General features: G+C 71.6%; 213 protein-coding genes, 1 tRNA gene, 2 pseudogenes and 2 riboswitches (1 of these 218 cut by a window edge). Of the genes and pseudogenes, 137 read left to right on the top strand and 79 right to left on the bottom strand.

Annotated elements, in window-relative coordinates; translation table 11 throughout:
- Positions 1–380 carry the start of a bifunctional adenosylcobinamide kinase/adenosylcobinamide-phosphate guanylyltransferase gene (locus tag ADK64_RS01045; RefSeq protein ID WP_053653929.1) on the bottom strand. It extends 823 nt beyond the left edge of the window, so 380 of the gene's 1203 nt are visible here — the first part of the coding sequence; its start codon is at positions 378–380; its stop codon lies beyond the left edge, outside the window.
- An 81-nt stretch (positions 381–461) separates the two neighbouring features.
- Between ADK64_RS01045 and ADK64_RS01040 the strand changes: the two genes are divergently transcribed.
- Positions 462–680, top strand: a complete 219-nt coding sequence (locus ADK64_RS01040) for a hypothetical protein (RefSeq protein ID WP_053653927.1) — start codon at positions 462–464, stop codon at positions 678–680.
- A gap of 43 nt (positions 681–723) precedes the next feature.
- On the opposite strand, the gene ADK64_RS01035 is transcribed toward ADK64_RS01040, so the two are convergent.
- Entirely contained in the window at positions 724–1797 is a 1074-nt protein-coding gene (locus ADK64_RS01035; protein ID WP_053653924.1) for a S1C family serine protease, read from the bottom strand.
- 56 nt (positions 1798–1853) lie between these two features.
- Positions 1854–2501, bottom strand: coding sequence for a class I SAM-dependent methyltransferase (locus ADK64_RS01030; RefSeq protein WP_234384431.1), 648 nt, complete (start codon positions 2499–2501; stop codon positions 1854–1856).
- Between ADK64_RS01030 and ADK64_RS46910 the strand changes: the two genes are divergently transcribed.
- The gene (locus tag ADK64_RS46910; protein WP_234384433.1) at positions 2436–2600 is read left to right on the top strand and encodes a hypothetical protein; all 165 of its coding nucleotides are present in this window, start codon (positions 2436–2438) and stop codon (positions 2598–2600) included. The two genes, ADK64_RS01030 and ADK64_RS46910, sit on opposite strands and share 66 nt — an antisense overlap.
- A gap of 38 nt (positions 2601–2638) precedes the next feature.
- Here the strand turns inward: ADK64_RS46910 and ADK64_RS01025 are convergent, their stop codons facing one another.
- On the bottom strand, positions 2639–3235 hold the full coding sequence (locus ADK64_RS01025) for a DUF3043 domain-containing protein (RefSeq protein WP_053653922.1): 597 nt from the start codon (positions 3233–3235) through the stop codon (positions 2639–2641).
- 323 nt (positions 3236–3558) lie between these two features.
- On the opposite strand from ADK64_RS01025, the gene ADK64_RS01020 reads away from it, so the two are divergent.
- Complete coding sequence (locus ADK64_RS01020) at positions 3559–4350, top strand: PspA/IM30 family protein (protein ID WP_078992424.1); 792 nt, start codon at positions 3559–3561, stop codon at positions 4348–4350.
- 33 nt (positions 4351–4383) lie between these two features.
- Positions 4384–4662 (top strand): PspA-associated protein PspAA, encoded by a 279-nt coding sequence (pspAA, locus tag ADK64_RS01015; protein WP_053653921.1) that lies wholly within the window; start codon positions 4384–4386, stop codon positions 4660–4662.
- A 36-nt stretch (positions 4663–4698) separates the two neighbouring features.
- Here the strand turns inward: pspAA and ADK64_RS01010 are convergent, their stop codons facing one another.
- A complete protein-coding gene (locus ADK64_RS01010) occupies positions 4699–5205 on the bottom strand; it encodes a hypothetical protein (protein WP_053653919.1) in 507 nt (168 codons plus the stop codon).
- 175 nt (positions 5206–5380) lie between these two features.
- On the opposite strand from ADK64_RS01010, the gene ADK64_RS01005 reads away from it, so the two are divergent.
- From ADK64_RS01005 to ADK64_RS00995, 3 genes are all read left to right on the top strand, one after another.
- Positions 5381–6601 (top strand): sensor histidine kinase, encoded by a 1221-nt coding sequence (locus ADK64_RS01005; protein ID WP_053653917.1) that lies wholly within the window; start codon positions 5381–5383, stop codon positions 6599–6601.
- Positions 6598–7275, top strand: a complete 678-nt coding sequence (locus ADK64_RS01000) for a response regulator (protein ID WP_053653915.1) — start codon at positions 6598–6600, stop codon at positions 7273–7275. The genes ADK64_RS01005 and ADK64_RS01000 overlap by 4 nt, the downstream gene beginning before the upstream one ends.
- Before the next feature lie 163 nt (positions 7276–7438).
- Entirely contained in the window at positions 7439–10546 is a 3108-nt protein-coding gene (locus ADK64_RS00995; RefSeq protein WP_053653913.1) for an efflux RND transporter permease subunit, read from the top strand.
- A 79-nt stretch (positions 10547–10625) separates the two neighbouring features.
- Here ADK64_RS00995 and nadA read toward each other — a convergent pair whose 3' ends face one another.
- The gene (gene nadA / locus ADK64_RS00990) at positions 10626–11810 is read right to left on the bottom strand and encodes a quinolinate synthase NadA (RefSeq protein ID WP_053653911.1); all 1185 of its coding nucleotides are present in this window, start codon (positions 11808–11810) and stop codon (positions 10626–10628) included.
- 242 nt (positions 11811–12052) lie between these two features.
- Between nadA and ADK64_RS00985 the strand changes: the two genes are divergently transcribed.
- Positions 12053–12409 carry a HesB/IscA family protein gene (locus ADK64_RS00985; protein ID WP_053653909.1) on the top strand — a complete coding sequence of 119 codons (357 nt, stop codon included), beginning with the start codon at positions 12053–12055 and terminating at the stop codon, positions 12407–12409.
- Between the two features lie 84 nt (positions 12410–12493).
- Here the strand turns inward: ADK64_RS00985 and ADK64_RS00980 are convergent, their stop codons facing one another.
- Together ADK64_RS00980 and ADK64_RS00975 are read right to left on the bottom strand one after the other, a co-directional pair.
- Positions 12494–14050, bottom strand: a complete 1557-nt coding sequence (locus ADK64_RS00980) for a hypothetical protein (RefSeq protein ID WP_078992423.1) — start codon at positions 14048–14050, stop codon at positions 12494–12496.
- Positions 14051–14152: 102 nt separating this feature from the next.
- Complete coding sequence (locus ADK64_RS00975; RefSeq protein ID WP_053653907.1) at positions 14153–14362, bottom strand: hypothetical protein; 210 nt, start codon at positions 14360–14362, stop codon at positions 14153–14155.
- 130 nt (positions 14363–14492) lie between these two features.
- Between ADK64_RS00975 and ADK64_RS00970 the strand changes: the two genes are divergently transcribed.
- On the top strand, positions 14493–15467 hold the full coding sequence (locus ADK64_RS00970; protein WP_053653905.1) for a carbohydrate kinase family protein: 975 nt from the start codon (positions 14493–14495) through the stop codon (positions 15465–15467).
- Between the two features lie 52 nt (positions 15468–15519).
- Here the strand turns inward: ADK64_RS00970 and ADK64_RS00965 are convergent, their stop codons facing one another.
- Entirely contained in the window at positions 15520–16905 is a 1386-nt protein-coding gene (locus tag ADK64_RS00965; protein ID WP_078992422.1) for a cysteine desulfurase/sulfurtransferase TusA family protein, read from the bottom strand.
- Between the two features lie 337 nt (positions 16906–17242).
- Here ADK64_RS00965 and coxB point away from each other — a divergent pair, with 337 nt between their 5' ends.
- The 4 genes from coxB to ADK64_RS00945 all read left to right on the top strand — a co-directional run bounded on the left by coxB (position 17243) and on the right by ADK64_RS00945 (position 21753).
- The gene (gene coxB, locus ADK64_RS00960; protein WP_053653901.1) at positions 17243–18202 is read left to right on the top strand and encodes a cytochrome c oxidase subunit II; all 960 of its coding nucleotides are present in this window, start codon (positions 17243–17245) and stop codon (positions 18200–18202) included.
- The gene (ctaD, locus tag ADK64_RS00955; RefSeq protein WP_053653899.1) at positions 18199–19929 is read left to right on the top strand and encodes a cytochrome c oxidase subunit I; all 1731 of its coding nucleotides are present in this window, start codon (positions 18199–18201) and stop codon (positions 19927–19929) included. The genes coxB and ctaD overlap by 4 nt, the downstream gene beginning before the upstream one ends.
- On the top strand, positions 19926–20324 hold the full coding sequence (locus ADK64_RS00950) for a cytochrome c oxidase subunit 4 (RefSeq protein WP_053653897.1): 399 nt from the start codon (positions 19926–19928) through the stop codon (positions 20322–20324). Before ctaD ends, ADK64_RS00950 begins: the two co-directional genes overlap by 4 nt.
- 166 nt (positions 20325–20490) lie before the next feature.
- Positions 20491–21753: a L,D-transpeptidase gene (locus ADK64_RS00945; protein ID WP_053653895.1), complete on the top strand. Its 1263-nt coding sequence runs from the start codon at positions 20491–20493 to the stop codon at positions 21751–21753.
- Between the two features lie 86 nt (positions 21754–21839).
- Here the strand turns inward: ADK64_RS00945 and ADK64_RS00940 are convergent, their stop codons facing one another.
- Positions 21840–22241: a response regulator transcription factor gene (locus ADK64_RS00940; RefSeq protein ID WP_053653893.1), complete on the bottom strand. Its 402-nt coding sequence runs from the start codon at positions 22239–22241 to the stop codon at positions 21840–21842.
- Between the two features lie 166 nt (positions 22242–22407).
- On the opposite strand from ADK64_RS00940, the gene ADK64_RS00935 reads away from it, so the two are divergent.
- The 6 genes from ADK64_RS00935 to ADK64_RS00910 all read left to right on the top strand — a co-directional run bounded on the left by ADK64_RS00935 (position 22408) and on the right by ADK64_RS00910 (position 29527).
- Positions 22408–23028: a cytochrome c oxidase subunit 3 gene (locus tag ADK64_RS00935; RefSeq protein ID WP_053653891.1), complete on the top strand. Its 621-nt coding sequence runs from the start codon at positions 22408–22410 to the stop codon at positions 23026–23028.
- Positions 23029–23090: 62 nt separating this feature from the next.
- On the top strand, positions 23091–23903 hold the full coding sequence (locus ADK64_RS00930; RefSeq protein ID WP_053653889.1) for a c-type cytochrome: 813 nt from the start codon (positions 23091–23093) through the stop codon (positions 23901–23903).
- On the top strand, positions 23900–24958 hold the full coding sequence (locus ADK64_RS00925; RefSeq protein ID WP_053653888.1) for a ubiquinol-cytochrome c reductase iron-sulfur subunit: 1059 nt from the start codon (positions 23900–23902) through the stop codon (positions 24956–24958). The genes ADK64_RS00930 and ADK64_RS00925 overlap by 4 nt, the downstream gene beginning before the upstream one ends.
- Positions 24955–26592: a cytochrome b gene (locus tag ADK64_RS00920; protein WP_053653886.1), complete on the top strand. Its 1638-nt coding sequence runs from the start codon at positions 24955–24957 to the stop codon at positions 26590–26592. Before ADK64_RS00925 ends, ADK64_RS00920 begins: the two co-directional genes overlap by 4 nt.
- A gap of 130 nt (positions 26593–26722) precedes the next feature.
- The gene (trpD, locus tag ADK64_RS00915) at positions 26723–27787 is read left to right on the top strand and encodes an anthranilate phosphoribosyltransferase (protein WP_053653884.1); all 1065 of its coding nucleotides are present in this window, start codon (positions 26723–26725) and stop codon (positions 27785–27787) included.
- A gap of 84 nt (positions 27788–27871) precedes the next feature.
- A riboswitch (SAM riboswitch) is annotated at positions 27872–27988 on the top strand.
- A gap of 162 nt (positions 27989–28150) precedes the next feature.
- Positions 28151–29527 carry an aminotransferase class V-fold PLP-dependent enzyme gene (locus ADK64_RS00910; protein ID WP_053653882.1) on the top strand — a complete coding sequence of 459 codons (1377 nt, stop codon included), beginning with the start codon at positions 28151–28153 and terminating at the stop codon, positions 29525–29527.
- Between the two features lie 35 nt (positions 29528–29562).
- Here the strand turns inward: ADK64_RS00910 and ADK64_RS00905 are convergent, their stop codons facing one another.
- Complete coding sequence (locus ADK64_RS00905; RefSeq protein WP_053653880.1) at positions 29563–29844, bottom strand: Lrp/AsnC family transcriptional regulator; 282 nt, start codon at positions 29842–29844, stop codon at positions 29563–29565.
- Entirely contained in the window at positions 29841–30584 is a 744-nt protein-coding gene (locus ADK64_RS00900; RefSeq protein WP_053654372.1) for a rhomboid family intramembrane serine protease, read from the bottom strand. Before ADK64_RS00900 ends, ADK64_RS00905 begins: the two co-directional genes overlap by 4 nt.
- 175 nt (positions 30585–30759) lie before the next feature.
- Here ADK64_RS00900 and ADK64_RS00895 point away from each other — a divergent pair, with 175 nt between their 5' ends.
- The 5 genes from ADK64_RS00895 to ADK64_RS00875 all read left to right on the top strand — a co-directional run bounded on the left by ADK64_RS00895 (position 30760) and on the right by ADK64_RS00875 (position 36249).
- Positions 30760–30999 (top strand): hypothetical protein, encoded by a 240-nt coding sequence (locus ADK64_RS00895; protein WP_053653877.1) that lies wholly within the window; start codon positions 30760–30762, stop codon positions 30997–30999.
- A 68-nt stretch (positions 31000–31067) separates the two neighbouring features.
- On the top strand, positions 31068–32411 hold the full coding sequence (locus ADK64_RS00890) for an NYN domain-containing protein (RefSeq protein WP_053653875.1): 1344 nt from the start codon (positions 31068–31070) through the stop codon (positions 32409–32411).
- Between the two features lie 220 nt (positions 32412–32631).
- Positions 32632–33666 carry a C40 family peptidase gene (locus tag ADK64_RS00885; RefSeq protein ID WP_053653873.1) on the top strand — a complete coding sequence of 345 codons (1035 nt, stop codon included), beginning with the start codon at positions 32632–32634 and terminating at the stop codon, positions 33664–33666.
- A 270-nt stretch (positions 33667–33936) separates the two neighbouring features.
- Entirely contained in the window at positions 33937–34947 is a 1011-nt protein-coding gene (locus tag ADK64_RS00880) for an NlpC/P60 family protein (protein WP_078992421.1), read from the top strand.
- Positions 34948–35088: 141 nt separating this feature from the next.
- Entirely contained in the window at positions 35089–36249 is a 1161-nt protein-coding gene (locus tag ADK64_RS00875; RefSeq protein ID WP_053654368.1) for a hypothetical protein, read from the top strand.
- Positions 36250–36296: 47 nt separating this feature from the next.
- Here the strand turns inward: ADK64_RS00875 and ADK64_RS00870 are convergent, their stop codons facing one another.
- Positions 36297–37532, bottom strand: a complete 1236-nt coding sequence (locus tag ADK64_RS00870; RefSeq protein ID WP_053653871.1) for a glycosyltransferase 87 family protein — start codon at positions 37530–37532, stop codon at positions 36297–36299.
- Between the two features lie 156 nt (positions 37533–37688).
- On the opposite strand from ADK64_RS00870, the gene ADK64_RS00865 reads away from it, so the two are divergent.
- Complete coding sequence (locus ADK64_RS00865) at positions 37689–38831, top strand: glycosyltransferase family 4 protein (RefSeq protein WP_053653869.1); 1143 nt, start codon at positions 37689–37691, stop codon at positions 38829–38831.
- A 32-nt stretch (positions 38832–38863) separates the two neighbouring features.
- Positions 38864–40501 (top strand): GMC oxidoreductase, encoded by a 1638-nt coding sequence (locus tag ADK64_RS00860; RefSeq protein WP_234384418.1) that lies wholly within the window; start codon positions 38864–38866, stop codon positions 40499–40501.
- Positions 40502–40520: 19 nt separating this feature from the next.
- Here the strand turns inward: ADK64_RS00860 and ADK64_RS00855 are convergent, their stop codons facing one another.
- Complete coding sequence (locus tag ADK64_RS00855; RefSeq protein ID WP_053653865.1) at positions 40521–42317, bottom strand: AMP-dependent synthetase/ligase; 1797 nt, start codon at positions 42315–42317, stop codon at positions 40521–40523.
- A 296-nt stretch (positions 42318–42613) separates the two neighbouring features.
- Between ADK64_RS00855 and ADK64_RS00850 the strand changes: the two genes are divergently transcribed.
- The 6 genes from ADK64_RS00850 (at position 42614) to ADK64_RS00825 (ending at position 47693) form a co-directional block, all read left to right on the top strand.
- The gene (locus tag ADK64_RS00850; RefSeq protein ID WP_199829444.1) at positions 42614–43441 is read left to right on the top strand and encodes a metallophosphoesterase family protein; all 828 of its coding nucleotides are present in this window, start codon (positions 42614–42616) and stop codon (positions 43439–43441) included.
- 117 nt (positions 43442–43558) lie between these two features.
- On the top strand, positions 43559–44002 hold the full coding sequence (locus tag ADK64_RS00845) for an SRPBCC family protein (protein ID WP_053653861.1): 444 nt from the start codon (positions 43559–43561) through the stop codon (positions 44000–44002).
- Positions 44003–44046: 44 nt separating this feature from the next.
- Positions 44047–45222, top strand: a complete 1176-nt coding sequence (locus tag ADK64_RS00840) for an ArsA family ATPase (RefSeq protein ID WP_053653859.1) — start codon at positions 44047–44049, stop codon at positions 45220–45222.
- Positions 45223–45280: 58 nt separating this feature from the next.
- Entirely contained in the window at positions 45281–45793 is a 513-nt protein-coding gene (locus ADK64_RS00835) for a DUF5304 domain-containing protein (RefSeq protein WP_053653857.1), read from the top strand.
- Positions 45794–45860: 67 nt separating this feature from the next.
- Positions 45861–46814: an ROK family glucokinase gene (locus tag ADK64_RS00830; RefSeq protein ID WP_053653854.1), complete on the top strand. Its 954-nt coding sequence runs from the start codon at positions 45861–45863 to the stop codon at positions 46812–46814.
- A gap of 132 nt (positions 46815–46946) precedes the next feature.
- A complete protein-coding gene (locus ADK64_RS00825) occupies positions 46947–47693 on the top strand; it encodes an endonuclease/exonuclease/phosphatase family protein (RefSeq protein WP_053653852.1) in 747 nt (248 codons plus the stop codon).
- Here the strand turns inward: ADK64_RS00825 and ADK64_RS45740 are convergent.
- The 3 genes from ADK64_RS45740 to ADK64_RS00810 all read right to left on the bottom strand — a co-directional run bounded on the left by ADK64_RS45740 (position 47674) and on the right by ADK64_RS00810 (position 49989).
- Positions 47674–48540, bottom strand: coding sequence for a hypothetical protein (locus ADK64_RS45740; protein ID WP_053653850.1), 867 nt, complete (start codon positions 48538–48540; stop codon positions 47674–47676). The genes ADK64_RS00825 and ADK64_RS45740 overlap by 20 nt on opposite strands.
- A 65-nt stretch (positions 48541–48605) precedes the next feature.
- A complete protein-coding gene (locus tag ADK64_RS00815) occupies positions 48606–49208 on the bottom strand; it encodes a hypothetical protein (RefSeq protein ID WP_053653848.1) in 603 nt (200 codons plus the stop codon).
- On the bottom strand, positions 49201–49989 hold the full coding sequence (locus tag ADK64_RS00810) for an alpha/beta hydrolase (RefSeq protein WP_053653847.1): 789 nt from the start codon (positions 49987–49989) through the stop codon (positions 49201–49203). Before ADK64_RS00810 ends, ADK64_RS00815 begins: the two co-directional genes overlap by 8 nt.
- Positions 49990–50167: 178 nt before the next feature.
- Between ADK64_RS00810 and ADK64_RS00805 the strand changes: the two genes are divergently transcribed.
- The 5 genes from ADK64_RS00805 (at position 50168) to ADK64_RS00785 (ending at position 55051) form a co-directional block, all read left to right on the top strand.
- Positions 50168–50905 carry a lysophospholipid acyltransferase family protein gene (locus ADK64_RS00805; protein WP_053654367.1) on the top strand — a complete coding sequence of 246 codons (738 nt, stop codon included), beginning with the start codon at positions 50168–50170 and terminating at the stop codon, positions 50903–50905.
- 55 nt (positions 50906–50960) lie between these two features.
- Positions 50961–52181, top strand: coding sequence for a MacS family sensor histidine kinase (macS, locus tag ADK64_RS00800; protein ID WP_053653845.1), 1221 nt, complete (start codon positions 50961–50963; stop codon positions 52179–52181).
- Entirely contained in the window at positions 52178–52855 is a 678-nt protein-coding gene (locus ADK64_RS00795) for a response regulator (protein WP_053653843.1), read from the top strand. Before macS ends, ADK64_RS00795 begins: the two co-directional genes overlap by 4 nt.
- Positions 52856–52954: 99 nt before the next feature.
- Positions 52955–53983, top strand: coding sequence for a 6-phosphofructokinase (locus ADK64_RS00790; protein ID WP_053653841.1), 1029 nt, complete (start codon positions 52955–52957; stop codon positions 53981–53983).
- Positions 53984–54055: 72 nt separating this feature from the next.
- Entirely contained in the window at positions 54056–55051 is a 996-nt protein-coding gene (locus ADK64_RS00785; protein WP_053653838.1) for a 2-hydroxyacid dehydrogenase, read from the top strand.
- Here the strand turns inward: ADK64_RS00785 and ADK64_RS00780 are convergent.
- Together ADK64_RS00780 and ADK64_RS48855 are read right to left on the bottom strand one after the other, a co-directional pair.
- Entirely contained in the window at positions 55003–56904 is a 1902-nt protein-coding gene (locus ADK64_RS00780) for an anthranilate synthase family protein (RefSeq protein WP_053653836.1), read from the bottom strand. The genes ADK64_RS00785 and ADK64_RS00780 overlap by 49 nt on opposite strands.
- A 91-nt stretch (positions 56905–56995) precedes the next feature.
- Complete coding sequence (locus ADK64_RS48855; protein WP_107092901.1) at positions 56996–57052, bottom strand: trp operon leader peptide; 57 nt, start codon at positions 57050–57052, stop codon at positions 56996–56998.
- 106 nt (positions 57053–57158) lie between these two features.
- On the opposite strand from ADK64_RS48855, the gene ADK64_RS00775 reads away from it, so the two are divergent.
- Positions 57159–58511, top strand: a complete 1353-nt coding sequence (locus tag ADK64_RS00775) for a class II 3-deoxy-7-phosphoheptulonate synthase (RefSeq protein WP_053653835.1) — start codon at positions 57159–57161, stop codon at positions 58509–58511.
- 149 nt (positions 58512–58660) lie between these two features.
- Entirely contained in the window at positions 58661–58903 is a 243-nt protein-coding gene (locus tag ADK64_RS00770; protein ID WP_053653833.1) for a (2Fe-2S)-binding protein, read from the top strand.
- Here the strand turns inward: ADK64_RS00770 and bfr are convergent.
- Positions 58900–59379: a bacterioferritin gene (gene bfr / locus ADK64_RS00765; RefSeq protein WP_053653831.1), complete on the bottom strand. Its 480-nt coding sequence runs from the start codon at positions 59377–59379 to the stop codon at positions 58900–58902. The genes ADK64_RS00770 and bfr overlap by 4 nt on opposite strands.
- A 182-nt stretch (positions 59380–59561) precedes the next feature.
- Here bfr and ADK64_RS00760 point away from each other — a divergent pair, with 182 nt between their 5' ends.
- Positions 59562–60194: a sulfite oxidase-like oxidoreductase gene (locus tag ADK64_RS00760; protein WP_053653829.1), complete on the top strand. Its 633-nt coding sequence runs from the start codon at positions 59562–59564 to the stop codon at positions 60192–60194.
- Between the two features lie 18 nt (positions 60195–60212).
- Here ADK64_RS00760 and ADK64_RS00755 read toward each other — a convergent pair whose 3' ends face one another.
- From ADK64_RS00755 to thiO, 5 genes are all read right to left on the bottom strand, one after another.
- The gene (locus ADK64_RS00755) at positions 60213–61115 is read right to left on the bottom strand and encodes a deoxyribonuclease IV (RefSeq protein ID WP_053653827.1); all 903 of its coding nucleotides are present in this window, start codon (positions 61113–61115) and stop codon (positions 60213–60215) included.
- Between the two features lie 57 nt (positions 61116–61172).
- Positions 61173–63092: a Stk1 family PASTA domain-containing Ser/Thr kinase gene (gene pknB / locus ADK64_RS00750; RefSeq protein WP_053653825.1), complete on the bottom strand. Its 1920-nt coding sequence runs from the start codon at positions 63090–63092 to the stop codon at positions 61173–61175.
- A gap of 96 nt (positions 63093–63188) precedes the next feature.
- Positions 63189–63983: a thiazole synthase gene (locus ADK64_RS00745; protein WP_053653823.1), complete on the bottom strand. Its 795-nt coding sequence runs from the start codon at positions 63981–63983 to the stop codon at positions 63189–63191.
- A gap of 3 nt (positions 63984–63986) precedes the next feature.
- The gene (thiS, locus tag ADK64_RS00740; RefSeq protein WP_199829443.1) at positions 63987–64205 is read right to left on the bottom strand and encodes a sulfur carrier protein ThiS; all 219 of its coding nucleotides are present in this window, start codon (positions 64203–64205) and stop codon (positions 63987–63989) included.
- Positions 64202–65362 (bottom strand): glycine oxidase ThiO, encoded by a 1161-nt coding sequence (gene thiO / locus ADK64_RS00735; RefSeq protein ID WP_053653821.1) that lies wholly within the window; start codon positions 65360–65362, stop codon positions 64202–64204. The genes thiS and thiO overlap by 4 nt, the downstream gene beginning before the upstream one ends.
- Positions 65360–65471, bottom strand: a riboswitch (TPP riboswitch). (Overlaps the previous gene by 3 nt.)
- Positions 65472–65607: 136 nt before the next feature.
- Here thiO and ADK64_RS00730 point away from each other — a divergent pair.
- From ADK64_RS00730 to ADK64_RS00710, 5 genes are all read left to right on the top strand, one after another.
- A complete protein-coding gene (locus tag ADK64_RS00730; protein ID WP_234384417.1) occupies positions 65608–66840 on the top strand; it encodes an NAD(P)/FAD-dependent oxidoreductase in 1233 nt (410 codons plus the stop codon).
- Positions 66841–66903: 63 nt separating this feature from the next.
- Positions 66904–67269 (top strand): Rv2175c family DNA-binding protein, encoded by a 366-nt coding sequence (locus ADK64_RS00725; protein ID WP_053653816.1) that lies wholly within the window; start codon positions 66904–66906, stop codon positions 67267–67269.
- A 93-nt stretch (positions 67270–67362) separates the two neighbouring features.
- Positions 67363–68013 carry a thiamine phosphate synthase gene (gene thiE / locus ADK64_RS00720; RefSeq protein ID WP_053653815.1) on the top strand — a complete coding sequence of 217 codons (651 nt, stop codon included), beginning with the start codon at positions 67363–67365 and terminating at the stop codon, positions 68011–68013.
- A 141-nt stretch (positions 68014–68154) separates the two neighbouring features.
- Positions 68155–69078, top strand: coding sequence for a methylenetetrahydrofolate reductase [NAD(P)H] (gene metF, locus ADK64_RS00715; protein WP_053653813.1), 924 nt, complete (start codon positions 68155–68157; stop codon positions 69076–69078).
- Between the two features lie 56 nt (positions 69079–69134).
- A complete protein-coding gene (locus ADK64_RS00710; protein ID WP_053653811.1) occupies positions 69135–70082 on the top strand; it encodes a hypothetical protein in 948 nt (315 codons plus the stop codon).
- Positions 70083–70116: 34 nt separating this feature from the next.
- Here ADK64_RS00710 and ADK64_RS00705 read toward each other — a convergent pair whose 3' ends face one another.
- The 5 genes from ADK64_RS00705 to ADK64_RS00685 all read right to left on the bottom strand — a co-directional run bounded on the left by ADK64_RS00705 (position 70117) and on the right by ADK64_RS00685 (position 76135).
- On the bottom strand, positions 70117–71625 hold the full coding sequence (locus ADK64_RS00705) for a phytoene desaturase family protein (protein WP_199829442.1): 1509 nt from the start codon (positions 71623–71625) through the stop codon (positions 70117–70119).
- 47 nt (positions 71626–71672) lie between these two features.
- Positions 71673–72275, bottom strand: a complete 603-nt coding sequence (locus ADK64_RS00700; RefSeq protein WP_053654363.1) for a DUF4126 domain-containing protein — start codon at positions 72273–72275, stop codon at positions 71673–71675.
- A gap of 353 nt (positions 72276–72628) precedes the next feature.
- A complete protein-coding gene (locus tag ADK64_RS00695) occupies positions 72629–73258 on the bottom strand; it encodes a TetR/AcrR family transcriptional regulator (protein ID WP_053653807.1) in 630 nt (209 codons plus the stop codon).
- Between the two features lie 47 nt (positions 73259–73305).
- Positions 73306–75390 carry a YhgE/Pip family protein gene (locus ADK64_RS00690; protein WP_053653805.1) on the bottom strand — a complete coding sequence of 695 codons (2085 nt, stop codon included), beginning with the start codon at positions 75388–75390 and terminating at the stop codon, positions 73306–73308.
- The gene (locus ADK64_RS00685) at positions 75377–76135 is read right to left on the bottom strand and encodes an ATP-binding cassette domain-containing protein (RefSeq protein ID WP_078992420.1); all 759 of its coding nucleotides are present in this window, start codon (positions 76133–76135) and stop codon (positions 75377–75379) included. Before ADK64_RS00685 ends, ADK64_RS00690 begins: the two co-directional genes overlap by 14 nt.
- Before the next feature lie 167 nt (positions 76136–76302).
- On the opposite strand from ADK64_RS00685, the gene ADK64_RS00680 reads away from it, so the two are divergent.
- The 3 genes from ADK64_RS00680 to ADK64_RS00670 all read left to right on the top strand — a co-directional run bounded on the left by ADK64_RS00680 (position 76303) and on the right by ADK64_RS00670 (position 78460).
- Positions 76303–76872 (top strand): SAV_6107 family HEPN domain-containing protein, encoded by a 570-nt coding sequence (locus ADK64_RS00680; RefSeq protein ID WP_053653801.1) that lies wholly within the window; start codon positions 76303–76305, stop codon positions 76870–76872.
- A 156-nt stretch (positions 76873–77028) separates the two neighbouring features.
- Positions 77029–77799 carry a methyltransferase gene (locus ADK64_RS00675; protein WP_053653799.1) on the top strand — a complete coding sequence of 257 codons (771 nt, stop codon included), beginning with the start codon at positions 77029–77031 and terminating at the stop codon, positions 77797–77799.
- 277 nt (positions 77800–78076) lie between these two features.
- Positions 78077–78460, top strand: a complete 384-nt coding sequence (locus ADK64_RS00670) for a DUF3040 domain-containing protein (RefSeq protein WP_053653797.1) — start codon at positions 78077–78079, stop codon at positions 78458–78460.
- A 93-nt stretch (positions 78461–78553) separates the two neighbouring features.
- Here ADK64_RS00670 and ADK64_RS00665 read toward each other — a convergent pair whose 3' ends face one another.
- The 4 genes from ADK64_RS00665 to ADK64_RS00650 form a co-directional block, all read right to left on the bottom strand.
- Complete coding sequence (locus tag ADK64_RS00665) at positions 78554–80938, bottom strand: transglutaminase TgpA family protein (protein WP_053653795.1); 2385 nt, start codon at positions 80936–80938, stop codon at positions 78554–78556.
- Positions 80935–82296, bottom strand: a complete 1362-nt coding sequence (locus ADK64_RS00660) for a DUF58 domain-containing protein (protein WP_053653792.1) — start codon at positions 82294–82296, stop codon at positions 80935–80937. The genes ADK64_RS00665 and ADK64_RS00660 overlap by 4 nt, the downstream gene beginning before the upstream one ends.
- A complete protein-coding gene (locus tag ADK64_RS00655) occupies positions 82296–83336 on the bottom strand; it encodes an AAA family ATPase (protein WP_053653790.1) in 1041 nt (346 codons plus the stop codon). The genes ADK64_RS00660 and ADK64_RS00655 overlap by 1 nt, the downstream gene beginning before the upstream one ends.
- A 258-nt stretch (positions 83337–83594) precedes the next feature.
- Positions 83595–84143 (bottom strand): beta-class carbonic anhydrase, encoded by a 549-nt coding sequence (locus tag ADK64_RS00650; RefSeq protein ID WP_053653788.1) that lies wholly within the window; start codon positions 84141–84143, stop codon positions 83595–83597.
- Between the two features lie 419 nt (positions 84144–84562).
- Between ADK64_RS00650 and rsmH the strand changes: the two genes are divergently transcribed.
- The 16 genes from rsmH (at position 84563) to ADK64_RS00570 (ending at position 102365) form a co-directional block, all read left to right on the top strand.
- On the top strand, positions 84563–85519 hold the full coding sequence (rsmH, locus tag ADK64_RS00645; RefSeq protein ID WP_078992419.1) for a 16S rRNA (cytosine(1402)-N(4))-methyltransferase RsmH: 957 nt from the start codon (positions 84563–84565) through the stop codon (positions 85517–85519).
- A 72-nt stretch (positions 85520–85591) separates the two neighbouring features.
- Positions 85592–86212: a hypothetical protein gene (locus ADK64_RS46905; protein ID WP_053653784.1), complete on the top strand. Its 621-nt coding sequence runs from the start codon at positions 85592–85594 to the stop codon at positions 86210–86212.
- Positions 86213–86217: 5 nt separating this feature from the next.
- Positions 86218–88182: a penicillin-binding protein 2 gene (locus tag ADK64_RS00635; RefSeq protein WP_324614353.1), complete on the top strand. Its 1965-nt coding sequence runs from the start codon at positions 86218–86220 to the stop codon at positions 88180–88182.
- Between the two features lie 31 nt (positions 88183–88213).
- Positions 88214–89869 (top strand): UDP-N-acetylmuramoyl-L-alanyl-D-glutamate--2,6-diaminopimelate ligase, encoded by a 1656-nt coding sequence (locus ADK64_RS00630; RefSeq protein WP_199829441.1) that lies wholly within the window; start codon positions 88214–88216, stop codon positions 89867–89869.
- A gap of 4 nt (positions 89870–89873) precedes the next feature.
- On the top strand, positions 89874–91280 hold the full coding sequence (locus tag ADK64_RS00625; protein ID WP_053653778.1) for a UDP-N-acetylmuramoyl-tripeptide--D-alanyl-D-alanine ligase: 1407 nt from the start codon (positions 89874–89876) through the stop codon (positions 91278–91280).
- Positions 91280–92350: a phospho-N-acetylmuramoyl-pentapeptide-transferase gene (mraY, locus tag ADK64_RS00620; RefSeq protein WP_053654361.1), complete on the top strand. Its 1071-nt coding sequence runs from the start codon at positions 91280–91282 to the stop codon at positions 92348–92350. The genes ADK64_RS00625 and mraY overlap by 1 nt, the downstream gene beginning before the upstream one ends.
- The gene (gene murD, locus ADK64_RS00615; RefSeq protein ID WP_053653776.1) at positions 92332–93768 is read left to right on the top strand and encodes a UDP-N-acetylmuramoyl-L-alanine--D-glutamate ligase; all 1437 of its coding nucleotides are present in this window, start codon (positions 92332–92334) and stop codon (positions 93766–93768) included. The genes mraY and murD overlap by 19 nt, the downstream gene beginning before the upstream one ends.
- A gap of 68 nt (positions 93769–93836) precedes the next feature.
- Complete coding sequence (gene ftsW, locus ADK64_RS00610) at positions 93837–95195, top strand: putative lipid II flippase FtsW (RefSeq protein WP_053653774.1); 1359 nt, start codon at positions 93837–93839, stop codon at positions 95193–95195.
- Positions 95196–95201: 6 nt separating this feature from the next.
- Complete coding sequence (gene murG / locus ADK64_RS00605) at positions 95202–96290, top strand: undecaprenyldiphospho-muramoylpentapeptide beta-N-acetylglucosaminyltransferase (protein ID WP_053653773.1); 1089 nt, start codon at positions 95202–95204, stop codon at positions 96288–96290.
- Between the two features lie 26 nt (positions 96291–96316).
- Entirely contained in the window at positions 96317–97111 is a 795-nt protein-coding gene (locus tag ADK64_RS00600) for a cell division protein FtsQ/DivIB (RefSeq protein ID WP_053654359.1), read from the top strand.
- Positions 97112–97389: 278 nt separating this feature from the next.
- On the top strand, positions 97390–98595 hold the full coding sequence (ftsZ, locus tag ADK64_RS00595; protein WP_053653771.1) for a cell division protein FtsZ: 1206 nt from the start codon (positions 97390–97392) through the stop codon (positions 98593–98595).
- Positions 98592–99320 carry a peptidoglycan editing factor PgeF gene (pgeF, locus tag ADK64_RS00590; protein ID WP_078992417.1) on the top strand — a complete coding sequence of 243 codons (729 nt, stop codon included), beginning with the start codon at positions 98592–98594 and terminating at the stop codon, positions 99318–99320. The genes ftsZ and pgeF overlap by 4 nt, the downstream gene beginning before the upstream one ends.
- Before the next feature lie 6 nt (positions 99321–99326).
- Positions 99327–100046, top strand: a complete 720-nt coding sequence (locus tag ADK64_RS00585) for a YggS family pyridoxal phosphate-dependent enzyme (RefSeq protein WP_053653767.1) — start codon at positions 99327–99329, stop codon at positions 100044–100046.
- Positions 100047–100174: 128 nt separating this feature from the next.
- Positions 100175–100816, top strand: coding sequence for a cell division protein SepF (locus ADK64_RS00580; protein WP_023551436.1), 642 nt, complete (start codon positions 100175–100177; stop codon positions 100814–100816).
- Positions 100817–100876: 60 nt separating this feature from the next.
- Entirely contained in the window at positions 100877–101164 is a 288-nt protein-coding gene (locus ADK64_RS00575) for a YggT family protein (protein WP_053653765.1), read from the top strand.
- A gap of 55 nt (positions 101165–101219) precedes the next feature.
- Positions 101220–102365 carry a DivIVA domain-containing protein gene (locus ADK64_RS00570; RefSeq protein ID WP_159046139.1) on the top strand — a complete coding sequence of 382 codons (1146 nt, stop codon included), beginning with the start codon at positions 101220–101222 and terminating at the stop codon, positions 102363–102365.
- A gap of 168 nt (positions 102366–102533) precedes the next feature.
- On the opposite strand, the gene ileS is transcribed toward ADK64_RS00570, so the two are convergent.
- Entirely contained in the window at positions 102534–105677 is a 3144-nt protein-coding gene (gene ileS / locus ADK64_RS00565) for an isoleucine--tRNA ligase (protein ID WP_053653763.1), read from the bottom strand.
- A 605-nt stretch (positions 105678–106282) separates the two neighbouring features.
- On the opposite strand from ileS, the gene ADK64_RS00560 reads away from it, so the two are divergent.
- From ADK64_RS00560 to ADK64_RS00530, 7 genes are all read left to right on the top strand, one after another.
- Positions 106283–107179, top strand: a complete 897-nt coding sequence (locus ADK64_RS00560; protein ID WP_053653761.1) for a TraR/DksA family transcriptional regulator — start codon at positions 106283–106285, stop codon at positions 107177–107179.
- 67 nt (positions 107180–107246) lie between these two features.
- The gene (lspA, locus tag ADK64_RS00555; RefSeq protein ID WP_053653759.1) at positions 107247–107876 is read left to right on the top strand and encodes a signal peptidase II; all 630 of its coding nucleotides are present in this window, start codon (positions 107247–107249) and stop codon (positions 107874–107876) included.
- An 81-nt stretch (positions 107877–107957) separates the two neighbouring features.
- Complete coding sequence (locus tag ADK64_RS00550; protein WP_053653757.1) at positions 107958–108902, top strand: RluA family pseudouridine synthase; 945 nt, start codon at positions 107958–107960, stop codon at positions 108900–108902.
- Complete coding sequence (locus ADK64_RS00545) at positions 108899–109366, top strand: GNAT family N-acetyltransferase (protein WP_053653755.1); 468 nt, start codon at positions 108899–108901, stop codon at positions 109364–109366. Before ADK64_RS00550 ends, ADK64_RS00545 begins: the two co-directional genes overlap by 4 nt.
- Before the next feature lie 76 nt (positions 109367–109442).
- Positions 109443–111029: a Na+/H+ antiporter gene (locus tag ADK64_RS00540; protein ID WP_053653753.1), complete on the top strand. Its 1587-nt coding sequence runs from the start codon at positions 109443–109445 to the stop codon at positions 111027–111029.
- Positions 111030–111135: 106 nt separating this feature from the next.
- Complete coding sequence (locus ADK64_RS00535; protein WP_053653751.1) at positions 111136–111876, top strand: SDR family NAD(P)-dependent oxidoreductase; 741 nt, start codon at positions 111136–111138, stop codon at positions 111874–111876.
- A 67-nt stretch (positions 111877–111943) separates the two neighbouring features.
- Positions 111944–112522 (top strand): dienelactone hydrolase family protein, encoded by a 579-nt coding sequence (locus tag ADK64_RS00530; RefSeq protein WP_053654356.1) that lies wholly within the window; start codon positions 111944–111946, stop codon positions 112520–112522.
- 9 nt (positions 112523–112531) lie between these two features.
- Here ADK64_RS00530 and ADK64_RS00525 read toward each other — a convergent pair whose 3' ends face one another.
- From ADK64_RS00525 to ADK64_RS00510, 4 genes are all read right to left on the bottom strand, one after another.
- Positions 112532–114205, bottom strand: coding sequence for an alkaline phosphatase D family protein (locus ADK64_RS00525; protein ID WP_053653749.1), 1674 nt, complete (start codon positions 114203–114205; stop codon positions 112532–112534).
- A gap of 94 nt (positions 114206–114299) precedes the next feature.
- Positions 114300–115112, bottom strand: a complete 813-nt coding sequence (locus ADK64_RS00520; RefSeq protein ID WP_053654354.1) for a DsbA family protein — start codon at positions 115110–115112, stop codon at positions 114300–114302.
- Positions 115113–115203: 91 nt separating this feature from the next.
- Positions 115204–115893, bottom strand: a complete 690-nt coding sequence (locus ADK64_RS00515; RefSeq protein WP_053653747.1) for a hypothetical protein — start codon at positions 115891–115893, stop codon at positions 115204–115206.
- A gap of 68 nt (positions 115894–115961) precedes the next feature.
- Complete coding sequence (locus ADK64_RS00510) at positions 115962–117287, bottom strand: DUF2252 domain-containing protein (protein ID WP_053653745.1); 1326 nt, start codon at positions 117285–117287, stop codon at positions 115962–115964.
- A gap of 201 nt (positions 117288–117488) precedes the next feature.
- Here ADK64_RS00510 and dnaE point away from each other — a divergent pair, with 201 nt between their 5' ends.
- The gene (gene dnaE / locus ADK64_RS00505) at positions 117489–121028 is read left to right on the top strand and encodes a DNA polymerase III subunit alpha (protein ID WP_053653743.1); all 3540 of its coding nucleotides are present in this window, start codon (positions 117489–117491) and stop codon (positions 121026–121028) included.
- Positions 121029–121111: 83 nt separating this feature from the next.
- Here dnaE and ADK64_RS46500 read toward each other — a convergent pair whose 3' ends face one another.
- Positions 121112–121276 (bottom strand): hypothetical protein, encoded by a 165-nt coding sequence (locus ADK64_RS46500; protein WP_199829440.1) that lies wholly within the window; start codon positions 121274–121276, stop codon positions 121112–121114.
- A gap of 224 nt (positions 121277–121500) precedes the next feature.
- Between ADK64_RS46500 and ADK64_RS00500 the strand changes: the two genes are divergently transcribed.
- From ADK64_RS00500 to ADK64_RS00485, 4 genes are all read left to right on the top strand, one after another.
- Positions 121501–122763 (top strand): NYN domain-containing protein, encoded by a 1263-nt coding sequence (locus ADK64_RS00500; RefSeq protein ID WP_053653741.1) that lies wholly within the window; start codon positions 121501–121503, stop codon positions 122761–122763.
- A 29-nt stretch (positions 122764–122792) separates the two neighbouring features.
- The gene (locus ADK64_RS00495; RefSeq protein WP_053653739.1) at positions 122793–123806 is read left to right on the top strand and encodes an ABC transporter ATP-binding protein; all 1014 of its coding nucleotides are present in this window, start codon (positions 122793–122795) and stop codon (positions 123804–123806) included.
- A 64-nt stretch (positions 123807–123870) separates the two neighbouring features.
- The gene (locus tag ADK64_RS00490; protein ID WP_053654352.1) at positions 123871–124692 is read left to right on the top strand and encodes an ABC transporter permease; all 822 of its coding nucleotides are present in this window, start codon (positions 123871–123873) and stop codon (positions 124690–124692) included.
- A 34-nt stretch (positions 124693–124726) separates the two neighbouring features.
- On the top strand, positions 124727–125398 hold the full coding sequence (locus ADK64_RS00485; RefSeq protein ID WP_053653737.1) for a hypothetical protein: 672 nt from the start codon (positions 124727–124729) through the stop codon (positions 125396–125398).
- A 108-nt stretch (positions 125399–125506) separates the two neighbouring features.
- Here the strand turns inward: ADK64_RS00485 and ybaK are convergent, their stop codons facing one another.
- The 4 genes from ybaK to ADK64_RS00465 form a co-directional block, all read right to left on the bottom strand.
- Positions 125507–126007 (bottom strand): Cys-tRNA(Pro) deacylase, encoded by a 501-nt coding sequence (gene ybaK / locus ADK64_RS00480; RefSeq protein WP_053653735.1) that lies wholly within the window; start codon positions 126005–126007, stop codon positions 125507–125509.
- 10 nt (positions 126008–126017) lie between these two features.
- Positions 126018–126758, bottom strand: coding sequence for an LON peptidase substrate-binding domain-containing protein (locus ADK64_RS00475; RefSeq protein ID WP_053653733.1), 741 nt, complete (start codon positions 126756–126758; stop codon positions 126018–126020).
- A gap of 11 nt (positions 126759–126769) precedes the next feature.
- Positions 126770–127822 carry a hypothetical protein gene (locus ADK64_RS00470; RefSeq protein ID WP_234384416.1) on the bottom strand — a complete coding sequence of 351 codons (1053 nt, stop codon included), beginning with the start codon at positions 127820–127822 and terminating at the stop codon, positions 126770–126772.
- Positions 127823–127960: 138 nt separating this feature from the next.
- Entirely contained in the window at positions 127961–129538 is a 1578-nt protein-coding gene (locus ADK64_RS00465) for a hypothetical protein (protein WP_053653731.1), read from the bottom strand.
- A 170-nt stretch (positions 129539–129708) separates the two neighbouring features.
- On the opposite strand from ADK64_RS00465, the gene hisD reads away from it, so the two are divergent.
- The 10 genes from hisD (at position 129709) to ADK64_RS00415 (ending at position 137377) form a co-directional block, all read left to right on the top strand.
- Entirely contained in the window at positions 129709–131034 is a 1326-nt protein-coding gene (gene hisD / locus ADK64_RS00460) for a histidinol dehydrogenase (protein ID WP_053653728.1), read from the top strand.
- On the top strand, positions 131031–132155 hold the full coding sequence (locus ADK64_RS00455; RefSeq protein ID WP_053653726.1) for a histidinol-phosphate transaminase: 1125 nt from the start codon (positions 131031–131033) through the stop codon (positions 132153–132155). Before hisD ends, ADK64_RS00455 begins: the two co-directional genes overlap by 4 nt.
- On the top strand, positions 132152–132754 hold the full coding sequence (gene hisB / locus ADK64_RS00450; protein ID WP_053653724.1) for an imidazoleglycerol-phosphate dehydratase HisB: 603 nt from the start codon (positions 132152–132154) through the stop codon (positions 132752–132754). Before ADK64_RS00455 ends, hisB begins: the two co-directional genes overlap by 4 nt.
- A gap of 4 nt (positions 132755–132758) precedes the next feature.
- Positions 132759–132923, top strand: a complete 165-nt coding sequence (locus ADK64_RS46495; RefSeq protein ID WP_053653722.1) for a hypothetical protein — start codon at positions 132759–132761, stop codon at positions 132921–132923.
- Entirely contained in the window at positions 132914–133558 is a 645-nt protein-coding gene (gene hisH / locus ADK64_RS00440; RefSeq protein ID WP_053654348.1) for an imidazole glycerol phosphate synthase subunit HisH, read from the top strand. Before ADK64_RS46495 ends, hisH begins: the two co-directional genes overlap by 10 nt.
- A 3-nt stretch (positions 133559–133561) precedes the next feature.
- Positions 133562–134287, top strand: a complete 726-nt coding sequence (gene priA / locus ADK64_RS00435; RefSeq protein ID WP_053653720.1) for a bifunctional 1-(5-phosphoribosyl)-5-((5-phosphoribosylamino)methylideneamino)imidazole-4-carboxamide isomerase/phosphoribosylanthranilate isomerase PriA — start codon at positions 133562–133564, stop codon at positions 134285–134287.
- On the top strand, positions 134284–134679 hold the full coding sequence (locus ADK64_RS00430; protein ID WP_053653718.1) for a RidA family protein: 396 nt from the start codon (positions 134284–134286) through the stop codon (positions 134677–134679). Before priA ends, ADK64_RS00430 begins: the two co-directional genes overlap by 4 nt.
- Positions 134676–135431: an imidazole glycerol phosphate synthase subunit HisF gene (gene hisF / locus ADK64_RS00425; protein WP_053653716.1), complete on the top strand. Its 756-nt coding sequence runs from the start codon at positions 134676–134678 to the stop codon at positions 135429–135431. Before ADK64_RS00430 ends, hisF begins: the two co-directional genes overlap by 4 nt.
- A 111-nt stretch (positions 135432–135542) precedes the next feature.
- Positions 135543–136130 carry an ArsR/SmtB family transcription factor gene (locus ADK64_RS00420; protein ID WP_053653714.1) on the top strand — a complete coding sequence of 196 codons (588 nt, stop codon included), beginning with the start codon at positions 135543–135545 and terminating at the stop codon, positions 136128–136130.
- A 14-nt stretch (positions 136131–136144) separates the two neighbouring features.
- A complete protein-coding gene (locus ADK64_RS00415) occupies positions 136145–137377 on the top strand; it encodes an MFS transporter (protein ID WP_053653712.1) in 1233 nt (410 codons plus the stop codon).
- 3 nt (positions 137378–137380) lie between these two features.
- Here ADK64_RS00415 and ADK64_RS00410 read toward each other — a convergent pair whose 3' ends face one another.
- Together ADK64_RS00410 and ADK64_RS00405 are read right to left on the bottom strand one after the other, a co-directional pair.
- Complete coding sequence (locus tag ADK64_RS00410) at positions 137381–137779, bottom strand: glyoxalase/bleomycin resistance/extradiol dioxygenase family protein (protein WP_053653711.1); 399 nt, start codon at positions 137777–137779, stop codon at positions 137381–137383.
- A 19-nt stretch (positions 137780–137798) separates the two neighbouring features.
- The gene (locus tag ADK64_RS00405) at positions 137799–138434 is read right to left on the bottom strand and encodes a TIGR03085 family metal-binding protein (protein WP_053653709.1); all 636 of its coding nucleotides are present in this window, start codon (positions 138432–138434) and stop codon (positions 137799–137801) included.
- Between the two features lie 83 nt (positions 138435–138517).
- On the opposite strand from ADK64_RS00405, the gene hisI reads away from it, so the two are divergent.
- From hisI to lgt, 11 genes are all read left to right on the top strand, one after another.
- Positions 138518–138919 carry a phosphoribosyl-AMP cyclohydrolase gene (hisI, locus tag ADK64_RS00400; RefSeq protein ID WP_053654346.1) on the top strand — a complete coding sequence of 134 codons (402 nt, stop codon included), beginning with the start codon at positions 138518–138520 and terminating at the stop codon, positions 138917–138919.
- Between the two features lie 11 nt (positions 138920–138930).
- Positions 138931–140409 carry an anthranilate synthase component I gene (locus tag ADK64_RS00395; protein WP_053653706.1) on the top strand — a complete coding sequence of 493 codons (1479 nt, stop codon included), beginning with the start codon at positions 138931–138933 and terminating at the stop codon, positions 140407–140409.
- A 57-nt stretch (positions 140410–140466) separates the two neighbouring features.
- Positions 140467–141105 (top strand): TIGR02234 family membrane protein, encoded by a 639-nt coding sequence (locus ADK64_RS00390; RefSeq protein ID WP_053653704.1) that lies wholly within the window; start codon positions 140467–140469, stop codon positions 141103–141105.
- 172 nt (positions 141106–141277) lie between these two features.
- Complete coding sequence (locus ADK64_RS00385; protein ID WP_053653702.1) at positions 141278–141541, top strand: HGxxPAAW family protein; 264 nt, start codon at positions 141278–141280, stop codon at positions 141539–141541.
- Between the two features lie 142 nt (positions 141542–141683).
- Positions 141684–142130, top strand: a complete 447-nt coding sequence (locus tag ADK64_RS00380; protein WP_053653700.1) for a DUF2752 domain-containing protein — start codon at positions 141684–141686, stop codon at positions 142128–142130.
- A gap of 137 nt (positions 142131–142267) precedes the next feature.
- A complete protein-coding gene (trpC, locus tag ADK64_RS00375; RefSeq protein ID WP_053653698.1) occupies positions 142268–143077 on the top strand; it encodes an indole-3-glycerol phosphate synthase TrpC in 810 nt (269 codons plus the stop codon).
- 22 nt (positions 143078–143099) lie between these two features.
- Entirely contained in the window at positions 143100–143300 is a 201-nt protein-coding gene (trpM, locus tag ADK64_RS48850) for a tryptophan biosynthesis modulator TrpM (protein WP_053653696.1), read from the top strand.
- A gap of 365 nt (positions 143301–143665) precedes the next feature.
- Entirely contained in the window at positions 143666–144949 is a 1284-nt protein-coding gene (gene trpB, locus ADK64_RS00365; RefSeq protein WP_053653694.1) for a tryptophan synthase subunit beta, read from the top strand.
- Positions 144946–145764, top strand: a complete 819-nt coding sequence (gene trpA, locus ADK64_RS00360) for a tryptophan synthase subunit alpha (RefSeq protein WP_053653692.1) — start codon at positions 144946–144948, stop codon at positions 145762–145764. The genes trpB and trpA overlap by 4 nt, the downstream gene beginning before the upstream one ends.
- An 86-nt stretch (positions 145765–145850) precedes the next feature.
- Entirely contained in the window at positions 145851–146624 is a 774-nt protein-coding gene (locus ADK64_RS00355; RefSeq protein WP_053653690.1) for a DsbA family protein, read from the top strand.
- Between the two features lie 84 nt (positions 146625–146708).
- The gene (lgt, locus tag ADK64_RS00350) at positions 146709–147680 is read left to right on the top strand and encodes a prolipoprotein diacylglyceryl transferase (RefSeq protein ID WP_053653688.1); all 972 of its coding nucleotides are present in this window, start codon (positions 146709–146711) and stop codon (positions 147678–147680) included.
- 59 nt (positions 147681–147739) lie between these two features.
- Here lgt and ADK64_RS00345 read toward each other — a convergent pair whose 3' ends face one another.
- From ADK64_RS00345 to ADK64_RS00315, 7 genes are read right to left on the bottom strand one after another with little or no spacing between them, the layout of a single operon-like run.
- A complete protein-coding gene (locus ADK64_RS00345) occupies positions 147740–148552 on the bottom strand; it encodes an HpcH/HpaI aldolase/citrate lyase family protein (protein WP_053653686.1) in 813 nt (270 codons plus the stop codon).
- Positions 148549–149748, bottom strand: coding sequence for a CaiB/BaiF CoA transferase family protein (locus ADK64_RS00340; RefSeq protein WP_199829439.1), 1200 nt, complete (start codon positions 149746–149748; stop codon positions 148549–148551). Before ADK64_RS00340 ends, ADK64_RS00345 begins: the two co-directional genes overlap by 4 nt.
- Positions 149745–150638 carry a ribokinase gene (rbsK, locus tag ADK64_RS00335; RefSeq protein WP_053653684.1) on the bottom strand — a complete coding sequence of 298 codons (894 nt, stop codon included), beginning with the start codon at positions 150636–150638 and terminating at the stop codon, positions 149745–149747. The genes ADK64_RS00340 and rbsK overlap by 4 nt, the downstream gene beginning before the upstream one ends.
- Positions 150635–151993, bottom strand: coding sequence for an ADP-ribosylglycohydrolase family protein (locus ADK64_RS00330; RefSeq protein ID WP_053653681.1), 1359 nt, complete (start codon positions 151991–151993; stop codon positions 150635–150637). Before ADK64_RS00330 ends, rbsK begins: the two co-directional genes overlap by 4 nt.
- Positions 151981–153204: an ADP-ribosylglycohydrolase family protein gene (locus ADK64_RS00325; RefSeq protein WP_078992415.1), complete on the bottom strand. Its 1224-nt coding sequence runs from the start codon at positions 153202–153204 to the stop codon at positions 151981–151983. The genes ADK64_RS00330 and ADK64_RS00325 overlap by 13 nt, the downstream gene beginning before the upstream one ends.
- Positions 153205–153212: 8 nt before the next feature.
- On the bottom strand, positions 153213–154403 hold the full coding sequence (locus ADK64_RS00320; RefSeq protein ID WP_234384415.1) for an ADP-ribosylglycohydrolase family protein: 1191 nt from the start codon (positions 154401–154403) through the stop codon (positions 153213–153215).
- Positions 154328–155566: an ADP-ribosylglycohydrolase family protein gene (locus ADK64_RS00315; RefSeq protein WP_078992414.1), complete on the bottom strand. Its 1239-nt coding sequence runs from the start codon at positions 155564–155566 to the stop codon at positions 154328–154330. The genes ADK64_RS00320 and ADK64_RS00315 overlap by 76 nt, the downstream gene beginning before the upstream one ends.
- A 258-nt stretch (positions 155567–155824) precedes the next feature.
- On the opposite strand from ADK64_RS00315, the gene ADK64_RS00310 reads away from it, so the two are divergent.
- From ADK64_RS00310 to ADK64_RS00290, 5 genes are all read left to right on the top strand, one after another.
- Positions 155825–156556, top strand: coding sequence for a VIT1/CCC1 transporter family protein (locus ADK64_RS00310; protein WP_053653677.1), 732 nt, complete (start codon positions 155825–155827; stop codon positions 156554–156556).
- A 445-nt stretch (positions 156557–157001) separates the two neighbouring features.
- A complete protein-coding gene (gene gltB / locus ADK64_RS00305; RefSeq protein ID WP_199829455.1) occupies positions 157002–161594 on the top strand; it encodes a glutamate synthase large subunit in 4593 nt (1530 codons plus the stop codon).
- Positions 161587–163050 carry a glutamate synthase subunit beta gene (locus ADK64_RS00300; RefSeq protein WP_053653673.1) on the top strand — a complete coding sequence of 488 codons (1464 nt, stop codon included), beginning with the start codon at positions 161587–161589 and terminating at the stop codon, positions 163048–163050. The genes gltB and ADK64_RS00300 overlap by 8 nt, the downstream gene beginning before the upstream one ends.
- A 118-nt stretch (positions 163051–163168) precedes the next feature.
- Positions 163169–163921: a vWA domain-containing protein gene (locus ADK64_RS00295; RefSeq protein WP_053653671.1), complete on the top strand. Its 753-nt coding sequence runs from the start codon at positions 163169–163171 to the stop codon at positions 163919–163921.
- A gap of 117 nt (positions 163922–164038) precedes the next feature.
- The gene (locus tag ADK64_RS00290) at positions 164039–164650 is read left to right on the top strand and encodes a TetR/AcrR family transcriptional regulator (protein WP_053653669.1); all 612 of its coding nucleotides are present in this window, start codon (positions 164039–164041) and stop codon (positions 164648–164650) included.
- Between the two features lie 14 nt (positions 164651–164664).
- Here the strand turns inward: ADK64_RS00290 and ADK64_RS00285 are convergent, their stop codons facing one another.
- Together ADK64_RS00285 and ADK64_RS00280 are read right to left on the bottom strand one after the other, a co-directional pair.
- Positions 164665–165546 carry a hypothetical protein gene (locus tag ADK64_RS00285; protein WP_053653668.1) on the bottom strand — a complete coding sequence of 294 codons (882 nt, stop codon included), beginning with the start codon at positions 165544–165546 and terminating at the stop codon, positions 164665–164667.
- Positions 165547–165603: 57 nt separating this feature from the next.
- Positions 165604–167361 (bottom strand): glycoside hydrolase family 35 protein, encoded by a 1758-nt coding sequence (locus ADK64_RS00280; protein ID WP_053653666.1) that lies wholly within the window; start codon positions 167359–167361, stop codon positions 165604–165606.
- A gap of 99 nt (positions 167362–167460) precedes the next feature.
- Here ADK64_RS00280 and ADK64_RS00275 point away from each other — a divergent pair, with 99 nt between their 5' ends.
- From ADK64_RS00275 to pyk, 8 genes are all read left to right on the top strand, one after another.
- A complete protein-coding gene (locus ADK64_RS00275) occupies positions 167461–168351 on the top strand; it encodes a helix-turn-helix domain-containing protein (RefSeq protein WP_053653663.1) in 891 nt (296 codons plus the stop codon).
- Positions 168352–168384: 33 nt separating this feature from the next.
- The gene (locus ADK64_RS00270; protein WP_053653661.1) at positions 168385–168732 is read left to right on the top strand and encodes a chorismate mutase; all 348 of its coding nucleotides are present in this window, start codon (positions 168385–168387) and stop codon (positions 168730–168732) included.
- A 148-nt stretch (positions 168733–168880) separates the two neighbouring features.
- Positions 168881–171391 carry an aminopeptidase N gene (gene pepN, locus ADK64_RS00265; protein WP_053654339.1) on the top strand — a complete coding sequence of 837 codons (2511 nt, stop codon included), beginning with the start codon at positions 168881–168883 and terminating at the stop codon, positions 171389–171391.
- A 104-nt stretch (positions 171392–171495) separates the two neighbouring features.
- Complete coding sequence (locus ADK64_RS00260; RefSeq protein ID WP_053654338.1) at positions 171496–172326, top strand: NAD(P)H-binding protein; 831 nt, start codon at positions 171496–171498, stop codon at positions 172324–172326.
- Between the two features lie 169 nt (positions 172327–172495).
- Positions 172496–173902 (top strand): pyridoxal phosphate-dependent decarboxylase family protein, encoded by a 1407-nt coding sequence (locus ADK64_RS00255; protein WP_107092900.1) that lies wholly within the window; start codon positions 172496–172498, stop codon positions 173900–173902.
- The gene (locus tag ADK64_RS00250; protein WP_053653657.1) at positions 173899–175314 is read left to right on the top strand and encodes a lysine N(6)-hydroxylase/L-ornithine N(5)-oxygenase family protein; all 1416 of its coding nucleotides are present in this window, start codon (positions 173899–173901) and stop codon (positions 175312–175314) included. The genes ADK64_RS00255 and ADK64_RS00250 overlap by 4 nt, the downstream gene beginning before the upstream one ends.
- A 57-nt stretch (positions 175315–175371) precedes the next feature.
- Positions 175372–175494: a hypothetical protein gene (locus ADK64_RS48315; protein WP_267888514.1), complete on the top strand. Its 123-nt coding sequence runs from the start codon at positions 175372–175374 to the stop codon at positions 175492–175494.
- A 120-nt stretch (positions 175495–175614) separates the two neighbouring features.
- Positions 175615–177051 (top strand): pyruvate kinase, encoded by a 1437-nt coding sequence (gene pyk, locus ADK64_RS00245; protein ID WP_053653655.1) that lies wholly within the window; start codon positions 175615–175617, stop codon positions 177049–177051.
- 101 nt (positions 177052–177152) lie between these two features.
- Here the strand turns inward: pyk and ADK64_RS00240 are convergent.
- Positions 177153–177227: transfer RNA gene (locus tag ADK64_RS00240), tRNA-Leu, on the bottom strand.
- Between the two features lie 100 nt (positions 177228–177327).
- On the opposite strand from ADK64_RS00240, the gene ADK64_RS00235 reads away from it, so the two are divergent.
- Positions 177328–177984 (top strand): ANTAR domain-containing response regulator, encoded by a 657-nt coding sequence (locus ADK64_RS00235; RefSeq protein ID WP_053653653.1) that lies wholly within the window; start codon positions 177328–177330, stop codon positions 177982–177984.
- A gap of 49 nt (positions 177985–178033) precedes the next feature.
- Here ADK64_RS00235 and ADK64_RS00230 read toward each other — a convergent pair whose 3' ends face one another.
- From ADK64_RS00230 to ADK64_RS00195, 8 genes are all read right to left on the bottom strand, one after another.
- Positions 178034–178750, bottom strand: coding sequence for an ABC transporter ATP-binding protein (locus tag ADK64_RS00230; RefSeq protein ID WP_053653652.1), 717 nt, complete (start codon positions 178748–178750; stop codon positions 178034–178036).
- The gene (locus ADK64_RS00225; RefSeq protein WP_053653650.1) at positions 178747–179658 is read right to left on the bottom strand and encodes an ABC transporter ATP-binding protein; all 912 of its coding nucleotides are present in this window, start codon (positions 179656–179658) and stop codon (positions 178747–178749) included. Before ADK64_RS00225 ends, ADK64_RS00230 begins: the two co-directional genes overlap by 4 nt.
- 5 nt (positions 179659–179663) lie before the next feature.
- Positions 179664–181487, bottom strand: a complete 1824-nt coding sequence (locus ADK64_RS00220; RefSeq protein ID WP_053653648.1) for a branched-chain amino acid ABC transporter permease — start codon at positions 181485–181487, stop codon at positions 179664–179666.
- 5 nt (positions 181488–181492) lie between these two features.
- Positions 181493–182425 carry a branched-chain amino acid ABC transporter permease gene (locus ADK64_RS00215; protein ID WP_053653646.1) on the bottom strand — a complete coding sequence of 311 codons (933 nt, stop codon included), beginning with the start codon at positions 182423–182425 and terminating at the stop codon, positions 181493–181495.
- 116 nt (positions 182426–182541) lie between these two features.
- Complete coding sequence (locus ADK64_RS00210; protein ID WP_053653644.1) at positions 182542–183777, bottom strand: branched-chain amino acid ABC transporter substrate-binding protein; 1236 nt, start codon at positions 183775–183777, stop codon at positions 182542–182544.
- A 270-nt stretch (positions 183778–184047) separates the two neighbouring features.
- On the bottom strand, positions 184048–184701 hold the full coding sequence (locus tag ADK64_RS00205) for a hypothetical protein (protein ID WP_053653642.1): 654 nt from the start codon (positions 184699–184701) through the stop codon (positions 184048–184050).
- A 379-nt stretch (positions 184702–185080) separates the two neighbouring features.
- Positions 185081–185572, bottom strand: coding sequence for a hotdog fold thioesterase (locus ADK64_RS00200; protein WP_053653640.1), 492 nt, complete (start codon positions 185570–185572; stop codon positions 185081–185083).
- Between the two features lie 48 nt (positions 185573–185620).
- A complete protein-coding gene (locus ADK64_RS00195; RefSeq protein WP_053653638.1) occupies positions 185621–187957 on the bottom strand; it encodes an FdhF/YdeP family oxidoreductase in 2337 nt (778 codons plus the stop codon).
- A 180-nt stretch (positions 187958–188137) separates the two neighbouring features.
- On the opposite strand from ADK64_RS00195, the gene polA reads away from it, so the two are divergent.
- Both polA and ADK64_RS00185 read left to right on the top strand, forming a co-directional pair.
- On the top strand, positions 188138–190864 hold the full coding sequence (polA, locus tag ADK64_RS00190; protein ID WP_053653636.1) for a DNA polymerase I: 2727 nt from the start codon (positions 188138–188140) through the stop codon (positions 190862–190864).
- A 227-nt stretch (positions 190865–191091) separates the two neighbouring features.
- Positions 191092–191511, top strand: coding sequence for a hypothetical protein (locus ADK64_RS00185; RefSeq protein WP_063789851.1), 420 nt, complete (start codon positions 191092–191094; stop codon positions 191509–191511).
- On the opposite strand, the gene ADK64_RS00180 is transcribed toward ADK64_RS00185, so the two are convergent.
- Positions 191420–192289 (bottom strand): DUF4184 family protein, encoded by an 870-nt coding sequence (locus ADK64_RS00180; protein ID WP_053653633.1) that lies wholly within the window; start codon positions 192287–192289, stop codon positions 191420–191422. The two genes, ADK64_RS00185 and ADK64_RS00180, sit on opposite strands and share 92 nt — an antisense overlap.
- 325 nt (positions 192290–192614) lie before the next feature.
- On the opposite strand from ADK64_RS00180, the gene ADK64_RS00175 reads away from it, so the two are divergent.
- The 3 genes from ADK64_RS00175 (at position 192615) to ADK64_RS00170 (ending at position 195704) form a co-directional block, all read left to right on the top strand.
- Entirely contained in the window at positions 192615–194363 is a 1749-nt protein-coding gene (locus ADK64_RS00175; RefSeq protein WP_053653631.1) for a lytic transglycosylase domain-containing protein, read from the top strand.
- Positions 194364–194548: 185 nt separating this feature from the next.
- Entirely contained in the window at positions 194549–194683 is a 135-nt protein-coding gene (locus ADK64_RS44655; protein WP_107092883.1) for an SPW_0924 family protein, read from the top strand.
- Positions 194684–194711: 28 nt separating this feature from the next.
- Positions 194712–195704, top strand: a complete 993-nt coding sequence (locus ADK64_RS00170) for a DUF3068 domain-containing protein (protein ID WP_053653629.1) — start codon at positions 194712–194714, stop codon at positions 195702–195704.
- Here ADK64_RS00170 and hrpB read toward each other — a convergent pair.
- Together hrpB and ADK64_RS00160 are read right to left on the bottom strand one after the other, a co-directional pair.
- The gene (gene hrpB, locus ADK64_RS00165) at positions 195694–198219 is read right to left on the bottom strand and encodes an ATP-dependent helicase HrpB (RefSeq protein ID WP_053653627.1); all 2526 of its coding nucleotides are present in this window, start codon (positions 198217–198219) and stop codon (positions 195694–195696) included. The two genes, ADK64_RS00170 and hrpB, sit on opposite strands and share 11 nt — an antisense overlap.
- 117 nt (positions 198220–198336) lie before the next feature.
- Complete coding sequence (locus ADK64_RS00160) at positions 198337–199173, bottom strand: class I SAM-dependent methyltransferase (protein WP_107092882.1); 837 nt, start codon at positions 199171–199173, stop codon at positions 198337–198339.
- A 361-nt stretch (positions 199174–199534) separates the two neighbouring features.
- On the opposite strand from ADK64_RS00160, the gene rpsA reads away from it, so the two are divergent.
- The 4 genes from rpsA to ADK64_RS00140 all read left to right on the top strand — a co-directional run bounded on the left by rpsA (position 199535) and on the right by ADK64_RS00140 (position 203305).
- Entirely contained in the window at positions 199535–201028 is a 1494-nt protein-coding gene (gene rpsA / locus ADK64_RS00155; protein WP_053653622.1) for a 30S ribosomal protein S1, read from the top strand.
- 251 nt (positions 201029–201279) lie between these two features.
- A complete protein-coding gene (locus ADK64_RS00150) occupies positions 201280–202218 on the top strand; it encodes a PAC2 family protein (protein ID WP_053653620.1) in 939 nt (312 codons plus the stop codon).
- Positions 202219–202262: 44 nt separating this feature from the next.
- Positions 202263–202874: a dephospho-CoA kinase gene (coaE, locus tag ADK64_RS00145; protein WP_053653618.1), complete on the top strand. Its 612-nt coding sequence runs from the start codon at positions 202263–202265 to the stop codon at positions 202872–202874.
- Positions 202875–202924: 50 nt separating this feature from the next.
- Complete coding sequence (locus tag ADK64_RS00140) at positions 202925–203305, top strand: tetratricopeptide repeat protein (RefSeq protein WP_053653615.1); 381 nt, start codon at positions 202925–202927, stop codon at positions 203303–203305.
- Between the two features lie 4 nt (positions 203306–203309).
- Here ADK64_RS00140 and ADK64_RS00135 read toward each other — a convergent pair whose 3' ends face one another.
- Positions 203310–203633 carry a DUF6343 family protein gene (locus ADK64_RS00135; protein ID WP_053653613.1) on the bottom strand — a complete coding sequence of 108 codons (324 nt, stop codon included), beginning with the start codon at positions 203631–203633 and terminating at the stop codon, positions 203310–203312.
- A gap of 86 nt (positions 203634–203719) precedes the next feature.
- Between ADK64_RS00135 and ADK64_RS00130 the strand changes: the two genes are divergently transcribed.
- The 3 genes from ADK64_RS00130 (at position 203720) to ADK64_RS00120 (ending at position 205998) form a co-directional block, all read left to right on the top strand.
- Positions 203720–204631: an acyltransferase domain-containing protein gene (locus tag ADK64_RS00130; protein WP_053653611.1), complete on the top strand. Its 912-nt coding sequence runs from the start codon at positions 203720–203722 to the stop codon at positions 204629–204631.
- A 72-nt stretch (positions 204632–204703) separates the two neighbouring features.
- A complete protein-coding gene (locus tag ADK64_RS00125; protein WP_199829438.1) occupies positions 204704–205399 on the top strand; it encodes a class I SAM-dependent methyltransferase in 696 nt (231 codons plus the stop codon).
- 104 nt (positions 205400–205503) lie between these two features.
- On the top strand, positions 205504–205998 hold the full coding sequence (locus ADK64_RS00120; protein ID WP_053653606.1) for a DoxX family protein: 495 nt from the start codon (positions 205504–205506) through the stop codon (positions 205996–205998).
- 40 nt (positions 205999–206038) lie between these two features.
- Here the strand turns inward: ADK64_RS00120 and ADK64_RS48310 are convergent, their stop codons facing one another.
- On the bottom strand, positions 206039–206917 hold the full coding sequence (locus ADK64_RS48310; protein ID WP_078992413.1) for an RNA-binding S4 domain-containing protein: 879 nt from the start codon (positions 206915–206917) through the stop codon (positions 206039–206041).
- Between the two features lie 215 nt (positions 206918–207132).
- Here ADK64_RS48310 and ADK64_RS00115 point away from each other — a divergent pair, with 215 nt between their 5' ends.
- The 3 genes and pseudogenes from ADK64_RS00115 (at position 207133) to ADK64_RS00105 (ending at position 208807) form a co-directional block, all read left to right on the top strand.
- On the top strand, positions 207133–207516 hold the full coding sequence (locus tag ADK64_RS00115; RefSeq protein WP_053653604.1) for a M20/M25/M40 family metallo-hydrolase: 384 nt from the start codon (positions 207133–207135) through the stop codon (positions 207514–207516).
- A gap of 104 nt (positions 207517–207620) precedes the next feature.
- Positions 207621–207908: pseudogene (locus ADK64_RS00110) on the top strand (YfcC family protein); the annotation flags it as partial.
- A 209-nt stretch (positions 207909–208117) separates the two neighbouring features.
- Positions 208118–208807, top strand: a complete 690-nt coding sequence (locus tag ADK64_RS00105; RefSeq protein ID WP_053653600.1) for a uracil-DNA glycosylase — start codon at positions 208118–208120, stop codon at positions 208805–208807.
- A 50-nt stretch (positions 208808–208857) separates the two neighbouring features.
- Here the strand turns inward: ADK64_RS00105 and ADK64_RS00100 are convergent, their stop codons facing one another.
- On the bottom strand, positions 208858–209520 hold the full coding sequence (locus tag ADK64_RS00100; protein WP_053653598.1) for a GntR family transcriptional regulator: 663 nt from the start codon (positions 209518–209520) through the stop codon (positions 208858–208860).
- A gap of 191 nt (positions 209521–209711) precedes the next feature.
- On the opposite strand from ADK64_RS00100, the gene ADK64_RS00095 reads away from it, so the two are divergent.
- Both ADK64_RS00095 and ADK64_RS00090 read left to right on the top strand, forming a co-directional pair.
- Entirely contained in the window at positions 209712–211172 is a 1461-nt protein-coding gene (locus ADK64_RS00095) for an NCS1 family nucleobase:cation symporter-1 (protein WP_053653596.1), read from the top strand.
- 5 nt (positions 211173–211177) lie between these two features.
- Entirely contained in the window at positions 211178–211900 is a 723-nt protein-coding gene (locus tag ADK64_RS00090; RefSeq protein ID WP_053653593.1) for an aspartate/glutamate racemase family protein, read from the top strand.
- A 16-nt stretch (positions 211901–211916) separates the two neighbouring features.
- Here the strand turns inward: ADK64_RS00090 and ADK64_RS00085 are convergent, their stop codons facing one another.
- From ADK64_RS00085 to ADK64_RS00075, 3 genes are all read right to left on the bottom strand, one after another.
- Positions 211917–212372, bottom strand: a complete 456-nt coding sequence (locus ADK64_RS00085; RefSeq protein ID WP_053653591.1) for a GNAT family N-acetyltransferase — start codon at positions 212370–212372, stop codon at positions 211917–211919.
- The gene (locus tag ADK64_RS00080; protein ID WP_053653589.1) at positions 212369–212785 is read right to left on the bottom strand and encodes a RidA family protein; all 417 of its coding nucleotides are present in this window, start codon (positions 212783–212785) and stop codon (positions 212369–212371) included. The genes ADK64_RS00085 and ADK64_RS00080 overlap by 4 nt, the downstream gene beginning before the upstream one ends.
- 156 nt (positions 212786–212941) lie before the next feature.
- A complete protein-coding gene (locus tag ADK64_RS00075; protein ID WP_234384414.1) occupies positions 212942–213739 on the bottom strand; it encodes a hypothetical protein in 798 nt (265 codons plus the stop codon).
- Between the two features lie 38 nt (positions 213740–213777).
- On the opposite strand from ADK64_RS00075, the gene ADK64_RS00070 reads away from it, so the two are divergent.
- The 6 genes from ADK64_RS00070 (at position 213778) to ADK64_RS46490 (ending at position 221119) form a co-directional block, all read left to right on the top strand.
- On the top strand, positions 213778–215736 hold the full coding sequence (locus tag ADK64_RS00070; protein WP_053653587.1) for a toll/interleukin-1 receptor domain-containing protein: 1959 nt from the start codon (positions 213778–213780) through the stop codon (positions 215734–215736).
- Positions 215737–215740: 4 nt separating this feature from the next.
- Entirely contained in the window at positions 215741–216508 is a 768-nt protein-coding gene (locus tag ADK64_RS00065; protein WP_053653585.1) for a nucleotidyltransferase domain-containing protein, read from the top strand.
- Positions 216509–216652: 144 nt separating this feature from the next.
- A complete protein-coding gene (locus ADK64_RS00060) occupies positions 216653–218599 on the top strand; it encodes an FUSC family protein (RefSeq protein WP_199829437.1) in 1947 nt (648 codons plus the stop codon).
- Positions 218600–218836: 237 nt separating this feature from the next.
- Positions 218837–220003, top strand: coding sequence for a cytochrome P450 family protein (locus ADK64_RS00055; RefSeq protein ID WP_053654333.1), 1167 nt, complete (start codon positions 218837–218839; stop codon positions 220001–220003).
- A 113-nt stretch (positions 220004–220116) separates the two neighbouring features.
- Entirely contained in the window at positions 220117–220767 is a 651-nt protein-coding gene (locus ADK64_RS00050; RefSeq protein ID WP_053653583.1) for a DUF899 domain-containing protein, read from the top strand.
- A 175-nt stretch (positions 220768–220942) separates the two neighbouring features.
- On the top strand, positions 220943–221119 hold the full coding sequence (locus ADK64_RS46490; RefSeq protein ID WP_199829436.1) for a hypothetical protein: 177 nt from the start codon (positions 220943–220945) through the stop codon (positions 221117–221119).
- 4 nt (positions 221120–221123) lie between these two features.
- On the opposite strand, the gene ADK64_RS00045 is transcribed toward ADK64_RS46490, so the two are convergent.
- The 3 genes and pseudogenes from ADK64_RS00045 to ADK64_RS46485 form a co-directional block, all read right to left on the bottom strand.
- Positions 221124–223067, bottom strand: coding sequence for an ABC transporter ATP-binding protein (locus ADK64_RS00045; RefSeq protein ID WP_053653581.1), 1944 nt, complete (start codon positions 223065–223067; stop codon positions 221124–221126).
- A gap of 199 nt (positions 223068–223266) precedes the next feature.
- A complete protein-coding gene (locus ADK64_RS00040) occupies positions 223267–223725 on the bottom strand; it encodes a hypothetical protein (RefSeq protein ID WP_053654331.1) in 459 nt (152 codons plus the stop codon).
- 395 nt (positions 223726–224120) lie between these two features.
- A pseudogene (locus ADK64_RS46485) lies at positions 224121–224702 on the bottom strand (ATP-binding protein); the annotation flags it as partial.
- Positions 224703–224935: 233 nt separating this feature from the next.
- Between ADK64_RS46485 and ADK64_RS00030 the strand changes: the two are divergent.
- Both ADK64_RS00030 and ADK64_RS00025 read left to right on the top strand, forming a co-directional pair.
- A complete protein-coding gene (locus ADK64_RS00030) occupies positions 224936–225796 on the top strand; it encodes a helix-turn-helix domain-containing protein (protein WP_053653580.1) in 861 nt (286 codons plus the stop codon).
- The gene (locus ADK64_RS00025) at positions 225797–226051 is read left to right on the top strand and encodes a DUF397 domain-containing protein (RefSeq protein WP_053653578.1); all 255 of its coding nucleotides are present in this window, start codon (positions 225797–225799) and stop codon (positions 226049–226051) included. It begins immediately after the preceding gene.
- A 309-nt stretch (positions 226052–226360) separates the two neighbouring features.
- On the opposite strand, the gene ADK64_RS00020 is transcribed toward ADK64_RS00025, so the two are convergent.
- On the bottom strand, positions 226361–227782 hold the full coding sequence (locus tag ADK64_RS00020) for a PLP-dependent aminotransferase family protein (RefSeq protein ID WP_053653576.1): 1422 nt from the start codon (positions 227780–227782) through the stop codon (positions 226361–226363).
- A gap of 46 nt (positions 227783–227828) precedes the next feature.
- On the opposite strand from ADK64_RS00020, the gene ADK64_RS00015 reads away from it, so the two are divergent.
- Positions 227829–228347, top strand: a complete 519-nt coding sequence (locus ADK64_RS00015; protein ID WP_053653574.1) for a carboxymuconolactone decarboxylase family protein — start codon at positions 227829–227831, stop codon at positions 228345–228347.
- A gap of 57 nt (positions 228348–228404) precedes the next feature.
- Here the strand turns inward: ADK64_RS00015 and ADK64_RS00010 are convergent, their stop codons facing one another.
- Both ADK64_RS00010 and ADK64_RS00005 read right to left on the bottom strand, forming a co-directional pair.
- The gene (locus ADK64_RS00010) at positions 228405–229892 is read right to left on the bottom strand and encodes a glutamate synthase subunit beta (protein WP_053654329.1); all 1488 of its coding nucleotides are present in this window, start codon (positions 229890–229892) and stop codon (positions 228405–228407) included.
- Positions 229893–230033: 141 nt separating this feature from the next.
- Positions 230034–230513, bottom strand: a complete 480-nt coding sequence (locus tag ADK64_RS00005; protein ID WP_053653573.1) for a DUF1772 domain-containing protein — start codon at positions 230511–230513, stop codon at positions 230034–230036.
- Positions 230514–230686: the final 173 nt, after the last annotated feature.

The raw sequence follows: 230686 nt of genomic DNA, 5'->3' as shown, positions 1-230686 counted from the left end.
CGCTGGCCGTCCGGCCCGGTCACCGCGTACCCGGTGCCGCCCGCGTCCATCGCCACCGCCCGCACCCGATGCCCCGTCAGCAGCGCCAACTCCCGCCCGTCCGGCACCCTCCCGGGCTGCGGCAGCCCGGCCGGCACCTCCACCGCAGGCCCGTCGTGCGGGTGCGACAGCAGCACCTGCCGCACCCCGGCCAGCGAATGCCCGGCCCGCGCCGCCGCGAAGGCCACGCCCGGTGTCAGATCGAGCAGCAGCGTCCCGTCCACGAGCACGGCGGTCGCCGCCCGCGCCCCGGGCCCGAGCGCGGTCGCACAGACGGCGCAGGGGCAGTCGGGCCGGGGCAGTCCGGCCGGGGCGCCGGTACCGAGCAGAGTCACTTCCACGGAATCGATTTTCGCCCGTCTGATCAGGTCTCGCGCTTCCGGCTAGTCTGCCAGCACGTGTTGGATCTAAAGGAGGCCCACATGACGGCATGGATGTGGCGGTTCGAGAAGGCCGACGGGACGGAGGTCCAGCCCGCCGTGCAACCCGAGGAGTTCACCACGCAGGGGGACGCCGAGTCCTGGATCGGCGAGAACTGGCGGGCCCTGCTGGAGGGCGGCACCGACCAGGTGCGGCTGTTCGAGGAGGGCACCGAGATCTACGCCGGTCCGATGAGCCTGCGCGCCGCCGCGGAGGACTGAGCCCCGAGGGGTACGGCCCCGGGGTCGTACCCCTCCCGCTGCCTCACTGCGCGCCCAGCGTCACCTCCGCCTTCTTCTCGGCGCCGCCCCGCTGGTACGTCACCGACGTCTTCTGCCCCGGCTTGTCCGTCGCCAGCGCCACCGACAGCGAGGTGATGGTGCTGATGGGCTCGTCGCCCAGCTTGGTGATGATGTCGCCGCCCCGCAGTCCCGCCCGGTCCGCCGCGCCGCCCTTCTTGACGCTGACCACCGCCACCCCGGCCGGCTGGTAGTTGTCGTCCAGAACCGTCCGCCCGGTGATGCCGAGCGCGGCCCGCCCCGAGTCGGTGACCTTGCCTTTCTTGATGATCTGGTCGGCGATCGTCTTCACCATCGACGCCGGGATGGCGAACCCGATGCCGGGCGCCGCACTGCCCCCGAGTTGGGGGTCGGCGGCGGCGAGCGTCGGGATGCCGATGACCTGCCCGTTCAGGTTGACCAGGGCGCCGCCGCTGTTGCCGGGGTTGATGGCGGCCGAGGTCTGCACCATGTTCGCGATCGTCGCGCTCGTACCGCCGTGCTCGGGGTTCTCGCTGACGGTCCTTCCGGTCGCCGAGACGATGCCCTCCGTCACGCTGGACGACAGTCCGAGCGGTGAGCCCATGGCCAGCACGATCTGGCCGACCTCCACCTTCTCGGCGTCGCCGAGCACCGCCGGCTTCAGCCCGGACGGCACCTTGTCCAGCTTGATCACGGCCAGGTCCTGGTCGGGGTAGGAGTACACCAGGCTCGCGGTGAGCGGCTGCTCGTTGTTGGCCGTGGTCACCTTGAAGGACTTCCCCGTCCCCACCACGTGCGCGTTGGTGACGATGTGCGCCTGGTCGTCGTACACGACCCCGGAGCCCAGCTCCTGGCTCGCCTGGATCTGCACGACCGACGGCAGGACCTCCTTGATGACCCTCTGGTACTGGTTCTGCAGTTCGGTCGTGGCCATCGGCACGGCCGCCGGCGGCGTCGTCGTGCTGTTCCGTGCGGACGGGACGGCGGTGGGGGAGCAGCCGGCGACGAGGACCGCGCAGCACACCAGCGCGGCGGCGGGCACGGCCCTGCCGAGGGCACGGGTACGGGAAGTGTCCATACCCCGAGTCTCATCGGGCGCTGATCACCCGGCCCGTGGTGTTCCCCCGAACGGGCTCAGCCCCGTACGCCGCACAGGTGCAGCAGTGCCGCCACCCGACGGTAGGGGTCCGTGCGCCCGGCCCGTTCCTCGGCCGCCAGCAGCGTCCCCAGGTCGTCCGGGATCGGCGCGTCGTCCGCGGCCGTGTCCGTGAAGACCCGCACGCCGTACCAGGCGTGCAGCGGGGCGGCGATGCCGGCGAGCGTCGCGGTGAGGGACGCCAGCCGGTCGGCCCGCACGTCCAGGCCGAGACGGTTGCGGTAGGTGAGGGTGTCGAACGCGGCCAGGGCGCCCGCCCAGTCCCCGGACAGTCCCGGGCGCAGGGCGAGCGCGTCGCCGTTGCGCACGAGGAGGGACAGCAGCCCGCCGGGGGCGAGCATCCGGGCCAGCCCCGCCAGCAGCGCGTCGGGCTCCTCGGCGTACATGAGCACGCCGTGGCACAGCACCACGTCGAAGCTGCCCGGCAGGAAGTGCACACCGGTGTCCCGGCCGTCGCCCTGCACCAGCCGGACCCGTGCGCGGATGCCCTCCGGCTGCGCGGCCAGCGCCTCGCGCGCGGCGGCGATCATCGTCGTGTCCTGCTCGACACCGGTCACCTGGTGGCCGAGCCGGGCCAGCCGCAGTGCCTGCGTGCCCTGGCCCATCCCCACGTCGAGCACCCGCAGCCGCTGCCCGACCGGGAACCGCCCGGCTATCTGCTCGTCCAGCTGCCGGGCGACCAGCTCCTGCCGTACGACATCGCGCAGCCCGCCCAGCTTCCGTAGCCAGGCGTCGGCCGCGTCCCCGCTGAAGGCGTCTGTGCTCAGGGTCGCTCTCCGCGCTTGACCTGCGGCTTCGGCAGCCGGAGCCGGCGCATCTGGAGGGAACGCATCAGGGCGTAGGCGACCGCGCCACGGGTGTTCTGGTCCGGGAAGCGCTCCTGGAGCCGCTTCCTCAGGCGGAAGCCGCTGAAGACCGCGTCCACCACGATCAGCACGATCACGACCAGCCACAGCAGCAGCGCGATGCTCTGGATCGCCCCCACCCGCACGATGCTCAGCACGAGGATCACCACGGCCATCGGCAGGAAGAACTCCGCCACGTTGTACCGCGAGTCCACCCAGTCCCGGGCGAAGCGGCGCACCGGGCCCTTGTCCCGGGCCGGGAGATACCGCTCGTCGCCGCTGGCCAGGGCCTGGCGCTGGCGGTCCATCGCCTGGCGCCGCTCCTCGCGCTGGCGCTTGGCGGCGTCCTTGCGGTTCGTCGGGGTGTTGGCGACGCTGCGGCGCTGGGACTGGGCCTCACTGCGCTTGGGCGTGGGCCTGCCCTTCTTGGCCTGCGGGTCACGGGTCTGCTTGGAGTCGGTCACCTGCGCCTTGTCGGCGGGGGCCTTCTCTTCCTTGGCACGGCTACGGAACACAAAACCCAAGGGTAAGCGCTGCACCGGCATGGACCCCAGCCCGGCGGGGAACGATCCGGCAACACCGGACGTCTGTAGGGGGACAGAGGGGACGTTGCAGACGCTTCACCCCGGCGATCACCGGAGGTCACCGGCAGGCCCCCCAGGGGCCTTCCCGGAGGGCCGCCTACTCCTCACGCCGGAGCGATACCGTCCGCAGTCGTCCTTGGGGATGAGCGCATCACTCCCCGAACAGTGCGGTAATGGAGTCAGGGCCCGTACTGTGGGTCCTGTCGCAGGATCTGTGAGCTGTGGAGTCCGTCAGAAGGGGGCGCGCGAAGCCCATGAGCGGTGTCATGAAGCGTATGGGGATGATCTTCCGCGCGAAGGCGAACAAGGCCCTTGACCGGGCCGAGGACCCGCGCGAGACCCTTGATTACTCGTACCAGAAGCAGCTGGAGCTGCTGCAGAAGGTGCGCCGCGGTGTCGCCGACGTGGCGACGAGCCGCAAGCGGCTGGAACTCCAGCTCAACCAGTTGCAGCAGCAGTCGACCAAGCTGGAGGACCAGGGTCGCAAGGCGCTCGCGCTCGGCCGCGAGGACCTGGCCCGCGAGGCGCTGTCCCGGCGCGCCGCCCTCCAGCAGCAGGTCACCGACCTCGAGACCCAGCACGCGACCCTCCAGGGCGAGGAGGAGAAGCTCACCCTCGCGGCCCAGCGCCTGCAGGCCAAGGTGGACGCCTTCCGGACGAAGAAGGAGACCATCAAGGCCACCTACACCGCCGCCCAGGCCCAGACCCGTATCGGCGAGGCGTTCTCCGGCATCTCCGAGGAGATGGGCGACGTCGGCCTGGCGATCCAGCGCGCGGAGGACAAGACGCAGCAGCTCCAGGCCCGCGCGGGCGCCATCGACGAGCTGCTCGCCTCCGGTGCCCTGGACGACCCGACCGGCATGGCCAAGGACGACATCGCCGCCGAGCTGGACCGTCTCTCCGGTGGTACGGATGTGGAGCTGGAGCTGCAGCGCATGAAGGCCGAGCTGGCCGGAGGCTCCCCGCAGCAGGCCATCGAGGGCGGCACCGGCCAGGGGCAGACCCAGCAGCAGCCGCAGGACACCCCGCGCTTCGACAAGCAGTAGTCCGGCGCCGGGACCCGAGCCGAGGAGGCCGACGTGATCGTACGGATCATGGGGGAGGGCCAGGTGAGGCTGGACGACGCCCACCTCACCGAGCTGAACAAGCTGGACGACGAGCTGCTGGCGGAGCTGGAGAGCGGTGACGAGGCGGCCTTCCGCCGCACGTTCGGCGCCCTCCTCGACGCCGTCCGCCGGCTCGGCAGCGCGCTGCCGGACGACGCCCTGGAACCCTCGGATCTGATCCTTCCGACGCCGGACGCCTCGCTGGAGGAGGTCCGGGACATGCTCAGCGACGACGGGCTGATCCCGGGCTGACCCCGCTGGGGGCCGGCCCGGGGTGAAGGCTCCGGGTCAGTTCAGGGTGAACCAGGTGGTGCGGGACTTCTGCCACTCCGGGTGGCTGAGGTCCTTCGCCTCGGTGCCGTCGCCGTAGAGGTCGGCGGCGCCGTCGTCGGTGATCAGCTGCACCCGGGAGGCCGCGTAGTGCAGGGTGGTCGTGGCCGTCTCGCCGCCCAGCCCGGTCACCTTCAGCGTGAGGTCGGCGTAGCCCTGCGCGTGCGCGGTCACGGCGACGGTGCGGATGCCCCCGGTGCCGGTGACCTGCACGTCGCCGGTGCCCGCCACGCCGGACTCGCTCGTCTTGCTGGCGGCCACGCCGAGCGCGGAGGCGTCGGCGCCGCTCTGCGCGACGGTGACATCGACGACCGGGTCTGCGGTGCTGCCGACCGCGCCGGAGAGGTAGGCGGTGGACAGCTTGACCGTCGGCGTGCCGTACGTCACCGCGTGTGCGGAGGTGGTCAGGCCGGTGGCCGACACCAGGGCGAGGGCGGCGGCGGTCCAAAGCGAACGAGAGCGCACGGGGTGCCTTTCTCTCCGGGAGGTTTGGCGAGAACAGTGGGCACGCCCGGCCAACGGGGTCTGACAGTTGACGGTCCGTGAGTTGACGGAGTGCCCAATTGCCCGGCACCCGGCGGAGCCGCACAGCGATACGACCCGCGCCCCCGGGGGCTCCGGCCCCCGTACTGTTCAACCCGTGAGCACTCTCGACCGCGCCCGCTGCAGTCTCAAGGCCCATCCGTGGGCCCTGGACGCGGCCATCGCCGCAGGCGTGCTGATGTGCATGATCGCGGGATCCTTCGTGACCCCCCGCGGGAACAACGGCGTCACCTGGGGCATCCGCACGCCGGCCGCCCTCAGCCTCCTCCTGATGCTCCTCTCCGCGGCCGCGCTCGTCTTCCGCCGCCGCGCGGTCAAGACGGTCCTCGCCGTCACCGGCACCCTCTCCGTGGTCGAGTCCTTCACCGGCGACCCTCGCGCCCCGGTCGCGATGTCCGCCGTCGTCGCCCTGTACACCGTCGCCGCGACCACCGACCGCACCACCACCCTGCGGATCGGCCTGCTCACGATGACCGTGCTGACGGCCGCCGCCATGCTCGGCGGCCCCCTGCCCTGGTACGCGCAGGAGAACCTCGCCGTGCTCGCCTGGGCCGGTATCGGTGCCACCGCCGGGGACGCCGTACGCAGCCGGCGCGCGTTCGTGCAGGCCATCCGGGAGCGGGCCGAGCGGGCCGAACGCACCCGCGAGGAGGAGGCCCTCCGCCGGGTCGCCGAGGAGCGGCTGCGCATCGCCCGCGATCTGCACGACGTCGTCGCCCATCACATCGCCCTGGTGAACGTGCAGGCAGGCGTGGCCGCGCACGTCATGGACAAGCGGCCCGACCAGGCCAAGGAGGCCCTGGCGCACGTGCGTGAGGCCAGCCGTTCCGCGCTCGACGAGCTGCGCGCCACCGTGGGCCTGCTGCGTCAGTCCGGTGACCCGGAGGCACCCACCGAGCCCGCGCCCGGGCTCAGCCGGCTGGAGGACCTCGCGGGAACCTTCCGCAGCGCCGGGCTCCCGGTGGACGTGGCCCGCGCCGGCCAGGACTCCGATCTGCCCGCCGCCGTCGACCTGGCCGCCTACCGGATCGTCCAGGAGGCGCTGACCAATGTGCAGAAGCACGCGGGGCCCGGCGCCAAGGCCGAGGTCAGCGTCGTACGCGTGGGACCGGACATCGAGGTCACCGTCCTGGACGACGGCCCCGGCGCACCGGAGGAACCCGGCGCGGGCGGCGGGCACGGGCTGCTCGGCATGCGCGAGCGGGTCACCGCCCTCGGCGGCACCCTCACCGCCGGCCCCCGCTACGGCGGCGGCTTCCGCGTCCATGCGATCCTGCCCCTCAAGACCCGTACGACGGCACCGGGGGAGACCGCATGACGATCCGTGTCCTGCTCGCCGACGACCAGGCACTGCTGCGCAGCGCGTTCCGGGTGCTGGTCGACTCCGAGCCCGACATGGAGGTGGTCGGGGAGGCCTCCGACGGGGCCGAAGCGGTACGGCTGGCGAAGGAGCAGGGCCCCGACGTCGTCCTCATGGACATCCGGATGCCGGGGACGGACGGGCTCGCCGCCACCCGGATGATCAGCGTCGATCCGTCGCTCGCGCAGGTCCACGTGGTCATCCTGACCACCTTCGAGGTCGACGACTACGTCGTCCAGGCCCTGCGCGCGGGCGCCTCCGGCTTCCTCGGCAAGGGCAGCGAGCCGGAGGAGCTGCTGAACGCCATCCGGGTCGCCGCCGGCGGTGAGGCCCTGCTGTCCCCCGTCGCCACCAAAGGGCTGATCGCCCGCTTCCTCGCCCAGGGAGACGACGACGGCCGCGACCCCGCCCGCTCCGAGCGCCTCGGCGCGCTCACCGGCCGGGAGCGGGAGGTGCTGATCCAGGTCGCCGGCGGCCACTCCAACGACGAGATCGCCGAGCGGCTGGAGGTCAGCCCGCTCACGGTGAAGACGCACGTCAACCGGGCCATGGCCAAGCTGGGCGCCCGCGACCGGGCCCAGCTCGTGGTGATCGCGTACGAGTCGGGGCTGGTCCGGCCGCGGACGGACTGACCTCCACCCGGGGCCCACCCGGGGCGTACTCCGGTCTCCACCCCGGCGTACTGCGGGCGGAGTAGGCGCGGGATAAGGAAATGGACCCTGGGCCTACGGTTCGGCCCTCGGTGATGGGTCAGGGTGAGAGGGTCTGCCGCTCACAGAAACGAGACCCTCATCCATGTCCTGGCTGTCGAGATTCAGCCTGCGCCAACGGGCCCTGACAGGCCTGGTGTCGCTCATCGCGCTCGTCTTCGGGCTGATCGCGATACCCCAGATCAAGCAGCAGCTGCTGCCCACCATCAACCTGCCCATGGTCTCGGTCGTCGCGCCGTACCAGGGAGCCTCGCCCGACGTGGTCGAGAAGCAGGTCGTCGAGCCGATCGAGAACAACCTCCAGGGCGTCGACGGCGTCAAGGCGGTCACCTCGACCGCCAGTGAGGGCAACGCCGTGATCATGGCGTCCTTCGACTACGGCAACGACACCAAGCAGCTCGTCTCCGACGTGCAGCAGGCCGTCAACCGGGCCCGCAACCAGCTCCCGACCGACGTCGACCCGCAGGTCATCTCGGGTTCCACGGACGACATGCCGACCGTGGTGCTCGCCGCGACCTCCGACAAGGACCAGCAGGCCCTCGCCGACCAGCTGGACAAGACCGTCGTACCGACCCTGAAGGACATCTCCGGCGTCGGCCGGGTCCAGGTCATGGGCGTGCGCGACCTCCAGGTCACGGTCACCCCGGACGAGGCGAAGCTCGCCCGGGCGGGTCTCACCCCCGCCGCGCTCGGCCAGGCCCTGCAGGCGGGCGGCGCGACCGTCCCGGCGGGCTCCTTCGACGAGGACGGCGCCAACCGCACCGTCCAGGTCGGCGGCGGTTTCACCTCGCTGCGGCAGATCCAGGACCTGATGGTCACCGGCGAGAGCGGCGGCAAGCCCGTACGCCTCGGTGACGTGGCCACCGTCGGGCAGCAGCCGGCCCCGGCCGACTCCATCACCCGCACCGACGGCAGGCCGAGCCTCGCCGTCAACGTGACGATGGACCACGACGGCAGCGCGGTCACCATCTCGAACGCGGTCAAGGACAAGCTGCCCGGCCTGCGCGAACAGCTCGGCGCGGGCGCCAGGCTCACGGTCGTCAGCGACCAGGGCCCGGCCGTCTCCAAGTCCATCAAGGGCCTGACCACCGAGGGCGCGCTCGGTCTGCTCTTCGCGGTCCTCGTCATCCTGGTCTTCCTCGCGTCGATCCGCTCGACGCTGGTGACGGCGGTGTCCATCCCGCTGTCCGTCGTCCTCGCCCTGATCGTGCTGTGGACGCGCGGCCTGTCCCTGAACATGCTCACGCTCGGCGCGCTGACGATCGCCATCGGCCGTGTCGTCGACGACTCGATCGTGGTGCTGGAGAACATCAAGCGGCACCTCGGCTACGGCGAGGAGCGCAAGGAGGCGATCCTCGCCGCGGTGCGCGAGGTGGCCGGCGCGGTCACCTCCTCCACCCTCACCACGGTCGCCGTGTTCCTGCCGATCGGCCTGGTCGGCGGCATGGTGGGCGCCCTGTTCGGCTCGTTCAGCATCACGGTGACGGCGGCTCTGCTGGCCTCCCTGCTGGTGTCGCTGACGGTCGTCCCGGTCCTGTCGTACTGGTTCCTGCGCGCGCCGAAGGGCACCCCCGAGGACGCGGAGGAAGCCCGCCGCCGGGCCGAGGCGAAGGAGGCGGACAGCCGTCTCCAGCGCGCCTACGTCCCCGTTCTGCGCTTCGCCACGCGCCGCCGCCTCACCAGCGTGCTCATCGCGATCGTCGTCCTCGTCGTCACGTTCGGCATGGGCGGCCTGCTGAAGACCAACTTCTTCGACCAGGGCGACCAGGAAGTCCTCACCGTCAAGCAGGAGCTGAAGCCCGGCACCAGCCTCGGGGCCACCGACGCGCAGGCCAAGCGGGTCGAGCGGCTGATCGCCTCGACCAAGGGCGTCAAGGACTACCAGGTCACGGTCGGCTCCTCCGGCTTCATGGCGGCCTTCGGCGGCGGTACGGACACCAACCAGGCCTCCTACCAGGTCATGCTGAAGGACTCGAAGTCGTACGACGATGTCCAAAAGCACCTCGAGGACGGGCTGAAGAAGCTCAAGGGCATCGGGACGACCACCGTGTCGGCCGGTGACGGCTTCGGCGACCAGGACCTGAGCGTCGTGGTGAAGGCCTCCGACCCGCAGACCCTGCGCACGGCCTCGGAGCAGGTGCGTTCCACGGTCGCCGGCCTCGACCACGTCACGGACGTCACCAGTGACCTCGCGACGAGCGTGCCGCGGATCTCGGTCACGGCCAACGCGAAGGCGGCGGCGGCAGGCTTCGACGACCAGAAGCTCGGTGCGGCGGTCGCCCAGGCCGTGCGCGGTACGACGGCGGCGAGGGCGGTCCTCGACGACACCGAGCGCGATGTCGTCGTGCGGTCGGCCAAGCCCGCCACCACGCTGGCCCAGCTGAAGGCGCTGCGCCTCGGCCCGGTGAAGCTGGGTGACATCGCCACGGTGAAGGTGGTGGACGGCCCGGTGTCGCTGACCCGGATCGACGGCCAGCGCGCCGCGACGATCACGGCCAAGCCGACCGGTGACAACACGGGCGCGATCAGCACCAAGCTCCAGTCGAAGATCAAGGCGCTGAAGCTCCCGGCGGGTGCCACGGCCGAGATCGGCGGCGTCAGCTCCGACCAGAGCGACGCGTTCAAGAACCTGGGCCTGGCCATGCTGGCGGCGATCGCGATCGTCTTCATGCTCCTGGTCGCGACATTCCGCTCGCTGGCCCAGCCCCTGATCCTGCTGGTCTCCATCCCGTTCGCGGCGACCGGCGCGATCGGCCTGCTGGTCGCCACCGGCACCCCGATGGGCGTTCCGGCGATGATCGGGATGCTGATGCTGATCGGCATCGTGGTGACCAACGCGATCGTGCTGATCGACCTGATCAACCAGTACCGCCGACAGGGCTACGGCGTCGTCGAGGCCGTGATCGAGGGCGGCCGCCACCGCCTCCGCCCGATCCTGATGACGGCTCTGGCGACCATCTTCGCCCTCCTGCCGATGGCCCTGGGCGTCACGGGCGAGGGCGGCTTCATCGCCCAGCCCCTCGCGGTGGTCGTCATCGGCGGCCTGATCACGTCCACCCTGCTGACGCTCCTGCTCGTCCCGACGCTCTACGCGATGCTGGAGCTCCGCAAGGAGCGGCGGGCGCGGAAGCGGGCGGCGAAGAAGAAGGAGGAGGTCCGGGAGACCGAGGTGCTGGAACCGGCCGGCGTCTGAGCACCCCCCCGGTGTCCGGACACCACTGAGGCCCGGCCCCCTGCCTGGGGGCCGGGCCTCGGCCCTGTCGAGGGGAGCCCTACGGCAGCGCGAGCATCCGCTCCAGCGCCAGCTTGGCGAACGCCTCCGTCTCCTTGTCGACCTCGATCCGGTTGACCAGGGTGCCCTCGGCCAGGGACTCCAGGGTCCAGACCAGGTGGGGCAGGTCGATGCGGTTCATGGTCGAGCAGAAGCAGACCGTCTTGTCGAGGAAGACGATCTCCTTGCCCTCGGGGGCGAAACGGTTCGCCAGGCGGCGGACCAGGTTCAGCTCCGTGCCGATGGCCCACTTGGAGCCGGCCGGCGCGGCCTCCAGGGCCTTGATGATGTACTCGGTCGAGCCGACGTAGTCCGCCGCCGCCACGACCTCGTGCCTGCACTCCGGGTGGACCAGGACGTTCACACCCGGGATGCGCTCGCGGACGTCGTTGACCGAGTCCAGGCTGAAGCGGCCGTGGACCGAGCAGTGCCCGCGCCACAGGATCATCTTCGCGGCGCGGAGCTCGTCCGCGGTCAGGCCGCCGTTCGGCTTGTGCGGGTTGTAGAGCACGCAGTCGTCCAGGGACATGCCCATGTCGCGGACGGCGGTGTTGCGGCCGAGGTGCTGGTCGGGCAGGAACAGCACCTTCTCGCCCTGCTCGAAGGCCCAGTCGAGGGCGCGCTTGGCGTTGGACGAGGTGCAGATCGTGCCCCCGTGCTTGCCGGTGAACGCCTTGATGTCGGCGGAGGAGTTCATGTACGAGACGGGCACCACCTGCTCGGCGACGCCCGCGTCGGTCAGCACGTCCCAGCACTCCGCGACCTGCTCGGCCGTCGCCATGTCGGCCATGGAGCAGCCGGCGGCGAGGTCGGGCAGGACGACCTTCTGGTCGTCGGAGGTGAGGATGTCCGCCGACTCGGCCATGAAGTGCACACCGCAGAAGACGATGTACTCGGCCTCCGGGCGCGCGGCCGCGTCCCGGGCCAGCTTGAAGGAGTCACCCGTGACGTCGGCGAACTGGATGACCTCGTCGCGCTGGTAGTGGTGGCCGAGCACGAAGACCTTCTCGCCGAGCTTCTCCTTGGCGGCGCGGGCGCGCTCGACCAGGGTGGTGTCGGACGGCGAAGGAAGGTCGCCGGGACACTCGACGCCCCGCTCGCTCTTCGGGTCGGCCTCACGGCCGAGCAGCAGCAGGGCGAGCGGAGTCGGCTGTACGTCGAGCTCCGGGGTCTGGGCGGTGGTCACGACACGCACCCTTTCTACTTTTCGTCTAACTGACGCTATCTATCATAACTGGTTCACGTCAGTTTGACGATGGCCATAACGTCGATGTGACGTGAATCCCGATGACCCGTTTTCCGCTCCCCGGCCCGTGTGCGAGCATGAAGAAGGAACCGAAAGACAAGCGCCCGGCCCGGAATGAATCAGCGGACCCGCCGGTTGCACTCGTCGGCAAGCAGTCTCCGTACAACCCGGGAGAGATGTAGATGTCCGTATCGGACGAGACCAGCACCACCACCGACGGCATCATCCTGTCCGACGCCGCCGCGGCGAAGGTCAAGGCGCTGCTCGACCAGGAAGGCCGCGACGACCTGGCTCTGCGCGTCGCCGTTCAGCCCGGCGGCTGCTCCGGCCTGCGCTACCAGCTCTTCTTCGACGAGCGTTCCCTCGACGGTGACGTCGTCAAGGACTTCGACGGTGTCAAGGTGGTCACCGACCGCATGAGCGCTCCGTACCTGGGCGGCGCCTCCATCGACTTCGTCGACACCATCGAGAAGCAGGGCTTCACGATCGACAACCCGAACGCGACGGGCTCCTGCGCCTGCGGCGACTCCTTCAGCTGAGCCGACGGCCACGGCCCGACCGGCTGAGCAAGGCGGCGGCCCCCGTCACGGGGGCCGCCGCCTTTTCGGTGCCCGGTCGCCGCTCTACCGCGTCCGTGCCGTCGCGTCCGGCCGCAGCGCACCCGGCTTCGCCTGCGGGATCCGGCTGCCGTCCGCACCGACCACCGCCCGCCCGTCCAGCGGCGCGGCCAGCCGCACGGTCTTCACGTACTCCTTGGCGATCAGTACGCACACCTTGTCCGGCCAGGGCCGCTCGGTGACGGTGACGGTCACCCGGTCGCCGTTCTCCTTCGCCGATGCCGAGTAGTCGGCGCACACCCCGCCGAAGAAGCTCACGGTCAGCTCCCGGCCGTCGGCCGTGTAGCCGTTGACCTTCACGGAGTGCGGCTTCGGCGCCGAGGTCGGCCCGGCGGAGGGAGCGGCGGCCGACCCCAGATACGCGGGATCGACCGCGGGATACGTCACCGTGTACGCGCCGCCCGCCGCATCCCCCCGCACCTCGAACAGCCAGGACGGCACCAGCGTCTGCCGTCCGGCGACGGAGTGCGCGGCCAGCCCGAACACCGCCTTGCCGACGGTGACCGTGTCGGTGCCGGAGCCCGTGTCCGCGGCAGCCCTGGGCACCGAGACCGGCGCACCGCACAGCTGCTCCAGCCGGTTCTTCGCCGGCACCGGACTGGTACAGCCGCCGATGCCCATGCGGTGGTCGCTCTTCGGCGCCGCGTTCATCAGCTTGAGCGTCCTCGCCGCGCTCAGCACGGGGTACGTATCGCCCTTCACCGGCGAACCCAGCAGCCCGTGCCCGCCGACCACCTCGCCCCGCGCGTCCACGGTCAGACCGGTGGCCCAGCCGTACGTCGGCAGCCCGCCGACCACCGGCTCGGCGTTGACCACTCGCTGGACGCCCATCACCTGGCTCGCGTCGATCTTCGCGTCGTCCAGCCCGGCCGCCTTCAGCACCGGCGCCGCGGCCCCGGTCGCCCTGGACACGCTCACCGGGGTGCCCGTCGGGCCCATCGGGTCGTGCGTGCACAGGGCGCCCTTCTTGCAGTTGTCGGTGCCCGGCGCGTACCGGCTGAAGGTCCAGATCCCCGGCGCGTCCCGGTTCACCTGGAGGCTCGGTCCGGTCCCGTCCTTGCCGCCGACCCGCCAGAGCCCGCCCTCGGCCACCGGCGTCCCGTCGACGCCGAGCGCCCGGGCCAGCCGCGTCACCGCGTCCTTGCCGACCCCGCCCTTCGGCGCGTACACCGGCGCGGAGCCGGGGCCGCCCGGAAGATCGCCGTGAGCCACGTACGTCGCGCCGTACGGGGCCGGCTCACCGGCGTCCAGCGCGAGCGGCGGGGGAGTGGAGCCGCTCCCGCCGGCCGCCCCGGATCCGTCCGTACGGCCGCCCGCGCCGCTGCTCGCCGCGAGATAGGCGCCGCCGCCGCCGACCAGCAGCACGGCGGCGGCCACGGAGACGACGGCGAACCGGGACCGACGCCACCCGCCCCGCTCGCCGCCGGTGCCGTCCTCGCGACTCCCCGGACTCCCGTGACTCCTCTGACCCCCGAGGCTCTCGGCTCCCTCGACGCTCTCGGCGTGCCCGGCACGTTCGGAGCCCTCGGGGTGCCCGCGGTCCTCGGGTCGCTCGGTGTTCACCGCATCGCTCCTCGCTGGTCGTATCCCGCCTCCCCCGCGTGGGGGACGGCGATGGGACGCGGGAGGGGGGCGTGCGGTTCCCTGCGAAATGCGCCCGGCGCGTCAGTCGCCGTAGTCGGACATCGCGTCCAGCAGCCGTGCGGAGCGCGCCGGCACCCGCACCCCGTGGATGAGGGACGGCGGCACCGGCCGCGACTCGGCGTGCGCGGGAACCGCCCAGTGCGGGGCCATCCGGGCGCAGTCGACGCGCAGGGAGGCGAGGTCGCCCTCCGGGTCGGCCGGGGCGGGGGAGTGGACCTTGAGGTTCGTCATGACGGCACCGTAAGCACGGTCGGGCGTGCGAAGAAAGATCTACTATCGGGTAGTTTTGCCAGCTACAGCGGTGTCGCCCGAGCGGGTAGCGTGAACTGTCAACCCAGCCTCCCGCAGGAGATTTCCCGTCGTGCGCATCGCAGTCACCGGCTCCATCGCCACTGACCACCTCATGACCTTCCCCGGCCGTTTCGCCGACCAGTTCGTCGCGGACCAGCTGCACACGGTTTCGCTCTCCTTCCTGGTCGACAACCTCGACGTGCGCCGCGGCGGCGTCGCCGCCAACATCGCCTTCGGCATGGGCCAGCTCGGCACGAAGCCGATCCTGGTCGGCGCCGCCGGCTTCGACTTCGACGAGTACCGCGCCTGGCTCGACCGGCACGGCGTGGACACCGACTCGGTCCGGATCTCCGAGACCCTGCACACCGCCCGCTTCGTGTGCACCACCGACGCCGACCACAACCAGATCGGCTCCTTCTACACCGGCGCGATGAGCGAGGCCCGCCTCATCGAGCTGAAGACCGTCGCCGACCGCGTGGGCGGACTCGACCTGGTCCTCATCGGCGCCGACGACCCGGAGGGCATGCTCCGTCACACGGAGGAGTGCCGCTCCCGCGCGATCCCCTTCGCCGCCGACTTCTCCCAGCAGATCGCCCGCATGGAGGGCGACGAGATCCGGGTGCTGATGGAGGGGGCGACGTACCTGTTCTCCAACGAGTACGAGAAGGGCCTCATCCAGACCAAGACCGGCTGGAACGACGAGGAGATCCTGAGCAGGGTCGGCCACCGCGTCACCACGCTCGGCTCGCGCGGTGTCCGCATCGAGCGCGCCGGCGAGGACCCGATCGAGGTCGGCTGCGCCGAGGAGGAGCGCAAGGCCGACCCCACGGGCGTCGGCGACGCCTTCCGCGCGGGGTTCCTGTCGGGACTGGCCTGGGGGGTCTCGCTGGAGCGTGCGGCACAGGTCGGGTGCATGCTCGCGACGCTGGTCATCGAGACGGTCGGCACGCAGGAGTACCAGTTGCAGCGGGGGCACTTCATGGAGCGGTTCACCAAGGCGTACGGGCAGTCGGCCGCCGAGGAGGTTCAGGCGCACCTGGGCTGAGGCCGAGGCTCCACGCGTCCGCCCCGGTCCGCCGTCGTCGGGTGCGGTGCGATCAGCTCAGCCTTCTCACCACATACGCCGTCCCCCTCTCCGCCGGCTCCTCCCCCACGTACTCCTGGCCCCGCATCTCGCACCACGCCGGGATGTCCAGCCGGGCGGCCTCGTCGTCGGAGAGGACGCGCACCGTGCCGCCCACCGGTACGTCCCCGAACACCCGGGCCAGTTCGATGACCGGGATCGGGCAGCGTTTGCCGAGGGAGTCGACGACGATCTCGTCGACTTCCTCGGTCCGTACGGCCGTCTCGGGCACCGGTGCGCCCAGCTTCTGCCTGATGCCCGCCACGGCGCCCGGCAGCACCTCGAGGAAGCGTGCCACGTCTGCCTCGGCCGTCCCCGGCGGCAGGGACACCCGGACGTTGCCCTCGCTCAGTACGCCCATCGCCTTCAGCACATGGCTGGGCGTCAGCGTGCTGCTCGTACAGGACGAACCGGAGGACACCGAGAAGCCCTCGCGGTCCAGTTCGTGCAGCAGGGTCTCCCCGTCGACATAGAGACAGGAGAAGGTGACGATCCCGGGCAGCCGGCGCTCCGGGTCGCCCACCACCTCCACGTCCGGCACCCGCTCCGGCACCCGGGTCCGGATCCGCGCCGTCAGCTCCCGCAGCCGTACCGTCTCCCGGGCCGCCTCGGCCCGCACCGCGCGCAGGCAGGCCACGGCCGCCACGATCGCCGGGATGTTCTCGAAGCCGGGCACCCGCCCCGACTCCCGCTCGCCGGCCGGGCCTTGGGCGGCGAACCGCACCCCCTTGCGCACGACGAGCAGCCCGACCCCCGAGGGCCCGCCCCACTTGTGCGCACTGGCCGTCAGCAGTGACCAGTCGCCCTCGACCGGCCCCCACCCGAGCGACTGCGCCGCGTCGACCAGCAGCGGCACCCCGGCCGCCCGGCACACCTCGGCCACCTCGGCCACCGGCTGCACCGTGCCCACTTCGTGGTTGGCCGACTGCAGACACGCCAGCGCGCTGTCCGGTCGCAGGGCGGCCGCGTACGCCGACGGGGCGACGGCTCCGGCCCGGTCGACGGCCACTTGGGTGACCGTCCCGCCGTCCGACGTGTGCAGGTCGGCCGAATGGAGCACCGACGAATGTTCGACGGCGGACACGATCAGGTGGCGTCCGACCCGTCGCCGCCCGGCCAACGCCCCCGCGATCCCGGTATGTACGGCCCTGGTCCCGGACGAGGCGAACACCACCTCGTCGGCCCGGCAGCCCACGGCCTCGGCAGCCGCCTCCCGGGCCGCGTCCAGCAGCATCCGGGCTTTGCGCCCCTCCCGGTAGAGCCGAGCGGGATCGGCCCACCCGTCGTCCAAGGAGGCCAACAGGGCCTGACGGGCGACAGGATGCAGAGGAGCGCTTGAGGCAGCGTCGAAGTAGGCCACGGAGCAACGTTAGAACTTCAGCGGGGCAGTCAGCCCGAGGGGCGCGGGGCTGTGCTCGGCATGAGGCTCCGCCGCGTGGGCGATAAGAGGACCCACGCGCCCGCACCCGCAATACAAACCCCCACAACCCGAGCTATTGGGCGCCCGACTCGTGCCCAACCCCACCCCAACCGAGTGACAGGCGACGCGAATGCCCCCCTCCCCGCGAACCCCCGGAGGGCGTCGGCTAGGGTTTGGTCCGCATAAACATCCAAACCCCTGCCCGACGCAGGGCGGCGACCGACCAGCGAGAAGGCCGCAGCCGACAGCGCGGGCGAGACTCTCGGGAAGGCGCTACGTGAGTCCCAACGGCTCCGACCGCTCGCCGCGGCGCCCGATGCGGCGGAAGCTGCTGCAGGCAATGACCGCGGGCCTGGTCCTGGCGACCGCAACCGGTTGCACATACAAGGACTTCCCCCGCCTTGGTATGCCCACCCCGACCACGGAAGAGGCTCCGCGGATCCTCTCCCTGTGGCAGGGCTCCTGGGCTGCCGCGCTCGCCGTCGGCGTGCTGGTGTGGGGCCTGATCCTGTGGAGTGCTTTCTTCCACCGGCGCAGCCGCACCAAGGTCGAGGTACCTCCGCAGACCCGGTACAACATGCCGATCGAGGCCTTGTACACGGTGGTCCCGATCATCATCATCTCGGTGCTCTTCTACTTCACGGCCCGGGACGAGTCGAAGCTCCTGGACCTCTCCAAGAAGCCGGACCTCACGGTCAACGTGGTCGGCTTCCAGTGGAGCTGGGGCTTCAACTACGTCGAGAACGTCCCCGGTGTCACCGGCGACGCCAAGACCGACAAGAACCTGGACGCCATTCCGGACCGGTTCAAGAAGGACTTCCCGGTGCACGCCGGCGGTGTCTACGACGTCGGTACCCCCGGCACGCGGAACCCGCAGACGAACAACCCCGGTCCGACGCTCTGGCTCCCCAAGGGCAAGACGGTCCGCTTCGTCCTGACCTCTCGTGACGTCATCCACTCCTTCTGGGTGGTGCCGTTCCTGATGAAGATGGACGTGATCCCGGGCCACACCAACTCGTTCCAGGTGACCCCCAACCATGAGGGCACCTTCCTCGGCAAGTGCGCCGAGCTCTGCGGCGTCGACCACTCCCGGATGCTGTTCAACGTGAAGGTCGTCTCCCCGGCGGCGTACGAGCAGCACCTCAAGGACCTCGCCAAGAAGGGGCAGACCGGTTACATTCCCGCCGGCATCGCGCAGACGAGCCACGAGAAGAACCGGGAGACGAACAACCTGTGAGCATCCTCAACGAACCCCAGGGTGCCGCGGCAGCTGAAGACTCGTACGAGAACGAGCTGCCGGTCAGGCGCAAGCAGCCCGGCAACGTCGTGGTGAAGTGGCTGACGACCACCGACCACAAGACGATCGGCACGCTCTATCTGGTCACCTCGTTCGCGTTCTTCCTGATCGGCGGCGTGATGGCGCTGCTGATGCGCGCCGAGCTGGCCCGTCCGGGCCTGCAGATCATGTCGAACGAGCAGTTCAACCAGGCGTTCACGATGCACGGCACGATCATGCTGCTGATGTTCGCGACGCCGCTGTTCGCCGGCTTCACGAACTGGATCATGCCGCTGCAGATCGGCGCGCCCGACGTGGCGTTCCCGCGGCTGAACATGTTCGCCTACTGGCTGTACCTGTTCGGCTCGACCATCGCGGTGGGCGGCTTCCTCACCCCGCAGGGCGCGGCCGACTTCGGCTGGTTCGCCTACTCCCCGCTGTCGGACGCGGTCCGCTCGCCGGGCATCGGCTCCGACATGTGGATCATGGGTCTGGCCTTCTCCGGCTTCGGCACGATCCTCGGTGCGGTCAACTTCATCACCACGATCATCTGCATGCGCGCTCCGGGCATGACCATGTTCCGCATGCCGATCTTCGTGTGGAACGTGCTGCTGACCGCCGTCCTGGTCCTGCTCGCCTTCCCGGTGCTGGCCGCCGCGCTGTTCGCCCTGGAGGCGGACCGAAAATTCGGCGCCCATGTGTTCGACGCGGCAAACGGCGGAGCCTTGCTGTGGCAACACCTCTTCTGGTTCTTCGGCCATCCAGAGGTGTACATCATCGCGCTGCCCTTCTTCGGCATCATCTCCGAGGTCATCCCGGTCTTCTCCCGCAAGCCGATGTTCGGCTACATGGGCCTGATCGCCGCGACCATCTCGATCGCCGGTCTGTCCGTGACGGTGTGGGCCCACCACATGTACGTCACCGGTGGTGTGCTGCTGCCGTTCTTCTCCTTCATGACCTTCCTGATCGCCGTACCGACCGGTGTGAAGTTCTTCAACTGGATCGGCACGATGTGGAAGGGCAGCCTGTCCTTCGAGACACCGATGCTCTGGGCGACCGGCTTCCTGATCACCTTCACGTTCGGTGGTCTGACCGGTGTCATCCTGGCCTCGCCGCCGATGGACTTCCACGTCTCCGACTCGTACTTCGTGGTGGCCCACTTCCACTACGTGGTCTTCGGTACGGTCGTCTTCGCCATGTTCTCCGGCTTCCACTTCTGGTGGCCGAAGATGACGGGCAAGATGCTGGACGAGCGCCTCGGCAAGATCACCTTCTGGACGCTGTTCATCGGCTTCCACGGCACCTTCCTGGTCCAGCACTGGCTGGGTGCCGAGGGCATGCCGCGTCGTTACGCCGACTACCTGGCGGCCGACGGCTTCACCGCCCTGAACACGGTCTCGTCCATCAGCTCGTTCCTGCTCGGCCTGTCGATCCTGCCGTTCCTCTACAACGTGTGGAAGACGGCCAAGTACGGCAAGAAGGTCGACGTCGACGACCCGTGGGGCTACGGCCGCTCGCTCGAGTGGGCGACCTCCTGCCCGCCGCCGCGGCACAACTTCGTCACCCTGCCGCGGATCCGCAGCGAATCCCCGGCGTTCGACCTGCACCACCCCGAGATCGCCGCTCTCGAGCAGCTTGAGCACTCCGGTCACGGTGCCATCGCGGGCAGCAAGGAGGCCGGCAAGTGAAGATCCAGGGCCGGATGTTCATCTGGCTGGCCGTCTTCATCCTCGTCATGGCGATCGTCTATGGCGTGTGGTCGAAGGAGCCGGCCGGTACCACCGCACTCTTCCTGGCCTTCGGCCTGAGCGTCATGATCGGCTTCTACCTGGGCTTCACCGCCCGGCGGGTCGACGCGGGCGCCCAGGACGACAAGGAGGCCGACGTCGCGGACGACGCGGGCGAGCTGGGCTTCTTCAGCCCGCACAGCTGGCAGCCGCTGATGCTGGGCTTCGGCGGTGCGATCGCCTTCCTCAGCATCGCGGTCGGCTGGTGGCTGATCTACTTCGCCGCCCCGATCATCATGATCGGCCTGTTCGGCTGGGTGTTCGAGTACTACCACGGTGAGAACCGCACCCAGTAGCACACAAGAGCACGCACCGGAAGCCCGGACACTCCATCAGGAGGGTCCGGGCTTCCGCCTTTTCCGGCTGATCAGACGGTGTGCTGTCCTTCCAATGCCGTAGTGTCGCTCACTCGTACGAGGTACCTGCCGCGCCTGGAGACTCGGTCACTCTTAGCGTGATCGTATGAACCACACTCCGCGGACCCGCACCGTCGTCAGCTGCACTCTGCTGGTGACCGCTCTGGGCGCGGGCGTCACCGCCTGCGGTTCGGACGGGAACCCCCTGTCGGCCGAGCCGTACGACGCGGCGGGCCTGATCTCCATCAGCGGCCCCACCGGTGCGGGGGAACGGGCCGACCCGGACAAGCCCCTGGAGGTCACCCTCAAGGGCGATGACGGCAGGATCACCGACGTCACCGCCCAGGACGCCACAGGGCGCCGCCTGGCGGGCGAACTCACCGCCGACGGCAGCAGATGGCACAGCACCTCCCCGCTGGCCGCCAACGCCCACTACACGGTCGCGGTGAGCACGGAGGACGAGGACGGCTCACCCGGCCGCAAGGTCCTCACGCTCGACACCAGCAAGCCCGCCGCCCGCAAGCGGCTGACCGTCACGCTCGGCCCGGAGTCGGGCGAGTACGGGGTCGGACAGCCCATCACCGCCCAACTCGACCAGGAGATCAAGGACAGGGCGCAGCGTGCCGTCGTCGAGCGGGCCCTCAGGGTGGACTCCACGCCGGCCGTGCAGGGCTCCTGGTACTGGGTGAGCGGCAAGGAACTCCACTACCGGCCCAAGGAGTACTGGCCCGTCCACGCCACCATCACGGTGCACAGCAACCTGGACGGCATCCGGGTCGGCGACCGGCTGTGGGGCACCGCGTCCAAACCGCTGAAGATCACCACGGGAGACCGGGTCGAGGCCCTCACGGACGCCGCCGCGCACCGGATGACGGTCTACAAGAACGGCCAGGAGATCAAGGAGATCCCCATCACCACGGGCAGGCCCGGCTACGAGACCCGCAACGGTGTCAAAGTCGTACTGGACAAGCAGCACTTCGTACGGATGCGCGGCACCACGATCGGTATCGCCGCGGGCACCTCCGACTCCTACGACCTGCTGGTCTACTGGGCCACCCGGGTGACCTGGTCCGGCGAGTACGTCCACGCCGCGCCCTGGTCCGTGGGTTCACAGGGCTCCGCGAACGTCAGCCACGGCTGCACGGGCATGAGTACGGCGAACGCCGAGTGGTTCTTCGACACCGTCCGGGACGGAGACATCGTCAAGGTCGTCAACTCCAACGGCGCGGAGATGGAACCCTTCGGCAACGGCTTCGGCGACTGGAACGTCGACTGGAAGAAATGGCGCAAGGGCACCGCGCTGACGAACGGCACGGCGAACAGCCAGAGCCCGCAGGACGTGGCAAGACTCCGGCCAACGGCCCTGTGAGCGACCCTCGGGGGCGCGGGGCCGCGGTGTGGGCGCGTGAGGCCCCACGGACCCACGCGCGCGCACGAACCCCTCGCCCCGGGCCGCTAGGCGCTCAACAACCGCTTGTGCCGCAGCAGAGAGGCGAGCGAGGAAGCGAACTCGACCGGGTCCACCGGCAGGGTCACCGCGGCATCGGCCCGGCTCCACGTGGCCAGCCAGGCGTCCTGCGGCCGGCCCATGAGGAGAAGCACCGGCGGGCAGTTGAACACCTCGTCCTTGATCTGCCGGCACACCCCCATGCCCCCCAACGGCACGGCCTCGCCGTCGAGCACGCACACGTCGATGCCGCCGCGGTCCAGCTCACGCAGCACCGCGTCCGGCGTCGCGCACTCCACGAACTCGACAAAGGGGACGTCGGGAGCCGGCCTGCGCCCGGCTGCCAGCCGTACCTGTTCGCGGGTGTTGGAGTCGTCGCTGTAGACCAGCACGGTGGCGGTCGGCTGCATTGTTCCTCCGGGACGTCGGCGTCGTACGGACGGGACGGACAGGGCCGTTCGGGCGGATGTTACTCCCGTCGAAGTGTCCATGAACACCACGTCAGCACCGGTTCGGCGGGCAGCAACACTCCGAACGGCACCCCCCGGAGTGAGGGCGGGATAAGCGACCGACATAATGTCGGTCGTGGCGACAGCAACGACAGTAGAAACCGGGCACGCGCACCCGTCGGTCAACAGGCCGAACCTCACCAGCGTCGGAACCATCATCTGGCTGAGTTCCGAGCTGATGTTCTTCGCGGCCCTCTTCGCGATGTACTTCACCCTCCGCTCGGTGACCGGACCGGATCACTGGAAGCACATGGCGCACGCGCTCAATGTGCCTTTCTCCGCGACGAACACCACGATCCTGGTGCTCTCCTCACTCACCTGTCAGCTCGGCGTGTTCGCGGCCGAGCGCGGGGACGTGAAGAAGCTCCGTGGTTGGTTCATCGTCACCTTCATCATGGGTGCGATCTTCATCGGCGGTCAGATCTACGAGTACACGGAGCTGGTGAAGAAGGACGGCATCTCGCTGTCCTCCGACCCGTACGGCTCGGTGTTCTACCTGACCACCGGCTTCCACGGCCTGCACGTGACGGGCGGCCTCATCGCCTTCCTGTTCGTCCTCGGCCGTACCTACGCGGCGAAGAGGTTCACCCACGAGCAGGCGACCGCCGCCATCGTCGTGTCCTACTACTGGCACTTCGTCGACGTGGTCTGGATCGGCCTCTTCGCCACGATCTACCTGATCAAGTAGCGGGACCGGCTCCCGCACATCCAGAAGCATCGACGCAGAAGATCCTGACACCGGGGTAATCCGTGAAAAAGCTCTCCGTACGACGACGCCATCCGCTGGCGGCGGTCGTCGTCCTACTCCTCGCGCTGGCGGCCACTGGGGGGCTGTACGCCGCGTTCGCACCCGCGAGCAAGGCCCAGGCCGATGAAACCTCCCAGTCCCTGACCATCACAGAGGGCAAGAAGCTCTACGAGGTCGGCTGCGCCAGCTGCCACGGCACCGGTGGCCAGGGCTCCTCCGACGGGCCCAGCCTGGTCGGCGTGGGCGCCGCGGCCGTCGACTTCCAGGTCGGCACCGGCCGTATGCCGGCCGCCACCTCGCAGGGCGCTCAGGTCCCGAGCAAGAAGGTCATCTACAACCAGACGCAGATCGACCAGCTCGCCGCGTTCGTCGCCTCGCTGGGCGCCGGCCCGAACGTTCCGACCTCGCAGCAGTACGGCCCTGAGGGCGCGGACATCGCCAAGGGTGGCGAGCTGTTCCGCACCAACTGCGCGCAGTGCCACAACTTCACCGGCAAGGGCGGTGCCCTGACCAAGGGCAAGTTCGCGCCGAGCCTGGAGGGTGTCGCTCCGAAGCACATCTACGAGGCCATGCAGACGGGCCCGCAGAACATGCCGTCCTTCCCCGACACCACGATGACGTCGCAGAACAAGAAGGACATCATCGCGTACCTGAACGCGGTCAACGGCGACAAGACGGAGAACCCGGGCGGTCTGGAGCTGGGCGGCCTCGGGCCGGTCAGTGAGGGTCTGTTCGCCTGGATCTTCGGCCTCGGCGCACTGATCGCGGTCGCCGTCTGGGTCGCCGCTCGGACCGCAAAGGCCAAGAAGTCATGAGTAGCCAAGACATTCCAGAAGAGAACCTGCCCGCTGAGCAGGACCACGCGCACGGCGCAGTGAGCGTCGCGGACGAGGAGAACCCGTTCTCCGACCCGGGACTGCCCCCGCACGAGCACCGGATCCAGGACATCGACGAGCGGGCCGCCAAGCGGTCCGAGCGCGTCGTCGCCCTGCTGTTCACGGTGTCGATGCTCGCCACCGTCGCCTTCATCGCCTGCTACCTGGCGATCCCGCACGACAAGTCGATCTTCGTCTTCCCGATCGGTCACATCAGCGCGCTGAACTTCTCGCTGGGCCTGACCCTCGGTGTGGCGCTGTTCTGCATCGGCGCGGGCGCGGTCCACTGGGCCCGCACCCTGATGTCCGACGTCGAGATGGCGGACGACCGGCACGCGATCGAGGCCCCGCCCGAGACGCGGGCGAAGGTCCTGGAGGACTTCCGCCAGGGTGCCGAGGAGTCCGGGTTCGGCCGTCGCAAGCTGATCCGCAACACGATGTTCGGCGCGCTGACCCTGGTGCCGCTCTCCGGCGTCTTCCTGCTCGGCGGTCTCGGCCCGGCGCCGAAGACCATGCTGCGGCACACCCTGTGGGCCAAGGGCAAGCGCCTGGTCAACATGAACACGAACCAGCCGCTGCGGCCCGAGGACATCGCCGTCGGATCCCTCACCTTCGCCAAGCCCGACGGGCTGGAGGAGACGGCCGAGGATTTCCAGAACGAGATCGCCAAGGCCGCCCTGATGATCGTCCGGTTGCAGCCGGGCAACATCAAGGACAAGCGCGAGCTCGACTGGTCGCACGAGGGCGTCGTCGCCTTCTCGAAGATCTGCACCCACGTCGGCTGCCCGATCTCCCTGTACGAGCAGCAGACGCACCACGTGCTCTGCCCGTGCCACCAGTCCACCTTCGACCTCTCCGACGGAGCCCGAGTGATCTTCGGTCCCGCCGGCCACGCCCTGCCGCAGCTGCGGATCGGTGTGGACAGTGAGGGTTACCTCCAGGCGCTGGGCGACTTCGAGGAGCCCGTCGGTCCTGCATTCTGGGAGCGCGGATGAGCACTACAGCGAACGACACCTCCCGCTCGCGCGGGAAGGACCCGGCCGGCGAGCGCGTCGCCGACTGGGTCGACGGCCGACTCGGGATCTACTCCCTGGCCAAGAGCAACATGCGCAAGATCTTCCCCGACCACTGGTCGTTCATGTTGGGCGAAGTGTGCATGTACAGCTTCATCATCATCATCCTGACGGGTGTCTATCTGACACTGTTCTTCCACCCGTCGATGAACGAGGTCGTGTACCACGGCAGCTACGTCCCGCTCCAGGGACAGCTGATGTCCGAGGCGTTCAACTCGACTGTGCACATCTCCATGGACGTGCGTGGCGGTCTGCTCATGCGGCAGATCCACCACTGGGCGGCGCTGATCTTCCTCGCCGGCATGTTCGTGCACATGATGCGCGTGTTCTTCACCGGCGCGTTCCGCAAGCCGCGTGAGATCAACTGGCTGTTCGGCTTCCTGCTGTTCGTCCTCGGCATGTTCACCGGCTTCACCGGTTACTCGCTCCCGGACGACCTGCTCTCCGGCACCGGTGTCCGCTTCATGGAGGGCGCGATCCTGTCCGTGCCGATCGTCGGCACGTACCTGTCGATGTTCCTCTTCGGCGGAGAGTTCCCCGGCCACGACTTCGTCGCCCGGTTCTACTCGATCCACATCCTGCTGCTGCCGGGCATCATGCTCGGCCTGATGGTGGCGCACCTGATCCTGGTCTTCTACCACAAGCACACGCAGTTCGCGGGTCCCGGAAAGAGCGAGAAGAACGTCGTCGGCATGCCGCTGCTGCCGGTGTACATGGCCAAGGCCGGAGGCTTCTTCTTCCTGGTCTTCGGTGTCATCGCGGTCATCGCGGCGGTCGCCCAGATCAACCCGATCTGGGCCATGGGCCCCTACCGTCCGGACCAGGTGTCCACCGGCGCCCAGCCCGACTGGTACATGGGCTTCTCCGAGGGTCTGATCCGCTTCATGCCGGGCTGGGAGATCAACTTCTGGGGCCACACGCTCGTCCTGGGTGTGTTCATCCCGCTGGTGATCTTCCCGCTGGTGCTGGTCGCGATCGCGGTCTACCCGTTCATCGAGTCCTGGGTCACCGGCGACAAGAGCGAGCACCACATCCTGGACCGTCCGCGCAACGCCCCGACCCGCACCGGTTTCGGCGCCGCCTGGATGACGGTGTACCTGACCCTGCTGATCGGCGGCGGCAACGACCTGTGGGCCACGCACTTCCACCTGTCGATCAACGCGGTCACCTGGTTCGTGCGGATCTTCGTCTTCGTCGGTCCGGTCATCGCGTTCATCGCCACCAAGCGGATCTGCCTGGGTCTGCAGCGTCGCGACCGCGAGAAGGTGCTGCACGGTCGCGAGACCGGCATCATCAAGCGGCTGCCGCACGGTGAGTTCATCGAGGTGCACGAGCCGCTCAGCCAGGAGCAGCTGCACACGCTCACCGCGCACAACCAGTACGAGCCGGCCCAGATCGGCCCGGCGGTCGACGAGAACGGCGTCCAGCGCAAGGTGCCGGCCTCGGAGAAGCTGCGGGTGAAGATGTCCAACGCCTACTACGGCGAGGACAGCCAGATCCCGAAGCCGACCGTCGACGAGTACAAGGAGATCACGAGCGGCCACGGCCACCACTGATCCTCACGTCGCCACACGACGGCAGAAGGGCCCCGTCCGACTCTCGGACGGGGCCCTTCGCCGTGTCCCGGGGCCGATAGGGTGGGATCAACCACCGATTTCGTCTGTACGACACCCCCCTGGAGCGGCTATGAGCGCTGTGACCCCCGCTGGAGGCGACACCGCGGCGGGCCGCTCCTGGCCCGCCCTGCTGAACGGCCTGCTGACCGGCCACGACCTGTCCGCCGACGACACCGCGTGGGCGATGGACCTGATCATGCGCGGCGAGGCGACCGACGCGCAGATCGCCGCCTTCATGGTGGCGCTGCGGGCCAAGGGCGAGACGGTCGAGGAGATCAGCGGCCTCGTCCGGACGATGTACGCGCACGCCAACGTGATCGAGGTGCCGGGCCCGGCCGTCGACATCGTCGGCACCGGCGGCGACGGCGCCAAGACGGTGAACATCTCCACGATGTCGTCGATCGTGGTCGCGGGCACGGGCACCAAGGTCGTCAAGCACGGCAACCGCGCCGCGTCCTCCGCCTCCGGCTCCTCCGACGTCCTGGAGCAGCTCGGGATCAATCTGAACCTGACCCCGAAGCGGGTCGTCGAGGTCGCCGAAGAGGCCGGCATCACCATCTGCTTCGCGGTGCGGTTCCACCCGTCCCTGCGTCATGTCGCCCCGGCCCGTGCCCAGCTGGGCATCCGGACGACCTTCAACGTGCTCGGTCCGCTGACCAACCCGGCCAACGTGCGCTCCCAGGCCGTCGGGGTGGCCGACCCGCGGATGGCGCCGATCGTGGCCGGTGTCCTCGCCGAGCGCGGCAACTCCTCGCTGGTCTTCCGCGGCGACGACGGTCTGGACGAGCTGACGACGACGTCCACGTCCCGTGTCTGGGTGGTCCGGGACGGCAAGGTCACCGAGGAGACCTTCGACCCGCGCGACGTCGGCATCGACCTCGTCCCCGTCGAGGCCCTGCGCGGCGCCGACGCCGCCTACAACGCGGAGGTGGCCCGCCGGGTGCTGGACGGCGAGCAGGGCCCGGTGCGGGACGCCGTCCTGCTGAACTCCGCCGCGGCGCTGGTGGCCCTGGAGCCGACGGACGCCCCGCTCACCGAACAGCTCCGCGCCGGCATGGCCCGCGCCGCCGAGTCGATCGACTCGGGCGCGGCGAAGCGGGCCCTGGAACGCTGGGTGGCGGCCACGCACCGCTGACCCCCGCCCGATGTGACACAAGGCGCGGTCCGAATACCGGACTGCGCCTTGCGCGCTGAAGATCGTGTGGCAGGATACGAGCCAGGTCATGAGTGACAGCCTTCAGGCCCCGGCCGGCTGTCCGGCAACCCTCCGTCCGTGGCGGGGTGCCCCGGGTGAAGACCAGGTCGTAGGCAGCGAGGTCTACGGCAAGCGCGGACCCCTCGTACACCAGGGGTCCTGGTCCTCGAGGGAGCCTTCCGTGAGCAAGCGAATGCGATAGGGCCGCAGAGCCCCGCTTCCGCATCCCCTTTTCACTCCACCACCGTTCGAGCCCTGTCTGCTCACGTGGTGAATGACATCTGCCTTCACGGGAGTTGAGCCATGTCCGTCTCCACCCTTGCCGCTGACCAGTCCGTTTGTTCCCCGCTGCCCGTTCTGGGCAGGGATGTCACCGTCCCGCTCGTGACGGGCGGCGAAGTCACCTACGCGGCCCTCGACTACGCGGCCAGCGCCCCCGCCCTCCAGCGCGTCTGGGACGACGTCGCCGGCTACGCGCCGTACTACGGCAGCGTCCACCGCGGCGCCGGCTATCTCTCGCAGCTCTCCACGGACCTGTTCGAGAACGCCCGCAGGACGGTCGCCGAGTTCCTCGGCTGCCGCGCCGACGACCAGGTGATCTTCACCCGCTCGACCACGGACTCCCTCAACCTGCTCGCCCGCGCCCTCCCCGCCGACTGCCAGGTCTTCGTCTTCGAGACCGAGCACCACGCCTCCCTGCTGCCCTGGCAGGACGCGAAGGTCACCTGCCTCAACGCCCCGCGCACCCCACGGCAGGCCGTCGAGACCCTGGAGCGGGCCCTCGCCGCCCGCACCCCGTCGAGCGACGGGGGTCGCGGCCCGGCCCTGGTCTGTGTCACCGGCGCCTCCAACGTCACCGGCGAGCTGTGGCCGGTGCGCGAGCTGGCCGCCGCCGCGCACGCCCATGGCGCCCGGATCGTCCTGGACGCCGCCCAGCTGGCCCCGCACCACCGGGTGGACATCCATGACCTGGACGTCGACTGGGTCGCCTTCTCCGGGCACAAGCTGTACGCACCCTTCGGCTCCGGCGTCCTCGCGGGCCGCGCCGACTGGCTGCGCGCGGCCGAGCCGTACCTCGCGGGCGGCGGCGCCAGCCGCAGGGTGAGCCGGCGCCCGGACGGGGGAGTGGCCGTGGAGTGGCACGAGAGCGCGGCCCGGCACGAGGCCGGCTCGCCGAACGTCATCGGCGCCTACTCGATCGCGTCGGCCTGCAAGGCGCTCACCGAAGCCGGCTGGGACACCCTGGTCGCCCGCGAGCAGCACCTGGTCGCCAGGGTCCGCGAGGGCCTCGCGGAGGTCCCCGAGGTGCGGATCCTCTCGCTGTTCGGTGACGACGCCCCGCGCGTGGGCGTGATCTCCTTCGTGGTGGACGGCTGGAACAGCTCCCACTTCGCCGCCGCGCTCTCCGCCGAGTACGGCATCGGCGTCCGCGACGGCCTCTTCTGCGCCCACCCCCTGGTCCGCACCCTGCTGGGCAGTGACCCCGAGACCCAGGGCGAGTGCGGCGCCCCCGAGGCGGCCCCGGGCGAGAAGTCCCTCAACGCCATCCGGGTGAGCTTCGGCGCGGGCACTCCGGACGAGCACGTCGAGCGCTTCGTGAACGCGGTGAAGGAACTGGTCACCGAGGGTGCGAAGTGGACGTACCGCACGGAGGACGGCCGCTGCGTGCCCGCCGTGTGAGACGTGAACCCCCGGCCGGGGCGGCTTTCAGCCGATCAGGAGTCCAGTCCGATCGCGAAGGCCGCCTCCAGGTCGTGCTGGGAGTACGTCCGGAACGCCACATGCGTGTCCGTGACCTCCACGCCCGGGATCTTGCTGATCCGCCCCGGGATGACCTCGGCCAGGTCCTCGTGCCGCCGCACCCGGACCATCGCGATCAGGTCGTACGTACCCGTGACGGAGAAAACCTCGCTCACCGACTCCAGCGAAGCGATCTGCTCCGCGATCTCGGGGATCCGGTCCACGCTGGTCTTGATGAGGACGATCGCGGTGATCACGGTTGGTTCTCTCCCTCGGGTGCCGGAGCTGGGCTGCACTTCACTCTAGTCGCACGCCCGTAACGCACCCACGCGTAGACGAAGCCCAGCCCGAACCCCACCAGGTGCGCCAGATACGCCACCCCCGGCCCGTCGCCGGCCTGCTCCGCCGCCGCCCACTGCACCGCCACCCAGAACGGCAGCACGACCCACGCGGGGAACCGCAGCGGCAGGAAGAGCAGGAACGGCAGAAGGCTGGTCACACGCGCGCGCGGGAAGAGATAGAGGAACGCGCCGAGGACCGCGGAGATCGCCCCGGAGGCGCCCACCAGCGACTGCTCGGAGTCGGCGTTGGCGGCCGCGTAGCCCAGCAGGGCCAGATAGCCGCAGCCGGCGTAGAAGAGGGCGAACTCGATCCGGCCCATCCGTTCCTCGGTCATCGCTCCGAAGACGAAGAGGAAGAGCATGTTGCCGAGCAGATGCACCCAGCTGCCGTGCACGAACAGGGCCGTGGCGGGGGTGAGGGCCTCGCGGGCCGGCCCGTCGAACAGGTCGGACGGCACCACGCCCCAGTGCCGGAAGTAGGCCCGCTGCGCGGCGGCGAGCGCCTGCCCGGTGCCGTACGCGGGGGTGAGCCCGGAGGCCGGGCCGAGGACGAAGAGCAGGCAGCACAGGGCGATGAGTCCGTAGGTGAGGGGTGCTGAAGTGCTCCGGACCGCTCTGAGGGTCCTGCCGGCCGTCGTGCTCCGCTCACTGATCATGAACACAGAGCATGACGTAACGGGACGCATGCCGACAGACCGCCTCGCCGTCGTGGACGGACGGGCGGCGAGTCCCCGCCAGGCCGTAGGGTTACGAGCCACACGCGTCGGCCGGCGGCGCGGAAGCGACGACGAGCGACGACGAGCGACAACGAGAAGGAAGCGGACTGCCACGATGACGGTTCCCCTGCCGACCGCGACCACCCGGTGGCGCTGCACCCTGTGCGGCAATCTCACCCGGTTCGACGTGACCCGTTCGTCGAAGGTCGTCGAGTACGTCCATCTCGATCTGGCCGGCGAGCCGACGGTGGAGGAGCGCGAGGTGGTCAGTGAGACCATCGAATCGGTGCGCTGTCGTTGGTGCAACGCGGTGGACCAGGTGGAACTCGTGGACAGGCCGGGCACGGAATCCTGAGCGCAGCGGCCCGGGAGAATGGCGCGGCAGAAGTGACGTGGCAGAAGTGAAGTAGTGGGGTGTGACGGATGGTGGAGACCACAGGCGGGGGGCCGGGCGACGGCACCGCCGAGGTGCTTGACCGTCCGCTGCCCGACGGCGTGCGCCGTCGGGTCGTCCAGATCGTCTCGGATGGCTTCGGCGGGCTGACCGTGACCGAACTGCCCGCCCAGTTGAGGCAGTACGCCCGGTTCGCCCCCAATCGCCGGGCGAAGTTCGCCGGGAACGCGATGGCGGCGGCGCTGGAGACCGATCCGCTGTTCCGGCAGCGGATCGGGGAGAAGCTCAGAGAGGCCCAGCCGGAACTGGCCGGCGCCCTCGACTCCGGCTCCCCGCCCCCGGCCGCGGACCCGCTCGACGTGGCGGCCGCGGCCTACGTACTGCGTCCGGCGGGCTGGGTGAAGCTGGTCGCCGCGGCCGGTGAGGAGGCCCAGCGGGCGGACGCCGAGCGGGCCGACGAGGAGAGCCGGGCCGAGCTGGAGCGGCTGCGCACGGAACTGGCCCAGGCCCGTGACCACACCCGCGCCGAGACGGAACGGCTGCGCGCGGAGCTGGAGTCGGCGAAGAAGGAAGCGGAATCCCTGCACCGCAAGCTCCGTGCCGCCCTCAGCGACGTCAAGCGGGGCGAGGCCGCGCTGCGCAAGGTGCAGGGCGAGATCGACGCCACGCGGGCCGAGGCGCAGGCGCAGGTGTCGTCCGCCGAGAGCGAGTCCCGCCGGCTCAAGGCCCGCCTCGGCGAGGCCGAGGCCGCACTGGAGGCGACCCGGCGGGCGGCCCGCGAGGGCCGCAGCGTGGAGGACATGCGGGTACGGCTGCTGCTGGACACCCTGCTGGACGCCACCCAGGGCCTGCGGCGGGAGCTGGCCCTGCCGCCGGTGTCCGTGCGGCCGGCCGAGACCGTGGACGCCGTCGAGCCGGGCCGGATGACCCCGAAGGACATCGCGGCGCGCGCCCTGTCCGAGAACGACCCGGCCATCCTCGACCAGTTGCTCGCGCTGCCGCAGGCGCATCTGGTGGTCGACGGCTACAACGTCACCAAGACCGGCTATCCGCAGATGCCGCTGGAGAAGCAGCGGCTCAGGCTGCTGGGCCAGCTCTCGGCGCTCGCCGCGCAGACCGGCGCCGAGGTGACCTGTGTCTTCGACGGTGCCGAGCTGGCCGCGCCGGTGCTGCTCGCACCGCCGCGCGGGGTGCGGGTGCTGTTCTCCAAGCCGGGGGTGACGGCCGACGAGCTGATCCGTCAGCTGGTGCGCGCGGAGCCGCCGGGCCGTCCGGTCATCGTCGCCTCCACCGACCGTGAGGTGGCCGACGGTGTCGCCAAGGCGGGTGCCCGACCGGTCGCGTCTGCGGTGCTTCTCAAGCGACTGTCCTGAAGGTCCAACGAGCACAGCTAATGCCCGAATTGGCCTGATCTTCGGGCAACCCAGGGTCAAGCACATCTCACAGCATGTGAGTTGTGTGCAAAGAATGCCTTGAGTGACGGGATTTTTTGCCGTTGGGATTTGAACTGATCACAAGTGGGTCACTAGGGTCAGGGCTCGAACCTCCGAACGGGTGATCACTCACTCACTCACAAGAAGGAGTTCGTCCTCCGTGGCGTCCCATCGTCGACCCAAGCAGCAGAGTCGCGCCCGCGTGACCGTGCTGACCACCGCAGCCGCCGCTGCCGTCGTGCTGAGCGCGAACGCCGCCAACGCCGCGCCGAGCCAGAAGCTCAGCAAGGACCAGGTCAAGGCCAAGGTCGACAAGCTGTACGAGGAGGCCGAGCAGGCCACCGAGAAGTACAACGGGGCGAACGAGCAGCAGCAGAAGCTGCAGAAGGACATCTCCACCATCCAGGACAACGTCGCCCGGGGCCAGCAGGACCTCAACAAGCTGCGCGACGGCCTGGGTTCGCTGGCCACCTCGCAGTACCGCTCCGGCGGCATCGACCCCTCGGTCCAGCTCTTCCTGTCCTCCAACCCGGACGACTTCCTCGACAAGGCCTCCACGCTCGACCAGTTGAGCGCCCAGCAGGTCGACTCGCTGAAGAAGATCCAGGACAAACAGCGCGAACTGGCCCAGGAGCGTGCCGAGGCCACGGAGAAGCTCAAGGACCTCTCGGCCACCCGTGCGCAGCTGGAACAGAACAAAAAGGACGTCCAGGGCAAGCTCGCCGACGCGCAGAAGCTCCTCAACACCCTGACGGCCAAGGAGAAGCAGCAGCTGGCCGCCGAGCAGCAGCGCGCCGACCGCTCCTCCACCGAGCGCGTCGACCTCGGCAACACGCCGCCTGCCTCCGGCCGTGCCGCGGCTGCCTTCGCCGCGGCCCAGTCGCAGATCGGCAAGCCCTACGTCTACGGCGCCACCGGCACCGCCTCCTACGACTGCTCGGGCCTGACCTCCTGGGCCTACGCCCAGGCCGGCGTCTCCATACCGCGCACCTCCGAGCAGCAGGCCACCATCGGCACCCGGATCAGCTCCGTCAACGACCTCCAGGTCGGCGACCTGGTCTTCTTCTACGGCGACATCCACCACGTCGGCCTGTACGCCGGAAACGGCCAGGTGCTGCACGCCCCGCACACCGGTGCCGTGGTCCGCTACGAGGCCATGTCCGACATGCCGTTCCAGTTCGGCGTCCGGGTCTGAGCACCCCCGCGACATCCCTGCGAGACCCTTGTGGGCTCGCGCGAAACGCTGACACGGGGCGCCCGAACGGGCGAATCCCGTGAACCGGAACTGACTCCACGCCCCGCCAATGACCTGCGTCAGCGGCGGGGCGTCACTGTGTGTTGCCCTCACGGTCTTTGGCCCGGCCCCTCGCGTACGGCTACTGTCTGCCGCGCTCCCCCGACGCCGGGGCCTCCCCGTCCCCAGGCGCCGGGGGAGCGGTATCTGTCCACCTGCAGAAGGACCGCCGTGGGGTCTCACCGCCGCCTTGCCTCCTCCGGATTTGACCGGGGTGCCGCCGCCCTGTGCGTGCTGTCGGCCGCCGCAGCCGCGCTCGGCGCCGTACCCGCGCAAGCGGCGCCGCACGCCGACACCCGCGCCGAGGTGGACCGCCTTTACCAGGAGGCCGAGCAGGCGACCCAGGCCTTCGACAAGGCCCAGGAGCTGGCGGACGGGCTGCGCCGCGAGGTGAGCGACGCACAGGACCACATCGCCCGGCAGCAGCAGCGCATCAACACCCTGCGCGAGCACCTCGGGTCGCTGGCCGGCGCCCAGTACCGGGCCGGGGGCATCGACCCGGCCGTCGCGCTGCTCTTCTCCGACAACCCCGACGACTACCTGGACAAGGCCACCACCCTCGATCGCATCGGCGACCAACAGGCGGGTCAGCTACGGGAGTTGACCACGGCCCTGCGGGAACTCACCCAGGAGCGCTCCGAGGCGGCCGGGAAGCTCGCCGAGCTGGAGCGCAGCCGCAAGGCCGTGGCCGTGCACAAGAAGACCGTCGAGAAGAAGCTCGCCAAGGCCCGCCAACTGCTCGGCGCCCTGCCGCCCGCCGCCCGCGCCGCCTTCGACCACGTCTCCCGGGACGGCCGCGTCGATCTGCCCGACCTGACCGGTGCCGTCGCCCCGGACGCCCGTGCCGCCGCCGCCGTGGCCGCCGCCCAGTCGGTCCTCGGCCGCCCCTACGTCTGGGGCGCCAACGGCCCCTCCGGCTTCGACTGCTCGGGCCTGATGCAGTGGTCCTACGCGCACGCCGGCCTCCATCTGCCGCGCACCTCGCAGGAGCAGCGCCTCGCCGGCCGGCAGGTCCCGCTGTCCGAGGCCCGGCCCGGAGATCTGGTGGTCTACCGCTCCGACGCCAGCCATGTGGGCATGTACGTCGGCAACGGCCAGGTCATCCACGCCCCCTACCCGGGCGCCGCGGTGCGCTACGACCCCGTCGGGATGATGCCGATCTCCTCGGTCACCCGCCCCTGACGCATGCGTGCCGGGCCCTACGATCGGACCGTGGGTGAACGTCCAGTCGATAACGCCGTGACGTGCGAGGTGCCGCGCCGGTCGCGCCCCGTGGCGGATCCGCATGCCGATGCCGGCCCGCGCTCCGCCTGGGCGCGGGGGATCGCGGCGGCCGGCCTCTGTCTGCTGCTGGCCTCGACCGGGTGCGGCGGGCCGAGCGGCGCGGACTCGGCGAAGGCCGACGTCCAGCACCTGCTCGACCGGCGCTCGACGGCCCTCCTCGGCCACGACGAGACGACGTACGCGGTGACCGGCACCCGCACCGACTACACCCGGCTGCGCGCCCTCCCGCTGGCCTCCTGGACCTACCGGGTCACCGCCGTACGCGACACCGCCGCCGGCGCCACCGCCGACGCCGACCTGAGCTACCGCGTCGCCGGGTACGACACGGCCCCCGTCGACGCCCGCCGCACCCTCACCCTCGGCCGCACCGCCGACGGGAAGTGGTACGTCAGCGCCGACCGGCCCGCGGAGGAGGCCGGGCAGCAGCTGTGGGACCAGGGTCCGGTGACCGTCGTCCAGGGTGCGCACAGCCTGGTGCTGGGCACCGGCCGGACGACCGGCGAACTGCGCGCCTACGCCGGGCTCGCCGACCGCGCGGTCCCGGCCGTCTCCCGCGCGTGGGGCACGGACTGGAGCCGCCGGGTCGTCGTCCTCGTCCCGCGCTCCCTGGACGACATGGCGGGGCTGCTCGGCTCGCCCGCCGCGAACTACCGGGGCATCGCCGCCGTCACCACGGGCGAGGTGGGCGGCTCCGGCCAGGCGCCCGCGGACCGGGTGGTGGTCAACCCGGACGCGTACGCCGCCCTCGGCGACCTCGGCAAGCAGGTCGTCCTCACCCACGAGACCACCCACGTGGCCACCCGCGCCCACACCACCGCCGCGACCCCGCTGTGGCTCTCCGAGGGCTACGCGGACTGGATCGGCTACCTCGGCACCGGCCGCACCCCCACCGAGGCCGCGCCGGAACTGACCCGCTCCGTCCAGGACGGCCGGGCCCCGGCCGCTCTGCCTGCCGACAAGGACTTCGGCTTCACCAGCGACCCCACCAAGCTGGCCCAGGCCTACGAGAGCGGCTGGCTGGCCTGCCGCATGATCGCCGACCAGTGGGGCACGGCCCGGCTGGGCGCCTTCTACCGGGCCGTCGGCGCCCACGCACAGCGGGCGGGCGCGGTCGAGGACGCCCTGAAGAAGACGCTCGGGACGACGCAGGAGGCGTTCACCGCGCAGTGGCAGGCGTACGTCAGGGCACAGCTGGGCTGAGGCTTGCGGATGGCCTCGCGCAGGGTGGTGCGGGCCCCGTGGGTCGGTCAGGAGGAGACCGGGGTCTCCCGGTGGCGGGCCGGCTCCGGCGGGAGCGGGGCGGCGGGGGGCGGGGTGACGGTCGCGCGCCACAGCCGGCGGCCCGCCGTGAGGGAGGCCGCGACCAGCAGGCCGTTGCGGACGACCAGCAGCAGCACGCCGTACCGGTCGCTCGCCACCACGTGCCCGAAGCCGAGCGGGAACTCCAGGACCGTGACGAAGGACGCGGCCACGACCATCAGCGCGGGCGCCGCCATCCGGCTGGCCCGGTACGACAGGCAGACCGCGGCCGTGCCGACCAGCCACACCAGGTACTGCGGGCTGATCACCCGGCTCGTGACCGTGAACAGCAGCACCGCCGTGAAGGCCGCGTCCGCGAGCGTGTGCGGTGTCCTGCGGGTCGCCCGCAGCCGCCACAGCAGCAGCCAGCCGAACACGGCCCCGGTGAGCGCCAGCGCCACCGTGCTGACCTGGTCGACATGCGGGCCGAGGAACTCGATCGAGCCGTAGTTCAGCAGCACCTGGCCGCTCCAGCCGAAGTGCCGGGCCACATGGAAGACCAGGGCGCCCAGCGACTCCACCTCGGTGCCCCGCTCCCGCTGGAAGGTCAGGAAGGAGAAGGCGCCCGGCATGGTCACCGTGAACACCGCCGCGAGCCCGGCCGCGACCACCGCCGCCGATGCCCACGCCCGGCGCCGGAAGCAGCCCACCAGCAGCAGTGCCGGCCACACCTTCAGCATCGCCCCGAACGCGGTCAGCGCGCCCATCACCCGCGGACGCCGGACCCCCGCGAGCAGCGCCGCCACGGCCACCGCGGTCACCATCACGTCGTAGCGGGCGTACACCGTCGGACCGAGCAGCGGCACGCCCGCCAGCCACACCCAGGCCCCGCGCAGCGACCGTCCCGGGCGCAGGCCCGCGTGCAGCAGCAGCTGGAGCACGGCCGCGTCGGCGAGGAACGCCAGCATGAAGAAGGCGTGCGCGTACGACAGGAAGGGCAGGACGGCGGGGGCGAGGACCGGGAGGGCGGCGGCCGGCGGGTACTGCCAGGTCACGTCGTCCAGCGGAAACGTTCCCTGCCGCAGCACCTCGAACCAGCCGCGGTAGATCACCGACACGTCGGAGGTGACGTCCGGGCCCGGGAAGACGAGCACCTGGAAGACGAACAGCAGCAGGACCAGACGGGTGACGCCCCAGGTCGTGAGCACCCATGCCAGGGACCGCCCGGCGCCCTTCGTCTCCACGTGATCCCCTGCCGTTCGATTCCGCTTCCGTGTCCGCGTCGCGGGACCATGATGTCGTGTCTGGCTGTGCGCATGCCACAAGACCCGGCCGCGCCGGGCCGCACGGAGCCCGTTCGGTCCCGATGGCGTACGCCCGGTTCGGTAGGGTCGGCGGCGATGCACAAGACCCTGATCGTCACCAACGACTTCCCGCCCCGGCCGGGCGGCATCCAGGCCTTCCTGCACAACATGGCCCTGCGCCTGGACCCCGACCGGCTGGTCGTCTACGCCTCCACCTGGAAGCGCGGCCGGGAAGGCGCCGAGGCCACGGCCGCCTTCGACGCCGAGCAGCCCTTCACCGTCGTACGCGAGCGTACGACCATGCTGCTGCCGACCCCGCAGGCCACCCGGCGCGCGGCCGGTCTGCTGCGTGAGCACGGCTGTACGTCGGTGTGGTTCGGGGCGGCGGCACCGCTCGGCCTGATGGCGCCCGCGCTGCGCCGGGCCGGTGCCGAGCGGCTGGTGGCCACCACCCACGGGCACGAGGCCGGCTGGGCCCAGCTGCCCGCCGCCCGGCAGCTGCTGCGGCGGATCGGCGAGTCGACGGACACGATCACCTATCTCGGCGAGTACACGCGCTCGAGGATCGCCGCCGCGCTCACCCCGGCCGCGGCCCGCCGCATGGTCCAGCTGCCGCCCGGGGTCGACGAGAAGACCTTCCACCCCGGCTCTGGCGGCGACGAGGTCCGCGCCCGGCTCGGCCTCACCGACCGCCCGGTCGTGGTCTGTGTCTCCCGGCTGGTCCCGCGCAAGGGACAGGACACCCTCATCCAGGCGATGCCCCGCATCCTCGCGGCCGAGCCCGACACCGTCCTGCTCGTCGTCGGCGGAGGCCCCTACGAGCAGGATCTGCGCCGGCTGGCCGAGGAGAGCGGCGTGGCGGATTCCGTCCGCTTCACCGGCGCCGTCCCCTGGTCCGAGCTGCCGGCCCACTACGGTGCCGGCGACGTCTTCGCCATGCCCTGCCGCACCCGCCGCGGCGGCCTGGACGTCGAGGGCCTCGGCATCGTCTACCTGGAGGCCTCCGCGACGGGCCTGCCGGTCGTGGCCGGCGACTCCGGCGGCGCCCCCGACGCCGTACTCGACGGCGAGACCGGCTGGGTGGTGCGCGGCGGCGATCCGGCCGCGGCCGCCGACCGTATCGTCCCCCTGCTCCAGGACCCCGGGCTGCGCCGCAGGATGGGGGAGCGGGGCCGGAGCTGGGTCGAGGAGAAGTGGCGCTGGGATCTCTTGGCAGAGAAGTTGAGGACACTTCTCTAGCCGGAGGCGGAAAATCCGCACATGCTGCGCACATGACAGCAAAACTGATGCATCGTCAGCTGACTAGACGTCACATCCTGGGCATGATCGCCCTCCAGACCGCCGCCACGGCCGGTCTCACCCGCATCGGTCTCCAGTCCGCGCACGCCGCCGAACCGGCCGCCGTCGACAACGCCCCGGCGATCGTGGTCGGTTCGGGCTACGGCGGGGCCGTCGCCGCCCTCCGCCTCGGCCAGGCAGGCATCCGCACCCTCGTCCTGGAGATGGGGCAGCTGTGGAACACCGCCGGCAGCGACGGCAAGGTGTTCTGCTCCACCCTCGCCCCCGACCAGCGCTCCATGTGGTTCCGCACCCGCACCGAGGCCCCGCTCGCGACCTTCCTGTGGCTGGACGTCGTCAACAAGGCCATCAACCCCTACCCCGGCGTCCTGGACCGCGTGCACTACGACAACATGTCCGTCTACGTCGGCCGGGGCGTCGGCGGCGGCTCCCTCGTCAACGGCGGCATGGCGGTCACGCCCGTGAAGTCGTACTTCACCGAGCAGTTCCCGACCGTCGACGCCGACGAGATGTACGGCACCTACTACCCCCGCGCCCGCGCCATGCTCGGCGTCAACACGATCGACCCGTCCTGGTTCGAGTCCACCGAGTGGTACCAGTTCGCCCGCACCTCCCGGAAGGCCGCCGGCAACGCGGGCCTGAAGACCACCTTCGTGCCGAACGTCTACGACTTCGGCTACATGCAGCAGGAAGCCGCCGGCACGGCCACGAGGTCCGCGCTCGCCGGAGAGGTCATCTACGGCAACAACCACGGCAAGCGCAGCCTCGACAAGACCTACCTGGCCGCCGCCCTCGGCACCGGGAACGTCACGATCCACACCCTGGAGAAGGTCACGTCGGTCAGCAGGGCGAGCGACGGGTCGTACCTCCTGGGCGCCGACCGGATCGACGCGACCGGCGCGGTCGTGGAGACCAAGCAGTACAGCTGCACGTCCCTCTTCCTCGGCGGCGGCAGCCTCGGCACCAGCGAACTCCTCGTCCGCGCCCGGGACACCGGCACCCTGCCCGACCTCACCGCCGACGTGGGCGCCGGCTGGGGCCCCAACGGCAACACCATGCTCGGCCGCGCCAACCACATCTGGGACACCGTCGGCGCCAACGAGGCCACCATGCCGGTGCTGGGCATCGACGACTGGGCCAACACCGACAACCCCGTCTTCGCGGAGATCGCCCCGCTGCCCATGGGTTTCGAGCACTGGGTCAGCCTCTACCTGGCGATCACCAAGAACCCCGAACGGGCGTCCTTCACCTACGACTCCGCCTCCGGCACGGTGAAACTCGGCTGGAACCCCGCCCAGAGCGCGGTCTCGGTGAGCATGGCCAAGAAGCTGTTCGACCGGATCAACCTGGCCAACGCCACCATCTACCGCTACGACCTGTTCGGCTCCACGAGCAAGGTCTTCGCCGACGACTTCTGCTACCACCCGCTGGGCGGCTGCGTCCTCGGGAAGGCCACCGACGACTACGGCCGGGTGAAGGGGTACGACCGGCTGTACGTCACCGACGGCTCGCTCGTGCCCGGCAACATCGGCGTGAACCCCTTCGTCACCATCACCGCGCTCGCCGAACGCACGATGGCGCGGGTCCTCGCCGAGGACACCGCGCCATGACACTCCGTCAGGAGGCGTGCTACTTCGCGTAGATCGCCTCGATCTCGCTCGCGTAGTCCTTCGCCACCACGTTCCGCTTGAGCTTCAGCGACGGGGTGAGGTGGCCCGACTCCTCCGTGAACTGGGAGGACAGAATGCGGAACTTCCGCACCGATTCCGCCTTCGACACCGCGGCGTTGCCGTCGTCGACCGCCGCCTGGATCGCCGCGATCAGATCCGGGTCGTCCTTCAGCGACGCCGCGGTGGACCCCGCGGGCTTGCCGTGCTCGGCCGCCCAACGGTCCAGGAACTCGTCGTCGATGGTGACCAGCGCGCCCACGAACGGCCGCCCGTCGCCCACCACCATGCACTCCGCGACCAGCGCGTGCGCCCGGATCCGGTCCTCGATCACCGCGGGGGCGACGTTCTTGCCGCCCGCCGTGACGATGATCTCCTTCTTGCGACCGGTGATCTTGAGGTAGCCGTCCTCGTCCAGGGTGCCGATGTCACCGGTGTGGAACCAGCCGTCGGCCAGCGCCTCCGCGGTCGCGGCCGGGTTGTTCCAGTACTCCTTGAACAGGTGCTCGCCGTGCAGCAGCACCTCGCCGTCGTCCGCTATCCGTACCACCGAGCCCGGCAGCGGCTGCCCGACCGTGCCGATCTTCTGCCGGTCCCACGGGTTGAACGCCGTCGCCGCGCAGGACTCGGTCAGGCCGTAGCCCTCCAGCACCGTGAAGCCGATGCCGCGGAAGAAGTGGCCGAGCCGCTCGCCGAGGGGGGCGCCGCCGGAGATGGCGTACTCGCCCCGGCCGCCGAGCACCGCGCGCAGCTTGCTGTAGACCAGCTTGTCGAAGACCTTGTGCTTGACCTTCAGGCCGAGCGACGGGCCGGACGGGCTGCCCAGCGCCCTGCTGTAGGCGATCGCCGTGTCCGCCGCCTTGTCGAAGATCGCGCCCTTGCCCTCCGCCTGCGCCTTGGCACGCGCGGAGTTGTAGACCTTCTCGAAGACGCGGGGGACACCGAGAATCAACGTCGGCCGGAACGCGGCCAGTTCGTCGGTGAGGTTCTTGATGTCCGGGACACAGCCCAGCTTGATCGGCGCCATCATCGGCGCGACCTGCACCAGCCGTCCGAAGACGTGCGCGAGCGGCAGGAAGAGCAGCACCGAGCACTCACCGGTGCGGAACAGCGGCCGCAGCCGCTCCACCACGTTGCCGCACTCGGCGAAGAAGCTGCGGTGGGTGAGGACACAGCCCTTGGGGCGGCCGGTCGTGCCGCTCGTGTAGACGATGGTCGCCGGGACGTCGGCGCGGGCGAGCGAACTGCGCTCCTCCACCGTCTGGTCCGACACGTCCTGCCCGAGCCGGCCCAGCTCCTCCACGCCCCCGGCCTCGATCTGCCACACGTGCTTGAGGGCGGGCAGCGACTCGCGCACCGACTCCACGGCCGCCGCGTGGCCCGGCTGCTCCACGATGCAGGCCGTCGCGCCCGAGTCGGACAGGATCCACTGCACCTGCTCCGGGGAGCTGGTCTCGTACACCGGCACGGTGACCGCGCCCGCGCTCCAGATCGCGAAGTCCAGCAGCGTCCACTCGTACCGCGTGCGGGACATCAGGCCCACCCGGTCGCCCGGCTGCACTCCGGCGGCGATGAGGCCCTTGGCGGCGGTGTGCACCTCGGCCAGGAACTCCCGGGCCGTCACGTCCTGCCAGGCGCCTCCCGCCTTGCGGGCGATGACGGCGACGTCGGGATGCTGCGCGGCGTTTCTGCGGACGATGTCGGTCAGATTGCCGTCCGCGGGGACCTCGTACAAAGCCGGAAGGCTGAACTCGCGCAAGACTGCTGCTCCTCATAGGGCGCCGGCGCCACGACACTGTGTGATGCGACGGTGCGGTCCAAGGCTCGGGCTGGTGCTCGGGGCTTCGGTGGCTGAAATCCAGAGCACGACTGGACTGCCCGGACGTTACCCGCCGGTATGGCGTTCCCGACAGGGGGTCCGAGCCAGATGTTCGCTGCGTCACACACGTTGGCGTTCCTTCGCGCACAGTAGTCCACGGCTGAACCGACCGGCGAGTAACCGCAGGCTGGACGGACACTGTTCACGCACATCGCACACGCCTACGCTTGATCGTCATGGCATCCACACCGTCCGGGGAACGAACCGCCGCAGGCCGAAACGCCGACAGCCGCAGGACGCGCGTCCACGTGGTCAGCGACGTGCACGGCAACGCCCGGGACCTGGCCCGGGCCGGCGAGGGTGCCGACGCCCTGATCTGCCTGGGCGACCTCGTCCTCTTCCTCGACTACGCCGACCACTCGCGCGGGATCTTCCCGGACCTGTTCGGCGAGGAGAACGCCGACCGCATCGTCGAGCTGCGCACCGCCCGCCGCTTCGAGGAGGCCCGGGAGTTCGGCGCCCGGCTGTGGGCCGGCATCGGCGGCGACCGGGCCGGCGCCATCGAGCGGGCCGTGCGCAAGCAGTACGCGGAGATGTTCGCCGCGTTCCCCACCCCGACGTACGCCACCTACGGCAATGTCGACATGCCGCCCCTGTGGCGCGAGTACGCCCGCCCCGGCACCACCGTCCTCGACGGCCAGCGGGTGGAGATCGGCGGCCGCACCTTCGGCTTCGTGGGCGGCGGCCTGAGGACGCCGATGCGCACGCCGTACGAGATCGACGACGAGGAGTACGCGGCGAAGATCGAGGCCGTCGGCGAGGTCGACGTGCTGTGCACGCACATCCCGCCGGAGGTCCCCGAGCTGGTCTACGACACCGTCGCCCGGCGCTTCGAACGCGGCAGCCGCGCCCTGCTGGCCGCCATCCGCCGTACGAAACCCCGCTATGCGCTCTTCGGGCACGTCCATCAGCCGCTCGTACGCCGCATGCGGATCGGCACGACCGAGTGCGTGAACGTGGGGCACTTCGCCGGGACGGGCCGGCCCTGGGCGCTGGAATGGTGATCCGGTGGCCGGCCGGACACGGGTGAAGGCGGCAGGTCGGCGGCGCGGTAGCCTTCACGCTGCACACACGTGCGCACGACGACCTCTGTACGGCCCGCATCTGGAGGAGCCACGGCGATGGCGGAACACACCAGCTCGAGCATCACGATCGAGGCGGCACCGGCCGACGTCATGGCGGTGATCGCCGACTTCGCGCGCTACCCGGACTGGACGGGCGAGGTGAAGGAGGCGGAGGTCCTCGCGACCGACGAGCAGGGCCGCGCCGCGCAGGTCCGCCTCGTCATGGACGCCGGCGCCATCAAGGACGACCAGACCCTGGCCTACACCTGGGCCAGTGGCAACGAGGTCTCCTGGAGCCTGGTCAAGTCCCAGATGCTGCGCTCCCTGGACGGCTCCTACCTCCTGAAGCCGGCCGGCCAGGACGCCACCGAGGTCACCTACCGGCTCACGGTCGACGTCAAGATCCCCATGCTCGGCATGATCAAGCGCAAGGCGGAGAAGGTCATCATCGACCGGGCGCTGGCGGGCCTGAAGAAGAGGGTGGAGTCGGGGGAGCAGTAGTCGCCCCGGTCCGCGACCCGCGCACGACGGTAGCGTTCACCCTCATGCGCACCATCCTGATCACGGGCCCCGGCGGCAGCGGTCGTACCACGATCGCCGCCGCCACCGCACTGCGCGCCGCCCGCGAGGGCACCCGCACCCTCCTGCTGAGCGCCGACCGCACCGACACCCCCGGCGCGGCCCTGGGGTGCGCGACAGGACCGGCCCCGACGGAAGCCGCGCCGAACCTCACCGCCTGGCGCCCCGACGCGGTCGACCGGTTCCGCGCGGACCTCACCGCCTTCCAGACCCGCGCGGCGGGCGTCCTGGACCTGCTCGGCGCCTCCCGCCTGGACGCCGAGGAGGTCACCCCGCTGCCTGGCGCCGAGGAGCTGTCCTTCCTGCGCGCGCTGCGGGACGCCGCCCTCTGCGAGCGCTACGACCTCCTCGTCGTGGACCTCCCGCCCCTCCCGCAGGCCCTGGCCCTGCTCGCCCTGCCCGAGGAACTGCGCCGCTATCTGCGCCGTCTGCTCCCGCCCGAGCGGCAGGCGGCCCGCGCCCTGCGTCCGGTCCTCGGCCGGCTGGCCGGTGTGCCGATGCCCGCCGACTGGCTGTACGAGACGGCCGGGCGCTGGGACGTCGAACTCGCCGCCGTCGAGGCCGTCCTCACCGACCGCCGCACCTCCGTCCGGCTGGTCGCCGAGCCCGGCCCGGCCGGCGCCGACGCCGTCCGCGCCGCCGGCCTCGGCCTCGCCCTGCGCGGCCTGCGCACCGAGGCCCTGATCGCCAACCGGGCCCTGCCCGAGACCGCGCCGGACAGCTGGCTCGCGGGCCTCCTCGCCCAGCAGCGCAAGGCCCTCGCCGACTGGCAGGAGCTGCCGTACGACGTCCACCCCGTCGCCCACCTGGGCCGCGACCCGCACGGCGACGACGACCTCGCCGCCCTCGCCACCCCCTGCGTCAACCCGTCGCCCGACCCGGTCGGGTGGCCCGTCACCGACCGGATCGCCGAGGACGGCGTCCTGGTCTGGCACATCCCGCTGCCCGGCGCGATACGGGACGAGCTGGACCTCATCCGGCGCGGCGACGAACTCGTGATCACCGTGGGCCCGTTCCGCCGGATCGCTCCGCTGCCCTCCGCCCTGCGCCGCTGCACCGTCGCCGGAGCCGGCCTGCGCGAGGGCGAGCTGCGCATCCGGTTCGCCCCGGACCCCGACCTGTGGCCCGCCGCCGGACGGTGAACGGGTACGCCCGTTCGGGTAACGTCGTACAGGCGAACCGCAGTCACAGGAGTCCGCCATGAGCGAAGAGCGTCCCGAGCGCACCGCATCCGACGCGTACGAGGACTCGTACGAGGAAGAGGGCCGGGCGACCGACGCCGACGCGTGGGCCACGGCCTGCGCCGAGGACCTCGCCGCCGAGAAGGCCCGCCGCCGCGCCGAGCACGGCCCGCAGCCGGGCTCGGCCGCCGAGGAACTGAAGAAGTTCGTGGACACGGTGGCCGACAAGCTGTCCGGCCTCCAGTCACCCCTCCTCGGCGGCCTCGCCGCCCAGCAGGTCGTACGGCAGGTCGTCCAGCAGGCCAAGGCCGCGGTCGAGCCCGTCATAGAGCGCAACCCGGACGTCTTCGACCACCTGGCCGCGGCCGGCGGCGAGCTGCTGGCTGCCTATCGCTCCGCCGTCCAGGCCCAGGAACGACGCTGGACCGCCGGCCCGCCCGACGATCCGACGGCCGGCCGCCCGAAGGATCCGAAGGACCGCGGAGACCGGGGCGAGGGCACTGGTCCGGGGGAGCGCATCGACCTGGACTGAAGCGCTCCCACGAAAGGGCCTCGGGTACGGTTGGCCGTAGCGGGGCTCGACCGAAACTGAGGGATTCATGGGACTCACCATCGGCGTCGACATCGGCGGCACCAAGATCGCGGCCGGCGTGGTCGACGAGGAAGGCAACATCCTCTCGACCTTCAAGGTGCCGACCCCCACCACGCCCGAGGCCATCGTGGACGCCATCGCCTCGGCGGTGGAGGGCGCGCGCGCCGGACACGAGATCGTCGGCGTGGGCATCGGTGCGGCCGGTTACGTGAACCGGCAGCGCTCGACGGTGTACTTCGCGCCGAACATCGACTGGCGCCAGGAGCCGCTGAAGGAGAAGGTCGAGGCCCGCGTGGGCCTCCCGGTCGTGGTCGAGAACGACGCCAACGCCGCCGCCTGGGGCGAGTACAGGTTCGGCGCCGGCAAGGGCCACCGCAACGTCATCTGCATCACGCTCGGCACCGGCCTCGGCGGCGGCATCATCATCGGCAACAAGCTGCGCCGCGGGCACTTCGGCGTGGCCGCCGAGTTCGGCCACATCCGGATGGTCCCGGACGGCCTGCTGTGCGGCTGCGGCTCGCAGGGCTGCTGGGAGCAGTACGCCTCGGGCCGTGCTCTGGTCCGCTACGCCAAGCAGCGCGCCAACGCCACCCCCGAGCACGCCGAGCTGCTGCTCTCGCTCGGCGACGGCACCCCCGACGGCATCGAGGGCAAGCACATCTCCATGGCCGCCCGCCAGGGCGACCCGGTGGCCGTCGACTCCTACCGCGAGCTGGCCCGCTGGGCCGGCGCGGGCCTGGCCGACCTCGCCTCCCTCTTCGACCCGTCCGCGTTCATCGTCGGCGGCGGCCTCTCCGACGAGGGTGAACTGGTCCTCGACCCGATCCGCAAGTCGTACAAGCGCTGGCTGGTGGGCGGCAACTGGCGCCCGGTGGCCGACGTGATCGCGGCCCAGCTGGGCAACAAGGCGGGCATGGTGGGCGCGGCGGACCTGGCCCGGGAGCCCGACCCGATCATGTAAGAGACCTCAGCTTTCCAGGGGCGCGGGGCTGTAGCGATGTGCGACTCCGCCACGTGGGCACGACCAGCCACGACGAGGCGGTAGTCACACACGAACCCCGCGCCCCGAGCTGTTGGGCGTACATTGATCCATATGGAGCTGCTCCCCAACTCCCGCACGGAGCCCGACGGTTCACCCATCCTCCGCGTCCTGAGCTACAACATCCGCTCGATGCGCGACGACACCGCCGCCCTCGCCAGAGTGATCACCGCCTGCGCCCCGGACCTGGTCCTCGTCCAGGAGGCCCCCCGCTTCTTCCGCTGGCGCAAAAAGCTCGCCCGCCTCGCCGCGGCCTCCGGCCAGGTCATCCTCACCGGCGGTGCCACGGCGGCCGGCCCGGCGATCCTCTGCTCGCTGCGGGCCACCGTGGAACGGACGCAAGACGTCCTCCTGCCACTCACCCCCGGCCAGCACAGGCGTGGCCTGGCCACGGCAGTGGTCCGGTTCGGCGGCGTCCGCGTCGGCGTGCTCAGCTGCCATCTGAGCCTGCGGAAGGACGAGCGCCGCGATCAGGCCGCCCTGCTCCTCGACCGCCTCGCCGGTATGGGGGTGGAGCACGCCATCGCCGGCGGCGACCTCAACGAAGGCCCCGACGGCCCCGCCTTCCGCCTGCTCTCGGGCGCCCTGCAGGACTGCCGGGCGGTGGCCCCCTGGGGCGGCGAGGAGACCTGGCGGTACAGCCAGCCCCACCGCCGCATCGACGCCGTCTTCGCCACGAAGGGCGTCGAGGTGCTCGGCTGCGGGGTGCCCCTGGACCAGCCGGGCGTCACCCGGGCCGACCTGGTCGCGGCCACGGACCACCTCCCGGTCCTCGCCGCCGTCAGGATCCCGGCCGCTTGAACCCCGAGGTGGGCCCCGCCAGGAGAGCCGCCTCGCCCACGGCGTGCCGAACGCCGAGCACCCCCCACCGCCGGTCGACGAGCGCACTGTGTTCCACCCCGGACCGGAACCTGATGCCCCGGACCACCCGGCGGCGGAGACCGGCTTCCTTCCCGGCGCCGACGACGAGTACGTCATCACCGAGGGCGGGTCTGCAGGGCCAACGGGGCTGTTCCTCCCGGGCGGTGGACGGCACGATCACGGGAGTCGACCTGGCCGGGTGCCCCTTCGGCCGGGCCCGGCCGCCGTACGCGGCGCCGCCGGGGCAGGTGCCCGCACTCAGGTGCCCGCACCGCCCGGCCGCAGCCCCTCCAGCGGCGCCCGCGGCCGGGGAAACGGCTGCGCCGACCGCCGACTGCGCCGCTTTCGCGAGTGCCTCCTCCAAGCGCCGCTCCGCGTCCTCGCCGGCCCGCCGCGGTCTCCGCGTCAGGGACGCCGTGGCCGACGCGCCGAGCGCAGGGCCGAAGACGCAGGTGAGCACCGCGACGGCCGCCCGGTCCGCCTCGTTGGCCGAGGACCCGGTGGTCCCGAACACGCCGGGCAGCCGGTCGGCGTAGCGCGCCTTGCCGGTGCGGTGCCGCGCCGGTCGTCCCCGTCGAGCGGCGGCAGTTCGGCCTCGTGCCACACCCGGTCGGCGGCCCGGCAGCACGAGGTCGTCCCTGTTCTTCACGTGCCAGTACACGGCGGTCGCCGCGGCCCCGAGCCGCCGGCCCGGGCCGCGCATGTCCAGCCCGTCGAGCCCCTCGCCGTCCAGGAGCTGCACGGCGGTCCGGACGGTCCGTTCCGGGGCGAGCGTGTCGCGCGGCACGGGCCCAGGACAGGTGACCCGTCCGGGACCTCTACGAAAAGTCCAGGACGGGTGCGGGCCGGGCCTCAGACCACCGCGCCCCGGCCCGGGTCACCGTCCTCGTCGTCGTCCGTGCGCATCCGCATCACCAGCGTCGCGAAGCCGCCGAGGAAGCCGCCGATGCCCAGGGTGGTCAGCCACCACGTCATGTCCCAGCCGAGCAGCACCGCCAGCAGGAGCAGCAGCGGGCCGCCGACCACGCCCAGCCAGGCGAACTTGGCGGTGGTGTCCGCCATCGGCAGCGGAGGCGGCTCCGGCGGGACGAAGTGGCCCTCGTCGTCCTCGTCGAAGTCGCCCTCGGCGGGCTCCGGCGCCGTGTAGTCGCGCGGGCCGGTGCTGACACCGGGCGCGAAGGAGACCGAGCTGCCCAGCGGCCGGACGGGCGGCGCACCGGCGGAGTCGTCCCTGCCGCTCCCGGTCTCCTCGGCGGTGTCCTTCGCCGTCTCCTGCCCGGCGTCCTCCTCCGGCAGCGCGAGATCCTCCACCGGCTTGAAGGGCTTCGCGCCCGGAGGGTCCGGCGGCTCCTCGCCGTACCCGGCGACGATGGCCCGCCAGACGGCTTCCTCGTCGATGGGTACCCCCTGCTCGTCCGGCTCGCGACCCTCGCGGTCCGAGTCGTGCTCAGCCAACTGCGGCCGTCCCTTCCTTGCCGTCCTTGCCGACACCGGTTGCGAGCCGGCCGATGAAGGCGAGACTCTCCTCGAAGATCCGGTCCGCATCCTTGTCCAACGTCGCCACGTGGTAGCTGTGTTCCAGCACGACCTCGGTCACGTCCGTGGACGACACCCGGCTCAGCACCCGGGCCGAGTCGACGGGCGGGACGACATGGTCCTGCGCGCTGCGCAGCAGCAGCAACGGCTGGGTGACCTGGGGCAGCTCGCCGTCCAGCCGGCGCAGGAACACCCGCAGCGAGTGCGCCGCGTGCAGCGGCACCCGGTCGTAGCCCAGCTCCGCCGCGGTCTCCTTCGCGATGTCGCTGGCGATGCCCTTCGTCGTCCGCACGAGATGCCGGGCCACCGGAAGGGCGTACGCCGACAGGCCGTGCACCTTGTTCGCCGGGTTGACGACCACCGCGCCCGCGACCCGCGCGCCGTGCCGGGCCGCGAGCCTGAGGGCCAGCGCGCCGCCCATCGACAGGCCCGCGACGAACACCCGGGAACAGCGCTCGGAGAGCAGGCGCACCTCGCGGTCCACCTCCGCGTACCAGTCCTGCCAGCCCGTGACCTGCATGTCCTCCCAGCGGGTGCCGTGGCCGGGCAGCAGCGGAAGCGACACGGTCAGGCCGTGGGCCGCGTGGTGCTCCGCCCAGGGGCGCAGCGACTGGGGCGAGCCGGTGAAGCCGTGGCAGAGGAGGACCCCCACCTCCCCGCCCTCGTGGCGGTACGGCTCGGCTCCGGGGAGAACCGGCACCTCGACTCTCCTGTCCCTTGAGAAGGCCTCGCACGGCCCGGAGGCCGGCAAAGGCGTGAGGAAAAGCGCGGATGTGCTTCACCGTACGCGACCGCACTGACACCGACCAGGGTCGTCGGGCCCTTTGACGGTCCTCCGGGTTAAGGTCTGTTCGACGGAAACGGGAGGCACACGGGTGTTGTACGGCACGATGAAGGTCGCCATCGGGGGGCCGCTGAAGGTCGCCTTCAGGCCCTGGGTGGAAGGCCTGGAGAACGTACCGGCCGAAGGGGCAGCCATCCTGGCGAGCAATCACCTGTCCTTCTCGGACTCGTTCTTCCTGCCCGCGGTCCTGGACCGCAAGGTCACCTTCATCGCGAAGGCGGAGTACTTCACCACCCCCGGGGTCAAGGGCCGGCTCACAGCCGCCTTCTTCAAGGGCGTCGGACAGCTCCCGGTGGACCGTTCCGGGGCGCGCGGCGCCGGCGAGGCCGCGATCAAGAGCGGCATAGAGGTGCTGGAGCGCGGCGAGTTGTTCGGCATCTACCCCGAGGGCACCCGCTCGCCCGACGGCCGGCTCTACCGGGGCAAGCCCGGCGGCCTCGCGCGCGTGGCGCTCGCCACCGGCGCGCCGGTCATCCCGGTCGCGATGATCGACACGGAGAAGATCCAGCCGCCCGGCCAGGTGATGCCGAAGCTGATGCGGCCCGGCATCCGGATCGGCAAGCCACTGGACTTCAGCCGCTACGCCGGCATGGAGCACGACCGCTTCGTCCTGCGCGCCCTGACCGACGAGGTCATGTACGAGATCATGAAGCTCTCCGGCCAGGAGTACGTCGACATGTACGCGACCGCGGCCAAGCGGCAGATCGCGGAGGCGGCGAAGGCGGCCAAGGAGGCCAAGGAAGCGGAGAAGAAGGCGGCGGCGCAGGCCTGACCCCGGGGGACCGGGACAGCCGGAGAAATCAGGGGATTCGGGAAAGTCGGGGGAGATGCCCAAGCGCGAGCGTGTCATGCGGATGTCGGTCGAGCTGCCGCTGTGGCGCGCGCTCGCCGGTTACCGCGTCCTGACCATGCTGTACGCGATCGGCCTCGGCGTCACCAGGTACGACCTGTACGTACGCCCCTGGGTCGCCGTCTGCTACTTCGCCGTCCTGTTCGGCTGGACGCTCGCCACCCTGCAGCGCGTGCGCAACGCGGCGAGCTGCACCAAGCGCTTCCTCGCCACCGACCTGGTCATCGCCCTCGCCGGCGTCCTGCTCACCCCGCTCGCCGACAGCCACCAGCGGATCGCGGGCGGCCCCACGCTGCCGTCGATATGGACCGGCGGTGCGGTGCTGGCCTTCGCGATCAAGGGCGGCTGGCGCTGGGCCGCCGCCGCCTCCACGCCGGTCGCGCTGGCCAACCTGATCGAACGCGGCCATCCCGCGCGGGACACCGTGCACAGCCTGATCCTCGTCTGGGTGGCCTCCATCGCCGTCGGCTACGTCGTCGAGGTCGCCCGCGCCTCCGAGCGCACCCTCGCCCGCGCCCTGGAGATCGAGGCCGCCACGAGGGAGCGGGAGCGGCTCGCCCGGGACATCCACGACAGCGTGCTCCAGGTGCTGGCGATGGTGAAGCGCCGGGGCGCGGCCCTGGGCGGCGAGGCGGCCGAGCTGGGCCGGCTGGCCGGGGAGCAGGAGGTGGCCCTGCGCACGCTGGTCTCCGGCGGTCTGCTGCCGGTCTCCCGGATCTCGGAGGACGCCTCGGCCGGAGCCGTCGTCCGCGCGGTGGAGGAACCGGACGACGACGGTCCGGTCGATCTGCGTTCGCTGCTGGCGCCCTACGCGGGTGCCCGGGTGAGCCTGGCCGAGCCCGGTGCGCCGGTCGGACTGCCCCGGCCGGCCGCCCGCGACCTGGCCGCCGCGGTCGGCGCCGCCCTGGACAACGTACGCGAGCACGCGGGCGAGGACGCCCAGGCCTGGATCCTGGTCGAGGACGAGCCGGACGGGATCGTCGTGACCGTCCGGGACGACGGCCCCGGCATCCCCGAGGGCCGGCTCACCCAGGCCGAGGGCGAGGGCCGGCTCGGCGTCGCCCAGTCGATCCGCGGCCGGCTGCGCGACCTCGGCGGCAGCGCCGAACTCGTCTCCGTCCCCGGGCAGGGCACGGAAGTCGAGCTGAAGGTACCGAAGAGCGCCACGCGGGCGCGGGGGAAGGCGGAGCAGCGATGACACAGCAGCAGGACCCGATCCGGGTCATGGTGGTGGACGACCACCCCATGTGGCGCGACGCGGTCGCCCGGGACCTGGCCGAGTCCGGCTTCGACGTGGTCGCCACCGCCGGCGACGGCGAGCAGGCGGTCCGCCGGGCCAGGGCCGCGGCCCCCGACGTCCTCGTGCTGGACCTCAACCTGCCGGCCAAGCCCGGGGTCCAGGTGTGCAAGGAACTCGTGGGCCACAACCCGGCGTTGCGGGTCCTCGTCCTCTCCGCGAGCGGTGAGCACGCCGACGTCCTGGAGGCGGTCAAGTCCGGCGCGACCGGCTATCTGCTGAAGTCGGCCTCCACCGAGGAACTGCTGGACGCCGTGCGCCGTACCGCCGTCGGCGACCCGGTGTTCACGCCGGGCCTCGCCGGACTGGTCCTCGGCGAGTACCGCCGGCTGGCCTCCGAACCGGCCCCCGCCCCGGACGCCGACGAGCCCGGCGCACCCCGGCTGACGGACCGGGAGACGGAGGTGCTGCGCCTGGTCGCCAAGGGCCTGAGCTACAAGCAGATCGCCGAACGCCTCGTCATCTCCCACCGCACGGTCCAGAACCACGTCCAGAACACCCTCGGCAAGCTCCAGTTGCACAACCGCGTCGAACTGGTGCGGTACGCCATAGAGCGCGGCCTCGACGAGGAGTAGCCGAATACTCCGAAATCACCCATCCCGCCCCTCCCGTTGTGACCTGAGTCACCGTTAGCGTGACCGACTGTCAGGGAACCCCGGCGAAGGGACATTTCCATGCGGGTCGGAGTACTGACCGGAGGCGGCGACTGCCCCGGGCTCAACGCCGTCATCCGGGCCATCGTCCGCAAGGGCGTGCAGGAGTACGGCTATGACTTCGTCGGCTTCCGGGACGGCTGGCGAGGCCCCCTCGAGGGCGACACCGTCCGTCTCGGCATCCCCGCGGTGCGCGGCATCCTGCCCCGCGGCGGCACCATCCTCGGCTCCTCGCGCACCAACCCCCTCAAGGCGGAGAACGGCATCCGCCGGATCAAGGACAACCTGGCGAAACTGGACGTCCAGGCCCTCGTCGCGATCGGCGGCGAGGACACCCTGGGCGTCGCCGCGCGCCTGTCCGACGAGTACGGGGTGCCCTGCGTCGGGGTGCCCAAGACGATCGACAACGACCTGTCGGCCACCGACTACACCTTCGGCTTCGACACCGCCGTCAACATCGCCACCGAGGCCATCGACCGGCTGCACACCACCGCCGAGTCCCATATGCGGGTCCTGGTGGTGGAGGTGATGGGCCGGCACGCCGGCTGGATCGCCATCCACTCGGGACTGGCCGGTGGCGCCAACGTCATCCTCATCCCCGAGCAGCGCTTCGACGTCGAGCAGGTCTGTGCCTGGGTGACCTCCCGCTTCCGGGCGTCGTACGCGCCGATCGTGGTCGTCGCCGAGGGCGCCATGCCCAAGGACGGCGATGTCGTGCTCAAGGACGGCTCGCTGGACTCCTTCGGGCACGTCCGGCTCTCCGGGGTCGGCGAGTGGCTGGCCAAGGAGATCGAGCGGCGCACCGGCAAGGAGGCCCGGACCACGGTCCTCGGGCACGTGCAGCGCGGCGGCACGCCCAGCGCCTTCGACCGCTGGCTCGCCACCCGCTTCGGCCTGCACGCGATCGACTGCGTCCACGACCGCGACTTCGGCGCGATGGTCGCCCTGCGCGGCACGGACATCGTCCGCGTCCCGCTGGCCGAGGCCACGGCCAAGCTGAAGACGGTCGACCCGAAGCTGTACGAGGAGGTCGGGGTCTTCTTCGGCTGACCGGCGACCCGGGGCTGTGGGCCGTATATTTCGGCCCATAGCCCAGACAACCGGGAGCAGCCGGGAGTGACTGTGGACATCGTGGCCTTCGGTGTGCAGGCGGACGAGCGGCCGTTGATCGAGCGGGCCTTCCAGGGCCACCACGACGTGCGGTGCCTGGAGGTCTTCCTGACCGAGGACACCGCCCCGATCGCGGCCGGGCACGAGGCGATCTCCACCAGTGTCAACGCCGATCTCCACGCACCCGTCCTGCGGATCCTCGCGGCCGGCGGAACCCGGATGGTCGCCCAGCGCTCGACCGGCTACAACAACATCGACCTCGACGCCGCCGCGCGCCTCGGCATGACCGTGGCCCGGGTCTCGTACTACTCGCCGCACTCCGTCGCCGAGTTCGCCTGGACCCTGGCCATGGCCGTCAACCGCCGGATCGTGCGCGCCTCCACCCGTACGCGCGACTTCGACTTCCGGCTCGACGGACTGATGGGCCGTGACATGCACGGCCGTACCGTCGGCGTGCTCGGCACCGGCAAGATCGGCGAGGCGTTCACCCGGATCGCCCACGGCTACGGCATGCGCCTGCTCGGCTGGGACGTCGCCGAGAACCCCGCCTGCCGCCGGCTCGGCATGACGTACGTCCCGAAGGACCAGCTCCTCGCCGAGTCCGACCTGGTCAGCCTGCATGTCCCGCTGATGCCCGCGACCCAGCACCTGATCGACTCGGCCGCCCTGAAGGCGATGAAGGACGACGCGATCCTGGTCAACTCCAGCCGCGGCGGCCTCGTCGACACCGCGGCCCTCGTCGCCGAGCTGCGCGAGGGCCGCTTCGCGGGGGTCGGCCTGGACGTCTACGAGTCCGAGGCGGGCCTGTTCTTCCTCGACAAGTCCCTGGAGGCCATCGAGGACGACACCCTGGCCCGCCTGGTCACCTTCCCCCACGTCCTGGTCACCTCGCACCAGGCGTACTACACCGAGGACGCCGTCGGGCAGATCGTCGACGCCACGCTGCGCAACGTCCTGGACTACGCCGAGGGCCGCCGCTCGGAGAACGTTCTGGTACCGGTGAGCTGACCGATCAGCTCCCGCACGATCGCGGCCCCGTTCAGGCTGAGGACCGACTCCGGGTGGAACTGGACACCAGCGAAGCCCGGACCTCGCACGGCATGCACCTCGTCGTTCGCGGCCCGGCTCACCTCCACCCCGTGCGCGGCCAGCTCCCGGGCCGCCTCGTCGTCGCAGCGGGCGACGAAGCTGTTGTAGAAGCCGACGGTCTCGGCCTGCCCGAACAGGTCGACCGTGGTCTGCGCCCCCTGGTACGGCACCTCCTTGCGGACGACGTCCAGGCCCAGCTCGGCCGCGATCAGCTCATGGCCCAGACAGACCCCCAGCACCCCTTGCCGGTGCTCCCCGATCAGCGCGGCGGCCAGGTCCCGCAGGATCCGCATCTTCGGGTCCGCGAGGTCGCGGGGGTCGCCCGGGCCGGGGCCGAGCACCACCGGACCCTCGTGCGCGAGCACGGCCGCCCGCAGCCCCGGCTCGTCGTAGCGCCGTACGCTCACCTCCAGGCCGCCCGAGCGCAGCAGGTGTCCCAGCATCGCCGTGAACGTGTCCTCGCCGTCCACGACGAGGGCGTGCCCCTCGGCCGCCGGAAGCCGCTCCTGCATCCGCAGCCAGAACGGGGCGAGCGAGGAGCGCCGCCCGTCCAGCGCGGCCCGCACCCGCGGATCGTCGGCGAGCCGGGGCCGCTCCCGCTCCTCGCGCGGCCGGGCCGGCCGTACCCCGAGGGCCGCCAGCACGCCCGCCGCCTTCGCGTGCGTCTCCGCGACCTCGCTCGCCGGGTCCGAGCCGCGCACCAGCGTCGCCCCGACCGGGACGCGCAGCCGGCCGTCGGCGCTGATGTCGGCGGTGCGGATCAGGATGGGGGAGTCCAGGGTCTGCGCGCCCGCGGATCCTTCCCGCCCGTCGCCCGCGCACCGGCCGAGCAGCGCCAGCGCCCCGGCGTAGTAGCCCCGCCCGCCGGGCTCGTACCGCTCGATGACCCGGCACGCGTTCTGCACCGGCGAGCCGGTGACGGTCGCCGCGAACATGGTCTCCCGCAGTACCTCCCGCACGTCCAGCGAGGACTTTCCGCGCAGCTCGTACTCGGTGTGCGCGAGGTGGGCCATCTCCTTCAGCCGCGGTCCGACGACGACCCCGCCCATGTCGCCGACGGTGCACATCATCTTCAGCTCCTCGTCGACGACCATCGACAGCTCCTCGATCTCCTTGCCGTCGGCGAGGAAGTCCAGCAGGTGCTCCGGGGTCGGGCCTTCGGCCGGATAGCGGTAGGTGCCGCTGATCGGGTTCATGACGACCGTGCCGCCGGACATCCGCACGTGCACCTCGGGGCTCGCGCCCACCAGCGTCCGGTCCCCGGTGTGCACGACGAACGTCCAGTACGCGCCCCGCTCGCCCGCCAGCAGCCGCCGGAACAGCGCGAGCGCGTCGGCCCGGCCGAACCCGGGGATCTCGCCCTCGTACGTGCGCCGGATGACGAAGTTCGCTCCCTCGCCGCGGCCGATCTCCTCGGCCAGCACCCGCCCGACGATCCCGGCGTACTCCTCGTCCTCGACGTCGAACCCGCCGTCCTCGACCCGGACGGCGTGCGCCGGGAGCTGTTCCAGCGCCTCGGCGAGCGGGATCGTGTACGTCTCCTCGGGGGTGAGGACCAGCAGGGGGGTGCCGTCGTCGCGGATGTCGAACCCGCGCTCGCGGATCTGCCGGAACGGGATGAGCGCCAGGCCCTCGGCGGGCAGGTCGGCGAGCCGCTCGCGCGGGGTGACCGGGCCGAGCAGGACCTCCACCGTGCTCTCGTCGTGGCCGGGGGTACGGCGGCGGAGCAGGGCGAAGGGGCGGTCGTCGTGCAACAGGTCTGTCAGGTCCATGGTTCCTCTGCCGGGTAGGGGGAGGAACGACCTCGACAAACGCCGAAGGCCGCCCCTCGGGCGGCCTTCGCGAAGTCTTGAGTACGCGCAGTCAGCGGGCCGCCGGAGAAGCGGTCCACCACCAGTTCTGGTTCGAAAGCGCGAACATGCGAGGAACCCTACCGCACCCCCCGCCTGTCCACGGGGCAAACCGCGCGTCTCACCTTTCGAGCCAGAAACCATCGCACGCACCACGACCCCGTAATGTTTACGAGGTGACCGTGAACGCTAAGACCAGCGCGAGCGCTGGCAACACCTGGCGAGACCTGCCCGCGGCGCAGCAGCCCGAGTACCCCGACCTTGAGGCTCTGCGCGCAGTGATCGCGGACCTCGAGTCGTATCCGCCGCTCGTCTTCGCGGGCGAGTGCGACCAGCTGCGCGCCCGGATGGCGGCCGTCGCCAAGGGAGAGGCGTTCCTCCTCCAGGGCGGCGACTGCGCCGAGGCCTTCGACGCCGTGTCCGCGGACCACATCCGCAACAAAATCAAGACGCTGCTCCAGATGGGTGCCGTCCTGACCTACGCGGCCGCCGTGCCCGTGGTGAAGGTCGGCCGTATCGCGGGGCAGTACTCCAAGCCGCGCTCCAAGCCGACCGAGACCCGCGACGGCGTGACGCTCCCGACGTACCGGGGCGACTCCGTCAACGGCTTCGACTTCACCGAGGCGTCCCGCGTCCCGGACCCCGAGCGGCTGAAGCGCATGTACCACGCCTCGGCGTCCACGCTGAACCTGGTGCGCGCCTTCACCACCGGTGGCTACGCGGACCTGCGCCAGGTGCACGCCTGGAACCAGGACTTCGTGCGGACCTCCCCGTCGGGCCAGCGCTACGAGCAGCTCGCGCGGGAGATCGACAGCGCGCTGAACTTCATGCGGGCCTGTGGCACGGACCCGGAGGAGTTCAAGACCGTCGAGCTGTACTCCTCGCACGAGGCGCTCCTGCTGGACTACGAGTCCGCCCTGACCCGGGTCGACTCGCGCACCGGCAAGCTGTACGACGTCTCCGCGCACATGGTGTGGGTCGGTGAGCGCACCCGGCAGCTGGACCACGCGCACATCGAGTTCGCCTCGAAGATCAGGAACCCGATCGGCATCAAGCTCGGCCCGTCGACGACGGCCGAGGAGGCGCTGCGGTACGTCGACCGCCTCGACCCCGAGCGGGAGCCGGGCCGGCTGACCTTCATCGTCCGCATGGGCGCCGACAAGATCCGCGACAAGCTCCCCGAGCTGGTCGAGAAGGTCACGGCCTCGGGTGCGACGGTGGCCTGGGTGACCGACCCGATGCACGGCAACACCTTCGAGGCGGCCTCCGGGCACAAGACCCGCCGCTTCGACGACGTGCTGGACGAGGTCAAGGGCTTCTTCGAGGTCCACAAGGGCCTCGGCACCCACCCGGGCGGCATCCACGTGGAGCTGACCGGCGACGACGTCACCGAGTGCGTGGGCGGCGGCGACGAGATCTTCGTCGACGACCTCCACCAGCGCTACGAGACGGCCTGTGACCCGCGGCTGAACCGCAGCCAGTCGCTCGACCTGGCCTTCCTCGTGGCCGAGATGTACCGGGACCAGTAAGCACCCGGTCGGCTGTCTCTGGGGCGCGGATCACACAGGATCCGCGCCCCTCGCACTTTTGCGGGCCCCGAAGGATGGGTAAGGTTAGGTTTGCCTCACCGGAAAACGGCACGGGGTACGGCAGTGATCCCGTAGGGAGGTGAATCCGCGTGTACGTCTGCAGCTGCTTCGGCATCACCGAGGACCAGGTCAAGCAGCACGCGGAGGGCGGCGCCTGCACCCCCCGCCAGATAGCCTCCGCGTGCAAGGCGGGCACGGACTGCGGTTCGTGCGTCCGCCGCATCCAGGCCCTCCTCGGCCGTGGCGCCTGCCCCCGTCGTGAGCTGGCCGACCAGGGCAAGCCGGTGCTGACCGAGCTTCCGGCGGCACCCGGCATCGCGGAAGCCGCCTAGCTCTCCGGCTGCTCGATGAGCTGGCTGATGTAGAGCGCCTCGCCGAGCTTCTCCACCAGCTCCAGCTGGGTGTCGAGGTAGTCGATGTGGTGCTCCTCGTCGGCGAGGATGTCCTCGAAGATGTTCGCGGACGTGATGTCGCCCTTCTCGCGCATCACCTTGATGCCCCGCTTGAGCCGGTCGATCGCCTCCACCTCGATCTGCCGGTCCGCCTCGAACATCTCCTTCACGGTCTGTCCGACGCGGACGTGGAAGAGCCGCTGGTAGTTGGGCAGCCCCTCCAGGAACAGGATCCGGTCGGTGAGCGTCTCGGCGTGCTTCATCTCGTCGAACGACTCGTGCCGCGTGTATTTGGCGAGCTTGTACCAGCCGAAGTTCTCCTGCATCTTCGCGTGCAGGAAGTACTGGTTGATCGCGGTCAGCTCGCCGGTGAGCTGCTCGTTGAGAAATTCGATGACCTCGGGGTCGCCCTGCATCGCAGCGGCTCCTTCCACGGGGAAGCGGGGGGTGTGCGGCGGCATGATTGCACCGGTGACGAAGATCGTCCAGTAAGTGGATACTTAGTAAGTTCGCCCTGACTTGATGCCGCTTGTCCGGTTCATGGGGAGTGGTGAACGGGTGGTCAAGGGCACTGCCCGAGGTCTGTCAGGATGGATACATGGGTCATCCGGTGGAGCGAGCGTCTGGAGCGGCGGCAGCGGCCGAGCTTCCGCCGGGTCAGCGGCTCCAGCGTGGCTGGCCGGTCACGCACTACGGGCCCGTACCGAAGTTCCGCCCCGAGCGCTGGGAGTTCCGGGTCTTCGGCGCCACCGCCGACGGCGACAAGCACACCTGGGGCCACGAGGAGTTCACGGCGCTGCCGTACACCACCGTGGTGGCCGATCTGCACTGCGTGACGAAGTTCAGCATGACCGGTTCGGAGTGGGGCGGGATCCCGGCCCGGACCCTCCTCGAGCTGGCCCCGCCGGCCCCGGACGTCACCCATGTGATGGTCTGGGCGGAGTACGGCTTCAGCTCGAACCTCCGCCTGGCGGACTTCGCCTCCGACCGCGCGATCTTCGCCACCCACAAGGACGGCGAACTCCTCACCGCCGAGCACGGCTTCCCGGTCCGCCTGATCGTGCCCCACCTGTACGCCTGGAAGGGCCCCAAGTGGGTCCGCGGCGTGGAGTACATGACCGCCGACCGCCGCGGCTTCTGGGAGGAACGCGGCTACCACAACGTCGGTGACCCCTGGAAGGAACAGCGCTATTCCTACCAGGAGGGCCCGGGGGACGGGCCCGAACTGTGACGGCCGGTTCCGGCGCCCTCAGCCGTCCCTGAGCTTCTTCAGCCGCTCCACGTCCGCCGCGTGCCCCTCCGTGCCGCCCGGCGTCTCGATGACCAGCGGGACGCCCTCGGTCGCAGGGTGGGTCATCAGCGCGCGGAACGGGTCCTCGCCGATGTGGCCGGCGCCGATGTTCTCGTGCCGGTCCTTGTGCGCGCCGACCACGTCCTTGGAGTCGTTGGCGTGGATCAGCTTCAGCCGCCCCTCGCCGACGGTGTCCACCAGCAGGTCCAGCGTCTGGTGCATACCGCTGGGCCCGGTCAGATCGTGCCCGGCGGCGAAGATGTGACAGGTGTCCAGGCAGACGCCCAGCTTCGGATGGGCCTCCAGCGCCTCGAAGTACGGCCCGAAGTCCCAGGTCCGGGAACAGAGGGAGGCGCCCTGTCCGGCCGTCGACTCGAGGAGCAGGAACGGGTCGTCGTCGTGGGTCAGCTCGTCCAGCAGCGGCAGCATGCGCTCGCGTACCTGCCGCAGCGCCACGGCCCGCTCCCGCCCGCCCGTCGCGCTGCCCGTGTGCACGACGACACCCAGCGCGCCGATCTCCCGCCCGCGCCGCAGCGAATGCCGCAGCGACTCGACCGACCGCTCCACGGTCGCCTCGGTGTGGGAGCCGAAATTGATCAGATAGGGGGCGTGGACGTACGCCGGGATCGACTCCTCGGCGCAGCTCTCACGGAACGCCTCGTCCTGCCGGGGGTTTCCGGCGGGCGTGGCCCAGCCGCGCGGGTTGGCCACGAAGACCTGCACGGTCTCCGCCTTCAGCGTGCGGGCGTACGACAGCCCCACGGAGTGCAGGCCACCGGCCACGGGGACGTGGCCGCCGACGGGATTGCGGGGGAGGGCCGACGAGCGGGGCGGCTGGAGGGAGGACTGATCGGGACTCACCCGTTCAGGGTGTCATGTCAGCCCCGGCCGCCGGACCACGCTCCCCGGTGACCCCGGTCACCGGATGGTGATCGTGATCGTCGAGCCCTTGGGCGCGGTGTCGCCGCCCTTCACCGACTGCTTCTTCACGGTGTCGCCGAACAGCCCGAGCAGTCCGCGGTCCTCGCTCACCTTGAAGCCGGCGCCCTCCAGCGCCGTATGCGCGTCGGAGACGCTGTCGCCGGTCACGTCCGGCACCTCGACCATCTGCGGGCCCTTGGACAGCGTGAGCGTCACCGTGTCGCCCTTGGCGGCCTGGCTGCCGTCGCCCGGGCTCTGCTGGGCCACCTTGCCCTTGTCGTACTCGGAGTTGACCCGGTCGGGGGCGATCACCACCTTCAGCCCGGCGTCCGTCAGCGTCTGCCTGGCATCCGCCGGATCGTCACCGGTGACGTCCGGGACGTCGACCGGGCTGCCCTTGCTGACGGTCAGCGCGATCGCCGAGCCGGCGTGCCGCTTGGTACCCGCCTGCGGGGTCGTGCCGATCACGGAGCCCTCGGGGACGCCGTCGCTGAACTCCCGGGTGACCATGCCCGGCTCCAGCCCGTCCGCCTTCAGCCGCGTCCGCGCCTCGGCCAGCGGCCGGCCCGTCACATCCGGCACGTTCACCGTCTCCGGACCCAGCGACACGGTCAGCGTCACCGCGTCATGGCCGCGGATCCGGCTGCCGGGCGCCGGGTCGGTGCCGATGACCGTGCCGCGCTGGACGGCGTCGTTGTACTCGCGCTTGACCTGCCCGACATCGAGCCCGGCCGCTCTGAGCCGCTCCCGCGCCTGCACCTCGGTCTTCGACAGCAGCGGCGGGACCTTCGTGAACTGGCCGGAGTTGATGTACCAGACCCCCGCGCCCGCACCGAATATCACCAGCACGGCGGCGATCACGGTCAGCAGCAGCCGCTTCGGCCGACGGCGCGGCGGCACCGGCGGGGCCTGGAGCCGGCTGGTGTGCTGGACACCGCCTGCGATCTGCTCCTCCTCGTTGACGGGCAGCGGGCGGGGCACGGTCAGCGAGCGCGGGATCACGCTCGTACGGTCCCCGGCGTTGTCGTGCTCCGCGGACAGTGCCTGCGGCGGCAACGCGTCCAGCTGCCCGGCGCTCAGCCCCTGGCGCGCCTCACGCACCCGGGCGAGCAGCGCCACGGCGTCCTGCGGCCGGACCTCCGGGATGCGCGCGGTGGCCGCCGCGACCAGCTCGTCCAGCGCGGACGCCAGCCCCGGCACCAGCGCCGAGGGCGGCGGCACGTCCTGGTGGATGTGCTGGTAGAGCACCTGCGCGGGGGAGTCCCCGGAGTGCGGCTTGCCGCCCGTCAGCATCTCGTAGAGCACGACACCGCACGCGTACACGTCGACGCGCGGCTCGGCGGTGCCCTGCTCGATCTGCTCGGGCGCGAGATACGACACGGTCCCCAGCACGGCACCCGTCGTGCTGGTCACGGTGTCCACCGAGCGCACCAGGCCGAAGTCGGCGACCTTGACCCGCCCGTCGTCGCCTATCAGCACGTTCTCGGGCTTCATGTCCCGGTGCACGAAGCCGGCCCGGTGCGCGGCACCGAGCGCGGCCAGCACCGGCTCCAGGATGTCCAGCGCGGCCCGCGGCTGCAGCGCGCCCCGCTCGCGCAGCACGTCCCGCAGGGTGCACCCGGCGACGTACTCCATCGCCAGGTACACGTACGACCCGTCGGCGCCCTGGTCGAAGACCTGGACGACGTTGGGGTGGGCGAGCCGGGCGACGGACTTCGCCTCCCGGATGAACCGCTCGACGAAGGATCCGTCGGCCGCGAGCGCCGGGTGCATCACCTTCAGCGCGAGGACGCGGTCCAGCCGGGTGTCCAGGGCCCGGTAGACCGTGGCCATCCCGCCTACGGCGATCCGCGCGTCGACGCGATAGCGGCCGTCGAGCACCTGCCCGACGAGGGGATCCTGAAGGGTCGTATCCACGCAGGGGAGTCTACGAGGGAGGACCGACAGAGCCGCACACTGCGCTGTTCGGGGGACGGAATGCAGCCGAGCTGTGACGGTTGTGCGCCCCGCGGGCTAGAAGGCGGGGCGCTCGGGGTCCAGGCGTGCACGTCCCTCCGCCGGCGAGGAGGCCTCCGCGAAGTGCCGGCGCGGGATCCGCCCCGCCAGCCGGGCCAGCCGGCCCGCCTCCGTCGCATGCCGCATCGCCGCCGCCATCAGCTCCGGCTCCTGCGCCCGGGTCACGGCGGAGGCGAGCATCACCCCCGCGCACCCCAGCTCCATCGCCAACGCCACGTCGGACGCCGTACCGGCCCCCGCGTCCAGGATCACCGGCACGCGTGCGTGCTCGACGATCAGCTGGAAGTTGTGCGGGTTGCGGATCCCGAGCCCGGACCCGATCGGCGACCCCAGCGGCATCACCGCCGCGCACCCGGCGTCCTCCAGCTTCCGCGCGAGCACCGGATCGTCGTTCGTGTACGGCAGCACCGTGAACCCGTCGTCCACCAGCGTCTCCGCCGCTTCCAGCAGCTCCACCGGATCCGGCAGCAGCGTCCGCTCGTCGGCGATGACCTCCAGCTTGACCAGGTCCGTGCCCAGCGCCTCCCGGGCCAGCCGCGCGGTCAGCACCGCCTCCCCGGCGGTGAAGCAGCCCGCCGTGTTCGGCAGCACGCGGATGCCCAGCTTCTTCAGCACCGACAGCACCGAGCCGTGCACGGAGGGGTCCACCCGCCGCATCGCGACCGTCGTCAGCTCCGTGCCGGAGGCGACCAGCGCCCGCTCCAGCACCTCCAGGCTGGGCGCACCGCCCGTCCCCATGATCAGCCGCGACGAGTACGTCGTACCCCCGAGGACCAAGGAATCGTCGGCCATGGCTCAGCCTCCCTGCACAGCGGTGAGGATTTCCACGCGATCGCCCTCGCCGAGCGGTGTGCTCGCCCACTGCGCGCGCGGGACGACGGTCTCGTTGACGGCCGCGGCCACCCCGGAGGGCGCGGCGGCCAGGGAGCGTACGACGGAGTCGAGCGCGGTGCCCGCGGCGACGTCCCGGCGCTCGCCGTTGACGGAGATCGAGATGTCGACAGAGGTACTCATGCGGGCTGCTCCTGGAGGACGGCGCCAAAGCGCTGCGGCGTGAACGGACGGGCCTCTTCCGGCAGTTCGCCGCCGGTCAGCAGTTGCGCCAGCACATCGCCGGTGACCGGCGTGAGCAGCACCCCGTTGCGATAGTGCCCGGTGGCCAGCAGCAGCCCGTCGAGCCCGGACGGCCCGAGCAGCGGCGCGTTGTCGGGCGAGCCGGGGCGCAGCCCGGCACGGGTCTCGACGAGCGGCAGCTCGGTGATGCCGGGCACCAGCTCATGGGCGTCGCGCAGCAGCTCGTACACGCCGCCCGCCGTCACCGTCGTGTCCCAGCCCAGTTCCTCGCTGGTGGCGCCGACGACCAGTTCGCCGTTCTCGCGGGGCACCAGGTAGACGTGGCCGCCGCGGACGACGGCCCGCACGGTACGGCTCAGGAACGGCGCGTACGCGCGCGGTACGGTCAGCCGCAGCACCTGGCCCTTGACCGGCCGCACCGGCGGCAGCAGCGCCTCGGGCAACCCCGCGAGCCGCCCGCTCAGGCTTCCGGCCGCGAGGACCACCTGCCCGGCGCGCAGCTCGGTGCCGTCGGCCGTGGTGACCCCGGCGGCCCGGCCCCCCACGACGTCCAGTCGCTCGGCCCACGCGCGGTGGAACACCACTGCGGACCGTTCGCACGCGACCACGAGGGCCGCCGCGAGCCGCCGCGGGTCGATCTGGTGGTCGCCGTCGACCCGCAGCCCGCCGCGCACCCCGGGCGCCAGCATCGGCTCCAGGCGCCGGCACTCCCGCCCGGACAGCCACTGCGACTCCAGCCCAGAGCGCCGCTGGAGGGCGTGCAGCTCGCGCAGATGGGCGCGGTCGTCGGCGTCGAGCGCGACCTGGAGGGTGCCGCAACGGCGGTAGCCGAGGTCGTGGCCGGTCAGCTCGGTCAGCTCGGCCGCGAAGGCCGGATAGCGGCGGGCCGACCTCAGGTTCAGGGCGAGCAGCGTCTCCTCGCCGTAGTGCAGTTCGGTGACCGCGGCCAGCATCCCGGCCGCGACCTGCGCGGCCCCGCCGCCGGGCTCGGGGTCCACGACGGCCGTGGCGAGCCCGCGCTGCGCCGCGCGCCAGGCGGTGACCAGGCCGATGATTCCGCCCCCGATGACGAGGACGTCGGGCGTACGTGACGACATGGGCGTCCAGCCCCTCCCTTCGCCGGCATGACCCGGATCAGGTTCGTACGGTCGGAGGCCGCCAGCCTCCCTCTCAGCCCGGTGCGTCCGGGCTCCCGCGAGTGCGTGTACGGCAGCCACCCTAGCCCGCCGCGCCCGTCACCCGTAAGAGAGCCCCCGCGCGCGGGGAGTTCTTCAGGGGGTGTGGAGCAGGTCACCGAGCACGCCCCCTGACTGACCGTCCGTCACGTGTCTATGGTGATCAGGTGAGCGAGCACACAGCCCAGGAGGGCACGTCACAGGGGCGGCGCGTGGTCGTCGTCGGCGCGGGCATGGCCGGAGTGCAGACCGCGGTCGCCCTGCGGGAACAGGGCTTCAAGGGCACCGTCACCGTGATCGGCGCCGAGCCGCACCAGCCGTACGACCGGCCGCCGCTGTCGAAGGCCGTGCTGCTGGGCAAGGCCGAGGGCTCCGCCTTCGACGTGGACTTCGAGTCGCTCGACGTCGAGCTGCGGCTCGGCCGCGAGGTGCTGGGCGTGCGCCCGGCCGAGCACGAGCTGGACACCGAGGCGGGCCCGGTGCCGTACGACGTCCTGGTCCTCGCCACCGGTGCCGAGCCGATCGTGCTGCCGGGCACCGAGGGTGTGCCGGGCGTGCATCTGCTGCGCACCCTGGACGACGCCGAGCGGCTGCGGCCGGTGCTCGCCCGGCAGCACGAGATCGTGGTCGTCGGCGCGGGCTGGATCGGCGCCGAGTTCACCACGGCCGCGCGCGAGGCGGGCTGCGCGGTCACCGTCGTCGAGGCCGCCGACCGGCCGCTCGCGGGCGCCCTGCCCGCCGAGGTCGCGGCGCCGATGACCGCCTGGTACGCCGACGCCGGTGCCGAGTTGCGCACACACGCGCGCGTGGAGCGCGTCGAGCCCGGCGCGGTGGTGCTCTCCGACGGCACGCGGCTGCCCGCGGGCGCCGTCGTCGTCGGTATCGGCGCCCGCCCCGCCACCGGCTGGCTGGCCGGCTCCGGCATCGAGCTGGGCACGCACGGCGAGGTCGTGGCCGACGCCCACCTGCGCACGTCCGTCGAGGACGTGTACGCCGTCGGCGACTGCGCCTCCTTCCCCTCGGCCCGCTACGGCGAACGGCTGCTCGTCCACCACTGGGACAACGCCCTGCAGGGCCCGCGCACGGTCGCCGCCCACATCCTCGGCGACACCTCGCTGGTCTACGACCCGGTGCCGTACTTCTGGTCCGAGCAGTTCGGCCGCTTCGTGCAGTACGCGGGGCATCACGCGGCGGCCGACCGCCTGGTGTGGCGCGGCGATCCGGCGGGTCCCGCGTGGACGGTGTGCTGGCTGCGCGAGGACCGGCTGGTGGCCCTGCTCGCGGTGGGCCGCCCGCGTGATCTGGCCCAGGGCCGCCGGCTGATCGAGGCGGGCCGCGGCATGGACGCCGGGGCCCTGGCCGACCCGGCCCGCCCACTGAAGGACGCGACCGTTCCCTAAGTCGTTCTCCCGGGTGGACCCGCCCGGTTTCCCACTGTCAGTGGGGGATGGCAGGCTTGTTCCGTGACCGAGATTGACGCAAAGATTGATGCTCTCGTCCCCGCCTGGCTCACCCTCCCCGACATCGCCGAACAGTTCGACGTCGAGGTGACGCGCGTGCGGCAGCTGGTCAAGGAGGGCCAGCTCATCGCCGTACGCCGTGGTGAGAACAGGGCGCTGCACGTCCCCGCCGCCTTCATCGACGGGGACAAGGTCGTCAAGGGCCTGTCCGGGACCCTGACGCTCCTGCGGGACGACGGTTTCACGGACGAAGAGATGCTGGAGTGGCTCTTCACTCCCGACCCGACCCTGCCCGGCACCCCCGCGCAGGCCCTGAGCGAGAATCGCGGCACGGAGGTGAAGCGCCGCGCCCAGGCGCTCGCCGTCTGAGCCGACCCGTACCACGAGGGGTGGCGTGCGGGCCGCGGTCCGCACGCCACCCGTGACAGCCGCCAGCGACACCGACCACGGGGGGACCCACGCATGTCCGACACCGCACGCACCGCGCTCGACGGCGCCCTGCTGTACCTGTGCACGGACGCGCGCAGGCGCCAGGGCGACCTGCCCGAGTTCCTGGACGCGGTCCTGGCCGGCGGTGTCGACATCGTGCAGCTGCGGGACAAGGGCATGGAGGCCGCCGAGGAGCTGGCCCATCTGGAGGTCTTCGCCGACGCCTGTGCCCGGCACGGCAAGCTCCTCGCGGTCAACGACCGCGCGGACGTCGCCCACGCGGCCCGCGCCGACGTGCTCCACCTCGGCCAGGGCGACCTGCCGGTCCCCGCGGCCCGCGCCCTCCTCGGTGACGAGGTGCTGATCGGCCGGTCCACGCACGCCGAGGACGAGGCCGCGGCGGCCGCCGCGCAGGACGGCGTGGACTACTTCTGCACCGGCCCCTGCTGGCCCACCCCCACCAAGCCCGGCCGCCACGCGCCCGGCCTCGACCTGGTGCGGTACACGGCCGCTCTGGGCACTGAGCGCCCCTGGTTCGCCATCGGCGGCATCGACCTCGCCAACCTCGACGAGGTGCTGGACGCCGGTGCCCGCCGGGTGGTCGTCGTCCGCGCGATCACCGAGGCCGACGACCCGGGAGCCGCCGCGACCGCGTTCGCCAAGCGACTCCGGGACGCCCGGTAGCCGTCCGCCAGGAGTCCGGGACGCACGGTGACGGCCCGCCTGTTGGAGCGTTCTGTCCACCTGCTGGACAGGAGTCCGGCAATTCGGGCAAATCTACGGCGTCCGGTTGGGGGACCGCCCACCCCTGGCTAACCTGCCCGTATGGCCCTCGGAACCGCATCCACCAGGACTGATCGCGCACGCACCGTGCGTGACATGCTCGCCACCGGCAAGAAGACGTACTCGTTCGAGTTCTCCGCGCCGAAGACCCCCAAGGGCGAGCGGAACCTGTGGAGCGCGCTCCGGCGGGTCGAGGCGGTCGCCCCCGACTTCGTCTCCGTGACCTACGGCGCCGGCGGCTCGACCCGCGCGGGCACGGTCAAGGAGACCCAGCAGATCGTCGCCGACACCACCCTCACCCCGGTCGCCCACCTCACCGCGGTGGACCACTCCATCGCCGAGCTGCGCAACATCATCGGCCAGTACGCGGACGCGGGGATCCGCAACATGCTCGCCGTGCGCGGCGACCCGCCCGGCGACCCCATGGGCGCATGGGTCCCGCATCCCAAGGGCCTGACCTACGCGGCCGAACTCGTCCGGCTCATCAAGGAGTCGGGCGACTTCTGCGTGGGCGTCGCCGCCTTCCCGGAGATGCACCCCCGCTCGGCGGACTGGGACACCGACGTCGCCCACTTCGTGGACAAATGCCGCGCGGGCGCCGACTACGCCATCACACAGATGTTCTTCGAGCCGGAGTCCTATCTCCGGCTGCGTGACCGAGTGGTGGCCGCGGGCTGTGACACCCCGGTGATACCGGAGGTCCTGCCGGTCACCAGCGTGAAGATGCTGGAACGGTTGCCCAAACTCAGCAATGCGGTCTTCCCGGACGCCCTGAAAGAGCGGATCCTCACAGCAAAGGACGATCCGACAGCGGTACGCTCCATCGGTATCGAATTCGCCACGGAGTTCTGCGCTCGGCTGCTCGCCGAGGGAGTGCCCGGACTGCACTTCATCACGCTGAACAACTCCACGGCGACCCTGGAAATCTACGAGAACCTGGGCCTGCACCACCCCCCGCAGGCCTAGACCGGCCGCACCGCGATACGACACACTGCGTAGCGGCCACTGGGAGAGGGGCGTACATGGGCTGGACGGTCCTCTACATCGCGTTCGGCGGCGTCGCACTGTGGCTGCTGGGCGAGGTACTGCTGCAGTACAAGGCACGGCTGCGCTGGCGGCTGCTGGCCTTCGTCGGCTTTCTCGGTGTCGTGCTCGGTGTGCTGATGCCGTCCGTGATCGTGATCGGCGTGGGCGCCATCGCCTTCGCCATCGGTCAGACCTACGTCACCCTGTCGTTCCGCCGCGGCTTCGCCGCCGGCTGGGCGGTCAAGCGCCCCGACGGCGAGAGCGTCGACAGCGGCGGAAGCAGCGGCGGGGGCAGCAAGCGCCGCCGTGGCAAGGCTGACCGCCAGGACCCCGCGCCGGAGGTCGCCGAGCCGGAGCCCGCGGGCCCCGGGGAGGACCAGGGCAGCGAGCAGGCCGTCTACGCCCAGGGCCACGAGGACTACGACGACTACGACCGCGACGACGTCTTCGCCCCGGCCCGCGCAGCCGAGCCCGCCGCCGAGACCACCGCGATCTACGAGCCGCAGCCGATGCCCGAGGACACCGGCTCCTACGGCGTCTACGGCGACACCGCCACCCACGCGGCCGAGCCCCAGGGCGCCGGGCAGCAGGCCTACGCCTACGACTACTCGGGCTACGGCCAGCAGGGCTACGGCTACGACGCCGGCGGCCAGCAGGGCTACGCCAACTACTCCGACCCGTACATCGGCAGCCAGTCCTACGGCACCGCCGGCTACGACACCGGCTACGCCGGGCAGTACGCCCAGCAGGGCTACGCCCAGGACCCCTACGCCACCGGCGGCTACGGCGAGACCCCGGCCGGCGGGGTGTGGGTGCCGCAGCAGCGCACCGACGAGGCCTACACCGGCGAACTCCCGCAGGAGCAGCCGTATCCGTACCAGGGTCACGGTCAGGCTCAGCAGCCGCAGCCCGGCGCCGGGTACGACGAGCAGTACCGCTTCTGATCGTCTGAGCCGGCCTCCGGGATCCGGGCCCTTCTCACTGGGAGCCGCGGAATCCCGGGCCCTCCACGATCAGCCCCGCCACCAGCGCGCCCGACATGCCCGCGTGCGGCAGGCCGCCGCCCGGGTGGGACCAGCCACCGACCCGGTACAGGCCGGGCAGCCGGGTGGTGTTCGCCGGGTGCAGGAAACGGCCCTGCCCTGCGGCCAGTGCGGGGGCCGGCACCGCGCCGAGAAAGGCACTCGTCTCCTCGTCGCTGTCGTCGGGTGTGCGCACCTCCTGCCACAGGACGCGGTCCCGCAGGCCCGGTATCGCGGCCTGGGCGGCTTCGAGGAGATCGTCCGTGTACTTCCGGACCACGCCCTCCTCCTCCCAGTCGGCGGCGCCCGGCACCACCGCGGACAGCACCACGGACTCGTGCCCGTCGTCCGGTCTGAGCGCGGGGTCGTCGGGGCGCAGCACGGTCACCGTGGGCGGCGGCTGGTCTCCGGCCGCCGTGGCCAGGAAGTCCAGCTCGGACGTCGGGTCCGGCGGGTGGACGACCGTGCGGTGCACGGCACCGGCCTCCCGCCCGCCGCGCAGGGCCAGCAGCACCATGAACCGCCCGGGACGGGTCATGAACGCATTGACCTGGACATCCCCGGCCTTGTCCAACGGACGGTCCGTCATCACCTTCAACCGCGCCGGGTCCACGTCCGCCACGACATGGTCGGCCTCGGCCACCGTGCCGTCCCTCAACTCCACGCCCGCGACCCGGCCGTCCCTGTCCAGGACGCGCATGACCTCCGCGTCGAAGACGAACTCGACCCGACGCTTCAGACACCGCTCGTACACCGCGCGCGCCAACTCCCGGATGCCGCCGCGCACGTACCAGGTGCCGAAGGCGTGCTCCATGTAGGGCAGCACGGCCGCGCTCGCCGGGGCGGTGCGCGGGTCCAGGCCGTAGCCGAGCGCGCAGCTCTCCAGCAGGGCCGTCAGCCGCTCGTCGCGCAGCTCCCAGGCGCCGATCTCGGCCAGTGTGCGCGCGTGCCGGGTGCGCAGCAGCCGCTTGTGCGGGACCGCCGGATAGGGCTCCTTCCCGGCCAGCACCTGCCAGTTGGGCCACAGCGGCTCCTCCAGCAGCGGCCTGCGGGTGCGGTCCCAGGCCTCCCGGGCCCGCACCAGGAAGTCGCCCCAGCGCTCGCCCGCGCCCGCACCCAGCGCCTCGTCCAGAGCCGTGACCACACCCGCGCGCGAGGCGTTCGGCACGCAGACCTCGGCGCCGTCCGCGAAGACGTGCCGCGCGGAGGGGTCGACCTGGACCAGCTCGACGCAGTCCTCCAGCGGCTCCTTGCCGGTCTTGACGAACAGATCGCGGTACACCGCGGGGAGCGTCAGCAGTCCCGGGCCCGTGTCGAAGCCGAACCCGTCCCGCTCGAAACGGCGCACCGCGCCGCCGTACGTGTCCGTACGCTCGTACACCGTCACCCGGTGGCCCGCGACGGCCAGCCGGGCGGCAGCCGCCATCGCGCCCATCCCGGCGCCGATCACCGCAATCCGTGCCATGCCTGCGACTTTATCGACCGCTACTGACAATCCGGCCCGCGGGCCGGTCAGGGCGCCCGTGAGGCCAGTCGGCGCTCCTCGCGGCGCTGGGCGCGGCGGCGCAGGAAACGCCGGATGCGCGAGACCAGGAAGACCAGCACGATCAGCCCGGTGACCAGCAGGACGGCCGCGATGATCGCCGCCGCCTCGGGATGGAACATGGCGAACGAGACGATGCCGCCGACCCCGAGATCCTCGGCGAGGCTGAGCGCGAAGTTGCTGAACGGCTCCGGCGAGGTGTTGACCGCCATCCGTGTCCCGGCCTTCACGGTGTGGCTGGCCAGCGCCGTCGAGCCGCCGATCAGGCCGGCCGCCACGTCGGACAGCGAGCCGCTCTGCCCGGCGAGCAGCGCGCCCACCCAGGCGCCGGCGAGCGGCCGGACGACCGTGTGGACCGAATCCCACAGCGAGTCGACGTACGGGATCTTGTCGGCGACCGCCTCGCACAGGAACAGCACACCGGCCGCGATCAGGACCTCGGGGCGCTGCAACGTCTGCGGGATGTCGTCGCTCACCCCCGTCACGCCGAACAGGCCGAGCAGCAGCACCACCGCGTAGGCGTTGATGCCGCTGGCCCAGCCGCTGGTGAAGACCAGGGGAAGTACGGACACGGACGCGATCGTAGCCAGGCGGCGGGCCGCACGCGTGGGCACGCGCGCGTACGGCTGAGTATCCGTACTCAGGTCGAGAGTTGAGTACGCGCGCGGATGGGCCGGGACCCGTGAGGACGGGAGAGTAGGGACACGGCACAGGGGCGCGGCCCGGCACCGCCGACACGGGGCGGCGGAACGGCGCCCGCCACCTGGCCGCTCCTTCCGCCGATCCGTCGGCGGAAGCGAGTCGGGGGACCCGGGGGACGACCACCCACGGGGGACCATCGGGGGAGAACCGTACGGGGGAGTACGGGGAACAAGGGGAACGGAAAGGCGCCGGTCCGGCAGCGGACCGGCGCCTTTCCCGTACCTCAGCCCCTTCCGCTCACGCGTCCCTGCAGCAGCCGGGACAGGGCCGCGTGGACGTCGTCCAGGGAGCGCTCCGGCTGGAAGGCCTTCCAGTCCAGCGCGGCCACCAGAACCATGCCGACCAGCGCGGCCGCCGTCAGCTGCACATCGATCTCGTCGCTGAACTCCCCGGCCGCCACGCCCTCGCGCAGCACCCCCTCGACCACCGCGACGGCCTCCTGCCGGACCACCATCAGCGTGGACTGCCAGGCGCGGTTGGTGCGCCACAGCTCGGCCACGTACAGCTGGGTGAAGGCCGGGTAGCGGTCGATGAAGACCAGGCCCGCGCGGACCATGGCGTCCAGCGCGTCCACCTTGCTGCCGCCCACGCGCGCGGTGTGCTCCGCGGCCTCCTTCAGGGAGGCGGTGAGCAGTCCCACCCCGTGCCGCAGCAGCTCCTCGAAGAGGACCGACTTGCTCGCGAAGTTGTAGTAGACCGTGCCTTTCGCGACCCCGGCCCGCTCCGCGATCTCGTCCACAGTGGTCGCGGAGAAGCCCTGCTCGGCGATGAGCGTGACGGCCGCCTCGTAGAGCTTCTGCCGGGTGGCCTCGCGGCGCGTGCTGCCGCCGGACCTGGCGCTGCTGCTTTCCATGGTCCCGATTCTCACAGGTGCGCGTGCGTGCCGAGACTTCTCCGGGATCACAGGCTCAGCTCCGGGTGCAGCCGGTCCAGCGTCCACACCTGGCGGCGCCGGGCCGCGAGGGCGGTCAGGGCGAGCGCGCCCGCCGTGAACGCGGCCAGTACGGCGCACGCCTGCCACACCGGGCCCAGCCCGCCGCCCGTGATCAGCCGGCGCAGTGCCTCCACGATGTAGCTCATCGGCAGGAACGGATGGATCGCGTTGAAGAAGCCCGGGCTGGTCTGCACGGGGTACGTGCCGCCCGCCGAGGTCAGCTGGAGCATCAGCAGCGCGAGCACCAGGATCCGGCCCGCCGCGCCGAAGCGGGCGTTCAGCCACTGCACGATCGCCGCGAAGCACGCCGTGACGAGGAACAGGAAGCCGATCGTGCCGGCCGCGTGCAGCATCTGCAGACCGATCGCCCAGTGCAGCACGGCCATCAGCGCGGACACCTGGAGCACGCCCACGGCGGCCACCGGCAGCCAGCCGGCCAGGGCGATCCGCCAGGCCGGCGAACCGGCCGACAGGGCGCGCCGGTTGAGCGGCTGGATCAGCATGTAGGCCACCATCGCGCCCACCCAGAGGGACAGCGGGATGAAGTACGGGGCGAACCCGGTGCCGTAGTTCGGCGCCTTGTGCAGGTCGTGGGAGGCGAGTTGGACCGGGTCGGCCATCACGCCGGTGCGCGCGTCGCGCTCCCGCTTGTCGTAGTCCGGGATCTTCTTCGCGCCGTCGTGCAGCCCGCCGGCGAGCCTCCCGGAACCGTCGGAGAGCTTGTACATGCCGCCGCTCAGGGTCTGGGCGCCCGAGGAGGCCGTACCGATGCCCTGGTCCAGGGTGGTCGCGCCGGTCCGTGCGGTGCCGAGGCCGGTGTGCAGCTTCTCGGCGCCGGCGGCGACCTTCTGCGCACCGTCGTTCAGCTCGTTGACCTTCTTGACGGCGTCGGCGACGTCCTTGTCGAGGTACGGCGCGCGTTCGGCGAGGGCGTCCGCCTGCTTCTGCAGCGTGCCGAGGTTGGCCCGCATGGTCTTCAGGTCGCCGTTCTGGTCGGCGACGAGCGTGTCGAGGTCGTCGGCGACGGTGGCCACCTCGGCGGCGGCCGTCCTGGCCCGTTTGAGGTCCGGGCAGGCCGGGTCGGGGAGGGCGGCACCCTCGCAGCGGTCCTGGTAGATCCTGTCCATGACGGCCGAGGAGGCGTGCGCGGTCGTGTCGGCGGCGGGCGCGAGCTTCATCAGGACGTCGAGGTTGTCCTTGACGGTCTTCGCCGAGTCGGAGACCAGCCGGGCGGTGTCCCCGATGGTCTTCTCGTTGCCCTTCAGGTACGGGCCGGTCGCGGCGTCGACACCGTTGACCTTGTCGGCGAGTGCCTGTGTGCCGTCGGCGACCCGCCGCGACCCGTCCTCGAGGTCTCCGGCACCCGTGTTCAGCTTCTTCAGGCCCTTCGCGAGGTCGCCGCTGCCGTTCTTGGCGTCCTTCAGCCCGTCGGCGAGGTCCTTGGAGCCCTTCTCCGCCTTGCCGATGCCGGTGTTCAGCCGGTCGGCGCCCTCGGCGGCCGTGACGGTCTTGCCGTGGATGTCGGAGAAGGAGACGAAGATCTTGTCCAGGAAGGTGCGGGAGGCCTTGGTGGAGGCGGCCGAGCGCACCTCGTTGAAGACGGTCCGGGAGATCTGGCCGACGATGTAGTTGTTCGCGTCGTTCGTGCGCACCCGCAGGGCGCCGGTCTCGGGCGAGCCGCCCGAACTGGACGCGATCCGGCTGCTGAAGTCGGCCGGCATGGTCAGTGAAAGGTAGTAGGTGCCGTCCTCGACGCCCTTGCGGGCCTCCTCGTCGCTCACCTCGTGCCAGTCGAAGGTCCGGCTGTCGCGCAGCCCCGCGACGATGTCGTTGCCGGCCGTGATGTCCTTCCCGCTCGCCGTGGCGCCCTTGTCGTCGTTGACCAGGGCCACCGGGATACGGTCCAGGCGGCCGTACGGGTCCCAGAAGGACCACAGGTAGAGGGCGCCGTAGAGCAGGGGCAGCACGAGCAGCGCGACCAGGGCGGCGCGCGGCAGCTTCCCGCGTCCGAAGCGCCTCAGCTCGAGCGCGGCCAGCCTAGGCGAGCGCATCGGATTCCTCCTTGGGGTCGCTCTTCTCGTCGCTCTTGGAGGCCTCTGCCTCGTCGTCGTCCGGCCCGGTCCGTACGACGACGCAGTCCGCGGGCGCGGTGCGGCAGACGACCGCCACCGTCGTCCCCGCGCGCGTGAGGGAGCGCAGCAGGTCCCAGGCCTCGGCGCGCTCGGTGTCCGAGAGCTTCAGGTCGATGTCGTCGACGCCGAGCAGTCCGGGCCGGCCGAGGAGGGCCAACGCGATGGACAGGCGCAGTTCCTGAGGCCGTTCCAGGTCGCGCACGGCCGTCCGGGAGCCCTTGGGCAGTGTCTCGAGGTCGAGTCCGGCGGCGGCCAGCGCCGCGTCGACGCGCAGCCGGGCCTCGTGCACGCGCTGCGCGCGGGGGCGCAGCAGTTCGCGCAGGGAGTCGCCGAACCGGCTCTGCAGCAGCGCGCGTTCGCGCAGGTGCTCGCCGACGGTCAGGGCCGGCTCCAGGTCGGTCACCCCGGCCACGTTGGCCACCGCGCTGATCCGGCGCAGCGCGGCCATGTGGCGGGGGAGCGCGAGCCCGCCGACGGTGGCCGTTCCCTCGGTGGGCTTCATCCGCCCGGTGAGCGCGAGGAGGAGACACGTGCGGCCGGAGCCGGACGGTCCCTCGATCGCGATGAGCGAGCCGGGCCGTGCGTCGAGAGCGACGCCGCGAAAGGCCCACCCCCGCGGTCCCTTGAGCCCGAGGCCCCCGGCCGTGACGTCCACGCCGTCCACAAGCACCCCTGCCTGATCGGCATTTATTGAACTGACTGGTCAGTGCAAAAATACTCCCGAACCTACGATCGAGGCAAAACCCCAGGTCAGAACGGATTGTCAGTGCCATACCTCACGATGGGCACATACGGCACCTGTGCCGTCACCCAGACGACAGGAGGTTCGTCATGGCCAATCCGTCCGCCGCCGCCCGCCGGCGCCGCACCACCGGCCCTGCCCCCTCACTGACCGGCCCGGCGAGCGACGTGCACCCCGTGCTGCGCCGGACCACGGCCCCGCCCGCCGTCCTCGACCTGCTCGCCCAGGCCCGCGCCGGCCTGGAGGAGACCGCCGTCCTGGAAACGCCGAACGAGCGCTATGCGACGGCCCACCTCGCCGCCCTGCGCACCGCCGCCGCCGTGCTCGCCGCCCGGGGCCGGCCCGAGACCAACCCGCGACGCCGCGCCAGGATCCGCAGCGCCTGGGAGGTGCTGCCCGAGATCGCCCCCGAACTGACCGAGTGGAGCGCGCTGTTCGCCTCCGGTGCCGCCCGTCGCGCCCGCGCCGAGGCCGGCATCCAGGGCGCCGCCGGACAGCGCGACGCCGACGACCTGATACGCGACGCGGGGATGTTCCTGCGCATCGTGGAGCGGATGCTCGTCCTCCAGCCCGTCCTGCCCCAGCCTCGCAGCGACGCGGTGGAGACCCGGGAGACGGCCGGCCCGAGAGCGCGAGGTGAGCTTCCGGACACGGGCTGACCACGGGCCGTAGCGTCCCGGAGGCGGACGACCGCAGCGGTCGTGCGTCGGCCGAGACGCAGCGTGCCGTACCCGGCCGCGATGACCGGGTACGGCACCGAAGGCAATAGGGTGGAGATCGCCTGAAGCCTTTCGCCTGCCGAGGAGTCAACTGCCGTGTCGGACCCCTTGCGCCCTCGCGCCTCTCTTCGTACCGCCGTGGTCTGGGAGGTCCTCCAGGACGCCCTCGACCGCCGGGTCAAGGCCACGGGACGGGACGCGCTGGACGTCCTCGACACCGGAGGCGGCAGCGGCAACTTCGCCGTACCCCTCGCCCGGCTCGGCCACCGCGTCACCGTGGTCGACCCCAGTCCGAACGCGCTGTTCGCACTGGAGCGCCGGGCCGCCGAGGCCGGCGTCGCCGAGCGGGTCCGGGGCGTCCAGGGCGATGCGCACGGCCTGTTCGACGTGGTCGAGCGCGGCGGCTACGACGCCGTGCTGTGCCATGGCGTCCTGGAGTACGTCGACGACCCGGCCGAGGGCCTGCGCAACGCCGTCGCCGCACTGCGCGCGGAGGGCATCCTCAGCCTGCTCGCCGCCGGCCTCGGCGGCGCCGTGCTCGCCCGCGCCCTCGCCGGCCACTTCACCGAGGCCCGCCAGGCGCTCCAGGACCCCGACGGCCGCTGGGGCAGCGGCGACCCGATGCCGCACCGGTTCACCGCCGAGCAGCTCACCGCTCTGGTCGAGGGCGCGGGCCTGACCGTCGGCGCCGTGCACGGCGTGCGGGTCTTCGCCGACCTCGTCCCCGGCGTCCTGGTGGACACCGAGCCCGGCGCCCTCGACGCGCTGCTCAAGCTGGAGGCCACCGCGGCCGAGTTGCCCGCGTTCCACTCCGTCGCCACCCAGCTGCACGTGCTCGGCGAGACGCCGGGTGCCGCCAGGTCCTGAGCGAACTGCCGGGACCCACCGCTGATCAGGGCATCGAGGGCGGATGGAGTACGACACAAGACCCCCGATCGAGGGGTTTGCGCCGTATGATCGAGGTGCACCACCCGGCATGACGGGTCGGCCGCAGGGGAATGGAAGCCTCAGCGAGCCGGGACAGTCATGCCGGACTCCGGTTGGCCAATTGGCGTAGAGGGGCGGGTTTCACGGGGGCGATTCCCTGCCTATCCTGAAGGGACCCCCCGGGTCGCCCCGGCGACTGCACGATGAGGAGGACTCCGTGCCGCTCTCGGAGCACGAGCAGCGCATGCTCGAGCAAATGGAGCGAGCGCTGTACGCCGAAGATCCCAAGTTCGCGTCGGCGCTTGAGGGAAGCGGACTGCGCACGTACACCCGGCGTCGGGTCTACCAGGCGGTCGCAGGCTTTCTCGTAGGTATCGCGCTCCTCATGGCCGGAATGGTCGCGCAGCTGATCTGGGTCAGCGTGGTGGGTTTCCTCGTCATGCTGGGTTGCGCCGTGCTCGCCGTCACCGGCTGGCGCAAGGCTCCGAAACCGGGCGAGCAGCCCGCAGGTGCCGTCCGTCGGCAGGCGCGTCCCAAGCGCTCCATGATGGACCGGATCGAGGAGCGCTGGCAGCGCCGCCGGGACGAACAGGGTCACTAGCCGTCCGGCGGTTTCCGCGGACGCCACAGACGACGTGTGAGGGGCGACCACCACCGGTGGTCGCCCCTCACACATCGTGTCCCCACCGTTGTCTCAGCCCTGCTGCTCCGACGGCCGGCGCAGGCGTGGCTTCACCGCTGCCACCCTGGCCCGGAGCACCGACCAGCGGGCCGACAGCGCCCACAGCACCCGCACCGACGAGCGGGGCAGGAACAGCGCCCGCAGCCGCGTACCCGTGCCGGCGGCGCCGCGCAGCCCCTCGATCACCCGGCGCACATCCTCCGCCGTACCCGCCGCCGGGCGCGGCCGGGGTGCGTACAGCACCTGCTCCACCGCGTCCGCCACCCGGTGCACCGCGGCACCGGCCGCCGGGTCCAGTTCGCCGAGCCGGACGATCCGGTCGGCCGCTCCACGCGCGGTCAGCGACTCGTCCGGCACGACGCCGTGGTCCCAGGCGCTGTCCGTCAGCTCCTGCCAGGCGGCCAGGGTGTGCGCCGCCGCGCCCTCCTCGGTCCGGGCGTGCGCCCCCAGCCGCACCGACCGCACCCGCGCCCGCCACAGCAGCGGCGACAGCGGAACGGTCAGCACCACGAGCCCGGCCAGCCCGATCAGCAGGGCCCACCACGGGCCCGCGTCCCCGCCGCCGCTGTGCAGGGCCGCCGCGGCGGACGCCGTCTCGCAGCCCTTCTGCCTGACCGACTCGGGCGTGCAGCTCTCGCTGGAGGAGGCCGCCGTCGACGGCGCCGTCGACGCCTGGTGCGACGGCAGCCCCTGGTCCGGCAGCGAGGTGCCGGGCGTGTTCGACTGGGTGTACGACGGCGTGGTGCCCCGGGTCGGAGTCGGTTCGAAGCGGGTCCAGCCCACGCCCTCGAAGTACAGCTCGGGCCAGGCGTGCGCGTCCTTCTGGTTCACCGTGACCGTGCCGTCGGCCTGCGGAGTACCCGGGGCGAAGCCCACCGCGACCCGGGCCGGGATGCCGAGCGTGCGGGCCATCGCCGCCATGGCGAAGGAGAAGTGGACGCAGAAGCCCTGCTTCTTCTTCAGGAAGTTCGCGATGGCCTCGGGCCCGCGGCCGACCTGCACCTGGGTGTCGTACTGGAAGCCGCCCGTGACCGCGAAGTAGTCCTGGAGCTTGACCGCTTCCTCGTAGTGATTGCGCGCGCCCGCGGTGATCTGTCGGGCGGTGCTGGCCACCACCTTCGGCAGTGCGGACGGCACCTGCGTGTACTCGCGCTTCAGGGCCGCCGGCGGCTCCGGTGCGGAGGCCAGCTGTTCCGCGGTCGGTTGCACGTCCAGGCTGGTCACCTGGTACGTCTCACCGCGCGTGTTCTGGCCGTGGTCACCGACGAGGGTCATGCCGACCGGCTCGTAGCGCCAGCGGCCCGCGACCTTCACACCGCTCGGCGGGTACGGCATCGGCAGCCAGTCCTGGGCGTACCAGTCCGCCGCCGAGATCGTCGTCGTCACCGCGGCGCGCTTGACGTGCGCGTCCAGGCCGATGGGCGTGGGAAACGTGTTCGGCACGCCGACGATGCGCCGTTGCGCCGGTTTCCAGGTGGTGCCGTCGAAGTCGTCCAGGGAGACGATCCGCAGATACAGGTCCGAGACGTCGTTCGCGCTGGTCTTCAGGGACAGCACCTGGCGGTCGTTGTCCGTGTTCAGACTGTCGCGCAGCGACACCAGCGGATTGACCGCCGAGATCGTGCCCCCGTCGCCGTTGCCCGCGCCCACCCCGCTGCCGGCGGGGTCCAGCAGGCCGCCGCTCATCGCGGGCAGGGCGAGCGGCACCAGCAGGGCCACCCCGAGCGCGACCGCTCCGATCCGGCGTCCGGTGCGCACCGGGGCCACCGCACCGCCGTCCGGGGCGCCGGGGGAGCGGGGCCCGCCGCCGAAGACCCGGCCCCACTGCGCCAGCCGGTCCCGGCCCTCGGCGAGCAGCAGCATCAGATAGCCGGCCGCCGCCACCAGGAACCACAGCCAGTCGGCTCCGCCGTCGGACAGCCCGGCGGCCACCGAGTACAGCGCGAGCAGTGGCAGTCCGGCCGGGGCCGCGCTGCGGAAGGTCACCGCGAGCGTGTCCACCAGCAGGCCGATGACCAGGACACCGCCGATCAGCATCAGCTTGATGCCGGCGGTGAGCGGAGCCGGTATCGCGTACTCGCTGACGTCGTTGGAGCCCTGCTGGAGCAGGTCGGAGAGATACCGGAAGGCGTCCGGGCCGGGGATCAGTCCGATGATCGCGTGCTGGCGCGCGAAGACCAGGGTCAGCATGACCAGGGTGACCAGCGCCTGCGCGATCACCGTCAGCGGACGGCCGAGCGGCACCCGGCGGGCCGCCGCGCCCACCCCCGTCTGTACGGCCACCAGTGGCACCAGCTGCAGCAGCCACGTCGGCTCGGCCACCAGCGGCAGCAGCGCGCAGGAGACCATCAGCGTGGCCGCCGCGGCGCACAGTGCCAGTCGTGCCCGCCCGCTCATCCCATCGCCTCCCCGCTCACCGCGGCCAGACCCGAACGCTCGCGGTCCGCCTGCTGCCACAGCGCGTTCAGCGAGGCGCCGCGCGGCACGCTCAGCGCCGTCCAGCCCGCCTCGCGCAACAGGCGCAGCCGCTCCGTGTGCCGGTCGCCCGGCCGGGGCACGTCGGTCGTCTCGCGCACCCAGGTGTCCGGGTCGAGCACGAAGGCGACGGCACCGCCGCTGCGCCGGCTCATCTTGGCGACCGTCGTGGCCTGCTCCTCGTCCAGATCGCCCAGGAAGGCCACCAGCAGCCCCTCGTTGCCACCGCGCAGCACGTCGTAGGCCCGGGACAGGCCCGTGCCGTCGGAGTGGTCGATCACCGCGAGGGTGTCCATCATCAGCCCGGCCGCGTCGGCGGTCTCCGGGCCGCTGCCCGCGAACCCGTCGCCGCCCTCGCCGGGCACCGCACTGCCGCCGTCGGTCAGCAGCCGTACCGAGAAGCCGCGTTCGAGCATGTGGACCAGCGCCGAGGCGGCGCCGGAGACGGCCCACTCGAAGGCCGAGTCGGGGCCCGCGCCTTCGTAGGCACCGCCCCGGGTGTCCAGCAGGACCGTGCACCGGGAGCGCCGGGGCTGTTCCTCGCGGCGGACCATCAGCTCGCCGTAGCGCGCGGTGGACCGCCAGTGCACCCGGCGCAGGTCGTCGCCGTAGCGGTAGCCGCGCGGGATCACGTCGTCCTCGCCGGCGAGGGCCAGCGAACGCTGCCGCCCGTCGCCGTAGCCCTTGGCCTCGCCGCTGAAGCGGACCGGGGCGAGGGGCTCCACGCGCGGGATGACCGTGAGGGTGTCGAACGCCGAGAAGGAGCGGGTCAGTTCGCACATCCCGAAGGGATCGGTGAGCCGCAGCTGGAGCGGGCCCAGCGGATAGCGGCCGCGCAGGTCGGAGCGGACCCGGTAGGAGACCTCGCGGCGGCCGCCCGGCTCCACGCGGTCCAGCACGAACCGGGGGCGCGGCCCGAGGACGTAGGGGACCCGGTCCTGGAGCATCAGCAGACCGGTGGGCAGCCGCGAGACGTTGTCCATGCGCAGATGCACCCGGGCCTCGCTGCCGGCCGGCACGCGCGCGGGGGCGAGCCGGCGGGTGGCGGCCACCCGGTAGCGCGTGCGGTAGAGCACCGTCGCGCAGAGCAGGGGCAGTACGGCCAACAGCAGGCCGACCCGCAGCAGATCGCTCTGGCCGAGGACGTACGCGCAGATCGCGGCGGCGATCCCGGCCGCCAGGAAGGAGCGGCCACGCGTCGTGAGACCCGCCAGGGCCGTACGGACGCCGCCCGCCTCCCCGCGGTCGGGCTCCGCCTGTCCGGTCCCCCCGGCGCTCATCACAGACTCCGCGGAGGCTGCTGCGGATACGCCGGGACGCTGTGCCCCAGGCCGCCGAGGCCGCTCTGCTGTCCGGGCGCCGCGGGCACCGGGGTGTGCTGGAGGATCTCCTGCACGACCTGCTCGGCCGTACGGCGGTTGAGCAGGGCCTGGGCCGTGGGCAGCAGGCGGTGGGCGAGGACGGCGACGGCGAGCGCCTGTACGTCGTCCGGCAGCGCGTACTCCCTCCCGGACAGGGCTGCGGACGCCTTCGCCGCGCGCAGCAGGTGCAGCGTCGCGCGCGGGGAGGCGCCGAGTCTGAGGTCGGGATGCGTGCGCGTGGCGGCGACCAGCTCCACCGCGTACCGCCGGACCGGCTCGGCGACGTGCACCCCGCGCACCGCCTCGACCAGCTTCACGATCTCGTGCGCGTGCGCCACCGGCTGGAGATCCTCCAGCGGGTTCGCCCCGCCGTGGATGTCGAGCATCTGCAGCTCGGCCTCCACGCTCGGGTAGCCGACGGAGACGCGGGCCATGAAGCGGTCGCGCTGGGCCTCGGGCAGCGGGTAGGTGCCCTCCATCTCGACCGGGTTCTGCGTGGCCACCACCATGAAGGGACTGGGCAGTTCGTACGTCTGCCCGTCGATGGTGACCTGGCGCTCCTCCATGGACTCCAGCAGCGCCGACTGGGTCTTGGGCGAGGCGCGGTTGATCTCGTCGCCGATCACGATCTGCGCGAAGATGGCGCCCGGCTTGAACTCGAAGTCCCGGCGCTGCTGGTCCCAGATGGACACACCCGTGATGTCCGAGGGCAGCAGGTCGGGCGTGAACTGGATGCGCCGCACCGAGCAGTCGATGGACCGCGCCAGCGCCTTGGCCAGCATCGTCTTGCCCACGCCGGGGACATCCTCGATCAGCAGGTGGCCCTCGGCGAGCAGCACGGTCAGCGCGAGCCGTACGACCTCGGGCTTGCCCTCGATCACGCCCTCCACCGAACCGCGCACCCGCTCCACCGTGGCGGTCAGATCAGTGAGGCTCGCTCGATCGTCATAGGTCGTCACCCGGCCCTCCTCGGCCCGTTCATTCCGGGCCGACGCTCTGCGATGCGAAACCGGCCCACCCCGAAACACGGACACCACACGGGAAAGGTTCCGCGTGATGCCACACCCCGCATTCTTGCTGCCGTTACCGATTCGTGTCACTCGCCTGTGGACAACTGCCCGCACGATGTCGGTCTTACGGCTTTTCCGACCTCGTTTTCGATACGGATACGGCGGGTGGAGTGCCGTGCTCTCGGGGCGGCCGGCCGGTGTGCCCGGTCAGACCGGGTCCACCTCGCGCAGCAGACCCGTGTGCACGTCGAACACGAAGCCGCGTACGTCGTCGGTGTGCAGCAGGAACGGCGAGGTGCGCACGCGCTGCATGGACTGGCGCACGTCCTGGTCGACGTCCCGGAAGGACTCCACCGCCCAGGCCGGTCGCTGGCCGACCTCCATCTCCAGGTCGTGCCGGAAGTCCTCGGTGATGGACTCCATGCCACAGCCGGTGTGGTGGATGAGGACGACGCTGCGGGTGCCGAGCGCGCGCTGGCTGATGGTCAGGGAGCGGATGACGTCGTCGGTGACGACGCCGCCCGCGTTGCGGATGGTGTGGCAGTCGCCGAGCTGCAGGCCGAGGGCCTTGTGCAGGTCGAGGCGGGCGTCCATACAGGCCACGACCGCGACCCGGAGCACGGGACGTGCGTCCATGCCCGGGTCGGCGAACTCGGCGGCGTACCGCTGATTGGCCTCCACCAGGCGGTTCGTGACGGTGCCACCGCCGGTTATGGCGCCTTCGGATCCCGTGGGAACTGCTGCGGAAGTCGTCATAGTCATGACGTTACTGGTCACCCCCGGTCCTGGCCCGCTGTGAGAGCGGACAAAGAACGCCATCGCGGCTTGTTGTGAGCTAACCCACACGGACGGCAAACCGGATCCGGACGGGTGAATCCGCTCGGATTGCGGCTCCCGTCGCGATGGGGTACGCGACGCGCAGGCCGGTTGATTGACCGCGAGACAGGGTGGACTAAAGTGACGCGAAGCGGGAGGCGTGGCTCTCCCTGCTGGTGAAACCCCCGGAGACCCCGGACCTTGCCCGGATCCGTCTCCCCGCGTGCGCGGCGCGTACGTACGGCTCGGCCTCCTCCCGCTCCCGGTCGGCTGACGCTTCCGGCGCCGGCAGGCCTCCCTCTTCACGAGCAGGCGGGGACCCGGTGGTGCGTACGGCCCGCAGGATCTGAGAGGCCCCCTTGAGCCAGAGTCGACACGTCCCGGTGATGCTCCAGCGGTGCCTGGATCTGCTGGCGCCCGCCCTGGAGCGGCCGGGAGCGGTGGTCGTCGACTGCACCCTCGGCCTCGGCGGGCACAGCGAGGCGCTGCTGGCCCGGTTCCCCGAGGCCCGGCTGATCGGCCTCGACCGGGACAAGGAGGCGCTGCGGCTGTCCGGAGAGCGGCTGGCGCCCTTCGGAGAGCGCGCCACCCTCGTGCACGCCGTCTACGACGAGCTGCCCGACGTGCTGCGCAGGCTTCGCATCGCGCGCGTGCAGGGCGTCCTGTTCGACCTCGGAGTCTCCTCCATGCAGCTGGACGAGGCCGACCGCGGCTTCGCCTACGCCCAGGACGCACCCCTGGACATGCGCATGGACCAGACGGCCGGTATCAGCGCCGCCGAGGTCCTCAACACCTACCCGGCGGGCGAACTCGTGCGCATCCTGCGCGCGTACGGCGAGGAGAAGCAGGCCAAGCGGATCGTGTCCGCGATCGTCCGCGAGCGCGAGAAGGAGCCGTTCAGCAACAGCGCGCGGCTCGTGGAGCTGATCCGGGACGCCCTGCCGCAGGCCGCCAAGCGCACCGGCGGCAATCCGGCCAAGCGCACCTTCCAGGCGCTGCGCATCGAGGTCAACGGCGAACTGTCCGTCCTGGAGCGGGCCATTCCGGCCGCGGTGAAGGCCCTCGACGTGGGCGGGCGGATCGCCGTGCTGTCGTACCAGTCGCTGGAGGACCGTCTGGTGAAGCAGGTGTTCGCGGCCGGTGCCGCGTCCACGGCGCCGCCCGGGCTGCCGGTCGTGCCCGAGCGGTACCAGCCGCGGCTCAAGCTGCTCACCCGGGGTGCCGAACTTCCCACCGAGGAAGAGGTCGCCGAGAACCGCCGGGCCGCGCCGGCCAGGCTGCGCGGCGTCGAGCGCATCAGGGAGGACACCGAGTGAGCAAGACGGGTCGGTTGGATTCCCGAACTCACAGGGGGAGCCGGTTGGGTTCCCGAACTCACCGGGGGAGCAGTGAGTAGGAAACCCGAACTGAGGGGGCGGGCCGCGCGGCTCGCCCAGCTCTTCCCGGCCGGCCGCGCGCGGGCGGCCCGTACCCCGTTCGTCCTCCTCGTCGTCCTGCTCCTCGGCGGCGGCCTCATCGGGCTGCTGGTGCTGAACTCCGCCCTGAGCGAAGGCTCGTTCAAACTCGCCGACCTGCAGAAGCAGACGAAGAGCCTCACCGACGAGGAACAGTCCCTCCAGCGGGCCATCGACACCTACTCCTCGCCGGACGCCCTCCAGCGCCGCGCCCACGAACTCGGCATGGTCCCCGGCGGCGACCCGGCCTTCCTCGGCCCCGACGGCAGGGTCAAGGGGGTCCCGGGCGCCGCCGGCCCCGCATCGGCCGCCTTCACCGAGCCGGTGGCCCCCGAGGCCCTGCCCCTGGGCTCCGCCCCTTCCGCACCCCCCTCGGGCCTCCCGACCCAGTCCCGGTCCCCATTCCCTTCCGCTGCCGCCTCCGCCTCCGCCTCCGCCACCGCCTCCACCGCACCGTCCCAGTCCCAGGGCGCCCCCACGCCCGCTGTCGCGGCGACGGCCGTCCCCCCGCCGCCCATCCCCCAGCCCGTGTCCACCCCGACCCCCGGCAGGTGACGGAAGTGTCCGACAGGGAACCGCCGCGGCGTCGTGTGCCCGGGCCGGCCAGGCCGCCGCGGCCGAGGAGTGCCGTGCGAAGGCAGGCCGGGCCCGGCGCCCGGCCGGCGCGCCGGCCCGGTGGCGCGCGGCCTGCGGCCCAGCGCCCGCTCCGGCTCGGCAGCCCGCGGCCCCGGCTGCGCATGGTCAGCCTCGCCCTGACCCTGGTGCTGATCGCCTTCGTCGTACGGCTGCTTCAGGTCCAGGCCGTGGACGCCAGCGCCTACGCGGCACGCGCCGAGCAGAACCGGTACGTCGTGCACACCCTGGCCGCCGCGCGCGGCGGGATCACCGACCGCGACGGCGTGGCCCTCGCCGTCAGCGAGGACGCGTACGACATCACGGCCGACCCGACGATGTTCAGCCCCGAGGCGCTGAAGATCGCTGACGGGCCCGAGCAGGCGGCGGCGTTGCTCTCGCCGATCCTCGGGCAGGACCAGGCCACGCTCGTGCAGAAGCTGCGGCCCGCGAACAAGAAGTCCCGCTACACCCGGCTCGCCGTCCGGCAGACCCCGCAGGTCTGGAAGCAGATCAAGGACCTGAGGAGCGCGCTCACCCAGAAGGCGGAGACGGACAAGAGCACCGTCAACGTCCTCGCCGGCGTCTTCGCCGACCCCAGCAGCCAGCGCGTGTACCCCAACGGCGACCTCGCCGCCGGGATACTGGGCTGGGTCAACGCCGCGGGCAACGGCGGCGGCGGCATCGAGCAGGAGCTGGACAAGCAACTGGCGGGCAAGGACGGCAAGATCCGCTACGCCCAGTCCGGCGGGCGCGAGGTGCCCACCGCGGGATCGACGGAGACCCCCGCCGTGCCGGGCTCCGACGTCGAGCTGACCATCGACCGCGACATCCAGTGGGCCGCCCAGAACGCCATCACCGAGCAGGTCAAGAAGTCCCGGGCCGACCGCGGCTACGTGGTCGTCCAGGACACCAGGACCGGGCAGATCCTGGCCATGGCCAACGCGCCCGGCTTCGACCCGAACGACCTGTCGAAGGCCGACGCCGCCGCGATGGGCAACGCGGCCCTCCAGGACGCCTACGAGCCCGGCTCCACCGCCAAGGTGATGTCCATGGCGGCCGTGCTGCAGGAGAACGCGGCGACCCCGCTCACCCACGTCGTCGTACCCAACCGGCTGCACCGCGGCGACCGGCTCTTCTCCGACGACGTCGATCACGACACCTGGAACCTCACGCTGAACGGCGTCCTCGCCAAGTCCAGCAACATCGGCACCATCCTGGCCACCGGCCAGCTCGGCAGGACGCAGCAGGAGGCCAACAAGGTCCTCTACTCCTACCTGCGTAAATTCGGCATCGGCGGCTACACCGGGCTCGGCTTCCCCGGTGAGACCCCCGGTATCCTCGCGCCGTACCAGAAGTGGTCCACCTCGCAGCAGTACACGATCCCTTTCGGCCAGGGCTTCTCCATCAACGCGATGCAGGCCGCCTCCGTGTACTCGACCATCGCCAACGGCGGGGTCCGCGTCGAGCCGACCCTGGTGCGCGGCACGAAGGGCGCCGACGGGCGCTTCACGCCCGCCCCCAAGCCCAAGGAGACACGGGTCGTCAGCGAGAAGACCGCCCAGACCCTCGCCCAGATGCTGGAGTCCGTCGTGGACGACGAGCAGGGCACCGGCAACCTGGCCCGCATCCCCGGCTACAACGTCGCCGGCAAGACCGGCACGGCCAACCGTGTGGATCCGGCCACCGGCAAGTACCACGGGTACACGTCGTCGTTCGCCGGCTTCGCGCCCGCGGACAACCCTCGCATCACCGTCTACTGCGCCATCCAGAACGCCACCTCCGGCAGCTACTACGGCGGTCAGATCTGCGGCCCCATCTACAAGCAGGTGATGGAGTTCGCGCTCAAGACCCTCCAGGTGCCGCCGACCGGGGCGAAGGCCGCCAACCTGCCTGTCGACTACAAGCCCTGATCAGCACCTCGGAAACACCAGGAACGAACTCGTGACAACGATCACCCCGGACCACGGGAACCAAGGCGCCCCGCGCCCCTCGCTTCGCTCCGGAGCGGGTGCGCCCGGTACGCTCACCGCCGTGCCACACGCTGATCAGTCCCAAACCACCCAGAAGGGCGCTTCCGTGACATATCCGGGACCGCCGCGACCGGTTCAGGTCTCCGCCACACCCATCGCGGAGCTGGCCGATCAGCTGGGTGCCACCGCTCCGGACGCCGCCGCCGGGATCACGGGGATCACCCACGACTCGCGCGCCGTGCGCCCCGGCGACCTGTACGCCGCCCTTCCGGGCGCCCGCGCGCACGGCGCCGACTTCGTCACCCAGGCCGCCGGCCTCGGCGCGGCCGCCGTGCTCACCGACCCGACGGGCGCCGAGCGCGCCGCCGCGACCGGACTGCCGGTCCTCGTCGTGGCCGACCCGCGCGCGCGGATGGGCGAACTCGCGGCCACCATCTACGGCCGCCCCGGCAGCGGCCTGCTCCAGATCGGCATCACCGGAACCTCCGGCAAGACCACCACCGCCTACCTCGTCGAAGGCGGCCTGAAGACGGTCAGGTCCACCGGCCTGATCGGCACGGTCGAGATGCGCATCGGCGACGAGCGCATCAAGTCCGAGCGCACCACCCCGGAGGCCACCGACCTCCAGGCACTCTTCGCCGTCATGCGCGAACGCGGTGTCGAGGCGGTCGCCATGGAGGTCTCCAGCCACGCCCTGGTCCTCGGCCGTGTCGACGGCTGTGTCTTCGACATCGCCGTGTTCACCAACCTCAGCCCGGAACACATGGAGTTCCACTCCGACATGGAGGACTACTTCCGGGCCAAGGCGCAGCTGTTCACGCCGAAACGCAGCAGACTCGGCGTGATCAACACCGACGACGAGTACGGCCGCCGGCTCGCGAAGGAGGCCACGGTCCCCGTCGTCACCTTCTCCGCCGAGGGCCACCCCGACGCCGACTGGCGCGCCGAGGACGTCCAGGTCGGCCCCATGGACTCGACGTTCACCGTCGTCGGCCCGAACGGCGAGCGGATCCACGCCAGGTCGCCGATCGCCGGCCCCTTCAACGTGGCGAACACCCTCGCCGCCCTCGTCGCCCTGGCCGCCGCCGGCCTCGACCCGCAGACGGCCGCCGACGGCATCGCCGCCGTACCGGGCGTCCCGGGCCGTCTGGAGCGCGTGGACGCCGGGCAGCCCTACCTCGCGGTCGTCGACTACGCCCACAAGACCGACGCGGTCGAATCGGTGCTCAAGGCGCTGCGCAAGGTCACCAAGGGCCGGCTGCACGTGGTCCTCGGCTGCGGCGGCGACCGCGACCGGACCAAGCGCGCCCCGATGGGCGCCGCCGCGGCCCGGCTCGCCGACACGGCCGTACTCACCTCCGACAACCCCCGCTCCGAGGACCCGCTCGCGATCCTCGCGACCATGCTCCAGGGCGCGGCCTCCGTGCCCGCGCACGAGCGTGGCGAGGTGCTCCTCTTCGAGGACCGGGCCGCCGCGATCGCCGCCGCCGTCGGCCGCGCCGCGCCCGGCGACACCGTGCTGGTCGCGGGCAAGGGCCACGAGCAGGGCCAGGACATCGCCGGCGTGGTCCGTCCCTTCGACGACCGCCAGGTGCTTCGCGAAGCTATCCAGAAGACCCAGGGATGAACTTGTGATCGCCCTCTCCCTCGCCGAGATCGCAGCAGTCGTCGGCGGGCAGACGCACGACATACCGGATCCGTCCGTCCAGGTCACGGGACCGGTGGTCCGGGACTCCCGCGAGGTGGTCCCCGGCAGCCTGTTCGCGGCCTTCGTCGGCGAGCGCGTGGACGGCCACGACTACGCATCGCGGGTCGTCGAGGCGGGCGCGGTCGCCGTACTGGCGTCGCGCCCGGTCGGCGTGCCAGCGATCGTGGTCGAGGACGTCCAGACCGCCCTCGGTGCCCTCGCCCGGCACGTCGTACGCCGGCTCGGCGCGACCCTCGTCGCCCTGACCGGCTCGGCGGGCAAGACCAGCACCAAGGACCTCATCGCGCAGGTACTCCGGCGCAAGGCGCCGACCGTGTTCACGCCCGGCTCGCTCAACAACGAGATCGGGCTGCCGCTGACCGCCCTGACGGCCACCGAGGAGACCCAGTTCCTCGTGCTGGAGATGGGCGCGCGCGGCATCGGCCACATCCGGTACCTCACCGACCTCACGCCCCCGAAGATCGGCCTGGTCCTCAACGTCGGCACCGCCCACATCGGCGAGTTCGGCGGCCGGGAGCAGATCGCCCAGGCCAAGGGCGAGATCATCGAAGGACTCCCGGAGGACGGCGCCGCGATCCTCAACGCCGACGATCCGCTGGTCCGTGCCATGGCCCCCCGTACCAAGGCGAAGGTGGTCCTTTTCGGAGAGTCGGCCGAAGCGGACGTACGCGCCGAGAACGTGCGACTCACGGACAGTGGACGGCCCTCGTTCAGGCTTCACACACCCTCCGGTGCAAGCGATGTGACCATGCGCCTGTACGGTGAGCACCACGTGTCGAACGCGCTCGCCGCGGCCGCCGTCGCCCATGAGCTGGGCATGTCCGCGGAAGAGATCGCCCTCGCGCTCTCCGAGGCGGGCTCCCTCTCCCGCTGGCGCATGGAGGTCACGGAGCGCCCTGACGGCGTGACCATCGTCAACGACGCCTACAACGCCAACCCCGAGTCCATGCGGGCCGCCCTTCGGGCGCTCGCGGCCATGGGCACGGGGCGCCGCACGTGGGCGGTGCTCGGCAAGATGGCCGAGCTGGGGGACGAGGCGCTCGCCGAGCACGACGCCGTCGGACGGCTCGCCGTCCGGCTCAACGTCAGCAAGCTCGTCGCCGTCGGGGGGATTGAGGCCTCCTGGCTGCAACTGGGCGCATATAACGAGGGTTCGTGGGGTGAGGAGTCGGTGCACGTGTCCGACGCACAGGCGGCGATCGACCTGTTGCGCAGCGAGTTGCGCCCGGGGGACGTCGTGCTCGTGAAGGCGTCCCGTTCGGTGGGGCTCGAGAGCGTTGCCCAGGCGCTGCTCGAGGCCGGTGCCGAGGGTGAGGTTGCCGCCCGATGATGAAGCAGATCCTGTTCTCAGGAGTCATTGGCCTGTTTCTGACGCTGGTCGGCACCCCGCTGCTGATCAAGCTTCTCGCCCGCAAGGGCTACGGCCAGTACATCCGTGACGACGGCCCGCGCGAGCACGCCAGCAAGCGCGGTACGCCGACCATGGGCGGTATCGCCTTCATCCTGGCGACGATCGCCGCGTACTTCCTGAGCAAGCTCATCACCGGTTACCCGCCCACCTACTCCGGGCTGCTGGTCCTCGGCCTGATGACCGGCATGGGCCTGGTCGGCTTCCTCGACGACTACATCAAGATCGTCAAGCGGCGTTCGCTGGGTCTGCGGGCCAAGGCGAAGATGGCCGGCCAGCTGATCGTCGGCATCTCTTTCGCGGTGCTGTCGCTGATGTTCGCGGACGCGCGCGGCAACACCCCGGCCTCCACGAAGCTGTCGTTCATCACGGACTTCGGCTGGACGATCGGCCCGGTGCTGTTCGTCATCTGGGCGCTGTTCATGATCCTCGCGATGTCGAACGGCGTGAACCTCACCGACGGTCTGGACGGTCTGGCCACCGGCGCCTCCGTGCTCGTCTTCGGTGCCTACACCTTCATCGGCGTCTGGCAGTTCCAGGAGTCCTGCGCCAACGCGCAGACCCTGACCAACCCGGGCGCCTGCTACGAGGTGCGCGACCCGCTCGACCTCGCCGTCATCGCCTCCGCGCTGATGGGCGCCTGCCTGGGCTTCCTGTGGTGGAACACCTCGCCTGCGAAGATCTTCATGGGCGACACCGGCTCGCTCGCCCTCGGCGGTGTCCTGACGGGCCTGGCCATCCTCTCCCGCACGGAGCTGCTGGTGGCCATCATGGGCGGCCTGTTCGTCCTCATCACCATGTCGGTCGTCATCCAGGTCGGCTCGTTCCGGCTCACCGGCAAACGCGTCTTCCGGATGGCGCCACTTCAGCACCACTTCGAACTCAAGGGCTGGTCCGAAGTCCTGGTGGTGGTCCGATTCTGGATCATCCAGGGCATCTGTGTGATCGTCGGACTGGGCCTCTTCTATGCGGGATGGGCAGCGGACAAGTGACCTCCACCTCGGAGCTCTTCGACTTCCAGGGCAAGCGCGTCGTCGTCGCCGGGCTCGGTGTCTCCGGCGTCCCGGCGGCCAAGGTGCTGCACGCGCGCGGGGCCGTCGTCACGGTCGTCAACGACGGCGACGACGCACGCGCGCGTGAGCAGGCCGCCGAACTGGAGGCGCTCGGCATCACCGTGCGCCTCGGCGACGGGGCCACCCTGCCGGAGGGCACCGAGCTGATCGTCACCGCGCCCGGCTGGAAGCCGGACAAGCCGCTGTTCGTGGCGGCGGAGCGGGCGGGCGTGCCCGTCTGGGGCGACGTCGAGCTGGCCTGGCGACTGCGCGGCCCCGACGCCGCCCCCTGGCTGGCCGTCACGGGCACCAACGGCAAGACGACCACCGTGCGGATGCTCGCCTCCATCCTCCAGGCCGCGGGCCTGCGCACGGCCGCCGTCGGCAACATCGGCGTCTCCCTGCTGGACGCCGTCCTCGGCGAGGAGGAGTACGACGTCCTGGCGGTCGAGCTGTCCAGCTACCAGCTGCACTGGGCGCCCTCCCTGCGCGCCGACTCCGCCACGGTGCTGAACCTCGCGCCGGACCACCTCGACTGGCACGGCTCCATGGAGGCGTACGCGCGCGACAAGGGCCGCATCTACGAGGGCAATCGGGTCGCCTGCGTCTACAACGTCGAGGACAAGGCCACCGAGGACCTGGTCCGCGAGGCCGACGTCGAGGAGGGCTGCCGGGCCGTCGGGTTCACCCTCGGCGCCCCCGCGCCCTCCCAACTCGGCATCGTGGACGGCATCCTGGTCGACCGGGCCTTCGTGCCCAACCGGCAGAAGAACGCCCAGGAGCTGGCCGAGGTCTCCGACGTCACCCCGCCGGCCCCGCACAACATCGCCAACGCCCTTGCCGCGGCGGCCCTCGCGCGCGCCTTCGGGGTGCCTGCCACGGCCGTACGCGACGGTCTGCGGGCCTTCCGCCCCGACGCCCACCGCATCGAGCACGTCGCCGACCTCGACGGGGTCGCGTACGTGGACGACTCCAAGGCGACCAACACGCACGCCGCCGAAGCCTCGTTGGCGTCATATGAGCAGATCGTATGGATCGCGGGCGGTCTGGCGAAGGGCGCGACCTTCGACGAGCTGGTCGCCAGGTCGGCGAAGCGGCTGCGTGCCGCCGTGCTGATCGGCGCCGACCGGCACCTCATCCGCGACGCCCTCGCGCGACACGCCCCGGAAGTACCCGTGGTCGACCTCGACCGGACCGACACTGGGGCGATGCTCCAGGCGGTGACGGAGGCGAAGCGGCTCGCGGTCGCCGGCGACACGGTGCTCCTCGCTCCGGCCTGCGCCTCCATGGACATGTTCACCAACTACAACCAGCGCGGTGACGCGTTCGCGGCGGCGGTCCGCGAACTCGGAGCCTGACCCCGGCCGCCTGCCGGGCGGATCTTGGGAGGGACGCGTGGGACGGTCGACGTTCAGTGGAGGCGCCGATGCCCGGTAGCCGTACCGGCCGCCCGCCCGTGGAGCGGGCGTCCCGGCGTCCGGCCGGCGTCCGGCCGTCGCGCGACAACCCGCTCCAGCGGTTCTACGTGCGCGCGAACAAGGCCTGGGACCGGCCGCTGACCGCCTACTACCTGATCTTCGGCGGCAGCCTGCTGATCATCGTGCTCGGGCTGGTGATGGTCTACTCGGCCTCCCAGATCACCGCGCTCCAGCTGTCGCTGCCGGGGTCGTACTTCTTCCGCAAGCAGTTCCTCGCCGCGCTCATCGGCGGCGTACTGCTGTTCGCGGCCTCCCGCATGCCGGTGAAACTGCACCGGGCGCTGGCCTACCCGATCCTCGCCGGCGCCGTCTTCCTCATGATCCTGGTGCAGGTGCCCGGGATAGGGATGGCGGTCAACGGCAACCAGAACTGGATCTCCCTGGGCGGCTCCTTCCAGATCCAGCCCAGCGAGTTCGGCAAGCTCGCCCTGGTGCTGTGGGGTGCGGACCTGATCGCCCGCAAGCAGGAGAAGAGGCTGCTCACCCAGTGGAAGCACATGCTGGTGCCGCTGGTGCCGGTCGCCTTCCTGCTGCTCGGCCTGATCATGCTCGGCGGCGACATGGGTACGACGATCATCCTGACGGCGATCCTGTTCGGGCTGCTGTGGCTCGCGGGGGCGCCGACCCGGCTGTTCGCCGGGGTGCTGGGCGTCGCCGTGGCGCTCGGCGCCCTCGCGATCGAGACCAGCCCGCACCGCCTCGCCCGGCTCAACTGCATCGCGGCCACCGACCCCGGCCCGGGTGACATGTGCTGGCAGGGCGCGCACGGCATCTATGCGCTGGCCTCCGGCGGACTCTTCGGATCCGGACTCGGCGCGAGTGTGGAAAAATGGGGCCAACTCCCGGAAGCCCACACCGACTTCATCTTCGCTGTCACCGGTGAGGAACTGGGTCTGGCGGGGACACTGTCGGTGCTCGCCCTGTTCGCGGCTCTAGGCTATGCGGGTATCCGCGTGGCCGGACGCACGGAGGACCCCTTCGTGAGGTATGCCGCGGGAGGCGTGACCACCTGGATCACCGCCCAGGCGGTGATCAACATCGGTGCGGTGCTCGGTCTGCTGCCGATCGCCGGCGTACCCCTCCCGCTGTTCTCCTACGGAGGGTCCGCCCTGCTGCCGACCATGTTCGCCATCGGGTTGCTGATCGCCTTCGCGCGTGACGAGCCCGCTGCGCGGGCGGCGCTTGCGATGCGGCAACCTCGCTTTGGTAGAAAGCGGGCGGGAGGCTCCGGTGCCGAGCGGGGGTCTCGGAGATGGAACACGATGCGACGGCGCGCCCCGAAGGGGCGTCCGTCCAGAGAGCGGTGAATTTCGGTGCATGTCGTACTCGCCGGCGGGGGTACCGCGGGCCACATCGAGCCCGCGCTCGCCCTCGCGGACGCCCTGCGCAGGCAGGACCCGACCGTGGGGATCACGGCCCTGGGCACGGAGCGCGGCCTGGAGACCCGGCTCGTCCCGGAGCGTGGCTACGAGCTGGCGCTGATCCCGGCCGTGCCGTTGCCCCGCAGGCCCACGCCCGAGCTGATCACCGTCCCGGGCCGGCTGCGTGGCACGATCAAGGCCGCGGAGCAGATCCTGGAGCGCACCAAGGCCGACGCCGTGGTCGGCTTCGGGGGATATGTCGCGCTGCCCGGCTACCTGGCCGCCAAGCGGCTCGGTGTGCCCATCGTGATCCACGAGGCCAACGCCCGCCCCGGGCTGGCCAACAAGATCGGCTCCCGCTACGCGGCCCGGGTCGCCGTCTCCACCCCGGACAGCAAGCTGCGTGACGCGCGCTACATCGGCATCCCGCTGCGCCGCTCCATCGCCACCCTGGACCGGGCCGCCGCGCGCCCGGAGGCCCGCGCGATGTTCGGGCTCGACCCGAACCTGCCGACGCTGCTCGTCACCGGCGGCTCGCAGGGCGCCCGTCGTCTCAACGAGGTGGTCCAGCGGGTCGCGCCCTGGCTCCAGCAGGCCGGTATCCAGATCCTGCACGCGGTCGGCCCGAAGAACGAATTGCCGCAGGTACACCAGATGCCGGGGATGCCCCCCTACATCCCGGTAAGTTATCTGGACCGGATGGATCTCGCGTACGCCGCGGCGGACATGATGCTCTGCCGCGCGGGCGCGATGACCGTCGCCGAACTCTCCGCCGTCGGGCTGCCGGCCGCCTACGTCCCGCTGCCCATCGGCAACGGCGAACAGCGGCTCAACGCCCAGCCGGTGGTCAAGGCGGGCGGCGGACTCCTCGTCGACGACGCGGAACTGACGCCCGAGTGGGTGCAGCAGAACGTCCTGCCCGTGCTGGCCGATCCGCACCGGTTGTACGAGATGTCCCGCGCGGCAAGCGAGTTCGGCCGCCGGGACGCCGACGAGCTGCTCGTCGGCATGGTGTACGAGGCGATCGCCTCGCGCCGTTAGGACCGTATGACGAAAGGGCAGTGAGCGTGGCCGGACCGACGACCGCCGAGCGCGGTGAACGCCAGCAGAAGTCGTCCGGCCCGCCGCCCGCCCGGCGGATCGGCAGAGTGCGCCTTCGTACGATCGTCATCCTGGGTGTGGCCGTCGTGCTTCTCGGGGCGGGCGGCACCTGGGTGTTGTACGGCTCCAGCTGGCTGCGTGTCAGGCATGTCTCGGTGTCCGGCACGCGCGTGCTGACCCCCGAAGAGGTGCGGGACGTGGCCGCCGTACCGGTCGGGGCACCGATGATTTCCCTTGACACCAGCGGCATCGAAGCCCGACTCCGCCGGAAATTGCCCCGAATTGATACGGTTGACGTGGTGCGTTCCTGGCCCCATGGAATCGGTCTGAAAGTGACTGAGCGCACTCCGGTTCTGCTGATCCGAAACGGTAAGAACTTCGTCGAAGTCGACGGCGAAGGTGTCCGGTTCGCCACGGTTCCGCAAGCGCCGAAAGGCGCTCCCATGCTGGAATTGTCCGCGTCCCGCAAGGGTTCCGGAGCCGCGAGCCTGCGGCGCTTCGGCACCGGCCGGCTGGTGCGCGAGGCGGTCCGGGTGGCCGGCGAGCTGCCGGCCGCCGTCGCCCGGGACACCCGGACCGTCCAAGTCCGTTCCTACGACGACATCTCGCTGGAGTTGGGCGACGGCCGCACCGTTGCCTGGGGCAGCAGCGAGAGCGGCGGCGCCAAGGCACGGACTCTCACGGCTCTCATGAAAGCAGCTCCCGGCGCGCGGCACTTCGATGTCAGCGTTCCCACCGCCCCTGCGTCATCGGGGAGTTGACGCACATCAGCGCAGGCCAGCACCCTGGTTGGGCACTGCTATGGCTGATCACATAGGGTGAAAAGAAAAACGGGAGGTTCGGCGTGTTCGTTGAACGGGCGCCACTTGTCGACTTAGTGTCCTGTTCAGAAGACTTCAGGGAACAGACACACTGGTAACCCTAAACTTCAGGGTTAGGGTTCGGGTCGGCACTACGGACCGTCCCATTCGGCATCTGTCGTCCGGCGCGGGGAACCGCACGGCGGCGACAACGTAATTCGAGGCGAGAGGCCTTCGACGTGGCAGCACCGCAGAACTACCTCGCAGTCATCAAGGTCATCGGTGTCGGCGGCGGTGGTGTCAATGCCATCAACCGGATGATCGAGGTCGGTCTCAAGGGCGTCGAGTTCATCGCCATCAACACCGACGCGCAGGCGCTGTTGATGAGCGACGCCGATGTCAAGCTCGACGTCGGCCGCGAACTCACCCGCGGACTCGGCGCCGGAGCCAACCCGGCAGTCGGCCGCAAGGCCGCCGAGGACCACCGCGAGGAGATCGAGGAGGTCCTCAAGGGGGCCGACATGGTCTTCGTGACCGCCGGTGAAGGCGGTGGCACCGGCACCGGCGGCGCGCCCGTCGTGGCCAACATCGCACGTTCGCTCGGCGCCCTCACCATCGGCGTGGTCACGCGCCCGTTCACCTTCGAGGGACGGCGCCGCGCGAACCAGGCCGAGGACGGCATCGCCGAACTGCGCGAAGAGGTCGACACCCTCATCGTCATCCCCAACGACCGGCTGCTGTCCATCTCGGACCGCCAGGTCTCGGTCCTGGACGCCTTCAAGTCCGCCGACCAGGTCCTGCTCTCCGGTGTCCAGGGCATCACCGACCTCATCACCACCCCCGGTCTGATCAACCTCGACTTCGCCGACGTGAAGTCGGTCATGTCCGAGGCCGGTTCGGCCCTCATGGGCATCGGCTCGGCGCGCGGCGACGACCGCGCGGTGGCCGCGGCCGAGATGGCCATCTCCTCGCCGCTGCTGGAGGCGTCCATCGACGGCGCCCGCGGTGTCCTCCTCTCCATCTCCGGCGGCTCCGACCTCGGCCTGTTCGAGATCAACGAGGCCGCCCAGCTGGTCAGCGAGGCCGCCCATCCGGAGGCCAACATCATCTTCGGCGCGGTCATCGACGACGCCCTCGGCGACGAGGTCCGGGTCACGGTCATCGCGGCCGGCTTCGACGGCGGCCAGCCGCCGGCCCGCCGGGACACCGTGCTCGGCTCGGCCTCGACGTCGACGTCCACCCGCCGCGAGGAGCCCGCTCCGGTACGGCAGTCCGAGCCCAGCCGGCCGAGCTTCGGCACGCTCGGCAGCGTGACGCCGAAGGAGGAGCCGGAGCCGGTGCCCGAGCCGATCGCCGACATCACGCCCGCCCCGCCGGTTCCGCCGTCGCGGAACTACTCGGACAGCGCGGCCGAGGAGCTGGACGTACCGGACTTCCTGAAGTGATAGGACGGCGCGAGAGCGTGAGCGGCGCGCACTTCGCCTTCACCGACCGGTGGGGCGGGGTGAGCGCCGCTCCGTATGAGGAGCTCAACCTCGGTGGCGCCGTCGGCGACACACCGGAATCGGTACGGGCCAACCGGCAACTCGCGGCCGAGACGCTCGGCCTGGACGCCGGACGGGTCGTCTGGATGAACCAGGTGCACGGCGCCGACGTGGCCGTCGTGGACGAGCCCTGGGGTGAGCGCCCGGTGCCCGAGGTCGACGGGATCGTCACCGCCCGCCGCGGCCTCGCCCTCGCCGTACTCACCGCCGACTGTGTGCCGGTGCTGCTGGCCGACCCCGTCGCCGGGGTCGCCGCCGCGGCCCACGCGGGCCGGCCCGGCATGGTCAAGGGGGTCGTCCCCGCCGCCGTACGGGCCATGGTCGAACTCGGCGCCGAGCCGGAGCGGATCGTCGCCCGCACGGGACCGTCCGTGTGCGGCCGGTGCTACGAGGTGCCGGAGTCGATGCGCGCCGAAGTGGGCGCCGTCGAGCCGGCGGCGCACACCGAAACGAGCTGGGGCACGCCGGCGGTCGACGTGAGCGCCGGCGTGCACGCGCAGCTCGACCGGCTCGGGGTGTGCGACCGGGCGCAGTCGCCGGTGTGCACGCTGGAGTCGGTGGACCACTTCTCGTATCGCCGTGACCGCACGACCGGGCGGCTCGCGGGCTATGTCTGGCTGGACTGATGGGACATGACGGACCGTAAGACCCAACTCGCCGGAAATCTGGCGCAAGTGGAGCAGCGCATCGCCGCCGCGTGTGCGGCTGCCGGGCGCGGGCGGGAGGAGGTGACCCTGATCGTGGTCACCAAGACCTACCCGGCGAGCGATGTGCGGATCCTGTCGGAACTCGGTGTGCGCCATGTCGCCGAGAACCGGGACCAGGACGCGGCGCCGAAGGCGGCGGCATGTGCGGATCTGCCCCTGAAGTGGCATTTCGTCGGCCAACTGCAGACCAACAAGGTCCGATCCGTCGTCGGTTACGCCGATTTTGTGCAGTCCGTGGACCGCTCCCGACTCGTCGGCGCTCTGTCGAAGGAGGCGGAGCGGGCGGGGCGTGAGGTGGGCTGTCTCGTCCAGGTCGCGCTTGACGCGGGCGCGAGCGGCCGGGGCGAGCGCGGTGGCGTGGGCCCGGACGGAATCGAAGAGTTGGCCGACCTCGTCGCGCGGGCGCCGGGACTGCGGCTCGACGGACTGATGACCGTCGCTCCGCTCACCGGACCGTACGCGGGACGCGAACAGGCGGCGTTCGGGCGCCTCATGGATTTGTCGACTGACCTGCGCCGGGCCCATCCGGCTGCAACCATGGTGTCGGCAGGGATGAGTGCGGACCTCGAACAGGCCGTGGCAGCCGGGGCGACACACGTGCGCGTCGGCACTGCGGTACTCGGAGTCCGCCCCAGGCTCGGGTAACGTCGCCAGGAAGTCGGACCACAGCAGAAAATATGGTCAATGCCCGCGCAGGCGAGCACAACGACCACGTGGATCGCGGGCACTTGGCAGTCGTCAGTCGATCCACCACAGAGCGGAGGACTCAGAGCATGGCCGGCGCGATGCGCAAGATGGCGGTCTACCTCGGCCTCGTGGAGGACGATGGGTACGACGGCCGCGGATTCGACCCCGACGACGACTTCGAGCCGGAGTTGGACCCGGAGCCCGAGCGGGACCACCGACGGCACGAATCGTCACACCAGTCGCACAGCGCACATCAGTCCCAAAGGGACGAAGAGGTGCGAATCGTCCAACCGCCCGCGCCCCGCGAGCCGGTGGCCCGATCGACTTCGCTCGCCGCGGAATCCGGACGTCCGGCGCGCATTGCGCCCGTGGCATCCATCACACAAGAACGTCAGTCCCTGGAGAAGAACGCGCCGGTGATCATGCCCAAGGTCGTGTCGGAACGAGAGCCTTACCGGATCACCACGCTTCACCCGCGGACCTACAACGAGGCCCGTACCATCGGGGAACACTTCCGTGAGGGCACCCCGGTGATCATGAATCTGACTGAGATGGACGACACAGACGCGAAGCGACTTGTCGACTTTGCGGCCGGTTTGGTGTTTGGTCTTCACGGCAGCATCGAGCGGGTGACGCAGAAGGTGTTCCTGTTGTCTCCTGCTAACGTCGATGTCACGGCGGAGGACAAGGCCCGCATCGCAGAGGGCGGGTTCTTCAACCAGAGCTGAGACGTACAACCGGATCGACGTTCGGAAGAGCACGGAACAGGGGAGAGGGAAGCGCAGACCATGAGCGTGTTCGCACTGGTGGTCCACACCGCGCTACTTGTGTTCCTGGCCGTGCTCATCTTCCGGCTCGTCATGGATTACGTGTTCCAGTTCGCCCGCTCGTGGCAACCCGGCAAGGCGATGGTGGTCGTACTGGAGGCCACCTACACTGTCACCGATCCACCGCTGAAGCTTCTGCGGCGGTTCATCCCGCCGCTGCGTCTCGGGGGCGTGGCGCTCGACCTGTCCTTCTTCGTACTGATGATCATCGTCTACATCCTCATCTCCATCACGGGGAGCTTCGTGTAATGAGGGTGGACGATACGGTCTTGCCGACTGCCGATGACTACGTTGAGGTGAAGAGATGCCGTTGACCCCCGAGGACGTGCGGAACAAGCAGTTCACGACCGTCCGCCTCCGAGAAGGCTATGACGAGGACGAGGTCGATGCCTTCCTCGACGAGGTCGAAGCCGAACTGACCCGTCTGCTCCGCGAGAACGAGGACCTGCGCGCCAAGTTGGCCGCGGCGACCCGAGCGGCCGCGCAGAACCAGCAGAACATGCGCAAGCCCCCGGAGCAGGACCAGCAGCATCCGCCGCAGCAGCACCCGCAGCAGCAGCACCCGCAGCAGGGCATGCGAGGTCCCGGCGCTCCGGTGCCCGCCGGCATATCGGGCCCGCCGCAGCAGCAGATGGGTGGCCCCATGGGTGGCCCGCCCCAGCTGCCGAGCGGTGCCCCGCAGCTGCCCGCCGGTCCCGGCGGTCAGGGCGGCCCGCAGGGTCCCGGCCCGATGGGCCAGGGTCCGATGGGTCAGGGCCCGATGGGCGGACAGCCGCCCATGCAGCAGCAGATGGGTGGTCCGATGGGCGGCCCCATGGGCGGTCCGATGGGCGGCCCCGGTCAGGGCCCCGGTGGCGACAGCGCCGCCCGTGTCCTCTCGCTGGCCCAGCAGACCGCCGACCAGGCGATCGCCGAGGCCCGCTCCGAGGCCAACAAGATCGTCGGTGAGGCCCGCAGCCGCGCCGAGGGTCTGGAGCGTGACGCTCGTGCCAAGGCCGACGCCCTGGAGCGGGACGCGCAGGAGAAGCACCGCGTCGCGATGGGCTCCCTGGAGTCCGCCCGCGCCACGCTGGAGCGCAAGGTCGAGGACCTGCGCGGCTTCGAGCGCGAGTACCGCACGCGCCTGAAGTCGTACCTCGAGTCCCAGCTGCGCCAGCTGGAGACCCAGGCCGACGACTCCCTGGCTCCGCCGCGCACCCCGGCCACCGCGTCGCTGCCGCCGTCCCCGGCGCCTTCCATGGCTCCGGCCGGCGCGAGCGCCCCGTCCTACGGCGGCAACCAGACGATGGGTGGCAACCCCGCCCCGTCCGGCCCGTCCTACGGCGGCCAGCAGCAGATGACCCCGGCCATGACCCAGCCCATGGCTCCGGTCCGTCCGCAGGGCCCGTCCCCGATGGGCCAGGCTCCCTCGCCGATGCGCGGGTTCCTGATCGACGAGGACGACAACTGAGCGCCGGGCACGGTGAGTAGTACGCCTTAGGCGTCGGCAGCGTTCAGGGCGGGACCCCGGATCTCACGATCCGGGGTCCCGCCCTTTTTACGCGTGTTGCGACGGGAGAGTGAGAGAAGGGCCCGGCCTCCGCAACGGAGACCGGGCCCTTCTCGATCCGCTCGGCGCTTACGCCTTGCACAGCCGGAACACCAGGGACAGCCCCTCGTCGGTGAACGGCTGGCCGTAGCCGTCGCCCGCGTCGCCCTGGGCGAAGTCGGTCGCGAGCACCTCCTCGGCGATCAGTGCGGAGTGCTCGGTCAGCGCCGCGATCACTGCCGGGTCCGTGGAGGTCCAGCGCAGAGCGATCCGGTCGGCCACGTCCAGGCCGCTGTTCTTGCGCGCCTCCTGGATCAGCCGGATCGCGTCGCGGGCCAGGCCCGCCTGCCGCAGCTCCTCGGTGATCTCCAGGTCCAGCGCCACCGTGGCGCCGGAGTCGGACGCCACCGACCAGCCCTCGCGCGGGGTCTCGGTGATGATCACCTCGTCCGGGGCGAGCGTGACCGTCTCGCCGTCGACCTCCACCGACGCCGTGCCCGCGCGCAGGGCGAGGGACAGCGCGGCCGCGTCGGCGTGGGCGACCGCCTTCGCCACGTCCTGCACCCGCTTGCCGAACCGCTTGCCCAGGGCGCGGAAGTTGGCCTTGGCGGTGGTGTCCACCAGGCTGCCGCCGACCTCGGACAGCGAGGCCAGCGAGGAGACGTTCAGCTCCTCCGTGATCTGGGTGTGCAGCTCGGGGTCGAGGGAGTCGAAGCCCGTTGCCGCGATCAGCGCACGGGACAGCGGCTGACGGGTCTTGACGCCCGACTCCGCGCGCGTGGCGCGGCCCAGCTCGACCAGCCGGCGGACCAGGACCATCTGCTTCGACAGCTCCGGGTCGATCGCGGACAGGTCCGCCTCCGGCCAGGCGGCGAGGTGCACCGACTCCGGGGCGCCCGGCGTGACCGGCACGAACAGGTCCTGCCACACCTGCTCCGTGATGAACGGGACGATCGGCGCCATCAGCTTGGTGACCGTCTCCAGCACCTCGTGCAGTGTGCGCAGCGCCGCCTTGTCGCCCTGCCAGAAGCGGCGGCGCGAGCGGCGGACGTACCAGTTGGACAGGTCGTCGACGAACGCGGACAGCAGCTTGCCGGCGCGCTGGGTGTCATAGGCCTCCAGCGCCTGGGTCACCTGGTCGGTGAGGGCGTGCAGTTCGGACAGCAGCCAGCGGTCGATCAGCGGGCGTTCGGCCGGGGCCGGGTCCGCCGCGCTGGGCGCCCACGCGGACGTACGGGCGTACAGCGCCTGGAAGGCGACCGTGTTCCAGTAGGTCAGCAGTGTCTTGCGGACGACTTCCTGGATGGTGTTGTGGCCGACGCGGCGCGCCGCCCAGGGGGAGCCGCCGGCCGCCATGAACCAGCGCACCGCGTCCGCGCCGTTGGCGTCCATGAGCGGGATCGGCTGCAGGATGTTGCCCAGGTGCTTGGACATCTTGCGGCCGTCCTCGGCCAGGATGTGGCCGAGGCACACGACGTTCTCGTACGACGACTTGTCGAAGACCAGCGTGCCGACGGCCATCAGCGTGTAGAACCAGCCGCGGGTCTGGTCGATCGCCTCGGAGATGAACTGCGCCGGGTAGCGGCTCTCGAACAGTTCCTTATTCTTGTACGGGTAGCCCCACTGCGCGAACGGCATCGAACCCGAGTCGTACCAGGCGTCGATGACCTCCGGCACGCGCGTGGCCGTCTTGCCGCAGCCCTCGTGCGAGCAGGCGAAGGTGACCTCGTCGATGTACGGCCGGTGCGGGTCGAGGGCCGACTGGTCGGTCCCGGTCAGCCCGGTGAGCTCCGCGCGGGAGCCGACGACGGTGAGGTGGTCGTCCTCGCAGCGCCAGATCGGCAGCGGGGTGCCCCAGTAGCGGTTGCGGGACAGCGCCCAGTCGATGTTGTTGTTCAGCCAGTCGCCGTACCGGCCGTGCTTGACCGTCTCCGGGAACCAGTTGGTCTTCTCGTTCTCCTGGATGAGGCGGTCCTTGACGGCCGTCGTGCGGATGTACCAGGAGGGCTGCGCGTAGTACAGCAGCGCGGTGTGGCAGCGCCAGCAGTGCGGGTAGCTGTGCTCGTACGGGATGTGCTTGAAGAGCAGACCGCGTTGCTGGAGGTCCTCGGTGAGCTTTTCGTCCGCCTTCTTGAAGAAGACGCCGCCGACCATCGGCACGTCCTCCTCGAAGGTGCCGTCCGGGCGGACCGGGTTCACGACCGGCAGACCGTAGGCGCGGCAGACCTTGAGGTCGTCCTCGCCGAAGGCGGGGGACTGGTGGACCAGACCCGTGCCGTCCTCGGTGGTGACGTAGTCGGCGTTCACCACGAAGTGCGCCGGAGCCGGGAACTCTACGAGCTCGAACGGACGTTGGTACGTCCAGCGCTCCATCTCGGCGCCGGTGAAGGTCTGGCCCGTGGTCTGCCAGCCCTCGCCGAGCGACTTGGCGACGAGCGGCTCGGCGACGACGAGCTTCTCCTCGCCGTTGGTCGCGACGACGTAGGTGACCTCCGGGTGCGCGGCGACCGCCGTGTTGGACACCAGGGTCCACGGGGTCGTCGTCCACACCAGGAGCGCGGCCTCGCCGGCGAGCGGACCGGAGGTGAGCGGGAAACGGACGTACACGGACGGGTCGACGACCGTCTCGTAGCCCTGCGCCAGCTCGTGGTCGGACAGGCCGGTGCCGCAGCGCGGGCACCAGGGGGCGACGCGGTGGTCCTGGACCAGCAGGCCCTTGCCGAAGATCTCCTTCAGCGACCACCACACGGACTCCACGTACTCGGGGTCCATGGTGCGGTAGGCGTCGTCCAGGTCGACCCAGTAGCCCATGCGGGTCGTCAGCTCGGCGAAGGCGTCGGTGTGCCGGGTCACGGACTCGCGGCACTTGGCGTTGAACTCGGCGATGCCGTACGCCTCGATGTCCTGCTTGCCGGAGAAGCCCAGCTCCTTCTCGACCGCCAGCTCCACCGGCAGGCCGTGGCAGTCCCAGCCGGCCTTGCGGGCCACGTGGTAGCCGCGCATCGTGCGGAAGCGGGGGAAGACGTCCTTGAAGACGCGCGCCTCGATGTGGTGGGCGCCGGGCATGCCGTTGGCGGTGGGCGGGCCCTCGTAGAACACCCACTCGGGGCGGCCCTCGGACTGCTCCAGGCTCTTGGCGAAGATCTTCTGTTCGCGCCAGAAGTCGAGCACGGCGTGCTCAAGAGCGGGCAGGTCGACCTGTGCGGGCACCTGGCGGTACGTCGGCGCTGTCATCTGCGAGCATCCTCCAACGGACTTGCTGCCTTCCGTCGGAGGGACGAGAGCCTTCGTTCCTGTCTACGCCGTGTGCGGCGCGCTCCCGCGGTACCACCCTCCTTGGCCCTCCGGTGCGGCCTGTGCTCCGGTGAGCCCCCTCATTGGGGTCGCGAAGCCGGCTCTACTCGCCCCGACCTCACGGCTGCGGCTTTCTTCCGGCGGCTCCGGGGTGATCTTCACGTCGCGCTCGCCCCCGGGCTCACACCGTCCCCGGGTCGCTCTGGGCTGCGTACGCCGCTACTCGTCCCCATCCACGCTTCTCGCTGCGCCCAGTGTACGGCGCCGTACGGACAGCGGCCGACCGGATTTCCGCGTGGCGCGGCCGCACCCCTGATGACCGGCGAGGATGACCCGAATGGCGAGGTGAAGCACATGCCCGTCCGGCCGGGTCCGGCCCGGCGGATTACCCGGCGGGGAGCTGGGCACAACGGATGCAGGCCCGCTGCTCGGGGAGTGCTGGCGGGCGCATCGGGCGGTGTGCCCCGTTGCCGTGGGACTCAAGTCGATTTATCGTCCCAGCACGATTCGCGAGCAAAATCACAATATGTGAAGGGGCCGCGGCCATGGTGGCGAAAAAGACCGCCGTAGAGCAGCCGGCGACCGGCCGGACCAGGGGCGCGGCCGCCAAGAAGACGGCCGCGAAGAAGGCGCCCGTCAGGAACGCGGCCGTGAAGGAGGTTCCGGGCAAGAAGGCCACCGCGGAGCCACCACAGGCCAAGAAGGCGACCGCGGCGAAGGCCGTGAAGGCCGGGAAGAAGCCGGTGGGCAGGGCTGCCGCCAAGGAGACGGCCAAGAAGGCCGTCGGGAAGAAGGCGGCGGCGAAGGGGGTGGCGGTGGACAGAACGGCCGTCAAGGAGCCGGCGGCGAAGCAGGCCGGCGGCGGGAAGGCGGCTGCCGCGGACGTCTCCAGGGAGACGGCCGGGAAGAGCACGGCCAAGAAAGCGGGCGCGGCGCGGGCCGCGAAGCAGACGGGAGCCACGACAGTGGTTGCGAAGAAGACTCCTGGCACGGCCACGGCCGAACAGAGCGCCGTTCCCAAGGCACGGCTCGCCGCGGCGGAGCCCGGCGAACTGGCGGTGCGTCCCGGTGAGGACCCCTGGACCCCGGCAGAGGTCGCGGAGGCCCGTACCGAACTGCAGTCCGAGGTGTTGCGGCTGCGCGCCGAGATCAGCTCCTCCGAGGAGTCCCTCGTGGGCCTGATGCGCGACTCCGGGGACGGCGCGGGCGACGACCAGGCCGACACCGGGACCAAGAACATCACGCGCGAGCACGAGATGGCGCTGGCCGCCAACGCGCGCGAGATGCTGATCCAGAACGAGCACGCCCTGGAACGGCTGGACGCGGGCACCTACGGTCTGTGCGAGAACTGCGGCAACCCCATCGGCAAGGCCCGGATGCAGGCCTTCCCCCGGGCCACCCTGTGCGTGGAGTGCAAACAGAAGCAGGAACGCCGCTCCTGAGCGCGAGGGGCCGGCGGGGCGTGCCGTAGTCTCGTCCTCAGTCAGGCACCTAGGTTGAGGGACTCACGTGGCAGAGGCGGAGCGCATCATCGGTACGCCGGACACCCCGGACGACAGCGGCGAGCAGACCACGGCGGCCGGAGTGCCGGCCGGCCCCGGCGCGGCCGGTGCCTCCGGCGCCGACCGGTCGCAGGCGCAGGCGCGCGTCGGCCGCGGGCGCCGGATCGCCGTGCTGTTCGCGGTGGCCGCGTTCGCGTACGCCCTCGACCTGATCAGCAAGACGCTCGTGGTCGCCAAGCTGGAGGGCCGCGAGCCGATCAAGCTGGTCGGGGATCTGCTGGAGCTGCACGCCATCCGCAACCCGGGCGCCGCCTTCGGCTTCGGGGCCGCGTTCACGGTGATCTTCACGCTGATCGCCGCGGCGGTGATCGTGGTGATCATCCGTCTGGCCCGCAAGCTCTACAGCTTCCCCTGGGCGGTCGCCCTCGGCCTGCTGCTCGGCGGCGCGCTCGGCAACCTGACCGACCGGATCTTCCGGTCGCCCGGGATCTTCGAGGGCGAGGTCGTGGACTTCATCGCGCCGAAGGGCTTCGCGGTGTTCAACCTGGCCGACTCGGCGATCGTGTGCGGCGGCATCCTGATCGTGCTGCTCTCCTTCCGCGGCCTGGACCCGGACGGCACGGTCCACAAGGACTGACACGGCGGCCCGCCGCTCCCGGTGCCCGAGTTATCCACAGGCGCGGTCGGGGGCGTCCGGACCGTCCTGCATACTCGACGGGTGAGCACGATTCCCGAGATCCGCACCCTGCCCGTGCCCGACGGCCTGGAGGGCGAGCGCGTCGACGCCGCCATCTCCCGCATGTTCGGCTTCTCCCGCACGAAGGCGGCCGAGCTGGCCGCGGCCGGCAAGGTGCAGGTCGACGGCGCGGTGGTCGGCAAGTCCGAACGGGTGCGCGGCGGCGCCTGGCTCGAGGTCGAGATGCCGCAGGCGCCCGCGCCGGTGCAGGTGGTCGCCGAGCCCGTCGAGGGCATGGAGATCGTGTACGACGACGATGACGTGGTCGTGATCGTCAAGCCGGTCGGCGTGGCCGCGCACCCGTCGCCGGGCTGGAGCGGCCCCACCGTCATCGGCGGCCTCGCCGCGGCCGGCTACCGGATCTCCACCTCCGGCGCCGCCGAGCGCCAGGGCATCGTGCACCGTCTGGACGTCGGCACCTCGGGCCTGATGGTGGTCGCCAAGTCCGAGCGGGCGTACACCTCGCTCAAGCGCCAGTTCAAGGAGCGCACGGTCGACAAGCGCTACCACACGCTGGTCCAGGGCCACCCGGATCCGACGAGCGGCACGATCGACGCGCCGATCGGCCGCCACCCGAACCATGACTACAAGTGGGCCGTCACGGCCGACGGCAAGGCCTCCGTGACGCACTACGACCTCATCGAGGCGTTCCGCGCCGCCTCCCTGCTGGACGTCAAGCTGGAGACCGGCCGCACCCACCAGATCCGCGTGCACATGTCCGCCCACCGTCACCCCTGCGTCGGCGACCTCACCTACGGCGCCGACCCGACCCTCGCCAAGCGGCTGCGACTGACCCGCCAGTGGCTGCACGCCGTGCGGCTCGGCTTCGAGCACCCCGCCGACGGACAGTGGGTGGAGTTCGCGAGCGAGTACCCCGAGGACCTGCAGACGGCCCTCGACCAGGTCCGCGAGGAGACCTACGCGTGAGCGTGCCGTACACCGTCCGTATCGCCGATGACCTCGCCGACCGCGAGGCCTGCTTCGCGGTCCGCAAGGAGGTCTTCGTCGTCGAGCAGGGCGTCGCCGAGGACCTCGAGTACGACGCCTACGACGCGGTCGCCGTGCACGTGCTCGCGGTCCGCGAGGACGGTGTGCCGCTCGGCACCGGGCGGCTGCTGCACGGCGCGGCGGCCACGGCGAAGACCGGCGCGGACGCGTCCGTGGGCTCCCTGGGGCGGCTCGCCGTCTCCCGGGCCGCGCGCGGGCTCGGGGTCGGGGCGGTCCTGGTGCGGGCCATCGAGGACGCGGCCCGCGCGCGCGGGCTGACCGCGGTGGACCTGCACGCGCAGACCCATGCCAAGGGCTTCTACGAGCGCCTGGGGTACGAGGCGTACGGGCCGCAGTTCTTGGACGCCGGAATGCCGCACCGGGCGATGCGCAGGGCCCTGTAGCGCGCCGCGCGCTCCCGGCGGGCGGATGGCAGGCTTGAGTTCTGCCGTGTGATCGTCGACCCCCGGAGTGCCGGCCGTGGATCAGTTGGCCCTGCTGTTCGTGCTGTTGCTCGGGGCCCTGGTGAGTGTGCCGGTGGGGGACCGGTTCGGGGTGCCGGCGCCGGTGCTGATGACGCTGTTCGGCGGGGTCCTCGCGGTGGCCGACTTCGTGCCCGATGTGGACATCCCGCCCGAGCTGATCCTGCCCGGGCTGCTGCCGCCGCTGCTCTACGCCGCCGTGCGCCGCACCTCCTGGCGGCAGTTCGCGGCCAACATCCGGCCGATCTTCCTGCTGGCCGTGGCCCTGGTGTTCGTGACGACGGTGTGCGTGGCGTACGTCGCCAACGCGATCGTGCCCGGACTGCCGATCGCCGCAGCCGTCGCCCTCGGCGCGCTGATCGCTCCGCCCGACCCGGTCGCCGCGACCAGCGTCGCCGGACAGCTCGGGCTGCCGCGCCGCCTGGTGTCGATCCTGGAGGGCGAGGGGCTCTTCAACGACATCACGGCCATCGTGCTGTACCACGTGGCGATCGCCGCGGTCGTGAGCGGCACCTTCTCGCCCTGGCGGGCCGGCCTCGACCTGGTGCTGTCGGCGGTCGTCGCGGTGGCCGTCGGCCTGGTGCTGGGCTGGGGCGCGAACAAGCTGATGGACCTGCTGGGCGATCCGACCCTGCAGATCGGTATGACCCTGCTGGTGCCGTACGCCTCCTACGTCCTCGCGGAGAAGCTGCACGGCTCCGGGGTGCTCGCGGTGCTCACCACGGCGCTCTTCCTCGCCGAGTACGCCACCGACGCCGACGACGTGATGACCCGGCTGGCCGGACACACCTTCTGGGACATCATCGACACCCTCGTCACGGGCGTGGCGTTCGGGCTCATCGGCCTGGAGCTGCACAACGCCATCCGCACGGCCCAGGGCCGCTGGGGCGAGCTGCTCGGCTGGTCCGCGGCCGTCGTGGGCGTGGTCGTCGTCGTGCGGCTGATGTGGCTGCTGCCGGCGACCTGGCTGACCAAACGACTGCACGCGCGGCGGGACTACGACGAGGAGATCCCGGTGAGCTGGCGGGAGACCGTCGTGATGTGGTGGTCCGGGATGCGCGGGGTGGCCTCGGTGGCGCTGGCGCTGGCCGTCCCGCTGAAGACCGACGACGGCTCCCCCTTTCCCGACCGGGACGAGATCGTCTTCATCGCCTTCGGGGTCATCGTCGTCACGCTGGTGCTCCAGGGGCTCACCCTGCCGTGGCTGGTGAAACGGCTCGGGGTGCGGGCCGACTCCGAGCGCGAGAAGCAGTTCGAGAAGGAGCTGGCGGTGCGCGCGGCGAAGGCGGCGAAGGGCCGGCTGCGGGAGATCGAGCAGGTGGAGGACCTGCCCGAGGACCTGGCGGAGCAGATGCTGCGGCGCGCCTTCGACATCGGCATCCGGATCAGTCCGGACATGGACGAGGCGGAGCGGCGGGAGGCGCAGCACCATCGGGCCAAACGGCTCAGGCGCGTGCGGCGCATCCAGAACGAGATGATGAGCGCGGCCCGGCACGAGGTGCTGGCGGCGCGCAGCGAGCCGGGGGCGGACCCGGAGATCGTGGACCGGGTGCTGCGCCATCTCGACGTGCGCAGCCTGCGGTGAGCGGGCCCGGCCGCTTACCCACAGGGCCGACGCGATAGTCGTACAAACGTGTGGTGGCTGTGGAAAACTCCGACGCCACTCAGCGGTCCGCACCTACCTTTGAATCATGACGCGCAACATCGTGATCAGTGGTGGTGGTACGGGCATCGGGCTGGCGGCCGCGCAGGCCTTCGCGGCGGACGGCGACCAGGTGCTGCTGCTCGGGCGGCGGGCCCAGGTGCTGGAGAAGGCGGGGGTGCCGGGGGCGCTCACCCGTGCCGCGGACCTCTCCGAGCCCGATCAGGTCCGTGCGGTGGCCCGGTTCGTCGCCGAGGAACTCGGCACCGTAGACGTTCTCGTGCACGGCGCGGGCGGCGCCGGGCATCTGGAGCCGCCGTCCGGCAGCGAAGACCCCCTGGACCGGGTGGCCCACGACTGGACCGTCAACTTCAGACAGAACACCCTGACGGCCGCGCTCCTCACCGAGGCGTTGAAGAACCGCCTCGCCGAGCCGGGTGGCCGGGTGCTCTTCGTCTCGTCCATCGCGGCCTACCGCGGTTCGGGCACCGGCGCCTACGCGGCGGCCAAGGCCGGGCTGCACCCGTACGCGCACGATCTGGCCCGGCAGCTGGGTCCGCGGGGCATCACCGTGAACGTGGTCGCACCGGGCTACGTCGAGGACACGGAGTTCTTCGGGGACACCATGGACGAGGCCCGGCGGGCGCGGCTCATCGACGACACGACGACCGGTCGCGCCGGGACACCGGGCGACGTGGCGGCGACCCTGCACTGGCTGGCCTCGCCCGCCGCCGGACACGTCACCTCACAGATCGTGCAGGTCAACGGAGGCGCGGAACGCGGCCACTGACGTGGCGCGTGCCCGGGTACGGCGGCTCGGGCACGGCCGTACCGGCACCGGCTGGCACCATGGCCTCATGAACATCATGCTCTTTCATTCGACCTACGGCCTGAGGCCCGCGGTGCGCGAGGCCGCGGACCGGCTGCGCGCGGCGGGCCACGAGGTGTGGACGCCGGACCTCTTCGAGGGGCGCACGTTCGACACCGTCGAGGAGGGCATGCAGTACAAGGAGGAGATCGGCAAGGACGAACTGCTGAAGCGGGCCGTGCTGGCGGCGGCGCCGTACTCCGACCGGGGGCTGGTCTATGCCGGGTTCTCGCTCGGCGCCTCCATCGCCCAGACCCTCGCCCTCGGCGACGACAAGGCGCGCGGACTGCTGCTCCTGCACGGCACGTCGGACATCGCGCCGAACGCGCAGGCGGACGAGCTGCCGGTGCAGCTGCACGTGGCCGAGCCGGACCCGTTCGAGACGGACGACTGGCTGAGCGCCTGGTATCTGCAGATGGGCCGGACCGGCGCCGACGTGGAGGTCTATCGCTACGCGGGCGCCGGGCACCTGTACACCGACCCCGGGCTGCCGGATCACGACGCCGAGGCCGCCGAGTCCACCTGGCGGGTGGCGCTCGGCTTCCTCGACGGCCTGGAGAACGCGTAGCCCTGTGCCCTACACGGGGTCGTAGGTCCGCTCGACTTTCTGGGTGCCGCTGCGGGTGCGGTACGAACGCTCCCACTGGGCGGTCGCGTTCGCGTCGGTGCGGTCGGACAGGACGTAGTAGTCCATCTGCGCCCGGTCGTTGGTGATGTCCAGCACGCCGAACCCGTGCCGGTCGGTGTCCACCCAGTGGACGTGCCGGTTGGCGGCCTCGATGAGCGGCGCGGCGACCGCGGAGACCACGCCCTCGGGGACCTTGACGATGTCGTCGAGGTTGTCGGAGGTCATCGAGGTGATCACGAACTCGGTGGCCGCCGACGGCGACAGTGGGTAGGTGCCCGCGTCCACCGGCACGTCGTTGGCCCAGGACATGTGGATGTCACCGGTCAGGAAGACGGTGTTGCCGATGGCGTTCGAGCGCAGATGGTCGAGGAGTTCGCGGCGGTCGTGGGTGTAGCCGTCCCACTGGTCGGTGTTGACGCCTATGCCGTCCTGCGGCAGGTCGAGCAGCTTGGCGAGCGGCTTGAGCAGGTCGGCGGTGAGGGAGCCGATGACGAAGGGGGCGATCATGACCGAGTTGCCGACCAGCCGCCACTTGGTGTCGGAGGCCTTCAGACCCGCCTTCAGCCAGTCGAGCTGGGCGCGCCCGGTGATCGTCCGGTTCGCGTCGTCCACCGAGCCGCTGCCCGCGGACGCCTGCTGGGAGCGGAAGGAACGCAGGTCCAGCAGGGACAGATCGGCGAGCTTGCCAAAGCGCAGCCGCCGGTAGGTGGTGCCCTCGATGGCGGGGCGGACCGGCATCCACTCGAAGTAGGCCTGCTTGGCGGCCGCCTTGCGGGCGGTCCAGGTGCCCTCGGCGCCCTCGGTGTGGTTGACCGCGCCGCCCGACCAGGCGTTGTCGGCGAACTCGTGGTCGTCCCAGATCGCGACGACCGGTGCCTTCAGGTGCAGAGCCTGGAGATCGGGGTCGGTCTTGTACTTGCCGTGCCGGGTCCGGTAGTCGGCGAGCGTGATTATCTCGTTGGCGGGCGCGTGCGGGCGGACCACCTTGCCGCGGGCCGCGTACTCGCCGGACTTGTACTCGTAGATGTAGTCGCCGAGGTGCAGCCACGCGTCCAGGTCGCTGCGGGCGGCGAGGTGGCGGTAGGAGGCGAAGTAGCCGGCCTCCCAGTTGGCACAGGTGACCACGCCGAAGCGCAGCCCGGCCACGGCCGCGTCCGCCGCCGGGGCGGTGCGGGTGCGGGCCACCGGGGAGTCGGTGCCGCCGGCCGAGAAGCGGAACCAGTAGTCGGTCGCCGGCTCCAGGCCGCGGATGTCGGCCTTCACCGTGTGGTCGGAGGCGGCGGTCGCGGTGGTGGACCCCTTGGAGACGACGCTCGTGAACGCCTTGTCCTTGGCGACGACCCAGTTCACCTCGGTGTCCGGGCCGAGCCCGGAGCCCGGCACCGCCTGCGGGACGGGGGTCACCCGGGTCCACAGCAGGATGCCGTCGGGCAACGGGTCGCCGGAGGCGACCCCGTGCAGGAAGGCGGGGGCCTGGTCGGCGGCGCGCGCCGGCAGGGAGGCGGCGAGCGGACCGGCGGCCAGCACAGCGGAAGCCGCCGCGGCCTTGACGACCGTACGGCGGCGGGGGGAAACGGAGTTCAGGCGCTCGGAGGCCGAAAAAGATCTGTATCGACTGGTCACGAGCGCTCAGGTTACTGACCGGTACGCACACAAGAGCGGGCGAACTCCCAATGTTCGCCCGCTCTTCACGTGAACGCCGGATTCCGCCGGGCCGTCAGCCCTTCATGGCTGCGTCGAGCGCCTTGTTGAAGTCGGCCACGTTCATGGGCGGGTTCTTGCCGTCGGGGCCCGTCAGCGTCTTGCCGTCCATCTTCAGGGTCGGCGTGCCCTGGATGCCGTCCTTGTTGAAGATCTTGGATTCCTCCAGCGCCCACCGGTCGTAGGTGCCGTCCTTCACCGCCTTCTGGAAGGCCGCGTTGCCCTTCAGGGCCGGGACCGTGTCGGCGATCTGGAGCAGATAGGAGTCGTCCTTGAACTTGTCGTCCTGCTCGTCGGGGTGCCACTTCGTCGAGTACATCGCGGACCTGTACTCGAGGAACGCCTCGGGGCTGACGTTGAGCGCGGCGCCGAGGGCGCTGAGCGCGTTCTTGGAGCCCACGCCGGGCAGGTTCTGGTCGAGGAAGGTGGCGCCGACGTAGTGGAGCTTGATCTTGCCGTCGTCGATGTCCTTCTTCACCGTCGAGCCGACGGTCTCCTCGAACTGCGCGCAGATCGGGCAGCGCGGGTCCTCGTAGACGGTGAGGGTCTTCTTGGCGGTGCTCTTGCCGATGACGACGGTCGTGCCGTCCGAGCCCGTGGTGTTGGCCGGCTTCACGAGCGGCTTGCTCTTCGCGGCGTCCCACCCGGTGGGCTTGTTGGCCTGGACGACGGCGTAGCCGATGCCGCCGGCCGCGGCCAGCACGGCCACGACCGAGGCGGCCACGATGATCTGGCGCCTGGTCTTGGCGCGCTTGGCCTGCCGCTCGCGCTCCTCGCGCAGCCGCTCGCGGGCCGCCGTCTTCGACGACTGGCTGTTCCGCTTGCTCATGTTGGTGATCTCCATGTGGGACGCGCACATGTCGTACGCGGGATACGTGTGGGGGACTGGATGTGCTCGGCTGCCACCGCGCAGAGGTCGTTCAGACCGCTGCGAGGGCGGGTGAGCACGGCGGTCCACGCCGTCCCAGGGAGTGCGCGAGGAGCCGGTCGCGGGCGACGGCCCGGCGGGGGGCCGGGCGCGGCAGCCGGCGGACCGGAGTCAGCCGAGCGGCGACCGAGGACACCGCGAGCAGCAGCGGCCGGAAGGTGGTGGCGGCGATCGCGCGCAGCAGCTGCACCATCGCCCGCTCGCCCCGGCGCAGCCAGGCGGCGGCGAGCAGGCCCACGCCGACGTGGGCGGCGAGCAGCAGCCAGGCGGCGGCCGGGCTGGCGTGCGCGAGCAGCACATCCGGGCGGCCGTGCACCCCGGTCACCTGGGCGAGCGGGGAGCCGACGGCACCGCCCTGGCACAGCACGTCGAAGCCGAAGGCGCGCAGCGGGCCCGCGACCGGGCCGCCCGCCCGGCCGTAGCAGGCGTGCTGGCCGGTGGTGAACACCGTGTCGGCCGCCAGCTCCAGCGGGATCAGCAGGGCCGCGATCCGGCCGAAGCCGCGCTCGCGGCCCGCCAGCGCGTACGCGGCGGCGAACACCCCGGCGCAGACCGTCAGCACCGTTCCCACCGGCAGCGGGGCCCGGGACAGCAGCACGTGCGACGCGGTGCTGAGCGTCACGACGAAGGCCGTGAACAGCGCCGCGCGCACGGCTCTGAGCTGGGTCCCGGATATGTCCATAGCGAGAGAAGAGTGTGTCACGTAGGCGGGTAAGGGACCCCTAAAGAGTGCCTATGAGTGCGCGAAGGTTACAGCCCCGGAATCCGGCCGTTGCGGAACAGGTCGACGAAGATCTGGTGGTCGGCACGCGCGCGTGCGCCGTAGCGGTGCGCGAAGTCCGCCAGGAGCGGCGCGAAGCCCTCCTCGTCGGCCGCGAGCGCCGCGTCGATGGCCCGCTCGGTGGAGAACGGCACCAGGGACTCCCCCGACTGGTCGTCCGCCGCCGCGTGCATCGCCGCCGTCGCCCGGCCCAGGTCGGCGACCACCTGCGCGATCTCCTCCGGGTCATCGATGTCGCTCCAGTCCAGGTCGACGGCGTACGGCGAGACCTCGGCGACCAGCTGGCCCGCGCCGTCCAGCTCGGTCCAGCCCAGCCACGGGTCGGCGTGGGCCTGCAGGGCGCGCTGGGAGATCACCGTGCGGTGGCCCTCGTGCTGGAAGTAGCCCGCGATGGCCGGATCCGTGATGTGCCGGGAGACGGCCGGGGTCTGCGCCTGCTTGACGTAGATCACCACATCGTTCTCCAGGGCGTCGCTGTGGCCCTCCAGGAGGATGTTGTACGACGGCAGACCGGCGGACCCTATGCCGATGCCCCGGCGGCCGACGACGTCCTTCACGCGGTAGGAGTCGGGCCGGTCCAGCGAGGCGTCCGGCAGGGTCTCCAGATAGCCGTCGAAGGCGGCCAGCACCTTGTACCGGGTCGCCGCGTCCAGCTCGATGGAGCCGCCGTCCGGCGCGAAGCGGCGCTCGAAGTCGCGGATCTCCGTCATCGACTCCAGCAGCCCGAAACGGGTCAGCGAGCGGGCGTCACGCAGCGCGTCGAGCAGCGGACCCTGCGCGGTGTCCAGCGTGAACGGCGGCACCTCGTCGCTCTTGGCGCCCGTGGCCAGGGCGTGGATGCGCTCGCGGTACGCGCCCGCGTAGATCTCCACCAGCCCGGTGATCTGTTCGTCACCGAGCGCCTTCGCGTACCCGAGGAGGGCGATCGAGGCCGCGAAGCGCTTCAGGTCCCAGGTGAAGGGGCCGACGTAGGCCTCGTCGAAGTCGTTGACGTTGAAGACGAGGCGGCCGTTGGAGTCCATGTACGTGCCGAAGTTCTCCGCGTGCAGGTCGCCGTGGATCCACACGCGCGAGGTGCGGTCGTCCAGGAAGGGGCCGCCGCGCTTCTCCGCGTCCAGGTCGTGGTAGAAGAGGGCCGCCGTGCCCCGGTAGAACGCGAACGCCGAGGCCGCCATCTTCCGGAACTTCACCCGGAAGGCGGCCGGGTCGGCGGCCAGGAGCCGGCCGAAGGCGGTGTCGAAGACGGCGAGGATCTCCTCGCCGCGCTGCTCGTCGTTGAGCCGGTGGACCGACATCGCGGGGTGCCTCCTGGTGCATTGCCTGTACGACAGCGTTTCTGCCGTCTTCAACGGGCGACGCCACGCGGGAGTGCCCGGTTCCCGCACGAAGGTACGCAGAGAGAGCCCGCGCGTGTCAGTGCCGAGGCATAGACTTCGACGCTGACCCCACAACCGTGCGCCAGCCCGTCGCCGAGTGTTTCCCCCGGAGGCTCAACCGTGTCAAAGCCGCCCTTCACGCACCTGCACGTCCACACCCAGTACTCGCTGCTGGACGGTGCCGCGCGGCTCAAGGACATGTTCAACGCCTGCAACGAGATGGGCATGACGCACATCGCCATGTCCGACCACGGCAACCTCCACGGGGCGTACGACTTCTTCCACACCGCGAAGAAGGCCGGAATCACCCCGATCATCGGGATCGAGGCGTACGTCGCCCCCGAGTCGCGGCGCAACAAGCGCAAGATCCAGTGGGGCCAGCCGCACCAGAAGCGGGACGACGTCTCCGGTTCCGGTGGTTACACCCACAAGACGATGTGGGCGGTGAACAAGACCGGCCTGCACAACATCTTCCGGCTCTCCTCCGACGCCTACGCCGAGGGTTGGCTGCAGAAGTGGCCCCGGATGGACAAGGAGACGATCGCCCAGTGGTCCGAGGGCATCGTCGCCTCCACCGGCTGCCCCTCCGGCGAGCTCCAGACCCGGCTGCGCCTCGGCCAGTACGACGAGGCCCTCAAGGCGGCCGCCGACTACCAGGACATCTTCGGCAAGGACCGCTACTTCCTGGAGCTGATGGACCACGGCATCGAGATCGAGCACCGGGTCCGTGACGGCCTTCTGGAGATCGGCAAGAAGCTCGGCATCCCGCCGCTGGTCACCAACGACTCGCACTACACGTACGCGCACGAGGCCGGCGCCCACGACGCCCTGCTGTGCATCCAGACCGGCAAGAACCTCTCCGACCCGGACCGCTTCAAGTTCGACGGCACCGGGTACTACCTGAAGTCCACGGACGAGATGTACGCCATCGACTCCTCGGACGCCTGGCAGGAGGGCTGCGCCAACACGCTCCTCGTCGCCGAGATGGTCGACACCACCGGCATGTTCGAGGCGAAGAACCTCATGCCGAAGTTCGACATCCCCGAGGGGTACACCGAGGTCACCTGGTTCAAGGAGGAGGTCCGCCGCGGCATGGAGCGCCGCTTCCCCGGCGGCATCCCCGAGGACCGCCAGAAGCAGGCCGAGTACGAGATGGACGTCATCATCCAGATGGGGTTCCCGGGCTACTTCCTCGTGGTCGCCGACTTCATCATGTGGGCCAAGAACAACGGCATCGCGGTCGGCCCCGGCCGAGGCTCCGCGGCCGGCTCGATCGTCGCCTACGCCATGGGCATCACCGACCTCGACCCGATCCCGCACGGCCTGATCTTCGAGCGCTTCCTCAACCCCGAGCGCGTCTCCATGCCCGACGTCGACATCGACTTCGACGAGCGCCGGCGCGTCGAGGTCATCCGGTACGTGACGGAGAAGTACGGCGCCGACAAGGTCGCCATGATCGGCACGTACGGCAAGATCAAGGCCAAGAACGCGATCAAGGACTCCGCGCGCGTGCTGGGCTATCCGTACGCGATGGGTGACCGGCTCACCAAGGCGATGCCCGCCGACGTCCTCGGCAAGGGCATCGACCTGAACGGCATCACCGACCCCTCGCACCCGCGCTACAGCGAGGCGGGCGAGATCCGGGGGATGTACGAGAACGAGCCGGACGTGAAGAAGGTCATCGACACCGCCAAGGGCGTCGAGGGCCTGGTCCGGCAGATGGGCGTGCACGCGGCCGGCGTGATCATGTCCAGCGAGACCATCACCGAGCACGTCCCCGTCTGGGTGCGGCACACCGACGGCGTGACCATCACGCAGTGGGACTACCCGAGCTGTGAGTCGCTCGGCCTGCTGAAGATGGACTTCCTGGGCCTGCGCAACCTGACGATCATGGACGACGCCGTCAAGATGGTGAAGTCCAACAAGGGCGTCGACATCGATCTGCTGAGCCTCCCGCTCGACGATCCGACGACCTTCGAACTGCTCCAGCGCGGCGACACCCTCGGCGTCTTCCAGTTCGACGGCGGCCCCATGCGCTCGCTGCTGCGCCTGATGAAGCCCGACAACTTCGAAGACATCTCCGCCGTGTCGGCGCTCTACCGGCCGGGCCCGATGGGCATGGACTCGCACACCAACTACGCGCTGCGCAAGAACAAGCTCCAGGAGATCACCCCGATCCACAAGGAGCTGGAGAAGCCCCTCGAAGAGGTCCTGGCGGTCACCTACGGCCTGATCGTCTACCAGGAGCAGGTGCAGAAGGCCGCCCAGATCATCGCCGGCTACTCGCTCGGCGAGGCCGACATCCTCCGCCGCGTGATGGGCAAGAAGAAGCCCGAGGAACTGGCGAAGAACTTCACCATCTTCCAGGCCGGCGCCCGCAAGAACGACTACAGCGACGAGGCGATCCAGGCCCTGTGGGACGTGCTGGTCCCCTTCGCCGGCTACGCCTTCAACAAGGCGCACTCGGCCGCGTACGGCCTGGTGTCGTACTGGACCGCCTATCTGAAGGCGAACTACCCAGCCGAGTACATGGCCGCGCTCCTGACCTCCGTCAAGGACGACAAGGACAAGTCGGCGATCTACCTCAACGAGTGCCGCCGCATGGGCATCAAGGTGCTCCCGCCGAACGTCAACGAGTCGGTGCACAACTTCGCCGCCCAGGGCGACGACGTGATCCTCTTCGGCCTCGAAGCGGTGCGCAACGTCGGCACCAACGTGGTCGAGTCGATCATCAAGAGCCGCAAGGCGAAGGGCAAGTACGCCTCCTTCCCCGACTACCTCGACAAGGTCGAGGCGGTCGCGTGCAACAAGCGCACCACGGAGTCGCTGATCAAGGCGGGAGCGTTCGACACCCTGGGGCACACCCGCAAGGGGCTCACGGCGCAGTACGAGCCGATGATCGACAACGTGGTCGCGGTCAAGCGCAAGGAGGCCGAGGGGCAGTTCGACCTCTTCGGCGGCATGGGCGAGGAGGAGAGCAGCGAGCCCGGGTTCGGGCTCGACGTGGAGTTCACCACCGAGGAGTGGGAGAAGACCTATCTGCTCGCCCAGGAGCGGGAGATGCTCGGTCTGTACGTCTCCGACCACCCGCTCTTCGGCCTGGAGCACGTGCTGTCCGACAAGGCCGACGCGGGCATCTCGCAGCTCACCGGCGGCGAGCACGCGGACGGCGCGGTCGTCACCATCGGCGGCATCATCTCGGGCCTCCAGCGCAAGATGACCAAGCAGGGCAACGCCTGGGCGATCGCCACCGTCGAGGACCTCGCCGGCTCCATCGAGTGCATGTTCTTCCCGGCGACGTACCAGCTGGTGTCGACCCAACTCGTCGAGGACGCCGTGGTGTTCGTCAAGGGACGCCTCGACAAGCGCGAGGACGTGCCCCGGCTCGTCGCGATGGAGCTGATGGTCCCGGACCTGTCCAACGCGGGCACCAACGCACCGGTGATCCTCACCATCCCGGCCACCAGGGTCACCCCGCCCATGGTCAGCCGCCTCGGCGAGATCCTCAGCCACCACAAGGGCGACAGCGAGGTCCGGATCCGGCTCCAGGGCCCGCGCAAGACCACCGTGCTGCGCCTGGACCGGCACCGGGTCAAGCCCGACCCGGCGCTCTTCGGCGACCTGAAGGTGCTGCTCGGCCCGTCCTGCCTGGCGGGCTGACGCGTATCCGCGCGATGGGGCGCACCCGCCACGGGTGCGCCCCATCTGTGTGCCTGGGCTTCAACTGCCCCTATATGCAGATGTCAGTTGTGGCCGAACCGCTTCTGCCGGCCCTTGCGCGCCACGTCCGCAGGCGTCATCTGCGATATCCGCTGTTCCGCCTGTGCTTCGAGAGAGGACTTCTGAGCCTGCTCCTGGCTGCGCTCGGACTGCGGCTGTTTACGGTCCTGCTTCTTGTTCTTGGCCATGGTGGTCTGCCTCCTGCGGGGAACTAGGGGCCAGGGCTGACATCAGATTCACATAGGCTGACATTGGGCGCATGTCGGATAATTACCGTGTGTGACAGGGCAAGTGGGCCCGCGTGAGCCGCAAACGCCACGCCGAAGATCGAGTTCCGGCCGTTAACCTCCGCGTGGTCGGGCAGACTCGAAGGAAGTCCGAAGCAAAGCCTCCCGGGAAGAGGGTGAGTCGCGTGGACCGATGCATCGTCCTGGTGGACGCCGGGTACCTGCTGGGCGCCGCCGCCAGCCTCCTCGCCGGTGAGCCCTCACGGTCCCGGATCACCGTCGACCACACCGCGCTGATCCAGGCGCTGCGCGACCGCGCGGAGGCCGAGACCGAGCGCCCGCTGCTGCGTATCTACTGGTTCGACGGCGCCCCCGACCGCGTTCCGCAACCGGAGCACCGCCGGCTGCGCGTGATGCCCCGGGTCACCGTCCGGCTCGGTGCCCTCACGCGCAGTGACGGGCGCTGGGCGCAGAAGGGCGTGGACGCGGCCATGCACGCCGAGCTGACCGAACTGGCCCGCAACCGCGCCTGCTCCGACGTCGTCCTCGTCACCGGCGACGGAGACCTGCTGCCCGGCATGATGGCCGCCAAGGAGCACGGCGTCGCCGTCCACCTGTGGGCCGTCCAGGCCGCCGACGGCGACTACAACCAGTCCGAGGACCTCGTCGCCGAGGCCGACGAGCGACGCGTGCTGGACCGGGCTTGGATCACCCAGGCCGTCCGTGCCAAGGAGCTGACCGGCGTCTGCGCCCCGCAGCCCGCGCCCCGCCCCGAGATCGCCGCGATCCTCTCCGCGCCGCTGCCCGAGTCCGCGCTCACCGCCGCGTCCGAACGCCCGGCCGAGCAGGGCACACATCCGGCGGCCGCCGCCGCGACGGAGAACGGCGGCCAGGAGCGGTCCGCCGCACCCAAGGGCGTACCCACCCCCAAGGACCTCGCCGCCCTGCGCGCCCCCGGCACCCCGTCCGTCCAGAACCCCGCGACCGCGACCCTGCGCTGGTCCTCCGACAAGGGCTGGGTGGACCGCCCCGGCGTGGTCTCCGAGCCGCCCGAGGCCGCCGCCATGCCCACGCTGGCCCAGCTCACCACGGCCGAGCAGCGCTGGGCCGACCGCGAGGAGGACATCACCACGGTCGGCGGCGACCCGTACGAGGTCGGCCAGGTCTTCGCCCGGCGCTGGATCTCCCGCCTCGGCGACCAGGGCCAGCTGCCGAAGCTGTCGCAGATGTACCCGCGCATCCCGCACCGCATCGACGGGGAGCTGCTGCGTTACGCGGCCCGGTTCGGGCTGCTCGCCCACAAGGACGACCAGATCGACGAGCACGACCGTTACGCCATCCGGGCGGGCTTCTGGCGGGAGGTCGACGTGCCCGCGGCGACGGAGCCCGCGCCCGCCGGGGGACTGAACCCCGGTGGAACCCCCGTAGGCGGACCCAAAGGCGAGTAAAGGCCCCGCACCCCGTACTCTCGTCCTTTGTGAACACGCGCGCGGTACAGGCCCTTCGCCATGACGAGGTCGTACGCGTGCGCGGCCTCGCCAAGACCTATCCGGCCGTCAAGGGGCGGCGCGGTGTCCCCGGTACGCCCGAGGTGCGGGCCACCGACGGGGTCGAGCTGACGGTCAGGCGCGGCGAGGTCTTCGGGCTGCTCGGGCCGAACGGCGCCGGCAAGTCCACCCTCGTACGGCAGCTCACCGGACTGCTGCGGCCGGACAGCGGCGGCGTCGAGATCCTCGGCCACGACATCGTGCGGCACCCCGAGCGGGCCGCGCGTCTGCTCGCCTACCTCGGCCAGGAGTCCTCCGCGCTGGACGAGCTGACCGTCTCCCTCGCCGCCGAGACCACCGGACGCCTGCGCGGCCTCGACGTACGGCGGGCGCGGGCCGAGCGGGACGCCGTGCTGGAGGAGCTGGGGCTCACGCCGATCGCCGGGCGGGCGCTGAAGAAGCTGTCCGGCGGGCAGCGCCGGCTCGCCTGCTTCGCCGCCGCCCTCGTCGGGGAACGCGCGCTGCTCGTGCTGGACGAGCCGACCACCGGCATGGACCCGGTGGCCCGGCGCGCGGTGTGGGCGGCCGTGGACCGGCGGCGCGCCGAGCGCGGGACGACGGTGCTGCTGGTCACCCACAACGTCATCGAGGCCGAGACCGTCCTGGACCGGGTCGCCGTGCTCGACCAGGGCCGGGTGATCGCCTGCGACACCCCGGCCGGGCTCAAGGAACAGGTCGCCGACGAGGTGCGGGTCGAGCTGGTGTGGCGGGAGCGGGCGCCGCTGGAGGTGCCCGAGGTCGCCGTACTGCGCGAACGCGCGGTGGAGTCCGGCCGGCGCTGGACGCTGCGGCTCGCGCCCGAGGAGGCCCGCGCCGTCGTCGCCACCGTGACCGGCGGGGCCGCGTTCGCCGCCCTGGACGACTTCACCCTCGCCGCGCCCAGCCTGGAGGATGTCTACCTGGCACTCGGCGGCGCGGCCCGGCAGGGGCTGGTGAAGGCATGAGCGCACCGGCCGCGGAATACGTAGGGAAGTGCGCGACTGCCGCAGGGAAGAGGAGCAGCTCGACGTGAGTGTCGTACCCGCCCAGGTGCTGCCGGGCAGTGCCCCGGCCGTACCCGAGACGGCACGGGAGACGGCCGAACTCGGCCCGCCCGCGCGGCTGTGGCCGTCGCTGGCGGCCGTCTACCGGGCGCAGCTGTCCAGGGCCCGGGTGGCGCGGATCCCGCTGTTGTTCGTCGCGACCTTCCAGTCCGTCGGCATCACGGTGATGATGCGCGGCGTCGTCGACTCCGGCAGCGAGGCGCAGTCCGTGGTGGCCGGGTCCTCGGTGCTGGTCGTCGCCTATGTCGCGCTGAACCTGCTCTCCCAGTACTTCGGGCAGCTGCGGGCCAGCGGCGGGCTCGACCACTACGCCACCCTGCCGGTGCCGCCGGCCGCGGTGGTGCTCGGCGCGGCCGCCGCGTACGCCTCCTTCACGGTGCCGGGGACCTTGGTGACGGCCGTCTTCGGATGCGTGCTGTTCGGGCTGCCGCTGTCCAACCTGTGGATCCTGCTGGTCGTGATCCCGCTCGCCGGGGCCGCGCTGTCCGGGCTCGGCGCCGCCTGCGGGCTGCTCGCGCCGCGGCCCGAGCTGGCCACGCTGCTCGGGCAGCTGGGCATGTCGGCGGCGCTGCTGCTCGGGGTGCTGCCGGCCGACCGGATGCCGGAGATCGTCCGGCTGGCGCGGGATCTGCTGCCGTCGACGTACGGCGTGGAGGCGTACGCCCGGACCTTCGGCGCCCACCCGGACTGGGCCGTCGTCCTCGTCGACCTGGGTGTGTGCGCCGGTGTCGGGGTGGTCTCGCTGGCCGTGGCGACCTGGGCGTACCGCCGGGCCGCCGTCCGGTGACGCGGGGCACAGCACGACCTGGCACGATGTCAGGGTGACCGCACCGCTGACTCCGCCACCGCCACCGCACGACGACTCCCCGCACCAGGTCTGGCAGGGCTCGCCTGCCGGAGCGCCGGGCGCGGGCCGGCACGAACAGGACGGCCCCGGGATGAAGACGGAAGTGCGGGACGCCGCCGTGATCACGGTGGCCGTGGCGGTGGCCGGGGTGCTGCTGGGGCTGCTGTGGTGGTGGCTGGCACCGCATGTGCCGCTGATCGGCGACGCGGTCGACAAGAGCTGGGTGGTCTACCTCAAGGACAGCGAGGGCGAGCAGGCCATCGGGGTGGACGGCACGTTCACCCTGCTGGCCCTGGGCTTCGGGCTGGTCAGCGGGGCGGCCGTCTTCCTGCTGCGTCGACGCGGCGGTGTGCCGGTCGTCGTGGCACTGGGCGTCGGCGCGCTGCTCGGGTCGCTGCTGGCGTGGCGGCTCGGTATATGGCTCGGGCCCACCTCCGACGTCATCGCGCACGCCAAGCAGGTGGGCAAGGGGGTCACGTTCTCGGCGCCGCTGAAGCTGGGGGCGAAGGGGGCGTTGCTGGCGTGGCCGCTGGCCGCGCTGATCGTGCACCTCGGACTCACGGCGCTCTTCGGTCCCCGGGATCCCGAGCCGCCCTATCCGCACGGCCCGGCGGCCACGGACCCCTACGGCGCACCGCTGCCGTGACCCGGACAGCCGCAGACGCCCACGGACGGCCGTAGGGTCACGGCCCCACCTCGGACAGCCGTGGAGACGGCCGCGCGAAGCCACGGGCCCCCGGGGACGCCGTGCCCGTCAGCCGCGGCCGATGGGCGCGGGCACGGCGTTCGTCAGCTGTGCCAGGTCTGCCGGCGCCAGCTCCACCTCCAGGCCCCGGCGGCCCGCCGACACACAGATCGTCTCGTGCGCCTCGGCCGACTCGTCCAGCACCGTCGGGAGCTGCTTGCGCTGGCCGAGCGGTGAGATGCCGCCCCGTACGTATCCGGTCGTCCGTTCCGCGAGGGCCGGGTCGGCCATCGTCGCCCGCTTGCCGCCCACCGCCGCCGCCAGGGCCTTCAGGTCCAAAGAGCCGGAGACCGGGACCACGGCCACCGTCAGGGCGCCGTCGACGTCCGCGACCAGGGTCTTGAAGACGCGGTCGGGAGAGACGCCCATCGCCTCCGCGGCCTCCTCGCCGTAGGACGGGTGGGCGGGGTCGTGGTCGTAGGCGTGGACCGTGAAGCCGACGCCCGCCGCGGCCAGGGCGACGGTCGCGGGCGTGCCGCCGGACTGCTGCTTCTTCTGCTTCTTCGCCATCCCGGCTTCCTCAGTTCAGGCTCGTCGGCGTCCGCGTCAGCTCGAACGCGGGCAGCGACGGCAGGCTGCGGATGATGGCCGTCTCGGCGCGCAGGAGCTTCAGCTCGTCACGGAGCCGGGACGCGGTGTCCGGCGCCTGCAGCAGTCGCTGCTTGGTCGGCGTGTCGTGCACCATCGCGGCGGCCACGAGGTACGACACCACGCTCGGTTCGTCCGGCAGCTCCGCGCCCGAGGACAGCGAGCGCTCGCGGGCGCCGGCCAGGCGTTTCTGGTACTGCCGGAAGGACCGCAGGACCCCCTCGGCCAGCGCGCCAGCCTCCTCGCCCGGTTCCTCCTCCAGCTCCTCCAGCTCCGCCGTGAGGAACGGACCCGACGCGTCCACGGACAGCAGCCGTACCCGGGTCGTGCCCGTGGCCAGCACCTCGAAGGTGCCGTCGGCCCGCTCCCGGATCGTCGCCGCGTCCGCCACGCAGCCCACCCCGTGCAGGGCCTTGAGCGGTTCCGGGCCGAAGCCCGCGGCCGGCCCCCGCTGGGGCTGCGCGGTGGGATCGGGCATGCCGGGGGCGCTCGGCGCCACCTCGGAGCCGTCACGGATGGCCACGACGGCGAACCGGCGCGGTTCGTCCTCGGGAGTCTTGAGCAACTCGCGCATCATGGCGCGATAACGCTCCTCGAAGACGTTGAGCGGCAGCACGAGACCCGGGAACAGCACGGTGTTCAGCGGGAAGAGCGGGAGACGGACGGTGGTCACGGCGCCCCAGCCTAATGGTCACCGGCGCGAACGTGTCCGCCGTGCTCGCCGGGAGGTGCCGGGGACCAGGCCGCCGGCCCCGCGGCCAGCGGCCCGGGACCGGGCGCCAGCAGGTGCTCGCGCAGCCGCAGGAAGTGGCCGAGCGGGTCGTCGGAGAACCGGTCCCAGGGGAAGGACGTGGCGTACGGGCCGATCAGGGCCAGCTCGGCGCGGGCGTCCTCCCAGCGCTCCAGGCGTATCAGGACGTACAGCAGCTTGTTGCGGATCCCGGCGGGCCAGGGGTCGGCCGCCGGGAAGCGGGCCGACAGGGCGAGCGCCCGGTCGGCCGCGGCGTCCAGCCGGGCGCGCGGTACCTCGGGGCCGCAGCCGTCGGTCAGATAGCCGAAGGCCGCGCGGGCCGGCAGCGCCTGGACCAGCGAGTCGGCCGGCGCGTCCTGAGCGGCCCGGTCGGCGAAGTCCAGGCACTCGCGGTGCGCGCCGTGCCAGGAGGCGGCCAGATAGCGCAGGGCGGCCACATGGCAGCCGTGGTGGTGCGGGGCGCGCCGGACGGCCGCCTCCCACAGCTCCTCGACGTAGCGGTGCCCGGCCTGCGAGCCGCGCGCGTGGTCCAGCGCGATCCGCCAGGGCACCGGATCGCGGTCGTCGGCGCGCGCGGCGGCGGTGATGAACGGGCTCACCTCGCGCAGCAGTTCGGCGCGGGCCGGCGAGGGCCAGGCGCGGTCCACCGCCAGCTGCGCCCCGACCAGCAGCACGCCCGGATCGTCCGGCGCGGTCGAACGCCAGGCCTCGAACCACTCGGGGCGCGAGCGGGCGAAGCCGGCCAGGTGGCGTACGTACCGGTCGCGGTTCTCCCAGGCGGACGCGGCGCGGGTGGCGGTCAGCAGGGCGGCCACCGTGTCGTACTCGCCCCGGGCGGCCGCGACCAGCGCGGGGGACAGGCGCTGGTCGGGCGCGTCGAGCACGACCTCGTCCCCGGCCGTGGGCCGGCCGGCCGGGCGCGCGGAGCGTTTGGTCATCCGGGGGCAGCGGATGAACGAGGGCAGCGGGGCCATGGTGTCGACCATTGAAAGACCGCAGGTCGGGGGCGCGCCAGAGAGTTCGGGGAAGTCCGGGAAAGTTGTACGGCGCGAGGTCAAGGAGCCGTAAAGGTGCGGTCTCGAATCGGCATCAGCTGTGCCGACGCTCCCGCCGCGCCACCCGGGTCAGCTCCGCCGCAGCAGTCGCGTCGCCCCCGCCGCCACCGTCGTCGCGAGTATCCAGCCGAGCAGGATCATCGCGGCCGACAGCCACTGCCAGCCGCCGCGCAGCTGCCACTCGCCGACCTGGCCCAGGTCGATCACCGGCAGCAGCAGATCCAGCGTGAACAGGGCCGGGCTCCAGTACGGGTGGCCGTCGTGGTTCATCGGCGGATGGTCCGCGTGCGCGAACGCCAGCGTGCCCGCCGCCCACAGCACCGCCATCCACACCGCGGCCCGGCCCGGCCGGTAGCCGTAGGCCACGGTCCAGTCCTGCACGAATCCCCAGACCTTGGCAGCGGGCGGCAGCGTCTCGCGGCGCCGGCGCTGCTTGGCGAGCAGCACCTCGCGCGCGTCCTCGTCCTCCCCGGCCGCGCGCAGCACCGCGGCCAGCCGCTCGTACGGCTCCGGTGCGTACTCCGCGGTGGCCGCCGCTATCCAGTCCAGGCGGCGGGTCAGCGGGAAGGGGCCCTGCGGCACCAGGCTCTCGTAGGCGAACCCGCCCATGTGCAGCCGGCCGGTGTCCGGCCAGGCGCCCGCGCGGTCCACCAGGTTGACGATCCGCGCCCCGGACAGCACGACCCTGCCGCGCTGCGGCCTGTCCCCGAGGAAGCGCAGCTCGGGCGAGTGCACCCGGCGCAGCGACAGCTCCTGGTCGTCGGTGAGGGCGAACCGGGCCCGCTCCAGGTCGACGGCGTCCCCGAACCGCCCGTCGTCCAGGCGTATCCCGCCCTGGCACTCGAAGCGCTGGATCCGTGTCCCGCGAGCGGGAGTCGTGCCGCTCAGCAGCGGGCTGCCCACGCCGGCCGGGGTCAGGTACAGGGTGCGCTCGACGGTCAGCTGGGGTGCGTTCAGGGCGAGCCGGGCGTAGGGATTGGCGAGTTTCGCGCCCCGCAGGCTGAGCGAGACGCCGATCTTGGCGCCGCGCAGACTCAGCTCGCCGTGCGACTCCAGCATCTCCGCCTGGAGGTCCTGGCCGACGGTCATGCCGTCCCCCGCGATCGACCGGCCGCTGCGGTCGCGGTACACGATCGCCTGGTTGAGCAGCAGATCGGTGCCGATGTGCGCGTCGGTCAGCCGGATCCCGTTCTGGAAGCGGCAGCGCGGCAGATGCAGATCGCCCTCGGTGTGCACACGCGCCGCCTCCAGGCGCGGGACCGCGCAGTCCACCAGGCGCAGGGTGGTGAACCGGGCCTCCGGCAGCAGCACCTCGTCGTCGAAGCGGCAGCCGCGCAGCTCCACGTACGGCGTCACCGTGCCGCCCGCCAGGTCCATCGGGCCGGCGATCCGGACGCCGACGAGCTTCAGGGCGGACACCCGGCCCGCGAGCGCCGGCGGCCCGTCGAGCAGCAGCCAGCACACGACCCGCGCCCGCACGGTCCGCTCGGGCCCCCAGGGATGCCCGCCGTGGGGATCGTCCACGACGGCGTCCCCGCTGCTCAGGTCGTACACGCTGCCGTTGCGGAAGGCCTGCCACATGCCCGCCTCGACCGCGGTCAGCTCCTCCGGCAGGTCTCCGGCGTGCAAGCCGGTCCCTTCGGTCACCGCAGTTCCTTCTCCCTCCACCCATCAGGGGTTTCGTACAGCCGTTCATGCCCGCTGAGTGACTGATGGAACACCGGAGGTGAAGGTGATCTTCCGACTTCGGCCACGTTCTGTATCAGCCATTGATACGCGCGCACCGTGCCCGACCCCGGTCTGCGAGAATTGAGTCCGTGATCTCCCGAATCGATCTGCGCGGCGACGCCCTCCCCGAGGGCCCGGCCCTGCGCGACCTGCTGCCCCGAGCCGACTTCGACGTCTCGGCCGCCCTGGAGAAGGTGCGTCCGATCTGCGAGGCCGTGCATCATCGTGGCGACGCGGCGCTGATCGACTTCGCCGAGAGGTTCGACGGAGTACGGCTGGAATCCGTCCGTGTGCCGGCCCAGGCGCTCAGCGACGCGCTGGCCGCCCTCGACCCGGCCGTGCGCGCCGCGCTGGAGGAGTCCATCCGCCGCGCCCGCCTGGTCCACCGCGAGCAGCGCCGCGACACGCACACCACCCAGGTGGTGCCGGGCGGCTCCGTGACCGAGAAGTGGGTGCCGGTCGAGCGCGTCGGGCTGTACGCGCCCGGCGGCCGCTCGGTGTACCCGTCCTCCGTGGTCATGAACGTCGTACCGGCCCAGGAGGCCGGCGTCGAGTCCATCGCGCTCGCCTCGCCGCCGCAGGCCGACTTCGGCGGGCTGCCGCACCCGACGATCCTCGCCGCGTGCGCCCTGCTGGGCGTGGACGAGGTCTACGCCGCGGGCGGCGCCACCGCCGTCGCGATGTTCGCGTACGGCACCGAGTCCTGCGCCCCCGCCAACATGGTCACCGGCCCCGGCAACATCTGGGTCGCCGCCGCCAAGCGCTTCTTCACCGGCAAGATCGGCATCGACGCCGAGGCCGGCCCGACCGAGATCGCGATCCTCGCCGACGACACCGCCGACCCGGTGCACGTGGCCTCCGACCTGATCAGCCAGGCCGAACACGACCCGCTGGCCGCCGCCGTCCTCGTCACCGACTCCCTCGAACTGGCCGAGGCGGTGGAGAAGGAGCTGGAGCCGCAGGTCGCGGCCACCAAGCACATCGAGGACCGGATCGTGCCCGCGCTGAAGGGCCGCCAGTCCGCGATCGTCCTCGTGGACAGCCTGGCGGAGGGCCTGCGCGTGGTCGACGCGTACGGTGCCGAGCACCTGGAGATCCAGACCGCCGACGCCGCCGCCGTGGCCGACCGCGTCAAGAACGCGGGCGCGGTCTTCATCGGCCCCTGGGCCCCCGTCTCGCTCGGCGACTACGCGGCCGGGTCCAACCACGTCCTGCCCACCGGCGGCTGCGCCTGCCACTCCTCGGGCCTGTCCGTCCAGTCCTTCCTGCGCGGCATCCACATCGTGGACTACACGAAGGACGCGCTGGCCGAGGTCGCCCACCACGTGGTGACGCTGGCGGAGGCGGAGGACCTGCCCGCGCACGGCGCGGCCGTCAAGGCTCGCTTCGGCTGGAAGGTACCCGAGAGCAAGTGACCGGCAACCACTCTTCGTCGCCTTGGGACGAGCTCCCCATCCGGGACGAGCTGCGCGGCAAGTCCCCTTACGGCGCGCCCCAGTTGGACGTCGCCGTACGGCTGAACACCAACGAGAACCCCTACCCGCTGCCCGAGCCGCTGGTCGAGCGGATCGCGCAGCGGGTGCGGGAGGCCGCCCGGGACCTGAACCGCTACCCGGACCGGGACGCGGTCGAGCTGCGCACCGAGCTGGCCAAGTACCTGACGAGCACGTCCGGGCACGAGGTCGGCCTGGCCAACGTCTGGGCCGCCAACGGCTCCAACGAGGTCATCCAGCAGCTGCTGCAGACCTTCGGCGGACCGGGCCGTACGGCGATCGGCTTCGAGCCGTCGTACTCGATGCACGCGCTCATCGCGCGCGGCACCGGCACCGGCTGGGTCTCGGGTCCGCGCAGCGAGGACTTCACGATCGACGTCGCCGCCGCCGAGCGGGCCATCGCCGAGCACAAGCCCGACGTCGTCTTCATCACCACTCCCAACAACCCCACCGGCAACGCGGTTCCGCCGGAGACGGTCCTCGCGCTGTACGAGGCGGCCCAGGCGGCCAAGCCGTCGATGGTGATCGTGGACGAGGCGTACGTCGAGTTCAGCCACGGCGACTCGCTGCTGTCGCTGCTGACGGGCCGCCCGCACCTGGTCGTCTCGCGCACGATGTCCAAGGCGTTCGGCGCGGCGGGCCTGCGCCTCGGCTACCTCGCCGCCGACCCGGCGGTCGTGGACGCCGTCCAGCTCGTCCGGCTGCCGTACCACCTCTCGGCGATCACCCAGGCGACCGCCCTGGCCGCGCTGGAGCACACCGGCACCCTGCTGAAGTACGTCGAGCAGCTGAAGACGGAGCGGGACCGGCTGGTCGCCGAGCTGCGTTCGATCGGCTACGACGTCGTCGAGTCCGACGCGAACTTCGTGCAGTTCGGCCGGTTCGACAGCGCCCACGACGCCTGGCAGAAGATCCTCGACCGGGGCGTCCTGGTCCGGGACAACGGTGTACCGGGGTGGCTACGGGTGTCCACCGGAACCCCCGAAGAGAACGACGCGTTCCTCGACGCGGTACGTGAAGTCAAGAAGGAGCTTGAGGCATGACTCGCGAAGGTCGCGTCGGAAGAATCGAGCGGACCACGAAGGAGACGTCCGTCCTGGTCGAGATCGACCTCGACGGCACCGGGAAGACCGACATCAAGACCGGCGTCGGCTTCTACGACCACATGCTCGACCAGCTCGGCCGGCACGGGCTGTTCGACCTGACCGTGAAGACCCACGGCGACCTGCACATCGACTCCCACCACACCATCGAGGACACCGCCCTCGCGCTCGGCGCCGCCTTCAAGCAGGCCCTCGGCGACAAGGTGGGCATCTACCGCTTCGGCAACTGCACGGTCCCGCTGGACGAGTCCCTCGCCCAGGTCACCGTCGACCTCTCCGGCCGCCCCTACCTCGTGCACACCGAGCCCGAGAAGATGGCGCCGATGATCGGCGAGTACGACACCACGATGACCCGGCACATCCTCGAGTCCTTCGTCGCCCAGGCGCAGATCGCCCTGCACGTGCACGTGCCGTACGGGCGCAACGCGCACCACATCGTGGAATGCCAGTTCAAGGCCCTTGCCCGGGCGCTGCGGTACGCGTCCGAGCGCGACCCGCGCGCGGCCGGCATCCTCCCCTCCACGAAGGGCGCGCTGTAAACCCATGAACGGTCTGTCCACGCTCCTGATCGTCGTCGGCCTCTTCCTCGTCGGCGGCATCGTCTCCTTCGTCAAGCAGAAGATGCCCACGAGCCTCATCGTGCTGCTCTCCATCGGCGCGGCCATGTGCCTCGTCGCGGGCGTCATGCGGCTGGAGGTCTGGAATTGAGCAGCAAGAAGGTCGTGGTCTTCGACTACGGCTTCGGCAACATCCGCTCCGCCGAACGCGCCCTCGCGCGCGTGGGCGCCGATGTCGAGATCACCCGCGACTTCGACGAGGCGATGAACGCCGACGGTCTGCTGGTTCCGGGCGTCGGCGCGTTCGCCGCCTGCATGCAGGGCCTGCGCGCCGCCCGCGGTGACTGGGTGGTGGACCGCCGGCTGTCCGGCGGGCGGCCGGTGATGGGCATCTGCGTCGGCATGCAGATCCTCTTCGCGCGCGGCATCGAGCACGGCGTGGAGGCCGAAGGCCTGGACGAGTGGCCCGGCACGGTCGCGCCCCTGCAGGCCGAGGTCGTCCCCCACATGGGCTGGAACACCGTCGACGCCCCCGCCGACTCCCAGCTGTTCGCGGGCCTCGACGCGGACGCCCGCTTCTACTTCGTGCACTCCTACGCCGTCCACGACTGGACCCTGGAGTCGCACAACCCGCTGATCGCGGCCCCCAAGGTCACCTGGTCCACGCACGGCAAGCCGTTCGTGGCCGCGGTGGAGAACGGCGCCCTGTGGGCCACCCAGTTCCACCCCGAGAAGTCCGGCGACGCCGGCGCCCAGCTCCTCACCAACTGGATCGGAACCCTGTAGACCATGGCCAAGCTCGAACTCCTCCCCGCCGTCGACGTCCGCGACGGCCAGGCCGTCCGCCTCGTGCACGGCGAGTCCGGCTCGGAGACCTCGTACGGCTCCCCGCTGGAGGCCGCCCTCGCCTGGCAGCGGTCCGGCGCCGAGTGGCTGCACCTGGTCGACCTGGACGCGGCCTTCGGCACCGGTGACAACCGTGCGCTGATCGCCGAGGTCGCGGGGGCGATGGACATCAAGGTGGAGCTGTCCGGCGGCATCCGCGACGACGCCTCGCTCGCCGCCGCCCTGGCCACCGGCTGCACCCGGGTGAACCTCGGCACGGCCGCCCTGGAGACCCCCGAGTGGGTCGCCAGGGTCATCGCCGAGCACGGCGACAAGATCGCGGTCGGTCTGGACGTGCGCGGCACGACCCTGCGCGGCCGCGGCTGGACCCGCGACGGCGGCGACCTCTACGAGACGCTGGAGCGCCTCGACCAGGAGGGCTGCGCCCGCTACGTCGTCACCGACATCGCCAAGGACGGCACGCTCCAGGGCCCGAACCTGGAGCTGCTGAAGAACGTCTGCGCGGCGACGGACCGCCCGGTCGTGGCCTCCGGCGGCGTGTCGTCGCTGGACGACCTGCGCGCCATCGCCGAGCTGGTGCCGCTCGGTGTCGAGGGCTCCATCGTCGGCAAGGCCCTGTACGCGAAGGCGTTCACGCTGGAAGAGGCCCTGGAGGCGGTAGCCAAGTGAGCGACGTACGACGCGTGTCGACCGACGCGCCCTGGGAGGAGCAGTTCGGCTACTCCCGCGCGGTGGAGCTGCCGAACGGCCTGGTGCTGGTCTCGGGCTGCACGTCCATCGTGGACGGACAGATCGCCGGGGGCGGCCCGTACGACCAGGCGGTCAACGCTTTCAAGGTCGCCCTGAACGCCCTGGAGCAGCTGGGGCTCGGCCGTGACGACGTCGTGCGCACGCGCATGTACCTCACGCACGCCCGGGACGTCGACGAGGTCGGCCGCGCTCACAAGGAGCTGTTCGACACCGTCCGGCCCGCCGCATCCATGATCATCGTCTCCGGTTTCGTGGACCCCAGCCTGGTGGTCGAGGTCGAGGTGGAGGCGTTCCGAGGAGTTCCCGCATGACCTTGGCCGTACGAGTCATCCCCTGCCTGGACGTGGACAACGGCCGGGTCGTCAAGGGCGTCAACTTCCAGAACCTGCGCGACGCGGGCGACCCCGTCGAGATGGCCAAGGTGTACGACGCCGAGGGCGCCGACGAGCTGACGTTCCTGGACATCACCGCGTCCTCGGGCGACCGCGAGACGACGTACGACGTGGTGCGCCGCACCGCCGAGCAGGTGTTCATCCCGCTGACCGTCGGCGGCGGCGTCCGCACGGCCGAGGACGTGGACAAGCTGCTGCGGGCGGGCGCCGACAAGGTGGGCGTGAACACGGCGGCCATCGCCCGCCCCGAGCTGATCCGCGAGATCGCGGAGCGTTTCGGCCGCCAGGTCCTGGTCCTGTCGGTCGACGCCCGCCGCACCGGGTCGGGCTCTTTCGAGGTGACGACCCACGGCGGCCGTCGAGGCACCGGCATCGACGCCGTCGAGTGGGCGCACCGGGCCGCCGAGCTGGGCGCGGGCGAGATCCTGCTCAACTCCATGGACGCCGACGGCACCAAGGACGGCTACGACCTGGAGATGATCGCGGCGGTCCGCAAGCACGTGACGGTCCCGGTGATCGCCTCGGGCGGTGCCGGCAGACTGACCGACTTCCCGCCGGCCATCGCGGCGGGCGCGGACGCCGTCCTGGCCGCGTCGGTGTTCCACTTCGGCGACCTGCGCATCGGCGAGGTGAAGCAGACGCTGCGGGAGGCGGGGCATCCCGTCCGCTGACGCTGCGCCGGGCTTCGACCCGGGCTCCATGCCGCCGACCTCCGCAGATGTGAAAGAGACGTTGCGCAAAATATGTTGTGCAACTTTTCCTTCGTATCTACAGTCGTGAGCATGACCGGCAAGGAGAAGCAGCGGATCACCGACCTCGGCACGCTCAAGGCCCTCGCGCACCCGCTGCGCATGAGGCTCTACCGGCTGCTGTTCGTCGCCGAGGCGGCCACCGCCTCACAGCTCGCCGAGCAGGTGGACGAGGCGGTCTCGCTGGTCAGCTACCACCTGCGCAAGCTCGCCGAGCACGGTCTGGTCGAGGAGGCCGAGCCGCGCAGCGCGGACGCGCGCGAGCGCTGGTGGCAGCCGTCCTCCGACGGCGTCACCGTCCGCGACGAGGACTTCCAGGACGCTCCCGAGAAGGCGGCGGCGCATCTCGCGGCCTCGCGCCTGTTCCTGGAGCAGCGCGTCGAGATGTACCGCGGCCACCTCGACCAGCGTGCCCACTGGGGGCCCGAGTGGAACGAGGCCGCCGGCGACTCCGAGTCGCTGCTCAGGCTGACCGCCGGGGAACTGGCGGAGCTGAAGAAGGACCTGCACGACCTGCTCAAGCGCTACGACGAGCAGGGGCGCGCCCGCGAGGCCGCCGGCGACACCGAAGGGCGCGAGCACGTCGCGCTGCACGTGTACGGATTCCCGTTCCGCGTCTGAGAGGCCCCCCTCCCGTGACCGCCACGCTCATACCCCCGGCCACCCCGCACGCCCACCGCGACCCCAACGTCCGGCGCTGGCTCGCCGCCTACACCTCCTCGATGCTGGGCGACAGCATCTATTACCTGGCCCTGTCCTGGGCCGCCGTCCAGGCCGGAACACCCGCTCAGGCCGGTCTCGTCATGTCCGCGAGCGCCCTGCCCAGGGCCGTGCTGATGCTCGGCGGAGGAGTGATCGCCGACCGGTTCGGGCCGCGCCGGGTCGTCATCGGCAGCGACGCCGCGCGCTGCGCGGCCGTCCTGGCGGTGGCCGCCCTGCTGTTCCTCACCCGCCCCGGGCTGTGGCCGCTCGCCCTGCTGGCGCTGGTCTTCGGCGCGGTCGACGCCGTCTTCGTGCCCGCCGTGGGCGCCCTGCCGGCCCGGCTCACCGGTAAGGACCAGCTCGGCCGGGTCCAGGGCATGCGGGGCCTCGCCATCCGCTGCGCGAGCGTCGTGGGCGCCCCGCTCGGCGGGCTCGGGGTGGCCGTGGGCGGAGCCCCGGCCGCGTTCGCCCTCGCCGGGCTGCTCATCGCCGTCTCCGTGCCGCTGCTGATCTCCGTACGGGTACGGGACCTGCCTACGGAGCCCGGAGCGGCGGGGACCGCCCGGAGCGACCTCGGAGCCGGGCTGCGCTACATCCGCCGGCACCGCGTCCTCGCCCCGCTGATGGTGGCCATCGCCCTGGGCGACCTGGGGTTCGTCGGACCGCTCAACGTCGGGCTGACCCTGCTCGCCGACCGGCGCGGCTGGGGCGCCCCCGGCATGGGCTGGGTACTCGCCGGATTCGGTGTCGGCGCGGGTGCCGCCTCGCTGCTGCTGGCCGTCCGGGGGCGGCTGCCGCGCGCCGGACTCGTCGCCGGGTGCACGATCATCACCGGTTCGGCCGCCGTCGGCGCCCTCGCCTACGCCCCGACACTCCTGGCCGCCGTCGGCACGGCCCTGCTCGTCGGCCTGCTCACCGGCCTCAGCGGGGCGATGTGCGGCGCACTGCTGCAGACCCAGGCCGACCCCGCCTATCTGGGCCGGGTCACCGCCGTCTCCAGTCTGGTCAGCCTCGGCCTCACCCCGCTGAGCATGCCGTTCGCGGCAGCCGCGATCGGCACCTGGGGCCTCGGCCCGGTCTACGTCGTCAGCGCCGCCGTCTGCGGACTCGGCGGGGTCGTCGCCCTCGCCGTACCGGCCCTGCGCGGCGCCGAACTTCCCCGCTGAACGTCACTCCTTCGGCTGGATCAGCTGCACCAGGTTGCCGCAGCTGTCGTCGAACACCGCCGCGAGGACCGGCCCCTGGCGCTGCGGCGGGTGCGTGAACCGGACGCCCAGGCCGCGCAGCCGTCCGTACTCCGCCAGAAGGTCGTCCACCGAGAAGACGATGCACGGGATGCCCGCCTCGTACAGCGCCGTGCGGTACGACTCCGCGATGGGACCCTGCCCGGGCTCCAACAGCAGCTGGAGCTCCGGCTGGGCCCCGGCGGGCGCGCCGACCGCGACGAACAGGGTGTCGTCGCCCAGGTCCATGTGCAGTCGCGTCTCGAAGCCCAGGACGTCCGTGTAGAAGGCGTGCGCCGCCGCCACGTCGTCCACGTACACACCGGTCATCGCGACCTTGATCACGGGGTGGCTCCCTGCCGGATCAGAACCCCAGCTGCTTGGTCTCGTGCACCTTGGCGATGGCGTCCGCGTCGCCCTCCAGATCCACCCGGGCCGCGTTCTGCCGGCCGAAGGCGAACATCAGCAGCTCCGACGGCTCGCCGGTCACCGTCACCACCGGTGCGCCCCGGTGCGCCACCGCCGTCTGCCCGTCCGGGCGGCGCAGCACCAGCCCCGTCGGCGCGCCCCGGCCCATCAGCCGCGCGGTGCGCTCCAGCCGCGACCACAGCGCGTCCTGGAAGACCGGGTCCAGCTCACGGGCGCTCCAGTCCGGCTGGGCGCGGCGGACGTCCTCGGTGTGGACGTAGAACTCGACGATGTTGGCCGCCTCGTCGACCTGCTTCAGCTGGAACGGCGAGAAGCGCGGCGGGCCGGTACGGATCAGCTGGATCAGCTCCTCGTACGGCTTCGCGGTGTACTCGGCCATCACCTTCTCCAGACGCGGCGCGAGTTGCTTGATCAGCGTGCCCCCGGCCGCGTCCGGGCGGCGCTCGCGCACGATCACATGCGCGGCCAGATCCCGGGTCCGCCAGCCCTCGCAGAGGGTCTCGGCGTCCGGGCCGACGGTCTCCAGCAGGTCCGCGAGCAGCAGCCGTTCACGCTTGGCGAAGGTCGACATGGAGTCAGCCTACGACCCCCCGCAACGTCCGCACAGCGGACACGGCACCGGCACTGTCAGTGCCGCGCGGCACAATGGCAACCATGACCAGCACGCCCGCAACACCCCGGCCCAGCAGCCTCGACCCGGAGATCGCCGCGCGCCTCAAGCGCAGCCCCGACGGACTCGTCCCCGCCATCGCCCAGCAGTACGACACCGGCGAGGTGCTCATGCTCGGCTGGATGGACGACGAGGCGCTGCATCGCACGCTGACCACCGGCCGCTGCACGTACTGGTCGCGCAGCCGCCGGGAGTACTGGGTCAAGGGCGACACCTCGGGTCACCTCCAGTGGGTGAAGTCGGTCGCGCTGGACTGCGACGCCGACACCCTGCTGGTCCGGGTCGACCAGGTCGGCGCGGCCTGCCACACCGGGGCGCGTACCTGCTTCGACGAGGACGTACTGCTCAAGGACGCCGGTTCCGGCGCCCCGGGCACCGATCAGTAAGGTCAGCGGCCATGGACCTCGAGACCTTCCGCAAGCTCGCCGCCGACCGGCGTGTCATCCCGGTCACGCGCAAGCTCCTCGCCGACGGCGACACCCCGGTCGCGCTCTACCGCAAGCTCGCCGCCGAGCGCCCCGGCACCTTCCTCCTGGAGTCCGCGGAGAACGGCCGCTCCTGGTCCCGGTACTCCTTCGTGGGCGTCCGCAGCGCCGCCGCGCTCACCACGCGCGACGGCCGGGCCCACTGGCTGGGCACCCCGCCCGTCGGCGTCCCCGCCGAGGGCGACCCGCTCGCGGTGCTGCGCGCCACACTGCAGGCCCTGCACACCCCGAACCAGGAGGGCCTGCCGCCCTTCACCGGCGGCATGGTCGGCTACCTCGGCTACGACATCGTCCGCCACCTGGAGAAGATCGGCCCCGGCGAGCGCGACGACCTGAAGCTGCCCGAGCTGACCCTGCTCCTGACCAGCGACCTCGCCGTGATGGACCACTGGGAGGGCTCGGTCCTGCTGATCGCCAACGCGATCAACCACAACGACCTCGACACCGGCGTGGACGAGGCCTACGCCGACGCCGTGGCCCGCCTCGACGCCATGGAGGCCGACCTCACGCGTGCGGTGGCCCAGCCGCCGGCCGTCCTGCCGCCCTCGGAACTCCCCGAGTACACCGCGCTGTGGGGCGGCCCCGACTTCCAGGCGGCCGTCGAGGACGTCAAGGAGCGCATCCGCGCGGGCGAGGCCTTCCAGGTCGTCCCCTCCCAGCGCTTCGAGACCCCGTGCACGGCGAGCGCGCTCGACGTCTACCGCGTCCTGCGGGCCACCAACCCCTCGCCGTACATGTACCTGTTCCGCTTCGACGGATTCGACGTCGTCGGCTCGTCCCCCGAGGCCCTCGTGAAGGTCGAGGACGGGCGGGCCATGGTCCACCCCATCGCCGGCACCCGGCCCCGCGGGGCCACCCCGCAGGAGGACCAGGCCCTCGCCGACGAGCTGATGGCCGACCCCAAGGAGCGCGCCGAGCACCTCATGCTGGTCGACCTCGGCCGCAACGACCTGGGCCGGGTCTGCGAGCCCGGCTCGGTCGAGGTGGTCGACTTCATGTCGATCGAGCGCTACTCCCACGTGATGCACATCGTCTCGACCGTCACCGGCACGGTGGCCCCGGGCCGCACGGCCTTCGACGTACTCACCGCGTGCTTCCCGGCGGGCACCCTCTCCGGCGCCCCCAAGCCCCGCGCCATGCAGATCATCGACGAACTGGAACCCTCCCGCCGCGGCCTGTACGGCGGCTGCGTCGGCTACCTCGACTTCGCCGGCGACTCCGACACGGCCATCGCCATCCGTACGGCCCTGCTGCGCGACGGCACGGCCTACGTCCAGGCCGGAGCGGGCATCGTCGCCGACTCCGACCCGGTGTCGGAGGACCAGGAGTGCCGCAACAAGGCGGCCGCGGTGCTGCGCGCGGTCCACACGGCCAACCGGCTCGCCGGGTAGGCCCGGAGACGCTTCTCACGAACCCCGGGTGACAGTTCGCCCGGGGTTCAGGCGATAGTGGAGTACGTGACTGCCGTTCCTCACCCCCGTTCCGAAGCCGCCGCGCCCGCCCGGTCCGGCCGGCGGAGCCTCGCCCTGGCCCTCTTGTGCGGTGCGCTCGGCGCGGCCGTGGCGCTGCTCGCGACCCGACAGCGCTGGGCGGAGGGCACCGCGACGGTGGCCGGCGGCGCCTTCCCGCTCACCGCCAAGGGCAGCGACGTCACGGGCGTGCCCGCGGCCCTCGCCATAGTGGGCCTCGCCGCGCTCGTCGCCGTCTTCGCCGTCCGCAGGGCCGGCCGCCTCCTCGTCGCCGGGCTGCTCGCGCTGTCCGGCGCCGGCATCGTGGCCGCCGCCCTCATGTCCGCCTCCGACAACTCCGCGCTGGACGACAAGGCGGCCCAGGCGAGTGGCGACGCCTCCGCCACGGTCGCCGCGCTCAGCCACACCGGCTGGCCCTACGTCGCGGCCGTCGGCGGCGCCCTGATCCTGCTGGCCGGCCTGCTCGCGCTGCGCTACGGAAGCCTGTGGCCCGCCATGTCCGGCCGCTACGAGCGCGGCGCCGACCGCCCCCAGCGCAAGGCCCGGCCGGTCGACCCCGACCGGCCCGAGGAGATCTGGAAGGCCCTGGACCGGGGCGAGGACCCGACCGGCGCCTGACCCGCCGGCCAGGGCGAACGGGGTGTGGCGAACCAGACGCCACCCCCGCGTCCGCCACGCGCGCGGGTACGGGACAATGGACGACGAGCGTCCGGCTCGGACGGGCGGGCTCGGAGCCGTACGACACGTACGACGCCTACAGGGACACGTACACAGCAACGAGGAGCAAGTCATGGCGGGCAGCAGCCACGGTCACGGTCACACCCCGGCCGCCTGGACGGGTGTCATCATCGCCTTCATCGGTTTCTGCGTCTCGGGCGCCTTCATGGTGATGGCCCAGCCCGTCGGCTTCTGGGCCGGCATGGTGATCGTCGTCCTCGGTGGCGTGGTCGGCGGGATCATGCGCGCCATGGGCCTCGGCCAGCCCAAGCAGGCTCCCCTCAAGATGACCACCACCCCCGTCGCGACCCGCGAGCCGGTGGGCGTCGAGGGCTGAGCCCCAGCACTGCCCGCGAGGGGCGGCCCGGTACCTGGAAGAGGTGCCGGGCCGCCCCTCGGGTTTTCGCCGCCCGTACGGCGGGGGCCCCGTGTGCCCGCGTCGGCGCGCGTGCGGGAGGCGTGCGGGGCAGAATGCCAGCGTGAACGTCGACACCCGTGTGTCCCTGCCGGCGAGGCCGCCGACCACACCCGTCCTGCGGCGCTTCGCCGTTCCGGGCGGGCTGTTCGCGGCCGTCGCGGGGGCCTTCGCGGTCGTCGGTGCCGTCGACCCGAACGAGCCCGGTCACTACCCCGTCTGCCCGCTGTACCGGCTCACCGGGCTGTACTGCCCCGGCTGCGGCGGACTGCGCAGCGCGCACGCCTTCGTCCACGGCGACCTGCTCATCGCGTTGCACGACAACGCGCTGGGCGTGGCCGGCTACCTGGGCTGCGCGGTGCTGTGGACCTTCTGGGTGGTCCGCACGGTGCGCGGCGGGTCGCCGCCGCGGCTCGGCCTCGGCCGGGCGCAACTGTGGGGGACCGGCGTGATGCTGCTGGTGTTCACGGTTGCCCGGAACCTGCCGTCGGGTGGCTGGTTACATCCTTGATCGCATGACGAATGTCCAGGTAGCGGGACCGGCGTCCACTGGATGCGAGGGCACCGCTCTCCTGCGGATACCATCGAAGTGACCACGGGTTTTCAGAACCTGAAGGAAGAACCACCGTCTGGAAGGGGGCCGCTCGCGTGAGTGTGCTCGACGAGATCATCGACGGAGTCCGTGCCGACCTCGCGGAGCGGCAGGCACGCGTCAGCCTCGACGAGCTCAAGGAGCGTGCGGCCAAGGCCCGTGCCGCCAAGGACGGGGTGGCCGCGCTCAAGGGCGACGGCGTCAAGGTGATCTGCGAGGTCAAGCGCTCCAGCCCCTCCAAGGGCGCGCTCGCCGCGATCGCCGACCCGGCCGGGCTGGCCGCGGACTACGAGGCGGGCGGCGCGGCCGTCATCTCCGTCCTCACCGAACAGCGCCGCTTCGGCGGTTCGCTGGCCGACCTGGAGGCCGTCCGCGCGCGCGTGGACATCCCGGTCCTGCGCAAGGACTTCATCGTCACCTCGTACCAGCTGTGGGAGGCCCGGGCGTACGGCGCCGACCTCGCGCTGCTGATCGTGGCCGCGCTGGAGCAGCCGGCCCTGGAGTCGCTGATCGAGCGGGCCGTGTCCATCGGACTCACCCCGCTCGTCGAGGTGCACGACGAGGACGAGGCCGAGCGGGCCGTGGACGCGGGCGCCAAGGTGATCGGTATCAACGCGCGCAACCTCAAGACGCTCGAGGTCGACCGCGGCACGTTCGAGCGCGTCGCGCCGGAGATCCCGGGCCACGTCGTCAAGGTCGCCGAGTCCGGCGTCCGCGGTCCGCACGACCTCATCGCGTACGCCAACGCGGGCGCCGACGCGGTGCTGGTCGGCGAGTCCCTCGTCACCGGACGCGACCCGAAGACCGCCGTCGCCGACCTGGTCGCCGCGGGCGAACACCCCGCTCTGCGGCACGGCCGGAGCTGACCCCCGGCTAAGCTGGACCGTGATGATGCTTCCGATCACCCCGGCGACGCGGGACCCCTATGCCCGCCTCGCCCGTGGCTGCCGGCCCCGTGGCTGCCGTGCCCCCGCGCGACGGGTGCACGGGCGGCGGGTCCGGTACGTGATCGGTGACGAGCCGGGCCAGGTGAACGGGATGCGATGGCGCGGTGTCGCGTGCGCCGGCCGAGCCGACGTCCTGCTGTGACGCCCGACTGAGCCTGCACCCCCTGCCACCGGTCCGACCGGGGGTTCCGTCCCCGAACCTTCGCCCACCCGCCACCCGACTGAAGAGCGGCCCGCCGTGGCCCGTGACCCGGTCGGCCGGAGAGCGGCCCCTCGGGGTCGTGCTTCGGTCGGTCGGGAAGCCGTCCAGCGGGCTCGCGGCTCGGTCTGCCCGGCGTGGCTCGGCCGGCCCATGGTGGCTCGTCCGGTTCGTGACCCGGTCGGGGGAGTTGTTCCGCCCCTGCCGACAGCAACGGCGGGCGGGTGGGAAGGCCTCCTCAGGGCAGCGCACGCGTATCCGTACCCCAAGTCCAGCAACCCGGGGCCACGCCCCTGCGAGGTATTCGTATGCCCAGCGAGTTCTTCTTCCCTGACCCCACCGGCCAGGTGCCCAGCGCCGAGGGCTACTTCGGCGCGTTCGGCGGCAAGTTCATCCCGGAGGCCCTCGTCGCCGCCGTGGACGAGGTCGCCGTCGAGTACGACAAGGCCAAGGCCGACCCCGAGTTCGCCCGCGAGCTCGACGACCTGCTCGTCCACTACACCGGCCGGCCCAGCTCCCTCACCGAAGTCCCCCGTTTCGCCGAACACGCCGGCGGCGCCCGGGTGTTCCTCAAGCGCGAGGACCTCAACCACACCGGCTCGCACAAGATCAACAACGTGCTCGGCCAGGCCCTGCTCACCAAGCGGATGGGCAAGACCCGGGTCATCGCCGAGACCGGCGCCGGCCAGCACGGCGTGGCGACCGCCACCGCCTGCGCGCTCTTCGGTCTCGAGTGCACCATCTACATGGGCGAGGTCGACACCAAGCGCCAGGCCCTCAACGTGGCCCGGATGCGCATGCTCGGCGCCGAGGTCGTCTCGGTGAAATCGGGCAGCCGCACCCTGAAGGACGCCATCAACGAGGCGTTCCGCGACTGGGTCGCCAACGTCGACCACACCCACTACCTCTTCGGGACCGTCGCCGGCCCGCACCCGTTCCCGGCCATGGTGCGCGACTTCCACCGGGTCATCGGTGTCGAGGCCCGGCGTCAGCTGCTCGAGCGCGCCGGCCGGCTGCCCGACGCCGCGATCGCCTGCGTCGGCGGCGGCTCCAACGCCATCGGCCTCTTCCACGCCTTCATCCCCGACGCGGGCGTACGCCTCATCGGCTGCGAGCCCGCCGGGCACGGCATCGAGACCGGCGAGCACGCGGCCACCCTGTCCGCGGGCGAGCCGGGCATCCTGCACGGCTCCCGGTCGTACGTCCTGCAGGACGAGGAGGGGCAGATCACCGAGCCGTACTCGATCTCGGCCGGTCTGGACTACCCGGGCATCGGCCCCGAGCACTCCTACCTGAAGGACTCCGGCCGCGCCGAGTACCGCGCGGTCACCGACGACGCGGCCATGCAGGCCCTGCGTCTGCTGTCGCGCACCGAGGGCATCATCCCGGCCATCGAGTCCGCGCACGCGCTGGCCGGCGCCCTGGAGGTCGGCAAGGAGCTGGGCAAGGACGGCCTGATCGTCGTCAACCTCTCCGGCCGCGGTGACAAGGACATGGACACCGCCGCCCGTTACTTCGGCCTGTACGACGCCGATGCCGAGGTCGCCGCCGACGCGACCGACACCGCCGAGATCGAGGGGGACGCCAAGTGAGCGGGAACATTCAGCTGCTGTCCGACACCCTCGCCGGTGCCAAGGCCGAGGGCCGGTCCGCGCTCATCGCCTACCTCCCGGCCGGGTTCCCGACCGTGGACGGCGGCATCGAGGCGATCAAGGCCGTCTTCGACGGCGGGGCGGACGTCGTGGAGGTCGGTCTGCCGCACAGCGACCCCGTCCTCGACGGCCCGGTCATCCAGACCGCCGACGACATCGCCCTGCGGGGCGGGGTCAAGATCGCCGACGTCATGCGTACGGTCCGGGAGGCGTACGAGGCCACCGGCAAGCCCGTCCTCGTCATGACGTACTGGAACCCGATCGACCGCTACGGCGTCGAGCGCTTCACCGCCGAGCTGGCCGAGGCGGGCGGCGCGGGCTGCATCCTGCCCGACCTGCCGGTGCAGGAGTCGGCGCCGTGGCGGGAGCACGCGGACAAGCACGGTCTGGCCACCGTGTTCGTCGTCGCCCCCAGCAGTAAGGACGCACGGCTCGCGGAGATCACCGCCGCGGGCAGCGGCTTCGTCTACGCCGCCTCGCTCATGGGCGTCACCGGCACCCGCGAGTCGGTCGGCGTCCAGGCCCAGAACCTGGTCGAGCGCACCCGGGCCACCGGCACCGCGCTGCCCGTCTGCGTCGGGCTCGGTGTCTCCAACAGCACCCAGGCCGCCGAGGTCGCCGGCTTCGCCGACGGCGTCATCGTCGGCTCGGCGTTCGTGAAGCGGATGCTGGACGCCCCCGACCACGCGTCGGGCATCGCGGCGGTCCGTGAACTGGCCGGGGACCTGGCGAAGGGCGTGCGCGGACAGGCCTAGCCGTCCGTCGCTCACATTCGGTCACTCGAACGGGTGGACCTCGGGCCGGGGAGGCGCGCTGCGCCTCCCCGGTTCGTTCTGGGGGTGTGAGCGAGAAGAACCGTGACGGAAAGCGCACCGCCCGGGAGCGGCTGGCGGTCGAGCGTGAGAAGCAGAAGACAGGGGAGAAGCGGCGGCGCACGCTGATCGTGGGCGCGAGCGTCGTCTGCGTCCTCGGTCTCGCGGCGGTGATCGGGGTGGTCGCCGCGAATGTCGGCAAGAACAAGGCCGCCAAGGCGGGCCCGGTCGTGGCGCCCTCGGGCGCGCAGGGCAAGGACAGCCTCGCGATCCCGGTCGGCAAGGACGGCGCCAAGTCGACGCTCACCATCTGGGAGGACGTCCGCTGCCCGGCCTGCCAGGCCTTCGAGGTCGCCTACCGCCCGACGCTCCACGAACTGGCCGACGCCGGCAAGCTCAGAATCGAGTACCACCTGGTTCGGCTGATCGACGGCAATCTCGGCGGCAGCGGCTCCCTGCGCGGGGCCAACGCCGCGGCCTGCGCCCAGGACGCCGGAAAGTTCCGCGACTACCACGACGTGCTGTACGCGAACCAGCCCAAGGAGACCGACGACGCCTACGCCGGCAACGCCAAGCTGATCGAGCTGGCCGGCAAGGTCGGCGGCCTCGACACGCCCGCCTTCCGCAAGTGCGTCAACGACGGCACCCATGACAGCTGGGTGAACAAGGCGAACAAGGCCTTCCAGGGCGGCGGCTTCACCGGCACGCCCACGGTCCTGCTCGGCGGCAAGAACATCTACCAGGACACGAGCATGACCCCGGCCAAGCTGAAGCAGATGGTCGAGGCGGCCAACCGCGGATAGCCGTTTTTCTCACGTCCCCGTTACGTTCCCGTAGCCGGGCTGCTTGCCGTCTGCACGGTCCGGCACGGTAGCGTCGGACTTGCCATGGAACTTGCCTACATTCCCAGCCCGTCGCGCGGGGTGCTGTATCTCGGCCCCATCCCGCTGCGCGGCTATGCCTTCTGCATCATCATCGGTGTCTTCGTCGCGGTCTGGCTCGGCAACAAGCGCTGGATCGCCCGGGGCGGCCGCACCGGCACGGTCGCCGACATCGCGGTCTGGGCCGTGCCCTTCGGCCTGGTCGGCGGTCGGCTGTACCACGTGATCACGGACTACGAGCTGTACTTCAGCAAGGGCCGTGACTGGGTGGACGCCTTCAAGGTGTGGGAGGGCGGCCTCGGCATCTGGGGCGCGATCGCGCTCGGCGCGCTCGGCGCCTGGATCGGTGCCCGGCGCCGGGGCATCCCGATGCCCGCGTACGCCGACGCCGTCGCACCCGGCATCGCCTTCGCGCAGGCCATCGGCCGCTGGGGCAACTGGTTCAACCAGGAGCTGTACGGCCGCGAGACGCATGTTCCATGGGCGCTGCACATCACCTCCTCCGAGGGCGGCCGGGTGCCGGGCTACTACCACCCGACCTTCCTCTACGAGTCCCTGTGGTGTGTCGGCGTGGGCTTCCTGGTGATCTGGGCCGACCGCCGCTTCAAGCTGGGCCACGGCCGGGCGTTCGCCCTGTACGTCGCCGCGTACTGCGTGGGCCGCGGCTGGATCGAGTACATGCGCGTGGACGACGCGCACCACATCCTGGGCCTTCGCCTGAACGACTGGACCGCGCTCCTCGTGTTCCTCCTCGCGGTGACCTACATGGTGGTGTCGTCCAGGATGCGGCCCGGGCGGGAGCCCGTCGTCGAACCCGGTGCCGAGGTGTCCGGCGCGGAGGAGGACGCGCAGCCGCAGGCCGCCGGCTCCCCGGAATCACAGGAGTCCCCGGAGTCCGCCGACACTCAGGAACCTCAGGAACCTCAGGAAGCGCAGGAATCTTCGAAGGACGAGGCAGGGTCGGCGAAGAAGAGCTGACAGCCGCCGGTACGACACCGAGGGCGCCCGGACCGTTCGGGCGCCCTCGGCGTATGCGGTCAGCCTCTGTGGGCCAGTGACAGGGTCCGGCGGGCCGTCGCCACCACCGCCGCGTCGACGAATCGACCGTCCGGCAGCGCCTGGGCACCCTCCTGCGTCGTCGCCGCCTTGAGGACCGTCTCCGCGTGTTCGATCTCCGCCGGTGTGGGCAGATAGGCCTGTTCGATCACCGGCAGCTGGCGGGGGTGGATCGCGGCGCGGCCCAGGAAGCCGAGGGCGCGGCCGTGGGCGCAGGAGGCGGCGAGGCCGGCCAGATCGCGGATGTCGGGGTGGACCGACTGGGGCGGTGGGGCGAGCCCCGCCGCACGCGCGGCGACGATCACCCGGGAGCGCGGCCAGTCGAGGCCCGCGTCGGCCCGTACGCCGAGGTCGGCCCGGAGATCCGCCTCGCCGAGGGCGATGCCCCGCAGCGCGGGGTGCGCGGTGGCGATGGCGTAGGCGTGCTCGATGCCGAGGGCCGTCTCCAGCAGGGCGTACAGCGGGAGCGGGGTGGCCGCGGCGACCCGTCCGATCTCGTCCGGGGAGCTCACCTTGGGCAGCCGTAGGCCCGCCGGGCCGGGGCAGGCTGTCAGCGTGGCCAGGTCCTCGGCTGCCCAGGGGCTGTCCAGGGCGTTGACACGGACCTGCACCGGGACCGGCCGGGGCTCGCTGAGCAGGTCGGCCGTGGCCGCGCGGGCGTACTCCTTGCGGTCCGGGGCGACCGCGTCCTCCAGGTCGATCACCACCACGTCGGCGCCCGCGGTCAGCGCCTTGGCCATCACGGGAGGTCGGTCGCCGGGGACGTAGAGCCAGGTGAGCGGGGGCCGGGTCACAGGGCGCCCGCCGCGCGCAGGGCGGCGATGTCGGCCGCGGTGAGACCCAGCTCGGTGAGGACGGCGTCGGTGTCGGCGCCGTGCGGCCGGCCGGCCCAGCGGATCGCGCCGGGGGTCGAGGAGAGCCGGAAGAGGACGTTCTGCATGCGCAGCGGGCCGAGTTCGGGGTCGGCGACCGTGGTGATCGTGTCCAGGGCCTGGTACTGGGGGTCCTCCAGGACGTCCCGGACGTCCTGGACGGGGGCGACGGCCGCCTCCGCCTTCTCGAAGGCGGCGAGCACCTCGGTGCGGGTGCGGGCGGCGATCCAGGAGCCGACCGCCGCGTCCAGGACGTCGGCGTGGGCGGCCCGGTCCGCGCCGGTCGCGAACCACGGCTCCGCGATCAGCTCCGGGCTGCCCACCAGGCGCATCACGCGCTCGGCGACCGACTGCGCGGACGTGGAGACCGCGACCCAGGCGCCGTCGGCGGTGCGGTAGGTGTTGCGCGGGGCGTTGTTCGCGGACCTGTTCCCGGTGCGTCGTTGTACATGGCCGAGCTGGTCGTACCAGGTGGGGTGCGGGCCGAGGACCGACAGGATCGGCTCGATGATCGCCATGTCCACGACCTGCCCGGCGCCGGTGTGCTCCCGTGCGGACAGGGCCGTCAGCACCGCGAACGCGGTCGCCAGGCCCGCGACCGAGTCCGCGAGGCCGAAGGGCGGCAGCGTCGGTGGGGCGTCCGCTTCGCCGGTGATCGCGGCGAAGCCGCTCAGCGCCTCGGCGAGGGTGCCGAAGCCGGGCCGGTGCGCAGCCGGGCCGAACTGGCCGAAGGCGGTGACCCGGGCGAGGACGAGGCGCGGATTGGCCGTGGACAGCTCCTCCCAGCCCAGTTCCCATCTCTCCAGGGTGCCGGGCCGGAAGTTCTCGATCACCACGTCGGCGCCGGCGGCGAGCCGGAGCAGGGTGGCCCGGCCGCCGGGCGTGGACAGATCGAGGGTGATGGTGCGCTTGTTGCGGCCGAGCACCTTCCACCACAGTCCGACGCCGTGCCTGGCCGGACCGTGCCCCCGGGACGGGTCGGGCCGGCGCGGATGCTCGACCTTGATCACCTCGGCGCCGAAGTCGCCGAGCAGCGTGGCGGCCAGCGGCCCGGCGAAGAGGGTCGCGAGATCCAGCACCCGCAGACCGGCGAGCGGCGCTGTCGTCGTCGTACTCATGCGGTGAACCGGGCGTCGATCTCCGGGCGGTACGGCATCGACGCCGAGGCCCCTTCCCGCTGGACGGAGATCGCCGCCGCGGCCGCCGCCCAGGACAGGGCCTCCCGCACCGGTTTCTCCTCGGCGAGGGCCACCGCGAGCGTGCCGACGAAGGTGTCCCCGGCGCCCGTGGAATCGACCGCGGTCACCCGCGGCGCCGGGACCACGAGCGGTTCGGTGCCGCGGGCCCGGTACAGACAGCCGGTCGCGCCCAGGGTGACGACGACCTGCGGCACCAGCTCCAGCAGGGCGACGGCGGCCTCGCGCGGGTCGGTGCGGCCGGTCAGGGTGACCGCCTCGTACTCGTTGGGCACCAACAGGTCGGTCGCGGCGAGGAGTTCGGGCGGCAGTGGCTGGGCGGGAGACGGGGTCAGGACCGTACGGACCCCGTGCCGGCGGGCCGCCCGGGCGCCCGCGACGACGGCGGCGAGCGGGATCTCCAGTTGCAGCAGCAGCGCGTCGGCGGAGGCGATCACGGCCTCGTCGCCGGGGGAGAGGTGGTCGACGGTGCCGTTCGCGCCGGGGATGACGACGATCGCGTTGCCGCCCTCGTCGTCCACCACGATGTGCGCGGTGCCGGAGGGGTCCTCGACGGTGCGCAGGAAGTCGGTGTCCACGCCGGAGTGTTCGAGGGTGTCGCGCATCCGCAGGCCGAAGGCGTCGTTGCCGATCGCGCCGATCATCGAGACGGTGGCGCCGGCTCGGGCCGCGGCGATGGCCTGGTTGGCGCCCTTGCCGCCGGGGACCGTACGGAACTCCCGGCCCGTCACGGTCTCGCCGCGCTGTGGAGCCTTCGCGACGTAGGTGACGAGGTCCATGTTCATGCTGCCGAGGACGACGATGTGGGTCATGAGCGGGTCGTCTCCAGATGGGTGAGATGGGCGAGGGTGTCGAAGCCGGTGCCGTCGAAGTCGGCCACGGTGGTCGCGAGCCGGTTCTTCAGCGGCGCCCGCCAGTGCTCGGGCAGCGCCTCCGGGCTGCCCGCGAGGAGACCGGCGATGCCGCCGGCCGTGGCGCCGTTCGAGTCGGTGTCCCAGCCCCCGGAGACCACACGGCAGATGGAGCCGGTGAAGTCGCCGTCCGCGTGGGTGAGGGCGGCCGCGGTCAGAGCGGTGTTGGGGACGGCGTGGACCCAGTGGTGGGCCGGGGCGTACAGGGCGTGGAGTTCGTCCACGACGGTGTCGAAGTCCTCGTGCCGGTGGGCCAGTCGGACGGCGTGGTCGATGGCCCGGGCGAGCCGGGAGCGGGGCGGGACCACCCGGCGTCCGGCGCGCAGACAGGCGTGGATGTCCTGGCTGCCGGTGGCGGCGGTGGCGATGACGGCGGCCGTGAACATCGCCGCGTAGACACCGTTCGCGGTATGGGTCAAGACCGCGTCGCGGTACGCCTGTTCGGCGGCGGCGGCCGGGTCGCCGGGGTTGGTCCAGCCGTGCACGTCGGCGCGGATCAGGGCGCCGATCCACTCGCGGAAGGGGTTGCGGTGGCGGGCCGTGTGCGGGGGTTCGATGCCGGTCAGGAGGTTGCGGTAGGCGATGCGCTCGGCGGTGAAGGTGCGGCCGGGCGGGAGTTCGTCCAGCCAGAGCCGGGCCACGTCCGTGGTGGTGAAGGTCTTTCCGTGGCGCTGGAGGAGCAGGAGGTTCAGCAGGGGGTAGTTGAGGTCGTCGTCCTCCGGCATGCCGTCGATGTTCTCGGCGAGGGAGGTGGCGGCCGAGCGGCTGTTCCAGGGGTGTGCGGTCAGGAGGTCGTGCGCCACGCCGACGGCGGTGAAGTAGCCGGTGAGGGGCCAGTTGCCGGCGGCCCGGGCGAGGGCGCGGATGGCGTCGAGGGGGAGTTTCTCGACGGGTTTGCCGAGCAGACAGCCGATGGCCCGGCCCAGCCAGGCGGCTTCGAGGGCGGCGGGGGCGGGAGCGCGGCGGGCCGGGGCCGGCCAGTCCGGGCACAGGGACCTGATCCGCTCCAGGTCTGTTGGCTCGTACTCCGCCAACGTGCTGGGAAGATCGGCCAGTTCGTCGAGCAGGTCCTCCGCCAGCAGGCGCAGATAGCGGGACGTGCGGTGCGGGGACGCCCCCGCCCGGTCGGGGGCGTCCGGGCCGCCCGCCGCGCGCCAGCGGGCCTCGATCGCCGAGGGCGCGCGGCCGTCCAGGCGGGCCTGGCGGAGTTCGTGGCCCAGCAGGTCCTCCGGCTGGACCCAGGTCAGTCGGAGCATGCGCTACCCCCGAGCGCCGTGAAGGCCCGCTCGTGGGCGCGGCGGCGGCGTACGTCCGCCGCGAAGATCTCGCGCGTGACCTCGGTGAGCGTGCGGGCCGGTGCCCGCAGGTCCAGGCGGCTGGCCTCCGCCACCGCCTTCGCCCACTCCTGCGGGACGGGTGAGCCGAGGGCGCCCGCGACCGCGCCGGCCATCGTGGCGATCGAGTCGCAGTCGCGGCCGTAGTTGACCGCGCCGAGCACGGCGTGCCGGAAGTCGCCGCCGGAGACCAGCACCATGCCCAGGGCGACGGGCAGTTCCTCGATCGCGTGCAGCCGGGAGGGGCGGCGGGCGCCGAGCGAGGGGGCGCGGTAGTCCGGGCCGACGGTGTCGTACGGGGCCACCGCCGCGCGCAGCGGGCGAAGCGCCGACTCGAAGTCCTGGTACCGCACGGCGACTTCGCACACCTTCTCGATCGCCTCGCGGGTGCCGTCCTTCGCCAGGGCGAGGGCGGCGGTGACGACCGAGTCGGGGGTCGCGCCCGGGGTCGCGGCGGCGGCTACGGCCGCGGCGAGGACACCGGCCGCCTCACGGCCGTACGACGACTGGTGCGCACCGGCGAGGTCCAGCGCCTCGGCGTACGCGGCGGCCGGGTGGGCCGCGTTGACCAGGCCGACGGGGGCCATGTACATCGCGGCCCCGCAGTTGACGATGTTGCCGACGCCGGCCTCCCGGGGGTCGGCGTGGCCGTGGGCGAGCCGCGCCACGAGCCACTTCTCGGCGAGGAAGAGGCGGTGCAGGGGGAGGGCCTCGGCCTCCAGTTCCGGGATCCAGCGGGGGTTGGTCATCAGGTCCGGAACCAGGTGGTCGGCCACGGCGTACGCGTCGAGGTGGTCGCGGACGCGGGCGTACACGCGGATCAGCGCGTGGGTCATCAGGGTGTCGTCGGTGACGTGTCCGTCGCCCTTGTGGTACGGCGCGATGGGGCGGGCGGTGCGCCAGGCGTCGCCGTGCCAGGGGCCGACGACGCCGTGGATCCGGCCGCCGTGGCGCTCGGTGATCTGGTCCGGGGAGTAGCCCTCGACCGGGCCGCCGAGGGCGTCGCCGACGGCGGCTCCGACGAGGGCGCCGGTGACGCGTTCGTCGAGACAGGCGAAGGGGGTTTCGGAAATTGGTCCTGTTTTATGAATCAGTTCTCGATCTGTGGGTGCATGGGATTTATTGGGCGTCATGCCCCGAATCATCCTCCTGGGCGGGCCGGTTGTGCGGCTTCCAGGAGTCCGGCGAGTTCCACCAGGTCGGTGCCGGTGAGGCGGGGCAGGGCGCAGCCGGACAGGGTGCGGCAGGCGTCCCGCCAGGTCTGTGGGACGGACGCGCCGCCGCCGAGGGCTCCGGTGAGGGCGCCCGTGAGGGCGGGGGCGGAGTCGGCGACGCGGGACAGGCAGGCGGCGGCGGGTACGGCCGTGTCGATCCGGCCGCCGGCGGCGGTGGCGAGGGCGAGGGCGACCGGGACGGTCTCGGCGGCGGCGATGCCGTAGCTGTAGACGTGGTCGACGATCTGGTGCTCCAGCAGCGGGACGAGGGCGAAGGCGGACTCGCCGCCCTCGGCCAGGGCGAGGGCGTGGCGGGCGTTGCGGCCGATCTCCGTGTCGCCCGGGAGTTCGGCGAGCGCGGCGGTCACACAGGTGTCCGGCTCGGCGCCGATGAGGGCCAGGGCGAGGGCGGCGGCCATGGCCCTGGCACCGTGCACGCCGTCGCCGTCCTGGGTGTAGCGGGCGTCGAACTCGGCGAGGGCGGCGGCGCGTTCGGGGTCACCGGGGTGGGCGACGGCGAGGACGCAGGCCCGCACGCAGGCGGCGTCGTCGAAGTAGTGCGGGTTGTCGTGGCCGGTGGCGGGCGGGCGCAGGCCGGCGGCGAGGTTGCCGAGTCCGGCGCGGACGGAGATGCGGGCGCGCAGCGGGAGGACGGCGGACTCGACCTCGGGCGCGCGGTCCGCCGCGGCGGCGACCTCCGCGGCGACGGCGGTCCAGGTGAGGTCGATGGCGGCGCGGGTACGGCGCTCTCGGCTGAGGTCGCCGAGGACGTCGTCGTCGCCGGCCCGCAGCACCGCCTCCGCGGCGAAGGCCGCCCACTCCGCGTCGTCGGAGGGGCCGAGGCGCAGGGGCTCGGGGGGTTGGTTGAGGGCGATCGGCACGGGGAGTGTGGTGGTGGCGTTCTGCTCCGCGAAGGTGTCCAGCTCTCGCGTGAGGCGCCGGGTCCACTCGGGCATGCGGCTGGCTCGGTGCCGTGCGGCGGGCCAGCCGGCGGCGTCTCCCGCGGCGAGCCCGAGCAGCAGCCCCTCGATACGGCGCGCGTTCACAGCTGACCCTCGCCGTCCGGGTGCCCGGGGTTCCCCGCCCCCACCAGGGGGCTCCGCCCCCTGGACGCCCACTCGTCCACCCGCCCGCTCGACTCGGCCGGCCGAGGGGCGGACGCCGGGGGCGGGGCGGGCAGGGCCGTCTCCGGCAGGGTCCCCGCCCGCACTCCCGCCCCCACCCCCTCCGGCAGCAACCCTGGAAGTACCACCCCCTCCCCCCACTTCCCGATGTCCCCGGGGACCAGCAACTCCGCCACGTCCAGCACGTGATGGCCCGCCATGGACGGCAGGCAGCGGCCGCGGGCCGGGCCGATGGGGGTGGTCCAGGCCGGGGGGATCGCGGAGATGCCCTGGGTCGCGCCGGACAGCGCGCCTGCCACCGCCGCCGTCGTGTCCGCGTCGCGGCCCATGTTGACGGCCGTCAGCACCGCCTCCCGGAAGTCGCCGTCGGCCGCCGCGTACGCGCCGAAGGCGAGGGCGACCGCCTCGGGAGCCAGGTCGGTCCAGGGGTAGCCGCCGATCACCACCGCGGAGCGGACCGCGCGTTCGCCGCGGTGGGCCACGGCCACCGCGCGCCGCAGGGAGCGCGCCGTCCAGGAGTCGTCCGGGACGGCCGCGAGCGCGGCGGCGATCACCACCGGGACCGGGGCGCCGGTCATCGCCGCCGCCACGCCCGCCGCCACCGCCTGACCGCCGTAGATGCCCTCGCCCTCATGGCTGACCTGGCCGTCGATCGCCACCAGACGGGCCGCTTCGGCGGGGCGGCCCGCCGCGAAGACGCCGAACGGGGCCGCCCGCATCGCCAGCCCGTCGCTCCACGCGTGGCGGTGCTGGGCGGAGATGGGGGCCGCGAGGCCGCGGCGGAGGTTCTCCAGTGTGCCGCGCTCGCTGAAGCCGGCGCCGCGGAAGGGGCCCTCGGCCCGGTCGGCGATCCACTCGTGCCAGGCCGCCTCCGCATGGGCCGGGGTGAGCGCCGAGCCGTGCCGGGCCAGCAGCAGTCCCGAGAAGATCGCGTACTCCGTGTCGTCCGTGCCGCAGGGGCGATCGGCGACGTACCCCGTGATGCGGCCCCAGCGGGCGCGGATCTGCGAGGGCCTGAGGTTCTCCGCGGGCGCGCCCAGCGCATCGCCCACGGCGAGGCCGAGCAGCGCGCCACGGGCCCGTTCGCGCAGTCCGGCGGTGTCTTCGGCGGTGTCTCCGGGCGCCGGGACCGGGGGAGTGCGGGCGATCGATGCCATGGGCGGCCTCCTTCGGGGGACCACGAGGATCCTTTGCGGATGTGTCCCACGGCCTGCCGTCCTGGGCGCCTTCGCGCGGTCCGCATCACCCACTTGGCATCTGAGCAGCCAATAGCACGGATGAGCAAAATACGTAAAGTCGCAGGTTAGCCCAGCCTTTCCTTGGTGGCGAGAGCGGAAGGGGCGGCGTATCTTCAGTGGTGTCGAAAAGTAGAACTCGTCCAAAGTTAGCTTTGGCTAAGCTATCCGGGGGTCCGCATGGCCATCATCGAAACCCAGGCCGCGCTGCACGAGGCGCACCGTGACAACCACACGCACCGCGATGTCAACGGCGGCTGGCTGCGCCCCGCCGTCTTCGGCGCGATGGACGGTCTCGTCTCCAACCTCGCCCTGATGACCGGTGTGGCCGGCGGGTCGGTGAGTCATCAGACCATCGTGATCACCGGGCTCGCGGGGCTCGCCGCCGGCGCCTTCTCGATGGCGGCCGGTGAGTACACCTCCGTCGCCTCCCAGCGCGAGCTGGTCGAGGCCGAGCTGGACGTCGAGCGCCGTGAGCTGCGCAAGCACCCGCAGGACGAGGAGAACGAGCTGGCGGCGCTGTACGCGGCCCGCGGCGTCGAGCCCGAGCTGGCCCGGGAGGTCGCCCGGCAGCTGTCCAGGGATCCCGAGCAGGCCCTGGAGATACACGCCCGCGAGGAGCTGGGCATCGACCCCGGCGACCTGCCCTCGCCGCTGGTCGCCGCCGTCTCGTCCTTCGGATCCTTCGCCCTCGGTGCCCTGCTGCCCGTGCTGCCCTTCCTGTTCGGCGTGACCGCGCTGTGGCCCACCCTGCTGCTGGCCCTCGTCGGACTGTTCGGCTGCGGTGCCGTCGTGGCCAAGGTGACCGCGCGCAGCTGGTTGTACAGCGGTCTGAGGCAGCTCGCACTCGGCGGTGCGGCGGCCGGTGTGACGTACGCCCTGGGCAGCCTGTTCGGAACGGCCGTAGGATAGCGAGACCGCTACTTATGCGTTGGGCCGCATAAGTAGCCGTTACTCGCTGGTTTCGACTGGTTGACCACCGGGCATGAGCCGTAAGCGCTGCGGGCAATGACGCCTGCCGCACCCCCGTGGGGTGGGCCGATGAGGCTCCCCCCGCCCCCCTTGGGCCGACGGACGCCGATCCGACCGATCTTGTCCGCGAAGGTCCCGTCACACGTCGCCGCCACGCGCGGCACCGCCGCCACCGCGCGGTACCTCCGCCGCCCCGTGCGGCGCCCCGCCGTCACCGTGCGGCACCTCTGCCATGGACCCCGTGGCGTCCGCATGCTGGAACGGAGTATCCGCTTCCCGAGAACCGCTCCATCATGTAACCTGCACGAAATTTTGATCACACGCAGAGGGCCAACGTCGTCCCTCGGCACCTGCCACATGCCACATGACGACGACGGGAGAGCCGATGCGTACGCCGCGCCAGCCGTCCCAGCATTCCGCGAATGGCCAGAACTGGTCGTTCATGGATGCTCGCCCTGCTGCACAGGGTATGTATGACCCCCGCAACGAACACGACGCCTGTGGCGTCGGTTTCGTCGCCACCCTTACCGGCGAGGCGTCCCACGCGCTGGTCGAGCAGGCCCTCACTGTCCTGCGCAACCTGGAGCACCGTGGTGCCACCGGCTCCGAGCCCGACTCGGGCGACGGCGCCGGCATTCTCTCCCAGGTGCCCGACGCCTTCTTCCGTGACGTGGCCGGATTCGACCTTCCCGCGGTCGGCTCCTATGCGGTAGGCATCGCCTTCCTTCCGGAGGACGCCACCGAGGACGCCGTCTCACGGATCGAGACGATCGCCGGCGAGGAAGGGCTCACCGTCCTCGGCTGGCGTGCCGTTCCCGTCGCCCCGGAGCTGCTCGGCGCCACCGCCCGCTCCACCATGCCGGTCTTCCGGCAGATCTTCGTGACCGACCGGGCCAGCCAGGGCATCGCGCTGGACCGCAAGGCGTTCGTGCTGCGCAAGCGCGCCGAGCGCGAGGCCGGTGTCTACTTCCCGTCGCTCTCCGCCCGCACGATCGTCTACAAGGGCATGCTGACCACCGGCCAGCTGGAGCCGTTCTTCCCGGACCTGTCCGACCGCCGCTTCGGCTCCGCGATCGCGCTCGTCCACTCCCGCTTCTCCACGAACACCTTCCCGTCGTGGCCGCTCGCGCACCCGTACCGCTTCGTCGCGCACAACGGTGAGATCAACACCGTCAAGGGCAACCGCAACTGGATGCGCGCCCGCGAGTCCCAGCTGGTCTCCGACCTCTTCGGCGACGGCGACCTCGCCCGCGTCTTCCCGGTCTGCACGCCGGACGCCTCCGACTCCGCCTCCTTCGACGAGGTGCTGGAACTGCTGCACCTGGGCGGCCGTTCGCTCCCGCACTCCGTGCTGATGATGATCCCGGAGGCGTGGGAGAACCACGGCTCCATGGACCCGGCCCGGCGCTCCTTCTACGAGTTCCACTCCACGATGATGGAGCCCTGGGACGGTCCGGCCTGCGTCACCTTCACCGACGGCACCCAGGTCGGCGCCGTGCTCGACCGCAACGGTCTGCGCCCCGGCCGCTACTGGGTCACCGACGACGGCCTCGTCGTCCTCGGCTCCGAGGTCGGCGTCCTCGACATCGACCCCGCCAAGGTCGTCCGCAAGGGCCGCCTCCAGCCCGGCCGTATGTTCCTCGTCGACACCGCCGAGCACCGCATCATCGAGGACGACGAGATCAAGGCGACGCTCGCCGCCGAGCAGCCGTACGCCGAATGGCTGGAGGCCGGCGAGATCGAGCTGGGGGACCTGCCCGAGCGCGAGCACATCGTCCACACCCACGCCTCGGTCACCCGCCGCCAGCAGACCTTCGGGTACACCGAGGAGGAGCTGCGCGTCATCCTCGCCCCGATGGCCCGGGCCGGCGTCGAGCCGATCGGCTCCATGGGCACCGACTCGCCGATCGCGGCCCTCTCCGAGCGCCCGCGACTGCTGTTCGACTACTTCACCCAGCTGTTCGCGCAGGTCACCAACCCGCCGCTGGACGCGATCCGCGAGGAGCTGGTCACCTCCCTGCGCAGCTCGCTCGGCCCGCAGGGCAACCTGCTCGACCCGAGCGCCGCCTCCTGCCGGTCCGTCGTGCTGCCCTTCCCGGTGATCGACAACGACGAGCTGGCCAAGCTCATCCACATCAACGCCGACGGCGACATGCCCGGCATGAAGGCCGCGACGCTCTCGGGTCTGTTCCGCGTCTCCGGTGGCGGTGACTCCCTCGCCGCACGCATCGAGGAGATCTGCGCCGAGGCCGACGCGGCCATCGAGAACGGCGCCCGGCTGATCGTCCTGTCCGACCGGCACTCCGACGCCGAGCACGCGCCGATCCCGTCGCTGCTGCTCACCGCGGCCGTCCACCACCACCTCATCCGCACCAAGCAACGCACCCACGTGGGCCTGCTGGTCGAGGCCGGCGACGTCCGCGAGGTCCACCACGTCGCCCTGCTCATCGGCTTCGGCGCCGCCGCCGTCAACCCGTACCTGGCGATGGAGTCGGTCGAGGACCTGCTGCGCGCGGGCACGTTCCTGAACGGCCTGGAGCCCGAGCAGGCCATCAAGAACCTGATCTACGCCCTCGGCAAGGGCGTGCTGAAGGTCATGTCGAAGATGGGCATCTCCACCGTCGCCTCCTACCGCGGCGCCCAGGTCTTCGAGGCCGTCGGCCTGGACGAGACCTTCGTGGAGAAGTACTTCAACGGCACCGCCACCAAGATCGGCGGCGTCGGCATCGACGTCATCGCCGAGGAGGTGGCCGCCCGCCACGCCAAGGCCTACCCCGCCTCCGGCATCGCTCCCGCGCACCGCGCGCTGGAGATCGGCGGCGAGTACCAGTGGCGCCGCGAGGGCGAGCCGCACCTGTTCGACCCGGAGACGGTCTTCCGCCTCCAGCACTCCACGCGCACCGGCAGCTTCGACATCTTCAAGAAGTACACCGACCGCGTGAACGAGCAGTCCGAGCGCCTGATGACGCTGCGCGGCATGTTCGGCTTCACCTCCGACCGCGCCCCGATCCCGGTGGACGAGGTCGAGCCGGTCTCCGAGATCGTCAAGCGCTTCTCCACGGGCGCGATGTCGTACGGCTCCATCTCCAAGGAGGCGCACGAGACCCTCGCCATCGCCATGAACCAGCTGGGCGGCAAGTCCAACACCGGTGAGGGCGGCGAGGACCCGGAGCGGCTGTACGACCCGGCGCGGCGCAGCGCCATCAAGCAGGTCGCCTCCGGCCGCTTCGGCGTGACGAGCGAGTACCTCGTCAACGCCGACGACATCCAGATCAAGATGGCCCAGGGCGCCAAGCCCGGCGAGGGCGGCCAGCTGCCCGGCCACAAGGTCTACCCGTGGGTCGCGAAGACGCGTCACTCGACGCCGGGCGTGGGCCTCATCTCGCCGCCGCCGCACCACGACATCTACTCCATCGAGGACCTGGCCCAGCTGATCCACGACCTGAAGAACGCGAACCCGCAGGCGCGGATTCACGTGAAGCTGGTCTCGGAGGTCGGCGTCGGCACGGTCGCCGCCGGTGTGTCCAAGGCGCACGCGGACGTGGTCCTGATCTCCGGTCACGACGGCGGTACGGGCGCCTCCCCGCTCACCTCGCTCAAGCACGCGGGCGGTCCCTGGGAGCTGGGCCTCGCCGAGACCCAGCAGACCCTGCTGCTCAACGGCCTGCGCGACCGGATCGTCGTACAGACCGACGGCCAGCTGAAGACCGGCCGTGACGTCGTCATCGCCGCGCTGCTCGGTGCCGAGGAGTTCGGTTTCGCGACCGCGCCGCTCGTCGTCTCCGGCTGCGTCATGATGCGCGTCTGCCACCTGGACACCTGCCCGGTCGGTATCGCCACCCAGAACCCGACCCTGCGCGACCGCTTCGCCGGCAAGGCCGAGTACATCGTGAACTTCTTCCGGTTCATCGCCGAGGAGGTCCGGGAGCTGCTCGCCGAGCTGGGCTTCCGCTCCATCGAGGAGGCCGTCGGCCACGCCGAGGTGCTGGACGTCGAGCGCGCGGTGACCCACTGGAAGGCGCAGGGCCTGGACCTGGAGCCGCTCTTCCACGTGCCGTCGCTGCCCGAGGGCGCGGTCCGCCACCAGGTGATCGCCCAGGACCACGGCCTGGAGAAGGCCCTGGACAACGAGCTGATCAGGCTCGCCGCCGACGCGCTCGCCGCGAACGACGTGACCGAGGCCCAGCCGGTGCGCGCCCAGGTCGCCATCCGCAACATCAACCGCACGGTCGGCACCATGCTCGGCCACGAGGTGACGAAGAAGTTCGGCGGCGCGGGTCTGCCCGACGACACCATCGACATCACCTTCACCGGCTCGGCCGGCCAGTCCTTCGGCGCCTTCCTGCCGCGCGGTGTCACGCTGCGGCTGGAGGGCGACGCCAACGACTACGTCGGCAAGGGCCTGTCCGGCGGCCGGGTCGTGGTCCGCCCGGACCGCGCGGCCGACCACCTCGCCGAGTACTCGACCATCGCGGGCAACACCATCGGCTACGGCGCCACCGGCGGCGAGCTGTTCCTGCGCGGCCGTACCGGTGAGCGGTTCTGTGTCCGCAACTCCGGCGCGACGGTCGTCTCCGAGGGCGTGGGCGACCACGGCTGCGAGTACATGACCGGTGGCCGCGCGGTCGTCCTCGGCCCGACCGGCCGCAACTTCGCGGCGGGCATGTCGGGCGGCATCGCCTACGTCATCGACCTCGAGGGCGACAACGTCAACGCCGGCAACGCCGAGGCGGTCGAGGCGCTGGACGACACCGACCGGCAGTGGCTGCACGACGTGGTGCGCCGCCACGCCGAGGAGACCGGCTCCACGGTCGCCGAGAAGCTGCTCGCCGACTGGGACGCGGCCGTGGCCCGCTTCAGCAAGATCATCCCCAGCACGTACAAGGCAGTGCTCGCCGCCAAGGACGCCGCCGAGCGAGCCGGTCTGACCGAGACCGAGATCACCGAGAAGATGATGGAGGCGGCGATCAATGGCTGACCCGAAGGGCTTCCTGAACCACGGCCGCGAGGTCGCCCAGACCCGTCCCGTCGGTGAGCGCGTCAAGGACTGGAACGAGGTCTACGTCCCCGGCTCCCTGCTGCCGATCATCAGCAAGCAGGCCAGCCGCTGCATGGACTGCGGCATCCCGTTCTGCCACAACGGCTGTCCGCTGGGGAACCTGATCCCCGAGTGGAACGACTACGCCTACCGCGAGGACTGGGCGGCCGCCCAGGAGCGCCTGCACGCGACCAACAACTTCCCGGAGTTCACCGGTCGCCTCTGCCCGGCCCCCTGCGAGTCGGCGTGCGTGCTCGGCATCAACCAGCCGCCGGTCACCATCAAGAACGTCGAGGTCTCGATCATCGACAAGGCGTGGGAGACCGGGGACGTCGCCCCGCAGATCCCCGAGCGCCTCTCGGGCAAGACCGTCGCGGTCATCGGCTCGGGCCCGGCGGGCCTCGCCGCCGCCCAGCAGCTGACCCGGGCCGGCCACACGGTCGCCGTCTACGAGCGGGCGGACCGCATCGGCGGCCTGCTGCGGTACGGCATCCCCGAGTTCAAGATGGAGAAGCGGCACATCAACCGCCGCATCGAGCAGATGCGCGCGGAGGGCACCCGCTTCCGCACCGGCATCGAGATCGGCCGCGACCTCAAGGCGACCGACCTGAAGAAGCGGTACGACGCGATCGTGATCGCCGCCGGTGCCACCATGGCCCGTGACCTGCCGGCCCCCGGGCGGGAGCTGAAGGGCATCTACCAGGCGATGGAGTACCTGCCGCTGGCCAACAAGGTCCAGGAGGGCGACTACGTCACCGCCCCGATCTCGGCCGAGGGCAAGCACGTCGTCGTCATCGGCGGCGGCGACACCGGCGCGGACTGCGTGGGCACCGCCCACCGCCAGGGCGCGGCCTCGGTCACCCAGCTGGAGATCATGCCCCGCCCGAACGACGAGCGGCACGCCACGAACCAGCCCTGGCCGACCTTCCCCGTCCTGTACAAGGTCACCTCGGCCCACGAGGAGGGCGGCGAGCGGATCTACTCCGCCTCCACCACCCACTTCGAGGGCGACGAGGACGGCAATGTGCAGTGGCTGCACCTCAGCGAGGTGGAGTTCGTGGACGGCAAGCTGACCTCGAAGCCGGGCACCGAGCGCAAGATCCCGGCGCAGCTGGTCACCCTCGCCATGGGCTTCACCGGCACCGACCGCGAGAACGGTCTGGTGGAGCAGTTTGGTCTGGACCTCGACGAGCGCGGTAACATCGCCCGCGACGCCGATTTCCAGACCAACGTGCCGGGTGTGTTCGTCGCCGGTGACGCCGGCCGCGGGCAGTCCCTCATCGTGTGGGCGATCGCGGAAGGCCGCTCGGCGGCCCGCGGAGTCGACCGCCACCTGACCGGTGCCAGCGACCTGCCGGCCCCGATCCGCCCGACGGACCGCGCCCTGGCGGTCTGACGGCGCCCCACAGACGTCCCGTACAAAGGCGTACGGAACACTGACGACGCCTGCCCCACTGTCCCCGACCGGACGCCTGGGCAGGCGTCGTTGCATGTCCGTACAGCCGAGGGGGACCATGGCCGCGATCAGTCTGCGCAAGCTGGAGGAGACCGCGCCCGCGCTGGTCAGCCTGTACAAGAGCGCCGGGGTGTCCCTGCGCGAGCACGGCCTGGACGGGCTGCGCGCCGCCGTCTACCTCGTGGTCGACCACTCCGGTTCCATGCGCCCGTACTACGAGGACGGGAGCGTGCAGGCGCTCGCCGACCGGGTGCTGGGCCTGTCCGCGCAGCTGGACGACGACGGGCAGGTGCCGGTGGTGTTCTTCTCCACGGACGTCGACGCCGTCACCGACATCGCCCTCGACCGGCACGAGGGCAGCGTCGAGCGGATCGTGGCCGGGCTCGGGCACATGGGCAGAACCAGCTATCACCTCGCGATGGACGCCGTCATCGACCACTACCTGGACAGCGGCACCACCGCCCCCGCCCTCGTCGTCTTCCAGACCGACGGCGGCCCGATCAGCAGGCCCGCCGCCGAGCGGTATCTGTGCAAGGCGGCGAGACTCCCGCTGTTCTGGCAGTTCGTCGGCTTCGGCGACCCGGACAGCCGGCAGTTCGACTTCCTGCGCAAACTGGACGAGCTGGCCGTGCCCGGCAAGCGGATCGTGGACAACGCCGGCTTCTTCCACGCCGGCCAGGACCCGCTACGCGTCCCCGACGCCGAGCTGTACGACCGGCTCGTCGGCGAGTTCCCGCAGTGGCTCGCGGCCGCACGCGCCGCCGGGATCGTACGGCCGGACCGCGTCGCACTCCCGCGTCGGTCCTCTTGACTGCCCGTCACCGAGGGCGGGTTCGAGGGCGAGCACGTTCCGGAGCGCACCCGCCCGTGCGGGGCACCTCGCTCACGCGGCTGCTGGTGCCTTGAGCCTTCGGGCCACAATGGGTCCGTGCCGACCAAGAAGAAGCCCCAGGTGACCCCGGCGGCGGCCCGACGCGGTGAACTCCTGGCCACTGCCGCCGAGGTCTTCGCCGAGCAGGGGTACAACGCCACCACCGTCCGCAAGATCGCCGACCATGCCGGGATGCTCGCGGGCAGCCTGTACTACCACTTCGATTCCAAGGAGTCGATGCTCGAGGAGATCCTGCGGACCTTCCTCGACGAGCTGTGGGAGGGCTACGACACCGTCCTCGCCTGTGGGCTCGGGCCCCGCGAGACGCTGGAGGCGCTGGTCACGGAGTCCTTCCGGGAGATCGACCGGCACCGCGCGGCCGTCGCGATCTACCAGAAGGAGAGCAGACAGCTCGTCGCCCAGGACCGGTTCGCCTTCCTGGCCGAGTCCCAGCGCCGGTTCGAGAAGGCCTGGCTCGGCACCCTGGAACGCGGGGTCGCCGAGCACGTCTTCCGCGCCGACCTCGACATCCGCCTCACCTACCGGTTCGTGCGCGACACCGTGTGGGTCGCCGCCTCCTGGTACCGGCCCGGCGGACGGCACAGCCCGGAGGAGATCGCCCGCCAGTACCTGGCGATGGTGCTGGACGGGGTCGCCGTACGGGAGTGACACCGTGCGAGGACCTATGTGTCGCACTCCAGCACCGTCCGGCACACCCCGCACCGCGCGCGGACGCGCCCCCGTACCGGTACCCGGATCCGCTGGTGGCAGGTGGGGCAGGGGAAGGTGACGCGGAGGTGGCCGGCGGGGTCGGGGGTGAAGGCGTAGGAGGCGCCCGGGGCGACGGCGGGGGCGTGACGGCGGTCGTGGGCGTAGCGGCGCCGGCCCGCCCAGCCCGCGCCGGTCAGCGGCGGCTGCTCCTCGTCCCGGCGGGCCCGGGCCATGCCCTTGCCGTAGGCGGTGTAGGCCTGCGGGCTGGTGAACCACACCGACGGGTCCTCCTGGAAGAGCAGGGCCCGCTTGGCGAGGACGTAGCCGAACTCCTCGGGGGTGAGATAGCCGAGCTTCTGCGAGGAGACCTCGTCCTCCCGGTAGGCGTCCAGCAGCAGCCAGCCCGCGCCCAGGTAGGCCGTCACGGTGTCCGTCAGGATCTCGTTCTCCGCCGTCGTGGGGAACTCGAGGCCCAGGCGGTGCAGATAGACGTGCGCCACCTCGTGGGCGAGCGCCGCGCCGATGTCCCGGCGATGGGTGCGGAAACGGTCGTTCAGCTCGACGAAGTACTCGGGGCCCGCCGCCAGTTCGACGTTCGCCGCGTGGGTCATCTCCCTGAAGCCGACGATCAGCCGCGCGTCCGGCAGCCGGAAGTGCCGCACGATCTCACGGGCCACGCGCTGCGCGCCCAGATGCAGGTCGTCGGTGTCGCAGAAGGCCACGTCGGCGGGGGCCAGACTGGTCGCGAACGTCTGGACCGTGTCGTAGGACAGCCGCCTGTACAACGCGTTGACCGCGGCCCGCACCGTCTCCAGATGCGGGAAGCCGTGCTCGACGGGTCCGCCGTTCGCCACGTCCGCACCCCCAATGCCGCAGAACTCCTTACCACTGTAGGCGCGGCGGGCCGCCGGTCATACGGGAACAAGGACGGGCCCCGGCCGGTCCGGGGCGGTCTCCCGCAGCTCCAGCACCCACAGCTCGTTCTCGCCCTCCCGCAGCACCGGCCCCGGGACGTACAGGGACCGCTGGGGCCCCACCGACCAGTAACGGCCCAGGTTGAAGCCGTTGATCCAGGCGAAGCCGCGCGTCCAGCCGGGCAGCTCCAGCCGGGCGTCCCCGGCCCCGCGGACGGTGAGCGTGCCCCGGTACAGCCCCGGGGCGCCCTCCTCGGGCGGCGCGCCGAACGGCACCGCGTCCACGCCCGCGTCGAAGGCGTCCAGATCCAGTCCACGCGCGCGTACCCCGTGCAGGTACTGCCGCTCGTGCAGGATGCCGCCCGCGGCACCCTTCGCCTCGCCGAGGAGCGGCCCGTAGTTCACCCGCCCCAGGGACTCCACCCACAGCTCCACGCGCGCGGGACCCGCGACGGGCTCCTTCAGCAGGGGCTCCTCCTCGGTGAGCACCCCGGCCCGCTCCCCGTCGACGTACACCACCGCCAGATCCCGCAGCCCGCGCACGCTCAGCGGGTACGGCTGCCGCGGCCCGGGCACCCGTACCTCGTAGCGCACCAGGCCCCGGGTGACGCCCAACTCCTCGAAGGAGGGCGGCATCGGTGTCTCGGTCTCGGTGCCGCCGAGTGTCTCCAGTACGTCGCCCAGGGGCGCCCAGCCCGTGAGCGCCGCCTCGGCCGGAGTGTCCAACGCGGCTGGCTGTGGCGGCAGTTCGGGCAGCGGGGTCAGGTGGTGGGCGGCCAGCACCTCGCGGAAGCGCCAGAACTTCTCGGTGGGGCGGCCCTGTTCGTCGACGGGCGCGTCGTAGTCGTACGAGGTCACGTCCGGCTGCAGCGGACCCACGTGCAGCTCGCCGCCGCCCCGGTTGGCGCCCGCCCAGCCGCCGGAGCTCGTGCCGCCGTGCGCCATGTACAGGTTCACCGACGCCCCGCACTCCAGGATCTCCCGCAGCGCTTCGGCGGCCTCCGCGGGATCCCTCACGACGTGCTCGCCGGCCCAGTGGTCGAACCAGCCGCACCAGAACTCCATGCACATCAGCGGGCCCTCGGGGCGGTGGCGGCGCAGCGTCTCGAAGGCCACGCGCGCGTGCGAGCCGAAGTTCACCGTGGCGAGCACCCCGGGCAGCGAGCCGCCGGTCAGCATGTGGTCCTCGGGCCCGTCCGAGGTGAACAGCGGGACCGTGACCCCCTCGGCGCGCAGCAGTGCGGCCAGTTCGGCCAGGTAGCCGGTGTCACTGCCGTAGCTGCCGTACTCGTTCTCGACCTGCACCATGAGCACCGGTCCGCCGCGGTCGAGCTGCCGGGGGACGATCTCGTGCAGCAGGCGGCGGAACCAGCCGCGGATGTGGGACAGACCGCGTTCGTCGCGGGTACGCGCGCGTGTGCCCAGCTCGTGCGTCAGCCACGCCGGCAGGCCGCCGTTCTCCCACTCGGCGCAGATGTAGGGTCCCGGCCGCACGATCGCCCACAGGCCCGCCTCCCGCGCCGCGTCCAGGAACCGGCCGACCGCCTGGACGTCCCGGAAGGTGCCGGGCCGCGGCTGGTGCAGATTCCACGGGACGTACGTCTCCACGCAGTTCAGGCCCATCGCCCGCAGCATCGCCAGCCGGTGCCGCCAGTGCGCCTCGTGCACCCGGAAGTAGTGCAGCGCCCCGGACAGCAGCCGTACCGGCCGCCCGTCCAGCAGGAAATCGCTTTCCCCTACCGTGAACTCGCTCATGCGGCCCAGCCTCTCCCCCTGGCGATGCTCCACGCCATGGACGAAGATCGTCGCTGCTTGGACAAAAGTCCGCCGTCACCGACGCCGGGAGGAGCGCCGATGTACCAGACCTGGATGCGGTTCTTCAGCCCCGCTCCCGCCCACCACCGCCTCGGCCTGGTCTGTCTCGGTGTCGGCCTCCAGCACGGCGCGCTGCCCACGGTCGGACCCCGCACCCTCGACCACCACGTGGCCGTCGTGATCAGCGCGGGCGGCGGCTGGTACCGGGGCGCCGACGGCCGCCGTACGACCGTGGCCGCGCCCGCGCTGCTCTGGCTCACCCCCGGCGTGTCCCACCACTACGCGCCCGATCCGGCGACCGGCTGGGACGAGGGCTTCGTCGACTTCGCCGGGCCCGCCGCCGCGACGTACACCGAACTCGGCTACATCGAGCCCGAGCGGCCCGTCGTCCCCCTCTCCGACGCCGCCGGACCCCGCGCGGTGATCGCCCGCATCGCCCGCGCCGCCCGCCGCGGAAACCCCTTGCTGGAGGTGGAGACCGGAGCCGCCGTGCACGAGCTGCTCGTCGCCCTGCGCCGGGCCCGCGCCGACCTCGCGCCGGACGGCGACCAGGTGCTCGAGGCCCTCGCCCGGGACGCCTGCACCCCGATGAGCGTCGCCGACCACGCACGCGTGCACGGCATGACCCCCGCCGAGCTGCGCGGCGCGGTCCGCCGGGCCGCGGGGTGCAGCCCCAAGGACTATCTGCTCGGCATCCGCCTCGCCCGGGCCAAGGAACTGCTCGCCGCCACCGAGCTGCCCGTAGCGGCCGTCGCCCGCCGCGTCGGCTACGACGACCCCGCCTACTTCTCCCGGCTCTTCACGCGCCGGGTGGGCCTCGCCCCGGTCCGCTTCCGTGCCCAGCAGGGCCGCAGCGTCCCGGGCGGCTGGAGCGACCGGGTGCCGGACCCCGGCGACCCCCCGATGATCCACTCTCCGGACACCCCGTAGACGTGGCCCGTCGACCGCATAGGGTTGTCGGCCATGACCACCAGCAACACCGGCACCGGTGACATGGAGCCCGAGGTCCGCCAGGAACTGGACCGGCTGCGCGAGAGCATCGACAACATCGACGCGGCCGTCGTCCACCTGCTCGCCGAGCGTTTCAAGGCCACCCAGCAGGTCGGCCGGCTCAAGGCCGTGCACCAGCTGCCGCCCGCCGACCCGAGCCGCGAGGCCCGCCAGATCGAGCGGCTGCGCCGCCTCGCCGAGAACGCCAGGCTCGACCCGGCCTTCGCCGAGAAATTCCTGAATTTCATCATCGCCGAGGTGATCCGGCACCACGAGCGCATCGCCGAGGACACCGCCAACGCACAGCCGGCGGACGACTGACCCAGGGCGGGAGGCCGGCTCCGTCAAGGCCCGCCTCGGTGTCCGGCAGGGGGGCCGGGGGGCGCGGACCCGGTCGGCGAGCCGGACATATGCCGTGAATCCACCCTCCCCCTGTGCGCTGTCAGTGCGATCAGGCAGCATGGCCTGCATGTCCGTACTCACGCGCGATGAAGCGCAGCTGCGAGCACAGCTCCTCGACGTCCACCGCTACACGGTCGAACTGGACCTCACCACCGGGGACGAGACCTTCGACTCCCGTACCGTGATCGGCTTCACGGCGCGGTCCGCCGGGGACACGTTCGTCGAGCTGAAGCCCGTCGAGCTGCGCACGGTCACGCTCGACGGACAGCCCCTCGACCCGGAGTCGCTCGCCGACGGCCGGCTGCCGCTGAAGAACCTCACCGCGGGCGAGCACGAGCTGCGCGTCGACGCGGTCATGCGCTACTCCCGCACCGGCGAGGGCATGCACCGCTTCACCGACCCCAGCGACGGCGAGACGTACGTCTACACACAGATGTTCATGGACGACGTCCAGCGCGTCTTCGCCGCCTTCGACCAGCCCGACCTGAAGGCCGCCTTCGAGGTCTCGGTCAAGGCGCCCGAGGGCTGGACCGTGCTCGCCAACGGCATCACCGAGCAGCGCGCCGACGGCGTCTGGCAGGCCGCTCCCACCCCGCTGGTCTCGACGTACCTCGTCGCCGTCGCCGCCGGACCCTGGCACTCGGTGCGCACCGAGCACCGCGGACTGCCCTTCGGCATCCACTGCCGCCGCTCCCTCGCGCCCCACCTCGACGCCGACGCCGAGGAGATCTTCGACGTCACGCGCGCGTGCTTCGACCGCTACCACGAGAAGTTCGAGGAGCCGTACCCCTTCGACTCCTACGACCAGGCGTTCGTCCCCGAGTTCAACGCGGGCGCGATGGAGAACCCGGGCCTGGTCACCTTCCGCGACGAGTTCGTCTACCGCTCCGCCGTCACCGACACCGAGCGGCAGACCCGCGCCATGGTCATCGCGCACGAGATGGCCCACATGTGGTTCGGCGACCTCGTCACCCTCAAGTGGTGGGACGACATCTGGCTGAACGAGTCCTTCGCCGAGTACATGGGCTACCAGACCACCGCCGAGGCCACCCGGTTCACCGACCCCTGGACCGAGTTCGGCGTCACCCGCAAGGCCTGGGGCTACGACGCCGACCAGCGGCCCACCACCCACCCGGTCGCCCCCGAGAACGTCGACGACACGGCCTCCGCGCTGCTCAACTTCGACGGCATCTCCTACGCCAAGGGCGCCTCCGCCCTGCGCCAGCTCGCCGCCTGGCTCGGCGAGAAGGACTTCCTCGCCGGCATCAACACCCATTTCGCCCGGCACAAGTTCGCCAACGCCACCCTCGCCGACTTCATCGACTCCCTCGCCTCCGCCACCGACCGCGACGTGCCCGCCTGGGCCGACAGCTGGCTGCGCACCACCGGCGTCGACACGCTCACGCCCCGGATCGCCTCGGCCGAGGGCACCCGCACCCTGACCGTCGACCGCGCGGGCAGCCGCCCGCACCGCCTCACCGTCGGCCTGTACGACCGCGACGTCGCCGACGAGGGCCGGCTGGTGCTGCGCGAGCGCATCGGCCTCGACGTCCCGCAGACCGCCGCGCAGCCCATCGGCAAGCGTCCCGCGCTGCTCCTGCTCAACGACGGCGATCTCACCTACGCCAAGGTCCGCTTCGACGCCGAGTCCTTCGCGGCGCTGCGCGGCGCACTGTCCGCCCTGCCCGACCCGCTGACCCGCGCGGTCGTCTGGAACGCCCTGCGGGACGCCGTGCGCGACGGCGAACTGCCGCCCGCCGCCTACCTGGAGACGGCCCGCGCCCATCTCCCGCGCGAGACCGACCTGGCCCTCGTCCAGGGCGTCCTCGCCTTCGCCTCCGGCCAGATCGCCGACCAGTACCTGCCGGCACAGGACCGCCCGGCCGCCCTGTCGACCCTCACCTCCCTCTGCCGCGACCTGCTGCGGCGCACCGAGGACGGCGACCACCCCGGCCTGCGTCTGATCGCCGTACGGCACCTGATCTCGGTGGCCGCCCACCCCGACACCATCGCCGCCTGGCTCACCGACGGCACGGTGCCCGGCGGGCCGGAACTCGACCCCGAGCTGCGCTGGCGCATACTCGGCCGGCTCGCCGTGCTCGGCGCCACCGACGAGGCCGCCATCGCCGCGGAGCTGGCGCGCGACCCCAGCGCCACCGGCCAGGAGGGCGCCGCCCGCTGCCGCGCCGCCCTGCCCGAGCCGGAGGCCAAGCGGGCGGCCTGGGAGGCGATGTTCGCCGGCGACGACCTGTCGAACTACCTCTTCACGGCCACCGCGCAGGGCTTCTGGCAGCCCGAACAGGCCGATCTGGTACGGGAGTTCGTGCCGCGCTTCTACGCGGACGCGGTCGCCGTAGGTGCCCGCCGGGGCCCCGCCATCGCGCAGGCCGCCGGCCGCTGGGCCTTCCCGGCCCACGCCGTCGACGCCGAGAACCTGCGGCTGGGCGAGGAGTGTCTGCACGGCACCGGCCCCACCCCGGCCCTGCGCCGTACCCTCGCCGACCGCCTCGACGACCTGTCCCGCGCCCTGCGGGTGCGCGGCGGGCAGGAAGCGACCCGGGAAGCGCCGGAGGCGTAGGACGGAAGACGTAGGCGCGACTGCTGCTTGCCGACGATGCGGCGCTCCGGTCGCCTTCCTAGGCTCGGTCACGAGTGATCGACCGAGCTTTCGGAGGCACCATCGTGATCGTAGTGACCGGAGCGACCGGCAACGTCGGCCGTGCCCTCGTCGACCGTCTCCTCGCCGCGGGACAGCCCGTACGGGCCCTGACCCGCGACCCGCGGCGGGCCGCCCTGCCCGACGGGGCCGAAGTGGTGCGATTCCAGTCGGACGACCCGGCCGCCCTGTTCGACGGGGCGACGGCCCTCTACCTCTACGCGCAGGCCGCCACGCCCGCGCTGCTGGAGGGGGCCCGCGCCCGCGGGGTGCGCCATGTCGTCCTGCTCTCCAGCGCCATCGTCCAGGAGGGCGCCGACGAGACCCACCCCATTCATGTCCTGCACGCCACCGCCGAACAGCACGTCCGTGACAGCGGGCTCGACTGGACCTTCCTGCGGCCGGGCGCCTTCGCCACCAACGCCCTCGCGTGGGTGCCGCAGATCCGCGCCGGGAACACCGTCCGCGGCATCTACGCGGGCAGCCTCTCCGCGCCGATCCACGAGGACGACATGGCGGCCGTCGCCGAACGCGCCCTGCTCGACGGCGGGCACGAGGGCGCCGTGCACCGGCTGACCGGTCCCGCGGCGACGACCAACCTCCAGCAGGTCGCGGCGATCGGCAAGGCCGTCGGCCGGGAGCTGACGTACGTGGAGACGGACCCGCACGAGGCGGGCCCGCAGCTGTTCCCGGGCGTGCCGCCGCGGATGCTCGAACGCCTGCTGCAGTCCTTCGCGGAGGCCGTCGGCGTGCCCCCGGAGATCAACGACACCGTGGAGAAGATCACCGGGGTCCCGACGCGGTCCTTTGCCCAGTGGGCCCACGACCATGTCGAGGACTTCGGCGGACCGGCATAATCCCAACGCATTTTCCCCGCACGGCAGTACCCACTTTCGGGTTCTGATCGTCGGTCTTTCGGGACACACGGGCCACTTCCGGTACAAGCTGGAAGCCGAAGGCCGGCCCATGAGCGGAGGACAGCCGATGAGCGGTGACGACCCGCTGTCTACCCCGTCCCGGCGCCCGCTGCCCGTCCCGCCCCTCGCCTCGGCCCCCGACGACCCCCACGCCCTGCGCCCGTTGCTGGGCACCGTCCTCGACGCGCTGGCGGCCGGGGGACGGGCGCGCGGCGGGCCGCTGCCCGCCGGGGGACCCGAGGCTGTGGCCGCGCGCGTCGCCGAGGTGCTCGGGGATCCGCTGGCGGACCACGGCGACCCCGACGCGCTGCGCGCCCTCGTGCACGTCCTGGCCGAGGGCGCCGCCGACCCCGCCGACCCGCTGTGCGCGGCCCATCTGCACTGCCCGCCGCTCGCCGTGGCCACCGCCGCCGACCTCGCGGCGAGCGTCCTCAACCCCTCCCTGGACTCCTGGGACCAGGCCCCGGCCGCCGCCGCCCTGGAAGCCGCGGTCACCCGCGCGCTCGCCCACGCGGCCGGGCTCGCTGACGCCCTGGTCACCACCGGCGGCACCGAATCCAACCAACTCGCCCTGCTGCTCGCCCGCGAGGCGCACGGCGCCGGCGTCCGGCTCGTCTGCGGGGCGAACGCCCACCACTCGCTGCCGCGCGCCGCATGGCTGCTCGGACTGCCCGACCCGGTCGTCGTCCCCGCCCCGAGCGGCCTCCTGGACCCGGCCGCCCTGGACGAGGCCCTCACCACGCTCCGCGGCCCGCTGCTGGTCGCCGCCACCGCCGGCACCACCCATGCCGGACTCATCGACCCGCTGCCCGAGATCGCGGCCCTGTGCGCCGCCCACGGCACCCGGCTGCACATCGACGCCGCCTACGGCTCGGGCCTGCTGTTCAGCGACCGCCACCGCGAGAAACTCGCCGGCCTCGACGCCGCCCACACCGTCACCCTGGACCTGCACAAGCTCGGCTGGCAGCCGGTCGCCGCCGGTCTCCTCGCCGTCGCCCGCCCCGCCGAACTCGCTGTACTCCACCAGCGCGCCGACTACCTGAACGCCGACGACGACACCGAGGCCGGATTCCCCGACCTGCTCGGCCGTTCGCTGCGCACCTCGCGCCGCCCCGACATCCTCAAGATCGCCGTCACCCTGAAGACCCTGGGCCGCACCGGACTCGGCGCCCTGGTCGACCAGGTCTGCGCCCGCGCGCGCGAGTTCGCCGCCCTCGTCGCCGAACACCCCGGCTTCGAGCTGTACGACACGCCCGTGATCAGCACGGTCCTGTTCCGGCCCGCCGGGGCGGGCGACGACGACGTGGCGGCCGTACGCCGCAGGCTGCTGCACGAGGGCCGGGCCGTCCTCGGCCGGGCCCGGGCCGACGGCCGGCTCTGGCTCAAGGCCACCCTCCTCAACCCCCACATCCGGCCGGACGACCTGGCCCGTGTGCTGAAGCTCGCAGCAGCCGCAGCGACGAAACCCGCACAAGCCCCTGTGAAGAAACCCGCAGAAGAAGGCACCCCCGTATGACCAACCCCCCACGCCACGAGCCCGCCTCGCCCCGCGACCTGGTCGGCGTCGGCATCGGACCGTGCAACCTCTCCCTGGCCGCCCTCGCCCACCCGCTCGCCGAACTCGACGCCGTCTTCTACGAACAGCGCCCCGGCTTCGACTGGCACCCCGGCCTGCTCATCGAGGGCGCCACCGTCCAAGTGCCGTTCCTCGCCGACCTGGTGACCCTCGCCGACCCGACCAGCCCGTGGACCTTCCTGAACTACCTCAGGTCCCGCGAGCGGCTCTATCCCTTCTACTTCGCCGAGCGCCACCACATCCAGCGCGCCGAGTACGACGCCTACTGCCGCTGGGTCGCACAGAACCTGCCCGGGCTGCGCTTTCGCCACCAGGTCGACTCGGTCCGCTGGAACCCCGAACGGGACGTTTTCGAGGTCGACTTCACCCAGCTCGACGCCGAGGGCGAGGCCGAGGCGCTGGGCCGTACCTACACCCGCAACGTGGTCCTCGGCATCGGCACCGCCCCTCATGTGCCCGACCCGCTCAGGCCGCTGGTGGACGCCCCTGGCGTGCCCGTCATCCACGCCGCCGACTATCTCGACCACCGCGACGGCATCCTCGCCGCCGAGCACGTCACCGTCGTCGGCTCCGGACAGTCCGGCGCCGAGGTCTTCCTCGACCTGCTGCGCCACCGACCGGCGGGGCGCGAGAAGCTGCACTGGATCGGCCGCAGCGAGGCGTTCGCGCCGATGGAGTACTCCAAGCTCGGCCTGGAGCACTTCACCCCCGACTACACGCGCTACTTCCACGCCCTCACCGAGCCCGTCCGGGACCGGGTCGTCGCCGCCCAGTGGCAGCTGCACAAGGGCATCGACGCGGGCACACTGGCCGCCATCCACGACGAGCTGTACCGGCGCACCCTGCGCGGCGGCTGGCCCGAAGCCGTCCTCACCCCCGGCGTCCGGGTCCGTACGGCCGGCCGGATCGCGACCACCAAGGTCGAACTCCATCTGGAGCATCTCCAGCAGGGCAGCCGCTCCCGGCTCACCACCGACGCCGTAGTCCTCGCCACCGGCTACCGCGAACGCCCGCTCGGCCGCATCCTCGCCGGGCTCGACCCCTACATGCGACGCGACAGCAGCGAACGCCCGCGCATCGACGAGGAGTTCCGGCTCGTCCTCGACCCCTCGGTCACCGGTTCGGTCTACGTCCAGAACGCCGAGCTGCACACCCACGGTGTCGGCGCGCCCGACCTAGGTCTCGCCGCCTGGCGCAGCGCGAGCATCCTCAACTCACTCATCACGAAGGGCCCCTACCCGCTGCCCGGCCGAACGGCCTTCACCACCTTCGGACTTCAGGAGCACCACCCCCGGGTGCCGCAGGCCCGTAAGCCCCACCCGGTCCGGCATCTGACACCGCTGGCCGAGTGAGGGCAAGGAACCGGTAATGCCGGAAGAAGCCCGCCGACGGCGGTGTTGGCGCATTCCATGACCACGACTTGGATCGCCGCCCATCGCACCGCCGTCATCAACCCCCATGAGGGCTTCGTCGATGACGCCGGCGCCAGGGCGATCGCCGACGCCGTCGACCTGAACTTCCTGGCCTGTTAATCGCTCATAGGAGCGGGCCGTCGCACAATTCAACACTTGTCAATAACCCTTCACGCAAAGTGTGTTGAGTGGTCATGCGGAGCCAAATTTCTACTGACGGGTAAGGCCTAGGCTCGACCTATGCGCCGAGCGAAGATCGTCTGTACATTGGGGCCCGCCACCGACTCGTACGACCAGATCAAGGCACTGGTCGAGGCCGGAATGGACGTCGCCCGCCTCAACCTCAGCCATGGCACGCACGCCGAACACGAGGAGCGCTATCGGCGCGTGCGAAAGGCGGCCGATGAGGCCGGTCGCAGTGTCGGAATTCTCGCCGACCTTCAAGGTCCGAAGATCCGGCTCGGTCACTTCGGCGAGGGCCCCGTACTGCTTGAACGCGGCGACGAGTTCACCATCACCGTCGAGGAGGGCGTCGCGGGCGACCGTCACCGGTGCGGCACCACCTACGCCGGCCTCGCCGGCGACGTCACCCCCGGCGAGCGTGTCCTGGTGGACGACGGCAAGGTCTGCCTGGAGGTCACCTCCGTCGACGGCCCGCGCGTGCGCACCCGGGTGGTCGAGGGCGGCATGGTCTCCGACCACAAGGGCCTCAACCTCCCCGGCGTCGCCGTCTCCGTCCCCGCCCTCTCCGGGAAGGACGAGGAAGACCTGCGCTGGGCGCTGCGCACAGGCTGTGACGTGATCGCCCTGTCCTTCGTGCGCAGCGGCCGGGACGCCGAGGACGTGCACCGCATCATGGCCGAGGAGGGCCGCCGTCTGCCGGTGATCGCCAAGGTCGAGAAGCCGCAGGCCGTCGAGAACATCGACGAGATCGTCGCCGCCTTCGACGGCATCATGGTCGCGCGCGGCGACCTGGGTGTGGAGATGCCGCTGGAGCAGGTGCCGATCGTGCAGAAGCGCGCGGTCAAGCTTGCCAGGCGCAACGCCAAGCCGGTCATCGTCGCCACCCAGATGCTCGACTCGATGATCGACAACTCCCGTCCGACCCGCGCCGAGGCCTCCGACGTGGCCAACGCGGTCCTCGACGGCACGGACGCGGTGATGCTGTCCGGCGAGACCAGCGTCGGTAAGTACCCGGTCGAGACCGTGCGCACCATGGCGAAGATCGTCGAGGCGGCCGAGGAGGGCATGCTCGCGGCGGGCCTGCCGCCGCTGACCGAGAGCAACAAGCCCCGCACCCAGGGCGGCGCGGTCGCCCGGGCCGCCGCCGAGATGGGCGACTTCCTCGGCGCGAAGTTCCTGGTGGCGTTCACCCAGTCGGGAGACACCGCCCGCCGGCTCTCCCGCTACCGCTCGCCGATCCCGCTGCTCGCCTTCACCCCGGAGCCCGCCACCCGCTCCCAGCTCAGCCTCACCTGGGGCGCGGAGACCTTCCTCGGCCCGCACGTCGACTCCACCGACGCCATGGTCGACCAGGTGGACGAGCTGCTGCTGAAGTACGGCCGCTGCCGGAAGGGCGACGTCGTGGTGATCACGGCCGGCTCCCCGCCCGGGGTCTCCGGCTCGACCAATCTGGTCCGCGTCCACCACATCGGCGAGGACGACAGTCCGAAGTAGCCGACGGTCCGAAGTGACCGACGGTCCGGGCAGAACGGAAAAGGGGCCCCTCGGCACGAGGGGCCCCTTCGAAACGCTGACCTTGGAATCCAAGGAAAAAGTGCCCCGGGTCGGACTCGAACCGACACTGTACGGGTTTTGAATCCGTTGCCTGCTGCCAATTGGGCTACCGGGGCTCGCAGAATCCAAGGTTTCCCCCGACCCTCCGCGCGTCCACCATACCGTAGCTAGGTAGGCTCTTGTCAGCAGTACCCGTGCCTTGAACGAGGAGCCCCCGTGACCGCCGAGTCGCCCCAGCCCGTAGACGCGCCCGACGACGACAAGTCGCACGTGCCTCCGCTGACGACCCGTGTCGTCATCGCCGAGGACGAGGCCCTGATCCGGCTCGATCTGAAAGAGATGCTGGAGGAAGAGGGGTACAGCGTCGTCGGTGAGGCCGGTGATGGCGAGCAGGCCGTCGAGCTGGCCCGCGAGCACAGGCCGGACCTGGTCATCCTGGACGTGAAGATGCCCAAGCTGGACGGCATCTCCGCGGCCGAGAAGATCGCCGAGGAGTCCATCGCGCCGGTCCTGATGCTCACCGCCTTCTCGCAGCGCGACCTCGTGGAGCGCGCCCGGGACGCCGGTGCGATGGCGTACCTGGTGAAGCCGTTCAGCAAGAGCGACGTCGTCCCGGCCATCGAGATGGCCGTCTCCCGCTTCACCGAGCTGAAGCAGCTGGAGAAGGAGGTCGCCGACCTCACCCTGCGGCTGGAGACCCGCAAGCTGGTCGACCGCGCGAAGTCCGTCCTCCAGACCGAGTACGGTCTGACCGAGCCGGCCGCCTTCCGCTGGATCCAGAAGACCTCCATGGACCGCCGTATGTCGATGCAGCAGGTCGCCGAGGCGGTCATCGCGGACAGCGAGGAGAAGAAGGCGGGCAAGAAGGGCTGAGAGTTCGGGAGTTCCCCGCGCCCCTTCGGGCGCGGGGTCCCGCGGACCTCTAGTCCTCGCCGAGATAGGCCTTCCGCACGGACTCGTCGTGCAGCAGATCCTGCCCCGTGCCGGACAGCACGACCGTGCCGACCTCCATGACGTGCCCCTGGTCGGCAAGGGAGAGCGCCGCCTGGGCGTTCTGCTCGACCAGCAGGATCGTCGTGCCCTGGGACTTCAGCTCGGCGATCGTCGCCATGATCTTCTGCATCATGATCGGCGACAGTCCCATCGACGGCTCGTCCAGCATCAGCAGCTTCGGCTGGGACATCAGCGCCCGGCCCATCGCCAGCATCTGCTGCTCACCGCCGGAGAGGGTGCCCGCGGCCTGCTTTCTGCGCTCCCCGAGGATGGGGAAGAGGTCGTAGGCACGCTGGATGTCCTTCTCGACGCCCGGCTTGTCGCTGCGCAGGAAGGCACCGAGGCGCAGATTGTCCTCGATGGTCATGCGCGGGAAGATGTGCCGCCCCTCGGGGGAGTGGGCGAGGCCGAGCTGGACGATCTGGTGGGCGGGCACCTTCTTGAGCGACTTGCCGTTGAACCGGATCTGCCCGCCGACGGGCTTGAGCAGGCCCGACAGCGTGCGCAGCGTGGTGGTCTTGCCGGCGCCGTTGGTGCCGATGAGGGTGACCACCTGGCCGGCCTCGACCGTGAAGGAGATGCCCTTGACGGCCTCGATCTTGCCGTAGGCGACCCGCAGGTCCTCGACTTCGAGCAGTGCGGTCATCGGTCGTTCTCCTTGCCGGGCGCGGCGTCCGTCGTGGTCTCGGCGTGCGCCTCGGCGGCCTCGACCTCGGCCGCCTCCTCGTCGCCGGGCGCGTTCTCGAAGGGCTCGCCCAGGTAGGCCGCGATCACCCGCTCGTCGCCCTGGACGGTAGCGCTGTCGCCCTCGATCAGCTTCTCGCCCTGCACCAGGACGGCCACCCGGTCGCAGAGGTTGAAGATGAACCGCATGTCGTGCTCGATGACGAGGACGGCGATGCCCTTGTCCCGGATGGCGAAGACCAGTTCCTCGGTGGCCCGGGTCTCCTGCGGGTTCATACCGGCCGTCGGCTCGTCGAGCAGCAGCAGACCGGGTTCGCTGGCCAGGGCGCGGGCGATCTCCAGCTTGCGCTGCTCGCCGTAGGGGAGGTTGCGGGCGAGGTGCTCGGCCTTGCGGTCGAGGCCCACGAACGCGAGCAGTTCCATGGCCCGTTCGCGGGAGGCCGCCTCGGCGCGGTGGAATCCCGGGCCGCGCAGCAGCGCGGACCACAGGCCCTCCTTGGTGCGGGTGTGCCGGCCGACCAGGACGTTCTCCAGCACCGTCATGTTCGCGAACAGCCGGATGTTCTGGAAGGTACGGGCGATGCCGGCCGCGGTGACCTTGAAGGACTTCGGCGGCAGCACCTGGTCCTTGTAGCGGACCTCGCCCTCGGTGGGCACGTACAGGCCGGTCAGGCAGTTGAAGAAGGTCGTCTTGCCGGCGCCGTTGGGGCCGATCAGGCCGACGATCTCCCCGCTGTTCACGGTCAGGTCCACGTTCCGCACGGCCGTCAGACCGCCGAAGCGCATGGTCACGCCGCGGGCGTCGAGGACGACCTCGCCGGAGGCGGGGGCGCCGGGGGCGGTGTCCTGGGTGGTGGTGTCGGTAGTCATCGTGGTCAGGCCCCTGCCTTGCTGAGGACGGCGGGCGCGTCGGTCTCTTCGTGGAACTCGAGCTGGCGGCGCCGGTTGGGGATGAGGCCCTCCGGCCGGAAGCGCATCAGCAGCACGAGAGTGACGCCGAAGGCGAAGAGCTGGTAGTCGCCGAGGAACTGCAGCTTGGCCGGGATCAGGTACAGCAGGGACGCGCCGACCAGCGGACCGGAGATGGTGCCCATGCCGCCGAGGACCACCGCGGCCAGCAGGAAGGCCGAGTTGGGCGGCACGGCGTAGGCGAACTGGTACTGCTCCGGGGTCACCGTATAGGTCACGTGGGCCTGGACGGAGCCGGAGAGACCGGCCAGGCAGGCACCCAGGGCGAAGGCGATGAGCTTGACCCGGAAGCCGTTGATGCCCATGGCGAGCGCGGCCGTCTCGTCCTCGCGGATGGCGACCCAGGCGCGGCCGATACGGGAGTCGCTGCTGCGCCGGAAGACCACGACCACGATGAGCGTGATGACCAGCATCAGCAGCAGGTAGTTGGCGAACCGGCCGATGGTGGTGCCGAGGATCTGGTGGTTCTGGCCGAAGTCGAAGCCGAGGATGTTGAGGTTCGGGATCGAGGAGATGCCGTTGGAGCCGTTGGTGACATCCGGGCCGGAGGTGCCGTCCAGGTTGAGGACGGTGATGCGGAAGATCTCACCGAAGCCGAGGGTCACGATGGCGAGGTAGTCGCCGCGCAGTCGCAGGGTGGGGGCGCCGATGATCACGCCGAAGACCATGGCGACGACCGCGCCGAGCAGTGCGGAGGCCCAGAACGGCCAGTGCACGTGCAGCGGCGAGGACGGTGAGCCGGAGACCAGGGCCGCGGTGTAGGCGCCGACGCCGAGGAAGGCGACGTAACCGAGGTCGAGGAGGCCGGCGAGGCCGACGACGATGTTCAGGCCCAGCGCGACGGTCGCGAAGATCAGGATGTAGACGCCGATCGTCGCGTACTGGTCGTTGGACTGGGTGAACGGAAAGGCCGCGGCGGCGACGAAGGCGCCGGTCATGGTGAGGGTGCGGTGCTTCGCGGTGATCGCCGAGACCCGGGCCACCAGCCCGGCCTTGGAGACGGCGGCGAAGCCGAAGCCGGCGGTGATGAGGAAGCCGATGAACAGTTCGTCGTACGGGGTGCTGACGCCGTAGCTGAAGACCAGCAGGCCCACGGCCATCGCCGCGACGATGACGAGGATCTCGGCATACGCGGGCAACGCGCGCGCCGGATCGGGGGACTTGGCGGCGAAGGCCGACTTGAGGACGTTCCGTTTCTGCCGCGCGTTGTGGCGGAACAGTTCCCAGCCGGAGTCGTCCGGGTCGACGGGGTCGGGCTCGGGCCGTTCGAACGGCAGGGCCAGCGCGCCGACCAGGGCGGCGAGCGTGGCGACGGCGACGACGAAACCGCCGGGGTCCAGGTTCACCAGGCCGCCGAGTTCGGAGCTGATGGCGATCACGGTGTACCAGGCGGTGCCGAAGGTGCCGAGTGCCGCCATCTTCAGGGCGCTGTCGGCGCTGCCGGGCGTCAGGACACCGAGGCCCTTGACGCCGTAGGAGGCGAGGCCGAACAGGGTGGTGAGGATGGAGCCGACCAGCACCAGGACCTGCAGGCCGCCCGGGTAGCCGTAGACGGTGAGGTCGCCGGGGAAGTCGGAGGTCCAGGTCCAGGAGAGGAACGTGGAGACGATCGCGAGGGCGCCGCCGCCGGTGGCGAGGGCCCGCCCGAGCGGGGCCGGGAGGCCGATCAGACCGGACCGGGCGGCCACGGGTGCGCTCGGGCTCTCGGATGCGGTGGTGTCTGTGGTCATCGGTGTCACGCCCTGTCCGCGACGCGTTCGCCGAGCAGGCCCTGTGGCCTGAACAGCAGTACGAGAATGAGGAGTACGAACGCCCAGACGTCTGCCCAGGACTGGCTGCCGAACTTGTCCATGCCGGGGATGTCCGAGATGTAGGCGGTGGACAGGGCCTCGGCGACGCCGAGGACGAGGCCGCCGAGCATGGCGCCGTAGATGTTGCCGATGCCGCCGAGGACGGCCGCGGTGAAGGCCTTCAGGCCGAGGAGGAAGCCCATCTTGAAGTCGATCTGGCCGTACTTGAGGCCGTAGGCGACGCCGCCGACGGCCGCGAAGGTGGCGCCGAGGGCGAACGCGATCACGATGATGCGGTCGGTGTTGACGCCCATCAGCTTCGCGGTGTCCGGATCCTGGGCGGTGGCCTGCATGCCGCGGCCGGTACGGGTGCGCATCACGAAGTAGGCGAGGAACGCCATGCTGAGCGGGGCCGCGACGACCAGGAAGATGTCACCGGTCTGGATCGTCACGTTGCCGATGTCGAAGGGGCCGCCCGGAATGGTCGGGAAGGTGCGGGCGGACTTCGCCTGGGGGTACCAGGCCCACACCGCCTGCTGGAGGGCCAGGGAGAGGCCGATGGCGGTGATGAGGGGGGCGAGACGTGGGGCGGTGCGCAGGGGACGGTAGGCGAACCGTTCCGCTCCGACGGCGACCAGGACGGCGACCAGGACGGCGCCCACCAGCATGAGGGGCAGGGCGATCCACATCGAGGTGCCGTCCGGCAGTACGTACGCGTAGACCGTGAGCGCGCCGAAGGCGCCGGTCATGAAGATCTCGCCGTGGGCGAAGTTGATGAGCTGGACAATGCCGTAGACCATTGTGTAGCCGATGGCGACGAGCCCGTACATGGATCCCAGGAGCAGGCCGTTGACCAGCTGCTGCGGCAGTTCGTTCACCGCATGTCCTCCGAGACGTTCGGAAAGTGCGACGGATGGGGCCGGATGCGAGTCCGCGCGGGGCGCCAGTGGAACAGCGCCCCGCGCGGCTCGGTCGGTGCGGGAGGGGGGTGGGGTCAGCCGCCGCTGTAGGTGCCGGACTCCACGGCCTTCCAGGCGCCGTTCGTCACGGAGTAGACGGTGAGCTGCTTGTTGGTCGCGTCACCGTACTGGTCGAAGGAGACCTTGCCGGTCACGCCGTCGAAGGACACGTTCTGCACGGTCCTGGTGACCTGCGAGCGGGCGTCGGACGGCAGCTTGCCGCCGTTGTTCTCGACGACCTTCTTCACGGCCTCGATGATCGCCCAGGCCGAGTCGTAGGAGTAACCGCCGTAGGCCGCGTACTCGTCCTTGTAGCCCGCCGCCTTGTAGTTGGCGACGAACTCCTTGGCAGAGGGCAGCGTCTCGACCGGCGCGCCGACCGAGGTGGCGAAGTCGCCGGTGGCGGCGCTGCCGGCCAGCTTGATGAAGGTCGGGTCGTAGATGCCGTCACCGCCGATCAGCGGGATGTTGGCGCCGGCGGACTTGATCTGCTTGCTGAGCGGACCGGCCTGCGGGTACTCGCCGCCGTAGTACACCACCTCGGCGCCGGAGGTCTTCACCTTGGTGGCGACCGCGGAGAAGTCCTTGGTGTCGGGGTTGATGTGCTCGGTGCCGACGACCTTGCCGCCGAGCTTGGTGAACTCGTCGGTGAAGGTCTTGGCGAGACCGGCGCCGTAGGTCTTCTTGTCGTCGATGACGAAGACCTTGGTCTTCTTGGCCTTGTTGTAGATGTACTGGGCGGCGAACGGACCCTGGACGGCGTCCGTGGTCGCGGTGCGGAAGTACGACTTGTACGGACGCACCTTGCTCTTCTGCCAGTTGGTGCCCTGGGTCAGGTCCGGGCTGGTGTTGGCCGGTGAGACCTCCACCAGCTGGTTGTCGTCGAAGACCTTCTGCATCGACTGGGCGACGGAGGAGTTGAGCGGGCCGACGACGCCGAGGACGGAGCTGTCGCCGACGAACGCGGTGGCGTTCTGCTGACCGGAGGAGGGCTGCGCCTGGTCGTCCTTGGCCTCGACCTTGAACGTGATGCCCTTGACGAAGTTCTGCTTGTTGGCCGTCTTGGCCGCCAGGTCCGCCGAGTTCTTGATGCCCAGGCCGAGCGCGGACAGGTCGCCGGTCAGTGGGGCGTCGACACCGATGACGACGGTGCTTCCGGCGCCGGAGTCGGAACCCTTGTCGCCGCCGCTGTCGCGCGAGCCGCAGGCGGTGAGGGTGAGTGCTCCCGCTGCCAGCGCGGCGGTGATGGCGATGAGCGAACGTTGACGCACGATCAGTCCTTTCCCTGGACGACCGCCTCCCCCTGGAAACGGTCGAGCCGCGCGCCAGCCAGAAGTGACAAGCCCAAGAGGCCATCCTTCGGCGCGGTGACTGGCCGTGACTCTAAGCGTGTGCAGGGAACGTGGAGGAGAGTCTGACGAAGGCTGTGACTCTCTTGTTATGACACGACGTAATGCAGAGCGGTACGCCCTGGGGGGAAGGGCAGAATTACGGCCGATTCGCCCTGTCCGCATGGTGAGAACCCGCAGGATCCACCATGATCAATTCAGGCGTCTCGGTGGTTTTGGTAATGACGCACCCGTGGTGCTGCAGGCGACTTTCAGGGCCTGGGAGAGGTGCTGCGCGTACTGCGAACCGAGGATGTAGCTGTGAATCTGCATTGCGCGCGTATTACGCAGAGTTACGTCCAGGAAAGGGAGTCCGGCGTCCTTGGGTGCTTTTCCGCATTCCGTCACGTGCATGGTTATTGTGATCTTGCGGTCGGAACCTGCCTTTGCCCCGAAGGGGGTCGGCGGGTCCGTCACCAGCGACAGTCCCGCGTACGGCTGGGTCACCCGGGTTACGGTGACCGTTGGCCCGGACTCCACGCTCAGTAGCACCGCGAAGCTGAAGCTGCGGGGCACGGCGTCGGCCGGGGTGGGCAGACCACCCGCGAAGGTCACCGCAACGGCCTCTGCGGGAAAGGGGGTCGGGGGTGGCGGCGGCTGCTGGGGCCGGGTGCCGTAGAGGTAGCCGCCACCGCCCAGCAGTGCGGCGGCCCCGGCGAGGGCGAGGGTGGCCCGCCGGTGCCGGGCGTACCGGGTCGCGAGGGCCGTGCGGATCCGGTGTGCCGTGCGGGGAGTCGGGTCCGTCGGCTCTCCGGCGTCCCACGCGCGCGTGCCCTCGCCGGGCTCCAGGGGGCCGATGCCGCTCACTGCGAGGAACCTCCGGCCGGGGTCCCGTGCCGGCAGCGCTCGTTGCGGGCCTTGTGCGCCTGACGGCCGATCAACTCATCCGCGCTTGAACTCCCTTGACGCCGCTTCATGGGGTGGGTCGTACCCACGACGTCCCGCGGGACCTCGCACTGCCCGGTGGGCGGGCCCATCGATGGGGAGTGCGAGTGGGCGCGGGGGTGTCCGGAGCTGTCGGGGTGACCGGTGCCGGGGGGCCGGTCGCGTGCCGTGCTCAGCAGGGGCGCGGGCAGTGCCGGCCCGAGCATCAGGAACCTCGCCCCCGGCCGGGGGTTCCCTCGCCGTCCCATGTCCCGAAGTTAAGGGGCGGGACGGCGGGGAGCAACGGCCCGGTGCGCGCCGGTCAGTCGGCGGCGGGCCCTGCCTGCGCCGCGTCGCCGGGCCGCGCGTCCCGCAGCAGGCAGGTCAGCCGGGCGGTGCACACCCGGCGGCCCTCCTCGTCGCTGATCACGATCTCGTACGTAGCCGTCGACCGGCCCCGGTGCACGGGCGTGGCCACACCCGTCACCAGGCCCGAGCGGACCCCGCGGTGGTGCGTGCAGTTCAGGTCCACCCCCACCGCGATCTTCGAGCTGCCGCCGTGCAGCATGGAGCCCACCGAGCCCAGGGTCTCCGCCAGCACCGCCGAGGCGCCGCCGTGCAGCAGTCCGTACGGCTGGGTGTTGCCCTCCACCGGCATGGTCCCGACGACCTTGTCCGCCGAGGCCTCCAGGATCTCCACGCCCATCCGCGTGCCCAGGTGCCCGGCCGAGAACAGGGCCGGCAGATCGACACCGAGCGCCGCGTACTCGTCGATGATCTCTTGCGGGAACTTCACTCGCTGCTGCTCACCCATGGGCCCGGCTCCGTTCGTCGTCCACCTGTCTGCTCACTGAGCGAACGCTCAGTCGGTCGCCGATTGTTCCAGACGGCCGGCCGTGCCCTCTGCGTGATGTTCGAGTCGTACGACGACGGACTTGCTGGCCGGGGTGTTGCTGGTGTCGGCGGTGGCGTCGAGCGGGACCAGGACGTTCGTCTCGGGGTAGTAGGCCGCCGCGCAGCCCCGGGTCGTCGGATAGTGCACGACGCGGAAGCCGGGCGCCCGCCGCTCCACGCCGTCCTTCCACTCGCTCACCAGGTCGGCGTACGCCCCCTCGGCGAACCCGAGCGCACGGGCGTCCTCGGGGTGCACCAGCACCACTCGGCGGCCGCCCGCGATCCCCCGGTAGCGGTCGTCGAGGCCGTAGATCGTGGTGTTGTACTGGTCGTGCGAGCGCAGGGTCTGCAACAGCAGCCGGCCCTCGGGCAGTTCGGGGTACTCCACCGGCGCCGCCGTGAAGTTCGCCTTGCCCGTGGCGGTCGGGAAGCGGCGCTCGTCGCGCGGGGCGTGCGGCAGCGCGAAGCCGCCGGGGTGTGCAACGCGCGCGTTGAAGTCGTCGAAACCGGGGATCACGCGCGCGATGCGGTCACGGATCGTCGCGTAGTCCTTCTGGAACTCCTCCCACGGCACGACGCTGTTCGCGCCGAGCACCCGGCGCGCGAGGCCGCAGACGATCGCGGGCTCGGACCGCAGCCGCGGGCTCGCCGGCGCGAGCCGCCCGCGCGAGGCGTGCACCATGCCCATCGAGTCCTCGACGGTCACGAACTGCTCGCCGCTGCCCTGCAGATCTCGCTCGGTGCGGCCCAGCGTGGGCAGGATCAGCGCACGCGCGCCGGTGACGACATGCGAGCGGTTGAGCTTCGTGGAGACATGCACGGTCAGTCGCGCGCGCCGCATCGCGGCCTCGGTGACCTCGGTGTCGGGAGAGGCCGAGACGAAGTTGCCGCCCATGGCGAAGAAGACCTTGGCCTCCCCGTCGCGCAGCGCGCGGATGGCCCGTACGACGTCGAAGCCGTGCTCGCGCGGCGGCACGAACCCGAACTCCTTCTCCAGCGCGTCCAGGAAGGCCGGCGCCGGCCGCTCGAAGATGCCCATCGTGCGGTCGCCCTGCACGTTGGAGTGACCGCGCACCGGGCACACGCCCGCGCCCGGGCGGCCGATGTTGCCGCGCAGCAGCAGGAAGTTGACCACCTCGCGGATGGTCGGGACGGCGTGCTTGTGCTGGGTGAGGCCCATCGCCCAGCAGACGATCGTGCGCTTCGAGGCGAGCGCCATGCTCAGCGTCCGCTCGATCTCCGCGCGCGTGAGGCCCGTCGCGGCCAGTGTCTCGTCCCAGTCGGCGGCGCGCGCGGCCTCGGCGAACTCCTCGAATCCGTGGGTGTGTTCGCGGACGAACTCCTCGTCGACCGCGCCTGACCCCGCGCCGGAGGCGCTCTCGTGCTCGGCCAGGATCAGCTTGTTGAGGAGCCGGAAGAGCGCCTGGTCGCCGCCGATGCGGATCTGCAGGAACAGATCCGTGAGGGCGGCGCCCTTCAGCATGCCCTGCGCGGTCTGCGGGTTCTTGAACCGCTCCAGGCCGGCCTCGGGCAGCGGATTGACGCTGATGATCTTCGCGCCGTTCGCCTTGGCCTTCTCCAGCGCGGAGAGCATACGGGGATGGTTCGTGCCCGGGTTCTGGCCCGCGACGATGATCAGGTCGGCCTGGTGGAGATCCTCCAGCAGGACGCTGCCCTTGCCGACGCCCAGGGTCTCGTTGAGCGCCGAGCCGGACGACTCGTGGCACATGTTGGAGCAGTCCGGCAGGTTGTTCGTGCCCAGTTCGCGCGCGAAGAGCTGGTACAGGAACGCGGCCTCGTTGCTCGTGCGGCCCGAGGTGTAGAAGACCGCCGCGTCGGGGGAGGCGAGGGCCCTGATCTCCTCGGCGACGATGTCGAAGGCGCGCTCCCAGCTGACCGGCTCGTAGTGCGTGCCGCCCTCGGGCAGGTACATGGGGTCCGTGAGCCGCCCCTGCTGTCCCAGCCAGTAGCCGCTCCTGGTGGCCAGGTCCGCCACGGAGTGCGCGGCGAAGAACTCCGGCGTGACCCGCCGCAGGGTGGCCTCCTCGGCCACCGCCTTCGCGCCGTTCTCGCAGAACTCGAACGTGTGCCGGTGGTCCGGCTCCGGCCAGGCGCAGCCCGGGCAGTCGAACCCCTTCTTCTGGTTCACCTGCAGCAGCGTCAGCGTGGAGCGCCGCACGCCCATCTGCTGCTGGGCGATACGCAGGGTGTGGCCGATGGCCGGCAGTCCCGCGGCCGCGTGCTTCGGCTCCGCGACCTGCGGCGCGTCCTGGACCGGATCCCCCTTGGGCGGCTTCGTCGCCATCGCACCCTCCCCTTCGACTGCGCGTGCCCTCGACGCCGTCGATCCTCCCACGGGCTGCTGACAACGCCGCCGCCCGCCTTCCTCTCCGACCGGCTCTCCCGACTGCTCACCGGCCCGGAGCGCACACCCGCCGGAGCCGCCCGGTCCGGACTGTCAGTGCGGCGTGGCAGGATCGGGGACGTGGCAGAGACAGCATCGAAGAAGACCGACAAGACCCCCGGCGGCACCCGTCCCCGGCTGATGCTCATGGACGGGCACTCGCTGGCCTACCGCGCGTTCTTCGCGCTGCCCGCGGAGAACTTCACGACCGCGACCGGCCAGCCGACGAACGCGATCTACGGCTTCGCGTCGATGCTGGCCAACACCCTGCGTGACGAGGCGCCCACGCACTTCGCGGTCGCCTTCGACGTCTCGCGCAAGACATGGCGCTCCGAGCGGTTCACCGAGTACAAGGCGAACCGCTCCAAGACCCCGGACGAGTTCAAGGGCCAGGTCGAGCTGATCGGCGAGCTGCTCGACGCGATGCACGCGCCGCGCTTCGCCGTCGACGGCTTCGAGGCGGACGACATCATCGCCACGCTCGCCACGCAGGCCGAGGCCGCGGGCTTCGAGGTGCTGATCGTCACCGGCGACCGCGACTCCTTCCAGCTGGTCACCGAGAACATCACCGTGCTGTACCCGACGAAGGGCGTCTCGGAGCTGACCCGCTTCACCCCGGAGAAGGTCTTCGAGAAGTACGGCTTGACGCCCGCCCAGTACCCCGACTTCGCGGCCCTGCGCGGCGACCCGTCCGACAACCTTCCCGGCATCCCCGGCGTCGGCGAGAAGACCGCCGCGAAGTGGATCAACCAGTTCGGCTCCTTCGCCGAGCTGGTCGAGCGCGTCGACGAGGTCAAGGGCAAGGCCGGGCAGAACCTCCGCGACCACCTGGAGTCGGTCAAGCTCAACCGCGTCCTGACCGAGCTGGAGCGCCAGGTCGAGCTGCCGAAGGCGGTCGCCGACCTGGCGCGGGCGCCGTACGACCGCACGACGGTCGCGATGGTCCTGGACACCCTGGAGATCCGCAACCCGTCCCTGCGCGAGCGTCTCTACGCCGTCGACCCGGGCGCGGAGGAGGCCGAGGCCACCCCGGTCGCCACCGAGGGCGTGGAGATCGACGGCGCGATCCTGCGCACCGGCGAGCTGGCCCCCTGGTTCGCCGGGCACGGCGCCGACACCCTGGGCGTCGCCACCGTGGACACCTGGGCGCTGGGCACCGGCTCGGTCGCCGAGGTCGCCCTCGCGGCGGCCGGCGGAGCGGCCGTCTGGTTCGACCCGGCCGAGCTGGACGAGGCAGACGAGAACGCGTTCGCGGCCTGGCTGGCCGACGCCGCCCGCCCCAAGGTGTTCCACAACGCCAAGGGCGCCATGCGCGTCTTCGCCGAGCACGGCTGGAGCGTCGAGGGCGTGACCATGGACACCGCGCTCGCCGCGTACCTGGTCAAGCCGGGCCGCCGCTCCTTCGACCTGGACGCGCTCTCCCTGGAGTACCTGCACCGCGAGCTGGCCCCCGCCGCGGCGGCCGACGGCCAGCTGGCCTTCGGCGCGGACGAGGGCGCCGAGGCCGAGGCCCTGATGATCCAGGCCCGCGCGGTCCTCGACCTGGGCGAGGCCTTCGCGGCCCGCCTGGAGGAAGTCGGCGCCGCCGAGCTCCTGCGCGACATGGAGCTGCCCACCTCCGTCCTGCTCGCCCGCATGGAGCGCCACGGCATCGCGGCCGACCGCGCGCACCTGGAGGCGATGGAGCAGACGTTCGCGGGAGCGGTGCAGCAGGCCGTGAAGGAGGCCCACGCGGCCGCCGGTCACGAGTTCAACCTGGGCTCGCCCAAGCAGCTCCAGGAGGTCCTCTTCGGCGAGCTGGCCCTGCCGAAGACGAAGAAGACCAAGACCGGCTACACCACCGACGCCGACGCCCTGGCCTGGCTCGCCACCCAGACCGACAACGAACTGCCGGTCATCATGCTCCGCCACCGCGAACAGGCGAAGCTGCGCGTCACCGTCGAGGGCCTGATCAAGACCATCGCGGCCGACGGCCGTATCCACACCACCTTCAACCAGACGGTGGCCGCGACCGGCCGTCTGTCCTCCACGGACCCGAACCTGCAGAACATCCCGGTGCGCACGGACGAGGGCCGGGCGATCCGCCGCGGCTTCGTGGTCGGCGAGGGCTTCGAGTCGCTGATGACCGCCGACTACAGCCAGATCGAGCTGCGGGTGATGGCCCACCTCTCCGAGGACGAGGGCCTGATCGAGGCGTTCACCTCCGGCGAGGACCTGCACACCACGGTCGCCTCCCAGGTCTTCTCGGTCGAGCGCGACGCGGTGGACGCCGAGATGCGCCGCAAGATCAAGGCGATGTCGTACGGCCTCGCCTACGGCCTGTCCGCGTTCGGCCTCTCCCAGCAGCTGAACATCGACGCGGGCGAGGCGCGCGCCCTGATGGACACCTACTTCGAGCGCTTCGGCGGGGTCCGGGACTATCTGCGCCGGGCGGTCGACGAGGCGCGGGCCACGGGCTACACGGCGACGCTCTTCGGCCGCCGCCGCTATCTGCCCGACCTCAACAGCGACAACCGCCAGCGCCGCGAGGCGGCCGAACGCATGGCCCTCAACGCGCCCATCCAGGGCACGGCGGCGGACATCGTCAAGATCGCCATGCTCAAGGTGGACAGCGCGCTGCGGGCGGCGGACCTGAAGTCCCGCATGCTCCTCCAGGTCCACGACGAAATCGTCCTGGAGATCGCCCCCGGCGAGCGCGAGGCCACGGAGGAGATCGTCCGCCGCGAGATGGCGGGCGCTGTCCACCTCAGGGCCCCGCTGGACGTCTCGGTGGGCTCGGGCCCGGACTGGGAATCGGCGGCGCACTAGCCCGCGGTGCGTGGGCGGGGGCGTGGCCCGGCGAAGGCCAAGGGCAACGCCCCCTCCGCCACCGCAGATCTTGCTCCGCCGGAGATCCAACTCCCTACGGCACCCCAGCCCACCAGCACGGGGAACCGGCGCCGGCCCAAGAACGCCGGCCGAACCCCCGGAGGGCCGTCACTCACGTGGCCCCCGCCAAAACGCCCCCCACCCCCCGCAGCCGCAACACTGCGGGCATGGGTATACGCATGCTTCACCGCCGGACGCCCGAGGCAGCCATCCGGGCCTGGGCGGACACCGCCTCGGCGCAGGCCATGCCCGCCTCGCCGGTACCGGCCCTCGCGGCCGACGCAAGCACCGCCCGCGTCCCCGCCGACCTGGCGAAGACCGCCCGCACGACCACCACGGACCTACGGCGCCGGCTCGCCGGCCTGACCGCCCGCGCGGACCGCGCCCCGGACTGGCGCCAGTGGGCCGACCTGGCCCGCGGCTACCTCGCCCTCGCGCTCACCCTGTTCCCTCGAGCGCGCCCCCGGCAGACCCTCACGGTCTTCGTCGCGTCCCTCACCGAGCGTCCGGCCGCTCCCGCCCCGCAGCGACCGTCTCACCGAGATCCCCAGGACCGTCCGGGGCCGGGCCCCGACGCCACACCCTGACCCCGACGGCGTACAGCAGCAGCCCCGCAACCAGCCCCGCGCCCACTCCGAAGCACAGGGCGGGCACCAGATCCCACGGCCGGGCCGCCGCGCTCACGTCCGTCCATTCCCGCGCCGCCCGCTGCGCCGCCCCGGCCGCCGTGCAGCCGCCGATGACCGCCCCGGCCCACCAGCGGTCCCGCACGGACAGCAGCGGCACCCCCGCCGGCCGCCCGCCCGGAACCCGCCGTAGCACCCGCCCGGCGAACACCGCGAGCACGGCCGCGCCGGCTACGGACGAGCCGTACTGCAGCCACGAGAACAGTGGCAGGCCCAGCAACCGGTCGTGCTCGACGGCGGGAATCAGCCGTGTTCCCCAGCGGCCGTCATGCGTGAACGCGTCCCACACCACATGCGTCAGCGCGCCCAGCGCGGCGGAGACGTACCACCACCCCACCGCGGCGACCCGCATGCGCGCGTGTGGCACACCGCAGCGCAACAGAGCGGCCGGCCGGCCCTGGCGGGCCCGGGGCAGCAGCGCGAGCAACGGTTCCCGCACGAGCAGCCAGAGCCCCACCAGCGCCCAGGCGATGAGCACATCGACGGTCACGACCCCGGTGAACGCGTGCGTGACCGCACCGAATTCCATTCCGCCGGGCAGGACACTCGCCGCATAGAAGGTCACATCGGGCGCGAAGGACCCGGCCACGAGCACCGCCGGCACCAGCGGGCCGCGGCCGGTGCCGTCCCGGCGGACCGCGGGCAGTACGGCCGCCGCGTGGCTGAGTGTGAACGGCAACAGGCCCCCCTGGAACGGTCTTCGGCCGTGGTGTCGAAGCCGGTGATCAGGCTCGTTCAGTATGAGCGACCGCCGCCGGGGGCCATGGGCGACAACGAGAGTTGGCCAAAGGGTGAAAACCGGACGTGAACGGCTGCCCGCGTCAGGCAAGTTGCCGTAGGGTCACCTGCGACGCCGGGCCGGGGCCGGTCGAACGCGTGTCGCACGCGTCACACAAGGACGACGGCGCGACAGAGGCAACCAGAGCGCCGGGTCAACCGTCACACCAGTGCGAGGCAGACGGACGGCGACGGACGCAGGGGCGTTCACGGGAGGGGTTCACTCTATGGCGGCGCATTTCGGCAGGCGGCTGCGCAAGGGGGCGGCGACCACCGCCGTGGCCGCGGCGGCGGTCGCGGCTCTGTCCGCGTCCCAGGCTCCGGGAGTGGTGGCCGGCGAGGACCACGGCAGACAGGCAGCCGCCGGCGCCTCCCACCCCGGACCGGGCACGGCCTCCGACGGCGACGCCACCGGCAACTCGCCGTACTACACGGACCTGCCGCCGCTGAACAGCCCCAACCCCAGCCCGAGCCCCAGCTCCTCGCCGAACGCCGGAACCCCGGTCGCCCAGGGCGACGGGGAGGCTGGCATCCCCGCGACGGTCCTCGACGCCTACAAGAAGGCCGAGACCGAACTGCGCTCGGCCAAGCCCGGCTGCAACCTGCCCTGGCAACTGCTCGCCGCGATAGGCAAGGTCGAGTCGGGCCAGGCCCGCGGCGGTGAGGTCGACGCGAACGGCACGACGCTGACCCCGATCCTCGGCCCGGCGCTCGACGGCAACGGCTTCGCGCTCATCAAGGACACCGACCACGGGCAGTACGACGGGAACACCGAGTACGACCAGGCCGTCGGCCCGATGCAGTTCATCCCGTCGACCTGGGCCTGGGCCGGACGCGACGGCAACGGCGACGGCAAGAAGGACCCCAACAACGTCTACGACGCCGCCCTCGCCGCGGGCCACTACCTGTGCCGCAACGACTGGGACCTCTCGCGCCAGGACGACCTGAACAGCGCGATCCTCAGCTACAACAACTCGCAGGACTACCTGAACACGGTCCTGAGCTGGCTGGAGTACTACCGCAAGGGCAGCTACACCGTGCCCGACGGTACCGGCGGCGTGCCCAGCCACCGCAGTGACGACGGCACCCGGCACAGCCAGTCGCCGACGCCGTCGACCCCGCCGAGGACCAAGCCGGACCCGAAGCCGGACCCGAAGCCCAGCAAGCCCGGCGGTGGGAGCGGGAGCCCCAGCCCGAAGCCGCCCGCCCAGCCGACCCCCACCGACACGGTGGACCACCTGGAGGACGCGGACACCGCCACGCTCACCGCGATGGCCGGCGACGCCTTCACCGAGCGGATCGGCACCCGGGCCGAGACCAAGGCCGGCAAGACCGTCGCCAAGGTGCGGATCCGGTTCACGATCAGCGGCGCCACCGACGCCACGTTCACCGGCGGCGAGAAGGTGGCCACGGTCGTCACCGACGCCCAGGGCGTCGCGACCGCCCCGGCGCTCCAGGCGGGCGAGAAGACCGGCGACTTCAAGGTCACCGCGACCGTCGTGGGCCGCTCCACCAAGGGCGTCCCGTACACGGCAACGGTCACCGAGCGCGTCGCCGACACCCTGACCCGCACCGACGACACCCCGCTGACCTGCACCCCGGGCGGCGAGTTCGCCGAGCAGGTCAAGGTGAAGGCGATGGACAAGGGCGCCGTCGCGGACAAGGTCGCGGTCACCGCCACCCTGACCAAGTCCCTCCTCGACGTCAGCCAGAACGACAAGGGCCCCTACTTCAAGGACAAGAACGGCAAGACCGTACGCACCCTCACCGGTCTCAGGACCGACGCCAAGGGGCTGCTCACGCTGCCGAAGCTGTACGCGGACGACGTCACCGGCACCTTCCTGCTCCGGCTCACCGCCCCCGGCGGCGCGACGCTCACCGTCTGGCTGAACGTCGCCCCCGACGGCACCACCACGGCGAGCCCGTCCCCGAGTCCGTCCGCCTCTCCCTCTCCCTCCCCGTCTTCCTCTTCCTGACACCGCCAGGGCCGGCAGGGCGCCCTCTCCGCTCCGGCGGGGAGGGCGCCCTCGTTCGTGCGTGCACCGCTGTTCTCATCTCACCCGCCCGTTGCTACGGTGCCGAACCTGACGACCTGATCTGACGATCCATCAGGAAATCGTCAGGGCAACGACCGTCAGCAACCGTCCGCCGGGAGGCCCGTATGCGTGCCCTGATCGCCGCCGCGACCGGTCTCGCCCTCGCGCTCGCCCTGGTCCTCACGATCAGCGCGATGGGCTCTCCGTCGGGAAGCACATCCCCCAAGCCGCTGCTGACGACGGTGCCCTCGCACCCGTAGCCGCGCCCGTCCGGGAGGGAGGCCTTCCATGCGCCGCAAGGCAAGCCTGGTCCTGCTCGCCTGCGCCGTCTTCTGCGCGGCGCTGTCCCCGCTGATGCGCTGGTACGCCTTCCCGCGCCTGGCCAGGATCCCCGCGAACCAGTACCAGGACATGGTCCTGGAGGCCAAGGACGCCACCCTCCTCGACTACGGCACCATGCAGGCCAAGAAGGTCCCCAAGGTCACCATCGTGCAGACCCTCAAGGGCAACGTGGAGGCCGCGAAGAAGATCGAGAAGACGGCGGGCCGGCCGGTCGTGGTCTGGGACAGCCTGTCCTACGTCCAGGGCCCCGACGGCAAGATGGTCTCCCGCATCCCCGAGCGCTACATCTTCGACGCCCACAGCCAGGCCCCTGTGCACGCCACCGGCGAGATGGTCGACGGCGACCCGGTCACCCGCACGGGCATCGAGTTCAAGTGGCCCTTCCTGACACAGAAACGCGACTACGAGTACTTCGACGCACAGACGCGCACCACCAGCCCCATCCACTACAAGGGCACCCAGACCTTCCGCGGCCTGAAGGTCTACTACTTCGAGCAGACCATCCCCTGGACCAAGGTCCCCATGCCGAAGACGATGCCCGTCCAGGGCATCACCCCGGAGTCGGTCGCCAAGACGGGCACGACCCGCTGGTACAGCACGGTCCGCAAGTTCTGGGTCGAACCGGTCACCGGCGCGCCCGTCTACGGCGAGGAACTGCACAAGGAGGAACTGCGCGGCGGCACCCTGCTCGGCGGCCGGGCCAGCGTCACGGCGTTCGCCGGCGATGTGAAGATGCGCGAGGACTACATCGAGCACACGGTCGCCCTGGTCAAGCACAACCGCACCCTGGTCCTGATGCTCACCTCGTACGTTCCCTGGGGCTCCCTGATCCTCGGCCTGCTGCTCCTCGCGCTCGCCCTCTATCTGGAAGCCCGGTCCCGCCGGCCCGAGGACCCGGCGCCCACGGAGCGGACGGAACCCGAACCGGTCAGCGCCTGAGCCGCGCGTTGGTGTGCCGGGTGGGCTCGGCGGTCGCCGGGTCCTCGGGCCACGGATGCTTCGGATACCGGCCGCGCAGCTCCGCGCGTACGCCCTTGTAGCCGTCCTTCCAGAAGGAGGCGAGGTCCGCCGTGACGGCGGCGGGCCGCCCGGCGGGGGAGAGCAGATGCACCAGCAGCGGCACCCCCGCCACGGCCGGCGTCTCCCGCAGTCCGAACATCTCCTGCAACTTGACGGCGAGCACTGGCCGCTCAGGATCCTGATAGTCGATCCGGATCCTGGACCCACTCGGCACGGCGATCCGCTCCGGCGCCAGCTCGTCGAGCCGGCCGGCCTCCCCGCTCGCCCAGGGCAGCAGCCGGGCGAGCGCCTGCCCGGCGTCGATCCGCGCGAGATCCGCCCGCCGCCGGGCCCTGCCCAGCTCCGGCTCCAGCCACTCGTCCACGCGCGCGTGCAGCGCGCCGTCGGACACGTCCGGCCAGGGCTCCCCAAGGCGCGCCCGCACAAAGGCCAGCCGCTGCCGCAGCACCCGCGCCTCCGGCGACCAGCGCAGCAGCCCGAACCCCTCCTGCCGGAGCCCTTCGAGCAGGGCACCGCGTACGAGCCCGGGATCGACGTCCCGCAACGCCCGTACGGCCAGCTCCACGGCGCCCAGCCGCTCGACCCGCCGGGCCACGACGTCCCCGTCGGCCCAGTGCACCTCGTCCCGCTCGCCGCGCAGAGTCCCGGCGGCGGCGAGCGCCACGTCCTCCTCCACCGCAGCCCCGAGCCGCACGCGCGCGTGCCCGCTGCCGACGCCCCGGTCGGCAACGGCCACCACGATCCACGGCGCCCCACGCAGCGCCGATCCGTCCGCGGGCTCGGCCCGGGTCCCGGAGGCCATGAGGTACGACTGACCGTCAAGCCTGGCGACCCGCTCGGGGAAAGCGAGCGCGGCGACGAGGCCGGCCAGCTTGTCGACACCGGTGTCCGGTCCGGCCGACGCACCACCTGCTGACTGACGGGCATGGGCGGGCGGATGGGCGAACTCCGCCGAGGCGGACCGCAGCCGGCGTACCTCCGCGGCCCACCGCCCCGCATAGGCGTCACCCCCACGCCGAGCACGCCGCAGAGCACCGCCGAGATCATCCCCGTAGTCCCGGGGCACCTCTTCGGAGAGCAGGGCGACCACCTCCGCCCCCGCTCCGGCCGTGTCCAGCAGAGCCCGCCCCAGCCGAGGGTGCACACCCAGCCGAGCCAGCCGCACCCCGACCGGCGTCGCCCGACCGGTGCAGTCCACCGCTCCCACGGCCGTCAACGCGGAGCGCGCCGCCGCCATGGCCCCGCCCGGCGGCGGATCCAGCAGGGCCAGCCCGGCGGCGTCGGGATCACCCCAGCAGGCCGTCTGCAGGGCGAACGCGGTCAGATCGGCCAGCTTGATCTCCGGCGCCGGAAAAGCCGGCAGACGCCCGTCCTCGGCCTCCGTCCAGCACCGGTACACCACACCCGGTGCCTCACGCCCCGCCCGCCCCGCCCGCTGCCGCCCGGCCGCCCGCGACGCCCGTACGGTCGCCAGCCCGCTCAGCCCGCGCGCGTGGTCCACGCGCGGCTCCCGCGCCAGGCCCGAGTCGACGACCGCCCGCACCCCGGGCACGGTCAGGGACGACTCGGCGACGGACGTGGCCAGCACTACCCTGCGCCGTTCCCCGGCCGCCAGCACCGCGTCCTGCACGGCCGCCGGTGCCCGCCCGTGGACCTGGAGCACCTCGACGTCCCCCAGACTTCCCAGCTGCCCGGCCACGCGCGCGATCTCACCGACGCCGGGCAGGAAGCACAGCACGTCGCCCGCCCGCTCGGCCAGCGCCCGCCGCACCACCGACGCCACGTGCGCCAGCAGCGCCGGATCCACCCGCATGCCGTGCGGCGGCCGTACCGGACGCGCCGGGGGAGCCCACACCACCTCCACGGGATGCGCGACACCCGCCGCCTCGACCACCGGCGCCCCGCCGAGCAGCCGCGCCCAGCCCTGCGCGTCCGTCGTCGCCGACGCGGCCACGAGCCGCAGCTCCGGCCGCAGCGTCTGCCGTACGTCCCACAGGAAGGCGGCCGCCGTGTCGGCGTCCAGGTGCCGCTCATGGCACTCGTCGAGCACGACGACATCGACGCCCGGCAGCTCCTGGTCCCGCTGCAGCCGCTGCAGCAGCACACCGGTCGTCACGACCTCCACGCGCGTGTGCCGCCCCACGCTCCGCTCGCCGCGCACCGTGAAGCCCACGCTCTCGCCGGGCTTCTCACCCAGCAGCCACGCCATGCGCCGCGCCGCGGCCCGCGCCGCGATCCGCCGGGGCTCGGCCACCACGACCCGCCGCGCGGGACCGCCCCCGACCAGCCCCGCCAGCACCAGCGGCACCAGTGTCGTCTTGCCGGTGCCGGGCGGCGCCACGAGGACGGCGGTGCCGTCCGCGTCCAAGGCGTCGGTCAGGGCGGGCAGGGCGGAGCGCACGGGCAGCGCGTCCAGGGCGTCGTAACGGATCACGCCCCTAGTGTCGTACGACGGCGGACGCGCCCCACGCGCGCGTGAGCGGACGAAAACCCGCCACGCGCGCGTACGCGTACGCGGAGGAGAAGGAGCAGGCGTGGTGCCTGCGGGGGGTCAGTCCCGCTCGCACACGAAGATCGCCGTGCCCGGGATCAGGTTCCCGCGCAGAGGGGACCAGCCGCCCCACTCCGAGGTGTTCCAGGCCGGCCACTGCGGCTCCACGAGATCCACCAGACGGAATCCCGAGGCCACGATGTCCCGGACGCGGTCGCCGAGCGTCCTGTGGTGCTCGACGTAGACGGCGCGGCCCTCCTCGTCCTGTTCGACGTAGGGCGTGCGGTCGAAGTAGGAGGCGGCCACCGACAGGCCCTCGGGGCCCGGCTCGTCCGGGAAGGCCCAGCGGATCGGGTGCGTCACCGAGAAGACGAACCGGCCGCCGGGCCGCAGCACCCGGCGCACCTCGCGCAGCACCAGCCGCGGGTCGGCGACGAACGGCAGCGCCCCGTACGCGGAGCACGCCAGGTCGAAGGAGCCGTCCGCGAAGGGCAGCGCCCCCGCGTCCGCACAGACGAGCGGAAACGATCCGCCGATCCGCAGCGCGTGCTGGAGCTGGCGGTGCGACACGTCCAGCGCCACCGGTCGGGCCCCCTGGGCGGCCAGCCAGCGCGCACACTGCGCCGCGCCCGCGCCGATCTCCAGGACCGCCTTGCCCTTCAGCTCCTCCGGCGGCCCGAGCAGCTCCGCCTCCACCTCGTCCAGGCCCTCCGGGCCCCATACGAAGCGGTCGTCGCCGAGGAACGTGCCGTGCTCGACCTGGTACTCGTCCGCGTTGCGGTCCCACCAGCCCCGGTTGGCCCGTGAGCTCTCCGCGACGTCGGCGTCACGCCGTGTGGCCTCGGGCTCGAACCCCTCCGGCTCCCGGGGTTCGTACGCTTCGGACTCTTGGATGATCGGCTCCCTCGTCGTACTCTTCCGTGCAACCCGTCAGGGGCTGTCAAGGAAGGTGTCCCTCCGGCGCGCGGCGCCCCGTAGGACTTTCTTCTGCCGGGATTGCGGCGATCCGCCCCCGGTGTGCGCCTTCGCGCATTGACCGTGTCCCGCTGCCCCCGTATGCTACAAGTTGCGCTGCGGGCCTGCGCACCTCAGACGTAGCAGGCTGCGCTCGCATCTGTTGTATGTCCCCTCGGTTTTCGAGGCGCCACCAGCGGTTTTGTGTGGCGCTTCCTTGGCTGTCCGGCTTCTTCAGAGCGATACGGGCTCCCGGCGTAGCAGTACCTACGACTTCAATGTCCGTACCGGAGCCCTTTCCCACATGACGAGCAGCACCGAGACCACCGCCACCACCCCGCAGGTTGCGGTCAACGACATCGGTAACGAGGAAGCCTTCCTCGCCGCGATCGACGAGACGATCAAGTACTTCAACGACGGCGACATCGTCGACGGCGTCATCGTGAAGGTCGACCGGGACGAGGTCCTGCTCGACATCGGTTACAAGACCGAAGGTGTCATCCCGAGCCGCGAGCTCTCGATCAAGCACGACGTCGACCCGAACGAGGTCGTGGCCGTCGGCGACGAGATCGAGGCCCTGGTCCTCCAGAAGGAGGACAAGGAAGGCCGCCTGATCCTCTCGAAGAAGCGCGCCCAGTACGAGCGTGCCTGGGGCACCATCGAGAAGATCAAGGAAGAGGACGGCATCGTTACCGGTACCGTCATCGAGGTCGTCAAGGGTGGTCTCATCCTCGACATCGGCCTCCGCGGCTTCCTCCCGGCCTCCCTGGTCGAGATGCGCCGTGTCCGCGACCTCCAGCCCTACGTGGGCAAGGAGCTCGAGGCCAAGATCATCGAGCTGGACAAGAACCGCAACAACGTGGTCCTGTCCCGCCGTGCCTGGCTGGAGCAGACCCAGTCCGAGGTCCGCCAGACGTTCCTCACGACCCTCCAGAAGGGTCAGGTCCGCTCCGGCGTGGTCTCCTCGATCGTCAACTTCGGTGCCTTCGTGGACCTGGGTGGCGTCGACGGTCTGGTCCACGTCTCCGAGCTGTCCTGGAAGCACATCGACCACCCGTCCGAGGTTGTCGAGGTCGGCCAGGAGGTCACCGTCGAGGTTCTCGACGTCGACATGGACCGCGAGCGCGTCTCCCTGTCGCTGAAGGCGACCCAGGAAGACCCGTGGCAGCAGTTCGCCCGCACCCACCAGATCGGCCAGGTCGTGCCCGGTAAGGTCACGAAGCTGGTTCCGTTCGGTGCGTTCGTCCGCGTGGACGAGGGCATCGAGGGTCTGGTCCACATCTCCGAGCTGGCCGAGCGCCACGTGGAGATCCCGGAGCAGGTCGTCCAGGTCAACGACGAGATCTTCGTCAAGGTCATCGACATCGACCTCGAGCGCCGCCGCATCAGCCTCTCGCTGAAGCAGGCCAACGAGTCCTTCGGTGCCGACCCGGCCTCGGTCGAGTTCGACCCGACCCTGTACGGCATGGCCGCGTCCTACGACGACCAGGGCAACTACATCTACCCCGAGGGCTTCGACCCCGAGACCAACGACTGGCTCGAGGGCTACGAGACCCAGCGCGAGGCGTGGGAGCACCAGTACGCCGAGGCGCAGTCGCGGTTCGAGCAGCACCAGCAGCAGGTCATCAAGTCCCGCGAGGCCGACGCTGCCGCTGCCGCCGAGGGTGGCGAGGCTGCCGCTCCGGCCGCTTCGGGTGGCGGTTCGTACTCCTCCGAGGGTGCGGACACCTCCGGTGCGCTGGCTTCGGACGAGGCGCTCGCCGCGCTGCGCGAGAAGCTGGCCGGCGGCCAGAGCTGAACCCTGCCGCTGAGGCTTAGCCGATAGTCGGCTCTGAGGGGCCGTACCTTTCGAGGTACGGCCCCTCAGGCGTTTTCGGGCAGTCCGCTGCCCATCCCGCCGCGGTCCCGTTATGGCTGATCGCGCGGTTCCCCGCGCCCCCCCGGGGCGTCATGGTGTCCGGTCCGAGATCCCTGATCAGCGGCGTGTCGCGGGAATGCCCGCGTTCCAGGGCGCGTTGAACAGGAGGAACACGAGGAGGAGCGGTCACAGTGCTTGATCCGCAGGGTTTGTACGCATGGGAGCCGAAGGGCCTCGCCGTGGTGGACATGGCGCTCGCCCAGGAGTCGGCCGGCCTTGTCATGCTCTACCACTTCGACGGATACATCGACGCGGGCGAGACCGGCGACCAGATCGTCGACGGGCTGCTCGACTCACTGCCCCACCAGCTCGTCGCCCGTTTCGACCACGACCGGCTCGTGGACTACCGGGCCCGCAGGCCCCTGCTGACCTTCAAGCGGGACCGCTGGACCGACTACGAGACCCCGGCCATCGAGGTCCGCCTCGTCCAGGACACCACGGGCGCCCCCTTCCTGCTGCTGTCCGGCCCCGAGCCGGACGTGGAGTGGGAGCGGTTCGCGGCGGCCGTACGGCAGATCGTGGAACGGCTCGGGGTGCGCCTGTCCGTGAACTTCCACGGCATCCCCATGGGTGTCCCGCACACCCGCCCGGTGGGCCTCACCCCGCACGGCAACCGCACCGACCTCGTCCCCGGCCACCGCAGCCCCTTCGAGGAGGCCCAGGTGCCCGGCAGCGCCGAGGCGCTGGTGGAGTACCGCCTCAGCGAGGCGGGGCACGACGTCCTGGGTGTCGCCGCGCACGTCCCGCACTACATCGCCCGCTCCACGTACCCGGACGCCGCCCTGACCGTCCTGGAGGCCATCACGGCCGCCACCGGGCTGGTCCTCCCGGGTGTGGCGCACTCGCTGCGCACGGACGCGCACCGCACGCAGACGGAGATCGACCGGCAGATCCAGGAGGGCGACGAGGAACTCACCGCGCTCGTCCAGGGCCTGGAGCACCAGTACGACGCCGCGGCGGGCGTGGAGACCCGGGGCAACATGCTCGCCGAACCGGTGGAGATTCCGTCGGCCGACGAGATCGGGCGGGAGTTCGAGCGGTTCCTGGCGGAGCGCGAAGGCGACAACTGACCTCGCCGGTCCCCCTGTCCGTAGCAGGGCCTAAGCTTCGGCTCATGCTGAAAGTGGGCCTGACCGGGGGCATCGGTGCCGGCAAGAGCGAGGTCTCGCGGCTGCTCGTGCAGCACGGGGCCGTGCTGATCGACGCGGACCGTATCGCGCGCGAGGTCGTGGCGCCGGGCACCCCCGGCCTCGCGGCCGTGGTCGAGGCCTTCGGCGAGGACGTCCTCGCCGCCGACGGCAGCCTGGACCGGCCCCGGCTCGGCTCGATCGTCTTCGCCGACCCCGACAAGCTCGCCGCCCTCAACGCGATCGTGCACCCTTTGGTGGGCGTCCGATCCCGCGAACTGGAGGAGGCCGCGACCGCCGACGCCGTCGTGATCCACGACGTACCCCTCCTCACCGAGAACGGTCTGGCCCCCTTCTACGACCTCGTGATCGTCGTGGACGCGAGCCCCGAGACCCAGATCGACCGGCTGGTGCGGCTGCGCGGAACGACCGAGGAGGACGCACGCGCGCGTATGGCCGCGCAGGCCACGCGCGAACAGCGCCGGGAGATCGCGGACATCGTGATCGACAACGACGTACCCCTGGACGCGTTGCACAAGCGCGTCGCCGAGGTGTGGGACGACCTCGTGCGACGGGCCCGTGGGACGTCCTCGGAATAGCGGGCCCCTGACCGGGCGTTGAACTGCCGGAGTGAGGGAAGGACTCTGCCGTGCCCGAGACCAGCGGTTCCACCGGACGTACTCCGGAAACGCATGTCATCGACTTTCGTGCGGCCGAGCATCTGCTCGACTCACGGGACCCGCGGGGCGCGGTGAAGCTGCTCGACGAAGTCATCGCCGCACACCCGGAGAACACCGCCGCCCGACTGCTCCGCGCGCGTGCCTTCTTCGCCGCGGCGCAACTGCGGCCCGCCGAGCTGGAGTTCACCATCGTGCTGGAGCGTGAGCCGGACAACGCGTTCGCGCACTTCGCGCTGGCCCGCACCTATGAACGCCGGGGCCGCCCCGTCCAGGCCAAACGCCATTTCCGGCTGGCGGCCGCGCTCGACCCCAACCCGCGGTATCTGAGGGCGGCGCACTTCGACGACTGAGCGGTCACGGATGCCGGTGCCTCGGCAGGCGCGGGAACGGCCGGGCTGCCTGCGGTGGGCGGTACGGCGGTCCGTCCTCCGGCGGAGGGTAGGGCGGTACGTCACGGCCCGGCTGGTAGTGCGGACCCTGCCGCATGTGTCTGAGGATCATGATCATGTCGACGGTGGCCACCAGCCACAGCACTCCGCAGGCCGCCGCCCAGCCGGGGCGCCCGACCAGCGCGAACGCGGCCGTACCGAAGATCGCCCAGACCAGCCCCCACAGGCTCAGCCAGAACCGCGCTCGCAGCGCACTGCGCGCGGTCGCCGGTTCACTGCCCGTACGCATGGGGTCACCACTCCTCCTTGCAACGTACTCTTCGGTGACGACGTTGACCAACGGCGCTCGTCCGTCGTTCGCCGAAGGGGGATCCGGTGCTGCCGGACGTCGACGACCTGCCCGAACTGCTCCTCGACCTGGCCGTGCCGCACGAGGACATCAACGACCTGGTGGCTCAGCGGGGCCGGGTCACCGGTGACCCGGGCGTGCTGCGGCTGCTCGAAAGCTGCGTCGAGGAGCTGTTCCGCGACCCGGAGGAGACCGGCCGCACTCCTGACCTCGCCGGTCTCCTCGACGCGGCGCCGGCCGGGCTGACCCGTACCTTCCCCGTGTACGTCTTCGTCGCCGCGGTCCCGCGCACCCTCGCCCGGCACCGGGAACGCGGCATCCCGGCCGAGATCTCCCGGCACACCCTGGCCGACCTGGGGCGGCACATGGCGGTGCACCGCAGACGGCACGGCACGACCGGAGTGCAGTCGCGGCGCTGGCTCGTCCGGCACTTCCGCGGCGAGCTGTTCCAGCTGGGCCGGCTGCAGTTCGAGCGGGCGCGGCTCGGGGAGCGCACGGCGCCGGTGATCGCGGCCGCCGGACTGGACGCGGCGCCCGGCACGCCCTGTCTGAACCTGCACGTACCCGACTTCCACGGTCCGCTGACCCCGTCCGCCTGTGACCGCTCCCTGGCGCGGGCACGCGCGTTCTTCGCCCGGCACTTCCCGCAGGAGCGGCCGGTGGCGGCGCTGTGCCACTCCTGGCTGCTCGACCCGCAGTTGAGGCGGTATCTGCCGGCCGACTCCAACATCGTCCGGTTCCAGGACCGATTCCGCACCGCCCGCGAGGACACCGAACCGTCCGACACCGAGCCCGTCCAGTTCGTCTTCGGGGAACCCGGCCTGCCGGTGGCGGAGCTGCCGCGGCGCACGTCCGTCGAGCGGGCGGTGGGGGACCATCTGCGCGCGGGCGGTCACTGGTACATCGGGCACGGATGGTTCCCGTTCCCGGTCGAATAGCCCGGAATAGCTCGAACGGGTGAACTGATGCCGGAGGGGAACGGGCGTGCGGGGGCGGGCCGTTGTTCGGGCATGACGGTCGAAATGCGTGAGGGACACGAGGGCACGGGCCCCGGGGCGATCACCCCGGACGGCTGCGCGGTCGAGCTGTACGAGCGGCTGCCGGTGGGAGACGAGCCGGACATCATCGCGGCGGCGGTACCGGCCGGGGCGCACATCCTGGAACTGGGCAGCGGGGTGGGCCGGATGACCCACCCCCTGCTCGAACGGGGCTTCACGGTCACGGCGGTGGACGAGTCCGCCGACATGCTGGCCCGGGTCCGCGGGGCACGCACGATATGCGGCCCCATTGAGGAACTGGACCTGGAGGGCGAGGAGTTCGACGTAGTGCTGCTCGCGTCGTTCCTCGTGCACAACGGCGACGAGGAGGTACGCAGAGGCCTGCTGCGCACCTGTGCCCGGCATGTGGCGAAGGGCGGCTGCGTGCTCATCCAGCGGGAGGGCGAGGACTACCACACGAACGTGCCCAGGGAACGGGCCGACCCGAGCGGCTTCACGGTACGGATCGCCTCCGTGGAGCCCGCCGGACAGGGGGTGAACTCGGTCCGCGCCGAGTACGTGTTCCCTGACGCGGCCTGGACCCAGACGTTTCTGGCCCGGCCCCTGACGAAGGAGCAGTTCGAGGCGGCGCTGGCGGAAGCGGGACTGGAGGTGGACACGTATCTGACACCGGACAGGGTGTGGGTGCGGGCGGTGCCGAAGGCCTAGCGGACGTCCGGTCGCAGCGGCTCGGCCGAGAGCGATGAATTCCCCGGCGAAGTGCGGTCTACCTCGGTGAAAGCAAACGGCATCGCCTCACCCAGGAGACCCTCATGTCCCGGACCGCCGCTCCCGTCTTCGCCACGACGACCGCGTCCTCCGCCGGCTCGCACACCGGCCGGGCGCGGTGGGCCCGGGTCGCGCTGCGCTCGGTGCAGGTGCTGCTCGCCCTGTTCTACGGCATCGCGAGTGCCCTGCCCAAGCTCATCGCGCACCCCTCGGCCGTCGAGTCCTTCGACAAGATCGGCTGGGGCAGCGGGGCCATGTACACCATCGGCGCGCTCGAACTCGCCGGAGCCGTCGCCCTGTTGATACCGCTGCTCCAGTCCGTGGCGGCGACCGCCCTCAGCGCGCTCATGGTGGGCGCGTTCATCGTCCAACTCACCGCCTTCAACGGCCAGAACGCAGCGACCCCGCTGATCTTGATGGTGCCGCTCATCGTGATCGCCTGGGCTCGCCGCGGGTCCGGCAGGGAGTTGCTGGGGGTGGTGCGGCGGGGTTCTACGGGTGCGCGTGCGGTGGGTGAGCGGCTCGGGTACGGGAGGTGAGCGGCTTGGGTCTGGCAGGCCGAGCCGATCCGGCAACAGTTCACCGCCCTCGGGAACGCCCGTCCGATCCACCGCGTCTGCCTGATCCGCCATGGCCGCCCGATCCACCGCGTCTGCCCGATCCGCCATGTCCGCCCGACTGACCGGCCTCACCACGTCCACCGGAGCCACCACGAACGCCGGATCCGTCAGGCCCACCGGCTCCACCAGCCGCACCAGCCTCACCACGGCCACCACTGCCAGCGGATCCAGCAGAGCCGCTCTGTCCGTCCGGTCGTTCCGGTCGTTTCGGTCCGTCCGGCCCGTCAGGTCCGCTCAAGGCTTCGTGGCTACCGAAGCCTCCTCCAGGCGCGCCGGAGCCGCCCGGTCGGCTGGATCCTCGGGGGCCGGCGAAGGCGCCCGGGCCGGTGCCGGCTGTGCGAAGGGCGCGGAGGCGTTCCAGCTCGCGGCGGTCTCGTTTGGTGGGGCGGCCGGTGCCTCGGTCGCGCAGGCCGACCGGGGCCGTGGCCTCGCGGGGCGGGGGCGGAGGGGAGTTGTCGATGTAGCACTGGACGGCCACGGGCGCGCCGACCCGCTTGCGGATCAGGCGCTTGACGATCACGACCCGTTCCCGGCCCTCGTGTCGCAGGCGCACCTCGTCGCCGATGCGCACGGCATAGGCGGGCTTCACCCGATCACCGTTCACGTGCACATGACCGCCCCGGCAGGCGGTGGCGCCCAGGGAACGGGTCTTGATCAGGCGTACGGCCCAGATCCAGCTGTCGATCCGGACCGTTTCGCCGACCGCCGGCCCCGCGGCCTCGGCGGCGGCCACCGCGGCGGCGGTCGGACCGGAGTCGTCGGTGTCCGGGGCGGGGCTCGTTCCGCCCGGTCCGCCGGTCCCAGGGTTCACGTTGTCGTCCGCATCCTCGGAAGCCATGTCCCGACCCTAACTCCCCGGGCCGGTCGCACCGGACGGGTTTTTCCAGGGGGGAGCGGCCCATGGCGCGTCCACCGCGCTCAGTCGGCCGAACGCCTCTGGCCCCCGTGGCCCACCCCGGATGCGCCCCGCTCCCGTAGCCCAGAGGCTGTTGTCGAAGTTCGGACCCGAGCGCAGGAGGTGGCGTGGATACGGCGGGCAGGGTTGATGCGTTGATGGAGGGGTTGCTGGCCGATCTGGTGCGGCTGGCCGAGATTCCGTCCGTGGCCTTCCCCGGCTACCCGGAGGAGCCGGTGCGCGCGGCGCACGATCTGCTCGTGGAGCTGTTGCGCGGCATCGGCGTCGAGCACAGCGAGCGGATCGACCTGCCCGGCACCGCCCCGGTGATCTTCGCGGAGATCCCCCCGCCGGACCCCGCCGCGCCGACCGTTCTGCTCTACTCCCACTACGACGTCCAGCCGGCCGGTGACGAGAGGCTGTGGCGCTCGCCGCCGTTCGAACCCACGCCGATCGAGGGCGGTCTGCGGGGCCGTGGCATCGCGGACGACGAGAACTACGCGAACGGCGCGGCCGCGGTCCGCGACAGGGCGGACGAATGACGGACGCGACGACGGCCACCGGTCAGCCGCAGCCGGGGCCGCGGCGGAAGGTCGCGTTTCCCGGCGCGCTGACCGTGCTCGTGATCGTCACTGTCGCCGTCTGGCTGCTCGCCTTCCTGATCCCCTCCACCTCCGGCCATGCCACCCTGGCCATGCCGATCCTTGCCCCGCTCGCCGACTTCGCCGGGGTCTCCCGCGCGGTCGTGGTCACCGCCGGGCAGGCGGCGAGCGGCTGGATGAACCTGTGGGTGCCGACGACCGCTGTCACCATCGGCGGGGTCGCGCTCGCCAAGGTCGGCTACGACAGGTGTCTGCGGTTCGTGTGGCCGCTGCTGGCGGTCCTGGCCGTGCTGATCTGCGGGTTCGTGGCGCTGGGGGCCGCGTTCACCTGAGCCGCGTTCACCTGGACCGCATCCGGCCGCGAGGGGCATACGGTGGCCGTATGGACGACAGCGGTCCCCTGAGCGGGCCGGGCGAAGCCCGCCGTGGTCCGGTCGTGCCTCGAAGGGGCGCGGGGCCGGACGGGTATGCGGCTTGGCCGTGGGGCACGACCGGCCACGACGCGCCCGTGGACGATCGACGGCCCACTGCGGCACCTTCCGTGGAGCGCCTGGCCCGGCTCGACCGGCGCGTCGCGGACTGCCGGGCCTGCCCCCGGCTGGTCGAGTGGCGCGAGGAGGTGGCCCGTACCAAACGGGCCGCGTTCGCCGACTGGACCTACTGGGGGCGGCCGGTGCCCGGCTTCGGACCGGCCGACGCCCGGCTGGTGATCATCGGGCTCGCCCCCGCCGCGCACGGCGGCAACCGCACCGGCCGGATGTTCACCGGCGACCGCTCCGGAGACGTGCTCTATCAGGCGCTGTACGACGTGGGGCTCGCCTCGCGGCCCACTTCCGTGCAGGCCGACGACGGTCTGGAGCTGTACGGCGTCCGCGTCACCGCGCCCGTGCACTGCGCTCCGCCCGCCAACAAGCCCACCCCCGGTGAGCGTGACACCTGCCGCCCCTGGCTGGTTCAGGAGCTGAAGCTGCTGCGCCCGACGCTGAAGGCCGCCGTCGTCCTCGGCGCCTTCGGCTGGCAGGCCGCGCTGCCCGCGTTCGCCGAGGCGGGCTGGACCGTGCCCCGGCCCCGCCCGGCCTTCGCCCATGGCACCCGGGTCGCGCTCGACGGCCTGGATCTCTTCGGCTGTTTCCATGTCAGTCAGCGCAACACCTTCACCGGCCGGCTCACCCCTCAGATGCTGCGCGAGGTGCTGCGCACGGCGGCGCAGACGGCCGGCCTGCCCCGGTAGCCGACGGTGTTCAGGCTCCGTCGGCAGCGCGGGGTCTGCGTCGGCAGTGCTCAGTCGCCGTCGGCGGGATCGCCGCCGAACAGATGCCGTACCGTCGAGCGGTAGTTGGCGCGGACGTGACCGAGGGCGTGGGAGCGGGCTCGGTCCGGGTCGCCGGAGGCGATCGCCTCATACAACGCGCGGTGCTCGGTGAGGAGTTGGGGCCATTCCTCGTTGCGCCGGGTCAGCCAGCGCAGGCGGCCGTCGACCGGCTCCATGACCGAGATCAGCAGGCTGTTGTCGGCCAGGGCGCGGATGCGGTCGTGGAAGCGGGTGTTGATGTCCGTGATCGCCTCGGCGTCCTCCTCCTCCGTCGCCCGCGCCGCCTGCTCCAGCAGCGCCCGCAGTTCCGCCAGGGCCTCGGGGGTCACCCGGGTCGCCGCCAGCCCCGCCGCGTACACCTCCAACGCCTCGCGCAGCTCGAAGAGTTCCCGGACGTCGTCCGGGGTCAGCCGGCGTACGACCGTGCGGCGGGCCGACTCGAAGAGGACGAAGCCCTCGGCGACCAGCGCGCGGATCGCCTCGCGCACCGGGACCCGCGAGACGCCGAACCGCTCGGCCAGCTCCCGCTCGACGAGCCGGTCACCTGGTCCGAGGCGCCCGGCGATGATGTCCTCCCGCAGACTCGCCAGGACCCGCTCGCGCACCGCGCCCAGGGGTTCGATCTTCGTCATGGGCCCATCTTCGCGGAAGCGCGCGGTCTTTTACGGGGCCGTAACGGCAACGACATCGGTCGGAACGCTTGACGGCGGGACCATGTCGGCAGTTTGGTATACCAAACGCGGCTCACCGTCGGCCTCCCCCGTCGATGGTCCGTCCGAGTTCCTGCGGTATGGCCCCTTCGTCCCCCTGTCCAGGAGGCCCCGTGTCCCTCGCCGACCGCGCCGAAGCCACCGGCGCCACCGCGTTCGTCCCCGACCCCCGCCTCGTCAACGAGGATCTCGCTCCCGCGCAGCAGCGGAACTGGAAGGTCTTCGACCTGTTCGCCCTGTGGATGTCCGACGTCCACAACCTGGGCAACTACACCTTCGCCGCCGGTCTGCTGGTGCTCGGCATGAACGTCTGGCAGGTCTTCACGGCCCTGCTCGCCGGCTTCGTGCTCATCTACGCCGGTATGAACCGCATGGGCCGCATCGGCCAGCGCCACGGCGTGCCGTTCCCCGTGATCAGCCGCATCAGCTTCGGCGTCTGGGGCGCCAACATCCCGGCGCTGATCCGGGCCGTGATCGCCATCATGTGGTACGGCATCCAGACCTATCTGGCCTCCGTCGCCGTCAACGTGATGCTGCTGGCCGCCTGGCCGGGCCTCACGTCCCTGACGGAAAGCTCCTTCCTGGGCCTGGACGCGCTGGGCTGGATCTCCTTCCTCTCGCTCTGGCTGATCCAGGCGCTGATCATCAGCCAGGGCATGGAATCCGTACGGAAGTTCCAGGACTTCTGCGGTCCCGCGATCTGGCTGGTGATGATCGCGCTGGCGGTCTGGGTCCTGGCCAAGGCCCACTGGAGCATCTCGCTCACCTCCACCCCGCACCCCGTGTCCACGGGCGAGCAGTGGCGCCAGTGGTTCGGCGCGATCGGCCTCATCCTGGCCACCTACGGCACGCTGATGCTCAACTTCTGCGACTTCTCCCGCTTCGCACCCGACTACCGGACCGTCCGGCGCGGCAACTTCTGGGGCCTGCCCATCAACTCCACCGCTTTCGTCGTCGTCTCCGTGATCGTGACGGCGGGCTCGCTGAAGGCGTTCGGGCAGGCCATCACCGACCCCGCGGAACTCGTCGCCAAGGTCGGCAACACCTGGGTGCTGGTCGCCGGCGCGTTCACGTTCGCGGTCGCCACCATGGGCGTCAACATCGTCGCGAACTTCGTCTCACCGGCGTACGACCTCGCCAACGTCTGGCCGCAGAAGATCACGTTCAAGGTCGGTGGGCTGATCAGCACGGTCGCCGCCCTGCTCGTCACCCCCTGGAACCTCTTCTCCAACCCGACCGTCGTCAACTACTTCCTCGGCGGCCTCGGTGCCTTCCTGGGCCCGCTGTTCGGCGTGATCATGATCGACTACTACTGGGTCAGGCGCGGCGAGGTCGACGTCGACGCGCTGTTCGACGCCCGGCCGGGCACTCCGTACCACTACCGCAAGGGCGTCAACCCGAAGGCACTGTGGGCCTTCCTGCCCTCCGCCGCGGTCGCCGCCGTGCTGGCGCTGGTGAAGAGCTTCAGCGATGTGGCGCCGTACTCCTGGTTCATCGGCACCGCACTCGGCGCCGCGCTGTACGCGCTGCTGAGCCGCCGGGACCGGGCGGACCGTACGGCGGCGGAGGTCTGACGGACGTGCGGATCATCGTCACCAACTGCAACACCACGCGGGAGATGACCGAGGAGATCGTGCGAGGCGCCCGGGCCGCGGCGGCCCCGGGCACCACCGTGAGCGGTCTGACCCCCGCCTGGGGCCCGGCCTCCGCCGAGGGCTGGCTCGACAGCTACCTCTCGGCCGCGGCCGTCCTCGACACCCTGCGCACCTACGACGGCCCGGCGTACGACGCCGTCGTCCTGGCCGGCTTCGGCGAGCACGGCCGGGAAGGCGCACGGGAGCTGGTCGAGGTCCCGGTCGTGGACATCACCGAGGCCGCCGCCCATCTGGCCTGCCTCCTCGGCCGCCGCTACGGCGTGGTGACCACCCTCAACCGTTCCCGCGGCCAGATCGAGGACAGCCTGGAGACCGCCGGAGTGGCCCGCAACTGCGCCGCCGTCGTCGGCACCGGCCTCGGCGTCCTCGACCTCGCCGACGACCCCGGCCGCACGGAGTCCGCGTTCCTGGCGGCGGCCGAGCGGGCCCGGGACGCCGGCGCCGAGGTCCTGGTCCTGGGCTGTGCCGGGATGACCGGACTGCAGCGGACGGTGGGCGACAAGCTCGGGCTGCCGGTGGTCGACGGCGTGGCGGCGGCGGTCCGGCTCGCCGAGTCCCTGGTGGCCCTGGGCCTGACGACTAGCCGGGCCGGCAGCTACGAGCAGCCGCTGCCCAAGGAGAGGAGGTGGGGACGGCAGCCGCGGTGAGCCGTGGCGCGGGGGCTCAGGGCTGCCAGACGTACCGCACGTCCGGTTCCCGCTCCTCGTTGCCGCTGCCGTCGGTGAACTCGGCCGCGGTGAAGCCGTGCCGCTCGTAGAAACGGTGGGCGGGCTTGTTGACCTGGAAGGTCCACAGGGTCAGCCCGCCCGGGCTGCGCTCCTTGGCCAGCGCGACGAACCGGTCACCGATGCCGCGCCCGCGCCAGTGCGGGTCCAGGTACAGCTGGGACAGCTCTTGCTCGTTCAGGACCAGCACGCCGACGATCCCGCCCCCGGCGGCCTGCGCCACCCAGGTCTCCCGCGACGGCACGACGACGTGCTGGAAGTAGTCCCGCACGTCGTCGTCGGAGCGCGGCCGGACGACGGTGGGCAGCGCGGCACGGAAGGAGCGCAGCCATACGTCGGCGGCGGCCCGGGCGTCCGCCGCCACGGCCCGGCGCAGCACGACCTCGTCCGTCAACGGTCCTCCTGCGGCTCCGGCACCACGGCCGTGGCCGTGATCTCCACCAGCTGCCCGGGGTAGCCGAGGCAGGCGACCCCGAGCAGCGTGGACGAATGCGGTCCCGCGCTCAGCCCCGAGGCCTCGACGACCTTCCACACCGCGGCCAGCACCGCGGGCTCGCCGCTCACCACGTACACCTCGGTCACGACCACATGCGCCAAGTCGCTCCCGACGGCGCCCAGTTGCTCCCGGAGATTGGCGATCACCTGCTCGGCCTGCCGCACGGGGTCACCCGGGCCGACGATCGCCCCCGTGTCGTCGAGCGGCACGGCCCCGGCGAGGAAGGCGAGCCTGGTGCCCGCCTCCACCACCGACGCGTGTGCGTAGACGGGCGGTGGGAAGAGGGTGGGGACGGTGACGCGCTGGATCACGGGGCTGCTCCTACGACAGTCGACAACCTCTCGATGATCGGTTCTCCGAGGTCCTGTCCGCATCTGGATTTCGCACGCTGCCGCCGGGCGGGACGGGAGCGAGGACCGACAGGGACCGGCGTGGCTCCGCCCGAGCCCGGCGCATCGTCTGGTGGGTCACCTGCATCGACTGGAGGCGCACGCACTGCTGCGCGGCAACTCCGTCGGGCCGAGTCCGCTTCGGCCGCACGGTTCGCCGATCCGGACGGGGCCCGGCCGTCCTCGCGGAACCGGTGCGGTTCGTGGTCGGCGGGCGGGCGTCCGCCGGTCCGCGGGTGTGCTCGGCTCAGCTTCCAGTACCGTCAGGACCCCCTGTGCTCCGGGGGGGGGGTGCTGCAAACTGCCCCCTGATACCGGGGAGGGAGGCAGCGGCAGGTTGATCAGGTCTCCGACCCCGGCCACCTCCTGCAGGGTCTGCGCCAGGGACGTCAGCGCCTGCCGTACCGCCGAGATCTCGCCCCGCAGTTCCTCCGCGTGCTCCCATGCCCGCTCCCACACCACCGGATCCCGGCCGTCCGGCCGCCGGGACTCGTACGCGGTGAGCCGGGGGTGCCACGACGAGAGGAGCGGGCGCAGGACGCGGTTGAGGACGGTGACCGCGAGGACGCCGAAGCTGACGTGCCCCGGGGACAGCCGCGGGGCGACGTCGGGACCGTAGCGGCGCAGGATCTCCCGGGTGGTGTTGAAGAACGTGTACAGAGAGGACAGCGCCTCGCGCAGGAACCCCTCGTCGCGGGCCAGTTCCTCCACCGAGACCCGCGTCACCAGCTCCAGATACAGCTCCCAGGCCGCACTGCGCTCGGCGTCGGCGGGTTCCCAGGTGCCGGAGATCTCGCCGACGAACGGGATCGTGAGCTTGGCCGTGATCTGCGAGGGACCAGCCGGTCGCCTCCGCCTGCGCTGCCTGTGTGCCATGATCGCCCTCCCCGGTACCCACAGTAGGGTAAGTCGCCGTGTGGGACGTCTTCCTCAGCTATAGCCGCGGTGATGTGGAGCGGGTCCGTCCGCTCGTCCGTGCGCTGCGCGACGGCGGGCTGACGGTGTTCACCGATGAGACCGGTGTCGCGTCCTTCGCCGGCATCAGCGACACCATCCGGCGCGAACTGGGCCGCTCCAAGGCGCTGCTGGCCTACTACTCGGCCGCCTACCCGGAGCGGGAGGCCTGCCAGTGGGAGCTCACGACCGCCTATCTCGCCGGACTCGGCGAGGGCGACCCACGGCTCCGGGTCATGGTCGTCAACCCGGAGCCCGCCACCGGGCACATCCACCCCGTCGAACTCCGCGACGCCCGGCACGCCTCCGCGGACGACCCCGCCGCCCTCGTGGCCGACGTGCGTGAGCATGTCGCGCGGCTGACCGGACCCATGACCATCCGGGAGCACGGCGGGCAGGGCCGGCACCGGGCTCCGGAGCCGCACCCCGAGTTCGTGGGCCGGCTCTCGGAACTCTGGCGTGTGCACTCCGCCCTGCACGCGCACGCGGCCCCGCTCACCGTCGGCCGTGCCGCCACCCGCACGGTGCAGATCCGGGGCATGGCCGGCATCGGCAAGACGCTCCTGGCCGACGAGTACGCGGTCCGCTTCGAGGCGGCGTACCCCGGCGGTGTGTTCCGACTGGACGGACGGGACTACGACGCGTCGCTGCGCGCATGCGGACTGGGCGGCGCCGCCCCGTCCCTCCTCCGCCACTTCGACGGCGTGGACGGACCGTTCCTGTGGATCGTCGACGCCGTCGACGCCGTCGCCCAGGAGCGGGCCCCGCTGCGGACGATCGCTGCGATGGCCGCGCCGCACCCGCTCGGGCACACCGTCTTCACCTTGCGCAGCCGCGCGTACGACGCCCTCGGGACGCCGGTCGACCTGGGGCCGCTGGACGACGACCACGCGCGCGAACTCGTCGGCGGGCACGGCGCGCTGGCCGAGGCGGTCGGTGGCCACCCACTGGCCCTGGTCCTGCTGGGGCGCGCCCTCCAGGCCGGGCACCGCGCCAAGGACCTGTACGACCGGCTGCACGCCCGGGGCGGCTCCCTCCTCGACGCGCTCGCCGGCGACGACGTCACGGCGGCCGTCGTCCACGACGTGAACACCGCGGACGCGGCGGACGCCCTGCGCTGTGCGGCGGCGCTGTCCCCCCTGCCGGTGACCGCCGAGGACGTGTTCCGGGTGCTGGCCGCCGTCGACCGGGTGCCGCAGGTCGTCGCGGGCCGGCGCGCGGGCAACGGCATCGCGGAACTGCGCACGCGCAGCCTGCTGACCCCGGCCGCCGAGCCGGCCGACTCCCCTGCGGACGGCGACCGCTGGTCCCTCCATCCGGTGACCCTGCACGCCTGGTACCAGCACGACCCCGCGCCCGCCCGCACCGAAGCCCTGCGGCACGCGGCCCTGCGCACCCTCTGCGGCCACCGCGAGCCGGTTACGCTGGCCCTACCCGGAAGCCGTAGGGAGGTCCCCGTGTCAGCAGCCCCCAGCGAGTCGGAGCGGATGGCGGCCTTCGACATCCAGGTCGAGCTGGTCACCCGGATCGGTGTGCAGGAACTGGCCCCCGGCACGGGCAGTCTGCGCGAGGCGCTGTCGTCGCTGAAGTCGCTCATCGACTTCACGCGCGACACGCTGCACACCTACAGCGTCCGCCTGGAACAGGGCACGCCCGAGGGCGCCGCCACGGTGCAGAGCCTCGCCTACGCGCTGATCAACGGCACGATCCGGCCCTTCACCACCACCTGGCACCCCCGCCTCGCCGCGTACGAGGCCCGCCGCGCCGCCGACCTCGCGCCGCTCGACCACGAGCTCGCCTGGCCGGAGGCGGCGCAGATGCGGGCCGATCTCGCCGCGCTGCGCGAGCCGTTGCTGCGTATCGCGGAGGGGCTCGCGGACATCTCGGGAGCGGACTTCGGGATGGCTGCGGCAGGCTGAGGGCATGCCACCGTCTTGCGACCCCGAGTTCCTCGCCGCCACCGCCGACCGCCTCGCCCGCCTCCCCGCCGTCCAGGCCGTCGCCCTCGGCGGTTCCCGCGCCCAGGGCACCCACCGGCCCGACAGCGACTGGGACCTGGCCGTCTACTACCGCGGCCCCTTCGACCCGGACGATCTGCGCGCCGTCGGCTGGGCGGGGGAGGTGTCCGAGATCGGCGGCTGGGGCGGCGGGGTGTTCAACGGCGGGGCCTGGCTGACCGTCGACGGACGCCGGGTCGATGTGCACTACCGGGACCTCGACGTGGTCGAGCACGAGCTGGCGGAGGCGGCGCAGGGGCGGTTCCGAGTGGAGCCGCTCCTCTTCCACCTCGCCGGTATCCCCACCTATCTGGTCGTGGCGGAACTGGCCGTCAACCAGGTGCTCAGGGGCACTCTGCCCCGCCCGGCGGACTATCCGGACAGGCTGCGCGTCACCGCGGCCGAGCGCTGGCACGGCACCGCCCGCGCCACCCTCGACTACGCCAGGAACCAACACGCCCCGCACGGCCGCCTCACCGAGACCGCGGGCGCCATCGCCACGGCCGCCGCCCAGGCCGGGCACGCCGTGCTCGCGGCGCGCGGGGAGTGGGTGACCAACGAGAAGCGGCTGCTGGAGCGGGCCGGGCTGCGCGGGATCGACGCGGTGGTGGGTGGGTTGCGGGCCACGCCGAAGAGCCTCGCCTCCGCCGTGACCGATGTCGAGGAGATCATCGCCGGGGCATTGCGTTCATAAAGAAACCGGCCGTCCCGGGCACGTTTCACCTCCCCGAAACGTGATGGCCCCGTTTGCTCGGCGAATCCGCCCTACCGTGGAGACACGGTCCGCCGGCCACCGTCGTCCGAAGGCCCACCCCGCCCTCGTACGCACAGGAGACCCGTGTCCCGGCCCGCCGCCCCCCTCTGGCTCGCCCACGCCCTGCGCGCCCAGCACGGCCCCGTTCCCTGGAGCGCGGTGGCCCGGGGCGCGCTCGCCGCCGGGCCGCTGCTGCTCACCGGCGTGCTCGCCGGCCACCTGCCCAGCGGTGTCCTCGCCGCCATCGCCGCGATGCTCGCCGGCATCAACGACCGTCCCGGCAGCCGCCGGGCCTCCGTCAAGCGGCTCGGGGCACCCGCGCTGGCCGGTGCCCTCGGGCTGCTCGCGGGCACGTACGCCGGGCAGGGGCTGGCCGCCGTACCGCTCACCCTGGTGCTCACCCTGTTCGGGCTGGCCGCCGGCGGCATCAGCGCGGTCGGGCCCGTCGCCTCCGCCGCCGGCACCCAACTGCTCGTCGGTGCCGCGCTCGGCGCCGGGATGCCCGCGGCCGAGAGCGGCTGGCAGCGGGCGCTCGCCTTCCTCGCCGGGGCCGGCTGGCTGCTCGTGCTGCGGCTCGCGCTGCCCACGCCCGGCTCGCTCGCCGGGGACTTCCGCTTCGACGGGGAGCGGGAGGCGGTGGCCGACGTGTACGACGCGGTCGCCGCGCTGCTCGACGCCGTGGGCGGTGACCGGGCCGCCGCCCGGCGGGCCGGGCTCACCGCCGCCCTCGACCATGCCCAGGACGCCCTCGCCGGACCCCGGCTGCGCCGGTACGCCGGTTCCGCCGCCGAGCGCCGGCTGCACGCCCAGTACGCGGCCGCGCTGCCCCTCGCCGAGGCCGCCACCGCCCTGTACTGGGCGGGGGAGCCCCTGGCCGCGCGGGCCGCGGAAGGGCCCCGGCTGCTCGCCGCCGCCGTCCGCGGCAACACCGGCACCGGCCCGCTGCCCGCCCCGCACCGGTCGGCGCCCGCCCTGCGTGCCCTGGACGACGCCCTCTTGCGCGCCGCCGAGGTCTTCGACCGGGCGGAGGGCGCTGCCCACCGGTTGCTCGCTCGGAGACGGAGTCCGAAGGACGTGGTGCGGGCCGTGTTCGGCACCGGCGGCCGCGAGTACGGGCTGCGCGTCGCCCTCTGCTTCGGGGCCAGCGCCGCCATCGCGCAGGCGCTGCACCACACCCGCTGGTACGGCCACCACCAGCACTGGTACTGGCTGCCCGCCACCGCCGTCTTCCTCGTCAAGCCCGACCTCGGGCCGCTCGCCTCCCGCGTGCTGTGCCGGGCCGCCGGGACCGTGCTGGGCGCCGTGGTGTTCGCCGGGTTCGCCGCGCTGCTGCCGCGTCCGGCGGGGCTGATCGCGCTGGTCGCGGTCTGCGGGGCGCTCGTCCCGGTCGCCACCCGGCACTTCGCCGCGCTGACCGCCGTCGTCACCGTCCTCGTCCTCGCCCTGATCATGGTCGGCGGCGAACCGCAGGCCTCCCTCAGCCGCATCGGCGAGACACTACTGGCGTGCGCGCTCGTGCTGGTCGTCGGACATCTGCCGATGCCGGGGGAACGGGGCGGCGCCGTACGGGCCCGCCTCACCGTGGCCGCCGGCGCCGCACACGCCTATCTCGCGCATGTCCTGGGCGAGTCCGGCGGCCACGGTGCTGGCGCGTCCGGGGGCGGTCCTGGCCGGTCCGGTGATCGTCTCGGGCGGCCGGGCGAGGGGCTTGGCGAGTCCGGCAGCCGTCTGGGTGAGTCCGGCGACCGTGCCGAGCGCTGGGTGCTGCGCCGGGAGGCCTACCGCACTCTCGCCGAGGCCCGCACCGCCATCGCGTTCGCCGCAGCCGAACTGCCGGCCCTGGCCCGGCACACCGCAGGCACGGACGCCGTCGCCGACGTCCTGGAGCGACTTGTCGACACGACCACCGCCTGTGCCGTACACCTCGACGACACCGGCCGCCTCACTCCCCGGCACGTAGGGCAACTACGCGAAGCACTGGGAGAGTTGGCACTCCAGGGGATCGAGGTGCCGCTGCCCGCCACCGCGTAGTCATACGGAGTCCGGCCGCCCGCGCACCCGTCCCGTCCGAGCCCCGCGCCGCCACCCTCGGCCGCAGCGCGCGCCCCCGCGACGTCCGCACGGCCGTCGTCGACCGCCGTGCTCTGATGTGTGAACGCGACGTGCTCGCCCTCGATCCGCCCGCGGCCGTACGGGAGTTGGGACCCCGTCCGGACCACGGTCGCGCAGGCGCGAGCACGGCACCTGACGCCCCGTAGGCTGATGTTCATGGAACTCGAGGCCGGCCTCATCTCCCACCCCTACGACGTCTACCGGCGACTGCGCGACACCGCGCCCGTGCAGCGCATCGCCGGGCCCGACGGCACCGCTGCCTGGCTCGTCACCCGGTACGAGGACGTCCGGGCCGCGCTCGCCGACCCCCGGCTGTCGCTGGACAAGCGGAGCGGCGCGGCCGGCCGGTACAAGGGTCTGTCCCTGCCGCCCGCCCTCGACGCCAACCTCCTCAACATGGACCCGCCCGACCACACCCGCATCCGGCGTCTGGTCGGCCGGGCCTTCACCCCGCGCCGGGTGCAGCGGCTGCGCGAGCCGATCCGCCGTACCGCCGACCGTCTCCTGGACGCGCTCGGCCCGCACGGCAGCACGGACCTGGTCGCCTCCTACGCCGCCCCGCTGCCGATCACCGTCATCTGTGACCTGCTCGGCATCCCGGAGGGGGACCGGCTGGACTTCCGGCAGTGGACCGACAGCCTCACGGCCCCCGACCCGGCCCGTCCGCACGCCACCAAGGAGGCGATGGCGGCGATGCTCGGCTTCCTCACCCGGCTGCTCGCGACCAAGCGCCGGGCGCCCGCCGACGACCTCCTCTGCGACCTGATCGCCGTACGCGACGAGGGCGACCGGCTCGGCGAGGACGAGCTGGTCTCCCTCGCCTTCCTCATCCTCTTCGCCGGGTACGAGAACACGGTCCAGCTCATCGGCAACGCGATCCTCGCCCTCCTCCGGCACCCCGACCAGCTCGCCGCCCTGCGCAAGGACCCGGCACGACTCCCGGCGGCGGTCGAGGAGTTCGCCCGCTACGAGGGACCCATGCTGTTCGCCATGCGCCGGTTCCCGGTCGAGGACGTGACCATCTCCGGGGTGACCATTCCGGCCGGCGAGACCGTCTGGGTCTCCCTGTCCGCCGCCAACCGCGACCCCGCCCGCTTCCCCGACCCCGACCGCCTCGACCTCTCCCGCGACGCCGCCGGCCATCTCACCCTCGGCCACGGCATCCACTACTGTCTCGGCGCGCCGCTGGCCCGTGCGGAGACGGAGATCGCCCTGGCCGCCCTGCTGGAGCGCCTCCCCGAACTCGCCCTGGGGGAAGGTGAACCGACCTGGCGTCCGTCGATGCGGGCCCGGGGACTGAACGCCCTGCCCGTGACGTACTGACCGGCCCGGACGCGCCGTACATCGCCCACGGCGAAAAAAACTTCGCGGGCAGCGATGAGTTCCGCTCCCGGCGACGGTCACCCTCTCGAACCGACCGTCGGACAGGAGGGCCCATGCCGCTACCGGAGATCGTCTCGCGGGAGCAGTGGCGCGCGGCGCGCGAGGAGTTGCTGCGCAAGGAGGAGGCGGTCAGACGGGCGCGTGAGGCACTGGGCGCGCAGCGGAGGCGGCTGCCCATGGTCGAGGTCGACACGGAGTACGTCTTCGAGGGCGGCGACGGAAAGGCCACGCTTCTCGACCTCTTCGAGGGGCGGGCCCAGCTCGTCGTGCACCACTTCATGTTCGCGCCGGAGTGGGAGAGCGGCTGCCCCTGCTGCTCGGCCTTCCTGGACCAGCTCGGTCACCTCGCCCACCTGCGCGCCCGGAACACCGCGTTCGCGTCCGTCTCCCGGGCCCCGTTCACCCGGATCCTGCCGTTCAAGGCGCGGATGGGCTGGGCGGTGCCCTGGTACTCGTACGTGTCGTCCCACGGCGACTTCAACCGTGACTTCGAGGCCACCGTGGAGTCGGACCAGGGCCTGGTCGAGCGGCCCGGCATCAGCTGCTTCCTGCGCGAGAACGACCGGGTCTTCCACACCTACTCGGTCCACGACGACGGGCTGGACGGCGCCTGCACCCTCGCCGGTCTCCTCGACCTCACCGCGCTCGGCCGCAGCCCCGCCGGCAGCGACCGGCTCCGCCTTCACGACGAGTACGACTGCTGACCCGGATGTGCGGCTTTGTTTACGCTGCGTGTGCTTCTGGTTTCATGAAGTGAACGAATTCGTACGGCCCGCGCCGAACGGGTGTAGGTAATGTCTCAGTGCCGTCGCTGAGCGAGGCGTTTGTGTTCTCCAGGGCGTTAACTCCTAGAAGAGCGACGCTTTCTGGAGGTGCGTGATGGTGAACGGGCGAACGGTGCTCGAGCGCTTTCCCGCCGGTGGTCCGCGGGGATCCTGGCCCGCGGAGGAGTTCGCGCAGGCGCGGCGGCTGGAAGGTCTGCCCGCCGAGGTCGTCATGGACCTCGCGACGGACACGTTCCTGGTGATCGTCCGCGGCGCCGACGGCGTCCAGTGACCGCTCAGGCGGGCTTCGGCGCCGGCACCCGCGCCGTGAACTGGTCCGCCTGCAGTGCGTACAGCTCGGCGTAGACACCGCCCCTGGCCAGCAGCTCCTGCGGCGTGCCGGACTCCACCAGGCGCCCTTGCTCCAGCACGTGCACCAGATCGGCATGGCGGACCGAGGCCAGCCGATGGGTGATCAGCACGACCGTCTGCCCGCTGCCCGCCAGCGCCCGGATCTTCTCGAACGCCTCCAGCTCGGCCCGCGCGTCCAGCGCCGCCGTCGGCTCGTCCACGATCAGCACCCGCCCGCGCCGGTACGCTGCCCGGGCGATGCCGAGCCGCTGCCACTGCCCGCCGGACAGCTCGTGCCCGCCGCTGAAGTTACGGGCCAGCAGGGTGTCCAGGCCGCGGGGCAGATCCGCGACCACTTCCTCGGCCCCCGCCGCCGCGACCGCCGTGGCCAGGCCCTCCTCGGTCAGGGGCGCGGCGGAGCGGCCGACGGCCACATTGACCCGGGCCGTGAACGGCCAGCGCTTGAAGTCCTGCGCCACCATCGCGACGCGCTCGGCGAGCAGCCGCCGGTCCGCCCGCGCCGCGTCGACGCCGTCCCACAGGATCCGGCCCCGGTCCGGCGTGTACAGGCCCGCGAGCAGCTTGACCAGCGTCGTCTTGCCCGAGCCGTTCTCGCCGACGAGCGCGATGATCCGGCCGAGGGGGAGAGTCAGGGTGACGTCGTCCAGCGCGGGGCGGGCCGCGTCGCCCGGATAGGCGAAGGTGACGTTCTCGAACCTGATCTCCTTCGGGTCCCTGGGCAGGGCCGCGCCGCCCGCCGGGATGGCCCGTTCGGCCGCCTCCGCGTACAGCCGCTGAAGATCGCCCACGAACAGGGCCTCCTCGTGCAGCTGATTGATCTCCAGTACCAGCGTGTCCAGGCTCGACGCCCCGGTGCGGATCGCGATCACCGCCGTACCGGCCACCGACAGGGCCATCGCACCGGCCAGCAGCAGCGCGCCCAGCGTGGCGTAGGTCGCGAGTGTGGCGAGGCCCGTCCAGGCCGCCGCGATCAGGCCGGTCCGGGCGGCCAGCCGGGACAGCCGGGCCTGTTCCGCCTCCGCCGTCTCCGACATGGACCGGAAGTGGCGCAGCAGGAACGGGCCGACCCCGTGCACCCGGATCTCCGGAGCGGCGGCGGGCTCGGTGAGCAGACCGCTGATCAGCCGGCCCGCCCGCGCGTGCTGCACCCAGGTGTGGAAGGACTCGTAACGGCGCCGCGCGTTGATCAGCGCGCCCCAGGCGCTGGGCAGGGTCATCGTGACCAGCAGTGGCAGCAGCAGCGGATGCAGGACCGCCAGCACACCGGCCGCCGCGATCAGCGAGATCAGCGCGCTGATCACCCGGGTGCCGCAGGAGATCATGCGGCGGGCGGACTCGGCGCCGTACTGGGCGGTGTCCAGCAGCTTGTGAAAGGCGTGGTCCTCGATCGCGGCCAGCTCCACGTTCGCCGCCCGCTCCAGATAGCGCTCCGTCGCCACCCGCTCCACCTTGGGCTCCAGCCGCCCGGTGGCAAAGGTGGAGGCCGCCCGCAGCAGCGCGGCCACGAGGGCCATGGCGGCCATGGCGATCAGGGCGGGGGCGGCCGAGCGCAGCCGCTGCCCGATGTCCGGGCCGGACAGCAGCTTGCCGAGCGCGCTGTTGACGGCCAGCAGGCTCACGGCCTGGGCGGCGCCGCGGGCCGCCTCGGCGGCCAGGACGATCCGCGCGGCCCGGGCGTCGGCCCGCAGGGCCAGCCGGAGGCTGGACGCCAGCATGCCGGGCAGCCGGACCACCATCGCGCGAAAGCTCAGTTCGAGAAAGGCGTCCGCGTGCTCGTTCCACCCCATGTCGTACCGCAGCGGCCCGCCGAACAGCAGCCGCTCGGACTCCGACACCGCGGGCTCAGGCGTCCCGCGCCGCTTCCTCACCACTGACCTCCCGGACCTTGGCGAAAGAGCCACTATCGCGGGGCGGGCCAGGGGCGGGGCAGGGCGCGTGGGGGAGTGCGGGGAGGATGACGGGGGCGTGCGGCGGGACTCTGCCGGAAGGCTTCGCGGGGACACCGGGCCGGGGGGAACCGGGACCGGGACACCGGGCAGGAGGCCGACCCGTCGGCAGGAGCCGCGCCTACGCCGGAACCGCCCGTGACCAGTCCGGGGCCGTCCCGAGCACCCGGCACAGGGACAGGTACAGCGGGATCGGCGGGGTGTACGGGACCGTGCCCTCGGGCCGGTGGATGAGCCGGGCGGGGCCGGTGACCAGGGCGCCGGGGGCGTACAGGGCGGGAGACGGCCAGGGCAGGGCGTAGTCGGAGTCCGACGGAACGATCCACCACCAGCGCGCGCCGTCGGTGTACACACAGCCCAGCCGGGGCAGCCGGGGCACGACGAGCGGTCCGAGGCGGTCCGGCACGGCTACGGCGTCACAGCCCAGCGGGACGGTCATGCCCTCCGGCAGCAGAAGCCGACGGGGCGCGTCCGGGACGGGCCGCCGACGCTGGAGACGCACGAGGGTGTCGAGACCGATCGGACGCTCGGAGCCTGGCCCGGAGCCGGAGCCGGAGCCGGAGCCGGAAAAGGAGCCCACGGCCTGCGCCCCGTTCCGGTCCGCGTGCGCGGCGTCGGATCCGCCGGTCACGGGCGCTCCCCGGCGCGGCGCTGCCCGGGCGCCCGGTGCGGCGGCTGGTGCCAGGGACGGTCCAGGGGCCGGTGCCGGTGCGGTGGCTCCGGCGCGCTGTGCCGATACTGCTCGGGTATCCCGTGGCGGTGCTGCTCGGGCGCCTGATACAGCCACTGTTCCGGCGCCGGGTACCGGTGCTGCCGCTCGGGTGCCCGGGACAGGGGCTGCCCGGATGCCGTACGGCCGAGCTGCTCCACGACCCCGTGAGCCTCGTGGTCCGGCCGCTGCTCCGGAGCCGCCTGGGGATCGCGTTCCGCAGCGCCGTGCCCGGGCTGCTCCGAGCCCTCGTGGCTGGCCCCTGCCGGTTCGTCCTCGCGGGAGTCGTCCGACCGGGCCGGCTTGGGGCGGGCGCCCCAGCCGAGGTCGTTGTGCGGTGCGGCGGTGTCGTGCGCCGCGTCGGTGTGCCGCGGCAGCTCGGCCCAGACCAGCAGGCCAGGGCCGTGCTCCTGCGCACCCCAGGCCCGGCACAGCGCGTCGACGAGAAGCAATCCCCTCCCGTGCTCCTCGTCCGGTCGCTGTGGGGACGGGCGGGGTTCGCCGGGAGCACAGCCCTCGTCGCGTACGGCTATGCGCAGGACGTCGTCGTGATCGTGCAGCTCACACACGACATGGCTGCTCGCGGTGTGCACGATCGCGTTCGTGACCAGCTCGGATATGACCAGGGCCGCGCTGTCGCAGGTGTCCGCGCACACCGACCAGCCGGTCAGCCGGGCCTGCGCCAGGCGTCTCGCCCTGGCGACGGAACCCGGGTGTGCGGCCAGCTCGAAGCGGAACCGGCGCTCGGCGGCACCCCGCTGAGGGGCTGTCGCCGACGCGGCACCGAGACCGGGACGGTCTGCGGCGGCGTCTGTTCCTAAGGGCGCGGACGGAATCACGCTTGCCACTATCTCCCCGCCGTGAACACTTGGCAAGTGCCACTCTGAAAAATGCAGAGTGCTGTGTGACTCGGTCAAGGGCCGTGGCAGACTGCTCGCAACAGCACGTCGAGCGGCGCCAATTGGGGTCATCGGAGAACCACCCCGGTCTTCGAATGAATCTTCGAATGGCGCCGCAGGGCTGTCGGAAAACATTTCGGTCCAGGCTTTGGTGGAGTGAGGCTTTCGGTGGAGGTGACAGCGTGAGCGAGCCGCGGTCCGCGCCGACGGTGGGTCAGGTGGTCCTCGGCCGACGCCTGCTGGACCTGCGGGAACGCGCCGGGCTGAAGCGCGAGGAGGCCGCCCGCGTGCTGCGTGTCGCGCCCGCCACCATCCGCCGTATGGAGATGGCCGAGGTCGCCCTCAAGATCCCGTACCTGCAACTCCTGCTGAAGGCCTACGGCGTCCCCGACGAGGAGGCCGACCTCTTCGTCCAGCTCGCCGAGGAGGCCAACCGACCCGGCTGGTGGCAGCGGTTCCACGACATCCTGCCGGGCTGGTTCTCGATGTACGTCAGCCTGGAGGGCGCGGCGAGCCTGATCCGCTCGTACGAGCCCCACTTCGTCCCCGGCCTGCTCCAGACCGAGGACTACGCGCGCGGTGTGCTCAAGTCCGGTGCCATCGGCCAGACCAGCCCGGACGACATCGAACGGCACGTCGCGCTGCGCATGCAACGCCAGGACCTGCTGACCCGTCCCGACGCCCCCCGCTTCTGGGCGGTGATGGACGAGACCGCCCTGCGCCGCCAGGTCGGCGGCCCGGAGGTGATGCGCGCGCAGATCGAAAGGTTGCTGGAGGCCATGAAGCTGCCCCACGTGACGCTCCAGGTGGCCCCGTTCGCCAACGGGCCCCACCCCGGGACGTACGGGCCCTTCGTGCTGTTCCGATTCGCCATGTCAGAACTGCCGGACATGGTCTACAGCGAGTACCTGACCGGCGCCGTCTACCTGGACGCGCGCACCGAGGTGGCGACCCATCTCGAGGTCATGGACCGCATGGCGGCACAGGCCGCTACGGCGCAACGCACGAAGGAGATCCTCCAGGATCTCCGCAAGGAGCTGTGAATGGATCGCATCAAGCCGCGCGGACAGGTCTACAACGGCATGCCCGCGCGGGAGCTGGGCAGCGAGGGCTGGCACAAGCCCTGGAGCGGCGGCAACGGCGGAAACTGCCTGGAGGCGATGAAGCTGGCCGACGGCCGGATCGCCGTGCGCCAGTCCACCGACCCGGACGGGCCTGCGCTGATCTACACCACGGACGAGATGACCGCGTTCATCGAGGGCGCCAAGGCGGGGGAGGCCGACTTTCTGCTGTCCTGAGCCCTGCCAGTGCTTCTTGTTTTTCAGTCAACTTCCTTAATCCGTTGCTGACTTGAACACCTGTTGCCGCGGGGGCCGTACTGGTCGCTCGTCTGGCCGGCGGGCAGCCCGACTGCTCGGCCCCCGTCCCGGTCACCGGCATCCGCCCAGGGCCTGGTCACCGGCTCCCGCCCAGGGTCCGGTCACCGGCTCCCGTTCTGGGTTCGATTGCCGGCACCTCGCCAAAGTCCCGGTCGCCTGACCGGCGTTGGCAGCCTGGCCGCGAAGGTCTACGTCAACGCCGCCCTCCGTCTGCCGGCCGCCCACCCCTCACCCCGGCGGCAGCACCCCGCACAGCGCCTCCAGCGCCGCGCCGTAGGCGTGTTCGGCGGGGGCCGCGTAGCCGACCACCAGACCGTCGCCCGCCGTCGCCTCCGTCCGTGGATGCCGGAACGCGGCGAGGCCGTCCAGGGCGACGCCCTGCCACGCGGCGGCCTTCACCGTGGACCGCTCGGTGCCCGGCGGCAGCCGCAGTACCGCGTGCAGACCGGCCGCGACACCCGTCACCTCGACGTGCGGGGCCTGCGCGGCGAGCGCGGCGACGAGCCGGTCACGCCGGTGCCGGTAGCGCTGCCGCATACGGCGCACATGACGGTCGTAGGCTCCGGAGACGATGAACTCCGCGAGCGCGAGCTGGTCCAGGACGCTCGCCCAGCCCTCCCGCTCGCCCTTCGCCGCGAGCGCGGGCCCGACGTACCGCTCCGGCAGTACCATCCAGCCCAGCCGCAGCGCCGGGGACAGGCTCTTGCTGACCGACCCGACATGGATCACCCGCTCCGGGTCGAGACCCTGGAGAGCGCCGACGGGCCTGCGGTCGTAGCGGAACTCGCCGTCGTAGTCGTCCTCCAGCACCACCGTCCCCCGCGCGCGTGCCCAGTCGATCACGGCCGCCCGGCGTTCCGGATGCAGCGGACCACCGGTCGGGAACTGGTGCGCGGGCGTGAGCAGCACGGCCCGCTCCCGCCCCAGTACGTCCACACGCGCGCCGTCCCCGTCCAGCGGCAGCGGCACCGTCCGCACGCCGGCCGTCGCGAGCAGCTCCCGGTGGAAGTCCAGCCCGTACGCCTCCACGGCCAGCGGACCGCGCAGCACCCCGCCCGGACCCTGGCCGAACAGCAGCCGCAGCGCGTGCGCGAAGCCCGAGCAGACGACGATCCGGTCCGGCCCGGTCCGCACGCCACGCGCGCGTGCCAGATATTCCGCCAGCGCCTCCCGCAGCTCGCGCCGCCCGGCCGGATCCCCCGGTCCGAACGCCTCGCTCGGTGCCGCCTGCAGCGCCCGCCGGTAGGCGGCCGCCCAGGCCGCCCGCGGGAACGCCGAGGCGTCCGGCGTGCCCTGCCGCAGATCGTGCCGCGGCCCACGCGCGCGTGCAGGTGTTTTCACAGGGGTCCGTGCCGCGCCGCGCGGCGGCTCCGCACGCTCGGCCACCCGGGTGCCCGACCCCTGGCGGGCGGTCAGCCAGCCCTCCGCGACCAGCTCCGCGTACGCGTCCGCCACGGTGTTGCGGGCCACGCCCAGGTCGGCGGCGAGCGAACGGTACGGCGGCAGGCGGGTGCCGGGGGCCAGCCGTCCACCACGCACGGCCTCCCGCAGCGCCCCGATCAGCGCCGCCCGCCGCCCGCCCGGACCCGACAGCTCCAGATGCAGGTCGGCGCCGATCCGCTCCGCGGAATTGACCCACGATTCCGTCATGGAAATGCACCCTACAGCCGGTCTTTCCGATCCGTAGCGTGAAGCCATGACGACGAACACGATCACCACGGCAGCCGACCTCACCAGCGCGATCGCCACCGCCAAGACCGGCCGCACCCGACTGGACTTCGCGAAGGCCGCGCCGAAGGTCTTCCGCGCCGTCATCGGCTTCGACGCCGCCGCCCGCGCAGGCCTCGACCCCGCGCTGGTCGAGCTGATCCAGATCCGCGCCTCGCACCTCAACCACTGCGCCTACTGCCTGCACATGCACACGAACGACGCCCGCGAGGCCGGCGAGAGCGAGGACCGGCTCCACATGGTCGCCGTCTGGCGAGAGGCCCGGCACTTCTTCACCCCGAAGGAACAGGCCGCCCTCGCACTGACGGAAGCGGTGACCCTGGTCGCCGACGGCGGCGTCCCCGACACCGTCTACGCCGAGGCCGCCGCCCACTTCCAGGAGGAAGAACTGGCCCACGTCCTCGCCCTGGTCCTCGCGATCAACACCTGGAACCGGGTGGCCCTGGCGACGGGCAAGGTGGCGGGAACGGACGAGCGGAACGGCTGACGGTTTTCCGGCGGAGGCGAACCCTCATCTACACCCTCTTCGGCCGGTCTCCCGGATCTACACCCTCATCGGCCGGTCTCCCGGAAAGACCGGCGCGGGCAGTCGTGAACTCCCCGTCAGATAGCGGTCGACGGCCGCCGCCACCGACCGCCCCTCCGCGATCGCCCAGACGATGAGCGACTGCCCGCGTGCCGCGTCCCCGGCGGCGAACACCCCGGGGACATTCGTCGCGAAGCCGTCGTCCCGGGCGATCGTGCCGCGCGGAGCGAGCACCAGCCCCAACTGCCCGATCAGCCCGTCCTCCTGGTCCGGTCCGGAGAACCCGAGGGCGAGCAGCACGAGATCGGCGGGGAGCGTCCGCTCGCTGCCCGGCACCGGCAGCCGCCGCTCGTCGACCTCCACCAGATGCAGCGACCGCACCCGCCCGCCGTCGTCCCCGGTGAAGCGGAGCGTGGACGCCGCGAACAGTCGCGCGTCCGCGTCCGCCGCCGGTGCCGTACACAGATCCCGCGCCTCCTCGTGCGCGGCCGACAGCCGGTAGATCTTCGGGTACGTCGGCCATGGCTCGGTGTCCTCGTCGCGATCGGCATCCGGCTGCGCGTAGATGTCCAGCTGGGTCACGGACGCGGCCCCCTCGCGCACCGCGGTCCCCAGACAGTCCGCGCCGGTGTCCCCGCCGCCGACGATCACGACGTGCCGGCCGGCCGCCGACAGTGGTGAAGCCTCCAGATCCCCCTCGCACACCCGATTGGCCAGCGGCAGATACTCCATCGCCTGGTGTATCCCGTCCAACGCCCGGCCCGGCACCGGAAGTTCCCGCCACGCCGTCGCACCCGTCGCGACGACGACGGCGTCGTACCGGTCGCGCAACTCCACCGCGCCGACATCCCGCCCGACCACCGTCGACGTACGGAACTTCGTGCCCTCGGCCCGCATCTGCCCGATCCGCCGCTCCAGATGGCGCTTCTCCATCTTGAACTCGGGAATGCCGTACCGCATCAGTCCGCCGAGCCGGTCGTCCCTCTCGTACACGGCGACCGTGTGCCCGGCCCGCGTCAGCTGCTGCGCCGCGGCGAGGCCGGTGGGCCCGGAACCGATGACGGCGACCGTCCTCCCCGACAGCCGCTCGGGCTGCCGCGCCGGGATGAAACCTTCCTCCCAGGACCGGTCGGCGATCGCGCACTCGACGTTCTTGATGGTCACGGCCGGCTGATTGATCGCGAGCACGCACCCCGCCTCACAGGGCGCCGGACACAACCGCCCGGTGAACTCGGGGAAGTTGTTCGTCGCGTGCAGCCGGTCGCTGGCCGCCCGCCAGTCCTCCCGCGAGACCAGGTCGTTCCACTCGGGGATCAGATTGCCCAGCGGACAGGCGTCGTGGCAGAACGGAACGCCGCAGTCCATACAGCGGTCGGCCTGTTTGCTGATGATGGGCAGCAGCGCTCCCGGGACATACACCTCGTCCCAGTCCCGCACCCGCTCCTCGACGGGCCGCCGCGCCCACTCCTGGCGCGGCGTGGTCATGAAACCCTTGGGATCGGCCATGATCGCCGCCACTCTTCCGGCACTCCTGCGGCCACGATACGTCCGCCCCACGGGTCGCGCAGAGCGGCGGACAGCGCCTTGCCCCCGGGGCCCTGCCGGGACGAGCCGAGGCCGGGCCCTCCTGGGACGATCCGCGACCTCTCAGGTGAGGGCCAGTACGTAGACGAGGGCGGCCGCGGCGGAGGCGCCGGCGCGGACGTGGTTGCAGAACGTCCACTCGCGCACGTACACCGGCCAGTACACGGCGGCCTCCGGTGCCCCCGGGGTCAGCCGGGCCAGCCTGTCGTTGCGGGGGACGTTCGCTACCACCGTCAGCCCGAACGCGCCGAACAGATACAGCGCGCTGCCCAGCAGCAGTTCGACCGTCCCGTCCGCCGGCCACACCACGAACGTCACCACCGCGATCATCGCGCTCAGCACTGCCGCGCCCCCGAACACCGTCATGAAGGCGGGCCGTACCGCGGCCACATTGATCGCGTTCATCGCCGCGACACCCTGCGCGGGCGGCAACGCGGCCAGCCCCCGCATCACGAAGGCCGAGAAGGCGCAGAAGCCCCCGGCCATCCCCCCGCTGCCGAGGACCCCCGCCACGACCAGCACGAAGTACGGACCGTCGATCATCACCACGTCCTCATCCCGTCTCGTCCCACCGGGGCCGGGCCCGCCGGCACCGTCACTCCCGGTCACGGCCAGGAGGGCGCGCCGACCATGGCCGAACCACCGGACGCCATGAGCGAGGGTCTCTCCCCGCTTGCCCGCCCTCCCCCTCCCCCCCTCCTCCCCTCCTCCCCTCC

This window comes from Streptomyces sp. MMG1121 (assembly GCF_001280015.1).
Classification (GTDB): Bacteria; Actinomycetota; Actinomycetes; order Streptomycetales; family Streptomycetaceae; genus Streptomyces.
Note: the sequence above shows the minus strand (reverse complement) of the source record. Positions and strands in the feature narration are given on the sequence as shown.

Coding starts and splice junctions, on each gene's coding strand:
- ADK64_RS00910 (WP_053653882.1), top strand. CDS start 28,151: ATGTCCGTCTCCACCCTTGCCGCTGACCAGTCCGTTTGTTCCCCGCTG.
- ADK64_RS00175 (WP_053653631.1), top strand. CDS start 192,615: ATGGCGGCGCATTTCGGCAGGCGGCTGCGCAAGGGGGCGGCGACCACC.
- ADK64_RS00310 (WP_053653677.1), top strand. CDS start 155,825: ATGGCCATCATCGAAACCCAGGCCGCGCTGCACGAGGCGCACCGTGAC.
- murD (WP_053653776.1), top strand. CDS start 92,332: ATGGGCAGCGGACAAGTGACCTCCACCTCGGAGCTCTTCGACTTCCAG.
- ADK64_RS00710 (WP_053653811.1), top strand. CDS start 69,135: ATGGGCTGGACGGTCCTCTACATCGCGTTCGGCGGCGTCGCACTGTGG.
- ADK64_RS00230 (WP_053653652.1), bottom strand. CDS start 178,750: ATGACCGCACTGCTCGAAGTCGAGGACCTGCGGGTCGCCTACGGCAAG.
- ADK64_RS00695 (WP_053653807.1), bottom strand. CDS start 73,258: ATGGAAAGCAGCAGCGCCAGGTCCGGCGGCAGCACGCGCCGCGAGGCC.
- pyk (WP_053653655.1), top strand. CDS start 175,615: ATGCGCCGAGCGAAGATCGTCTGTACATTGGGGCCCGCCACCGACTCG.
- ADK64_RS00050 (WP_053653583.1), top strand. CDS start 220,117: ATGCCGCTACCGGAGATCGTCTCGCGGGAGCAGTGGCGCGCGGCGCGC.
- trpB (WP_053653694.1), top strand. CDS start 143,666: ATGCCCAGCGAGTTCTTCTTCCCTGACCCCACCGGCCAGGTGCCCAGC.
- hisF (WP_053653716.1), top strand. CDS start 134,676: ATGACCTTGGCCGTACGAGTCATCCCCTGCCTGGACGTGGACAACGGC.
- ADK64_RS00185 (WP_063789851.1), top strand. CDS start 191,092: ATGGGTATACGCATGCTTCACCGCCGGACGCCCGAGGCAGCCATCCGG.
- ADK64_RS00195 (WP_053653638.1), bottom strand. CDS start 187,957: ATGGCGACGAAGCCGCCCAAGGGGGATCCGGTCCAGGACGCGCCGCAG.
- ADK64_RS00015 (WP_053653574.1), top strand. CDS start 227,829: ATGACGACGAACACGATCACCACGGCAGCCGACCTCACCAGCGCGATC.
- ADK64_RS00690 (WP_053653805.1), bottom strand. CDS start 75,390: ATGCGCTCGCCTAGGCTGGCCGCGCTCGAGCTGAGGCGCTTCGGACGC.
- ADK64_RS46500 (WP_199829440.1), bottom strand. CDS start 121,276: ATGGCCAAGAACAAGAAGCAGGACCGTAAACAGCCGCAGTCCGAGCGC.
- ADK64_RS00420 (WP_053653714.1), top strand. CDS start 135,543: ATGACCGGCAAGGAGAAGCAGCGGATCACCGACCTCGGCACGCTCAAG.
- ybaK (WP_053653735.1), bottom strand. CDS start 126,007: ATGGCGAAGAAGCAGAAGAAGCAGCAGTCCGGCGGCACGCCCGCGACC.
- ADK64_RS01020 (WP_078992424.1), top strand. CDS start 3,559: ATGAGCGGTGTCATGAAGCGTATGGGGATGATCTTCCGCGCGAAGGCG.
- ADK64_RS00760 (WP_053653829.1), top strand. CDS start 59,562: ATGGGTCATCCGGTGGAGCGAGCGTCTGGAGCGGCGGCAGCGGCCGAG.
- ADK64_RS00995 (WP_053653913.1), top strand. CDS start 7,439: ATGTCCTGGCTGTCGAGATTCAGCCTGCGCCAACGGGCCCTGACAGGC.
- ADK64_RS00940 (WP_053653893.1), bottom strand. CDS start 22,241: ATGCAGCCGACCGCCACCGTGCTGGTCTACAGCGACGACTCCAACACC.
- ADK64_RS00515 (WP_053653747.1), bottom strand. CDS start 115,893: ATGGACATATCCGGGACCCAGCTCAGAGCCGTGCGCGCGGCGCTGTTC.
- ADK64_RS01000 (WP_053653915.1), top strand. CDS start 6,598: ATGACGATCCGTGTCCTGCTCGCCGACGACCAGGCACTGCTGCGCAGC.
- ADK64_RS00325 (WP_078992415.1), bottom strand. CDS start 153,204: ATGACGCCCAATAAATCCCATGCACCCACAGATCGAGAACTGATTCAT.
- ADK64_RS00530 (WP_053654356.1), top strand. CDS start 111,944: ATGAACATCATGCTCTTTCATTCGACCTACGGCCTGAGGCCCGCGGTG.
- ADK64_RS00985 (WP_053653909.1), top strand. CDS start 12,053: ATGTCCGTATCGGACGAGACCAGCACCACCACCGACGGCATCATCCTG.
- ADK64_RS00510 (WP_053653745.1), bottom strand. CDS start 117,287: ATGTCGGTCCACCGGCTCAACGACGAGCAGCGCGGCGAGGAGATCCTC.
- ADK64_RS00795 (WP_053653843.1), top strand. CDS start 52,178: ATGACACAGCAGCAGGACCCGATCCGGGTCATGGTGGTGGACGACCAC.
- gltB (WP_199829455.1), top strand. CDS start 157,002: ATGCGTACGCCGCGCCAGCCGTCCCAGCATTCCGCGAATGGCCAGAAC.
- ADK64_RS00170 (WP_053653629.1), top strand. CDS start 194,712: ATGCGCCGCAAGGCAAGCCTGGTCCTGCTCGCCTGCGCCGTCTTCTGC.
- thiS (WP_199829443.1), bottom strand. CDS start 64,205: ATGAGTACCTCTGTCGACATCTCGATCTCCGTCAACGGCGAGCGCCGG.
- ADK64_RS00300 (WP_053653673.1), top strand. CDS start 161,587: ATGGCTGACCCGAAGGGCTTCCTGAACCACGGCCGCGAGGTCGCCCAG.
- ADK64_RS00935 (WP_053653891.1), top strand. CDS start 22,408: ATGTCGGTCGTGGCGACAGCAACGACAGTAGAAACCGGGCACGCGCAC.
- ADK64_RS46495 (WP_053653722.1), top strand. CDS start 132,759: ATGAACGGTCTGTCCACGCTCCTGATCGTCGTCGGCCTCTTCCTCGTC.
- ADK64_RS00225 (WP_053653650.1), bottom strand. CDS start 179,658: ATGACTACCGACACCACCACCCAGGACACCGCCCCCGGCGCCCCCGCC.
- trpD (WP_053653884.1), top strand. CDS start 26,723: ATGAGCGCTGTGACCCCCGCTGGAGGCGACACCGCGGCGGGCCGCTCC.
- ADK64_RS00250 (WP_053653657.1), top strand. CDS start 173,899: ATGACCAACCCCCCACGCCACGAGCCCGCCTCGCCCCGCGACCTGGTC.
- ADK64_RS01040 (WP_053653927.1), top strand. CDS start 462: ATGACGGCATGGATGTGGCGGTTCGAGAAGGCCGACGGGACGGAGGTC.
- ADK64_RS00520 (WP_053654354.1), bottom strand. CDS start 115,112: ATGAGCAAGCGGAACAGCCAGTCGTCGAAGACGGCGGCCCGCGAGCGG.
- ADK64_RS00270 (WP_053653661.1), top strand. CDS start 168,385: ATGACCACCAGCAACACCGGCACCGGTGACATGGAGCCCGAGGTCCGC.
- ADK64_RS00650 (WP_053653788.1), bottom strand. CDS start 84,143: ATGACGACTTCCGCAGCAGTTCCCACGGGATCCGAAGGCGCCATAACC.
- ADK64_RS00920 (WP_053653886.1), top strand. CDS start 24,955: ATGAGCACTACAGCGAACGACACCTCCCGCTCGCGCGGGAAGGACCCG.
- ADK64_RS00680 (WP_053653801.1), top strand. CDS start 76,303: ATGGCCAATCCGTCCGCCGCCGCCCGCCGGCGCCGCACCACCGGCCCT.
- ADK64_RS00330 (WP_053653681.1), bottom strand. CDS start 151,993: ATGCTCCGACTGACCTGGGTCCAGCCGGAGGACCTGCTGGGCCACGAA.
- ADK64_RS00860 (WP_234384418.1), top strand. CDS start 38,864: ATGACAGCAAAACTGATGCATCGTCAGCTGACTAGACGTCACATCCTG.
- ADK64_RS00840 (WP_053653859.1), top strand. CDS start 44,047: ATGCGCACCATCCTGATCACGGGCCCCGGCGGCAGCGGTCGTACCACG.
- ADK64_RS00135 (WP_053653613.1), bottom strand. CDS start 203,633: ATGCGTACGGGCAGTGAACCGGCGACCGCGCGCAGTGCGCTGCGAGCG.
- ADK64_RS00890 (WP_053653875.1), top strand. CDS start 31,068: ATGGTGGAGACCACAGGCGGGGGGCCGGGCGACGGCACCGCCGAGGTG.
- ADK64_RS00005 (WP_053653573.1), bottom strand. CDS start 230,513: ATGATCGACGGTCCGTACTTCGTGCTGGTCGTGGCGGGGGTCCTCGGC.
- ADK64_RS00585 (WP_053653767.1), top strand. CDS start 99,327: ATGACGGACCGTAAGACCCAACTCGCCGGAAATCTGGCGCAAGTGGAG.
- hisI (WP_053654346.1), top strand. CDS start 138,518: ATGACCAGCACGCCCGCAACACCCCGGCCCAGCAGCCTCGACCCGGAG.
- ADK64_RS00020 (WP_053653576.1), bottom strand. CDS start 227,782: ATGACGGAATCGTGGGTCAATTCCGCGGAGCGGATCGGCGCCGACCTG.
- ADK64_RS00975 (WP_053653907.1), bottom strand. CDS start 14,362: ATGACGAACCTCAAGGTCCACTCCCCCGCCCCGGCCGACCCGGAGGGC.
- bfr (WP_053653831.1), bottom strand. CDS start 59,379: ATGCAGGGCGACCCCGAGGTCATCGAATTTCTCAACGAGCAGCTCACC.
- mraY (WP_053654361.1), top strand. CDS start 91,280: ATGAAGCAGATCCTGTTCTCAGGAGTCATTGGCCTGTTTCTGACGCTG.
- macS (WP_053653845.1), top strand. CDS start 50,961: ATGCCCAAGCGCGAGCGTGTCATGCGGATGTCGGTCGAGCTGCCGCTG.
- ADK64_RS00340 (WP_199829439.1), bottom strand. CDS start 149,748: ATGAGTACGACGACGACAGCGCCGCTCGCCGGTCTGCGGGTGCTGGAT.
- ADK64_RS00065 (WP_053653585.1), top strand. CDS start 215,741: ATGCCACCGTCTTGCGACCCCGAGTTCCTCGCCGCCACCGCCGACCGC.
- ADK64_RS00835 (WP_053653857.1), top strand. CDS start 45,281: ATGAGCGAAGAGCGTCCCGAGCGCACCGCATCCGACGCGTACGAGGAC.
- ADK64_RS00025 (WP_053653578.1), top strand. CDS start 225,797: ATGGATCGCATCAAGCCGCGCGGACAGGTCTACAACGGCATGCCCGCG.
- ADK64_RS00315 (WP_078992414.1), bottom strand. CDS start 155,566: ATGGCATCGATCGCCCGCACTCCCCCGGTCCCGGCGCCCGGAGACACC.
- ADK64_RS00275 (WP_053653663.1), top strand. CDS start 167,461: ATGTACCAGACCTGGATGCGGTTCTTCAGCCCCGCTCCCGCCCACCAC.
- ADK64_RS00125 (WP_199829438.1), top strand. CDS start 204,704: ATGACGGTCGAAATGCGTGAGGGACACGAGGGCACGGGCCCCGGGGCG.
- ADK64_RS00295 (WP_053653671.1), top strand. CDS start 163,169: ATGGCCGCGATCAGTCTGCGCAAGCTGGAGGAGACCGCGCCCGCGCTG.
- ADK64_RS00705 (WP_199829442.1), bottom strand. CDS start 71,625: ATGGCACGGATTGCGGTGATCGGCGCCGGGATGGGCGCGATGGCGGCT.
- ADK64_RS00385 (WP_053653702.1), top strand. CDS start 141,278: ATGGCGGGCAGCAGCCACGGTCACGGTCACACCCCGGCCGCCTGGACG.
- ADK64_RS00075 (WP_234384414.1), bottom strand. CDS start 213,739: ATGGCACACAGGCAGCGCAGGCGGAGGCGACCGGCTGGTCCCTCGCAG.
- ADK64_RS00055 (WP_053654333.1), top strand. CDS start 218,837: ATGGAACTCGAGGCCGGCCTCATCTCCCACCCCTACGACGTCTACCGG.
- ADK64_RS46490 (WP_199829436.1), top strand. CDS start 220,943: ATGGTGAACGGGCGAACGGTGCTCGAGCGCTTTCCCGCCGGTGGTCCG.
- trpM (WP_053653696.1), top strand. CDS start 143,100: ATGATGCTTCCGATCACCCCGGCGACGCGGGACCCCTATGCCCGCCTC.
- ADK64_RS00865 (WP_053653869.1), top strand. CDS start 37,689: ATGCACAAGACCCTGATCGTCACCAACGACTTCCCGCCCCGGCCGGGC.
- thiE (WP_053653815.1), top strand. CDS start 67,363: ATGTCCGACACCGCACGCACCGCGCTCGACGGCGCCCTGCTGTACCTG.
- ADK64_RS00010 (WP_053654329.1), bottom strand. CDS start 229,892: ATGGCCGATCCCAAGGGTTTCATGACCACGCCGCGCCAGGAGTGGGCG.
- ADK64_RS00945 (WP_053653895.1), top strand. CDS start 20,491: ATGAACCACACTCCGCGGACCCGCACCGTCGTCAGCTGCACTCTGCTG.
- ADK64_RS00780 (WP_053653836.1), bottom strand. CDS start 56,904: ATGGACCTGACAGACCTGTTGCACGACGACCGCCCCTTCGCCCTGCTC.
- priA (WP_053653720.1), top strand. CDS start 133,562: ATGGCCAAGCTCGAACTCCTCCCCGCCGTCGACGTCCGCGACGGCCAG.
- lgt (WP_053653688.1), top strand. CDS start 146,709: ATGGAACTTGCCTACATTCCCAGCCCGTCGCGCGGGGTGCTGTATCTC.
- ADK64_RS00825 (WP_053653852.1), top strand. CDS start 46,947: ATGGAGCTGCTCCCCAACTCCCGCACGGAGCCCGACGGTTCACCCATC.
- ADK64_RS00535 (WP_053653751.1), top strand. CDS start 111,136: ATGACGCGCAACATCGTGATCAGTGGTGGTGGTACGGGCATCGGGCTG.
- ADK64_RS00850 (WP_199829444.1), top strand. CDS start 42,614: ATGGCATCCACACCGTCCGGGGAACGAACCGCCGCAGGCCGAAACGCC.
- ADK64_RS00220 (WP_053653648.1), bottom strand. CDS start 181,487: ATGACCACAGACACCACCGCATCCGAGAGCCCGAGCGCACCCGTGGCC.
- ADK64_RS44655 (WP_107092883.1), top strand. CDS start 194,549: ATGCGTGCCCTGATCGCCGCCGCGACCGGTCTCGCCCTCGCGCTCGCC.
- ADK64_RS00925 (WP_053653888.1), top strand. CDS start 23,900: ATGAGTAGCCAAGACATTCCAGAAGAGAACCTGCCCGCTGAGCAGGAC.
- rbsK (WP_053653684.1), bottom strand. CDS start 150,638: ATGACCCACATCGTCGTCCTCGGCAGCATGAACATGGACCTCGTCACC.
- ADK64_RS00115 (WP_053653604.1), top strand. CDS start 207,133: ATGGAGGGGTTGCTGGCCGATCTGGTGCGGCTGGCCGAGATTCCGTCC.
- ileS (WP_053653763.1), bottom strand. CDS start 105,677: ATGACAGCGCCGACGTACCGCCAGGTGCCCGCACAGGTCGACCTGCCC.
- ADK64_RS00895 (WP_053653877.1), top strand. CDS start 30,760: ATGACGGTTCCCCTGCCGACCGCGACCACCCGGTGGCGCTGCACCCTG.
- ADK64_RS00570 (WP_159046139.1), top strand. CDS start 101,220: ATGCCGTTGACCCCCGAGGACGTGCGGAACAAGCAGTTCACGACCGTC.
- ADK64_RS00665 (WP_053653795.1), bottom strand. CDS start 80,938: ATGAGCGGGCGGGCACGACTGGCACTGTGCGCCGCGGCGGCCACGCTG.
- ADK64_RS00100 (WP_053653598.1), bottom strand. CDS start 209,520: ATGACGAAGATCGAACCCCTGGGCGCGGTGCGCGAGCGGGTCCTGGCG.
- ADK64_RS48315 (WP_267888514.1), top strand. CDS start 175,372: ATGACCACGACTTGGATCGCCGCCCATCGCACCGCCGTCATCAACCCC.
- hisB (WP_053653724.1), top strand. CDS start 132,152: ATGACTCGCGAAGGTCGCGTCGGAAGAATCGAGCGGACCACGAAGGAG.
- coaE (WP_053653618.1), top strand. CDS start 202,263: ATGCTGAAAGTGGGCCTGACCGGGGGCATCGGTGCCGGCAAGAGCGAG.
- ADK64_RS00120 (WP_053653606.1), top strand. CDS start 205,504: ATGTCCCGGACCGCCGCTCCCGTCTTCGCCACGACGACCGCGTCCTCC.
- ADK64_RS00830 (WP_053653854.1), top strand. CDS start 45,861: ATGGGACTCACCATCGGCGTCGACATCGGCGGCACCAAGATCGCGGCC.
- thiO (WP_053653821.1), bottom strand. CDS start 65,362: ATGTCGTCACGTACGCCCGACGTCCTCGTCATCGGGGGCGGAATCATC.
- ADK64_RS00280 (WP_053653666.1), bottom strand. CDS start 167,361: ATGAGCGAGTTCACGGTAGGGGAAAGCGATTTCCTGCTGGACGGGCGG.
- pepN (WP_053654339.1), top strand. CDS start 168,881: ATGTCCGTACTCACGCGCGATGAAGCGCAGCTGCGAGCACAGCTCCTC.
- ADK64_RS00900 (WP_053654372.1), bottom strand. CDS start 30,584: ATGATCAGTGAGCGGAGCACGACGGCCGGCAGGACCCTCAGAGCGGTC.
- ADK64_RS00560 (WP_053653761.1), top strand. CDS start 106,283: ATGGTGGCGAAAAAGACCGCCGTAGAGCAGCCGGCGACCGGCCGGACC.
- ADK64_RS00745 (WP_053653823.1), bottom strand. CDS start 63,983: ATGGCCGACGATTCCTTGGTCCTCGGGGGTACGACGTACTCGTCGCGG.
- ADK64_RS48310 (WP_078992413.1), bottom strand. CDS start 206,917: ATGGCTTCCGAGGATGCGGACGACAACGTGAACCCTGGGACCGGCGGA.
- ADK64_RS00395 (WP_053653706.1), top strand. CDS start 138,931: ATGGACCTCGAGACCTTCCGCAAGCTCGCCGCCGACCGGCGTGTCATC.
- ADK64_RS00405 (WP_053653709.1), bottom strand. CDS start 138,434: ATGTCGACCTTCGCCAAGCGTGAACGGCTGCTGCTCGCGGACCTGCTG.
- metF (WP_053653813.1), top strand. CDS start 68,155: ATGGCCCTCGGAACCGCATCCACCAGGACTGATCGCGCACGCACCGTG.
- ADK64_RS00580 (WP_023551436.1), top strand. CDS start 100,175: ATGGCCGGCGCGATGCGCAAGATGGCGGTCTACCTCGGCCTCGTGGAG.
- ADK64_RS00470 (WP_234384416.1), bottom strand. CDS start 127,822: ATGGTCGACACCATGGCCCCGCTGCCCTCGTTCATCCGCTGCCCCCGG.
- ADK64_RS00845 (WP_053653861.1), top strand. CDS start 43,559: ATGGCGGAACACACCAGCTCGAGCATCACGATCGAGGCGGCACCGGCC.
- ADK64_RS00790 (WP_053653841.1), top strand. CDS start 52,955: ATGCGGGTCGGAGTACTGACCGGAGGCGGCGACTGCCCCGGGCTCAAC.
- rpsA (WP_053653622.1), top strand. CDS start 199,535: ATGACGAGCAGCACCGAGACCACCGCCACCACCCCGCAGGTTGCGGTC.
- ftsW (WP_053653774.1), top strand. CDS start 93,837: ATGCCCGGTAGCCGTACCGGCCGCCCGCCCGTGGAGCGGGCGTCCCGG.
- ADK64_RS00575 (WP_053653765.1), top strand. CDS start 100,877: ATGAGCGTGTTCGCACTGGTGGTCCACACCGCGCTACTTGTGTTCCTG.
- ADK64_RS00200 (WP_053653640.1), bottom strand. CDS start 185,572: ATGGGTGAGCAGCAGCGAGTGAAGTTCCCGCAAGAGATCATCGACGAG.
- ADK64_RS00660 (WP_053653792.1), bottom strand. CDS start 82,296: ATGAGCGCCGGGGGGACCGGACAGGCGGAGCCCGACCGCGGGGAGGCG.
- ADK64_RS01035 (WP_053653924.1), bottom strand. CDS start 1,797: ATGGACACTTCCCGTACCCGTGCCCTCGGCAGGGCCGTGCCCGCCGCC.